General features: G+C 45.0%; 210 protein-coding genes, 22 tRNA genes, 3 rRNA genes, 4 riboswitches and 2 other annotated features (2 of these 241 only partly in view). Of the genes, 171 read left to right on the forward strand and 64 right to left on the reverse strand.

Features of this window, described 5'->3' with window-relative positions; all coding sequences use genetic code 11:
• The 6 genes from RKD52_RS04490 to RKD52_RS04515 all read left to right on the forward strand — a co-directional run.
• A protein-coding gene (locus RKD52_RS04490; protein WP_454098827.1) for a glycosyltransferase family 2 protein crosses the window boundary here: on the forward strand, positions 1 to 863 show its 3' portion. Its footprint begins 544 nt before the window's first position; only the last 863 of its 1407 coding nucleotides appear in the window; its start codon lies beyond the left edge, outside the window; it ends in the stop codon at positions 861 to 863.
• Positions 856 to 4071: a hypothetical protein gene (locus RKD52_RS04495; RefSeq protein WP_454098828.1), complete on the forward strand. Its 3216-nt coding sequence runs from the start codon at positions 856 to 858 to the stop codon at positions 4069 to 4071. The genes RKD52_RS04490 and RKD52_RS04495 overlap by 8 nt, the downstream gene beginning before the upstream one ends.
• Positions 4072 to 4094: 23 nt before the next feature.
• A complete protein-coding gene (locus RKD52_RS04500) occupies positions 4095 to 4463 on the forward strand; it encodes a response regulator transcription factor (protein WP_454098829.1) in 369 nt (122 codons plus the stop codon).
• Positions 4456 to 7314, forward strand: coding sequence for an ATP-binding protein (locus RKD52_RS04505; protein ID WP_454098830.1), 2859 nt, complete (start codon positions 4456 to 4458; stop codon positions 7312 to 7314). Before RKD52_RS04500 ends, RKD52_RS04505 begins: the two co-directional genes overlap by 8 nt.
• Positions 7315 to 7398: 84 nt before the next feature.
• On the forward strand, positions 7399 to 7815 hold the full coding sequence (locus RKD52_RS04510; RefSeq protein WP_454098831.1) for a secondary thiamine-phosphate synthase enzyme YjbQ: 417 nt from the start codon (positions 7399 to 7401) through the stop codon (positions 7813 to 7815).
• The gene (locus tag RKD52_RS04515; protein WP_454098832.1) at positions 7796 to 8713 is read left to right on the forward strand and encodes an MBL fold metallo-hydrolase; all 918 of its coding nucleotides are present in this window, start codon (positions 7796 to 7798) and stop codon (positions 8711 to 8713) included. Before RKD52_RS04510 ends, RKD52_RS04515 begins: the two co-directional genes overlap by 20 nt.
• Before the next feature lie 788 nt (positions 8714 to 9501).
• On the opposite strand, the gene RKD52_RS04520 is transcribed toward RKD52_RS04515, so the two are convergent.
• Entirely contained in the window at positions 9502 to 9834 is a 333-nt protein-coding gene (locus tag RKD52_RS04520) for a DUF948 domain-containing protein (RefSeq protein ID WP_342825365.1), read from the reverse strand.
• 56 nt (positions 9835 to 9890) lie between these two features.
• On the reverse strand, positions 9891 to 10262 hold the full coding sequence (locus RKD52_RS04525; protein ID WP_454101139.1) for an HIT family protein: 372 nt from the start codon (positions 10260 to 10262) through the stop codon (positions 9891 to 9893).
• Between the two features lie 200 nt (positions 10263 to 10462).
• On the opposite strand from RKD52_RS04525, the gene RKD52_RS04530 reads away from it, so the two are divergent.
• Genes RKD52_RS04530 through RKD52_RS04545 form a run of 4 tightly spaced genes read left to right on the forward strand, consistent with a single transcriptional unit; the run spans position 10463 to position 13742 of the window.
• Positions 10463 to 11551: an NAD(P)H-dependent flavin oxidoreductase gene (locus tag RKD52_RS04530; protein WP_454098833.1), complete on the forward strand. Its 1089-nt coding sequence runs from the start codon at positions 10463 to 10465 to the stop codon at positions 11549 to 11551.
• Complete coding sequence (gene kynU / locus RKD52_RS04535; protein WP_454098834.1) at positions 11538 to 12806, forward strand: kynureninase; 1269 nt, start codon at positions 11538 to 11540, stop codon at positions 12804 to 12806. The genes RKD52_RS04530 and kynU overlap by 14 nt, the downstream gene beginning before the upstream one ends.
• Complete coding sequence (kynB, locus tag RKD52_RS04540) at positions 12803 to 13432, forward strand: arylformamidase (RefSeq protein ID WP_454098835.1); 630 nt, start codon at positions 12803 to 12805, stop codon at positions 13430 to 13432. Before kynU ends, kynB begins: the two co-directional genes overlap by 4 nt.
• Before the next feature lie 49 nt (positions 13433 to 13481).
• Positions 13482 to 13742: a hypothetical protein gene (locus RKD52_RS04545; RefSeq protein WP_342825373.1), complete on the forward strand. Its 261-nt coding sequence runs from the start codon at positions 13482 to 13484 to the stop codon at positions 13740 to 13742.
• Positions 13743 to 13942: 200 nt separating this feature from the next.
• Here RKD52_RS04545 and RKD52_RS04550 read toward each other — a convergent pair whose 3' ends face one another.
• Positions 13943 to 14770 carry a protein-glutamine gamma-glutamyltransferase gene (locus RKD52_RS04550; RefSeq protein WP_454098836.1) on the reverse strand — a complete coding sequence of 276 codons (828 nt, stop codon included), beginning with the start codon at positions 14768 to 14770 and terminating at the stop codon, positions 13943 to 13945.
• A gap of 195 nt (positions 14771 to 14965) precedes the next feature.
• On the opposite strand from RKD52_RS04550, the gene RKD52_RS04555 reads away from it, so the two are divergent.
• Positions 14966 to 16357, forward strand: coding sequence for an L-cystine transporter (locus tag RKD52_RS04555; RefSeq protein ID WP_454098837.1), 1392 nt, complete (start codon positions 14966 to 14968; stop codon positions 16355 to 16357).
• A 65-nt stretch (positions 16358 to 16422) separates the two neighbouring features.
• On the opposite strand, the gene RKD52_RS04560 is transcribed toward RKD52_RS04555, so the two are convergent.
• A complete protein-coding gene (locus tag RKD52_RS04560; protein ID WP_454098838.1) occupies positions 16423 to 16887 on the reverse strand; it encodes a hypothetical protein in 465 nt (154 codons plus the stop codon).
• Positions 16888 to 16900: 13 nt separating this feature from the next.
• Positions 16901 to 17680: a hypothetical protein gene (locus RKD52_RS04565; RefSeq protein ID WP_029283936.1), complete on the reverse strand. Its 780-nt coding sequence runs from the start codon at positions 17678 to 17680 to the stop codon at positions 16901 to 16903.
• Positions 17681 to 17830: 150 nt separating this feature from the next.
• Here RKD52_RS04565 and RKD52_RS04570 point away from each other — a divergent pair, with 150 nt between their 5' ends.
• The 7 genes from RKD52_RS04570 (at position 17831) to RKD52_RS04600 (ending at position 25066) form a co-directional block, all read left to right on the forward strand.
• Positions 17831 to 19591 (forward strand): ABC transporter ATP-binding protein, encoded by a 1761-nt coding sequence (locus tag RKD52_RS04570; protein ID WP_454098839.1) that lies wholly within the window; start codon positions 17831 to 17833, stop codon positions 19589 to 19591.
• A gap of 146 nt (positions 19592 to 19737) precedes the next feature.
• A complete protein-coding gene (locus tag RKD52_RS04575) occupies positions 19738 to 20490 on the forward strand; it encodes a DeoR/GlpR family DNA-binding transcription regulator (RefSeq protein ID WP_369734146.1) in 753 nt (250 codons plus the stop codon).
• Positions 20487 to 21398 carry a 1-phosphofructokinase gene (pfkB, locus tag RKD52_RS04580; RefSeq protein WP_454098840.1) on the forward strand — a complete coding sequence of 304 codons (912 nt, stop codon included), beginning with the start codon at positions 20487 to 20489 and terminating at the stop codon, positions 21396 to 21398. Before RKD52_RS04575 ends, pfkB begins: the two co-directional genes overlap by 4 nt.
• 21 nt (positions 21399 to 21419) lie before the next feature.
• On the forward strand, positions 21420 to 23288 hold the full coding sequence (locus tag RKD52_RS04585; protein ID WP_454098841.1) for a PTS fructose transporter subunit IIABC: 1869 nt from the start codon (positions 21420 to 21422) through the stop codon (positions 23286 to 23288).
• 100 nt (positions 23289 to 23388) lie between these two features.
• Positions 23389 to 23691: a hypothetical protein gene (locus RKD52_RS04590; protein ID WP_454098842.1), complete on the forward strand. Its 303-nt coding sequence runs from the start codon at positions 23389 to 23391 to the stop codon at positions 23689 to 23691.
• Positions 23692 to 23977: 286 nt separating this feature from the next.
• Entirely contained in the window at positions 23978 to 24415 is a 438-nt protein-coding gene (locus RKD52_RS04595) for a DUF6376 family protein (RefSeq protein WP_454101140.1), read from the forward strand.
• A 36-nt stretch (positions 24416 to 24451) separates the two neighbouring features.
• Positions 24452 to 25066 (forward strand): protein kinase family protein, encoded by a 615-nt coding sequence (locus tag RKD52_RS04600; protein ID WP_454098843.1) that lies wholly within the window; start codon positions 24452 to 24454, stop codon positions 25064 to 25066.
• Positions 25067 to 25107: 41 nt separating this feature from the next.
• Here the strand turns inward: RKD52_RS04600 and RKD52_RS04605 are convergent, their stop codons facing one another.
• A complete protein-coding gene (locus RKD52_RS04605) occupies positions 25108 to 25950 on the reverse strand; it encodes a TetR/AcrR family transcriptional regulator (RefSeq protein ID WP_454098844.1) in 843 nt (280 codons plus the stop codon).
• A gap of 304 nt (positions 25951 to 26254) precedes the next feature.
• Between RKD52_RS04605 and RKD52_RS04610 the strand changes: the two genes are divergently transcribed.
• The 4 genes from RKD52_RS04610 to RKD52_RS04625 all read left to right on the forward strand — a co-directional run bounded on the left by RKD52_RS04610 (position 26255) and on the right by RKD52_RS04625 (position 31809).
• A complete protein-coding gene (locus RKD52_RS04610; RefSeq protein ID WP_454098845.1) occupies positions 26255 to 29503 on the forward strand; it encodes an efflux RND transporter permease subunit in 3249 nt (1082 codons plus the stop codon).
• A 170-nt stretch (positions 29504 to 29673) separates the two neighbouring features.
• Positions 29674 to 30360, forward strand: a complete 687-nt coding sequence (locus tag RKD52_RS04615) for an MgtC/SapB family protein (RefSeq protein WP_454101141.1) — start codon at positions 29674 to 29676, stop codon at positions 30358 to 30360.
• A 75-nt stretch (positions 30361 to 30435) separates the two neighbouring features.
• A complete protein-coding gene (locus RKD52_RS04620; protein WP_454098846.1) occupies positions 30436 to 31425 on the forward strand; it encodes a Gfo/Idh/MocA family protein in 990 nt (329 codons plus the stop codon).
• Between the two features lie 18 nt (positions 31426 to 31443).
• Positions 31444 to 31809, forward strand: a complete 366-nt coding sequence (locus tag RKD52_RS04625; RefSeq protein WP_369734137.1) for a winged helix-turn-helix transcriptional regulator — start codon at positions 31444 to 31446, stop codon at positions 31807 to 31809.
• Between the two features lie 260 nt (positions 31810 to 32069).
• On the opposite strand, the gene RKD52_RS04630 is transcribed toward RKD52_RS04625, so the two are convergent.
• Complete coding sequence (locus tag RKD52_RS04630) at positions 32070 to 32960, reverse strand: exonuclease domain-containing protein (RefSeq protein WP_454098847.1); 891 nt, start codon at positions 32958 to 32960, stop codon at positions 32070 to 32072.
• Positions 32961 to 33066: 106 nt separating this feature from the next.
• Positions 33067 to 33894: an STAS domain-containing protein gene (locus tag RKD52_RS04635; RefSeq protein ID WP_454098848.1), complete on the reverse strand. Its 828-nt coding sequence runs from the start codon at positions 33892 to 33894 to the stop codon at positions 33067 to 33069.
• Between the two features lie 153 nt (positions 33895 to 34047).
• On the opposite strand from RKD52_RS04635, the gene RKD52_RS04640 reads away from it, so the two are divergent.
• Positions 34048 to 34590, forward strand: coding sequence for a CBO0543 family protein (locus tag RKD52_RS04640; protein WP_454098849.1), 543 nt, complete (start codon positions 34048 to 34050; stop codon positions 34588 to 34590).
• Positions 34583 to 35053: a CBO0543 family protein gene (locus RKD52_RS04645; protein WP_454098850.1), complete on the forward strand. Its 471-nt coding sequence runs from the start codon at positions 34583 to 34585 to the stop codon at positions 35051 to 35053. The genes RKD52_RS04640 and RKD52_RS04645 overlap by 8 nt, the downstream gene beginning before the upstream one ends.
• A gap of 128 nt (positions 35054 to 35181) precedes the next feature.
• On the opposite strand, the gene RKD52_RS04650 is transcribed toward RKD52_RS04645, so the two are convergent.
• Entirely contained in the window at positions 35182 to 35574 is a 393-nt protein-coding gene (locus tag RKD52_RS04650; RefSeq protein WP_454098851.1) for a hypothetical protein, read from the reverse strand.
• 262 nt (positions 35575 to 35836) lie between these two features.
• Here RKD52_RS04650 and RKD52_RS04655 point away from each other — a divergent pair, with 262 nt between their 5' ends.
• Complete coding sequence (locus tag RKD52_RS04655; protein ID WP_029283913.1) at positions 35837 to 36055, forward strand: Rok-like winged helix domain-containing protein; 219 nt, start codon at positions 35837 to 35839, stop codon at positions 36053 to 36055.
• Positions 36056 to 36362: 307 nt separating this feature from the next.
• On the opposite strand, the gene RKD52_RS04660 is transcribed toward RKD52_RS04655, so the two are convergent.
• Together RKD52_RS04660 and RKD52_RS04665 are read right to left on the reverse strand one after the other, a co-directional pair.
• The gene (locus tag RKD52_RS04660) at positions 36363 to 37775 is read right to left on the reverse strand and encodes a TerD family protein (RefSeq protein WP_454098852.1); all 1413 of its coding nucleotides are present in this window, start codon (positions 37773 to 37775) and stop codon (positions 36363 to 36365) included.
• A gap of 178 nt (positions 37776 to 37953) precedes the next feature.
• Positions 37954 to 38862 carry an NAD(P)/FAD-dependent oxidoreductase gene (locus tag RKD52_RS04665; RefSeq protein WP_454098853.1) on the reverse strand — a complete coding sequence of 303 codons (909 nt, stop codon included), beginning with the start codon at positions 38860 to 38862 and terminating at the stop codon, positions 37954 to 37956.
• 341 nt (positions 38863 to 39203) lie between these two features.
• Between RKD52_RS04665 and RKD52_RS04670 the strand changes: the two genes are divergently transcribed.
• Positions 39204 to 40322, forward strand: a complete 1119-nt coding sequence (locus tag RKD52_RS04670; protein WP_454098854.1) for an acyltransferase — start codon at positions 39204 to 39206, stop codon at positions 40320 to 40322.
• A 203-nt stretch (positions 40323 to 40525) separates the two neighbouring features.
• Here RKD52_RS04670 and RKD52_RS04675 read toward each other — a convergent pair whose 3' ends face one another.
• Entirely contained in the window at positions 40526 to 41557 is a 1032-nt protein-coding gene (locus RKD52_RS04675; RefSeq protein WP_454098855.1) for an FUSC family protein, read from the reverse strand.
• 239 nt (positions 41558 to 41796) lie between these two features.
• Between RKD52_RS04675 and RKD52_RS04680 the strand changes: the two genes are divergently transcribed.
• The 3 genes from RKD52_RS04680 (at position 41797) to RKD52_RS04690 (ending at position 45522) form a co-directional block, all read left to right on the forward strand.
• Positions 41797 to 42678 (forward strand): sulfite exporter TauE/SafE family protein, encoded by an 882-nt coding sequence (locus tag RKD52_RS04680; RefSeq protein WP_454098856.1) that lies wholly within the window; start codon positions 41797 to 41799, stop codon positions 42676 to 42678.
• Positions 42679 to 43164: 486 nt separating this feature from the next.
• A complete protein-coding gene (locus RKD52_RS04685) occupies positions 43165 to 43935 on the forward strand; it encodes a LysM peptidoglycan-binding domain-containing protein (RefSeq protein WP_454098857.1) in 771 nt (256 codons plus the stop codon).
• 144 nt (positions 43936 to 44079) lie between these two features.
• Positions 44080 to 45522, forward strand: a complete 1443-nt coding sequence (locus tag RKD52_RS04690; protein ID WP_454098858.1) for a DEAD/DEAH box helicase — start codon at positions 44080 to 44082, stop codon at positions 45520 to 45522.
• A gap of 168 nt (positions 45523 to 45690) precedes the next feature.
• Here the strand turns inward: RKD52_RS04690 and RKD52_RS04695 are convergent, their stop codons facing one another.
• On the reverse strand, positions 45691 to 45888 hold the full coding sequence (locus RKD52_RS04695) for a hypothetical protein (RefSeq protein ID WP_454098859.1): 198 nt from the start codon (positions 45886 to 45888) through the stop codon (positions 45691 to 45693).
• Between the two features lie 135 nt (positions 45889 to 46023).
• Here RKD52_RS04695 and RKD52_RS04700 point away from each other — a divergent pair, with 135 nt between their 5' ends.
• Together RKD52_RS04700 and RKD52_RS04705 are read left to right on the forward strand one after the other, a co-directional pair.
• Positions 46024 to 46977, forward strand: coding sequence for a TRM11 family SAM-dependent methyltransferase (locus RKD52_RS04700; protein WP_454098860.1), 954 nt, complete (start codon positions 46024 to 46026; stop codon positions 46975 to 46977).
• 56 nt (positions 46978 to 47033) lie between these two features.
• A complete protein-coding gene (locus RKD52_RS04705) occupies positions 47034 to 47873 on the forward strand; it encodes an MBL fold metallo-hydrolase (protein WP_454098861.1) in 840 nt (279 codons plus the stop codon).
• Between the two features lie 60 nt (positions 47874 to 47933).
• On the opposite strand, the gene RKD52_RS04710 is transcribed toward RKD52_RS04705, so the two are convergent.
• The gene (locus RKD52_RS04710; RefSeq protein WP_454098862.1) at positions 47934 to 48251 is read right to left on the reverse strand and encodes a hypothetical protein; all 318 of its coding nucleotides are present in this window, start codon (positions 48249 to 48251) and stop codon (positions 47934 to 47936) included.
• Positions 48252 to 48534: 283 nt separating this feature from the next.
• On the opposite strand from RKD52_RS04710, the gene RKD52_RS04715 reads away from it, so the two are divergent.
• The 12 genes from RKD52_RS04715 to RKD52_RS04770 all read left to right on the forward strand — a co-directional run bounded on the left by RKD52_RS04715 (position 48535) and on the right by RKD52_RS04770 (position 69087).
• Positions 48535 to 50928, forward strand: a complete 2394-nt coding sequence (locus RKD52_RS04715) for an immune inhibitor A domain-containing protein (protein WP_454098863.1) — start codon at positions 48535 to 48537, stop codon at positions 50926 to 50928.
• A 235-nt stretch (positions 50929 to 51163) separates the two neighbouring features.
• Entirely contained in the window at positions 51164 to 52966 is a 1803-nt protein-coding gene (locus RKD52_RS04720; RefSeq protein ID WP_454098864.1) for a cache domain-containing sensor histidine kinase, read from the forward strand.
• On the forward strand, positions 52938 to 55874 hold the full coding sequence (locus RKD52_RS04725; protein WP_454098865.1) for an extracellular solute-binding protein: 2937 nt from the start codon (positions 52938 to 52940) through the stop codon (positions 55872 to 55874). Before RKD52_RS04720 ends, RKD52_RS04725 begins: the two co-directional genes overlap by 29 nt.
• Before the next feature lie 309 nt (positions 55875 to 56183).
• Positions 56184 to 57149, forward strand: a complete 966-nt coding sequence (locus tag RKD52_RS04730; protein WP_454098866.1) for an ABC transporter permease — start codon at positions 56184 to 56186, stop codon at positions 57147 to 57149.
• Positions 57150 to 57167: 18 nt separating this feature from the next.
• The gene (locus RKD52_RS04735) at positions 57168 to 58046 is read left to right on the forward strand and encodes a carbohydrate ABC transporter permease (protein WP_454098867.1); all 879 of its coding nucleotides are present in this window, start codon (positions 57168 to 57170) and stop codon (positions 58044 to 58046) included.
• Positions 58047 to 58067: 21 nt separating this feature from the next.
• Positions 58068 to 59672 (forward strand): ABC transporter substrate-binding protein, encoded by a 1605-nt coding sequence (locus tag RKD52_RS04740; protein WP_454098868.1) that lies wholly within the window; start codon positions 58068 to 58070, stop codon positions 59670 to 59672.
• 63 nt (positions 59673 to 59735) lie between these two features.
• Positions 59736 to 61199 (forward strand): glycoside hydrolase family 32 protein, encoded by a 1464-nt coding sequence (locus RKD52_RS04745; protein ID WP_454098869.1) that lies wholly within the window; start codon positions 59736 to 59738, stop codon positions 61197 to 61199.
• On the forward strand, positions 61196 to 62182 hold the full coding sequence (locus tag RKD52_RS04750; RefSeq protein ID WP_454098870.1) for a carbohydrate kinase family protein: 987 nt from the start codon (positions 61196 to 61198) through the stop codon (positions 62180 to 62182). Before RKD52_RS04745 ends, RKD52_RS04750 begins: the two co-directional genes overlap by 4 nt.
• Before the next feature lie 64 nt (positions 62183 to 62246).
• Positions 62247 to 65921, forward strand: coding sequence for a GH32 C-terminal domain-containing protein (locus RKD52_RS04755; RefSeq protein WP_454098871.1), 3675 nt, complete (start codon positions 62247 to 62249; stop codon positions 65919 to 65921).
• 150 nt (positions 65922 to 66071) lie between these two features.
• On the forward strand, positions 66072 to 67067 hold the full coding sequence (locus RKD52_RS04760) for a peptidyl-alpha-hydroxyglycine alpha-amidating lyase family protein (protein WP_454098872.1): 996 nt from the start codon (positions 66072 to 66074) through the stop codon (positions 67065 to 67067).
• On the forward strand, positions 67051 to 67146 hold the full coding sequence (locus tag RKD52_RS04765; RefSeq protein ID WP_454098873.1) for a hypothetical protein: 96 nt from the start codon (positions 67051 to 67053) through the stop codon (positions 67144 to 67146). The genes RKD52_RS04760 and RKD52_RS04765 overlap by 17 nt, the downstream gene beginning before the upstream one ends.
• A gap of 95 nt (positions 67147 to 67241) precedes the next feature.
• A riboswitch (cyclic di-GMP riboswitch) is annotated at positions 67242 to 67326 on the forward strand.
• Between the two features lie 63 nt (positions 67327 to 67389).
• Positions 67390 to 69087, forward strand: coding sequence for a methyl-accepting chemotaxis protein (locus RKD52_RS04770; protein ID WP_454098874.1), 1698 nt, complete (start codon positions 67390 to 67392; stop codon positions 69085 to 69087).
• 96 nt (positions 69088 to 69183) lie between these two features.
• On the opposite strand, the gene RKD52_RS04775 is transcribed toward RKD52_RS04770, so the two are convergent.
• The 4 genes from RKD52_RS04775 to RKD52_RS04790 form a co-directional block, all read right to left on the reverse strand.
• Positions 69184 to 69627 carry a MarR family winged helix-turn-helix transcriptional regulator gene (locus RKD52_RS04775; protein WP_454098875.1) on the reverse strand — a complete coding sequence of 148 codons (444 nt, stop codon included), beginning with the start codon at positions 69625 to 69627 and terminating at the stop codon, positions 69184 to 69186.
• A gap of 10 nt (positions 69628 to 69637) precedes the next feature.
• Entirely contained in the window at positions 69638 to 70846 is a 1209-nt protein-coding gene (locus RKD52_RS04780; RefSeq protein WP_454098876.1) for an MFS transporter, read from the reverse strand.
• Positions 70847 to 71017: 171 nt separating this feature from the next.
• Positions 71018 to 71090, reverse strand: a tRNA-Ala gene (locus RKD52_RS04785).
• A gap of 108 nt (positions 71091 to 71198) precedes the next feature.
• Complete coding sequence (locus RKD52_RS04790) at positions 71199 to 71699, reverse strand: hypothetical protein (protein ID WP_454098877.1); 501 nt, start codon at positions 71697 to 71699, stop codon at positions 71199 to 71201.
• Positions 71700 to 71893: 194 nt separating this feature from the next.
• Here RKD52_RS04790 and RKD52_RS04795 point away from each other — a divergent pair, with 194 nt between their 5' ends.
• Positions 71894 to 72247: a hypothetical protein gene (locus tag RKD52_RS04795; RefSeq protein WP_454098878.1), complete on the forward strand. Its 354-nt coding sequence runs from the start codon at positions 71894 to 71896 to the stop codon at positions 72245 to 72247.
• 83 nt (positions 72248 to 72330) lie between these two features.
• On the opposite strand, the gene RKD52_RS04800 is transcribed toward RKD52_RS04795, so the two are convergent.
• Complete coding sequence (locus RKD52_RS04800) at positions 72331 to 72819, reverse strand: DinB family protein (protein ID WP_454098879.1); 489 nt, start codon at positions 72817 to 72819, stop codon at positions 72331 to 72333.
• A 55-nt stretch (positions 72820 to 72874) separates the two neighbouring features.
• Complete coding sequence (locus tag RKD52_RS04805) at positions 72875 to 74524, reverse strand: AMP-binding protein (protein ID WP_454098880.1); 1650 nt, start codon at positions 74522 to 74524, stop codon at positions 72875 to 72877.
• A 136-nt stretch (positions 74525 to 74660) separates the two neighbouring features.
• Here RKD52_RS04805 and RKD52_RS04810 point away from each other — a divergent pair, with 136 nt between their 5' ends.
• Positions 74661 to 75563 carry a DMT family transporter gene (locus RKD52_RS04810; protein WP_454098881.1) on the forward strand — a complete coding sequence of 301 codons (903 nt, stop codon included), beginning with the start codon at positions 74661 to 74663 and terminating at the stop codon, positions 75561 to 75563.
• A gap of 44 nt (positions 75564 to 75607) precedes the next feature.
• On the opposite strand, the gene RKD52_RS04815 is transcribed toward RKD52_RS04810, so the two are convergent.
• Positions 75608 to 76672, reverse strand: a complete 1065-nt coding sequence (locus RKD52_RS04815) for a peptidase MA family metallohydrolase (protein ID WP_454098882.1) — start codon at positions 76670 to 76672, stop codon at positions 75608 to 75610.
• Positions 76673 to 76790: 118 nt separating this feature from the next.
• Between RKD52_RS04815 and RKD52_RS04820 the strand changes: the two genes are divergently transcribed.
• The gene (locus RKD52_RS04820) at positions 76791 to 77312 is read left to right on the forward strand and encodes an N-acetyltransferase family protein (RefSeq protein ID WP_454098883.1); all 522 of its coding nucleotides are present in this window, start codon (positions 76791 to 76793) and stop codon (positions 77310 to 77312) included.
• 17 nt (positions 77313 to 77329) lie between these two features.
• Positions 77330 to 78208, forward strand: coding sequence for an NAD-dependent epimerase/dehydratase family protein (locus tag RKD52_RS04825; RefSeq protein ID WP_454098884.1), 879 nt, complete (start codon positions 77330 to 77332; stop codon positions 78206 to 78208).
• Positions 78209 to 78477: 269 nt separating this feature from the next.
• On the opposite strand, the gene RKD52_RS04830 is transcribed toward RKD52_RS04825, so the two are convergent.
• Together RKD52_RS04830 and thiT are read right to left on the reverse strand one after the other, a co-directional pair.
• Positions 78478 to 78666: a hypothetical protein gene (locus RKD52_RS04830; RefSeq protein ID WP_454098885.1), complete on the reverse strand. Its 189-nt coding sequence runs from the start codon at positions 78664 to 78666 to the stop codon at positions 78478 to 78480.
• Between the two features lie 92 nt (positions 78667 to 78758).
• The gene (thiT, locus tag RKD52_RS04835; protein WP_454098886.1) at positions 78759 to 79331 is read right to left on the reverse strand and encodes an energy-coupled thiamine transporter ThiT; all 573 of its coding nucleotides are present in this window, start codon (positions 79329 to 79331) and stop codon (positions 78759 to 78761) included.
• Between the two features lie 105 nt (positions 79332 to 79436).
• Positions 79437 to 79537, reverse strand: a riboswitch (TPP riboswitch).
• Between the two features lie 141 nt (positions 79538 to 79678).
• Positions 79679 to 79790: riboswitch (TPP riboswitch) on the forward strand.
• A 92-nt stretch (positions 79791 to 79882) separates the two neighbouring features.
• Here thiT and RKD52_RS04840 point away from each other — a divergent pair.
• The 33 genes from RKD52_RS04840 to RKD52_RS05000 all read left to right on the forward strand — a co-directional run bounded on the left by RKD52_RS04840 (position 79883) and on the right by RKD52_RS05000 (position 98615).
• Complete coding sequence (locus RKD52_RS04840; protein ID WP_369734468.1) at positions 79883 to 80176, forward strand: thiamine-binding protein; 294 nt, start codon at positions 79883 to 79885, stop codon at positions 80174 to 80176.
• On the forward strand, positions 80151 to 80936 hold the full coding sequence (locus tag RKD52_RS04845; RefSeq protein ID WP_454098887.1) for an ABC transporter permease: 786 nt from the start codon (positions 80151 to 80153) through the stop codon (positions 80934 to 80936). Before RKD52_RS04840 ends, RKD52_RS04845 begins: the two co-directional genes overlap by 26 nt.
• A 14-nt stretch (positions 80937 to 80950) precedes the next feature.
• Positions 80951 to 81952, forward strand: coding sequence for an ABC transporter substrate-binding protein (locus RKD52_RS04850; RefSeq protein ID WP_454098888.1), 1002 nt, complete (start codon positions 80951 to 80953; stop codon positions 81950 to 81952).
• 1 nt (position 81953) lies between these two features.
• Entirely contained in the window at positions 81954 to 82712 is a 759-nt protein-coding gene (locus RKD52_RS04855) for an ABC transporter ATP-binding protein (protein WP_454098889.1), read from the forward strand.
• Positions 82713 to 83000: 288 nt separating this feature from the next.
• Positions 83001 to 84538, forward strand: a 16S ribosomal RNA gene (locus RKD52_RS04860).
• Between the two features lie 203 nt (positions 84539 to 84741).
• Positions 84742 to 87672 (forward strand): 23S ribosomal RNA (locus RKD52_RS04865).
• A 127-nt stretch (positions 87673 to 87799) separates the two neighbouring features.
• A 5S ribosomal RNA gene (gene rrf / locus RKD52_RS04870) occupies positions 87800 to 87915 on the forward strand.
• The 16S, 23S and 5S rRNA genes sit together here with 21 tRNA genes alongside, the layout of an rRNA operon.
• A 20-nt stretch (positions 87916 to 87935) precedes the next feature.
• Positions 87936 to 88011: transfer RNA gene (locus RKD52_RS04875), tRNA-Val, on the forward strand.
• A gap of 29 nt (positions 88012 to 88040) precedes the next feature.
• Positions 88041 to 88116, forward strand: a tRNA-Thr gene (locus tag RKD52_RS04880).
• A 17-nt stretch (positions 88117 to 88133) separates the two neighbouring features.
• Positions 88134 to 88209: transfer RNA gene (locus RKD52_RS04885), tRNA-Lys, on the forward strand.
• Positions 88210 to 88223: 14 nt separating this feature from the next.
• Positions 88224 to 88304 (forward strand) — tRNA-Leu (locus tag RKD52_RS04890).
• A 7-nt stretch (positions 88305 to 88311) separates the two neighbouring features.
• A tRNA-Gly gene (locus RKD52_RS04895) sits at positions 88312 to 88383 on the forward strand.
• A 10-nt stretch (positions 88384 to 88393) separates the two neighbouring features.
• Positions 88394 to 88482 (forward strand) — tRNA-Leu (locus tag RKD52_RS04900).
• Positions 88483 to 88497: 15 nt separating this feature from the next.
• Positions 88498 to 88574 (forward strand) — tRNA-Arg (locus RKD52_RS04905).
• A 5-nt stretch (positions 88575 to 88579) separates the two neighbouring features.
• A tRNA-Pro gene (locus tag RKD52_RS04910) sits at positions 88580 to 88656 on the forward strand.
• A gap of 11 nt (positions 88657 to 88667) precedes the next feature.
• A tRNA-Ala gene (locus RKD52_RS04915) sits at positions 88668 to 88743 on the forward strand.
• Between the two features lie 31 nt (positions 88744 to 88774).
• Positions 88775 to 88851: transfer RNA gene (locus RKD52_RS04920), tRNA-Met, on the forward strand.
• A gap of 5 nt (positions 88852 to 88856) precedes the next feature.
• A tRNA-Ile gene (locus RKD52_RS04925) sits at positions 88857 to 88933 on the forward strand.
• A gap of 14 nt (positions 88934 to 88947) precedes the next feature.
• Positions 88948 to 89040, forward strand: a tRNA-Ser gene (locus tag RKD52_RS04930).
• A 103-nt stretch (positions 89041 to 89143) separates the two neighbouring features.
• Positions 89144 to 89220 (forward strand) — tRNA-Met (locus tag RKD52_RS04935).
• A gap of 3 nt (positions 89221 to 89223) precedes the next feature.
• Positions 89224 to 89299, forward strand: a tRNA-Asp gene (locus RKD52_RS04940).
• Positions 89300 to 89309: 10 nt separating this feature from the next.
• Positions 89310 to 89385, forward strand: a tRNA-Phe gene (locus tag RKD52_RS04945).
• 44 nt (positions 89386 to 89429) lie between these two features.
• Positions 89430 to 89505, forward strand: a tRNA-His gene (locus RKD52_RS04950).
• 17 nt (positions 89506 to 89522) lie between these two features.
• Positions 89523 to 89596, forward strand: a tRNA-Gly gene (locus tag RKD52_RS04955).
• Between the two features lie 5 nt (positions 89597 to 89601).
• A tRNA-Ile gene (locus tag RKD52_RS04960) sits at positions 89602 to 89678 on the forward strand.
• 27 nt (positions 89679 to 89705) lie between these two features.
• Positions 89706 to 89780, forward strand: a tRNA-Asn gene (locus tag RKD52_RS04965).
• A gap of 8 nt (positions 89781 to 89788) precedes the next feature.
• Positions 89789 to 89879 (forward strand) — tRNA-Ser (locus tag RKD52_RS04970).
• A 13-nt stretch (positions 89880 to 89892) separates the two neighbouring features.
• Positions 89893 to 89964: transfer RNA gene (locus RKD52_RS04975), tRNA-Glu, on the forward strand.
• A gap of 666 nt (positions 89965 to 90630) precedes the next feature.
• Complete coding sequence (glgB, locus tag RKD52_RS04980; protein WP_454098890.1) at positions 90631 to 92562, forward strand: 1,4-alpha-glucan branching enzyme; 1932 nt, start codon at positions 90631 to 90633, stop codon at positions 92560 to 92562.
• Positions 92516 to 93661 (forward strand): glucose-1-phosphate adenylyltransferase, encoded by a 1146-nt coding sequence (locus tag RKD52_RS04985; RefSeq protein WP_369734822.1) that lies wholly within the window; start codon positions 92516 to 92518, stop codon positions 93659 to 93661. Before glgB ends, RKD52_RS04985 begins: the two co-directional genes overlap by 47 nt.
• A gap of 82 nt (positions 93662 to 93743) precedes the next feature.
• Positions 93744 to 94772: a sugar phosphate nucleotidyltransferase gene (locus RKD52_RS04990; protein WP_454098891.1), complete on the forward strand. Its 1029-nt coding sequence runs from the start codon at positions 93744 to 93746 to the stop codon at positions 94770 to 94772.
• Positions 94769 to 96220, forward strand: a complete 1452-nt coding sequence (gene glgA, locus RKD52_RS04995) for a glycogen synthase GlgA (protein WP_029278750.1) — start codon at positions 94769 to 94771, stop codon at positions 96218 to 96220. Before RKD52_RS04990 ends, glgA begins: the two co-directional genes overlap by 4 nt.
• On the forward strand, positions 96210 to 98615 hold the full coding sequence (locus RKD52_RS05000; RefSeq protein WP_454098892.1) for a glycogen/starch/alpha-glucan phosphorylase: 2406 nt from the start codon (positions 96210 to 96212) through the stop codon (positions 98613 to 98615). The genes glgA and RKD52_RS05000 overlap by 11 nt, the downstream gene beginning before the upstream one ends.
• Positions 98616 to 98673: 58 nt before the next feature.
• Here RKD52_RS05000 and RKD52_RS05005 read toward each other — a convergent pair whose 3' ends face one another.
• Positions 98674 to 99417 carry a TraR/DksA C4-type zinc finger protein gene (locus RKD52_RS05005; protein WP_454101142.1) on the reverse strand — a complete coding sequence of 248 codons (744 nt, stop codon included), beginning with the start codon at positions 99415 to 99417 and terminating at the stop codon, positions 98674 to 98676.
• A gap of 152 nt (positions 99418 to 99569) precedes the next feature.
• Entirely contained in the window at positions 99570 to 100505 is a 936-nt protein-coding gene (locus tag RKD52_RS05010) for a 1,4-dihydroxy-2-naphthoate polyprenyltransferase (RefSeq protein WP_454098893.1), read from the reverse strand.
• Positions 100506 to 100804: 299 nt separating this feature from the next.
• On the opposite strand from RKD52_RS05010, the gene RKD52_RS05015 reads away from it, so the two are divergent.
• The 10 genes from RKD52_RS05015 to RKD52_RS05060 all read left to right on the forward strand — a co-directional run bounded on the left by RKD52_RS05015 (position 100805) and on the right by RKD52_RS05060 (position 112537).
• Positions 100805 to 102226: an isochorismate synthase gene (locus RKD52_RS05015; protein WP_454098894.1), complete on the forward strand. Its 1422-nt coding sequence runs from the start codon at positions 100805 to 100807 to the stop codon at positions 102224 to 102226.
• On the forward strand, positions 102213 to 103964 hold the full coding sequence (gene menD / locus RKD52_RS05020; RefSeq protein ID WP_454098895.1) for a 2-succinyl-5-enolpyruvyl-6-hydroxy-3-cyclohexene-1-carboxylic-acid synthase: 1752 nt from the start codon (positions 102213 to 102215) through the stop codon (positions 103962 to 103964). Before RKD52_RS05015 ends, menD begins: the two co-directional genes overlap by 14 nt.
• On the forward strand, positions 103961 to 104764 hold the full coding sequence (gene menH, locus RKD52_RS05025) for a 2-succinyl-6-hydroxy-2,4-cyclohexadiene-1-carboxylate synthase (protein WP_454098896.1): 804 nt from the start codon (positions 103961 to 103963) through the stop codon (positions 104762 to 104764). Before menD ends, menH begins: the two co-directional genes overlap by 4 nt.
• Positions 104765 to 104792: 28 nt before the next feature.
• Positions 104793 to 105611, forward strand: a complete 819-nt coding sequence (gene menB, locus RKD52_RS05030) for a 1,4-dihydroxy-2-naphthoyl-CoA synthase (protein WP_369734502.1) — start codon at positions 104793 to 104795, stop codon at positions 105609 to 105611.
• An 88-nt stretch (positions 105612 to 105699) separates the two neighbouring features.
• On the forward strand, positions 105700 to 107142 hold the full coding sequence (locus RKD52_RS05035; protein ID WP_454101143.1) for an o-succinylbenzoate--CoA ligase: 1443 nt from the start codon (positions 105700 to 105702) through the stop codon (positions 107140 to 107142).
• Positions 107135 to 108244, forward strand: a complete 1110-nt coding sequence (gene menC, locus RKD52_RS05040; RefSeq protein WP_454101144.1) for an o-succinylbenzoate synthase — start codon at positions 107135 to 107137, stop codon at positions 108242 to 108244. The genes RKD52_RS05035 and menC overlap by 8 nt, the downstream gene beginning before the upstream one ends.
• A gap of 389 nt (positions 108245 to 108633) precedes the next feature.
• Positions 108634 to 109560 carry a metal ABC transporter solute-binding protein, Zn/Mn family gene (locus RKD52_RS05045; RefSeq protein WP_454098897.1) on the forward strand — a complete coding sequence of 309 codons (927 nt, stop codon included), beginning with the start codon at positions 108634 to 108636 and terminating at the stop codon, positions 109558 to 109560.
• A gap of 14 nt (positions 109561 to 109574) precedes the next feature.
• Entirely contained in the window at positions 109575 to 110333 is a 759-nt protein-coding gene (locus tag RKD52_RS05050; protein WP_454098898.1) for a metal ABC transporter ATP-binding protein, read from the forward strand.
• A 6-nt stretch (positions 110334 to 110339) separates the two neighbouring features.
• Positions 110340 to 111656 carry an iron chelate uptake ABC transporter family permease subunit gene (locus RKD52_RS05055; protein WP_454098899.1) on the forward strand — a complete coding sequence of 439 codons (1317 nt, stop codon included), beginning with the start codon at positions 110340 to 110342 and terminating at the stop codon, positions 111654 to 111656.
• The gene (locus RKD52_RS05060) at positions 111653 to 112537 is read left to right on the forward strand and encodes a metal ABC transporter permease (RefSeq protein ID WP_454098900.1); all 885 of its coding nucleotides are present in this window, start codon (positions 111653 to 111655) and stop codon (positions 112535 to 112537) included. Before RKD52_RS05055 ends, RKD52_RS05060 begins: the two co-directional genes overlap by 4 nt.
• A 66-nt stretch (positions 112538 to 112603) precedes the next feature.
• Here the strand turns inward: RKD52_RS05060 and RKD52_RS05065 are convergent, their stop codons facing one another.
• The 3 genes from RKD52_RS05065 to RKD52_RS05075 form a co-directional block, all read right to left on the reverse strand.
• On the reverse strand, positions 112604 to 112762 hold the full coding sequence (locus RKD52_RS05065; RefSeq protein WP_454098901.1) for a DUF1540 domain-containing protein: 159 nt from the start codon (positions 112760 to 112762) through the stop codon (positions 112604 to 112606).
• Between the two features lie 121 nt (positions 112763 to 112883).
• Positions 112884 to 113927: a cytochrome d ubiquinol oxidase subunit II gene (locus tag RKD52_RS05070; RefSeq protein ID WP_454098902.1), complete on the reverse strand. Its 1044-nt coding sequence runs from the start codon at positions 113925 to 113927 to the stop codon at positions 112884 to 112886.
• 27 nt (positions 113928 to 113954) lie between these two features.
• On the reverse strand, positions 113955 to 115307 hold the full coding sequence (locus RKD52_RS05075) for a cytochrome ubiquinol oxidase subunit I (protein ID WP_369734509.1): 1353 nt from the start codon (positions 115305 to 115307) through the stop codon (positions 113955 to 113957).
• 180 nt (positions 115308 to 115487) lie between these two features.
• On the opposite strand from RKD52_RS05075, the gene RKD52_RS05080 reads away from it, so the two are divergent.
• Both RKD52_RS05080 and RKD52_RS05085 read left to right on the forward strand, forming a co-directional pair.
• A complete protein-coding gene (locus RKD52_RS05080) occupies positions 115488 to 115730 on the forward strand; it encodes a type B 50S ribosomal protein L31 (RefSeq protein ID WP_454098903.1) in 243 nt (80 codons plus the stop codon).
• A gap of 74 nt (positions 115731 to 115804) precedes the next feature.
• The gene (locus tag RKD52_RS05085) at positions 115805 to 116725 is read left to right on the forward strand and encodes a CobW family GTP-binding protein (protein WP_454098904.1); all 921 of its coding nucleotides are present in this window, start codon (positions 115805 to 115807) and stop codon (positions 116723 to 116725) included.
• A gap of 27 nt (positions 116726 to 116752) precedes the next feature.
• Here the strand turns inward: RKD52_RS05085 and RKD52_RS05090 are convergent, their stop codons facing one another.
• Positions 116753 to 117820 carry a metal ABC transporter solute-binding protein, Zn/Mn family gene (locus RKD52_RS05090; protein WP_454098905.1) on the reverse strand — a complete coding sequence of 356 codons (1068 nt, stop codon included), beginning with the start codon at positions 117818 to 117820 and terminating at the stop codon, positions 116753 to 116755.
• Positions 117821 to 117941: 121 nt separating this feature from the next.
• Entirely contained in the window at positions 117942 to 119117 is a 1176-nt protein-coding gene (locus RKD52_RS05095; RefSeq protein WP_454098906.1) for a GTP-binding protein, read from the reverse strand.
• Between the two features lie 148 nt (positions 119118 to 119265).
• Between RKD52_RS05095 and RKD52_RS05100 the strand changes: the two genes are divergently transcribed.
• Positions 119266 to 119829, forward strand: coding sequence for a beta-class carbonic anhydrase (locus RKD52_RS05100; protein ID WP_029278787.1), 564 nt, complete (start codon positions 119266 to 119268; stop codon positions 119827 to 119829).
• Here RKD52_RS05100 and yidD read toward each other — a convergent pair.
• Positions 119817 to 120047: a membrane protein insertion efficiency factor YidD gene (yidD, locus tag RKD52_RS05105; protein ID WP_454098907.1), complete on the reverse strand. Its 231-nt coding sequence runs from the start codon at positions 120045 to 120047 to the stop codon at positions 119817 to 119819. The two genes, RKD52_RS05100 and yidD, sit on opposite strands and share 13 nt — an antisense overlap.
• 139 nt (positions 120048 to 120186) lie before the next feature.
• On the opposite strand from yidD, the gene RKD52_RS05110 reads away from it, so the two are divergent.
• The 17 genes from RKD52_RS05110 (at position 120187) to RKD52_RS05190 (ending at position 136225) form a co-directional block, all read left to right on the forward strand.
• Positions 120187 to 120660: an S-ribosylhomocysteine lyase gene (locus RKD52_RS05110; protein WP_369734516.1), complete on the forward strand. Its 474-nt coding sequence runs from the start codon at positions 120187 to 120189 to the stop codon at positions 120658 to 120660.
• Positions 120661 to 120784: 124 nt separating this feature from the next.
• A complete protein-coding gene (locus RKD52_RS05115) occupies positions 120785 to 121606 on the forward strand; it encodes a nicotianamine synthase family protein (RefSeq protein WP_454098908.1) in 822 nt (273 codons plus the stop codon).
• A complete protein-coding gene (locus RKD52_RS05120) occupies positions 121603 to 122865 on the forward strand; it encodes an opine metallophore biosynthesis dehydrogenase (protein WP_454098909.1) in 1263 nt (420 codons plus the stop codon). The genes RKD52_RS05115 and RKD52_RS05120 overlap by 4 nt, the downstream gene beginning before the upstream one ends.
• Positions 122859 to 123731 carry a DMT family transporter gene (locus tag RKD52_RS05125; protein WP_454098910.1) on the forward strand — a complete coding sequence of 291 codons (873 nt, stop codon included), beginning with the start codon at positions 122859 to 122861 and terminating at the stop codon, positions 123729 to 123731. The genes RKD52_RS05120 and RKD52_RS05125 overlap by 7 nt, the downstream gene beginning before the upstream one ends.
• Positions 123732 to 123827: 96 nt before the next feature.
• The gene (nikA, locus tag RKD52_RS05130; protein WP_454098911.1) at positions 123828 to 125387 is read left to right on the forward strand and encodes a nickel ABC transporter substrate-binding protein; all 1560 of its coding nucleotides are present in this window, start codon (positions 123828 to 123830) and stop codon (positions 125385 to 125387) included.
• A gap of 1 nt (position 125388) precedes the next feature.
• Positions 125389 to 126333, forward strand: coding sequence for a nickel ABC transporter permease (gene nikB / locus RKD52_RS05135; RefSeq protein ID WP_454098912.1), 945 nt, complete (start codon positions 125389 to 125391; stop codon positions 126331 to 126333).
• Between the two features lie 65 nt (positions 126334 to 126398).
• A complete protein-coding gene (nikC, locus tag RKD52_RS05140) occupies positions 126399 to 127190 on the forward strand; it encodes a nickel transporter permease (protein ID WP_454101145.1) in 792 nt (263 codons plus the stop codon).
• A 20-nt stretch (positions 127191 to 127210) separates the two neighbouring features.
• Complete coding sequence (locus RKD52_RS05145; RefSeq protein WP_454098913.1) at positions 127211 to 128236, forward strand: ABC transporter ATP-binding protein; 1026 nt, start codon at positions 127211 to 127213, stop codon at positions 128234 to 128236.
• On the forward strand, positions 128193 to 128966 hold the full coding sequence (locus RKD52_RS05150; RefSeq protein ID WP_454098914.1) for an ABC transporter ATP-binding protein: 774 nt from the start codon (positions 128193 to 128195) through the stop codon (positions 128964 to 128966). The genes RKD52_RS05145 and RKD52_RS05150 overlap by 44 nt, the downstream gene beginning before the upstream one ends.
• A 175-nt stretch (positions 128967 to 129141) precedes the next feature.
• Entirely contained in the window at positions 129142 to 129993 is an 852-nt protein-coding gene (gene purU / locus RKD52_RS05155) for a formyltetrahydrofolate deformylase (RefSeq protein ID WP_454098915.1), read from the forward strand.
• A 213-nt stretch (positions 129994 to 130206) separates the two neighbouring features.
• Positions 130207 to 131508 (forward strand): aldehyde dehydrogenase, encoded by a 1302-nt coding sequence (locus tag RKD52_RS05160; protein WP_454098916.1) that lies wholly within the window; start codon positions 130207 to 130209, stop codon positions 131506 to 131508.
• A 145-nt stretch (positions 131509 to 131653) separates the two neighbouring features.
• Complete coding sequence (locus tag RKD52_RS05165) at positions 131654 to 132001, forward strand: hypothetical protein (protein ID WP_454098917.1); 348 nt, start codon at positions 131654 to 131656, stop codon at positions 131999 to 132001.
• Between the two features lie 62 nt (positions 132002 to 132063).
• Positions 132064 to 132333 carry a 30S ribosomal protein S14 gene (rpsN, locus tag RKD52_RS05170; protein WP_454101146.1) on the forward strand — a complete coding sequence of 90 codons (270 nt, stop codon included), beginning with the start codon at positions 132064 to 132066 and terminating at the stop codon, positions 132331 to 132333.
• 186 nt (positions 132334 to 132519) lie between these two features.
• Positions 132520 to 133002 (forward strand): DUF2975 domain-containing protein, encoded by a 483-nt coding sequence (locus RKD52_RS05175; RefSeq protein WP_454098918.1) that lies wholly within the window; start codon positions 132520 to 132522, stop codon positions 133000 to 133002.
• 10 nt (positions 133003 to 133012) lie between these two features.
• The gene (locus tag RKD52_RS05180; RefSeq protein ID WP_029278815.1) at positions 133013 to 133231 is read left to right on the forward strand and encodes a helix-turn-helix domain-containing protein; all 219 of its coding nucleotides are present in this window, start codon (positions 133013 to 133015) and stop codon (positions 133229 to 133231) included.
• Complete coding sequence (locus RKD52_RS05185) at positions 133221 to 134063, forward strand: DUF817 domain-containing protein (protein WP_454098919.1); 843 nt, start codon at positions 133221 to 133223, stop codon at positions 134061 to 134063. The genes RKD52_RS05180 and RKD52_RS05185 overlap by 11 nt, the downstream gene beginning before the upstream one ends.
• A gap of 380 nt (positions 134064 to 134443) precedes the next feature.
• Positions 134444 to 136225 (forward strand): acyltransferase family protein, encoded by a 1782-nt coding sequence (locus RKD52_RS05190; protein ID WP_454098920.1) that lies wholly within the window; start codon positions 134444 to 134446, stop codon positions 136223 to 136225.
• A gap of 92 nt (positions 136226 to 136317) precedes the next feature.
• On the opposite strand, the gene folE2 is transcribed toward RKD52_RS05190, so the two are convergent.
• Together folE2 and RKD52_RS05200 are read right to left on the reverse strand one after the other, a co-directional pair.
• On the reverse strand, positions 136318 to 137220 hold the full coding sequence (gene folE2, locus RKD52_RS05195) for a GTP cyclohydrolase FolE2 (protein ID WP_454098921.1): 903 nt from the start codon (positions 137218 to 137220) through the stop codon (positions 136318 to 136320).
• Between the two features lie 84 nt (positions 137221 to 137304).
• Complete coding sequence (locus RKD52_RS05200) at positions 137305 to 138462, reverse strand: FAD-dependent oxidoreductase (RefSeq protein WP_454098922.1); 1158 nt, start codon at positions 138460 to 138462, stop codon at positions 137305 to 137307.
• A 155-nt stretch (positions 138463 to 138617) separates the two neighbouring features.
• On the opposite strand from RKD52_RS05200, the gene RKD52_RS05205 reads away from it, so the two are divergent.
• Positions 138618 to 139625, forward strand: coding sequence for a permease (locus RKD52_RS05205; RefSeq protein WP_454098923.1), 1008 nt, complete (start codon positions 138618 to 138620; stop codon positions 139623 to 139625).
• A 12-nt stretch (positions 139626 to 139637) separates the two neighbouring features.
• A complete protein-coding gene (locus RKD52_RS05210; RefSeq protein ID WP_454098924.1) occupies positions 139638 to 140615 on the forward strand; it encodes a TIGR03943 family putative permease subunit in 978 nt (325 codons plus the stop codon).
• Between the two features lie 33 nt (positions 140616 to 140648).
• Here RKD52_RS05210 and RKD52_RS05215 read toward each other — a convergent pair whose 3' ends face one another.
• A complete protein-coding gene (locus RKD52_RS05215) occupies positions 140649 to 142001 on the reverse strand; it encodes a S8 family serine peptidase (protein WP_454098925.1) in 1353 nt (450 codons plus the stop codon).
• Between the two features lie 251 nt (positions 142002 to 142252).
• Positions 142253 to 142417 carry a YtzI protein gene (gene ytzI / locus RKD52_RS05220; RefSeq protein ID WP_454098926.1) on the reverse strand — a complete coding sequence of 55 codons (165 nt, stop codon included), beginning with the start codon at positions 142415 to 142417 and terminating at the stop codon, positions 142253 to 142255.
• Between the two features lie 106 nt (positions 142418 to 142523).
• On the opposite strand from ytzI, the gene RKD52_RS05225 reads away from it, so the two are divergent.
• The 5 genes from RKD52_RS05225 to RKD52_RS05245 all read left to right on the forward strand — a co-directional run bounded on the left by RKD52_RS05225 (position 142524) and on the right by RKD52_RS05245 (position 145089).
• Positions 142524 to 142964: a Dps family protein gene (locus RKD52_RS05225; RefSeq protein WP_454098927.1), complete on the forward strand. Its 441-nt coding sequence runs from the start codon at positions 142524 to 142526 to the stop codon at positions 142962 to 142964.
• Between the two features lie 127 nt (positions 142965 to 143091).
• Positions 143092 to 143496 (forward strand): phage holin family protein, encoded by a 405-nt coding sequence (locus RKD52_RS05230; protein ID WP_454098928.1) that lies wholly within the window; start codon positions 143092 to 143094, stop codon positions 143494 to 143496.
• A gap of 68 nt (positions 143497 to 143564) precedes the next feature.
• Positions 143565 to 143897 carry a hydrolase gene (locus tag RKD52_RS05235; protein ID WP_454098929.1) on the forward strand — a complete coding sequence of 111 codons (333 nt, stop codon included), beginning with the start codon at positions 143565 to 143567 and terminating at the stop codon, positions 143895 to 143897.
• A gap of 65 nt (positions 143898 to 143962) precedes the next feature.
• On the forward strand, positions 143963 to 144433 hold the full coding sequence (gene ytkD, locus RKD52_RS05240; RefSeq protein WP_454098930.1) for an RNA deprotection pyrophosphohydrolase: 471 nt from the start codon (positions 143963 to 143965) through the stop codon (positions 144431 to 144433).
• Positions 144434 to 144537: 104 nt separating this feature from the next.
• Complete coding sequence (locus RKD52_RS05245; RefSeq protein ID WP_454098931.1) at positions 144538 to 145089, forward strand: hypothetical protein; 552 nt, start codon at positions 144538 to 144540, stop codon at positions 145087 to 145089.
• A 36-nt stretch (positions 145090 to 145125) separates the two neighbouring features.
• Here the strand turns inward: RKD52_RS05245 and RKD52_RS05250 are convergent, their stop codons facing one another.
• From RKD52_RS05250 to RKD52_RS05265, 4 genes are all read right to left on the reverse strand, one after another.
• Positions 145126 to 146088 carry a S8 family peptidase gene (locus RKD52_RS05250; protein WP_454098932.1) on the reverse strand — a complete coding sequence of 321 codons (963 nt, stop codon included), beginning with the start codon at positions 146086 to 146088 and terminating at the stop codon, positions 145126 to 145128.
• A 522-nt stretch (positions 146089 to 146610) separates the two neighbouring features.
• Positions 146611 to 147417 carry an ABC transporter permease gene (locus RKD52_RS05255; protein WP_454098933.1) on the reverse strand — a complete coding sequence of 269 codons (807 nt, stop codon included), beginning with the start codon at positions 147415 to 147417 and terminating at the stop codon, positions 146611 to 146613.
• On the reverse strand, positions 147404 to 148177 hold the full coding sequence (locus RKD52_RS05260; protein WP_454098934.1) for an ABC transporter ATP-binding protein: 774 nt from the start codon (positions 148175 to 148177) through the stop codon (positions 147404 to 147406). Before RKD52_RS05260 ends, RKD52_RS05255 begins: the two co-directional genes overlap by 14 nt.
• A gap of 12 nt (positions 148178 to 148189) precedes the next feature.
• The gene (locus tag RKD52_RS05265; protein WP_454098935.1) at positions 148190 to 149176 is read right to left on the reverse strand and encodes an ABC transporter substrate-binding protein; all 987 of its coding nucleotides are present in this window, start codon (positions 149174 to 149176) and stop codon (positions 148190 to 148192) included.
• Positions 149177 to 149310: 134 nt separating this feature from the next.
• Between RKD52_RS05265 and RKD52_RS05270 the strand changes: the two genes are divergently transcribed.
• A complete protein-coding gene (locus RKD52_RS05270; protein ID WP_454098936.1) occupies positions 149311 to 150093 on the forward strand; it encodes an alpha/beta hydrolase family protein in 783 nt (260 codons plus the stop codon).
• Positions 150094 to 150146: 53 nt separating this feature from the next.
• Positions 150147 to 150389, forward strand: coding sequence for a DUF2584 domain-containing protein (locus RKD52_RS05275; protein WP_029278853.1), 243 nt, complete (start codon positions 150147 to 150149; stop codon positions 150387 to 150389).
• Between the two features lie 43 nt (positions 150390 to 150432).
• On the opposite strand, the gene RKD52_RS05280 is transcribed toward RKD52_RS05275, so the two are convergent.
• The 5 genes from RKD52_RS05280 to pckA all read right to left on the reverse strand — a co-directional run bounded on the left by RKD52_RS05280 (position 150433) and on the right by pckA (position 155692).
• Complete coding sequence (locus RKD52_RS05280; protein WP_454098937.1) at positions 150433 to 151215, reverse strand: arylamine N-acetyltransferase family protein; 783 nt, start codon at positions 151213 to 151215, stop codon at positions 150433 to 150435.
• A gap of 12 nt (positions 151216 to 151227) precedes the next feature.
• Positions 151228 to 151872 (reverse strand): FusB/FusC family EF-G-binding protein, encoded by a 645-nt coding sequence (locus tag RKD52_RS05285; RefSeq protein WP_454098938.1) that lies wholly within the window; start codon positions 151870 to 151872, stop codon positions 151228 to 151230.
• A gap of 125 nt (positions 151873 to 151997) precedes the next feature.
• Positions 151998 to 152282 carry a CD3324 family protein gene (locus RKD52_RS05290; protein WP_369734546.1) on the reverse strand — a complete coding sequence of 95 codons (285 nt, stop codon included), beginning with the start codon at positions 152280 to 152282 and terminating at the stop codon, positions 151998 to 152000.
• A gap of 277 nt (positions 152283 to 152559) precedes the next feature.
• On the reverse strand, positions 152560 to 153747 hold the full coding sequence (locus RKD52_RS05295) for a dicarboxylate/amino acid:cation symporter (protein WP_454101147.1): 1188 nt from the start codon (positions 153745 to 153747) through the stop codon (positions 152560 to 152562).
• A gap of 355 nt (positions 153748 to 154102) precedes the next feature.
• Positions 154103 to 155692 (reverse strand): phosphoenolpyruvate carboxykinase (ATP), encoded by a 1590-nt coding sequence (gene pckA / locus RKD52_RS05300; protein WP_369734547.1) that lies wholly within the window; start codon positions 155690 to 155692, stop codon positions 154103 to 154105.
• A gap of 305 nt (positions 155693 to 155997) precedes the next feature.
• A riboswitch (SAM riboswitch) is annotated at positions 155998 to 156148 on the forward strand.
• 187 nt (positions 156149 to 156335) lie between these two features.
• Here pckA and metK point away from each other — a divergent pair.
• Positions 156336 to 157538: a methionine adenosyltransferase gene (gene metK, locus RKD52_RS05305; protein ID WP_454098939.1), complete on the forward strand. Its 1203-nt coding sequence runs from the start codon at positions 156336 to 156338 to the stop codon at positions 157536 to 157538.
• A gap of 158 nt (positions 157539 to 157696) precedes the next feature.
• Positions 157697 to 159580, forward strand: a complete 1884-nt coding sequence (asnB, locus tag RKD52_RS05310) for an asparagine synthase (glutamine-hydrolyzing) (RefSeq protein ID WP_454098940.1) — start codon at positions 157697 to 157699, stop codon at positions 159578 to 159580.
• 93 nt (positions 159581 to 159673) lie between these two features.
• Here the strand turns inward: asnB and RKD52_RS05315 are convergent, their stop codons facing one another.
• The 3 genes from RKD52_RS05315 to RKD52_RS05325 form a co-directional block, all read right to left on the reverse strand.
• Positions 159674 to 160816: a glycosyltransferase family 4 protein gene (locus RKD52_RS05315; protein ID WP_454098941.1), complete on the reverse strand. Its 1143-nt coding sequence runs from the start codon at positions 160814 to 160816 to the stop codon at positions 159674 to 159676.
• A gap of 47 nt (positions 160817 to 160863) precedes the next feature.
• Positions 160864 to 161430 (reverse strand): phosphatase PAP2 family protein, encoded by a 567-nt coding sequence (locus RKD52_RS05320; RefSeq protein WP_454098942.1) that lies wholly within the window; start codon positions 161428 to 161430, stop codon positions 160864 to 160866.
• Between the two features lie 219 nt (positions 161431 to 161649).
• Complete coding sequence (locus tag RKD52_RS05325) at positions 161650 to 162171, reverse strand: gamma carbonic anhydrase (RefSeq protein WP_454098943.1); 522 nt, start codon at positions 162169 to 162171, stop codon at positions 161650 to 161652.
• A 120-nt stretch (positions 162172 to 162291) separates the two neighbouring features.
• Between RKD52_RS05325 and RKD52_RS05330 the strand changes: the two genes are divergently transcribed.
• A complete protein-coding gene (locus RKD52_RS05330) occupies positions 162292 to 163080 on the forward strand; it encodes an alpha/beta hydrolase (RefSeq protein ID WP_369734553.1) in 789 nt (262 codons plus the stop codon).
• Positions 163081 to 163132: 52 nt separating this feature from the next.
• Entirely contained in the window at positions 163133 to 164179 is a 1047-nt protein-coding gene (locus RKD52_RS05335; protein ID WP_454101148.1) for a tetraprenyl-beta-curcumene synthase family protein, read from the forward strand.
• Between the two features lie 61 nt (positions 164180 to 164240).
• Here RKD52_RS05335 and RKD52_RS05340 read toward each other — a convergent pair whose 3' ends face one another.
• Together RKD52_RS05340 and RKD52_RS05345 are read right to left on the reverse strand one after the other, a co-directional pair.
• Positions 164241 to 164819 carry a class I SAM-dependent methyltransferase gene (locus RKD52_RS05340; RefSeq protein ID WP_454098944.1) on the reverse strand — a complete coding sequence of 193 codons (579 nt, stop codon included), beginning with the start codon at positions 164817 to 164819 and terminating at the stop codon, positions 164241 to 164243.
• A complete protein-coding gene (locus tag RKD52_RS05345) occupies positions 164816 to 165781 on the reverse strand; it encodes a TIGR01212 family radical SAM protein (protein WP_454101149.1) in 966 nt (321 codons plus the stop codon). Before RKD52_RS05345 ends, RKD52_RS05340 begins: the two co-directional genes overlap by 4 nt.
• Positions 165782 to 165970: 189 nt before the next feature.
• Here RKD52_RS05345 and RKD52_RS05350 point away from each other — a divergent pair, with 189 nt between their 5' ends.
• The 14 genes from RKD52_RS05350 to RKD52_RS05415 all read left to right on the forward strand — a co-directional run bounded on the left by RKD52_RS05350 (position 165971) and on the right by RKD52_RS05415 (position 178005).
• Positions 165971 to 166234: a YtzC family protein gene (locus RKD52_RS05350; protein WP_029278879.1), complete on the forward strand. Its 264-nt coding sequence runs from the start codon at positions 165971 to 165973 to the stop codon at positions 166232 to 166234.
• A gap of 15 nt (positions 166235 to 166249) precedes the next feature.
• Positions 166250 to 166411: a hypothetical protein gene (locus RKD52_RS05355; protein ID WP_029278881.1), complete on the forward strand. Its 162-nt coding sequence runs from the start codon at positions 166250 to 166252 to the stop codon at positions 166409 to 166411.
• A gap of 819 nt (positions 166412 to 167230) precedes the next feature.
• Positions 167231 to 167620, forward strand: a complete 390-nt coding sequence (locus RKD52_RS05360) for a GntR family transcriptional regulator (RefSeq protein ID WP_454098945.1) — start codon at positions 167231 to 167233, stop codon at positions 167618 to 167620.
• Positions 167613 to 168491 (forward strand): ABC transporter ATP-binding protein, encoded by an 879-nt coding sequence (locus RKD52_RS05365; RefSeq protein WP_454098946.1) that lies wholly within the window; start codon positions 167613 to 167615, stop codon positions 168489 to 168491. Before RKD52_RS05360 ends, RKD52_RS05365 begins: the two co-directional genes overlap by 8 nt.
• Positions 168485 to 169474 carry a hypothetical protein gene (locus tag RKD52_RS05370; RefSeq protein WP_454098947.1) on the forward strand — a complete coding sequence of 330 codons (990 nt, stop codon included), beginning with the start codon at positions 168485 to 168487 and terminating at the stop codon, positions 169472 to 169474. The genes RKD52_RS05365 and RKD52_RS05370 overlap by 7 nt, the downstream gene beginning before the upstream one ends.
• Positions 169475 to 169485: 11 nt before the next feature.
• Entirely contained in the window at positions 169486 to 170184 is a 699-nt protein-coding gene (locus tag RKD52_RS05375; protein WP_454098948.1) for an ABC transporter ATP-binding protein, read from the forward strand.
• Positions 170165 to 171508: an ABC transporter permease gene (locus RKD52_RS05380; RefSeq protein WP_454098949.1), complete on the forward strand. Its 1344-nt coding sequence runs from the start codon at positions 170165 to 170167 to the stop codon at positions 171506 to 171508. Before RKD52_RS05375 ends, RKD52_RS05380 begins: the two co-directional genes overlap by 20 nt.
• A 45-nt stretch (positions 171509 to 171553) precedes the next feature.
• Positions 171554 to 171958 carry a hypothetical protein gene (locus RKD52_RS05385; RefSeq protein WP_454098950.1) on the forward strand — a complete coding sequence of 135 codons (405 nt, stop codon included), beginning with the start codon at positions 171554 to 171556 and terminating at the stop codon, positions 171956 to 171958.
• A gap of 158 nt (positions 171959 to 172116) precedes the next feature.
• Positions 172117 to 173304 (forward strand): MDR family MFS transporter, encoded by a 1188-nt coding sequence (locus RKD52_RS05390; protein ID WP_454098951.1) that lies wholly within the window; start codon positions 172117 to 172119, stop codon positions 173302 to 173304.
• 342 nt (positions 173305 to 173646) lie between these two features.
• Entirely contained in the window at positions 173647 to 173970 is a 324-nt protein-coding gene (locus RKD52_RS05395; protein WP_369734562.1) for a DUF4257 domain-containing protein, read from the forward strand.
• Between the two features lie 151 nt (positions 173971 to 174121).
• Positions 174122 to 174348, forward strand: a binding site (T-box leader).
• 97 nt (positions 174349 to 174445) lie between these two features.
• Positions 174446 to 176860 (forward strand): leucine--tRNA ligase, encoded by a 2415-nt coding sequence (leuS, locus tag RKD52_RS05400; protein WP_454098952.1) that lies wholly within the window; start codon positions 174446 to 174448, stop codon positions 176858 to 176860.
• A 107-nt stretch (positions 176861 to 176967) separates the two neighbouring features.
• Positions 176968 to 177282, forward strand: a complete 315-nt coding sequence (locus RKD52_RS05405) for a rhodanese-like domain-containing protein (protein WP_454098953.1) — start codon at positions 176968 to 176970, stop codon at positions 177280 to 177282.
• Between the two features lie 300 nt (positions 177283 to 177582).
• Entirely contained in the window at positions 177583 to 177822 is a 240-nt protein-coding gene (locus tag RKD52_RS05410; protein WP_454098954.1) for a DUF2553 family protein, read from the forward strand.
• Positions 177823 to 178005 (forward strand): sporulation protein Cse60, encoded by a 183-nt coding sequence (locus tag RKD52_RS05415; RefSeq protein WP_454098955.1) that lies wholly within the window; start codon positions 177823 to 177825, stop codon positions 178003 to 178005.
• A gap of 12 nt (positions 178006 to 178017) precedes the next feature.
• Here the strand turns inward: RKD52_RS05415 and RKD52_RS05420 are convergent, their stop codons facing one another.
• Positions 178018 to 179295, reverse strand: coding sequence for an NAD(P)/FAD-dependent oxidoreductase (locus tag RKD52_RS05420; RefSeq protein WP_454098956.1), 1278 nt, complete (start codon positions 179293 to 179295; stop codon positions 178018 to 178020).
• A 341-nt stretch (positions 179296 to 179636) separates the two neighbouring features.
• Here RKD52_RS05420 and RKD52_RS05425 point away from each other — a divergent pair, with 341 nt between their 5' ends.
• Together RKD52_RS05425 and RKD52_RS05430 are read left to right on the forward strand one after the other, a co-directional pair.
• Positions 179637 to 181259 (forward strand): putative polysaccharide biosynthesis protein, encoded by a 1623-nt coding sequence (locus tag RKD52_RS05425; RefSeq protein WP_454098957.1) that lies wholly within the window; start codon positions 179637 to 179639, stop codon positions 181257 to 181259.
• Between the two features lie 372 nt (positions 181260 to 181631).
• Positions 181632 to 182357, forward strand: coding sequence for a pseudouridine synthase (locus tag RKD52_RS05430; RefSeq protein WP_454098958.1), 726 nt, complete (start codon positions 181632 to 181634; stop codon positions 182355 to 182357).
• Between the two features lie 89 nt (positions 182358 to 182446).
• On the opposite strand, the gene RKD52_RS05435 is transcribed toward RKD52_RS05430, so the two are convergent.
• Positions 182447 to 182671 carry a DeoR family transcriptional regulator gene (locus RKD52_RS05435; RefSeq protein WP_029278908.1) on the reverse strand — a complete coding sequence of 75 codons (225 nt, stop codon included), beginning with the start codon at positions 182669 to 182671 and terminating at the stop codon, positions 182447 to 182449.
• A gap of 314 nt (positions 182672 to 182985) precedes the next feature.
• Positions 182986 to 184287, reverse strand: a complete 1302-nt coding sequence (locus tag RKD52_RS05440) for an NCS2 family permease (protein ID WP_454098959.1) — start codon at positions 184285 to 184287, stop codon at positions 182986 to 182988.
• A 333-nt stretch (positions 184288 to 184620) separates the two neighbouring features.
• On the opposite strand from RKD52_RS05440, the gene pepV reads away from it, so the two are divergent.
• Both pepV and RKD52_RS05450 read left to right on the forward strand, forming a co-directional pair.
• Positions 184621 to 186015, forward strand: coding sequence for a dipeptidase PepV (pepV, locus tag RKD52_RS05445; RefSeq protein ID WP_454098960.1), 1395 nt, complete (start codon positions 184621 to 184623; stop codon positions 186013 to 186015).
• A gap of 115 nt (positions 186016 to 186130) precedes the next feature.
• The gene (locus tag RKD52_RS05450; protein ID WP_454098961.1) at positions 186131 to 187309 is read left to right on the forward strand and encodes an MFS transporter; all 1179 of its coding nucleotides are present in this window, start codon (positions 186131 to 186133) and stop codon (positions 187307 to 187309) included.
• Between the two features lie 26 nt (positions 187310 to 187335).
• On the opposite strand, the gene cysK is transcribed toward RKD52_RS05450, so the two are convergent.
• Positions 187336 to 188268, reverse strand: a complete 933-nt coding sequence (cysK, locus tag RKD52_RS05455) for a cysteine synthase A (protein WP_454098962.1) — start codon at positions 188266 to 188268, stop codon at positions 187336 to 187338.
• Between the two features lie 199 nt (positions 188269 to 188467).
• Here cysK and thpR point away from each other — a divergent pair, with 199 nt between their 5' ends.
• The 7 genes from thpR to RKD52_RS05490 all read left to right on the forward strand — a co-directional run bounded on the left by thpR (position 188468) and on the right by RKD52_RS05490 (position 195324).
• Entirely contained in the window at positions 188468 to 189016 is a 549-nt protein-coding gene (thpR, locus tag RKD52_RS05460; RefSeq protein WP_454098963.1) for an RNA 2',3'-cyclic phosphodiesterase, read from the forward strand.
• 44 nt (positions 189017 to 189060) lie between these two features.
• Positions 189061 to 189444: a CidA/LrgA family protein gene (locus RKD52_RS05465; RefSeq protein WP_454098964.1), complete on the forward strand. Its 384-nt coding sequence runs from the start codon at positions 189061 to 189063 to the stop codon at positions 189442 to 189444.
• A complete protein-coding gene (locus RKD52_RS05470) occupies positions 189441 to 190130 on the forward strand; it encodes an LrgB family protein (protein ID WP_454098965.1) in 690 nt (229 codons plus the stop codon). Before RKD52_RS05465 ends, RKD52_RS05470 begins: the two co-directional genes overlap by 4 nt.
• Before the next feature lie 31 nt (positions 190131 to 190161).
• A complete protein-coding gene (locus tag RKD52_RS05475; protein ID WP_454098966.1) occupies positions 190162 to 191082 on the forward strand; it encodes a hypothetical protein in 921 nt (306 codons plus the stop codon).
• 126 nt (positions 191083 to 191208) lie between these two features.
• Positions 191209 to 192126, forward strand: a complete 918-nt coding sequence (locus RKD52_RS05480; RefSeq protein WP_454098967.1) for a diacylglycerol/lipid kinase family protein — start codon at positions 191209 to 191211, stop codon at positions 192124 to 192126.
• Positions 192127 to 192200: 74 nt separating this feature from the next.
• Positions 192201 to 194333 carry a type I pullulanase gene (gene pulA, locus RKD52_RS05485; protein WP_454098968.1) on the forward strand — a complete coding sequence of 711 codons (2133 nt, stop codon included), beginning with the start codon at positions 192201 to 192203 and terminating at the stop codon, positions 194331 to 194333.
• Between the two features lie 178 nt (positions 194334 to 194511).
• The gene (locus RKD52_RS05490) at positions 194512 to 195324 is read left to right on the forward strand and encodes a phosphotransferase family protein (protein WP_454098969.1); all 813 of its coding nucleotides are present in this window, start codon (positions 194512 to 194514) and stop codon (positions 195322 to 195324) included.
• Here RKD52_RS05490 and RKD52_RS05495 read toward each other — a convergent pair.
• Complete coding sequence (locus RKD52_RS05495; RefSeq protein ID WP_029278932.1) at positions 195321 to 195599, reverse strand: YtzH-like family protein; 279 nt, start codon at positions 195597 to 195599, stop codon at positions 195321 to 195323. The genes RKD52_RS05490 and RKD52_RS05495 overlap by 4 nt on opposite strands.
• A 541-nt stretch (positions 195600 to 196140) precedes the next feature.
• Here RKD52_RS05495 and trmB point away from each other — a divergent pair.
• Positions 196141 to 196782: a tRNA (guanosine(46)-N7)-methyltransferase TrmB gene (gene trmB / locus RKD52_RS05500; RefSeq protein WP_454098970.1), complete on the forward strand. Its 642-nt coding sequence runs from the start codon at positions 196141 to 196143 to the stop codon at positions 196780 to 196782.
• Positions 196783 to 196838: 56 nt separating this feature from the next.
• Positions 196839 to 197687 carry a YtnP family quorum-quenching lactonase gene (locus tag RKD52_RS05505; protein ID WP_454098971.1) on the forward strand — a complete coding sequence of 283 codons (849 nt, stop codon included), beginning with the start codon at positions 196839 to 196841 and terminating at the stop codon, positions 197685 to 197687.
• A gap of 40 nt (positions 197688 to 197727) precedes the next feature.
• Here the strand turns inward: RKD52_RS05505 and RKD52_RS05510 are convergent, their stop codons facing one another.
• Positions 197728 to 198039 carry a PepSY domain-containing protein gene (locus tag RKD52_RS05510; RefSeq protein WP_282033127.1) on the reverse strand — a complete coding sequence of 104 codons (312 nt, stop codon included), beginning with the start codon at positions 198037 to 198039 and terminating at the stop codon, positions 197728 to 197730.
• Positions 198040 to 198824: 785 nt separating this feature from the next.
• Between RKD52_RS05510 and RKD52_RS05515 the strand changes: the two genes are divergently transcribed.
• From RKD52_RS05515 to murC, 7 genes are all read left to right on the forward strand, one after another.
• A complete protein-coding gene (locus RKD52_RS05515; RefSeq protein ID WP_454098972.1) occupies positions 198825 to 199898 on the forward strand; it encodes a M42 family metallopeptidase in 1074 nt (357 codons plus the stop codon).
• Positions 199899 to 199979: 81 nt separating this feature from the next.
• On the forward strand, positions 199980 to 200504 hold the full coding sequence (locus RKD52_RS05520) for a DUF84 family protein (protein WP_454098973.1): 525 nt from the start codon (positions 199980 to 199982) through the stop codon (positions 200502 to 200504).
• Positions 200505 to 200680: 176 nt separating this feature from the next.
• Positions 200681 to 201187 (forward strand): hypothetical protein, encoded by a 507-nt coding sequence (locus RKD52_RS05525; protein ID WP_454098974.1) that lies wholly within the window; start codon positions 200681 to 200683, stop codon positions 201185 to 201187.
• 139 nt (positions 201188 to 201326) lie between these two features.
• Positions 201327 to 201641, forward strand: coding sequence for a thioredoxin family protein (locus tag RKD52_RS05530; protein ID WP_454098975.1), 315 nt, complete (start codon positions 201327 to 201329; stop codon positions 201639 to 201641).
• 21 nt (positions 201642 to 201662) lie between these two features.
• Positions 201663 to 202478, forward strand: a complete 816-nt coding sequence (locus RKD52_RS05535; RefSeq protein WP_454098976.1) for a DUF1444 domain-containing protein — start codon at positions 201663 to 201665, stop codon at positions 202476 to 202478.
• Positions 202479 to 202713: 235 nt separating this feature from the next.
• Positions 202714 to 205575, forward strand: coding sequence for a DNA translocase FtsK (locus RKD52_RS05540; RefSeq protein ID WP_454098977.1), 2862 nt, complete (start codon positions 202714 to 202716; stop codon positions 205573 to 205575).
• A gap of 410 nt (positions 205576 to 205985) precedes the next feature.
• A complete protein-coding gene (gene murC, locus RKD52_RS05545; RefSeq protein ID WP_369734586.1) occupies positions 205986 to 207284 on the forward strand; it encodes a UDP-N-acetylmuramate--L-alanine ligase in 1299 nt (432 codons plus the stop codon).
• Positions 207285 to 207497: 213 nt separating this feature from the next.
• Here the strand turns inward: murC and RKD52_RS05550 are convergent, their stop codons facing one another.
• Positions 207498 to 208613 (reverse strand): aminopeptidase, encoded by a 1116-nt coding sequence (locus RKD52_RS05550; RefSeq protein ID WP_454098978.1) that lies wholly within the window; start codon positions 208611 to 208613, stop codon positions 207498 to 207500.
• A 216-nt stretch (positions 208614 to 208829) separates the two neighbouring features.
• Here RKD52_RS05550 and RKD52_RS05555 point away from each other — a divergent pair, with 216 nt between their 5' ends.
• The 3 genes from RKD52_RS05555 to ytxJ all read left to right on the forward strand — a co-directional run bounded on the left by RKD52_RS05555 (position 208830) and on the right by ytxJ (position 210250).
• On the forward strand, positions 208830 to 209273 hold the full coding sequence (locus RKD52_RS05555; protein ID WP_454098979.1) for a DUF948 domain-containing protein: 444 nt from the start codon (positions 208830 to 208832) through the stop codon (positions 209271 to 209273).
• A 46-nt stretch (positions 209274 to 209319) separates the two neighbouring features.
• A complete protein-coding gene (locus tag RKD52_RS05560; protein ID WP_454098980.1) occupies positions 209320 to 209817 on the forward strand; it encodes a YtxH domain-containing protein in 498 nt (165 codons plus the stop codon).
• Positions 209818 to 209920: 103 nt separating this feature from the next.
• Positions 209921 to 210250, forward strand: a complete 330-nt coding sequence (gene ytxJ / locus RKD52_RS05565; RefSeq protein ID WP_454098981.1) for a bacillithiol system redox-active protein YtxJ — start codon at positions 209921 to 209923, stop codon at positions 210248 to 210250.
• Between the two features lie 535 nt (positions 210251 to 210785).
• On the opposite strand, the gene RKD52_RS05570 is transcribed toward ytxJ, so the two are convergent.
• On the reverse strand, positions 210786 to 212906 hold the full coding sequence (locus tag RKD52_RS05570; RefSeq protein WP_454098982.1) for a cell division FtsA domain-containing protein: 2121 nt from the start codon (positions 212904 to 212906) through the stop codon (positions 210786 to 210788).
• 324 nt (positions 212907 to 213230) lie between these two features.
• On the opposite strand from RKD52_RS05570, the gene RKD52_RS05575 reads away from it, so the two are divergent.
• Both RKD52_RS05575 and ccpA read left to right on the forward strand, forming a co-directional pair.
• Complete coding sequence (locus RKD52_RS05575) at positions 213231 to 214307, forward strand: bifunctional 3-deoxy-7-phosphoheptulonate synthase/chorismate mutase (RefSeq protein WP_029278965.1); 1077 nt, start codon at positions 213231 to 213233, stop codon at positions 214305 to 214307.
• A gap of 232 nt (positions 214308 to 214539) precedes the next feature.
• A complete protein-coding gene (ccpA, locus tag RKD52_RS05580; protein ID WP_454098983.1) occupies positions 214540 to 215610 on the forward strand; it encodes a catabolite control protein A in 1071 nt (356 codons plus the stop codon).
• A 42-nt stretch (positions 215611 to 215652) separates the two neighbouring features.
• Here ccpA and RKD52_RS05585 read toward each other — a convergent pair whose 3' ends face one another.
• From RKD52_RS05585 to RKD52_RS05595, 3 genes are read right to left on the reverse strand one after another with little or no spacing between them, the layout of a single operon-like run.
• A complete protein-coding gene (locus RKD52_RS05585) occupies positions 215653 to 216825 on the reverse strand; it encodes an acetoin utilization protein AcuC (RefSeq protein WP_369734593.1) in 1173 nt (390 codons plus the stop codon).
• Positions 216822 to 217466: an acetoin utilization AcuB family protein gene (locus tag RKD52_RS05590; RefSeq protein ID WP_454098984.1), complete on the reverse strand. Its 645-nt coding sequence runs from the start codon at positions 217464 to 217466 to the stop codon at positions 216822 to 216824. The genes RKD52_RS05585 and RKD52_RS05590 overlap by 4 nt, the downstream gene beginning before the upstream one ends.
• A 39-nt stretch (positions 217467 to 217505) precedes the next feature.
• Positions 217506 to 218138, reverse strand: coding sequence for a GNAT family N-acetyltransferase (locus tag RKD52_RS05595; protein WP_454098985.1), 633 nt, complete (start codon positions 218136 to 218138; stop codon positions 217506 to 217508).
• Positions 218139 to 218300: 162 nt separating this feature from the next.
• On the opposite strand from RKD52_RS05595, the gene acsA reads away from it, so the two are divergent.
• Entirely contained in the window at positions 218301 to 220019 is a 1719-nt protein-coding gene (gene acsA / locus RKD52_RS05600) for an acetate--CoA ligase (protein WP_454098986.1), read from the forward strand.
• Between the two features lie 484 nt (positions 220020 to 220503).
• On the opposite strand, the gene RKD52_RS05605 is transcribed toward acsA, so the two are convergent.
• Both RKD52_RS05605 and RKD52_RS05610 read right to left on the reverse strand, forming a co-directional pair.
• Positions 220504 to 221529: a hypothetical protein gene (locus tag RKD52_RS05605; RefSeq protein ID WP_454098987.1), complete on the reverse strand. Its 1026-nt coding sequence runs from the start codon at positions 221527 to 221529 to the stop codon at positions 220504 to 220506.
• A complete protein-coding gene (locus RKD52_RS05610; protein ID WP_454098988.1) occupies positions 221486 to 223414 on the reverse strand; it encodes a transglycosylase domain-containing protein in 1929 nt (642 codons plus the stop codon). Before RKD52_RS05610 ends, RKD52_RS05605 begins: the two co-directional genes overlap by 44 nt.
• 131 nt (positions 223415 to 223545) lie before the next feature.
• Positions 223546 to 223767: a binding site (T-box leader), on the forward strand.
• Between the two features lie 48 nt (positions 223768 to 223815).
• Between RKD52_RS05610 and tyrS the strand changes: the two genes are divergently transcribed.
• Complete coding sequence (gene tyrS, locus RKD52_RS05615) at positions 223816 to 225081, forward strand: tyrosine--tRNA ligase (RefSeq protein ID WP_454098989.1); 1266 nt, start codon at positions 223816 to 223818, stop codon at positions 225079 to 225081.
• A 128-nt stretch (positions 225082 to 225209) separates the two neighbouring features.
• On the forward strand, positions 225210 to 225428 hold the full coding sequence (locus tag RKD52_RS05620) for a hypothetical protein (protein ID WP_454098990.1): 219 nt from the start codon (positions 225210 to 225212) through the stop codon (positions 225426 to 225428).
• A gap of 90 nt (positions 225429 to 225518) precedes the next feature.
• Here the strand turns inward: RKD52_RS05620 and RKD52_RS05625 are convergent, their stop codons facing one another.
• Complete coding sequence (locus RKD52_RS05625; RefSeq protein ID WP_454098991.1) at positions 225519 to 225914, reverse strand: MerR family transcriptional regulator; 396 nt, start codon at positions 225912 to 225914, stop codon at positions 225519 to 225521.
• Positions 225915 to 226141: 227 nt separating this feature from the next.
• On the opposite strand from RKD52_RS05625, the gene RKD52_RS05630 reads away from it, so the two are divergent.
• The 5 genes from RKD52_RS05630 to RKD52_RS05650 all read left to right on the forward strand — a co-directional run bounded on the left by RKD52_RS05630 (position 226142) and on the right by RKD52_RS05650 (position 228794).
• A complete protein-coding gene (locus RKD52_RS05630) occupies positions 226142 to 226720 on the forward strand; it encodes a sugar O-acetyltransferase (RefSeq protein ID WP_454098992.1) in 579 nt (192 codons plus the stop codon).
• Between the two features lie 152 nt (positions 226721 to 226872).
• Positions 226873 to 227247: a cyclophilin-like fold protein gene (locus tag RKD52_RS05635; protein WP_454098993.1), complete on the forward strand. Its 375-nt coding sequence runs from the start codon at positions 226873 to 226875 to the stop codon at positions 227245 to 227247.
• A gap of 138 nt (positions 227248 to 227385) precedes the next feature.
• On the forward strand, positions 227386 to 227595 hold the full coding sequence (locus RKD52_RS05640; protein WP_454098994.1) for a DUF6440 family protein: 210 nt from the start codon (positions 227386 to 227388) through the stop codon (positions 227593 to 227595).
• A gap of 605 nt (positions 227596 to 228200) precedes the next feature.
• Complete coding sequence (locus tag RKD52_RS05645) at positions 228201 to 228488, forward strand: RNase A-like domain-containing protein (protein ID WP_454101150.1); 288 nt, start codon at positions 228201 to 228203, stop codon at positions 228486 to 228488.
• A gap of 12 nt (positions 228489 to 228500) precedes the next feature.
• Positions 228501 to 228794, forward strand: coding sequence for a hypothetical protein (locus RKD52_RS05650; protein ID WP_454098995.1), 294 nt, complete (start codon positions 228501 to 228503; stop codon positions 228792 to 228794).
• Between the two features lie 414 nt (positions 228795 to 229208).
• On the opposite strand, the gene rpsD is transcribed toward RKD52_RS05650, so the two are convergent.
• The gene (gene rpsD / locus RKD52_RS05655) at positions 229209 to 229811 is read right to left on the reverse strand and encodes a 30S ribosomal protein S4 (protein ID WP_454098996.1); all 603 of its coding nucleotides are present in this window, start codon (positions 229809 to 229811) and stop codon (positions 229209 to 229211) included.
• Positions 229812 to 230155: 344 nt separating this feature from the next.
• Here rpsD and RKD52_RS05660 point away from each other — a divergent pair, with 344 nt between their 5' ends.
• Positions 230156 to 230686, forward strand: partial view of a GGDEF domain-containing protein gene (locus RKD52_RS05660; protein ID WP_454098997.1) — the 5' end (the start) only. 1266 nt of this gene lie beyond the right edge of the window; 531 of the gene's 1797 nt are visible here — the first part of the coding sequence; the start codon lies at positions 230156 to 230158; its stop codon lies off the right edge, out of view.

Raw genomic sequence — 230686 nt, forward strand, 5'->3', positions numbered from 1 at the left:
AGGTGTTAAAGCCGATAATTGAATCTGGGGATGACGTCATTGCCACAGGAGGAAGCATCCGGATTGCAAATGGATGTACGATCCGAAACGGTGAGCTGACTGCGGTCGGCCTGTCTGACAAACCTCTGGTTGTCATGCAGGTCATCGAATATTTACGGGCGTTTCTGGCTGGAAGAATCGGCTTAAGCAGGACAAATCTGCTGCTGATTGTATCTGGTGCTTTTGGCGTTTTTTCAAAACGGTGGGTCATTGAAGCCGGAGGATATTCCCATACAGTCGGAGAAGATATGGAGCTTGTCGTCAGGCTTCACAGAATGATCAAGGAAAGAAAGCTTAATAAAAAAATTGTCTATGTCCCTGATCCCGTTTGCTGGACAGAGGCGCCTGAATCGGCAAGATTTTTAAGAAGACAGCGAAAGCGGTGGCACAGAGGCCTGTTTGAAAGCATCTGGATACACAGGAAGCTTCTATTGAACCCAAAATACAAATCAATAGGACTGATTTCGATGCCCTATTATTTTTTCGTTGAATTTTTAGGGCCGATTGTGGAACTGGCGGGTTATATCCTCTTGATTGTTGCCTGGTTCAGAGGCGATGTTTATGTGGACGTGGCTCTAATGTTCTTCCTTTTGTCTGTGATTTACGGTTCTCTCTTCTCTGTTGCGGCTGTTCTGCTGGAAGAATGGAGCATGGAAAAATACCCCCATGTCAGCCAGCTTTTCGTGCTGTTTGTCTACGCCATGACAGAATCTTTCTGGTACAGGCCGCTGACAGTGTTCTGGAGAATAGAAGGAATAATTGATGTCATAACCGGAAGAAAGGGCTGGGGAGACATGGTCAGAAAAGGAGTTTCAAGTGAATAAAAAAATCGGAGTACTTGTTTGTGCGTGTCTTGCTGCCTCTGTCCTACTCTCGGCACCCCTCTGGCACTGGCTTTTCCTGAAGGATACGGAAAAACTTCCAATGCTGATTCTCAACAAAACAGCGGAGGATGATACCCTCAGAGAGCATAAAGGAATCACCTGGCTGTTAAATCATCTGAAAAAAACGAAGGAAGACGGAACAAGCTACAGCCTGGCGGGTGATTATTCAGGCTATGTGCCTGCTTCAAAAAAGATCCGCGAACTTCCAGGTGACCTCAGCCATTATTCGCATCTTTACCTGGCAGACTCATACGGGGTGCGTTCAAATAAGTCCGGAGAGTTGATCTACGGAGGGATGACCCTTGAGGAAGCAGACAGAATCCAGCAGTCGGTCAAAACAAACGGCCAGACCATTTTTGCGGAATTTAATACGTTTGCCGAGCCCACAGAGCCAGAAGCGAGAAGGAAACTTGAAGACTTATTTGGATTGGAGTGGACCGGCTGGACGGGGCGGTATTTTTTGGACCTTGGAAGCGACGAGGTGCCGGAATGGGTTAAAAGATCCTATGAAACGCAGCACAGCAAAACGTATCGCTTCAGCGGGCAGGGGCTGATACTCGTCAGTGAAAAAGAAGAGCTCATGATCGTTCCTGAGGAAGACTTTGGCGGAAAGCATCCTTTGAGCTTTTCTTTTACAAAGCAAGGGAAAAAGGAACTTGGGCTTGATGCTGAACTGAAGTACAACTACTGGTTTGACATCATGGAGCCTGCAGGAGCAAAAGTTCTTGCCTCCTATCATCTGCATGTGAATGCTCAAACAGAGGCGAAGCTCTCGGAAAAAGGAGTTCCCCTCTCTATGCCGGCAGTGCTTCATCATTCAGGCCGGGGCTATGATGCCTATTATTTTGCAGGGGACTACGCAGATGCGAATGATATACCTGACTTTTATCAGGCATCGGGAATAACAGACTGGAAAAAACTTACCTCTTCCGATAAAAAGGGGAGAACGGACGGATTTTTCTGGAAAGCATATGTACCTATGATGAAAACCATTCTTGAAAAAGACAGACATGAGGAAAAGAACCGAACGATCAATCACGATGTTTCGGAAGCTGATGGGACGAAGCTCACTGCCAGGACTGGGAAAGAACGTCTGCAGGTCTTTAAGGAAGGACGCTGGCAGGACATTCTCATAAAAGGAGTGAACATGGGAATTGCAAAACCCGGATCATTTCCCGGCGAAGCAGCGATTTCAAAAAGCGAATATGCCCGCTGGATCCGGCAGATCGGAGAGTTGAACGCCAATGCCATCCGGATCTACACCATTCATCCTCCCGCATTCTACGAAGCATTATATGAATACAATCAGAAGGCGGAGGAGCCGATTTATCTTTTTCATGGAGTCTGGGCAGAAGAAGAACAGCTACTGGAAAAGAAAGATGTATTTGATACAGAAGTGACAGAAGACTTTAAAAAAGAGATGAAGAGAATTGTGGATCTGATCCATGGAAATGCGAAACTCGCAGAACGGCCCGGACATGCTTCGGGAGAATATACGGCCGATTTGTCGCCCTATGTTCTCGGCTGGATTCTTGGAGTGGAATGGGATCCTGATGTGGTTGCATCAACCAATGCGAAGCATCCTGATAAGACATCCTTTCATGGTGCATACATAAAGACAGCAGAAGCTCAGCCCTTTGAAGTCTGGCTTTCAGAGATCATGAATGACACAATCGCCTATGAAAAAGAAACCTATCACTGGACGAGGCCCGTGAGCTTTACGAACTGGGTGACAACGGATCTATTGAGCCATCCGTCAGAACCTCTTAAAAAAGAGGATATGGTCTCTGTAGATCCCAATGTCATGAAGTCTTCGGGACCGGCGGGACTTTTTGCTTCCTATCACATCTATCCCTATTATCCGGATTTTTTAAATTTGGAAGAAAAATATGTTTCCTACATTGATCACAGGGGAGAAAAGAACAATTACGCAGGTTATTTGGCAGATTTAAAGACACGGCATGATATGCCGCTTCTGGCTGCAGAATTCGGCATCCCTTCATCAAGGGGAATGACGCATAAAAATGTTCACGGGAAACATCAGGGATTCCACAGCGAGCAAGAGCAGGGTGAAATGGTAAGTGCTCTTTTCGAGGATATCGTTCATGAAAATCTTGCAGGCGGGCTGATTTTTTCCTGGCAGGATGAGTGGTTCAAACGGACGTGGAATACGATGGATTATGACAACCCCGACAGACGGCCGATGTGGGACAATGTGCAGACGAATGAACAGAATTTCGGGCTGCTGGACTTCAGCCCGGGAATGCAGGATACAATGATCAAGCCTGACGGGAAGACCGGTGACTGGGAGGCAGGCAGCCATTCCCCCGTATACTCAGATTCATCCGGCTGGGTAAAAGATATCTATCTGACAAGTGACGAGCAGGGACTCATTATCCGGATGGACCTTCAAAAGGGAAAGTGGAACGCGGGACGCCACAGCCTGAATATCCTCTTTGACACAGTTCCGGATCAGGGTCAGGATCATCCTCCTGAGCAGGAGTACATAAGTGCTGCAGGAACGGATTTTTCCGCCGCCATAGATCCGGAAGGAGAATCAAGGCTTTTGATTGACAGCTATTATGACACGTTTTACTACCATTACGGCCAGCAGCTGAAGATGATTCCCGAGGTGCCTTATGCAAACAGTAAAAACAACGGCATTTATCACCCGATCAGACTAACATTGAATAAAAAACTGACGATAAATACAGCAGAAGGCAGACGGGAAATTCCTTTTTCTTTCTACGAAACAGGGCTTCTTGAAAAAGGAAATGCCAATCCTGATGACCCTGACTATCTTTCCCTTGCAGACTATCAAATAGACGAAAAAACAAACACAGCCGAAATCAGAATTCCCTGGCTCCTGCTTAACATGAAAGACCCAAGCACGCGCGAGGCGATGGGGGATATATGGAGAGGCGGAACAGCAAGCAGCGTCAACACAAAAGGCATTCACCTTGCGTTTCTTTTAATAGATAAAAGAACGGGGAACATTGAGGGAACTGTTCCGGAGATTAAAAATGAAGATCTCCCAAAGGAAAAATGGCTCTTCTATACATGGGAGGAATGGAACGGCCCATCCTATCATGAACGACTGAAGAAATCCTATCCAATTGTGCAGAAAACGTTTAAAGAAATAGAGTGAACCGGGACAAGGAGGCACAGACAATGGCCAGAATTCTTCTTGCAGAAGATGAGGAAGTTCTTCGCATGCTTATAACAGATACACTTGAGGATAACGGGCACCAGATAGATGAAGCATCAGACGGGGAAGAAGCATACAGGCTTATTCAGCAGCATGAATATGAGCTGATCATCCTCGATTATATGATGCCGGTGTACACGGGTATGGAGCTCATTAAGAAAATCAAGAAGCATCCAAAACAGTCCGGAGCGAAAGTGATGATGCTGAGCGCCAAAAGCCAGGCTGCCGATCAGCAGAGCGTCCTCAAGGCAGGAGCGGATGAATTTGTTTCCAAACCATTCAGTCCGCTCATGCTTATGGACAAAGTGGAGGAGATTTTAAGCAGTGATTAATAGATTGGTAAAGAAGAGTGTCACGAGGCAATTTGGGCTGATGGCAGCAGCGGCAATTATTCTGTTTTCCATAGTAATTGGCGTTTATGTCTTCTGGCAAAATGCCATAACTGAAGAATTTAAAGAACGCAACCGTCAGCTTGATTTGAAAGAAAATGCAACGATTGTCCTGAACGATTCCTACAATAAGGCGATTTCCGAATTCAGGGCCTACTTCGCCTATGGTCAGAACGGCAAAAACAAACTTTATTACAACAGGGGAATGGAACAAAAAGAGACCGTCCTGAAGGCATACGAAGATCTGGAAGCACTTGCTGAAAATGACTATGATCTTGCCTTTCTTCAGCAGGCAAGCACCTTTTATCAACTCTATTTTCTGGATCTTCTTCCGAAAACGGTAGCAGCATATGAACGGGGAAATACATCCGAAGTAACCAGAACAGCTGTTGAAGGAGGATCTGAAAGAGTAAGAGTTTTTCAGACAGGACTTGAAGATTACAGTGCCAAAATTGATCGGGAAATCAATGAAAACAGGGAGCAGTTTACCGGCAGCCTGTTTATCAGTCAGATTTTGTTTCTTATCGTGCTTGTTTTCATGATTGGCACGCTGATTGCGATGATTAGAAGATATTTGAGAAAAATGCAGGAGCCTCTTCAAATCCTTACAGCTGCAGCGGGTGAAATTGCAGCAGGCAAGGATGTCATTTTTGACAGCAGCTCAAACCGGCAGGATGAGCTGGGGCTTTTGCATGTTGCTTTTTCAAAAATGAGCAAAAGCATTGCTGAAAAAGAACAGGATTTAACAGCTCAGAATGAAGAACTGATCGCCCAGCAGGACGAACTTCAGGTTCAGCAGGATGAACTGCGTTCAGCTCTTGAAAAAATGTGGGAAAGAGAGTCGCAGCTCACACTCCGTAATGAACTAAGCAACAGCATAGCAAATACACTTGATAAGCAAAAGCTTTTGATAAGCATAATCACTGCCATGTGCCGTATTTCAAAAGCAGATAGGGGCATTGTCGTCATGGCTGATCAGCCTGAACACTATGCAGCGGTATCACTGTCAGAAACGGCGGTCAGAACCATTCTTGGCAATATGAATTCAGGGCTCATAGATGGAGTGAAAAAGACAAAGCAGGCAAAAGTCTATAAGCGTCTTGCAGATCCTGAGGAAACCGGATACCACGAATCACCGCAGTATTCCTATGATCTTTATCTGCCGGTTCTCTCATCCGGTGAACGTACGGAAGCGATCATGATCTTCACGAAGTTTAATGAGGAGTTCGGTGAAAAAGAGATAGCTGAATACACATCAATGACCAAAAACATTGCTCTTTCATTGGACAAGCTGAAGCTTTACGAGCAGGCTGAACAGGACAGGGAAATGGTCAGACACATTCTGAATACCATCCATGAGGGCATTCAGCTGGTTGATCTGAACGGTGTAAGTCTGCAAGTTAACACAACCATGAGCAGCATGCTTTTATGCAGAGGCGAGGATTTGGCTTTTGCCTCATTTGATGAATGGTTCAGCCATTTCTCTTTTGTCGTGTCAGATCCTGTGGAGCTTGGGAGATTTTTGGAAAGGGTCATTTTTTCGCGTGAACCTGTGCAGGACAGCTTTACCTATAGAATGAATAATGGGACCGTAGTAAACCTTTATGCAGAACCGTTATACAGGAATGGACGGCGCCTTGGAACGGTAATGGTCCACCGCGATATTACGAAAGAGTACGAAGTGGATCAAATGAAGTCTGAATTTGTCAGCACGGTCAGCCATGAGCTCAGGACCCCGCTTGCAAGCGTCCTTGGCTTTACGGAATTGCTGCTGTATAAAGACCTGAAACCGGAAAGAAGGAAAAAATACTTATCGACCATTTATCAGGAAGGTAAGCGTCTGACCAATCTAATTAACAATTTTCTTGATGTTCAGAGGCTGGAATCAGGTAAACAGACCTATGAAAAGAGGCTTGGCGATCTTTCCGTCATTCTCGGGGAAGTCGTTGAAGAACAGCAGATCCTGACATCAGATCACCGGTTTTATTTTCATACAAGCGCCAAAAACGCCATGGTTCTCGGAGACAGAGATATGTTAAAGCAGGCCTTTCAGAATCTTGCCGGAAACGCCGTCAAATATTCTCCGGACGGCGGAAATATCTCGGTTATTCTGTTTGAAGAGAATGGTTGGCTGAAAGTGGAGATAAAAGATGAAGGGCTTGGAATTCCTGAAGATGCAAAGGACAAATTGTTTACGAAATTTTACCGCGCAGACAATTCCGACCGCAGAAAAATTGGCGGAACAGGCCTTGGACTCTCAATCGTGAAAGAAATCATAAAAGCACACAGCGGCGAGATTTCCGTTCATTCAAAGATTGGGGAAGGAAGCACGTTTACTGTTTCATTGCCATTGCATGATGCCTCAGGTCATTCACCTGCCCCTGAAACTGATGGATCGTCATCTGCCAATATCCTGATTATTGAAAATGACGAAAACTTTGCAAGTCTGCTTAAAGCAGAGTTTGAGGAAATGGGACTAAGCACAGCCGTGATGCTGAGGGGCGACCAGGCTCTGGAAGAGGCGGTTTCACTGAGGCCGGATGCTGTCGTTCTTGATATTTTGCTTTCTGATGATGATTTAAACGGGTGGGATGTTCTAGACCGATTAAAACAGGTCCCGCATCTTGCAGAAATTCCAGTTTTTATATCAACAGCTCTTAATGAAAAGGATAAAGCAGCAGACCTTGGCGCAGCAGGCTGTTTGATTAAACCGTATCAGCCCGGTGAACTAATAAAGCTTGTCATAAAAACGATTCTGGACCGAAAGAGCAGTCTTTCCGAGATGGAACCCTGAGTACAGGGTTCGTTTCTTGTATCATCCTTTGGAAATAAGCTATCCTTTAGAAAAGGAAGCATTAAAAAGAAAGGGAGGATGAACGTGCTTAAATCATTTAAACTGGAAACGAAAAGCAGAGATCAAATGATTGATATCACTGTACAAGTTGAGGACTTGATTCAGGAATACGGCTTCAAGGAAGGAACTGCTGTCATCTATTGTCCGCACACCACTGCAGGAATCACAATCAACGAGAACGCGGATCCTGATGTGAAAACAGACATGATCAGACGCTTTGACGAAGTCTATCCGTGGTTTGAAGAAAAGGACAGGCATGCGGAAGGGAACACCGCTGCTCATATGAAAGCGAGCACAGTCGGCTCTTCGCAGCATGTGATTATTACAGAAGGGCGTCTGTTGCTCGGAACTTGGCAGGGAGTCTACTTCTGTGAATTCGACGGGCCGAGAACCCGGACATTTTATGTAAAGGTGCAGGCAGATGGGGAAAAGATATCGTAACTTAGACGGAGTGGAAAATACGAAAAGCTTCTCTGATTTCAGAAAATGGATGAAGGAGCGAAAAGCGAAAAAGAAGGATTTGTCGGTCTCCATTGAAAGGCTGGATAATCCTCAGTCGGAAGAAGTGTCGGCTAACCGTTCAAAAAACAGTGTGACCTGGATTGGCCATTCTACGTTCTTGATTCAGACTGGCGGCATCAATATCCTTACTGACCCGGTCTGGGCGGAGCGGATGGGCATGCAGAGGAGATTGACGAAACCAGGCATGCCAATCTGGGCACTTCCGGAAATTGACGCTGTCCTGATATCTCACGGACATTATGATCACCTGGATTTTGCATCGATCAGAAAGCTCAAGGGGGACCCGGTTTTTTACGTGCCCGAAGGTCTTGGTGCTTCCTTCAGAAGAAGAGGGTATAAGAACGTGAAAGAAGCTGCGTGGTGGGAAGCCTATGACAAAGAGGACGTCAGATTTACATTCGTTCCTGCTCAGCACTGGACGCGCAGAACCCTGTGGGATACAAATACTTCCCACTGGGGAGGATGGGTCATTGAACACAGGGGCCACTCTATTTATTTTGCCGGTGACTCCGGATACTTCCGCGGCTTTAAAGAAATTGGAGAAAAAATGTCTGTCGATGCCGTTCTGATGCCCATTGGAGCTTACGAGCCTGAGTGGTTTATGAAGGTATCGCACATCAATCCCGAGGATGCAGTCACAGCGTACCTTGATTTGAACGCGAAAGGACCGTTTGTTCCCATGCATTACGGTGCATTCAGGCTGGCCGACGATACAGGACCTGAAGCTTTGGAGAGGCTGCTTGCAGAATGGGAGAAGCGTGCACTTGACCCTGATAAGCTTAACGTCATGAAAATCGGAGAAACATGGTGGATGTGAGCATTGATGAAAATCAGTGCTTTTTTTTGTTGTGAAATAAGAACATCAGCTTGGAAGGAGCCTGAGCTTGATGGCACAAAAAGCGAAGCGTGATAAGAACCATCAACAGAAAAGATCTTGTGCTTGATGGAACCGAACAGCCTGATAAGAACCATCAACAGGAAAGACCTCGTGCTTGATGGAACCCAACAGCCTGATAAGAACCACCAACAGAAAAAATCACAAGCATGATGGTCCTGATAGGCGTGATAAGAACCACCAACAGAAAAAATCACAAGCATGATGGTCCTGATAGGCGTGATAAGAACCACCAACAGAAAAAATCACAAGCTTGATGGTCCTGATAGGCGTGATAAGAACCATCAACAGAAAAAATCACAAGCATGATGGTCCTGATAGGCGTGATAAGAACCATCAACAGAAAAGATCTCGTGCTTGCTGGCACTAATAAGTGTGATAAGGACCACCAACAGAAAAGATCTTGTGCTTGATGGAACCCAACAGCCTGATAAGGACCATCAACAGAAAAGATCTTGTGCTTGATGGAACCGAACAGCCTGATAAGAACCATCAACAGAAAAGATCTTGTGCCTGATGGAACCGAACAGACTGATAAGAACCATCAACAGAAAAAATCTCGTGCTTGATGGAACCCAACAGCATGATAAGAACCACCAAAAGAAAAAATCTTCTATTTGATAGAACTAATCTGAGTAAATGTTTTAATCACATCCCCAGCAGCTCCTCCTCCACACAAAAAAACAGACCACCAAAGTGATCTGCTCCTCTCAGCCCCGAACCCTGTGTGCGGCGCGTTCTTCTTTTTTAGAAGGAATAAATTCTTTAAAGCTCTTTAGAGTTTCCGGTGTTTCTTTCGCAATTTCGATTGTTTCCTGAACGGTTTTCTTCTTATACTCTACGTCAGACATAATTTTTTCCTGAGTGGCGGAGAGTCTGGTTGTTTCATTTTGAATGCTTTCGGTTTGTTTTTGAAGGCGGTTTGCCGTTTCCTGGAGATCCTGAATGACAGGCTGGGATTTTTTGAAGGTGCGGATGGATGAGACACCTAGATAGATAAGGGCCAGGACAACAAGCGCAATGCTTATGTATACAATGATCATCGGTAACACTCCTTTGTCAGCGGTCTTTCTCTTTTTTTACCCAAGTTTGACCGATTTTAATCTTCGTCCGAGAGGGAAGGCCGCAGATTCTCCCTGCCCTTCAGCCAGTACCTGATGCCTTTTCCGGCATACGGTTCGTCTTTGAAGCGGGGGATGATATGAAGGTGGGTGTGAAATATATGCTGCCCTCCGGCCTCATTTGTATTCCAGCCGATCGTATAGCCATCAGGCTCGTGCTCTTGATCGAGCAGCTCTTTCACTTCCTGAAGCAGACTGTATGTTGCATTCCATTCATCCTGCGTTAAATCAAACATAGTAGGGCGGTGCTCTCTAGGGACGATCAGGCCTGATCCAATAAGGATGTTTTGGGGCATCTGAAGAAAGAGACAATGGTCGTTGGACAGGACAATTTTCTGATCTTCTATCATTTGGGGGTTGCAAAGGGGACACAGCTCATCCAACTTCAAACAGCTCCTATCTTTGAGTGTCTATTTTTTACCATTTTAGCACAACCGGGTAAAAGGAGAACGGATTTTGCTCCGGATCATTCCTCCTGGATCCGGCAGGGAACGGCTGCATGCATGTAGAAGAAGGTAGGCAGTTCAGTTCTGGATGAGGAGGAATATGTATGGGATGGAATGAAACAGCTGTAAGCCGCAAGCTTTGCATCACTTATCCGGTTATTCAGGCACCGATGGCGGGAGGAATTACTTCACCTGAACTGGCGGCTGCGGTCAGCGGCTTCGGAGCGATGGGATCTGTCGGAGCAGGTTATTTAACTGCGGAACAGCTTAAGGAGCAGGTTGTAAAAATAAAAGGCTTGACGAGGAAACCGTTCAGCGTCAATCTTTTTGTGCCTGAAAAAGAGGTCTATGCCAGTGAGGCAGAGGTAAAAAGGATGACGGACCGATTTAAGCAATGGGGACTCCCCGTGGAAGACCTTTCTTATTCAGATGAAGAAAACCGCCATAATTATGAACAGCAGCTTGAAGTCATTCTTCAGCAGGAGGTGCCTGTCTGTTCATTTACATTCGGGCTGCCTTCAAAAGAAGCTGCAGCAGAACTGAAAAAAGCAGGCAGGACTGTAATTGGCACGGCGACATCCGTTGACGAGGCGCTTATGTTTGAAGAACTTGGAGCAGATCTGATTGTCATGCAGGGCAGTGAAGCAGGAGGACACCGCGGAACCTTCCATCACTCTCGGGATGCAGGGGTCGGAACCATGGCGCTTATTCCGCAGGCTGCAGATGCGCTTAGGGTGCCGGTGATTGCTGCCGGCGGCATAGCGGATGGAAGAGGAATTGCAGCGGCATTTATGCTCGGTGCAGAGGGAGTGCAGATGGGGAGCGCGTTTATTCCATGTACTGAAAGCGGTGCAGCGGAAGCATATAAAGACAAAATAGTCTCAAGCACAGAAGCTCAGACGGTACTGACGAAAGCATTCTCAGGAAAATATGCGCGGGGAATTTCAAATGACTTTATCCGAAAAATGGAGCCTTATGAATCAGATGTCCTCCCTTATCCTCTGCAAAACAATCTGACCAAGCGTCTGAGAAGCGAGGCTTCTGAGACAGGCAATACTGAAAATATGTCAGTCTGGGCCGGTCAGGGGCTAAGGTTGATTCATGAAAAAGTGCCGGCAGACGTCCTTTTAAATCAGTTAATCAGTCAAACTGAAATCCGGATGAAGGAGGCTTCCCGCTATGGATCCAGATAAAGCGGCAGCACTTGATAAGCAGGATGATCTGGCCTGCTACAGACAGGAATTTTACTTGAAAGAAGGCATCATCTATATGGATGGCAATTCGCTCGGACTGCCATCAAAGCGGACTGAAGCTGCATTGCTCCAAATGCTTGAGGCCTGGAAGGAGCACGGAATAGACGGCTGGACGAAAGGCGATAAACCTTGGTACTACCTGTCTGAAACACTTGGCGGGCAATCGGCTTTTTTAGTGGGGGCAAAGCCGCATGAAGTCATTGTGACAGGTTCTACTACGGTAAACCTTCATCAGCTTGCAGCCAGTTTTTTCAAGCCAGAAGGAAAAAGGACGAAAATTCTTGCGGATGAACTGAATTTTCCTTCTGACATTTACGCTCTTCAAAGTCAGCTGTCTTTAAAAGGATTAAATCCTGATACACACTTAGTCAAGGTGAAAAGCAAAGACGGTCAGACGCTTGATGAAGACGAGATTATTGCCTGCATGACAGAAGATGTGGCGATGGCTGTTCTGCCGACTGTTCTGTACAGAAGCGGCCAGCTGCTTGATATTGAAAGGCTTACGAAGGCTGCTCACGAGCGGGGGATTATCATCGGCTTTGACGGCTGCCATTCAGTAGGGGCCATTCCTCATGAGATGCACAAATGGGGGACTGATTTTGCTTACTGGTGCAACTATAAATATGTCAATGGAGGACCGGGTGCCGCAGCAGGACTGTTTGTCCATGAAAAGCATCTTGGCAGAAAGAGACCCGGGCTGAGTGGCTGGTTTGGCTCAAATAAAGAGCAGCAGTTTGATATGGAGCATACTTTTACTCCTGCAGACTCTGCAGGGGCCTATCAAATTGGAACTCCGCATATCTTCAGTTCAGCGCCCTTATCTGCATCTCTAGAGATGTTCAGGGAAGCAACGATGGCTGCCATCCGCAGGAAATCTCTGAGTATGACCAGAGTGATGATGGATTTAATCGAAGAAGAGCTATCAGGTTTTTCATTTGAGATTGTAAACCCGAAGGAAGATGCACGGCGCGGAGGTCATGTTGCTCTCATGCATCCTGAGGCTGCAAGAATCTGCAAAGCGCTGAAACAGGATGGAGTGATTCCTGACTACAGGTCTCCGAATATTATCAGACTGGCCCCTGCACCTTTTTACACTTCTTATGGAGATATTTGGAAGACCGTGCAGTTTCTAAAAACGATAATGAGGGAAAAACGATATGAGCAGTTTGAAAATATTCGGGAGGTGATTGCATGAAAATCATTGATATTTCAAGACCGCTGCAAAACAGCACGCCTGTCTGGCCGGGGGATACTCCGTTTGATTTTGAACTGATGTGGACGAAAGAAGCGAGCGGGTCCGTTAATGTCGGGAAGGTGGAGATGAGCACCCATACGGGAACTCATGTAGATGCCCCCTATCATTTTGACTCGGAAGGGAAGCGGATTCATGAACTTGATCTCTCCATTTACTGCGGCACGGCAAAAGTCATTCACATTCGCGGCCAGGAGGTCATTACTGCTCACATTCTGAAGAAAATGGATCTTGCGGGAACAGAACGTCTGCTGATCCGGACTGATTCCTGGGAGGATTCAAACCGGTTTCCCGAAGAGTTCACTTATTTTCACCCTGATGCTGCAGAGTACCTTGGAATCCTTGGCATTAAGCTGATTGGAGTCGATGTCCCTTCGGTCGATTTTATGAAAAGCAAAGAATTGCCTGCCCATCACTCGTTTTTTCAGCAGTCCATCTTTATTTTAGAGGGGCTGGATCTGACTTCGGCTGAAGAAGGGACCTATGAGCTGATAGCTCTGCCGCTAAAACTTACGGACGGTGACGGAAGTCCTGTCAGAGCGATTTTAAGAGGCGGATCAGCCGATTAAAGCTTTCTTTTTCAAAGGAGAACATGTATTCTTAAAACAGGTGATGAAAATGAAGATTATTCATTATTCGTACAAGAAAAGGGGAAGAATCGAATTCTGGTTTGATCAATGGCCGAATTCCCCCGTTTTGTTCACCCCCATTAAAGATTACTACTTTATTAGAGTTGTTAAGTGGAATCAGCTCGATCCGCTCGTGACAAGAAATGACCTTGGCGAAATGGAGCTGATGGTAAATAAATATCTTGGGCGTGAACAGTACTACTTGCAGCGCAAATATTTTCATAATGATCAGCTGAAGCTGCCGAAATAAGGGCGGCTTTTTTTGTTGTCTAGGAAATTATTAAGTTAAAAGGCTGTGGATAACATAACAAAGTTATCCTCGGCTAGCGGAAGCGCCTAGATCCTCTGTCAGAACAAATCCGTCAAAAAAGTCAAACCCGGACTTTTCCGCCGGATTCTTATCTGCCTATCGGAGCGGGCCTTGGCGCTTCCGCTTTTGTTCTGGGAAAATCAGGATTTTAAATAAAATACGTCCCCCAGTCTCGTTGCCGTAATGGTTCCATCTGCAATCGGATAGGCGCCTGTTTCCTCTCTGTCACTCCGTTTATACGGATACAAGTATCTGTAATCAAGCCGTGTAACCTGAGAAAGAAGGTAGGCTGATCTCACAGCACCTTGCTTTCTGTATTTGTTCAGGGAGGTTATGATGCCCTCAGAATCTTTAATGCCGATTCCGTGTCCGTAGTATAGGTCATAGCCAAGATCGATTGTATTTTCACCGCGCCACTGCGGCTTTTCAGGATCAAAATCAGGATTTTTAAAGTACAGGCAGTCACCTGGAAGAAAATCATTTCCTCTTCTCGTAAAAACCCCTAGATCGTCATCATAGTGCCAGTCATATAGAATCATCCCGTCAAACAGGCGGTTGAAATAGGACTCTTCAATCATTTCCAGCACGGCTCTGTAAAAAACGGCTACCATTGCAGTCGCACATTCAAATGCATATAGGGCGCCATTGTTGTAAACGTCCATCAAGGCGACTGAAGGAGGAACGCCGGGCTTAATGACTATGGCTCCCTGGCTCGTCAGGTCCCAAAAAACCGGATTGCATTTGGAATACTCAAACGTCGTGAACTTGACCCCGCTCTGATAAAGGGCGGAGGATGCTTTTACAATTTCGGTCCGCAGATCCATTTCGAATTTGAACTGGCTGAAATGCTCATATGAATAAACCTCTTCATACTTTACCATCAGATCAAGAATCTCTTTCTGCTCGGCGGTTAATACACTCGTATTTAAGATATTTTCATTTTGATAGGCATTTTTAATTTTTATCACGTCAGACACGCTCCTCCTTTTAAAGCTGCTCTCATAAATTATGAGATTGCGGGCGCAAGCGGAACCATTAAGGCATAATTCATTAAAAGCGGACATAAAGTTTGAGTGTTGGCCGGCGGTAATTCCTACTTGACTGATTGGTTTAATTGATTTATATTTTTCTAATACTACAGGAAAATGTTAGGGGGAAATGCTATGTCAGCATTTTTGTTAATTGTGAATATTGCTGTTCTTCTTGGACTCATATTCTTGCTTTTTTATATGCAAAAGAAACACGTTTCGTTTTCTAAAAGGGTGTTTGCAGCCCTTGGTCTCGGGATTGTCCTGGGCTTTGCCCTTCAATTTATTTACGGGCCGGAAAACGAGGTTCTTCTTGAATCAATCGGCTGGTACAGCATCGTGGGGAGCGGTTATGTCAAGCTGCTTCAAATGATCGTCATGCCTCTTGTATTCATATCAATCCTCAGTGCGTTTACGAAACTGAAGCTTTCAGGAAATATCGGAAAAATCAGCATCCTGATTTTGGGGATTCTGGTTGGAACAACAGCCATTTCCGCCGCAATCGGCATTGGAACGTCGCTTGGATTTAATTTAGAAGCGGTTCAAATTGAGCAGGGAGAGGCTGAAACAGCCAGAGGAGAAGCTCTTGACGCTACATATACGGAAATTCAGGATCAGACCTTCCCGCAGAAGGTTCTTGAACTTCTTCCGGGCAATCCGTTCCTTGACCTCACAGGTGCCCGTCCGACTTCAACCATTGCAGTTGTGATCTTTGCAGCTATTCTTGGCCTTGCGTTTCTTGGGGTTAAGCGAAAAGAGCCCCAGCATGCGGAGCTGTTTGCTAAAATAGTTGATGCTTTTTATGCCGTGATTATGCGCGTCGTTACGTTGATTCTGCGTCTGACTCCGTATGGTGTGCTTGCAATTATGACGAAAACAGTTGCTTCAAGCGACCTTGATTCCATCTTGAAGCTTGGAAAATTTGTTATCGCTTCATATGTCGCACTTCTCGTTATGTTTATTATTCACTTGCTGCTGCTTACACTTGCAGGGTTAAACCCGGTTACGTATGTAAGAAAAGTATTTCCTGTCCTTACCTTTGCATTTACTTCACGTACAAGTGCAGGCACGCTGCCGCTTAATATCAGCACACAGACGAAAAAGCTTGGTGTGCCTGAAGGAATTGCAAACTTTGCAGGTTCATTTGGTCTTACAATCGGGCAAAATGGATGTGCCGGCATTTATCCGGCCATGCTGGCGGTTATGATTGCGCCGACAGTCGGGATTGATCCGCTCAGCCCGTCATTTATTTTCACCCTTATTGCAGTTGTTGCCATCAGTTCATTCGGTGTTGCAGGCGTTGGGGGAGGGGCTACATTTGCGGCCATTCTCGTTCTTTCAACCATGAACATGCCGATTGCTCTGGCAGGTCTTTTAATTTCAGTTGAACCTTTAATTGACATGGGCCGTACGGCGCTGAATGTCAGCGGAAGCATGACAGCCGGAGTGCTTACCGGAAAGGCGACAAATGAACTTGATACGGATGTGTATAACGGCGATTCTTCTCAAGTTGAACTTGAAGCCTGATGCAGCAGCCGTTTTAACAAATTAGAACATACAGAAAGGCAGCCGGATTCATGCGGCTGCCTGTTTTATTTTATATAGCCAATTCCCAGTGCATAGTGTTCCTTCAATATTTTTTCCACGCGTGAAAACACTTCCTCACGGCATTCAATAACAAGGACGACTTCGGTTTTTTTGGCGCTTCCGCCAATTTTAAGTTTTCTTTTTTTTATGACCGTATAGTAGAACAAATTGATGGAAAAGCCTAAAAGCAGACCGCTGCCTGCCCCGATCAGACCCCAGTAAACAGGTCCCCATGCCAGCTTAAACCCGATGCTGACGCCAATGACGGCAAATGCAGTAGCAAGGGCTGCACCTGTATCAAAAAGACTGATGCCATCTGAATGATGGATAGAATCCATCAATTTGACGGAATCGTCATTCGCTTTTAAAGGCACAGCAAGAATTCTTTCTTTATGTATACCTTCTTGCTCGATTTTGGAAATCGCAAGCTCCAGATATGTGCAGTGATCAAACGCAGCAAATACTTGCAATGGAAATCACCCCTCAAACTCTGTCAGGAAAGCTGACCCGGTATTTCTGGTAATTAGTCATCAAAAAATTTCTTTGTTCATCTATAAACAGCTTGTTGTTCTCGACTGTATTGATGTATGAGTCATAAACAGCGAATCCGTATACTGAAGGTACAAACATCAGCCATGATGGGTTCAGAATGTTCGTTGCCTGCTCAATCTCTCCCAAAAACAGAAAATGAACAGCGAGAAGACACTTGGAATAATAAACGAAAACAACCGTCCAGATCAGGGCGAAAAATCCGGTAATAAGGCGGTGAATATACAGCTGACCGGTTCCAGGCATCAGAAAGGACCAGACGACAGCCATCCGGGGATTGCGCTTGTCTAAATAGTTGATTTCCATGGCTCCGATTGTAAAGGTGTTAAAGGGTGCGTTTTCACGTTCGGCAAGCAGATAGACCCGGTTGGAATCGACCGTTGTGCGGTAGCTGTCCCAGATGGCGAATATGTAGACGGGAATATATAAGAGGGTCCACCGGTAATCAAGGGCTTCGCGCGCTTTATCAATTTCTCCGCAGAACGAATAAACCATTGCGATGTTCAAATGAGATTGCATATTAATAAAGACTTCCCATACGAAAAGGAGCAGTCCCCTGAAATATTTGGACAGAAGGAGATGGCCGAATCCGGGAAATGCCGCGGACCACCATGCAATAATGTATGGGTTTCTTAAGTGGAATTGAGTTGTCCCAAACATGCTCAAATGAGCTTTATACCGCCTGTGCTGATTGGATCCAGTGAAATTTTCCATCTTTTACGCTGCTTTCTTGGTTAGTTATTCTTGAGTACTATCATTTCCTTATTTATGGAATACATGCAGGTAGGCAGAGGGCTTGTATTTATTCTTTTCTGGAGATATCTGTATAATAGATGATGAGTATGCATGATGGGGGAAAAAACAATGAAAGAACAAGGATACGGAGACAGACTGCGGCTTTTTTATGAACTGATACGCGACACTAAACCGTCTAAAGCGAGATTGGCTGCTGCAGGCATTCTAAGCGTCATTTCCACGCTTGCAGGTCTTGTTATTCCGCTTTTCACAAAAAATCTTATTGACGATTTTAGTTTTGAGAGCATTGGAGCCTTCCATATAGTGCTCTTATTATCAGCCTTTGTCGCACAGGCGGTTACGAGCGGAATTTCCATTTATCTTTTGAATTATGTCGGGCAGCATGTGGTTGCCAAGCTTAGAGAACGTTTATGGAAGAAGCATATTCATCTTCCGGTTTCATTTTACGATCATCACAAGACAGGTGAAATGATCAGCCGGATGACAAATGATACAGCCATTTTAAAAGGGCTGATCACTGATCACATCACCAATTTTTTTACAGGCATCATCGCCATAATCGGCTCGTTCGGAATTCTGCTTTACCTAGACTGGCAGATGACGCTGATTATGCTTGCCCTGATTCCTCTTTCAATCATGATTCTGCTTCCTCTTGGAAGAAGAATGTACAAGGTTTCAAAAGGACTTCAGGATGAAACAGCACGGTTTACTTCTTTATTGAGTGAAGTGCTGTCCCATGTACGCCTCGTGAAATCATCGAACGCTGAAAAAAAAGAATATGAATCAGGTAAAGAGGGGGCTTTCCGCTTGTTTTCCTTTGGCCTTTCGGAAGCAAAGATTCATGCACTGATCGGACCGCTGATCTCTTTTGTCATTATGTCGCTATTAGTCATCATCCTTGGATACGGCGGACTAAGAGTGCAGTCCGGCGCCATCTCATCTGGCGATCTCGTCGCATTTATTCTCTACTTGTTTCAGATCGTCATCCCGATGACCCAGTTTACGGCGTTTTTTACTCAGCTTCAAAAAGCAATGGGAGCCTCAGAGCGCATAATTGAGATCCTTGGGGAAGAAGAAGAAAGCTTATCTGCCGGAAAAGAAGTAAAGAGCATTGCAAAACCGATCATCTTTCATGAGGTTGATTTTGCCTATAAAAATGACCCGATACTAACCAAAGTGGCGATGGAAATTGAACCGGGTAAAACGACTGCCATTGTAGGTCCGAGCGGAAGCGGCAAAACAACGTTATTTTCATTGATGGAACGCTACTACAAGCCAACCGGCGGAGCAATCTTGCTTGGTGAAGATGGAATTGAAGAGTTTTCCCTTCAGTCATGGAGAGAGCAAATCGGGTATGTTCCGCAGGAGAGTCCCATCACATCTGGGACTGTCAAAGAAAATATTTGCTACGGATTAACCCGGGAGCCGAAAGACGATGAGATTGTCCGGGCTGCTGAAATGGCGTATGCCCACCAATTTATTGAAGAATTTCCAGAGGGGTATCATACACAGGTCGGAGAAAGAGGCGTCAAGCTCTCCGGAGGACAGCGGCAGCGGATCGGAATTGCAAGAGCGCTGCTGCGCGATCCGAAGCTGCTGCTCCTTGACGAAGCAACATCAAGCCTTGACAGCCACTCAGAAATTGTCGTTCAAAAAGCACTCGGCAATTTGATGAAGGGCAGAACAACGCTCGTTATTGCCCACAGACTGTCAACGGTCATCGATGCTGATAAAATCATCTTTTTGGACAAAGGAAAAGTCACGGGTTATGGAACACATGAACAATTGCTCGAATCGCATGCGATGTACAGAGAGTTTGCTGTGCAGCAGCTGAAGCTTCAAAATATAGGATTAAACGGAACTGTCTGAGAGATCGGACAGTTTTTTTTGATTGATTTTGACTGCGTTTATGAGTTGTATGAACATTTTTGATTGTTTTTGGATGTTTTTGATTGATTTTTGAAAGGGCTTACGTTACTATTAGGTCATAAAGTTGAAACAGACGGAGGGGCGCTATGATTACACAAGAACGGCACCGCTTGATCCTGTCGGTTTTGCAGGAAAAGCAAGTAGCGACTATACAGGAGCTGGTAGATGCAACGGATTCATCAGAATCAACCATCAGAAGAGATTTAAGCCAGCTGCAGAAGGAAAAAAAGCTTAAGCGTGTCCATGGGGGGGCATCTCTCCTCCATCAAAAGGGCGAAGAACTCAGTGTAAGCGAAAAGGCCCTGAGACATTCGGAAGAAAAAGAGCGGATTGCCAAAGCAGCCGCGGCGATTGTGAAGAACGGCGACAGTATTTATATAGACGCGGGAACGACGACGATGCAGATGATCCCCTACCTGAAGGGTAAAGAGATAACGGTTGTGACAAATGGCGTTACCCATCTCGAACCGCTGCTTGAACAGGGCATTCCGACTTTCTTGACAGGAGGAATGGTTAAGCCTAAGACAAGGGCATTGATTGGCAGTGAAGCTCAGAAAGGGTTAAGTTCGTACCGTTTTGATAAATGTTTCATGGGCGTGAACGGCATTCACGCCGAAGCGGGGTTTACGACTCCAGACCCGGAAGAAGCGGCAATGAAGAGGCTTGCTGTTTCTCTGTCTCAGGAGGCATATGTACTGGCAGATGAGTCGAAGTTCAATGAATGGTCTTTTGCAAAAATTGCAGACCTCAGTGAGGCTGTCATTCTCACTAATGAACTTGAAGAAGATGCCGCTTATGAATATATGGAAAAAACAGTGATAAAGGTTGTGGCACCATGATTTATACATGTACGCTGAATCCCTCCATCGATTACGTGATAGGGGTCGATGATTTTAAGGAAGGTCAAATTAACCGCACAAAAAACGAGAATATGTTTCCGGGCGGAAAAGGCATCAACGTGTCAAGAGTTTTAAAGCGCCTTGGGGCAGACAGCAAGGCTATCGGCTTTACCGCAGGATTTACCGGCAGCTTTATAGAGGATTTTCTGGCTGAAGAACAAATCACAAGCCATTTTATCCCTGCAGATGGTTATTCACGGATAAATATTAAACTCAAATCCAGCACTGAAACGGAAATAAACGGGCAGGGTCCGGAAATCCGGGAAACCCAGAAGCAGCAGCTGCTGAAGAAAATATCTGCCTTGCAGGAGGGTGACATTCTAGTCCTTGCAGGCAGCATACCAAAAAGTCTCGGAGAAGATTTTTACAGAGAGGCAGCCCAAATTGCCCGGGATGCAGGTGTGAAAACGGTGATCGATGCCTTCGGCAATGCATTAAAGAACACGTTCAGCATGAAACCGTTTCTGATTAAGCCGAATCATCATGAGCTTGGAGAATTGTTCGGCACAGACATACGCAGTGCAGATGAGGCTGTAGTGTACGGACGAAAGCTTCTTGATGAGGGTGTCCAGAATGTCATTGTATCCATGGCGGGAGACGGTGCTGTATTTATCAATCAGGAATCGGCGTTTATTGCAAATGTTCCAGCTGGAGAGATCAGGAATTCAGTAGGAGCGGGAGACTCAGTTGTAGCCGGATTTCTCGCAGGATATACGATGCACGGCGATGTGAAAAAATCATTCCGTCAGGGGGTTGCAGCGGGCAGCGCAACTGCCTTTTCAGAGGATCTTGCACAAAAAGAACTCGTCCAGGAGCTCATTAAAGAGATAACAGTTGAAGAGATTTAAAGAGGGAAAGGGGAAGAAATAATGAAAATTACGGATTTATTGACGCGGGATACAATCATTCTGGATTTGCGCGCCAGCACTAAACCGGCAGTGATAGATGAATTAATTGAGATTCTTCACAAATCCGGAAAGCTTAAAGATAAAGAAGGGTATAAAAAAGCAATTCTGGCCAGAGAGGAACAAAGTACAACAGGAATCGGCGAAGGGATTGCCATTCCTCACGCCAAGACGAATGCAGTGGCAGAACCTGCTATTGCCTTTGGCCGGTCCAGGCAGGGAGCAGACTATGAATCTCTCGACGGTCAGCCTGCCCATTTGTTCTTTATGATTGCTGCTTCTGAGGGCGCAAATAACGAGCATTTGCAAACGCTTTCCAGACTGTCCGGCTTTCTGATGGATCCTGCTTTTAAAAAGAAGCTTGAGAATGCCGGAACAGCAGATGAGATTTTGAACGCAATAAACGAAAAAGAAAAGGAAATGGAAGAGGAGGAGGCTTCAGAACCGGCTGCTTCAGGTAAAATGATTCTTGCCGTCACTGCCTGTCCTACAGGAATTGCCCACACGTACATGGCAGCTGATGCCCTCAAAGCGAAAGCAAAAGAAATGAATGTCCCCATCAAAGTGGAGACAAACGGTTCAGGCGGCATTAAAAATGCGCTGACAGAGGAAGACATTGCAGAAGCTGCAGCCATTATTGTCGCTGCCGACAAGCAGGTGGAGATGGACCGGTTTGCAGGCAAGCATGTGATACAGGTTCCTGTCGCACAAGGTATCCGCAAGCCGCAGGAGCTCATTCAAAAAGCTCTTGACCAGGATGCTCCAATCTATAAAGCAAGCGGAGAACCCAAAAAATCTGCAGAAGGCAAGTCCGGAAGATCCGGTTTTTACAAGCATTTAATGAGCGGTGTGTCCAACATGCTGCCGTTTGTAGTCGGAGGCGGGATCTTAATTGCCCTGTCATTCGTCTTTGGAATCAACGCTGCCAATCCGGATGATCCTTCTTATCATCCGATTGCAGAAGCGCTCAGCACGATTGGCGGAGGCAACGCCTTTTATCTCATGATTCCTGTTCTTGCAGGATTCATCGCGATGAGTATTGCCGACAGGCCGGGATTTGCACCAGGTATGGTCGGCGGGCTGATGGCGGCAACTGGCGGAGCCGGGTTCCTTGGAGGCTTGATTGCCGGATTTCTTGCAGGTTATCTTGTTGTCGGACTTAAAAAGGCGTTCAGCGGTCTGCCGGGTTCACTTGAAGGAATTAAACCGGTGCTGCTGTATCCGCTGTTTGGCATCCTTTTGACCGGACTGATTATGATGTTTGTTGTCGTTGAGCCGGTCAAGGCCATTAATGACGGGCTGACTGTCTGGCTGAAAGGCATGGGAACAGGCAACCTCGTATTGCTTGGACTGATTCTTGGAGGCATGATGGCAGTAGATATGGGAGGCCCAATCAACAAAGCGGCCTTCACCTTTGGAATCGCCATGATCGATGCCGGCAACTTTGCTCCTCATGCCGCTATTATGGCAGGGGGAATGGTGCCTCCGCTTGGGCTTGCCCTTTCTACGACATTCTTTAAAAAGAAGTTTACAAAAGCTGAAAGAGAAGCAGGGAAAACAAATTATGTGATGGGAGCAACCTTTATTACAGAAGGAGCGATTCCGTTTGCAGCATCAGATCCTGCCAGAGTCATTCCGGCAGCTGTCATTGGTTCGGCTGCTGCAGGAGCACTGACAATGATCTTTGGCATCGGACTTCGTGCCCCGCACGGAGGAGCATTTGTTATTCCGATTGTTGACGGAAATCCATTGCTTTACATCGCGGCTATTTTAACAGGAGCCGTCATCACGGCGGTTATGGTGGGAATCCTCAAGAAGGACGCAAAAGAATAATCCTGAAACGGGCGCTGAATGAATGGGCGCCCGTTTTTTTACACGCCGGCCATTTTTCTGGTACAATGCATTCACCAACAATTCATGGAGGAATGCGATTATGTCTGACATTATCTATTACGATTTCTGGTATTTAAAATCAGAAGAAATCAATCTTGACGGCACTGACACTGGAGCCGTTGCTTATGAGGTTGGAATTAATGTGTTTGCTGATGAGGAATTTATGCATCTGCTTGATGATGTGCGGATATCAGGGCTCGGCAAAGAAGAAATGCTTGCTTTCAGTCTTCAGAATCCTGAGCAACTTTGTACAAAGCTTGAGGAAGAAGGACTTCACAGTGTAGCAAGTGACATCCGGTCTTCAGGTTTTTATTTTGTCATGGGTGAAAAAATGACGGTGTAACCCGGGGCGCTGTAATTGACCGTTGCACATCAACCGGGGTATAATAGAAATAACATCATATCTATTCCTTAAAGGGGAGTAGCTTTAACAGCAAAGTCGTCATTACGGGACCGTTTCCCCGGCTTTGCTGGCAGCAATCCGCTGTTAGCGAGACCTTTGCCGATTTATTGGTGAAGTCTCTTTCAAAAAAAGACGCTGCGGCCAATTCATTGGCCGCAGCGTCTTTTTGCATATTACAGAGGGAATAGCAGGTGGATAATGGAAGGGAGCGGTTTAATTGAAATGGATGATGAAACTAATTGCTGTTTTAACCATCGTGTTTCTTAGCGGATGTTCTTTTCTGCAGGAGGTTAATTCGACACTTGAATATGCCAATGATGCAAAAGATTATATGAACAAAGCAGCGGCATTTGCTGAGGAAGCGCCTGCTCTTGCGGAAAAAGCTGCCGGTAGCGGGCAGGCAAGAGCGGAATTAGAGCAAAGCCTGCTTACGATGAAAGAAGAAATTCAAGCCTTTAAAGAGATTGAGGCACCTGGTGCAGCTCAGGATGCCCATAGTCAGCTCATAACGTACAGTGAATCGCTCGAAAGCGGCATTGATTCGGCTCTTAAGCAGCTGGAGAATGGAGAATACACCCTACAGATGCTGGAAGACTCAGAGATGATGAAAAATATAAATGAAATGAAACAGATTCTGGATCAGATCGAGCAGCTTGGCTCGTAATAGTAAAAGACGTTTAAAACGAATGGAGGTTTTCCTATGACAGTCTGGAGCAAGCTCGCTGACAGCGTGAAAATAGGCGGCAGAGGAACGAAGGCAAGGCTTTTGGGCCACAATCCGTCCCTGACGTTCATTGGAGCAGGCAGGAGTGCATTCGTCTTTAAGCTCAGCGGCGAAGAAAAAGCGTTAAAAGTGTTCTTTCCTGATTTTACACATGTCGCAAAAGAGGAAGCTGACATTTACAGGACCCTTAAGGGGATTAAGTATTATCCTTCTTTGTATGAAGCAGGTGATAACTTTCTGGTCATCGATTACATTGAAGGCAGCACCCTGTTTGAATGTGTCAGCAGCGGAATTTCCATTACAGACGAACACATTGCGGAAGTGGACAGTGCGCTGTTATCCGCTAAAATGAGAGGATTGAACCCTTCGGATATTCACCTTCGCAACATCTTTATTACATCGGAAGGGCGAATCATGATGATTGATGTAGCAAGGTTTCGGCAGACGAAACATTGTACACAGTGGAACGATCTGAAAACAGCTTTTCATAAATATTACAGGAAAGCCTATTTTCCTAAAAGAATCCCCGCGGCATTGATGAACGTTATCGCTGCCCTCTATAAAAAGAAACTGATTCCGTTAGCCTCATAGAAAAAGAGAGATCTCCCGAACGAAAGGGACCTCTCTTTTTTCTATTCTAATTTGAAATAATGAGCAATGCTGTCCTTTAAATCAGATAAAGCCGAATCCCGGCTGAAGTTGGCAAGCATTCCCTGAATGACTGCTGTTCTTGGCTGCGGTTCCTGCAGTTCAGACTCGAGAACCTCGAGTGTCACAAGCAGGTCTCCCGACACTTTTTCTTTATGGCGGGAAATAGCTTCAAGAAGATCATCAAGGCTGATGCCGGAACATGGTGAAAACTTGGTCAGCACTTCGCCTGTTAGGATCGGCTTTTCATTTGAGCGGATCAGGCCTGACACTACATCATCGATCCGGTTCACGATAAAGACAGAAAGTGCGTCAAAATCAAGCTCTGTCTGATCAAGAATGATGTACTTCAAATATGAATGAATCATTCCCTGAAGAATGGCCGTAAGATCCCAGATAAAAGAATGAATCTCTTCTCCGTAAATAGAGGAGAGAGAATTTTTGACAAGAAGGCTCGCTTCGGCATTCATTTTTTGGAGAAAGGCTGCAACGGCAGGGTTGTTCGGCACGGCATTTTCACGCATCTGCATGATGATGAAATCTTTATGTTTATTAATTTCACTGAACTGGCAGGATAGCTGCCTGATTAGAAGTTCACGGGGCTCGAGTTCCTCTTCCCGGACAGACTGCATCTTCGTATGGATAAGTTCGAAATGATATTTGAATGTCTCAAGCAAAAGAGCATCCTTTGATTTGAAATAAAGGTAAAAAGCACCTTTAGAAATCCCGCATTCATTGACGATATCCTGAATGGACGTTGAAGTGACCCCTTTTTTTGCAAAAAGGCTCATCGCCGCTTCAATGATCCGTTTTTCTTTTTCCTTCATTCGCTGATTCTCCTTACACGTGCATTTGCCGCCTCGTTTTGCACTCATCATAATGTTCCTGATGGACAGCAGATTTATGACTGAATGTTCACATTTACATAAAATTCATACTGGAACAAGCTAATTATATTTGACTGTAAACGACTGGTCATTTATATTATTAATTATTATGACCAGTCAGTCAATGAAAATGCGGAATGGCTGAACCGCAAACGGGAATCTTAAGCAAATTTCCTGTTTGTCTCCTGGAACTTGGCTAGTAATTGCGCTTTTCTTAAAAAAAATTTCACCTGCGGAGGATCACATGAATTCCATTATTAATTTTGTCCTTAAGAACAAATTTGCTGTATGGCTGCTGACGATTATTGTGACAGCGGCGGGGCTCTATTCGGGCTTGAACATGAAGCTTGAGACCATTCCGAATATCACAACCCCTATCGTGACAGTTACTACGGTTTACCCTGGAGCTACTCCGGAAGAGGTCGCCGAAAAAGTAACCGAACCTATTGAACAGGCTGTTCAGAATCTTGGCGGGGTGAATGTAGTGAGCTCTACATCCTTCCAGAACGCCTCTTCCATTCAAATCGAATATGATTTTGAAAAAGATATGGGCGAAGCTGAAGAAGAAGTGAAAAGCACGGTAGCAGACTTGTCTTTTCCTGACGGAGTCAATGATTCGGATATTTCAAGACTGAGCATTAACGCTTTTCCTATTTTAGCATTAAGCATTTCAGAGGACGGTCAGTCTCTCAGTGAATTAACCAAACTTACAGAGGATGACATCGTTCCGGCATTAAAAGGCCTTGATGGAGTTTCTTCCGTTCAGGTATCCGGCCAGCAGGTAGAAGAGGTACAGTTTACGTTTAAAGAAGATAAACTTGAAGAATACGGCTTGGATCAGGAGACGGTACAGAATATCATCAAGGGCGCAGATGTAAACTTCCCTCTTGGACTTTATACGTTCGGCGAGAAAGAGCAGTCTGTTGTTGTTGATGGAAATATCTTGTCCATGGATGATCTGAAAAATCTTGAAATTCCTGTTGTGCCTAATGGAGCAGGATCGGGCATGGAGCAGGGAACACCTGGTGCTGGACAGAATCCAGGCGCGCAGCCTGGAGGAGCGGAAGGAGCTCCCGGTGCCGGACAGAATCCAGGTGCGCAGCCTGGAGGAACAGAAGGAGCGCCTCCTGCAGGACAGACGCAGACAGCTCCCGGAGCACAGGCCCCTCAGGCAGCAGAGCTTCCGACAGTAAAACTGTCAGAGATTGCAGATATCAAGTCCGTCGGGCAGGCTGAATCCATTTCACGCACAAACGGCAAGGAAGCAATCGGTCTGCAGGTTGTAAAATCTGCCGATGCGAATACAGTTGATGTTGCAAATGCTGTAAAAAAAGAGCTTGATGCTTACGAAAAAGAATACAAAAACCTTGATGTGCAGATGACGCTGGACCAGGCAGAGCCTATTGAAGAATCTGTAAGCACGATGCTGAGCAAAGCGGCCTTTGGCGCGTTGTTTGCCATCATTATCATTCTTTTGTTCCTGAGGGATATTAAATCAACACTCATTTCAGTTGTATCCATTCCTCTTTCATTATTGATTGCGGTCCTTTTACTGAAGCAAATGGACATTACCTTAAACATTATGACTCTTGGAGCAATGACGGTTGCCATCGGACGTGTCGTCGATGACTCCATTGTAGTCATTGAAAACATTTACCGCAGAATGTCACTTCAGGGCGAAAAGCTTAGAGGCATGGCGCTGGTAAGAGAAGCAACCAAAGAAATGTTTGTGCCGATCATGTCATCGACAATCGTAACAATTGCGGTCTTCCTTCCGCTTGCACTTGTCAATGGAGTGATTGGAGAATTGTTCCTTCCATTTGCATTAACAATCGTTTTTGCGCTGCTCGCATCTCTTGTTGTAGCAGTCACAATCGTCCCGATGCTTGCACACAGTTTCTTTAAGAAAGGCCTTTACGGAGAAACGGCTAAAAAGCATGATGAGCATAAGCCGGGAAAAATGACAGCTGCCTACAGAAATATTTTGAACTGGACGCTGAATCATAAATGGATCACATCCATACTTGCTGTTCTGCTGCTTGTCGGAAGCTTGTTCCTTGTACCTGTCATCGGTGTCAGCTTCCTGCCTTCTGAAGAACAGAAGCTCGTATATGCGACGTATAAGCCAGCCCCTGGTGAAACAGAAGAGCAGGTAGAAGAACTTGTTACAAAAGCCGAAAGCATGCTATTAGACCGCGAGAATGTCTCGCTTGTCCAATTCTCTCTGGGAAGCGAAAACCCGATGAATCCGGGAGACACAAACAGTGCAATCTTCTTTATAGAATATGAAGATGACACAGAAAACTTTGAAAAAGAGAAAGAAAAAGTCATTGAGGACCTTCAGGCAGATACTGATCAGGGCGAATGGGCTGCACAGGACTTTACCCAAAGTGCAGGAAGCAATGAAGTTCAGTTTTTTGTGTACGGCAACGAACTGAAAGACATTGAGCCGACTGTCGGAGAAATTGAAAAAGTCATGAATGACAACGGAAGCTTCAAAAATGTGAGCTCAAGCCTTGCTGAGACATACGATGAATTTACACTTGTCGCAAACCAGGAGGAATTGAGCAAGCTTGGTTTGACTGCTGGACAAATCGGCATGGAACTGATGCCGCAGCGAGAACGTCCAGTGCTTACACAGGTTGAAAGAGACGGAGAAGAAGTCAGCGTCTACCTTCAGACAGAAAAAGAAACATTTGATAATGTGGACGATCTGACTGAAAAAACAATCACGTCCCCGCTTGGCCAGGAAGTGAAAATCGGAGATGTTGTATCAGTTGAAGAGGGGAAAACCTCTGATACAGTGACACGCCGCGACGGTCGAATTTACGTTCAGGTTTCCGGAGAACTGACAACAGATGATGTGGCCAAAGCATCCGGTGAGGTTCAGAAGGAAGTGGATAAACTCTCATTGCCTTCAGGAGTCGATATTGATACAGGCGGGGTAACAGAAGATATTCAGGAATCCTTTACTCAGCTTGGACTGGCGATGCTTGCAGCTGTTGCCATTGTTTATCTTGTGCTTGTCATTACGTTTGGAGGAGGACTTGCACCGTTCGCAATCCTGTTCTCTCTTCCGTTTACAGTAATCGGAGCTCTTGTTGGACTTTGGATTGCGGGAGAAACGATCAGCATCAACTCCATGATTGGAGCGCTTATGCTGATTGGAATTGTTGTCACGAACGCAATTGTGCTGATTGACCGCGTCATTCACAAAGAACACGAGGGACTTTCAACGAGAGAAGCTCTGCTTGAAGCAGGAACAACGCGTCTGCGCCCGATTCTGATGACCGCCATCGCTACAATCGGAGCGCTCATCCCTCTTGCCATCGGCATTGAAGGCGGAAGCGGCATTATCTCCAAAGGACTTGGAGTAACGGTCATCGGCGGACTGACAAGTTCAACGCTTCTTACTCTCATCATCGTGCCGATCGTTTATGAAATCATGAGCAAATTTAAACGCAAAAAAACAGCAATCGCTGAAGAAGAATAAGCGGTACGCAAGGCACCCTGCGATGCAGGGTGTCTTTTTGCCGTGCATCAGGAGAATGCAGGGTCTTATTTGCAAAATCACATATATTCACATGCCTGCGAATGGTATAATGTTTCAAACATCAAATGAGTACACTATAAAAAGAGAAAGGGGGAACAGAGTTGGAGGATATCATCGTTCATCAGCATACGATTCTTAAGTTGTTTTTATCTTTGCTTGTCGGAATTATCATCGGGCTTGAGCGCGAGATTAAGAAAAAGCCTCTCGGACTTAAGACCACCATTATTATCGCAGTGAGCTCGTGTCTATTGACCGTTATTTCAATAGAGGCAGCCTATACCTTTTCAAATGATTACAACCGGCCGATGGACCCGCTGAGACTTGCTGCTCAAATTGTATCAGGAGTAGGTTTTCTTGGTGCAGGTGCAATCCTCCGGAGAAGCAATGATGTCATCAGCGGCCTGACAACAGCAGCGATGATCTGGGGAGCTGCAGGACTTGGTATTGCCATTGGTGCAGGCTTTTATCAGGAGGCTTTGATTGCCCTTGTTTTCATGATCGGATCAATTGAAATCATTGCGCCGCTTGTAAAAAAAATCGGACCCCGCACGCTCCGTCTTAAAGAACTAAAAGTAAAATTGACGGTTCCAGTAAACGTGAGTATATCTGACGTGCTGAAAATTCTCCGTGATTACGATATGAAAATCAAATATGTCAAAATCAAGGATGTTGTTGACCGGGAAATGAGAACTGTTGACTTAATCCTGCTGATAAAAAATGACCGCTATACGTCTGATGTGTACGAAGATATAAAAAACGTTCACGGCATTGAATCTGTAGAGGTTGAACTAATTTAAGCAAGCGTCACTTGAGACGTTTGCCCCTGTATATGGTAAGGTATTACAGAAATTGATTTTTGGGAGGAACTACTGTTGATACGCTTTGGAATTATTGGAACCAACTGGATTACAGACCGCCTGCTTCAGGCCGCTATGCAGGTTGAAGATTTTTCGCTTACAGCCGTCTACTCAAGATCAAGCGAGAAAGCGGAAGAATTTGCTGCTAAATATAACGTGAAGACAACATTTACAGATTTAGAAAACATGGCAAAAAGCGATGAGATCGATGCCGTTTACATAGCAAGTCCAAATTCGCTGCATGCAGAGCAGGCGATTTTATTTATGAACCATAAAAAACATGTTCTCTGTGAAAAGCCGCTCGCTTCCAACACAGCAGAAGTGACAAAAATGATTGAGGCTGCAAAAGAAAACCGCGTCCTGCTCATGGAAGCAATGAAATCCACTTTCCTGCCAAACTTTAAAGCCATCCAGGAAAACCTTCATAAGATTGGTACAGTCAGAAGATACACGGCAAGCTACTGCCAGTACTCTTCAAGGTACGACGCATACCGCTCTGGAACGGTTCTGAATGCATTTAAACCCGAATTTTCAAACGGCTCTCTCATGGACATTGGTGTCTATGCACTGTATCCTTCCCTTGTCCTGTTCGGTGAGCCGGAGACAATTAAAGCAAGCGGGCTGATGCTTGATTCAGGCGTTGACGGAGAAGGAAGCATCCTTCTTCAATACAAGGACATGGACGCTGTTATGATGTACTCGAAAATTTCTGATTCCGCCCTGCCTTCCGAAATACAGGGAGAGGACGGGACGATCGTCATTGACAGAATCAGTACAATCGGAAAAGTGGAAATACACTACCGCGACGGCAGAATCGAAGATATTACGCGACCGCAAAAAGAAGAAACGATGTACTATGAAATGAAGGAATTCATTGATCTGATTCAAAATGACCTTTATGAATCGTCTATTAACACCTATAACCGTTCCATTGCGGTGATGAACGTGATGGATGAAGCCAGAAAACAGATTGGCGTTGTTTACCCGGCTGACAAAAATAAGTGAATGCGGAGGCAGGATCAGGTGAAAGCAAAGCGGTACAACATTCCCGTAGAAGCTGCTCTTGAAGTGATTGGCGGAAAATGGAAATGCGTGATTCTCTGCCATTTAATGCGGGGTAAAAAGCGGACAGGCGAATTGAAAAAACTGATGCCCGGCATTACCCAGAAAATGCTGACTCAGCAGCTCAGGGAGCTTGAAGAGGACGGAATCGTCAAGCGGATCATCTACAATCAGGTTCCGCCAAAAGTCGAATATGAGCTTACAGAATACGGCTGGTCCGTAACCGGCGTTCTCGAATCGCTGTCTGCATGGGGACTCCAGCATATTGAAAAGGTGTATGGCGACAAGTCGGCTGTACTTGAAGAGAGCATTCTGAATGATAAGTAAAAAGAGTGGGAAATAGAAAAAGGGTGAATTTGATTCGTTCAAATTCACCCTTTTTCTATTTTCTCTTCTGTTGTCGGGTTTTTATATCTTTTTTACGGTATAATCAGCTGCCGTTGGTCAGATAGCATAAGATTCAAGCTCTTTCGTGCGGTATCATCATCGGCGGCATCAATTTAGCGTAAGAATACGCTCTTATGTTTTGTCCCACCTTTTTTTCACGATTCTGTCAGGCGGAGTCAACGTTGGGATGTGCTGTCCAATTACCGTGCAGTCTGCTTTTTCTTAACCGGTTCAATTGTCACTGATACGGTGCAGTGATGCTCTCCTTTTTCATTCACCGAGAGCTCTGATACTTCTGCCTTCATCCCCAAACCTTCACGAAGAGAGGCTTCTATTTGTCTGGTTTTTGCTGCGCCGATAAAGCCGATATAGCGGCCTGTTTCTGTGTAGACAAGATACCGGTCTTTCCCTTCCTCTTTAAGCAGAGACAGAATGTCTTTTGCGGAAAGAGAAGGAATGTAAGTCTGGGGGCTCGTCCCGTCTGCCTGTTTTTGTTTAACGCCTGAGAGAGGGCACATAACCGTCTTTTTCACAGGCGATGCAGAGGAAAGGGCAACCTTCAAATAGGATTTCCCCTCATAATTGGAACTCATGAGCAGCTGTTTCAGCTGTCTGACATCATCAAGAGCACGGTGAGTCTGCGAAGATGCAAGCTTATGGCTGTGCAGCAGGCTGATAAGCTTCGCGCTGTAGTATCCGTATGTTTTCCAAGGGATGTTCCGAGCGGAACAGTACCACTTTTTTGAAAAAAGCTCAGGGTACATTTTGACCGTAAAGCTTTTGTCAAACGAAGCATTGTGGGCAATGATAAAATCTGCTTTTTTTATGGCCGCTTTTACTTTGTCATCATCAAACGACTTGCCTTTCACGTCTTCAAACGGAATGGAATGAATGCGGAAAGCAAATGGGTAGTTTTTTCTGGCAGAGGCAGAGAGCGGTTCTCTTAGATAAGTGCCTTCTTCCAGTGTATCTAAGTAAAGGTCCCGCTCATCATCATAAGTGAAAAGGATATAGCCAATCTCAATTATTTCATCATTAACAGGGGACAGGCCTGTCGTTTCAGTATCAAGGATCATTCCAGTAAGAATCATTCGGTTCTCCTCCTTTCCTATTAATCTATCACTTTTCGGGAGAAGGGAACAGCGTGAAGAATCTGCTTTAGCAGGTGGAGTTATGGGGCTGCAGTTTAGAAAGGGCTCATTTCTTATATAGGTATCTCAGTGCATGTTTAAGCTGTCCAAATGTAGCGAGATCTCCAAAATCAATTCCAAGCTGGATGGAAGTTTGAGCGATTTCGGGACGGATGCCCGTAATGGTTACTTGAATTCCGAGCAGCTTCAGCATCTGCATCATTTTAAAAAGCTGTCCGGCAACCATCGTGTCAATGACCAAAACGCCGGAGAGGTCGATCACAATGTGGCTCAGGTTAAGCTGTTCCGCTTTTGAGATGGCACTTTCTGTAATCATTGCTGCGCGGTGCATGTCAAGATCACCGACAATCGGCAAAACCCCAATTTCATCTGAGATTGGAATAACGGGCGTTGTCTGCTTGTAAATCATGGTTTTATGGGCTTCCATTCTTGCGTCTGATACTTGATGATAATAGCGGGTAAAGAGTTCAATGGCGTGATCAAAGGCTGAGTGTACTTGTTTGCTGAAAAACAGAAGGTCATGGATGGTAAATTCATCTTCATGGCTTAAGATATAGGCTTCGGCCGTTTCCAGAAAAATCAGCCTGAAGCGCCTGAATTGCTGAATGGTACGGTATAGAGGAGTTTCTGAAGCGGCGCGTTTTACAGCGATTTCCTGAGCCCAGCTGCTCAGCCGGTCAGCTGCGGGGTTCTCAAGCAGATTGATAAGAGTGTGAATAAAATGCTGATTTTGATCGCGAAGATCTGCTGTGACTTTATCAGGTACATCAATGGAATAAACAGATACTGGTTCAACGGTTCTTGAACTGAGCCATTTGTCTGTCATGGATTCAGACTGCTCTCTTAAAAATTGGCACAAAGCCTTAGTCTTCATCAACTTCTCTCCCGTATCAAATAGTAAATACCCTTTGTATCCTCACTTTATCATAAAAAATTTCAACATCCTATTGTATTCTCACATAATTGGCAAAAGATGAACCAATAGTAATAAAACAGGAGAAATGTCAGAATCCTCCTGAAATGACAGATGGTTAAAGAAGATTCAACAAAAACAGAAATGGACAGGGCCGCTATGATACATGAGAGATGGATTATTGCCGGAGCCATTGTGCTCAGCATCCTATTAATAGGAAAGTTTGTACCGAAAGAGAGGGCAAGGGAAGCATGGGTTCCGTTTCTATCCCTTGGCTCCATTACGTGGATTGCAGGCCTTTTTGTTGTTGAAATGGGCTGGATCCATTACCCGGTGCAGCTTTTCAGCATTGAAAACAAAGTGAACGAATCAAGCTTTACATTTGAGTTTTTCCTATTTCCCGTGCTGGCCATTCTTTTCAGCATCCATTATCCATCACGGAAAAGCCTGATTGTAAAATGGGTGTACGCTATTGTCTTTTCCGGGGTATTTACCGTTGCAGAAGTCATATTGGAAGCCTATACGAACCTAGTCAAATATGACGAATGGAAATGGCACTGGACTTTTTTTTCCGTCATGCTAGTCCTAATGGTTAACCATCAGTACGTAAAATGGTACAAAAAGGGAATGGTTTCAAAAGGTGACAGCCATGCGTGAAATTATTGTCCTTGCTGCTCTTTGGGGAGCTGCAATAGTGTATCTGCTGCTGAAGGTTCCAAAAGAAAAACGGAGAGAGGCTCAAGTGATCTTCCTGTTTGCACAGTCTGTGGGCTGGCTGTATGTGTACATACAAACCCTGTCAGGCAGAATGGTTTTTCCGTTCAGGGAGTTTCCGGATGCGACAAAGATGAGCTTGACCCTGTACTACTTATTTTATCCTGCCATTGCCGTTTGGTTTAACCTGAACTATCCGGAACAAAAAAGGCTTCTGCTGAAAGCAGCTTATTTCATTGCCAGTGCATTCGGCATCCAGCTCATGGCCTGGCTTATTGCAGAGTATACAGATTTAATGGAGTACAGGAAGTATCATTGGTTCCTGACCTTCTTCATTAACCTTTCCATCATCATCATTATCCGCATATTCCATGTCTGGTTCCGAAAGGGCCTGACAAAGAAGTAGTGCTTTGCTCAGGCAGGACCGGCATAGATGCGGCTTTTTCTTTCAGTTTGTCAAACTCCGTGTGGTTCTCTTTGTGAGCATTCGGATAAATCTCCATACAAAAAGAGCCCTCATTAGAGAGCTCCTGATTATACGTCTATATCTTCTTTACTGGTTATTTTTCTGAAAAGACTTCTAATCACCAACACAACAAGGATCAGCGCTATATAAACTAAAAATAGTGCGACAAAGCCCCACAGTCCGACAATGGCATCAATAAATTCCATGTTCCCGCGTCTTGTAAGAGCCTGCTGAATTTCTATGCCAAAAACAAGAACGAACATAAACGTCATAGTGTATAGAAAGGAAAGAGCTGTTATTCCAAAAGGAAGCTTTGACAGCCATTTCGAAAGAAGGTAGACAAAGAGAAACACAGCCATTCCAATGAAGCCCATAATCCAGAAGTGAAGGTCTTTGTCCGTCACATTTAATCCAAACGTCTGATAGGCCATTGAATTGATAAGGTCGTGTATATTATTCACAGCTTCTGCCATGAGAAGAATAAATTCTTTCAGAATCTGTCACCCATTTCTGTTTGTGATGAACCTATTATACCTGATTCTGTCAAATCTGTTCATAGCATTAGCTTATTAATTTTTTCCATAAAGGGCTGCCTTCAGAAAATATAGGAGTATAGTAAATAATCCATTTGACGCTTTAGTGGTTTAAAACGTTGTAGATTTAAGGCGCCATTCAAAGTAAAATAGATGAAATAGCACTATTATCAGAAGGGAATGGAGAACTGTGAGATATACGAAAAAAGAGTCAAATGAATTGATTGCGGCTGCTTTTCATCTGCTCAGGGCCAGGAAAGTGGCCACTCCCAAACAAATTGCAGACGATCTGGAAGCGCAGACCGGGAAACGGGTATCGTCTCCATCCGCATTCATGGTAAAGGTAATTGAACGGTATCCTTCAGTCGTAAAACCAAGAAGGGGAGTATATATGGTAAGGGAAGGATAAAATTTTTTTCTTTTTCTTTTATTTTACAATAGAAAAATCAGAAAGACTTCTAGTTTGTGAGATTATGTGACGAAGTTTTCAGCGTGAAAAAATGCCCGCGGGACAGATTCCCGCAGGCATTTTTTAATTGTTAAGGATATTAATAATGATATTCAGGGATTGAATAGCTTAACAAAGTTATCCGCGTCCAGCTCCAGCGCCTAGATCCTCTGACAGAACAAATCCGACAAAAAAGGCGGGACCCGGACTTTTCCGCCGGATTCTTATCTGCCTATCGGATCTGAACAAGGCGCTTACGCTTTTGTTCCTAAGCCAAAAACTCGTTCGGATTCAGTCCAAGCTCATAGCAGATATCTGCAACAGCTTTTTGTTCATTCTGATCAAAATGGCCGTCCGCATAACCGATGGCGATGCAATAGCGGGCAACAAGCCTCGCAATTTCCGGTTTCGTGCGCACTCTTCCAAGTGCTTTAAAGGCTTCAGCACGCCCGATGATCGGATCTCTTTCCATTTTTTGAACATATAGGTTAAATTGCTGAATGACTTTATTTGTGTCAAAAACACGAAGCTCTTCACTTTGATTCACAAACTCAATCATTTTTTGGCGCTCAGCCTGATCAAGGCGGCCATCTGCCGTGCCTACAAGTGCACAGGCGGCAACAACGGCTTCAAGGACGTCCTGACTCTTATATTTCTGGAAAAGCTCCATAGCCTTGTTCTTTTGCTGATTAGCCCATTCGGCGTAATCCGTCTGATTTGGAGACCAGGAATTGCCGCAGCTGTTGCACGTGAACTTTAACTTGTTTTTTCCGATAAATCCTCCAAGCAGCCCTACAGGTCCAAGAATCAAACCGCCTACAGCAGCTTTTCCAAGACCGAAGCCCTTTTCGCCTGTGCGTACGTTCGTTGAGCTGCAGCGTGTACAGCTGATCGTTTCCCCGCCGTATGTCTGAGATCCTTGACTATATGTCTGCTGCGGCTGGCTGTAGCTTTGCTGAGAATAGGCCGGAGGAGACTGAGTGTACGATGGCGCGGACTGCTGAGAATAGGCAGTCTGCTGAGGCTGATGCGTATTCTGCTGGGAATAGCTTGGCTGCTGCGGCTGAAATCCGCTTGAATGAATTCCCGCTGCCGGTGCCGGTTCGTCATCCACCGTTACTCCGAAGTTGCGGCACAAGGCTGCAAGGCCGCCCTGAAATCCGCTTGCAATTGCATTAAATTTCCACTCACCGTTGTGGCGGTAGAGCTCAGCTGCAACAATCGCGGTTTCGACAGTAAAATCTCTTCCAAGATTAAACCTGATCAGCTCATCATTGTTAAGCGGATTGAAAATGCGGACATAGGCATTTTCAACCTGTCCGAAGTTCTGCTGCTTTGCCTGTGCATCATGAATCGTAATTGTAAACGCAATCCGGTGAATATGCTGAGGGACAGCGCTTAAATTAATCTGAATCTGCTCATCATCCTGATGCCCTGCACCTGTCCTGTTATCTCCGGTGTACAGAATCGAACCGTTTCCGCCTGACGGATTGTTGTAAAAAACGAAATCCTGATCGCTGCCTACCTTGCCGGATTGACCGACCAGGAATGCTGATGCATCAAGGTCGTAGGAAGCCCCGTGCCTGCTTACATCCCATCCAAGTCCGACAATTACGTTCTGAAGGCCGGGATTTGATTTCGTTAAATCCACTTTTTGACCTTTACTGAGCGTCACACCCATACGTCCATCCACTCCTTAAATTAAATAGCTTTTTGTAAAGTTGCTTAAATTATGTAAAATTAGTAAAAAATCACTCTCTTTAAATACTAAGTCTTTTAAACTATTTTTTCAATGATAAGGTGCGATTTCAAGACCCCATAATAACACGGGCAAAACAAAAGAGAACAGCAGCCCGCTGCTATTCTCCGTCCATCAGGCTCTTATGAATCCAGACAGCAGCCTGACATCCTTCTCCCATTGCAATGGTCACCTGCTCAGAATGCACGCCTGCATCTCCTGCAGCCCATACATGTTTTACACTTGTTTCCTTTGTCCGGGGATTTGTCAGGACATGCTTGTTTTCAAGCCGTTCAGCACCAAGCATTGCTGCAAGCCCGGTATGGACAGTGTTCCCTCCGAAAGCAAGAAAGCCGCGGTCACCCTCAAGCAGCGTCCCGTCTGCAAAACGAATTCCTTTAAACACAGATCCGTTTTCTGTTAAAACTTCATCAGCTTTCTTATCCACGCTTATAATTCCTTTGTGTTTAAGCTTCAAAATCAGGTCTTCAGGAATTGATTGCTGTTCATGATTGACATACACAATAGAATCGGTCCAATAAGAAAGGGTAAGCGCCATGTTTGCACCCGCAGCTCCCGCGCCGAGCACAATGGTTTTTTTATCCCTGACCTCATAGCCGTCACAATCGGGACACACATAGACACTGAGGCCAAGGCAGGCTTTTAGGCCAGGAAGCTCCGGCATTCTGTCAGATAGTCCAGTCGAAAGCAGCACTCTCTTTGCATAATAGACGGCTCCTGATGCCGTTTCAGCTTCAAAAGCATTTCCTGCTTTTTTAAGCCTGACTACGCGGCCGCTAAAGAAGTGCACGCCTGTTTCTTCAGCTTGTGCTTTTCCAAGCGCTCTCAGTTCTTCGCCGCTGATTCCGTCTGGCCAGCCCAGAATATTGCGGTAGCTTCTGCAAAGGGAAGAACGGCCTTCACCGGAATCAATGACAATTACATTTCTTCTGTAGCGGCCAAGCTGAATGGCTGCCTGAAGTCCAGCAATTCCTGCTCCAATAATCACACATTCGTATATATCGTTCATCAGCAACACGCCTTCGGTTATGTATAGTCTATAGGATGCTTCAATCAGAAAACCTCATTCACCGGTAAGCCTTTTTACTTATTGGTATAAAACCGGAGAAAGAAGAGAAGTAACTTTTACCAAAAAAGAGGGTCCTGCTATTCATTTTTTCAAAATTCACCATTTACAGGGAAATACGCTCAGTCCCCGTCATATTGGCTTTGCAAGGATTTACAAAATTCATGCAGGAAATGTCACGTTTTTCAATTTCATACAAAAGTACTTATTTTGACATAAATCGACACTTGTTTGTTCATACCATCTACACTAAACTTATACTTTAAGGACAAGGAGGTCAGGTTATGTCTGTTCAGTCATCTAATGCTAGTAAGCAAAAAAACAGAAATTACCTATTTGAAATTTCATTTTTAAGAGCTTTTGCCTGTATGGCTGTTGTTGGCGTTCACGTTACGGCCACTCATTATTACGCAAATGCTCAAACATGGCATTGGTTTACGTATTTTATTAATCAGGTTGGAAGATTTGGAACAACCATTTTCGCTGTGCTCAGCGGCTTTCTCCTTTTTTACCAAGTGAGAAAAAGGGGATTTGATACAAAGAAATTCATTACTTCGCGCTTTTCAAAAATCCTGATTCCGTTTATCATCTGGAGCTTGGTTTACCGTTATCTGGTCTATCATTATGACGGGCTTGAATTTCAGGGGTTTGAAGCAGAACTTCAGAAATTCCTGCTTGGAAATTCGTTTTATCATTTGTATTTTATCGCCATCGTTGTTCAATTTTATTTTATCTTTCCGTTCCTTCAAAAAATTGTCAGATCTAAAATAGCTATGATTGTTTTTGCACTTTTAACTTTGGTGATCAGCTATAATTTATTCGGTTTTAATCCAGGCGTTGAGGGAGCTCTCGGTGCGTTTCTTGCCAGCAAGACCTTTATGCCGATCTGGATTTTTTACTTTGCTTTTGGAGGAGTCCTTGCCTATTTCTGGGACGAGATTACAGGTTTTGTGACGAAGCGTCCATGGCAGATGTTTGCACTCGCGCTTGTTGTTTCTGCCGGAGCAGTTGTGGAGTATCGTATCACTGGACAGGTTTCCAACAGAAGACTTACAAACCTGATCAACATTCCGCTGATTTGTATTGCTACCATTGGAATGTACCCGCTTCTTACAAAACTGACAGTCATTAAAAAGCCGCTGATGATCATTGGCCAGTATTCAATGGGCATTTATCTCATTCATCCGATGACGTTATATCTTATGGTTGAATACCTGCCAAACAGCGTTTGGACAGTCGGCAACATTCCGCTGCTGTTCCTTGCTGTCATGGTCATTGGAGTGGCATTTATCAGGCTGCTGCAGTTTATTCCATTAAGCGGCTATGTTATTCCCGTACCGAAAATCAAAAAAGCAAGACCTGCTCAAGATGCATCTGCAGAAAGGCAGCTGCGCTCAGCATAAAAGTCCAGCCGTTTGGCTGGACTTTTTTTGTTTAGGAAATTATAAGAGTAAAAGGCTGTGGATAACATAACAAAGTTATCCTCGGCAAGCGTAAGCGCCTGAATCCTCTGTCAGAACAAATCCGTCAAAAAAGGCGGGACCCGGACTTTTCCGCCGGATTCTTATCTGCCTATCGGAGCGGGCCTTGGCGCTTGCGCTTTTGTTCATGCACCTTCTGCTTTTTTTGCGTAACTTCCAACCAGCTGATCCAGCCGCTGCAATTGGAAGGCATATTCATAGACAGCGGATGCTACGACATTCAGTCTCTGATTTTCAATTTTTCCAGAGTCTCTTTCCATCATTTGAATGAGAAAAACCCTTGTTCCTCTTGTCACCCGGTCATCTTCAAACCGGTCCTTGAGTTTAATTTTCCCTTCATATTTGAGCAGCAAATACTCATGCCATTTCGTCAGCTGCTCAATTTGATCATCAAACAACTGATCCTCTGCCAGTGTGGTTCTGCTCTGAAAGTAATGCTCTTCGATGACTTTCAGTACATCGGCAGCCTGCTGAATGGTTTTGAGCATCTGTTTAAACACGACAATTTCTCTTACATTCAGCGGATTGATCTTTGCCATCTTTTCCCGTTCTTCATCAAAAAGTTCATATAAGTCTTCAAGCTGCTGCAGGTCAGTTCTGAACTCTTTCCTTTTTTCCTGATAGTACGATTCAGTCAGCTCATCCGATACAGCAGTTCTCAATAAAAGAGACATCGTTTCAAAAACGGTCTGCACTTTTGAAAAAAAGTTCTCTTTATATTTTGGCGGAAGAATCAGGAGATTGACAATAAACGCTGAAGCAATTCCGATCAGAATGACGGTAAACCGGTTCAGCACATAAAGAAAATCCTCTTGCCCCGGTGCACTCATAATGGCCAAAACGGTTACAAGCGTCAATGAGATGGACGCTTCCATTTTCAGCTTCAGACAAATTACAATCACAGAGATGACAACGACTCCAATGACGAGAGGACTGCTGCCGAAAAAGTAAAGAGCAAACAGGGCGAGCAGCGCACCGAGTGTATTGGCCTGAATTTGTTCACGAACCTGTTTCCATGTCCTGTAGATGGAAGGCTGAATTGTAAAGATGGCGGCTACCCCGGCAAATACGGAATACTCAAGATTTGCAAGGGAGCAGATAAAAAGCGCCAGCGTGACAGATATTCCTGTTTTCAAAACGCGGGGTCCAAAAATCACTTGCTTCTTTCACTCCTCTATTCTCAGGATAAAGTAGCTTTAGTTTATCAGAAAGGCTGAACAGTAAAAATGAAAAAAATTGATCTAAAAAAATTTTCATACAATCCCTTGTAAACTCATAGGAATTATGTATAATAAAAATACAAATTGAAAATTTAAAAAAATCAGACTGATTGGATAACCAAAGGTCCTTAACACCATGTTAAGGACCTTTTTTTGTTCAGAAAGGGGAGAAAGCGATGAGAAAGCTTATTATTTTTGCATTTATTGGTTTTTTGGCACAGTTAATTGATGGTTCACTGGGGATGGCGTACGGGGTCACATCTACTACACTGCTTTTGACTTTCGGGATTGCTCCTGCTGTTGCCTCGGCATCTGTGCATTTGGCAGAAGTAGTCACAACAGCAGCATCTGGAGCTTCCCACATTAAGTTTGGAAACGTGGATAAGCAGGCCGTCTATAAGCTGATTATTCCGGGCTCAATCGGAGCATTTGCGGGAGCGTGCTTTCTAAGTAATTTGCCCGGAGATCTGGCAAAACCGTTTATTGCTGTTTTCCTGCTTGCTTTAGGGCTGTATGTCCTAGTCCGTTTCTTATTTCACTTTGAAGCAAGGGAACAAAATCAATCCCTTGCATTAACAAGAAAAAAATCAATTCCTCTTGGGCTGATTGCAGGGTTCGCTGATGCAACCGGCGGAGGCGGATGGGGACCGATTGCAACGCCAGTGCTGCTTTCGCAAAAAGGAGCCTCAGCACGCAAAGTGGTAGGGACGGTTGATACGAGTGAATTTGCCATTGCCGTATCAGCAACACTTGGATTTTTGCTTTCTCTTGGATGGGAGCAGGTCAACTGGCTGTGGGTTGGGGCATTAATGATTGGAGGGATCATCGCTGCACCGATTGCCGCCTGGCTTGTAAGGAAGCTTCCCGGCCACCTTCTTGGCGTCCTTGTAGGAGGATTCATCGTGCTGACTAACGCGAGAACGCTGCTGACAACTTGGAATACGGATGCATCGATTACACCATTTGTTTATGGATTTATCATTATCGGCTGGGCTGCTGCGGTTGCATATGCCGTGAAACGCAACAGAGGAAGATCCGAGGAAGCGGCAGTCGTCTGATAAAAAGAAAAAACCCCTTTTGGCCGAGGGGTTTTTCACGTTAGTAAGCGATAAACTGCAAGATTGAAGCAATTAGCAATGACCCTGAAATGCCAAACAGCAGATCTTGTTTTGTCATATCCAGCTTATTCAGTAATTTCCCCATTTTCATTTCCCCTTTGGTTTTTCTTCTTACATATAAGACGGATTAACGTGGCGGTTTGTTTCAAATAGAGAGAAGAAATTTTAGCGCTCATCCCTTATAAAGGGCCATACCATATGTCCTGATAAAAAGAAATTTAGTATTCGGATATGGTGAAAAACGAACTAATTTCACTTATTTTTTGCAGGAAACTAAGGAATATAGTGGGAATTTTCAGTTATTTGGTAAGGTAATTGTTATCGTGCTGTTACATTTGTAATGGATTTATTATCTCGCTGTTTTTTACAAGCCTCTTTTTTATGCTAAGATGGGAAACATCGATTGCTGAAGGAGGAGGAAAAATAATGAAAAAAACAATCTTTTCATTAGCAGCAGCTGCTGCACTAACAACGACAGCAGGATTTAGCGCACAGGCAGAAGAGGTCGTAGTGGAGAAGGGTGACACTCTTTACAGCCTATCCAAAGAACATAACGTTTCAGTGGAAGATATTAAGAGCTGGAACGGCTTATCATCAGACATAATCATGGCAGACAATACATTAAAAGTATCAGATGAGGAAGTTTACACTGTCGTTGCCGGAGACACTTTATGGAGCATCGGAGAAAAATTCGGAGCTAGTGTTGATCATATTAAAGGTAAAAACGATCTTCAAAGCGACCTGATCCAACCTGGACAGGAATTAGTGGTTTACAGTGATGCAGATAATGGCAAGCCTGCACCTGCCCCTGCAAAACCTAGCGAAAAGCCTAAGGACACAAATCCGTCTGTAAATGAGGCTTCTGCAAGCGCGGTTTCAGAAAATGATGTGAAAGAAGAGAGCGTTGCAAAAGAAATGACAGTTACAGCAACAGCTTATACCGCTTTTTGTGACGGCTGCTCAGGAACAACGGCAACCGGCGTTGATTTAAGAGCAAATCCTGACAAGAAAGTGATTGCAGTTGATCCTAATGTAATTCCGCTTGGATCAAAAGTATATGTTGAAGGCTACGGCTATGCAACAGCAGAGGACACAGGCGGAGCGATTAAAGGCGACCGCATTGATGTGTTCATTCCTACACAAGATGCAGCAGTGGCATTTGGCAAGCGCGAAGTAAATGTAAAAGTTTTAAACTGATAGATTGATAGAATACCGTGAATCTCCCAGGAGATTTACGGTATTTTTTTGCGGTCATAAATCTAATTCCGTCTAATAAAGGGTATAATGGATATTTACCCGAAGCACATGTGATAAAACAAATGAAATTGAGGTTCAGGACAAATGAAAAACGGATTTTCAGATTACAAGTTAAGCTCTGATCTACTTAAAGCTTTAGATAAATTAAGCTATAACCAGCCGACTGAAGTACAAAAGCTCGTGATTCCGGCTGCCCTGCAGCAAAAAGATCTTGTGGTTAAATCCCAGACAGGCAGCGGAAAAACAGCAGCTTTCGGCATTCCTCTGTGCGAGCTTGTTGAATGGGAAGAGAATAAGCCGCAGGCGCTTGTTTTGACACCGACAAGGGAGCTTGCGGCACAAATAAAAGAAGATCTCACAAACATTGGGAGATTCAAACGAATTAAAGCAGCGGCTATTTATGGGAAACAGCCATTTGAACGTCAGAAAATAGAATTGAAGCAAAAGACGCACATCGTTGCGGGCACACCCGGAAGAGTACTTGATCACATTGAAAAAGGTACATTTCCCCTCGAGAAATTGCGCTTTTTAATCATAGATGAAGCTGATGAGATGCTGAATATGGGGTTTATCGATCAAGTGGCGGCCATTATGGAAGAACTGCCGAAAGAGCGGATATCGATGCTCTTTTCAGCTACTCTTCCTGATGATGTTGAAAAGCTGTGCGACAAATATATGAACGATCCGGTCCAAATTGAAATAAAGGCATCTGGATTAACGACGTCTGACATTGACCATTCGCTCATCACCGTTTCAGAGGATGATAAATTTTCACTTGCAAAAGCAGTAACGGTGATCGAAAATCCTGACAGCTGCATTCTTTTTTGCAGAACGCAGGAGAGGGTGGATTTACTGGAGAGGAAGCTCAGCCGTGCTGGCTATCCTTGCGGAAAAATTCATGGCGGACTCGTTCAGGAAGATCGTTTTTCTGTTATGGATGATTTCAAAAAAGGAGCGTTCCGCTACTTAATTGCAACAGATGTTGCGGCAAGGGGAATTGACGTTGACAACGTATCCCTTGTCATCAATTACGATCTGCCGCTTGAAAAAGAAAGCTATGTACACAGAACAGGCAGAACCGGAAGAGCAGGGAAAAAAGGAAAGGCAATAACGTTTGCGGTGCCAAATGAAGAAAGAATGACAGCGGAGATTGAGGACTATATCGGATTTGCCATCCGCAGAACAGACGCCCCAACTCATGAAGAAACGGCAGATGCCAAACCGGCTTTTGATAAGAAACTTTCAGCGAAGCCCGCTATGAAAAAAGACAAAAGTGCCCAGTTGAATAAAGGCATCATGAAACTTTATTTTAACGGCGGGAAGAAAAAGAAAATCAGAGCCGTTGATTTTGTAGGGACAATCTCAAACCTTCCCGGCATCACGGCGGATGATATTGGGATCATTTCCATACAGGAAAATGTCTCATACGTAGATATTCTTAACGGGAAAGGACCGGCCGTTATAAAAGCCATGAAAACGACCACTGTTAAGGGAAAACTTCTGAAGGTACATGAAGCAAGAAAGTGAATGATCCGGGAGAAGATCATTAGAATCCGGGAAGTAACCCTCCGCGCGGATGAGTGAGAGCTGAAGGGTCATAAGGAACCGTGAAAGCTGATCCATTAGAAAAAATCCGAACTATTCAACAATCAATCAGTTCGGATTTTTTAGTTCTCTTATATGGCCCATGCTTCACTATTTTTCCTTTTCACTGACAGTATCGTCTACGATCGCAAAAAGCTGCCGGTCGAATAGGTCGTCGCTGCAGAGGAGATGCTCGTCAGCCTGATTCACAATGTCTGTCAGTTCTCCTGTATCCCCTTTTGCATTTATGATTTCAACCATTTGATATAATCCTTCGGACGTTTGATCTTGAGTGTGTTTATCTTTCATTGATCAATCACTCTCCTTTTATCGGTAGGATTCTCCTGGAAAGTCATTTTTACGCGCCGGAAGAATTGCTTTTCTTTTAGAATACAGCTATGGTTTTATAGACGCATATTTTTAACGCTAAAGGATGGGAAATGATTGCAGAATCAAAGCCGGAAACCGGCCTATATTTATACGTTTGCAAGCACAAATGAAGAGCTTGAACTATGCAAGCTTGAAATGCGGTCTTTTTTTGGCGTTCAGCCGGATGGATACTGCCTGAAAAGCAGCATATGCATTGATCCAAGCAGAAGCCCTTTTATGAAAGAGCGCATAGAGATCTTATATGAAGGAAATGAAGTAGAGGATATCGTTCAGCAGGTTGGCAAGATTGATATCGGTACGAACACTTTTAAGATCATTTTTCTGAAAATCAATGACCTGGATGAGTCAGAACAAATCAGCTATGATGAACGGCGGAAGATTGAACGCAGAGTAGGCTGGCCGTTTAAAGCAGAAGCGGATGTCCGGAATCCTGATCAGATATTTGGGATTACAGTACACGAAGGACGCTGGTATTTTGGAAACTATACAAAAGCCGAACCTGTATATCTGCACCATGTGAAAAAGCCTCGGGAGTATTCAACCGCTCTCAGTACAAGGGTTGCAAGAGCAGCGGCTAACATTGTAGTCCCGCATCCTGCCGGAGTAAAGGCAATCGACCCCTGCTGCGGAATAGGAACAGTGCTCGTTGAAGCTCTTTCAATGGGGATTGACATTGTCGGCCGTGATATCAACCCTCTTGTCGTGGATGGCTCCAGAGAAAATATTGCCCATTTTGGCTATGAGTGTGATGTGAAAGTATCTCCGATTGCAGAGGTAAATGGAGAGTATGACGCGGCCATCATCGATATGCCTTACAATCTTTATACACATGCTACCCCTGAAGAGCAGCTTGATATTATCAGGCATGCAAGACGCATTGCAGATCGTGCAGTCATTGTCACGAGTGAAACGATGGATCACATGATTATCGAAGCCGGCTTTGCCATCATCGACAGATGCACGGTCAGAAAGCAAATGTTCTCTAGACAGGTTCTTGTATGTGAATAGATTGTCAGGATCGTGAGGATACTAACTTCTTGAATGAAAATCAGGAGGTATCAGCGATGGACGATAACATGGAGAGCCCCTTTGAGCATAAGTTCATCCCGGTAACATCTGTGATGAGCGGACTTGAAATCGATGTGCTTCCCGGGGTTTACTGCTATACAAATCAGGTGGTAAACGTTGTATTTATGAGAAGCGGGGACGATTGGTATGTCATTGATGCAGGGATGCCCCACTCTGCAGACGCCATTAAAAAAGCGTTTGAAGCACATGGCGGAATGGATGCTGCTCCAAAAGCGATTCTGCTGACACATGGGCATTTTGACCATGTGGGAGGGATTGTGGAACTTGTTGAACAGTGGCAGGTGCCGGTGTATGCCCACGAACTGGAAATTCCATTTTTAACTGGCCAAAAAGATTATCCTGAACCGGACCCAAGTGCAGAAGGCGGAATGGTCGCGAAACTGTCAAAAATGTTTCCGAACGAATCCATTGATCTTAAAGACCGGGTCAAGCCGCTTGAACCAGACGGGATGATTCCGGGCCTTCCTGATTGGAAATGGGTTCATACTCCCGGCCATACACCAGGACATGTCTCATTTTTCAGGGAATCCGACAGAACGCTGATCGCAGGGGATGCGTTTGTAACCGTGAGGCAGGACTCCCTCTATAAAGTGTTTACACAAAAACAGGAAATCTCAGGTCCGCCCAGATATTTCACGACGGACTGGCAGGCAGCATGGGAGTCTGTCAGAACACTCGAATCCTTAAAGCCTTCCACAGCAATTACAGGACATGGTGTGCCTGTATCAGGAGAAGAACTGCGTGAAGGTCTTGCCCTTTTGAGCAGGGACTTTGAAAAACTGGCTATTCCCGAACATGGAAAATATCTTCATTAAAGCCGGGAAACCGTTTTTTTTCGTTAATAAAAAGCAGAAATCCGCCACAGGGATTTCTGCTTAATTTTCGTCTGTCTCACTTACCTTTTCAATCTTCTCAACAAACATCTGATAGACTCTTCGCTTTTCATCCAATTCTTTTATGTACAGTTTCAGTTCATTGAACTTTTCTTCAAACGGCTTTTGGTAAGTGGTTTTGATCGTGCTGATGATTTCGTCATTAATCGTGGATTGAATCACTTGTTTCGTAATACCGAACTTATAGGAATACAGCTGAAGTTCGCTTTTTATTTTTTCGTATTCAGCATCAATCTCATTCTTTTGCTGCAGCATATCTTCTTTCCATTTTTGCAGAGAATTTTTTACGTAGGACTCCATCGTTTCCCTCCAAGGATCGTCTATTTCAATACACTATTGAATGAAAAGACGGATTTTCTGGGGGTGGCAGATGGATTATGCTTCCTTCTTCCCTCATGCCTTCATATTAAAATAGGTCCATCTCTTCAGTTCTTTTTCCATTCGGATGATCTATTATACTAGTAAAATATTTCCGATTATAGGATAATAGACCAATTCCAAGTTTTTCATAGTATGGTATCTTTATACGTGTAGAAAAAACAGAAAATTCTACATGTTCTTACAAATTGGGAGGGGACCGCACTTGAATAACTGGAGCAAGAAACTTGGAACGTCGATTCTGGCTGCAAGCTTGACGGCAGGCCTGTTTGCACCGGCAGCTTTCGCCAAGCAGCCAGTACAGGAAAATACACAAACGGCTTTGTCTGCGCCGATTGATATGAATATCATTAATGAAGAGCGCCTGGCTAACGCTTTGAAGAAACAGGGAATCATCCCGAAAAAGGCAAGCGACAAAGAGGCTGCAGCAGCTGTGAAAAACTATATTAAAAAAAAGCAAGGTGAAAAGCCTGCTGCCGATCTGCATACAGAAGATGGTCATTCACATGCAGAATATGATCTTGATGAAAAGTCAAAAGACTTTTTAACGAAACAAAAAGAGCAGCTCACAAAGCAGCTCACTAAAGGTCATGATAAGCTGAAAAAAGGTAAAAAAGACGGCTTTGTTAACGTGAAACCTGCTAGACAAGCAAATTATGAAGGAGCAGTAAGAGAAGATAAGGTTCTGATTTTGCTTGTTGAATTTGAAGATTTTAAACACAACAATATCATCAAAGAAGAAGGCTACATGTATTCAAATGATTTCAGCAAAGAGCATTATGAAAACATGCTTTTTGGGGACAAGCCGTTTCAGCTTCTGGACGGAAAGAAAGTTCCTACCTTTAAGCAATTCTATGAAGAGCAGTCCGGCGGAAGCTACACAGTAGACGGTACGGTTTCTGAGTGGCTGACGGTTCCGGGAAAAGCTGCTGACTACGGAGACGATAATCCGGCAGGGGGACACGATAACCTTGCCCCGCTTGGACCTCGTGATCTTGTAAAAGAATCTCTTAAAGCTGCAGCCTCATCAGGTATGAATCTCGCAGACTATGATGAATTTGATTTGTATGACCTTGATGGTGACGGCAATCAAAATGAGCCGGACGGTCTTGTAGACCACTTGATGATTGTTCATGCGGGAACAGGCCAGGAAGCAGGCGGCGGAAAGCTTGAGAGCAACGCAATCTGGTCACACCGCTGGACACTTGACGGTGTATTCCCTGTACCTGGCACAGAGGCTGATGTGGATTACTGGGGCGGAAATATGGCTGCATTCGATTACACAATCCAGCCTGAAGACGGGGCAGTCGGCGTTTTTGCCCATGAATTCGGACATGATTTAGGCCTTCCTGATGAGTATGATACGCAGTATTCAGGCCAGGGTGAACCGGTTGCTTCATGGTCCATTATGAGCGGCGGAAGCTGGAACGGAGAGATTGCCGGAACAGAACCGACAAGTTTTTCTCCGCAGAATAAAGAATTCTTCCAGACGATGATGGGCGGAAACTGGGCAAACATTCACGAAATCAATTACAAGGACGTAACGGCTGAAGGAACGGCAGCTTTTATCGACCAAAGTGTAACAAAGTCAAACAATCCTGGAATTGTAAAAGTAAACCTTCCTGAAAAAGAAGTGAAAAGTACAATTCAGCCCGAATTTGGCGAAAAATATTATCACAGTACGAAAGGTGATAACGTACACACTGTAATGGAAACACCCCAATTTGATCTTACAGGCAAAACAAGTGCAGAATTCACTTTCAAAGCAAATTATGAGATTGAATACGGCTGTGCATGTGATGCTTTAACTGTAAAAGCAGAAACAGCTGACGGAAGCAAAGTTCTTGAGATCCTCGGCGGAGATGTAACTGACGGAGATGCAACTAAGGGAACAACTGGCGGAAAATGGATCGACAAGTCATACGACTTGAGCGAATTTGCAGGCAAAAAAGTGAAGCTTGTCTTTGATTATTCGACAGACGGCGGACTTGCGCCTGAAGGGTTTGCGCTGGACAACGCGGTTTTAACAGCTGACGGCGAACAGCTTTTCAGCGATGACGCAGAAGGTGCAGCGAAGTTTACACTGGACGGTTTTAAATCGTTCGACGGAACGTATCTTGCTAAACATCACTACTATCTTGAGTGGAGAAACTATGCAGGTTCTGATAAAGCTCTTGCGTTCTCACGCGGACCTAAATACAACACAGGCATGGTTGTGTGGTATGCAGATGACAGCTTCACAGACAACTGGGTAGGCGAACATCCTGGTGAAGGCTTCCTTGGAGTCGTGGATTCTCATCCGCAGCCGCTGTACGGTCTGCTTGACGGCAAACTGACTACTACTCAATCAACACGCTACCAGATTGCAGATGCAGCATTCTCATATGACAAGTCGCCTTCCTGGTACGTAGACAGCCCGACACGCGGCGAATACAGCTACAACGGACTGAAGGGTGTAACATTCTTTGATGATTCAAGACTTTACATCAATGATGTCATTCCGGATGCAGGACGAAAAGTTCCAAACTACGGCCTGAAATTCCAGGTAGTAGGAGAAGCGAAAGACAATTCCGCCGGTGCGGTTTGGATTCGTAAATAACTAATATTAATGAAGGAGCATCGTTCTTTTGAGCGGTGCTCTTTTTTATTTAACATGATAAAGTAAGGGTTTCTTCACTGTCCCTAAGGGTCAATTTACAGCAGACAATTGAACATTCCTCGATATTTACTTTCTTCCCCCATCTATAAAATTCCACCCCGGCAAAGGCAGGTTTGTATTATACTTTAAGAAAATAAAACAAACAGAAATTTTTGAAAAGTTATCGGGGGTCTCCATGTTTTATTCACTTAGAAATCGGCTGTTTATCATTTTTACGATTCTTCTGACCGTTCCGTTTCTTGTTTTGTCCCTTCTTATCCCGGCATGGTTTACTTCTGTTATTGAAGATCAGACAAAGGATTCAACTGTTGAAATGATGGAGCAGTTTTCGATCTATATTAACTCCGTCACCTCACAGGCAGAAGATTTGGGGAAACAGGTACTTGTTAATCAGGCAACTCAGGACTGGCTGCATGCAGAAAGTGATTCTGCTGTTTCGTCCGATGAGAGGATGCTGATCAAAAACCAGCTGAAAATGCAGCTTTCTTCGATGATGATCAATAATTCAAATGACATGGACATTTCTGTTTTTCTAAACGATGGAACAGGGACATGGGGAGATAACCCGAACCTTTCTGAAACGGACTGGTACAAGGCATTTTCAAAAGATGAAAAGCGATGGATAAGTCATCACCAGGACCCGTACCAGCTTCATCAGGCTAAGAGAGAAATGGAGGTTAACAGCTATTTAATTCCTCTTTTTGATATGCAGATGCTTGATTTATCGGGAATCATTAAAGTCAGTTTTCCAGCTTCGCTTCTTGAGACTGCGCTTGGAAAAATTAAACTAGGGGATAACGGACGCGTTTATCTTCTGGATGAAAACGGAAAGAACGTGTTGTCCGGCAAGGTGGAAACACCTGTATCCGTATTAAAGGACAGTCTTGGAAACATTGAACGGATGAATCAGTCAAATGGGCTTATTGAAACGGAATACGGGGGTAAAGATTATCTTGTTTTTTTTCAAAAATTAAAGATAGGCAATTGGACGCTTTTCAGTGAAATCACAACGTCTGAGCTTTTCGCAGAAATTGACAGGCTGCAGAAAAAATTATTCTTTTTTAGCGGAGTGATCTTTCTGCTGACAATCCTTGCTTCGTATGTCCTTTCTTCCAACATTGTCCGTCCTCTCGGTAAGCTTACTAATGCCATGAAATTTGTAGAAAATGGAGATCTTGAAGGAGCTAGGTCGTTTATGCCGACCATTAAATCCTATAATCATGAGGTGGGATACGCCATTAAGGTGTTTGATCATACCGTGGAAAAGCTGAATGACCTCATCAAAACAGAATATGAGGCAAATCTCCGAAGAAAGGATGCTGAGTATAAAGCTCTGCTTTTGCAGATTAATCCGCATTTTTTAAACAATACGCTAGAAGTCATTGGGAGTCTCGCCCTGCAGAATAAACAGAAGGAAGTACTGGATGTAAGCATCTTTCTCGGAAGAATGATGAGATATTCATTAAATACAAAAACGGATATTGTCAAATTAGGAGAAGAGCTTGCCTATATCCGTGACTTCATCGAAATTGTAAAGCTCAGATATGATGGGGCAGTCAGCTTTATTATAGAAGAAGATCCGGCAGCAGCATCCTTTCCCATCTGCAAATTTATCATTCAGCCGCTTGTAGAAAATGCGGTTAAATATAGTCTAATACAAAAAACAGAGGCGGAAATTCTGATTAGGACCGAATGGAAAGATAATAAGTTAACTATTTTGATAGATGACGATGGCATAGGCATGTCAAAGGAGATGGCATCGAAGATCTTAGCCGAAGAGAAAGGATACGAAACCGTTTTGGACAGTGGAGGAAGCAGCATTGGGCTGAGAAATGTCATTGGAAGGCTGAAGCTGTTCTGCGGGAGCCGGTTTTCAATCAGCATTCAGTCAGAAGAAGGAGCAGGGACAAGCATTGCATTATGTATAAAGGGAAATGAGGGGGATATACATGATGAAGGTCATACTGGCGGACGATGAAATTCAAGTGCGCAGAGGGCTGAAAATGAAAGCAAACTGGGAAGAAGAAGGATTCCTGATTGCCGGAGAAGCATCAAATGGAAAGGAAGCGCTTCAGCTTGTGAAAGAAATGAAGGCAGATGTCGTCATTACGGACGTCCGGATGCCTGTGATGGACGGGATTGAATTCGCTGGAAGATGTCACCGTGAGTTTCCCGGTGTAAAAGTTATTGTGTTATCGGGGTATTCCGATTTTGACTATGTAAGGTCGTCCCTGGTTGAAGGAGTAAAGGATTATTTGCTCAAGCCTGTTGCTCCAGACGAGCTAGCAGGAGCTTTAAGAAGGGTGAAGGAAGAAATAGCAGCTGAAAAAATGAAGCAGATTGAAGCAGATAAAATGACAAGGCTTGTTCACACGCAGCTGGAAGAAATGAAGGAACAATACATCCTTCAGCTCGTAAAACAGGACTGGACTGAGTCAGCTGCCGAAAGACTGCATCACTTTGAGATGGACTTTCTCGCCAATAAAGAAAATTCGGTTCAATTTTTTACCGTGGAACTCAGGTCAGACAGATATTCAGTAAAGGAGCTATGGCTTCCCTTCAAAATGCTCTGCAAAGAAATAGGGGGAACGTATGAAAGGGCGTACGCTTTTCATGATGCCGGGTATGCAGGCATGATCCATTTTCTTCAGTGTTCATCAGACAGGAACGCTTTTGAAACATCCACCATGATCAAAAAGGTTCAAACGTATGTAAAAAAATATCTTGGAGCAGAAACCGTCATCGGAATAGGCAAGCAGGTATCAGCATCAGAGCTAAAAACAGGCTACATTTCTGCCCTACTTGCCTGGAGCCAGAGTGATCCTGATGAAAAATCACAAGTGATCGACGGAACATTTCATAAAGAGGTATATGAGCTCTCTCCTGATCTCGAGAAAAAAGCAGTCAATCTGATTGAAAATGGCCGAATGCGAGACTGTAGCATACTGATTCTAGAGCTTTTAAATGAAGCAAAGACTAAGTCAATGCTGTCCTTTTCTTTTGCAGCCGGCAGGATCCTTTTGCTGCTTGAATCGCTTGCTGTGAAATATGATTTGGACAGAGAACAAATGAACCAGACGATGTGGACATGCCAGCAGAGTATTGGAGAATTAACCTCCCATGAAAAAGTCATTGAGCAGCTGACGGATTTTGCTCACAGTATTATCCAGAAGGTAAACACGTTCCGCTCTTCGCCAAACGGCTTATCCATTGTGGAAAACGTGCGCCGATACCTCGACCTGAATTTTGCAAATGAAATATCACTTAGTGTGCTGGCTGATCAATTTCATATTAACAGTGCTTATTTGTCCGAACTTTTTAAGCTGCATGTCGGACATACTTTCAGTGATTATTTGGTGGAGGTACGGATGAAGCATGCATGCAGATTGTTAAAAGACAGACAGCTGAAAGTGATTGATATTGCCTACTTAACAGGCTACTCTAATTCCAATTATTTCAGTACTGTCTTTAAAAAACACATCGGACAGACACCGGCTGAATACAGGAAGTCTGCTTTGAGCATGGAGAGGAGGAAAAAGCAGATGAAAAAAGGTGCGGTTATACTTATCCCCATCCTTCTGCTGATCCTTGCAGGCGTGTATTATGCCTATTCATCCTTCAACCTGTTTTCAACTGATGAAAGGAACGATGAGGAACGGTCATCCGGAAAATCCGAAGCTATTGAACTGACTTTCTGGCGGAATTATGGGACAAAGCTTGAAAATGAAGCCTATATTGAGCTGATTTCAGCTTTTGAATCAGCTCATCCCGGCATAAAGATTAACATGAACGCTATTCCGTACGGGGATTATGAATTAAGGCTGAGGACGGAAATTGCCGCAGGAAGCCCTCCTGACATTATGTCGATCGACAGTCCCAACCTTGGGCTTTATGCAAATTCGGGTGCGCTGCTTTCCATTGATAAAGTAATGAAAGCAGAAGGACAGATCGACGATATCCCTCATTCAACACTTGAAGGGATGAAATATAAAGGAGACATCTATCTGTCTCCCATCGCGGAATCCGGTGTGGCCTTGTTTTATAACATTCACCTTTTTAAAAAGGCGGGACTGCCGCTTCCATCACAGGATCCTGCCGACCCAATGTCATGGGACGAGGCAGTGAAGCTTGCGAAAGAAATCAATGATCCCGCAAAAGGGGTTTATGGAATTGATCCTGCACAGGGGTTCAGCGGCGGGGAATCTCCAGCCTACTTTAAAACGCCGCTGCTGTGGCAATTCGGCGCGGATGTTCTAAGTCCTGACGGGAAAACGGCATCCGGTTATCTGGATTCAAACAACGCCATAAAAGCCTTGCAATTCTATCAGGATCTTTATCACCGCCACGGAGTTGCTTCTGTTGAAATGCCTCCCGATCCGTTTGTAACAGGTCACCTTGGAATGTCTGTCATGGGTTCATGGATGCTTGAAGAAATTGAAAAGAATTTCCCTGATTTTAAGCTTGGAGAGGATTACGGAGTGGCACCTTTGCCGAAAGGGACGCACCAGGTGACCCCAAATGGAGGCTGGGCGCTCGGCATATCAGTTGAATCCAGGCATCCGAAAGAGGCATGGGCGTTTATAAAGTATTTGACAAGCTATGAAGGTTCCAGAAAATACGTTGACATAACAGGCGACATGCCTGCCCGATTTTCAGTATCCAAATCATTTCCGGAACTCTCATCCTATCCTAAAAATATTTTTGTTCATCAGGCCCTAAACTACTCAAAAAACCGTCCTGTTTCACCGGCTTATCCAGTCATAAGCGATTCTTTGAAAGAATTATTTGAAGACATCGGAATAGGCAGAAAGGACGTAAAAAAATCCGCCGATAAAGCTGTCGCAAAAATAAACGGAAGTCTCGATGATATCGATAAGAAGGAATGACGGGAAATTTTGGTTGTGGAAAGCTGAAACATTTGTTAGCATTTAAAGCCCAAATAAAACGTCAAATTGCAGAGCCGATTCCGCTGAGGATCGGCTTATTTTTTTCTGAAACACGATTTGCTGCAGGTATCCTCTGTCTGCATCACCCTGTACCATAAATGAACCAAAAATATTAAACTTCTTCTTCCAAAGAAATCAAACTTTTTTGAATGGAGCATTTGATAAAGTGAATGTACAGGGACAACAGATAAAGATCTCTGCAACATTATGAAAGCGCTTATATGCGTTTTCTGTAAAGGGGGGAGCTGTATGCAGGAGGCAGTGAAGGCAAAAGATAAGAGCGCTGTCATCGTAAAGCCGGAGGCAAAACCCAAATACAAATGGGAGTATGTGAAAAAGAATTACTTTCTGTATTTGCTGATTGCGCCTGCTGTTATTCTCACAATTGTATTTAAGTATGTTCCAATGTACGGGGCAATCATTGCCTTTAAAGATTTCAGCACGATAAAGGGAATCTGGGGAAGCGAGTGGGTTGGGCTTAAGCATTTCCAGGAGTTTTTGACCTCGCCCAATTTTGAAACGATTTTTATGAGCACGCTTAAGCTCAGCCTGTACGGGCTTTTGCTTGGATTTCCGATTCCGATTGTCCTTGCTCTGATGCTGAATCAAGTCAGAAGAGCAGCTATTAAGAAAAATATTCAGCTGTTCTTATATGCGCCAAATTTCATTTCGGTTGTTGTTATTGTAGGGATGCTGTTTATCTTTTTAGCACCGACAGGTCCGATTAATCACTTCATTACGTTTCTTACAGGAAAGCCGGTCATGTTTATGTCCGATCCGGAATACTTCAGATCGATTTATATTCTTTCAGGCATCTGGCAGGCTGCGGGATGGTCGTCCATCGTCTATGTGGCGGCACTTGCGAATGTGGACCCGGAGCTGCATCAGGCCGCAACGATAGACGGAGCCAATATTCTGCAGCGGATGATTCATATTGATCTGCCAGCTTTAAAACCGCTTATGGCTATTATCTTTATTTTAGGTGCAGGTGGCATCATGGCAATCGGCTTTGAAAAAGCATTTCTGATGCAGACAGCCATGAACCTTCCAACGTCGGAAATCCTTCCGACCTACGTGTACAAAATCGGACTTCAGGCTGGAGATTACGCCTATTCTACTGCAGTCGGCCTGTTTAACTCCGTTATCAATGTCATCTTACTTGTGGTTGTGAATTTTGTGGTCAAAAAACTGAACGAGGGAGAAGGACTCTATTAATCCGAGAGGAGGATTTTCATGATTAAACATACACGCGTTGACCGAATCATCCTGTCTCTGAATGCCGTTTTTCTCTGCCTGGCAGTGCTTGTAGTTCTTGTGCCGCTGGTTTATGTCGTTATGGCTTCCTTCATGGATCCGACGGTTCTTTTGAATCAGGGACTTTCCTTTAACGTCTCTGACTGGAGCCTTGAAGGCTACAAACGGATTCTGTCGGATGATTCCATGGTGCGGGGATTTGTGAATGCGATGCTTTACTCCGCCGGATTTGCCTTTATAACTGTTGTCGTTTCCATATTTGCTGCGTTTCCTCTTGCGACAAAAGGGTTTGTCGGGAAAAACGCGTTTATGACGTTTTTCCTGATTACGATGTTTTTCAGCGGCGGTCTAATTCCAACGTATCTGGTTGTGAAGGACCTTGGCATGCTGAATACAGTCTGGGCGATTTTGCTCCCGGGGGCTGTAAATGTGTGGAATATCATACTTGCAAGAACGTACTTTAAGGGAATTCCCCATGAACTGCATGAAGCGGCAAAAGTAGACGGGGCGTCAGATCTGCTGATTTTCTTCAAAATTGTCATACCGCTTTCAAAACCAATCATCTTTGTTCTTGCTCTGTATGCCTTTGTGGGACAGTGGAACTCATACTTTGACGCAATGATCTACCTGGAAGATCCGAACATGCATCCTTTGCAGCTTGTCTTAAGATCTATTTTAATTCAGAACCAGGCTGAACCCGGCATGATCAGCGATCAGCTGGCAATGGCCGAGCTTGCCAAGGTTTCTGAGATGATCAAATATTCAGCGATTGTCATTTCAAGCCTTCCGCTGATTATTATGTATCCGTTTTTCCAGAAGTATTTTGAAAAAGGGGTTATGGTTGGTTCATTAAAATAACAAACACAGGGGGAAATGGTCATGAAACACGTGAAAAAAGCTGTAGGGGCAGCCGCAATTGCAGCTGTATTACTATCCGGGTGCACAAGCAAAAATGTCGCATCCTCTGAGGATTATGAATTAAAGGATATCTCTTTTCCGCTGAAGGAAGAGGTGACGCTGAAGTTTATCACGCAAAGCTCTCCGCTTGCGCCGAAGGATCCAAATGAAAAGCTGCTCTATAAGCGTCTGGAAGAAAAAACGGGTGTTCAGATTCAGTGGAAAAACTATACGAATGATGTGTTTGCAGAAAAAAGAAACCTTGCCATGGCAAGCGGCGATTTGCCGGATGCGATCATGGATGCGGGCTACGGAGATTATGACCTGCTGAAGCTTGCCAAAGACGGAGCCATCATTCCTGTTGAAGAGTTAATTGAAAAGCATATGCCGAATTTGAAGAAAGTGCTTGATTCATCACCTGAATACAAAGCGATGATGACTGCTCCAGACGGCCACATTTATGCATTTCCGTGGATTGAAGAGCTTGGCACGGGAAAAGAAACCATTCACTCCGTCGATGATTTCCCGTGGATCAATAAGGAATGGCTGAATAAGCTTGGACTGCAGATGCCAAAGACGACAGAAGAGCTGAAACAGGTATTACTCGCCTTTAAAACGCAGGATCCAAACGGCAACGGAAAAGCGGATGAGATGCCCATGTCCTTTATCATCAATCACGGCGGGGAGGATCCTGCCTTCTTGTTCGGGGCATTCGGGCTTGGAGACAACTGGGATCACACGGTTGTAAGCAACGAAGGCAAAGTGATCCTGACTGCCGCAGAGGAAGGATATAAAAATGCGATTATGTACTTCAGTGATCTCTACAAAGAAGGACTGATTGATGTTGAAGCGTTTGAGCATGACTGGAATACGTATCTGGCGAAAGGAAAAGATGAACGCTACGGCATGTATTTTACATGGGATAAAGCAAATATCACCGGCATGAACGAGAAATATGATCTTATGCCTCCAGTGGCAGGGCCGGATGGAAATGTGAACGTTGCGAGAACGAACGGCATGGGCTTTGACAGAGGAAGAATGGTCATCACAAGTTCAAACAAAAACCTTGAACTGACTGCGAAGTGGATTGATGAGCTGTACGACCCGCTGCAGTCTGTCCAGAACAACTGGGGAACTTACGGGGATGATAAGCAGCAAAACATTTTTGAGTATGATGAAGCTTCAAATATGCTGAAGCATCTGCCTCTTGAGGGGGCTGCCCCGGTTGAAGTCCGCCAGAAAACAAGCATTAACGGGCCGCTTGCGATTTTGGATGAGTACTACGGCACTGTCACAACTAAGCCCGACGATGCAGCATGGAGACTGGATTTAATGAAAGAAGTCATGGTCCCGCACATGAAAGCTGAAAACACGTATCCGAAGGTTTTCTTCTCGCTTGAAGAGCTTGATAAACTTTCATCGATTGAAGCCGATCTGTTTGCTTATATTAATCGAAAGCGTGCAGAATGGATGACAACTGGAAAAGCAGAGTCAGAATGGAAAGAATACCTTGCCGAGCTTGACCGTCTGGGGCTGCAGGAGTGGCTTGAGATTAAGCAGAAAGGGTATGACCGCACCCAGCAATAACCGGAATGCAGGGGCTGCTTAATCATCAGCAGCCTCTTATTTTATGAAAAAGGAGTTTTTTAAGTGAAGCCGATACTATCAGAAAAATACCGCCCGCAGTTTCACTTTTCACCGAAGGAGAAGTGGATGAATGATCCTAACGGAATGGTGTATTTTAAAGGCGAATATCATTTGTTTTATCAGTATCACCCTTACAGCACAGTTTGGGGTCCCATGCACTGGGGGCATGCGGTGAGCAGGGATCTGATTCACTGGGAGCATCTTCCGGTTGCCCTGTATCCTGATGAACACGGAGCCATCTTCTCTGGAAGCGCGGTTGTTGACTGGGAAAACTCAACTGGTTTTTTCGATGATGAACCGGGACTTGTCGCCGTTTATACGAGTCATGACACCTATCCGGGCACTGACAGAGCCCGTCAGCGGCAATGCCTTGCGTACAGCAGCGATAACGGGCGGACCTGGTCAAAATACAGCGGCAATCCCGTTCTTGCAGATGAATCGAAGACCGATTACCGGGATCCAAAAGTGTTCTGGCACATGGATACACAGCGCTGGATCATGATTCTTGCCACAGGACAAAGTGCGACCATTTACAAGTCGGAAAACTTGATAGACTGGCAGTTTGCGAGTGCATTTGCAGAAGGATCACACGCGGGTTTCTGGGAGTGCCCCGACCTCTTTCCGCTTCCTGCAGGTGAAGGGAAGGAGAAATGGGTCATGCTCGTCAGTCTGGGTGATACAGGTGATTACTCAGAGGGGTCGAGAACTCAGTATTTTATCGGTGAATTTGACGGAGAAACCTTTGTGAATGACCGGGAAAAAGATGGGGTGCTGTGGCTTGATCACGGCAGAGACAACTATGCAGGGGTAAGCTTCTCAGACCTTCCTGACCGCCGCATATACATGGGGTGGATGAGCAACTGGCGATATGCCAATCAAGTGCCTACAGGGGAATGGCGCGGCGCTATGACGTTCCCGAGGGAGCTGTCACTTTCTGCAGGTAGAGACGGCCTTCATCTTATCCAGAAACCGGTCCCGGAAATACAGGACCTTAGAAAAGCAGGAAAAACCTGTCACCATCTTTTTGTGTCCGCAGATAATCAAGCAGTGATTCCCTTAAAAGGCTCTTTGATGGAACTGAACCTGGAGGCCGAGTTTGAGGGGAATGCCGGGCTGGAGCTGATGATTATTCATTCAGAAACAGAAAGAACGGTCATCCGTTATGACCCGCAGTCTGAAATCCTTTCAGCAGACAGAACGCACTCCGGGGAATCTGATTTTTCAGCGTCGTTTCCTGCCGTTCAGAATGCGCCATTAAAAATGAAAAATCGGTCGATCCGTCTGAAGCTGCTGCTTGATGCATCATCCATCGAGGTCTTTGGAAATGACGGTGAATGCGCCATCACTTTCCTGATTTTTTCTCAGCATGAGGAAGGTGTTTTGCAGGTGGCGTCAAAAGGCGGAACGGTACATGTCAAATCACTCGATGTGCATGAACTCTCCTCCATCTGGAAGCGGAAGGGATGAAGGATGTGGAAAGGTCTGTTATTTGCATCGGAGAAGCACTGATTGATTTTTACTGCACGGAACCGGATGTCCATCTTGCAGAAGGAAGGAAGTTTGAAAAGCAGGCAGGAGGAGCACCCGCGAATGTCTGTGCGGCGATTGCCAAGCTTGGCGGCAGGGCTTCCTTTTGCGGCAAAGCCGGGAATGATCCGTTCGGGCAGTTTCTGAAGAAAACGCTGGATGATGCGGGCGCAGATACATCCATGCTTGTTTTTGATCCTGATTATAAAACGACGCTTGCTTTTGTATCTCTTCAAAAAAACGGTGAACGGGACTTTCTTTTCAATAGAGGAGCAGACGGTTTTTTAACGGAGCGGGATATAGATGAAGAAAAGTGGAATCAGGCGTCCATCCTCCATTTTGGTTCGGCGACAGCCCTGCTGGAAGAACCGCTGCGTTCCATGTATTTGGATACAATGGGAAAAGCAAAGGGCATGGGAAAATTCATTTCGTTCGATCCAAACTACAGACAGGATTTGTGGAAAGGCAGAGAAAGCCTGTTTATTAGTCTTGCTCAAGAGGCCTTGAAACTCGCTGATTTTATCAAAATGAGCGGGGAGGAATTGGCGCTGATTTCAGGAGAAGAAAGTATCCAGGCAGGCCTTGATGCACTGCACAAGTCCTGCAGCGGGCTGATTGCCGTTACATTAGGAAGTGCAGGAACCGTGGTCTCAAACCGGAAAGAAAGAGCCGCTGTTTCAAGTATAAAGGTAAAGTCCATCGATTCCACGGGTGCCGGAGACGCCTTTGTCGGCGCGTTTCTTTATCAGCTTGCAGAAGGGGAGAATCCGAGGGAAGCCGCTTCTGACATGGCAGCGGTAGAAAAAATGACGGCCTTCAGCAACGTGGCGGGAGCCGCAGTCTGTACAAAGATTGGAGCCATTGCTGCAATGCCTTCACTTGAAACGGTCAAAAGATTATCAGCAGATAACGGGATTGATTAAATACGTCCCGTTTTTTAAAAAAGAAATAATGTAAGCGCTTAATTATTGCGAGGGGATGGATGAAATGAAAAAAAGAACGCTTCTTAAACTGGCAGCTGCGGCAGCTTTGCTTTTTTCTGCTTTTTCCTTAACTGAGTTCAAAGGGGCAGCGAACGAGCGGAATACTGCCATTTTCGGATATTCAGCTTTGTCAGGCAGCTGGACAAAGGATTCAGACGGATCGTTAAGGGGAAAAGCGGGAAAACAGCCGGCTCTCATCCTATCGAATTCAGAAACGTCCGGTTATCTTGAGTATGAAGCAACAATGAAACTGGAGAGAAAAAGTGCAGCATCCCTTGTTTTTCGGGCAAATGAAACAGGGACAGAAGGGTATAAAGTGAGGCTTGATGCAAAAAAAAGCACGGTATCACTTGGAACGCTGAATCAAGGACGCGCGTTAAAAACTGTGCCGGTGAAGCTGAAGGGTTCAGACGGCGTAAAAATTAAAACAGTGGCAGCTGGCCCTTCCATAACGGTTTCTGTAAATGGGAAAACCGTTATGGAGGCTACGGACCACAGCTTTTCAAAGGGATATACAGGATTTCAGGCCGAGAACGGAACTCTTCATTTCAGCAAAGTGAAGCTGCACGAAATACGGACAAACCTGACGGGCCTCTCTATGAAAAAAGGAAACTGGCAGGCTGGACCTGACGGGCTGGAAGCACTGGCGGGAGAGGGCGGGGAACACTATTCCGTTTCAACGGTTTCTTCGAAAGATTTCATTTTTGAATCAGACCTCCTAATAAAAGAAAAGGACGCCTCCGCCTCCCTGCTTTTCAGATCAGATAAAACGGGGACAAAAGCCTATCAGGTAAAGGCTGATGCCGGAGAAGACAAGGTGCAGCTAGTGGACGTTCAGAAGAAAAAGATACTTGCAGAGAAACAGATGACGATTGACCATGAAACGCTTTATCACGTAAAGGTCAAAGCAGTGGGCTCTTCCCTGCAGGTATTTTGGCAAAACGGAGGTAAGCCGGTTTTAGAGGCTGAAGACCGTTCAAATTCAAAAGGATTTTTGGGCTTTCATGCTGACGGACATGCCGCTTTTCAAAACATTCAGCTGAGTGATCTTCAGTCCAACCTGGAGGGCTGGCAGCCGGTTAATGGAGAATGGGCGCCTCATCTTGAAGGTATTGGAGGAACGAGTCCGTCTGAAGAAAATACCTTTCGGATGGCTGAAACAGCAGGGGATGATTTTGTCCTTGAAGCCGATTTGAAAATAGATTCCCAAACTCCATTCGGTACGGCTGGTCTAGTTTTCAGAGGAAAAGCAGATGCCAGTGAAGGCTACATGCTGACACTGGATCCGAATCTGAACCGAATCCGTCTGCTTGATTTGAAAGGAGACCGTACCCTTGGCATGGCGGACAGGGAATTAGAGCCCGGCAAACTCTATCATGTTGAGATTCATGCGGCCGGAAAAGATATAAAGGTTTATTTTGACGGCTATGCTGATCCGGCCATTTCTGCAAAAGACTCAGCCTATTCAAGCGGAAAATACGGATTAAATGTATACAACGGCACAGCCTTTTTCCAGCATGTATACGGAGAACAGCATGACACGTATTATTCCGAGCTTTACCGCCCGCAGTATCACTTTACACAGGCAAGGGGGTATGCAAGCGATCCTAATGGCCTCGTTTACTATGAGGGAGAGTATCATCTTTTCCATCAGGACGGCGGAAAGTGGGCGCATGCGGTCAGCACGGATCTTGTTCACTGGAAAAGGCTTCCGATTGCCATTCCCTGGAATGAAATGGGGCACGCCTGGTCAGGGTCTGCAGTAGTAGACAAAACGAATGCGTCCGGATTATTTGATAAAGAAGGTTCCGGACTGATTGCCTTCTATACTTCCTTTAATCCTGAAAAACACAATGGCGATCAGAAGGTCGGCGTTGCCTACAGCAAAGATAAAGGCCGAACGTGGAATTTTTATGACGGCAATCCCATTATCCCGAATATCGGGGAATTCTACGGCGGAGAAGGCTGGGATTTCAGAGATCCGAAAGTCGTCTGGGACGGGGAGCATAATCAGTGGGTGATGGTCATTTCCGGAGGAGATCATATCCGTTTCTTTACATCTCAAAATCTTCTGGACTGGGAAATGATTGAATCATTTGGCTATGGTGACTACGTCAGAGGGGGAGTTTGGGAATGCCCGGATTTCTTTCAGCTGCCGGTAGACGGAGATCCGTCCAAAAAGAAATGGGTGCTGTCCATCAGTACCGGTGCCAATCCGAAAACAGGCGGATCGGATTCGGAATACTTTACGGGGACCTTTGACGGAAAACGTTTCGAGAGTGATAATCCCGCTGGAAAAGTGCTGAAAAATGAGTTCGGCAAGGAAATGTATGCGGCCATGTCGTTTGCGGATATTCCGGCAGAAGACGGGCGCAGAATCTCACTGGGCTGGATGAGCAACTGGGATTATCCCTTCGCTTTCCCGACATCCCCGTGGAAAGGCCAAATGTCGGTTCCTCGTGAACTGACGCTCAAAACCGTTCCTGGAGAAGGCGTACGATTGTTCCAGAATCCTGTTGAAGAGCTTGAGCAGTTAAGAGGCGCCGGTTTCTCGTGGAGCAACAAAACTGTGAAGCCTGACGATGCAAACCTGCTTGCGGATATAAAAGCTACATCGTATGAAATTGAAGCTGAAATAGAACTGCCTGAAAACAGCAAGGCAGAATTCGGATTCGGGCTGAGAGAATCCGATTCTCAAAAAACGATTGCGGGCTACAAGGCTTCAGAAGGCATCATGTTCTTTGACCGGTCTCAATCTGGAGACGTCAGTTTCTCCGACAAGTTCTCGACTTATCATGAAACCGGCGCTGAACCTAAGAACAGGCGGGTGAAATTCAGTATCTTTGTGGATGAATCTTCTGTAGAGGTGTTCGGAAACGACGGCGCAGCCGTTTTCTCCAATGTTATCTTTCCTGACGGAGCAAGTGACGGGATGAGCTTTTACACGAAAGGAGGAAGCGTGAAAATTGTGTCCCTTGATGTGTACCCATTAAAAGGGGTTTGGAAAGAAGGCGAGGATTCTGCCGCAGTCGTCATGGATCATAAAAAAGTGACCCTTCCGCTTGGAGGTGTGCATAAGCTTTCTGCATCCGTAACAGGCAAGCATCAAAAACTAAAATGGCACTCAAGTAATCCTGATGCAGCAGAAATCAAAAAAACAGATGATGACAGCGCAGAAATCCGTATGACAGGCCACGGACGAAGCATCATTACTGCATCGGCTGCAAATGGGAAAATTGCCGGCAGAACCATTATCGAGAGCACCGCTTCCTTTAAAATCGCCGAGAAGACAAGCGGGAAATTCCTTGTACCTGAAGGAAAGGACAATGGCTCTAAAACAAGACTTCAGCCGGGCGGGGAACATGTATGGAAGATAGAAAACGCTGCACCCGGATCTTATAAAATTCACGCAGGCGACAGCAAATTTGTGCTGGATGCATCAGGAGTCACTGCCGGAGATGCTGTGCAAATATGGGAGTATTTCGGCTACGGCAACCAACAATGGAAAATTACAGATCATTGGGATGGAACCTACCGCTTCAGTGCTGTAAACAGCGGCAAAGTACTGGGGGTTGAAAACGGCACCCCTGAGAATGGAACGGCCGCTGAGATACAGAATGCAGGCGAAGAGGAGTTTCAGGATTGGGAGCTGATCGATGCTTCCGTTTCAAAAAAATAGACGCTGTTTCAGACACTCAGAAATTCTGAGTGTTTTTTTTCTGCGCCTCAGGTCCTATTCAATCCCATCCTGCCGTCCGTTTTTAGATGAAGAAGATTCCTGTACGATAGGCAGAGTCATCATCAACTAGATTAATCGGAGGAACAAAACATGGATAAAGTAAACACTCTTCTTTTGGGGGCACTCAGCATCACAGGATTAATCGTATGGTTCAGCCAGGGAGGATCAGACGTTATTTTTAAAGAAAAGCCGGTTGTAATACCGGTAACAAAAACTTACTCGCCTGTAGTTCTCTGGCCGAAAACGCCTGAGGAGAAAAGCGCAGCAGGCGAAGGAAGCGGTGTGGCAGTTAACTCTGAAGGAGATATTTACTATTTTCACAGAGCAAGCGGAGAGTACAGCGGAAAAAATTTTATTAAAGAACCAACGATTGTCGTTTTGGACGGAAAAACAAAAAAAGTTAAACGAATTATGGGAGAAGGCATGTTCAAATCTCCGCATGGCCTTGAAATCGACAGCGAGGATAACATCTGGGTGACCGACGTTTCTTTGAACAAGGTCTTTAAATTGAGTCCAGAAGGGAAGCTGATGCAATCATTCGGGGAGGATTACCAAACGGGTTTGGAATGGAGTCTCCGCATTCGAAATCTGCTTCCAAACTTTCCTGTTTTCATGGATGAATACACATTTGCGCGCCCTACAGATGTAACGGTCATGGATGATGGATCTTTTGCTGTTGCAGATGGCTACCGAAACCGGAGGATTGTGAAGTTTGACAGAGAAGGAAAACTGGAATGGCAGATTGATAAGCCTGGCAGCCAACCGGGAGAATTCAACTTGCCTCACGGAATCAGCAGCGACAGCGAAGGCAGGATCTATGTTGCAGACCGCAGCAATGCACGCATACAGGTTTTTGATAAAAATGGACAGTATCTTGACCGCTGGGACATGCCGGAGATCGGCAGGCCGTTTGGTGTAGAAGCGGCAAGTGACGGAAACATTTACGTTGTTGACGGCGGTGATTCCCTGAACGGGGCAGAAAAAAACGTTACAAGCCAGGTCATTGTCTTGGACAAAAAAGGAACAATACTGAGAGCGGTTCGGCACATGGGGCAGCAAAGAAGGCCAGATGAAAATTCCGCATGATCTTGCAGTGGATGCGAATGGAACAATTTATGTGGCTGAACTGAAAAACAAAAGGATTCAGGCTTTTATTAAACAATAGCCTCATTCGTTTCCCTCTTTCCCGTCAAAATTTTTTCTCCCATGAAGAATCAGCTCTTAAAGGGAAGATTGATCAGTCCGATAATAAAGATGATAAGAAAAACTGGAATGCAGTGATGGATTGTCTATATATGGGCGCTTGGACAATCAGGAGCAAGTAGCGCAACCGGCCATTAAGAACAGGACTGATCATGACGGCGCTGTGCCGTATGACCAGAAAGAGATTCCGCATGGGGAGGAAAAGATGAAAAGCATTAAATGGAAAATCTTAATGAGCTATGCCATTGTCTTAATGCTGCTGGTTATTATTGCCGTGTTCAGCTATGTGACAATCAACCGGATTTCAGAAGACGTTGAGGAAATGACAGAGAACGACCTTGCGTTTTTGGAATCTGCAAATTCGATGACATTCAGCGTGGCAAACCGTGCAAAGATTGCCCGGGATTATATCTTGTTTGACAGGGATGAGTTTAAAGAGCAATTTTTAGAAGAAACAGAACGGGCGATAGAAACGGAAAAAGTCCTCCACGATGCGATTAAAAACGGGGAGATTTCCAAAGATGTAGAATCCGCTCTGACAGAGGCCGATGAAAAAACCATCAAGTGGAGAAAGCTTGTTGTGGAAGAAATCATCCCATTGTACGACAGCGGACAAAAGGATGAGGCCATTCAGCTGATGGAGGAAAAATGCCTCCCATACAGCCAGGAGGCCATTGATGCCTGGTCTGATGTTGTAGAAATACAAAACAGTATTACAAATGACCAAACATCTGAGGCGCTTCAAACAGGCTCCCAATCAGAACTTATTATTATCGTTGCATCCGTGCTCGCATTTGCTGCAGCGCTCATTGTCGGCCTATTCAGTGCCGGAGGAATTTCAAGAGCTGCCGCACTTATTGTGAACAGGCTTGAGACGATTTCAGAAGGAGACCTTAACGGCGACCTGATCCAGACGAAATCACAGGATGAGATTGGCCGCCTGATTCTTGCTTCCAATGCGATGACAGTGAATTTAAAGGCGTTTATGCAGCGGGTTTCAGAAACCTCAAGCCAGGTTGCTGCAGCTTCCCAGCAGCTTGATGCTTCGGCAGAACAGTCTTCTGCCTCTGCCCTGCAGGTGACAGCGACCATTCAGGGGATAGCAGAAGATGCCACCACCTCATCTGAAAGTGCCAATCGCTCAGTTCACTCCATGGAAGAGATGGCAGGCGGAGTCCTTCAGATTGCTGAATCCTCAGCTGAGGTTTCAAAAGAATCACAGACAGCTGCAAAGCAGGCATCAGAAGGGAATATTCTTGTTAAAAAAGCGGTCGTGCAAATGGGCGCTATACAAACTTCTGTTGCCGTCACTTCAAACCTGCTTGCCAACTTGGGGAACAGGTCAAAAGAAATCGGGAAAATTGCGGAAATGATTACAGGAATTGCAGATCAGACAAATCTTCTGTCATTGAACGCCGCCATTGAAGCTGCTCGGGCGGGCGAGCACGGACGGGGCTTTGCCATAGTAGCCGATGAAGTCAGAAAGCTTGCAGAGCAGTCCAAAGAATCAGCTGATCAAATTGACGAACTGATCGGCCATATTCAGAATGATGCAAGCACTGCGATTTCTTCTATGGCACAGGGGGAAGGCGAAGTGAAAAAAGGAACTGAGGCCATGAACGAAGCCGGTCATGCCTTCCAGAACATCATTTCTTCCATCCATTTAGTCTCTGAAAAAATTGAAGACGTATCCAGGTATGCAAAAGAAATGGCAGGGGCATCCAAGCACGTAAACGAACGAATCCATTCGCTTGCAAACGCAGCGACTGATACATCCCTGAATTCAAAAAGTGCTGCCGTTTCTTCAAAGGAACAGCTCTCGGCCATGCAGGGAGGTTTCCGCTTCGGCTGCTTCACTGAGCCAGATAGCCGGCGAGCTTCAGGAAGAACTGAAAAAGTTTAAGTTTTAGGTAAAGGAAAGAGCTGCAGGTTTTAGGCTGCAGCTCTTTTTTCTATGGCTTTTTGGCTGATTCTACTTGTATAACCGGCGGAACGGGCGTTACTTTTTAAGATAATTAATCATCAAATTAAATGCTTTCGTTACCGTATTCAAATCATCCTCAGCAAAGAGAGAAAATAATTCCTCAGTCAGACGATCTTCAATCTCGTCAATTTTATTAGAATAAGCCACTCCCTGCACATCAAGATGAATAAAGCTTTCGCGAAGGTTTTCCGGATTTTTTTCCTTGCGGATGAATGTCTCCTGCTGAAGTACTTTTAACACCTGGCTGACTGCGCTCTTCGAAATATTCATGCGCAGGGCAATTTCCGTTGTTGTCCAGGTCTTTTGTCTTTTAAACAGCAACAGGATTTGTTCCTGCTGATAGGTCAGATTAAAATCATTCAGATCGGTAAAGTATTGTGTCAGCAGGAGGTCAAGCTCATCAATCTGCCGGTACATTTGAACAATTTGCTGTTTTTTCAGCGAATCCACAGGCTTCATTCCTTTCGGGTTAAGGTGTTTTTCGCAGAGTGCCGCCCTTGATGTATAAGAAGATGGCCGCTGCAAGCATCAATCCTGCAAAAACAAGCAGGAGCGTCTGAATAGGCACGGACAATGCGACGAGAACGGACAGAACCGAAAAGGCAACAGGCTCAAGCCCGGAGGCGGCGAGCGCCATGATGCTCATGACCCTGCCGAGCTTATCCTGATCACTGTGTTCCTGCATAACCGTCACGGCAGGCAGATAAACCAGCATCAGCATAAATCCGCTCAGTCCGGCTGAAAGAGCGAGAAGCGAGATGGACTCGGCCTGGGTATAAAAGAAAAACGCGATTGCAGTTAAAAAGAGAGCCCTGTAAACAAAACGACCGCGGTGCACCGACCTGAGCATCAGCATAAGGAAGCTTGCGGCAAACGTTCCGACTGCAAGGCCACCTTCAATCAGACTCAGATCAAATGGCGTGCCTCCGCGCTCGCCCACAAGAATGGGTATGCTCATAATGACAGGACCCATCACAAACAGGTTAACAGAGGCGATGGCAAGCGTTCCGGACCGCAGCACAGGCGTTTTGGACACATACGAAATCCCTTCCTTTAAATCGTCTATAACATAGCGCATCGACAGCTTCCTTGCATCCGGCACCGAGTCGCCGATCCATTTCGGAAGAATCAATGCGGCCGCAAGGAAAATCAGTGCACTCGAGGTTCCAAAGCTCAGAGAATATCCTCCAAGCGTCAAAAGCAGCCCGGCCAGAAACGGGCCAATCACAAACATCAGTTCAAGTGATCCCTGAAAAAGCGAATTGGCGCGGTGAAGCTCCTTCTTTTTAACAAGAGTCGGCAGGAGCGATGAAAGAGCAGGATAAGAAATACCGTCAAGAATCCCGAAGGAAACAGCGATCACAAGCAGAGCTGTAACCGAATAAGATTCTGTCACGTGAAGCAGCACCATCACAGCCATGAGCAGTGCCTGCACAATGTTTGTCAGAAACAGCAGCCTGCTTTTCTGATAGCGGTCTGCAAATACGCCGCCAAAGACCATCATCAGCACTCTTGGAAGAGAAACGGCTGTCATAATCAGCCCAAGAAGACCGGGCTGTTCAAGCACATCAATGGTAAGCCAGGATACACTCAAAAAGAATATGGAAAATCCGAGTGTCACAAACACACCGGACAGCCAGGTGAATAAAAATCGACGGTTTGATAGAACATTCATCATATGACCTCGTTGTTTTAGTAAAGTTTAGTTAACTAAACTATATAAGAAAGAGCGACAGAAAGTCAAATGGGGAAGGGTGCCAGTTTTCAGATGGAAGGATAAAAGAAAGCAGCGGTTTGACAATTATTTTATAAAACAAAAAAACCCTTGCTGCACAAGGGTTTCCGGATATGGAGCATAACGGGATCGAACCGATGACCTCTACGCTGCCAGCGTAGCGCTCTCCCAGCTGAGCTAATGCCCCGTATAGAATTAGTGCCAGTTGCTTTTGGCGATATACTAAATTATACTCCGACATTCACTATGTTGCAATAGAAAAAACAGTCAAAACGAAAAAAATTTTGACTGTTTTTTATTTGCTTTCGGTTACTCCGAAAATTTGCTCATGGACATATCCGTTTACGGCAATATCTAAATCATGAAAATAACGGTGGAGAGTCAGGACGGTTTCAGCGTTTCCTGCGATGACACTGTCGGCATGCATGGTGATGGCTTCAAGATCTGCTTTTAAAGCGGAATCTTCTGTCAGGGGAATGAAATGGCCGGCATAGGCCTTGGCTGCTTCAGCCCGGGCAATTTGGTCAGGCATGTTCAGATCATTGATTCTTTCCCAGCCGGTTGTTTGATTATAGAACTCATGAAATTTTTTGATGAATTCACCTGCATCAGCGTATTCAGGATTTTCTGTGTCCCCATAATCCTGCACTTGCTGAGGGGGCCGGTTGGTTTCAGCGGCGGTTGGATGTTCTTCAGCACCCGTGTTCTTCAGGTAAACCATTGTCCAGACGCCGATCACCCCGGCCGAGAGCAGCACCAAGACAGCTGCAGCTGCAATTTTAAGTCCTTTATTCAAGATTCCAAGACTCCTTTTATTTAAGTGCGACCTATTAAATGATACCATTATTTTCTTTATCTGGATGTATCGTGGATAAAAAGAATCAAAATTTACATAGGCTTATTACACTATTTTGTTCTCTATTGAGAACTTATCGTGTAAAATACTAATGTCAGGAAATCTTTGTAAAGGAGGTGAACATTCTGAAAAAGTTGAAACATGCAGTTATTGCTTTCGTCCTTATTTCTGCTCTTTTTGCTCCGACATCTGCTCTTGCTTCCGGATACAATTATTCGCAGCCGCAGCAAAATTCGTTCGACTCGTTTCTTGATTCGGTCTTCTCTTATTTCTTTGGGGACAAGAATACGAAATATGATTATGGAAGCAGCCAGAAAAACAAGTATGAAGCAAATACGGTGAAATACGACGGCAAGTATTATTATTGCTGGACCAAGTTCTGGTGGGGATGGGGCTGGAAAAAGTATACGAAGAAAGAATGGGAAGATTGTTTCCCGCAAGTTCCTAAGGAGTCATGGGAAATCTGGAAGAAGTGGTATTGCTGGTGAGGCTCCTGAATACATAATCAGGAACAAAAAAAAGCGCAGACGGTGTCTGCGCTTTTTTATATGGCTTCTGTGAGAGCCTCTCTTCAGGAAACCGCACTTCGCACTTCAAGCAGCTGAAGGAGATGTCTTTTTTCATGATATCCGATAAATTCAATCCACTGTTTAAGAGAAAGGTCTCCGAGATGCGGATGCTTCATCGCCTTTGCTTCCAGGTCGTGTTCAGGTGCTGTTTCTGCAAAGTTAATGAGCTCCCGGCGTGACCGGTCAAGCTTCGCATACAGCTCATCCTTTGAAAAGGGGCCATCTGCCGGCTTCAGGTTATCAGGTGCCGGCACTTTGTGCGAGCGGTCAATAACGAGTTGGAGCGGTTTTTCTGAGGCATCCTTTTTCTCACCGTTCATCAATACGTGCTTGAGGCCGCCTGTTATGACGGTTTCCATCAGATAGAGATGGTCGAGAATCTGTCCGGGACTCCAGACATCCTGTGAAGGTTTCAGGTTCAGCTGTTCATCTGTCATGTGCTCTGTTTCTTTCATCAGTTCTTCCCGTACGTTCAGTGTATAAGTAAGCACGTTAATCTCTCCCTTCTGCTATTATTCTATCAAACCTGTCTTAAGGAATCTCTTCTCAGCTTTTTTCAGACAGTTCTCTGGCCAGTTCCTGTTTTACCTGTTCTCTGAGTTTGTATTTCTGGATTTTTCCTGAAGCGGTCATCGGATAGTCTTTGACAAAGGTGTAGTATTCAGGGATTTTATAGTGGGACAGCTGTCCTCTGCAGAAGGCTTTTACGTCATCAGCAGTAAGTGCTGCGCCTTCTTTTAAAACGATGCAGGCTGCGACTCTTTCTCCGTATTTTTCATCCGGAATGCCAATCACCTGAACGTCCACTATGTCTTCATGACGGTAAAGGAACTCTTCAATTTCACGCGGATAGACATTCTCGCCGCCGCGAATAATCATATCCTTGAGGCGTCCGGTGATGACAACATAGCCGTGCTCATCCATCGTGGCCAGGTCGCCGGTGTGAAGCCAGCCCTGTTTATCAATAGCTTCCTCAGTAGCCTCCGGCATTTTGTAATACCCTTTCATGACAAGATACCCTCTTGTGCACAGCTCGCCCTGCACGCCTCTTGGCACTTCTTCTCCTGTAACGGGATCGATAATTTTCACTTCCACATGCGGATGTGCCTTGCCCACTGTTTCCACTTTGCGTTCGATGGAATCTGTTACAGTCGTCTGCGTAATAACAGGCGAGGATTCTGTTTGTCCGTAGGCGATTGTGATTTCAGACATGCCCATGTCGTTCATTACTTTTTTCATCACTTCAATCGGACAGGTGGAGCCAGCCATAATGCCTGTTCTTAAAGTGGAGAGGTCGTATTTTTTGAAATTAGGAGAGTTCAGCTCTGCAATAAACATCGTTGGCACGCCATGCAGCCCGGTGCATTTTTCTATTTCAACCGTCTGAAGAACAAGGTCGGGATCGAATTCCACAATCGGAACCATTGCTGCGCCGACTGAAACGCAGGCAAGCACGCCGAGAACGCAGCCGAAGCAGTGGAAAAACGGGACGGGAATACACAGGCGGTCTTCATGAGTCAAATTCATCGCACTTGCCACCAAAAACCCGTTGTTGACGATATTATGATGCGTCAGCATAACGCCTTTCGGAAAACCGGTTGTACCTGACGTATACTGCATATTGATAACGCCTTCAGGTGTGAGCAGACTCTCGCGTTCTGCAAGTTCTTCATCCGTCACTTTCATGCCGCGGACGAGAAGATCGTTCCAGCTGAGCATTCCCTCCGGTGCTTCGTTTTGGCCTATGTAAATGAGATTCTTCAAGTAAGGGAGTGCAGGCTGTGAGCTGTTTTCTGAAGAGGTTTCAGTCGTGATGGAGCGGACCAGATCAACGTAAGATGTTCCCTTAAAGCCGTCGATTAAAAAGAGAGCGGCAGAGTCGGACTGCTGCAGCAGATACTTAAGTTCACTGCTTTGATAGCTGGTGTTGACAGTGACAAGCACGGCCCCGATGCGGGCTGATGCAAACTGAAGGAGCAGCCATTCAGGAACATTCGTGGACCATATGGCAATGTTTTCGCCTTTTTTTACGCCAAGTCCGATTAATGCTTTTGCAAGTTTTGTTGTCTCGCGGTAAAACTCATCATAGGTATAGCGGATGTTTTCTTTTGAATAGACGACCGCATCTCTATTTCCGTATGCAGAAACGGTATCTTTCAGTAATTGGCCGATGGTTTTGTTTTTGAGTGAATGCATAGGACCTCCCGGAACATTTAAATGGTTACGCTTTCATTATAACTATTTTTTGAAAGTTTTGAAAATAATATTCTGCAAATTGCCGGGTCCGTCATGCAGTATAATGGAAATGAGTGAATGGTGAAGGAGAAAAAACATGAACAAAACCACTTTGTATCCATATATCGCACTGGCTGTGGGAGTTGCGGCTGTTTCAACATCCGCTATTTTTGTCAAACTGACATCTTCTCCTGCGCCGGTTATTGCGTTTTACAGGCTGTTTTTTTCCACGCTGCTTGTTCTGCCTCTTTTTCTGGCAAAATGTCTGCCGCAGCTGAAGACGATGTCACGGAAAGACTGGAGCTATTCCGCCCTGGCCGGAGTGCTGCTCGCCTTTCATTTTATCCTTTGGTTTGAATCCCTGAACTACACGTCTGTGACAAGCTCGGTTGTTCTCGTGACGCTGCAGCCTCTGTTTGCTTTTATCGGAACGTATTTCTTTTTTAAAGAAAGGGTTTCAGTCAGAGGAGTAATAAGTGCCCTGCTGGCGATTGCCGGCAGTGCCGTCATCAGCTGGGGGGATTTCAGGATCAGCGGCCTCGCTCTGTTTGGTGATTTTCTGGCTCTCGCTGCATGCGCGATGGTCACGGCATACCTTCTTTTTGGCCAGGGAGTGAGGAAAAGGCACTCTCTGACGCTTTATACGTTCATCGTCTATGCCGTCAGTTCTGTGACACTTCTAATCTACTGTCTGGCTCTGAAGTATCCGCTCAGCGGCTATCCGCAGCAGGACTGGATGTATTTTCTTCTGCTTGCTGCAGTCCCGACCCTGCTTGGGCATTCGCTGTTTAACTGGTCGCTGAAGTGGATTTCGACAAATGTCATCTCGGTCGCCATTCTGTTTGAACCGGTGGGCTCGATTATCCTGGCCTATTTCTTTTTGGCGGAAACGGTTCTCCTTACGCAGGTGATTGGCGGCGGAATCATTGTTGCCGGTGTGCTTCTTTTTATGACTGAGAAAAAAACCGGAGCAGAAATTCCTGAAAAACAAGCCGTGTAAAACGGCAAAGAGCACCCGGGCTGTTCCCTGGTGCTCTTTGCATCTTACTGCTCTTTTAATTTTCTCTCTAACTCTTCATACGTAAATCCGGTTTTATTTTTAAGGGCTTCTTCAAAGCTTCCGGCAGCTTTTGTTTCCTTCAGCAGCTGGAGGATCATCTCTTCTCCAAATTCATCAGCAAGCATCTTTACAGCATAATAGCTTTGAGTATAAATGTCTGCGTCCGTGCTTTTCTCAAGGGCATTTGCCCAGTCTCCCGGATTGATGAGATCGTAAAAAGAAACGGTAGACTGAAGGGGGATAAGCACCTCTTTCCCATTATACCCCGCATATTCAGCCAGTCCTTCATTAAACCAGATCGGGATTTTGTAAGGCTCAATGCCGAGCTTCTCAAGTGTCTTTTCTAAATAATAATGAGAATACTCGTGGTAAAACGTTTCAATCACAACAGGAGATGAGGCATTGTATTCATCCGGAATGACAACTGCCATCGTTTTTTTGTTGTGGTCGTAAAATCCCATATAATCCAGATAATCAAGCTCGTGCAGAGAATCAGGCGATTCGTCTAAAAGAAGAAGATCTATAGGCTGATCCTCGATCTCGCCGAGCAGACGCCTGCTTATTTCTCTTGCCTGTTTAAACTCGTTTTCTGCCAGTTCAAGATCCTTTTTCTTAAGTGACGGATAAAAAACGGTCATATGTGAGATTGTTTTCGTCATTGCCTGGTCTTTGTAATCTTCGTAAGGATCAACCGGAAGAAAGGCATTGACCTGGAATTCGAATTTTTCGCGCGGGCTGATGCTCTGGTAATTCACATGAGTGGTCATGATGTTCATCAGCACAACGAAAAACAGCGTAATGATCAGGCCGATGCTTGTTGCCGAAAGGGCGATCGTTCCTGACAGCCCTCTGAAAAAAAGAAGGTTCCGTTCTTTGCTGTGAATCATTTCATAAACGGAATAGATAAAGAGGCCAAGGAGAAGCAGGCATATGATTGTGCCGGAAATAACAGACGCCGGGATATTTAAAAAGAGAAATAAAACGTAAAAGACGGCGGTAAAGTACACGATATAAAAAATGGACAGGGCGGCATGAAGTACGATTTTCACGGTAAGCCTCCAATTGATTAAGTCTAATAAACTTATTCTCTGCAAAAAAAGAAACTCCTTTTGAAACAGGGTTTTTATTGAAAGTTGTCGAATTTTAGTCAGCAAGGAGTGTTGGAAAATGAAGGTACTGATCAGAAAAGCTGCCAGAGAAGATGCAAAGCAAATTGCAATTGTACACGTCGACAGCTGGCGGACAACGTATAAGGGAATCGTAGCAGATTCATTTTTAAAAAGTCTGACTTACGAAAGCAAAGAGAAAATCTGGCACAGTATAAATCCGGATACTGTTTTCGTTGCAGAAGATGAAGAGGGCAAAATTGTCGGGTTTGCGGGATTTGGTCCGTCCAGGTCTCAGGAATACGGCTATGACGGCGAATTATACGCCATCTATCTTCTGAAAGAAGCACAAGGCGCAGGTATTGGTAAGAGTCTGGTTCGTGCGGCAGCAGAGGAGCTGATGAACCTGAACTATCAATCGATGATGCTGTGGGTAATGAATGACAACCCGTCAAAGGGGTTCTATGAGCGATACAGCCCTGAAAAAGTGGGAGAGGATACGTATGCAATTGAAGGCACCGATCATCCGGAGACAGCATTCGGCTGGAATCTGAAGGAATTGTCAGCGCGGCTGAATACATAAAAGGAGATGAAACTGCATTGAAAACCGCGTTAATACTTGGAGGCACACAGTTTTTTGGGAAGAGACTTGTTCATAAGCTTCTCGAGGACGGAGTAATTGTGACGGTCGCAACAAGAGGAAGAACCCGGGATGATTTTGGAGACGGAGTCGAGCGTCTTGTCATTGACCGGGAAAAGAAAGAATCAATGACCCGGGCTTTTGAAGGAAGGCAATGGGACACTGTCTATGATCAATCCTGTTTCTCGCCGCTTGAAGCCAAAACGGCTTATGAAGCGCTTGAGGGTAAAATAGGCCATTATATCTTTACATCAACAATGGCTGTCTATGAATTTGGCAAAGAGCGAAAGGAAACGGATTTTGCCCCGCTCTTGTTCGACCCGACCTTTAAACACCGTAAAGAATATGGGGGAATGACCGGTTATCAGGAGGCAAAGCGCGGTGCCGAAGCGTATTTGTTCCAGAATGCGAAAGTGCCAGTTGCTGTTGTCAGGCCTGCTCTGGTCATCGGAACAGATGATTACACCGAGCGCTTCTTATTTCATGTAGACAAAGTGAAAAAAGAAGAGCCCATTGGCGCGAAAAATGATGATGTTTCTTTCAGCTTCACTTCATCTGAAGATGCAGCAGGTTTTCTTTTTCATGCAGGAAAAGAAAGGCTGACAGGAGCGTATAATATAGCGTTTGAAGACAATTTCTCTCTGAGAGAACTGATCGGCAGGATTGAGAGTGCTGCAGACAAACCCGCAGTCATTACAGGAGAAGTGACAAAAGAAAACGCGTCTCCGTACGGTCTTCCGGGTGACTGGACGCTGGATGTGACAAAAGCACAAATGACAGGATATTCTTTTGGAAACATGAACGAGTATGTTGAGAGTTTAATAGAAAAGCTGCTGTAAACTCCCGCGGGAGTCTCTGTGAAAGCAGAGACTCTTAATAAGCCTCCGTAGCTCTAGAAGGGAAGAGCGCCGGAAAACAGTAGAACCGGGTCGCAAGGCGAAGGTTTCAGAAGCACCGAAAAGCAACTATGCTGAGGCAGGTGAAATTCCTGCCGGTGAAAATCCGTAGGGAAGCGTGTTCCCCTTAGCCTATGCTTACGAAAGGAGTGCGGGTTCGAATCCCGCCGGAGGCATCAAAAAGACCCGGCAGACATCTGCCGGGTTCTAACTTAGATTTGCTGGTTAAAAACCGCTGCAAAATAGGCAAAAACAAATCCGAGGGGAAATGAAAAAACAACCGACCATCCTCTGACAGGGCCATCTTCGCCGCTGATTCGCAGCGCTTCAAAGTAGCCATACAAAAAATGACAGACGGATAGAAAAAAAGCAATCAGCATGAGGGAGTATGTGAGATTCATTTCATGGCCTCCATTAGGAAATCTATTACTATTAATACATGCTGAAAAAGAAGAGATTATGATAAAAAGCACCGGATTTCCGGTGCTTTTCTCTATTTTCTATTTACAATCAGCGCTTTTGAAGTCATCAGCATCAGCACAAGAATGATCGTACAGATGATAAATGTCGGAATCATGTAGGATGCATTGTACCCTGCTGAATATAATAGCACCGGCTGATCTCCTGCAAACTCGGCGAAAAAGACAGCACCTGCGAGTGTATGGGCTGCAAATCTCAGGAAGCTTCCAAGGAAAGCGGCAAGTGTGACATAAAGAATCAGGAGCCCTTTGTTTAAAGGATTAAGTGAGTTCTGAATATGTTTATAAAAAATACCTCCGGCACCAACTACTGTAAAGGCGGCAAAGTAATCCAGAAAACCCTGAACAGGATGGACAATGGTCGTATAGCCCATGACCGTCTGCAGCAGTCCGAGGAGAAAGCCAGTCAGCAGTCCGCCCTTCAGACCGTGTCGGAATCCCATGATCAATACCGGTACCATCGCAAGTGAAATGGAGCCTCCCTGCGGCATTTTGCCGATAAAGCTTGTCGCTAGATCTAAAAGAAAGGCAATGGCAGCAAGAATCGCTGCTTCTAATAAAAAAACCAGGCGCTTATTTGTTTGCATGATTTTACCCCTTTTCGGCATTCGACCGGGGCCTTTTCTCCATGAAAAAAAGCAATGCGGGGAATGTCGGATGGTTTCCACGCACTGCTTTGGTTGGGTTATCACTTGAATCCATCGCCACATCCCTACGTAAGCTTTAACTTAACAGGTTCAACGGGTCAGAACATAACGTTCACTCTCAGCCGGCGGCTCCCCAAGTGGTCAAATGCGATATATGATTTAGACACTACTATACAGGAAACTGCAAAATTCGACAAGCTTAAATTCTATTTTTTTTCAGAAAATAGCGGAAAGTGTTTTTCCTTTCTTTACAAGTCCTGTAAAACTTGCTATAGTTTCCATGAATCTTATAGAAGCAGGGGAGCTGAGTGAACTCGGCTGAGAGGATACTGATTCTTGTATCGACCCTTTAACCTGATCTGGGTAATGCCAGCGGAGGGATACAGGAAAAGAGTCTTTTTTCCATGAACTTTGCGAATGCTTAAGGCTGCCCTAACCGGCAGCCTTTTTTGCGTTTTCTAAGAGATTCACAGAAAGAAAAGGAGGAATTAATCATGTCCAGTGTAAATCTAGCATTTCAGGTACTTCCGAAATCAGCAGACGGGAATACATACGAGATTGTCGACAAAGCCATCGAAGTGGTGCAGCAGTCGGGTGTCAAATATGAAGTCGGCGCGATGGAGACCGTTATGGAGGGTGAGCTCAATCATCTGCTTGAAATTGTCAAACAGGCTCAGGATGCCTGTATCGCTGCAGGTGCAAGCGAAGTGATGACGCATATGAAGATTCATTATCGCCCTGCTGAAGGAGTAACTATGGATGAAAAACTCCAGAAATATCGCTGAATCTTTATCGGGAATGGCGCTGCCGGCAGGAGTTCTGACTGTTTTACTTTTTATGTGGGAAATGGCTGTTGCGCTTTTTGAAATTGAGAAGTGGATCCTGCCGAAGCCAACAGACATTTTCCTTACATTGTTTGAAATGAGAGGTACGCTCGGCGTTCATATCCTTCAGACGCTTTCTGAGGCATTGCTTGGACTTTTAATTGCGGCAGCTGCAGGTGTGGCCATTGCTGTTTTAATCGACCAGTCCAAATGGATTAGAAGTGCTGTGGAACCGCTGCTCGTTCTCTCGCAGACAATTCCGATTATTGCTCTGGCGCCGCTTTTGATTATCTGGTTTGGCTTTGGAATGCTGCCGAAGGTTATTGTAACAGCGTTAGTCTGTTTTTTCCCGATTGCTATTAATCTGGCGGACGGATTCAGCCAGGCTGACAGGGATATGGTCAAGCTGATGAAAACAATGGGAGCCGGTAAGCGCCAGCTCTTTCTTAAATTAAAGCTGCCCGCTTCTATGCCGTATTTTTTTTCGGGTCTGAAAATTGCGGGAACATACAGTGTGATGGGGGCGGTAATCGGTGAATGGCTGGGGGCAAGCAAAGGTCTTGGGGTTATACTCACCAGATCCTCGCAGTCTTTTCTAACAGAAAAGGTATTTGCAGTGATCATTGTTATTGTTGCACTAAGTCTCTTAATCTTTGCTGCCATTGAACTGCTGGCAAGATTGGCAATGCCCTGGAAGTACAAAGCGCACAAGCAAAACTGATATGGAGGAAATCAATGAAAAATCTGCGGAAAATTCTCGTCACAGTATTCAGTGCATCCATTTTGATGACAGGATGCGGTTCAGCTGAGAACGCCTCAACTGAAGAAACAAAAAAAGTAAAGGTCATGCTGGATTGGTTTCCAAACACAAATCATACAGGTATTTATGCTGCTAAAGAGAAAGGCTTCTATAAGGAAGCTGGACTGGACGTTGAAATTGTAGAACCGGGTGAGGGAGTAAGCGCAGACCAAATTCTTGCATCGGGCGAGATTGATTTTGCAGTCAGCCACCAGGAAAATATCACGCATGCACGATCTGCCGGCCTGCCGGTCGTTTCAATTGCAGCTATTATTCAGGAAAACACATCCGCGTTTGCCTCTTTGAAAGAAGAAGGAATTGTATCGCCTGAAGATTTTGAAGGGAAACGATACGGCGGCTGGGGGTCTCCAACTGAAGAAGCAGTCATCCGTGCTGTTATGAACCAGGATGAAGCAGACTTTGATAAAGTGGATTACGTCACCCTCGGTGCGACTGATTTCTTTAAATCGATAGGCAGGGATACAGACTTTCAATGGATTTTTGAAGGATGGGATGGAATTGAAGCTAAAAGACAGGGAGTCGAACTGAATTATATTTATCTTAAGGATCTTGACCCTGCGCTTAACTACTACACACCAGTCCTTGCTGCAAGCGAGTCGAAAATAAAGAAAGAGAAGGACGTGGTCGGGGCTTTCATGGAGGCCACAGCACAAGGGTATGAGTTTGCCATTGAGAGTCCGGACGAGGCAGCGGATATTCTCATTAAACATGTGCCTGAAATAAATAAAGAACTTGTAAAGGAGAGCCAGAAGTGGCTAAGTAAGCATTATAAGGGCGATGCAGAAAAATGGGGCATTCAAAAAGAAGAGGTTTGGGACCGGTATGCGGACTGGATGTATGATAAGAAACTGATTGAAGAAAACATCGAACCGAGTGAAGCCTACACAAACGAATTTTTGCCGAAGGATGAAAAGTAGCATGCTGACGCTTAAAGGAGCAGGCAAAACTTATCCTGGAAATCAAACCGTCCTGCTTCCATCTGATCTTATAGTAGAAAAAGGGGAATTTGTCAGCATCATTGGTCCAAGCGGATGCGGAAAAAGCACGCTTCTGGATATCATCGCCGGGGTAAACAGCCCAAGCGTCGGATCTGTTCACTACAGAGGGAAAGATATAACGAATCAAACAGGTCATGCCGGGTATATGCCTCAAAGCGATGTCCTGTTTCCGTGGAGAACGATTCTTGAAAATGTTATTTTGCCTTTGGAGCTTCAGGGAACAGGAAAAGACAAAGCTCGTGCAGAAGCACTCTCATTATTTCCGCAGTTCGGTCTTGAGGGATTTGAACATCATTATCCTTCTATGCTGTCCGGAGGAATGAGGCAGAGGGCTAACTTTCTCAGGGCCTTTCTGAGCGGCAGAGACCTTCTATTATTGGATGAACCTTTTGGAAAGCTTGATGCGATGACAAGGCTTGATCTTCAAAAATGGTTTATCAGAATATGTGAAACCTCTGGAAAAACAGCTCTCTTTATCACACACGATATGGATGAGGCAATCTATCTTTCTGACAGGATTGCCGTATTTTCTCCGAGGCCGGGCAGGATCATTGAACAAATACCCGTTCCCTTCGGCCGGCCCAGAACGGAGCATATTCTTACATCGCCTGAATTTCTTTCAATGAAACAAAAACTTCTGAATCTCCTTCATTCAGAAAATGAGTCTGAAACGCGCTGATTTCAGTGCGTTTTCTTTTATAACATTTTTTTTGCAAAAAGATAAAAATGCTATTGCAATGGGGAAATCAGCGTGGTATATTATTATTCGTTGCCGCGAAAAACGCGTGAGAGCAACGGTGCCTGAGAAAAAGAAAAGTGAAAAAAACGCTTGACTTTTTAAAGGTGATTTGTTATTCTAATAAAGCTTCGCAGGAAGCGAAAATGATCTTTGAAAACTAAACAAAACCAAAAGCGTACCAAACGTTTTAAATTTTTTAAGTCAGCAACATTTATGAGTCACAAATTTTCTTCGGAGAGTTTGATCCTGGCTCAGGACGAACGCTGGCGGCGTGCCTAATACATGCAAGTCGAGCGGACCTCTTCGGAGGTCAGCGGCGGACGGGTGAGTAACACGTGGGCAACCTGCCTGTAAGACTGGGATAACTCCGGGAAACCGGAGCTAATACCGGATACTATGTCAAACCGCATGGTTTGACATTCAAAGACGGTTTCGGCTGTCACTTACAGATGGGCCCGCGGCGCATTAGCTAGTTGGTGAGGTAATGGCTCACCAAGGCAACGATGCGTAGCCGACCTGAGAGGGTGATCGGCCACACTGGGACTGAGACACGGCCCAGACTCCTACGGGAGGCAGCAGTAGGGAATCTTCCGCAATGGACGAAAGTCTGACGGAGCAACGCCGCGTGAGTGATGAAGGTTTTCGGATCGTAAAACTCTGTTGTCAGGGAAGAACAAGTGCCGGAGTAACTGCCGGTGCCTTGACGGTACCTGACCAGAAAGCCACGGCTAACTACGTGCCAGCAGCCGCGGTAATACGTAGGTGGCAAGCGTTGTCCGGAATTATTGGGCGTAAAGCGCGCGCAGGCGGTTTCTTAAGTCTGATGTGAAAGCCCCCGGCTCAACCGGGGAGGGTCATTGGAAACTGGGAAACTTGAGTGCAGAAGAGGAGAGTGGAATTCCACGTGTAGCGGTGAAATGCGTAGAGATGTGGAGGAACACCAGTGGCGAAGGCGACTCTCTGGTCTGTAACTGACGCTGAGGCGCGAAAGCGTGGGGAGCGAACAGGATTAGATACCCTGGTAGTCCACGCCGTAAACGATGAGTGCTAAGTGTTAGAGGGTTTCCGCCCTTTAGTGCTGCAGCTAACGCATTAAGCACTCCGCCTGGGGAGTACGGTCGCAAGACTGAAACTCAAAGGAATTGACGGGGGCCCGCACAAGCGGTGGAGCATGTGGTTTAATTCGAAGCAACGCGAAGAACCTTACCAGGTCTTGACATCCTTTGCCACTTCTAGAGATAGAAGGTTCCCCTTCGGGGGACAAAGTGACAGGTGGTGCATGGTTGTCGTCAGCTCGTGTCGTGAGATGTTGGGTTAAGTCCCGCAACGAGCGCAACCCTTGATCTTAGTTGCCAGCATTCAGTTGGGCACTCTAAGGTGACTGCCGGTGACAAACCGGAGGAAGGTGGGGATGACGTCAAATCATCATGCCCCTTATGACCTGGGCTACACACGTGCTACAATGGATGGTACAAAGGGCTGCGAGACCGCGAGGTTTAGCCAATCCCATAAAACCATTCTCAGTTCGGATTGCAGGCTGCAACTCGCCTGCATGAAGCTGGAATCGCTAGTAATCGCGGATCAGCATGCCGCGGTGAATACGTTCCCGGGCCTTGTACACACCGCCCGTCACACCACGAGAGTTTGCAACACCCGAAGTCGGTGGGGTAACCGCAAGGAGCCAGCCGCCTAAGGTGGGGTAGATGATTGGGGTGAAGTCGTAACAAGGTAGCCGTATCGGAAGGTGCGGCTGGATCACCTCCTTTCTAAGGATATGAGGTCGCTTTTGGTTTTTGTTTAGTTTTGAGAGATCATTCTCTCTATATGAAAGAAGGCAATCATTCTTGATTTGCCGGTTGTTCTTTGAAAACTGGATAACGTAATTGATAACAAGTAATTCACTGAGATTTACGCTTACCATAGTGATTTTCTTAGACTTTACAGTCTAAACAAACGATTGACCAATTTTGGTTAAGTTATGAAGGGCGCACGGTGGATGCCTTGGCACTAGGAGCCGATGAAGGACGGGACTAACACCGATATGCTTTGGGGAGCTGTAAGTAAGCTTTGATCCAGAGATTTCCGAATGGGGAAACCCACTGTTCGTAATGGAACAGTATCTTTACCTGAATACATAGGGTACTGAAGGCAGACCCGGGGAACTGAAACATCTAAGTACCCGGAGGAAGAGAAAGCAAATGCGATTTCCCAAGTAGCGGCGAGCGAAACGGAATCAGCCCAAACCAAGAGGCTTGCCTCTTGGGGTTGTAGGACACTCTATACGGAGTTACAAAGGAACGGGGTAGATGAAGCGGCCTGGAAAGGCCTGTCATAGAAGGTAAAAACCCTGTAGTCGAAACTTCGTTCCCTCCAGAGTGGATCCTGAGTACGGCGGGACACGTGAAATCCCGTCGGAATCCGGGAGGACCATCTCCCAAGGCTAAATACTACCTAGTGACCGATAGTGAACCAGTACCGTGAGGGAAAGGTGAAAAGCACCCCGGAAGGGGAGTGAAAAGATCCTGAAACCGTGTGCTTACAAGTAGTCAGAGCCCGTTAACGGGTGATGGCGTGCCTTTTGTAGAATGAACCGGCGAGTTACGATCCCGTGCAAGGTTAAGTTGATGAGACGGAGCCGCAGCGAAAGCGAGTCTGAATAGGGCGAATTAGTACGTGGTCGTAGACCCGAAACCAGGTGATCTACCCATGTCCAGGGTGAAGTTCAGGTAACACTGAATGGAGGCCCGAACCCACGCACGTTGAAAAGTGCGGGGATGAGGTGTGGGTAGCGGAGAAATTCCAATCGAACTTGGAGATAGCTGGTTCTCTCCGAAATAGCTTTAGGGCTAGCCTCGAGTATGAGAGTCTTGGAGGTAGAGCACTGATTGGACTAGGGGCCCTCATCGGGTTACCGAATTCAGTCAAACTCCGAATGCCAAAGACTTGCTCCTCGGGAGTCAGACTGCGAGTGATAAGATCCGTAGTCAAGAGGGAAACAGCCCAGACCGCCAGCTAAGGTCCCAAAGTATACGTTAAGTGGAAAAGGATGTGGAGTTGCTTAGACAACCAGGATGTTGGCTTAGAAGCAGCCACCATTTAAAGAGTGCGTAATAGCTCACTGGTCGAGTGACTCTGCGCCGAAAATGTACCGGGGCTAAACGTATCACCGAAGCTGCGGACTGTTCTTACGAACAGTGGTAGGAGAGCGTTCTAAGGGCGTCGAAGCCAGACCGGAAGGACTGGTGGAGCGCTTAGAAGTGAGAATGCCGGTATGAGTAGCGAAAGAGGGGTGAGAATCCCCTCCACCGAATGCCTAAGGTTTCCTGAGGAAGGCTCGTCCGCTCAGGGTTAGTCGGGACCTAAGCCGAGGCCGAAAGGCGTAGGCGATGGACAACAGGTTGATATTCCTGTACCACCTCCTCACCATTTGAGCAATGGGGGGACGCAGGAGGATAGGGCAAGCGCGCTGTTGGATATGCGCGTCCAAGCAGTTAGGCCGGGAAGTAGGCAAATCCGCTTCCCATATAAGGCTGAGCTGTGATGGCGAGGGAAATTTAGTACCGAAGTTCCTGATTCCACACTGCCAAGAAAAGCCTCTAGCGAGGTGAGAGGTGCCCGTACCGCAAACCGACACAGGTAGGCGAGGAGAGAATCCTAAGGTGAGCGAGAGAACTCTCGTTAAGGAACTCGGCAAAATGACCCCGTAACTTCGGGAGAAGGGGTGCTTTTTAGGGTGAATAGCCCTGAAAAGCCGCAGTGAATAGGCCCAGGCGACTGTTTAGCAAAAACACAGGTCTCTGCGAAGCCGCAAGGCGAAGTATAGGGGCTGACGCCTGCCCGGTGCTGGAAGGTTAAGGGGAGAGGTTAGCGCAAGCGAAGCTTTGAACCGAAGCCCCAGTAAACGGCGGCCGTAACTATAACGGTCCTAAGGTAGCGAAATTCCTTGTCGGGTAAGTTCCGACCCGCACGAAAGGCGTAACGATCTGGGCACTGTCTCAACGAGAGACTCGGTGAAATTATAGTACCTGTGAAGATGCAGGTTACCCGCGACAGGACGGAAAGACCCCGTGGAGCTTTACTGCAGCCTGATATTGAATTTTGGTACAGCTTGTACAGGATAGGTAGGAGCCTTGGAAACCGGAGCGCCAGCTTCGGTGGAGGCATTGGTGGGATACTACCCTTGCTGTATTGAAATTCTAACCCGCAGCCCTTACCGGGCTGGGAGACAGTGTCAGGCGGGCAGTTTGACTGGGGCGGTCGCCTCCTAAAATGTAACGGAGGCGCCCAAAGGTTCCCTCAGAATGGTTGGAAATCATTCGCAGAGTGTAAAGGCACAAGGGAGCTTGACTGCGAGACCTACAAGTCGAGCAGGGACGAAAGTCGGGCTTAGTGATCCGGTGGTTCCGCATGGAAGGGCCATCGCTCAACGGATAAAAGCTACCCCGGGGATAACAGGCTTATCTCCCCCAAGAGTCCACATCGACGGGGAGGTTTGGCACCTCGATGTCGGCTCATCGCATCCTGGGGCTGTAGTCGGTCCCAAGGGTTGGGCTGTTCGCCCATTAAAGCGGTACGCGAGCTGGGTTCAGAACGTCGTGAGACAGTTCGGTCCCTATCCGTCGTGGGCGCAGGAAATTTGAGAGGAGCTGTCCTTAGTACGAGAGGACCGGGATGGACGCACCGCTGGTGTACCAGTTGTCTTGCCAAAGGCATCGCTGGGTAGCTATGTGCGGAAGGGATAAGTGCTGAAAGCATCTAAGCATGAAGCCCCCCTCAAGATGAGATTTCCCATCACATTTGTGAGTAAGAACCCTGAAAGATGATCAGGTTGATAGGTCTGAGGTGGAAGCGCGGTGACGTGTGGAGCTGACAGATACTAATCGTTCGAGGACTTAACCACAGTCTAATCAAGCGTAAATTGCACGTGAATCTTGTTATCAAACGTTATTCAGTTTTGAAAGAACAACTTCTTTCAAAAAAAGCTTGAAATCTTCGGATTTCATAGTATAATAATTTTTGTCACTATGTCTGGTGATGATGGCAAAGAGGTCACACCCGTTCCCATGCCGAACACGGAAGTTAAGCTCTTTAGCGCCGATGGTAGTTGGGGGTTTCCCCCTGTGAGAGTAGGACGTTGCCAGGCTGCTGACAAAAATTAAACCCGGAGGATTAGCTCAGCTGGGAGAGCATCTGCCTTACAAGCAGAGGGTCGGCGGTTCGAGCCCGTCATCCTCCACCATATGATTTCTGGACATGCTTTTTATAAATGCCGGTGTAGCTCAATTGGTAGAGCAACTGACTTGTAATCAGTAGGTTGGGGGTTCAAGTCCTCTCGCCGGCACCACCAGATTTATTATATTTGTGCCATTAGCTCAGTCGGTAGAGCATCTGACTTTTAATCAGAGGGTCGAAGGTTCGAGTCCTTCATGGCACACCATTTTTCCTTAATATGCGGGTGTGGCGGAATTGGCAGACGCGCTAGACTTAGGATCTAGTGTCTTTGACGTGGGGGTTCGAGTCCCTTCACCCGCATGATATTGCGGAAGTAGTTCAGTGGTAGAACACCACCTTGCCAAGGTGGGGGTCGCGGGTTCGAATCCCGTCTTCCGCTCTTTGAATAAGCCGGGGTGGCGGAACTGGCAGACGCACAGGACTTAAAATCCTGCGGTAGGTGACTACCGTACCGGTTCGATTCCGGTCCTCGGCACCACACACATTTTTATACGCGCCCGTAGCTCAATTGGATAGAGCGTTTGACTACGGATCAAAAGGTTATGGGTTCGACTCCTATCGGGCGCGCCATATTACGGGAAGTAGCTCAGCTTGGTAGAGCACTTGGTTTGGGACCAAGGGGTCGCAGGTTCGAATCCTGTCTTCCCGACCATTGGATTTTTAGGGGCCTTAGCTCAGCTGGGAGAGCGCCTGCCTTGCACGCAGGAGGTCAGCGGTTCGATCCCGCTAGGCTCCACCATTTTAATAGAAGTAATTGACTTTGTTCCTGGGGCGGTGTAGCTCAGCTGGCTAGAGCGTACGGTTCATACCCGTGAGGTCGTGGGTTCGACTCCCTCCGCCGCTACCAAAAAAGGACCTTTAGCTCAGTTGGTTAGAGCAGACGGCTCATAACCGTCCGGTCGTAGGTTCGAGTCCTACAAGGTCCACCATTCTATTTTCATACGGAGGTATACCCAAGTCCGGCTGAAGGGATCGGTCTTGAAAACCGACAGGGGGGTCAAACCCCGCGGGGGTTCGAATCCCTCTACCTCCTCCATTTCTTTTATCTTCAGCAAGCAGTGTAACGATCTAGCAGTTTCCTGAGATCAGGTCGGTCCTGCTCTAAATGAGCATCGGAAAAAAGCATTATTTATTATTATCGCGGGGTGGAGCAGTCTGGTAGCTCGTCGGGCTCATAACCCGAAGGTCGCAGGTTCAAATCCTGTCCCCGCAACCAAATGGTCCCGTGGTGTAGCGGTTAACATGCCTGCCTGTCACGCAGGAGATCGCCGGTTCGATCCCGGTCGGGACCGCCATTTTTATAAAGGCTTGGTAGCTCAGTCGGTAGAGCAAAGGACTGAAAATCCTTGTGTCGGCGGTTCGATTCCGTCCCAAGCCACCATTTGCTTTTGCAAATCTTGCAGCTTTAAAATTTTACAGATAGTGGCGGTTGTGGCGAAGTGGTTAACGCACCAGATTGTGGCTCTGGCATTCGTGGGTTCGATTCCCATCAGTCGCCCCATTTTATCTTTATTTACTGCGGGTGTAGTTTAATGGTAAAACCTCAGCCTTCCAAGCTGATGTCGTGGGTTCGATTCCCATCACCCGCTCCAATAATGGGCCTATAGCTCAGCTGGTTAGAGCGCACGCCTGATAAGCGTGAGGTCGATGGTTCGAGTCCATTTAGGCCCACCATTCCTATTATAGGAGCATATATGATTTTCCGCAGTAGCTCAGTGGTAGAGCTATCGGCTGTTAACCGATCGGTCGTAGGTTCGAGTCCTACCTGCGGAGCCATTTATTCTGGGGAAGTACTCAAGTGGCTGAAGAGGCGCCCCTGCTAAGGGTGTAGGTCGCGTAAGCGGCGCGAGGGTTCAAATCCCTCCTTCTCCGCCAGAAGGCATGCTCCGGCCCGTTGGTCAAGCGGTTAAGACACCGCCCTTTCACGGCGGTAACACGGGTTCGAATCCCGTACGGGTCATCATTTGAAAAGCGCTGCACATTGTGCAGCGCTTTTTTTGTCGTTAAAAAAGAAAATAAAAAGCAGGTATGAAAAACGGCATAGAACGTATTTATCCTAAATCATGCGTCCGTGAATCATGATCTCGAAATTAACTCCCGCAAAGCAGCTTAGACCGTCTCCAAGGAACGAATGAAACCTTCTCCCCGTTAAAATAAGACTTCAAAAAATCTTTTTTTTCCTTAAAATATGTTTTCAACAAATAATATATATTTCTGTTATTCAAAAAGGTTTGAATGTTTTCCATTAGAGGTATAAGTAATGGTAATAAAGAAACCGTGATTAAAAGGTCGTGAAAATTTCGACAAATATAAGAGGATTTGTCGAAATAACTGTTTTCGTGATATAGCATACGGAATTTGCTGAGATTGTATTTTTTGGTTAATATGCCCGGATTTTCTCATCGAATATGTTTCTATTTAGTAAATAAGACTGATGTTCATTTCACCAACACTCTATCCTTCCTTCCTTTCTTTATTCGACATCATTTTAAAAGAATAATGTTTTGAAAAATGAATGACTGTTCATGACATATCGTGTCAATAAGTAGAAGCGCTTACAAAAAAGGTAATTCTTCCTTCTGATTGAAATAAGAATTAAGATTACTTTATAGAAAGGGTGATGGGAATGAATCTTGCTACGCCAACTGATTTTGAGGTGCATCTTTTCCATGAAGGAAATTTGTTCAGAGCTCATGAATTGTTTGGTGCCCGCAGCAGCGTGCGAAACGGTGTAAGCGGAACAGTATTCACAGTTTGGGCTCCTCATGCGCTTGAGGTGCGGGTTGCAGGTGATTTTAATCACTGGGACGGCACAGGACACAAGCTTGAGAAGCTGAATGAACAGGGAATCTGGTCTGCTTTTATTGCCGGCATCGAAGAGGGTGATCTCTATAAATATGAGATTATCACAAAAAAGCAGGAAAAGATCCTGAAGGCTGATCCATTTGCCTTTTATTCTGAGCTGAAGCCAAATACAGCTTCTGTTGTTTACAATCTTGGAGGGTATAATTGGAATGATAAAAACTGGCAGAGAAAAAAGCGCCAGAAGGAAATTTATCAGCGCCCTATGTACATTTATGAACTTAATATCTGCTCTTGGAAAAAGAAAGAAGACGGCAGCCTTTATACATATTTAGAGCTTGCGGATGTCTTGATTCCGTATGTTCTTGAGCATGGGTTTACACATATCGAACTTTTGCCGATCATTGAGCACCCATATGACCGTTCATGGGGATATCAGGGCACAGGCTATTATTCGGCTACAAGCCGTTACGGCACCCCGCACGACTTGATGACATTTATAGATCTTTGCCACCAGAATAACCTGGGAGTCATTATGGACTGGGTTCCAGGCCATTTCTGCAAAGATGCACACGGACTTTATTTCTTTGACGGGGAACCGGTTTTTGAATATGAGAAATTTGAAGACAGGGAGAATATTGTCTGGGGTACGGCGAACTTTGATCTTGGAAAACCGGAAGTGCAGAGTTTTCTGATTTCAAATGCTCTCTTCTGGCTTGAAATGTTCCACATCGACGGTTTCAGGGTTGATGCTGTTGCAAATATGATTTACTGGCAGAATACGGATGAACCTCACGAGAATGCGTTCGCTGTTCAGTTTTTAAGAAAACTGAATGAGAAAGTGTTTGAGTACGATCCTTCCGTACTGATGATTGCCGAAGATTCTACGGATTTTCCTCTTGTTACATCTCCTGTCTCTGATGGAGGACTGGGATTTAATTATAAATGGAATATGGGCTGGATGAACGATATCCTCAAATACATGGAAGCCCCTCCTGAACAGCGGAAAGATCTTCATCACAAAGTTTCTTTTTCCCTGATTTACGCTTTCACAGAGAATTTTATCCTTCCGCTTTCACATGATGAAGTGGTCCATGGAAAACGTTCACTGCTGAATAAAATGCCGGGTGACTACTGGCAGAAGTTTGCACAGTACAGACTTTTGCTCGGCTATATGCTTGCACATCCAGGCAAAAAGCTGCTTTTTATGGGCGGAGAATTTGCCCAGTTTGACGAATGGAAAGACCTTGAGGAGCTTGACTGGGTGCTTGATGACTTTGACATGCATCAAAAATCCAGAGTATATGTGAAAGAACTGCTTGCCCTGTATAAACGGCAGCGTCCGCTTTATGAGCTTGACCATTCGCAGGAAGGCTTTGAATGGATTGACGTCAATAATTCGGACCAGAGTATTTTTTCTTTTATCCGTAAAGGGATTAAGCCGAACGAACAGCTTGTTGTCGTTTGTAACTTCACTCCTGAAACGTACCATGACTATAAAGTCGGAGTGCCGATTGACACCAGATATGTTGAAACGCTGAACAGCGATGATGCCGTATTTGGAGGCTCGGGCCAGATCAACAGGAAAGAACTGAAAGCACAGGAAGGCAAGATGCATAATCAGCCTTACCATATATCAATGACCATTCCGCCATATGGAATATCCATATTACGCGCAGTTAAAAAACGAGAGGAGACAATCAACCATGGTGAAAAAAAAGTGCGTCGCAATGTTATTGGCAGGAGGAAAGGGTAGCAGATTAAGTTCACTGACACAAAATCTGGCGAAACCGGCTGTTCCATTTGGAGGAAAATACAGAATCATTGATTTTACACTGAGCAACTGCTGCAACTCCGGTATTGATACTGTTGGTGTGCTGACGCAGTATCAGCCGCTAGTCCTGAATTCCTACATCGGAATCGGCAGTGCATGGGATCTTGACCGTAAAAACGGAGGAGTAACGGTTCTTCCTCCATATGCTGAATCTTCAGAAGTGAAATGGTACAAAGGAACAGCGAGTGCCATCTATCAGAATATGAATTATTTAAAACAGTATGATCCTGAATATGTACTCATTTTGTCAGGTGATCATATTTACAAAATGGATTATTCCGACATGCTTGACTATCATATCGAAAAAGACGCCGACGTCTCTATTTCGGTAAAAGAAGTCCCGTGGGATGAAGCGAGCCGGTTCGGTATCTTAAATACTGACGCTAATCTTGAAGTTATAGAGTTTGATGAAAAACCGCAAAACCCGAAAAACAATCTTGCTTCCATGGGGATCTATATTTTCAAATGGTCCATTCTTAAGGAGTTTTTGGAAATGGATGAGCGCAATCCATATTCAAGCCACGACTTTGGAAAAGATGTTCTTCCGCTGCTTCTTGACGAAAAGAAAAAGCTTGTTGCGTATCCATTTAAAGGCTACTGGAAGGATGTCGGCACAGTGAAAAGTCTGTGGGAAGCAAATATGGATCTTCTAAAAGCCGATCCTGAGCTTGATCTTTTCGACAATAACTGGAGAATTTATTCTGTCAACCCGAATCAGCCGCCGCAGTATCTGTCAGAAGGCGCAGAAGTGACGGAATCTTTAGTAAACGAAGGCTGTGTCGTATACGGCACCATTCATAAATCCGTCCTTTTCCAGGGTGTAACAGTAGGACAGCACTCCTTCCTTAAAAATACGGTCGTCATGCCGGATGCTGTCATTGGCAATAATGTTTATATTGAGAATGCGATTGTTCCGTCGGGACTTGTTGTGCCGGATGGCATGGTCATTCGTTCGGATAAAGATATTGATGAAGTCATTTTAGTAACGGAAGAATTAGTCGAGCAAACGGCAGGAGCGTAACCGTTAAGTACGATGTGCGTGTCAGCAGTGAAATCCTATTTATTTCCGATGAAAAAAAACGAATACGAGAGGTGGAACAGCTATGAATCAAAGGATGCTGGGAATTATTGATGCAACAACGTATACAAGTGCCATCGAGGACTTGACGGTAAATCGTTCAATGGCAGCGGTCCCGTTTGCAGGACGCTACAGATTAATAGACTTTATCTTATCGAATATGGTGAACTCGGATATTGACAGTGTAGCAATCTTTCCGAAATACCAGTACCGTTCTCTAATGGACCATCTTGGTTCAGGAAAGCAATGGGACTTAAACAGAAAGCGTGACGGACTGTTCTTCTTCCCGTCACCGCATTTAAATGATCAATACAGCGAGTTCGGATCGATCCGCCAGCTGTCAGATCATATTGATTATTTCCTCAGAAGCAAGCAGGAATACGCAGTTATTGCAAACAGCTATACGGTCTGCAATATCGACTTTAAAGATGTTCTTGCCAAGCATGTGAAAATGGGCTGCGACATAACGGAAATCCGCAAAGACGGCGAGTCACTGCAGATGTATGTCATGTCAACAAAACTGCTGCTGAATCTGATTCATGACAATAATCAGACAGGATATAAAACGATAGCCCAGGTAATCATGGATAATACCCACAAGCTTATGATCTGTGATTATGAATTTGACGGATATGTCGCCATTATCGATTCGACTGAAAGCTATTACCGCCACAGCCTTGAAATGCTGAAGCCGGAAGTCTGGCAGCAGCTGTTCCTTACAAATCGTCCGATTTTAACGAAAGTAAAGGATGAGCCGCCTGCACGCCACGGCCAGAACGCCGTAGTGAAAAATTCGATGATTGCAAATGGCAGCGTAATCGAAGGACATGTTGAGAACAGCATTATTTTCAGAGCCGTTCATATCGGAAAAGGAACCGTTGTGAAAAACGGCATCATCATGCAGAAATCACAAATCGGTGAAGACTGTGTTCTTGAAAATGTCGTGCTTGATAAAGATGTCAAAGTTGGAAGCGGCATTGAACTGAAAGGAACATCCGATCTTCCGGTTGTCCTCAGAAAAGGAACGGTACAAGGAGCGCTGATGAAATCGTGAAAGTATTATTTGTCGTATCGGAATGTGTTCCCTTTGTAAAATCAGGAGGCCTGGCCGACGTTGCGGGAGCACTGCCGAAGGAGCTTAAGCGCCTCGGGACGGACATAAGAGTAGTCCTGCCTAAATACGGGCAAATCCCAGAGCGCTTCCGATCCAAAATGAAGAAAGTGAAGGAGATTGTCGTTCCTGTCGGATGGAGACGGCAATATTGCGGAATTGAGCAGCTTGAATTTGAGGGTGTCACGTATTATTTCATCGATCATGAATATTATTTTAAGCGTGATTCTTTATATGGCCATTATGATGACGGGGAACGGTTCTCTTTTTTCTGCAGAGCCGTTCTTGATTCCATTAAGGCGGTTGACTTCCAGCCTGATGTGATCCACTGCCATGACTGGCATACAGGTATGGTTCCATTCCTTCTAAAAGAGGAATATGCCTCGCAGTCTTTTTATGAAAATATGAAAGCAGTCTTCACGATTCACAATCTGCAGTTTCAGGGGATTTTTCCGAGAGAAATTCTTTATGATCTGCTTGGCCTTGATGACCGTTATTTCAACAATGATCAGCTTGAGTTTCACGGCATGGTCAATTTCATGAAAGCTGCTCTTGTAGCCTCTGATTTGATCACGACGGTAAGCCCGACGTATAAAAATGAAATTCAGACCCCATATTTCGGAGAGCGTCTTGACGGTCTGCTGCGGGTGAAGGAAGCGTCTCTTGTCGGGATTCTAAACGGCATCGATGACACGATCTACAACCCCGGGGATGATCCATACATAGCATTCCCTTATGACGAACACAGAGCTCAGAATAAAGCGAAAAACAAAAAAGAGCTTCAAAAGATGTTTGGCCTTCCTGAAAAAGAGGATACGCCGCTCATGACAATGGTTACGCGGCTGACTCAGCAAAAAGGACTCGATCTTGTTGAGCGCGTGCTGCATGAGATGCTGCAGTCTGATATGCAGATGATTATCCTTGGAACTGGAGAAAAGAAATTCGAGGATTTCTTCCGCCACATGGAATGGCTGTTTCCGGATAAGTGCAAAGCATATATCGGCTTTGATGAGCCTCTTGCACACCGCATTTATGCCGGTTCAGACTTCTTCCTGATGCCGTCGCAGTTTGAACCGTGCGGACTTGGACAGCTGATTGCCCTCCGCTATGGATCCATTCCGATTGTAAGGGAAACAGGCGGACTGAATGACACTGTTACCTCCTACCGGGATGATACAGGTGAAGGGAACGGGTTCACCTTCACAAATTTCAATGCGCATGATATGAAGCATACAGTCGACCGTGCATTTTCTGTTTATAAAAACAAAACCATTTGGAACAGCCTTGTCAAAACAGCTATGAAGGAAGATTACAGTTGGGCGCAGTCTGCGTTTAAATACAACCAGCTTTACGCTGATTTAATGACTAGGAGTGGGAGTCATGTTCTCTGACAAAAACGAGTTTAAAAACAGTTTTCTGAAGCGTCTGGAGATGATGTACGGTAAAACGTTTGCTGAGTCGACTAAACGCGATCAGTACCAAACGCTTGGAAACATGGTAAGAGAACATATCAGCAGCCATTGGATCCAGACAAATGAATGGAACCGCGCAAGCAACAACAAACAGGTCTATTACCTGTCAATCGAGTTTCTGCTTGGCAGGCTGCTCGGACAAAATCTGTTAAACCTGGGAATCCGGGATGTTGTGCTTGAAGGGTTTGCTGAGCTTGGCATTGATCTTGAGGAGATCGAGGAAAGCGAAGCAGATGCAGGCCTTGGCAATGGCGGTTTAGGCCGCCTTGCTGCCTGTTTCCTTGATTCGCTGGCATCTCTTAACCTTCCGGGCCATGGCCTTGGAATACGCTATAAACACGGCCTTTTTGACCAGAAAATCGTGGACGGCTATCAGGTGGAGCTGCCTGAGCAGTGGCTTAGACACGGCAACGTCTGGGAGGTGCGCAAGCCGGATCAGGCCATTGAAATTCCTTTCTGGGGAAAAATCGAACATGTAATGGAGGATGGAAAGCTTGAATTCCGTCACGTTCATGCAGAAAACATAATGGCTGTGCCTTACGATATGCCCGTCATCGGCTATGAAACGAGCACGGTTAATACTCTGAGACTGTGGAACGCTGAACCGTCTCCAAACCCGCCTAACCGCGACGTGCTTGCGTATAAACGCGAGACAGAAGCTGTTTCTGAATTTCTGTATCCGGACGATACACATGATGAAGGAAAAATTCTTCGTCTGAAACAGCAGTATTTTCTCGTCTCTGCAAGCCTGCAGTCCATCATAAGATCCTACCTGAAAAAGAATGATACACTGCATGAATTTCACAAGCATGTAGCCATTCATGTCAATGATACACATCCGGTTCTGGCCATTCCTGAACTGATGCGCATTCTTCTTGATGAAGAGCACATGGAATGGGAAGAAGCCTGGAACATCACCGTTGGCACGATCTCCTATACAAATCATACAACACTGTCTGAAGCACTTGAAAAATGGCCGCTGCATATCTTTAAACCGCTGCTGCCGCGGATTTATATGATTGTCGAAGAAATAAATGAAAGATTTTGCAGAGAATTGTGGAATCGTTTCCCTGGGGACTGGAAGCGGATTGAAAATATGGCGATTATTGCGCACGGCGTCGTCAAGATGGCTCACTTAGCCATAGCAGGCAGCCACAGTGTAAACGGAGTAGCCAAAATCCACTCTGATATCCTGAAAAACAGGGAAATGAAGCTGTTTCATCAAATCTATCCGCAAAAATTCAACAATAAAACGAACGGCATTACTCATCGCAGATGGCTGCTGAAAGCCAATCCGGAGCTGACAAGTCTGATAACGGATACAATCGGCACAGACTGGATTAAAAAGCCCCATCTGATGATTGAACTGAAAAGGCACATTTACGATCCGCTGCTGAAAGAACAATTTGCAGCTGTAAAACAGAAGCGAAAGAAAATCTTAGCTGACATTATTGAAAAAAATACCGGCATCAAGGTAGATGAACATTCCATTTTTGACGTTCAGGTTAAGCGCCTCCATGCCTATAAACGACAGCTGCTGAACGTGCTGCACATTATGTATTTGTACAACAGGCTGAAAGAGGATTCTAATTTCTCCATTCATCCTAGAACCTTTATCTTTGGGGCAAAGGCATCACCGGGCTATTATTACGCCAAGAAAATCATCAAGCTGATTAATGCACTTGCCGACAAAGTAAACAATGACCCGAAAGTTTCAAAAATGATGAAAGTCATTTTTATGGAAAACTACAGAGTGTCACTTGCAGAGCATATTTTCCCTGCTGCAGACGTCAGTGAGCAAATCTCTACAGCAAGCAAGGAAGCATCGGGCACAGGCAACATGAAATTCATGATGAACGGCGCCCTGACTATCGGAACTCTGGACGGGGCAAACATTGAGATTCTTGAAGAAGTGGGGAAGAAAAACATTTTCACATTCGGATTAAAGGCTGAGGAAGTCTTAAACTATTATGAAAATGGCGGATATCGCTCAAGCGAATATTATCACCATGATCTGCGGATCAGACAGGTGGTTGACCAGCTCACAAATGGATTTTTCCCTGATACGGAAGATGAATTTGAGGCGATAAAAGACTCCTTGCTGTATGAAAACGATCAGTATTTCGTTCTTCGGGATTTCGCATCTTATGTGGATGCACAGGATCAGCTTGAAAAGGCCTATCAAAATCAGGATAAGTGGCTCGAAAAAGCCCTGTTGAACATTGCGCATTCCGGTTATTTCTCCAGTGACCGCACCATTCATGAATACGCAGACGGCATTTGGGACATCCAGCCGATTCCTGTACTGCATTGAAAAACCCGCTTTTAGCGGGTTTTTTTTTGGCGGTAAAATCTTTACAGGACGCTCTATTCTACTCTGTGTAAGGGTCTTTTTCGTATTCAGGCAAATCACCGAACGGCGTCATCAGACCCTCTTCATCAAGAGTGTGTTCATATTGCCTGTGCTGAATGGTCGGATATACGGTTACATTCTTTCCTTCAATATCTGTGGCAGTGAAGTTTTCGTAATCTTCGACATAGCCCGTTGGATCATCATTTTCCATGTAGACGTCATTGTATGAATCGACGGGATATTCAAGGTCTGAAGGTGTTTCGGAGTTTCCGTACCGCTCGACATCCTGATACGTATCTTCTGCATCATAAGCCTCAGAATCGCTTTCATCATACTCAAACTGACCAAAGGCAGGTTCTAAAACGTCTTCTTCAATTGGGCGCTCATAGGAAACAGCCTGTTCAGGTGAGTGCTCCTTGCAGGTGACGGCTGTCGGAAGAACCTCAAGCCGTTCTTCCGGAATGTCCCGGCCGCAGACTTCGCATTTTCCGTAAGTGCCATTCTTGATGGCTGAAAGAGCCCGGTTCACATCACTTAATTCCTCTTCTGCATGCTCGTTAAGGGCAATATCCTTCTCCCGTTCATAAAGTTCCGTGCCTTCATCTCCAGGATGATTATCATAGCTTGAAAGCTCTCCTGTTGAATCATGCCCGAAGCTCTGTTCAAGGCCGTAGTGGCTGTTTTCCTTAAGATGCCGTTCCAGCTCCGCTTTTATCTCTTCAAGAACAGAGCGGAAGGAAGCTATTTGTTCGCTGTTCAGCATTTCCATCACATTCCTTTCCCTGTCTGACCTGCTTTTTGGTTAATCGCTTTTCTTAGTATGGTCAAAAGGCGTATTTTCATGTTTGAAAATGAAAGTTTCCTGGTTCTGCGTGTGAAAGATGCCAAAACAAAAAGGCCCCTTAAGAGGACCTTTTAGATCGTGCTGATAAATAATCCGATCGCAAGCAAAAAGCCGAACTGGATGTTTGTTTGAGCGGTAGCTTTCATAGCAGGCATCATTTCAAGCGGGACGGATTTTCCGATGAACTTTTTGACCGCACTGTATGCTTTAGGCGTGCTGATCAAAACAAGCAAAGCCCATGCTGACAGATAGCCAAAAGCAATCATGACAAGAATGACTGCGTAGGAAGCGGCAAACGTGGCGGCAAGGAAGATGATGGCTTTTTTGCGGCCAATCAGAATGGCCAGGGTCTTCCGTCCGTTTTCTTTGTCGCCGTCAAGGTCACGGATGTTGTTGGACAGCATGATGTTCCCGACTAAAAATGCAATTGGTATGGAAATGATTACGCTGATAGCAGAAATTGTGCCTGTCTGGATATAATAAGCGAGCAGAATAATGACCATTCCCATAAAGAATCCCGCTACAAGCTCTCCAAAAGGAGTGTAGGCTATCGGAACAGGGCCTCCTGTATAGAAGTATCCTGTCGCCATGCAAATCAGGCCGATGACAGCAATCCACCAAGTGGACTCCATACAAATGTAGATGCCAAGCAAGATGGCGATTCCGAAAAAGCCGAAAGCAAGGTTCAGTACTGTTTTTGGCTTTACGCCGTTTCGGACGATTGCTCCGCCGATTCCGACAGAGTTTTCATTGTCTAGACCGCGCTTAAAGTCAAAGTATTCATTGAACATGTTGGTTGCAGCCTGAATCAGAATGGATGCAATGAGCATGGCAAGAAACAGGGCCACATGTATACCGCCTTCATTTAAGGCAAGAACTGTGCCGATCGTAACGGGTATAAAGGCTGCTGACAGGGTATGCGGCCGCAGCAGCATCCACCATACTTTCCAGCTTTTATCCGGTTTAATGGAAGGCATGTTCTGAGTTGTGTGAGATTGTGTGTGCATCTTTTTTTTTCCTCCCCTAGTTGAAGCAGACTAAAGCTGTCAGCTTCACAAAATTAAGTGTAGGAAATTTACAATATTGTGTCAATCCTTTTACAGATGTTTGAACATTGGGGACTATTCCAGCACCTGAAAATTCTTCCTTGAGAGCTTTTCATTTTAAAGTGATGCGGGTAGTAATATAATAAGGATAATAGTCGTTCATTCTATTATACCATTTCTTTGGGAAAGTACTATTGACACCTCTTTCCTCTGGGGTGTATCTTAATATAAGCGATTTTTCGGTTTTGGAGGGATTTCCAATGATTACGGCGTTAGAACATACATTTACGGAGAAATTGAAGGGTGCTTTGGATGAAGCCAGACAGTTAGAAGAACCGGTTATCCTGAGTCAGGTTAAAACATTGCATGAGATCAAGAACCCCCTCCAATTTTATGCGGATGGCGAACAGCATTTTTCAGGCAGCCGGTTTTACTGGGCAACTCCGGGTACACGGTTTACGATTTGTGGTCTGGGCAGTGAATGCACAGTGGAAAATGATGCTGTAAGCGACCGTTTTGGGCGCATTGAAACGGAATGGAAGCGCTTTAAAAAGATTGTTCACCATGAAGATAGTGAAAGTTTTCACATAGGTACAGGCGCCCTGCTTTTTGGCGGCTTTTCGTTTGATCCGCACAATCGCAGCAATGAGCAGTGGAGCCATTTTCCGGAATCTAAGTTTTTTCTGCCTTCTGTGATGCTTACGGTAAAGGAAAATGCATCCTATTTAACCATCAACCGTATAATCAGGCCGGATGACGAGCTTGAGAACTGCGCGGAGCACTTTACGGATCTTGCAAATAAAGTACTCGCCGCACAGCAGCCGGTGAGCATGGAAACGGGCGGCAATTATTCGCTGCAAGAAGCAGATACACATGAATGGATGTCCGCTGTTGAAAAAGCTACAGCTTCCATTAAAAGCGGCAAGCTTGATAAAGTCGTGCTTGCAAGGGAAGTCAGTGTTTCTTATGAGCGTGATATCAATGTCTATGCATCTTTAAATAAGCTTCAGTCAGAACAGCCTGGAAGCTTTATTTTTTCGATAGAAATCGGCAGCAAGTCTTTTATTGGGGCTACACCTGAACGGCTTATCAAAAAAGAAGGCAGCAGACTGCTTTCAACATGTCTTGCAGGGTCAATTAAAAGAGGGGAAACAAAGCATGAGGATACAGAACTCGGCACTGCCCTCTTAAATGATGAAAAGAATCTGATTGAGCATGCCATTGTCGTAAAAATGATCAAGGATTCTTTTGAGGAGTGCTGCAGTGAAATCAGGGTGCCGGATGGTCCGCAGCTTTTAAAAACAAAAAATATCCAGCATTTGTATACGCCAATTGAAGGCACAATGCACGGCGGCAGGTCGCTGCTCAGCTTAGTTGAAAAACTGCATCCAACGCCTGCCCTCGGAGGATATCCAAAAGCAGGTGCACTAGAGATGATCAGAGACATTGAGCCGATGGACAGAGGATGGTATGCAGGTCCGGTTGGATGGCTGGATTCAGACAACAACGGGGAATTTGCAGTGGCTATCCGGTCAGGGCTCATTGACGGGAAACAGGCATCCCTGTTTGCAGGATGCGGAATTGTAGCAGAATCGGATCCGCAGTCGGAATATCAGGAAACGATCATTAAACTGAAGCCGATGCTTTCTGCTCTGGGAGGAATGCAGCATGAGCAAATCTAAATCACTTACCCTTTATGCTGCAAATTTTGCAGATGAGCTGGCAAAAGCGGGGGTCACAGAAGCTGTCATCAGTCCCGGATCAAGGTCAACACCGATGGCGATGCTGATGGCAGAACACCCAGATATCAATATTCACCTTATGATCGATGAAAGGTCCGCAGGCTTTTTTGCTCTGGGGCTTTCCAAAATGCTGAATAAACCGGTAGCGCTGCTGTGTACATCCGGTACTGCAGCTGCAAATTATTACCCTGCTGTCGTTGAGGCATTCTATTCAAGAGTGCCTCTGCTTATTTTGACGGCTGACCGTCCCCACGAACTGCGGGATGTCGGAGCTCCCCAGGCAATTGATCAGATTCATTTTTTCGGGCGGTATGCGAAGTGGTTTGCTGACATGGCAATCCCTGAACAAACAGAAGGAATGCTTGCCTACAGCAGAATGATGGCTGCCCGGGCAGCAGGCAAAGCAATGTCGTCTCCAGCGGGGCCTGTGCATTTGAATCTTCCATTCAGAGAACCGCTGATTCCTGATTTTGACTTAGAGGACATTTGGAAAAACGGGAGCGGCAGAACACATCATGTCACCATCAAACCGGGACAGGCCGTTCTTCAGGACCTTGAAATAGAGAGGATAGCCGAGATGCTTTCCGGTAAAGAAAAAGGGCTGATTGTCTGCGGGGAGATACGTGATCCGCTCTTTACTGATGCTGTCCTTAAACTTTCTGCAGCTTTAAAATACCCGATTCTTGCAGATCCCCTTTCGAACTTAAGAACAGGATCTCATGATAAGTCTGCAGTCATTGATGGATACGACGCTTTTATGAAAGATGATGAACTTGCAAATGAGCTAAAGCCAGACGTGATTCTCCGTTTTGGAGCGATGCCGGTTTCAAAGCCGCTGTTTTTGTTCCTGAAACGATCTCCTGAGATTCTGCAGCTGGTGGTCGACGGACAAGGAGGGTTCCGCGAACCTACTTTGCTGGCTTCTGAAATGCTAGAATGCGATGAAAGCTGGTTCTGTGAAAGTCTGTCGGGGAGGGTTTCTACTGCAGAAAATGAACAATGGCTAAAGACGTGGCAGCAGACAAACAGCACAGCACGGAAGATCCTTTCCTCTCCTGAAGACGGCCCGGACGACCTGTTTGAAGGCAAAGTCTTTACCGAGCTTCAAAAGGCCATGCCGGAAAAAAGCCATATGTTTGTTGGAAACAGCATGCCGATTCGAGATGCAGACAATTACTTCTTAAATTCAAATAAGAACATTTCTGTACATGCAAACCGGGGGGCAAATGGGATAGACGGAGTCGTCTCAACAGCCCTGGGAATGAGTGCCGGTACAGAAGATCCGCTTTTCTTGGTCATTGGAGACCTTTCCTTTTACCATGACATGAACGGGCTGCTGGCTGCAAAAATGCATAAGCTTGACATGACGGTGATTCTTTTGAACAACGACGGCGGCGGCATTTTTTCCTTCCTGCCTCAGTCAAAAGAAGAAAAACATTTTGAAACGCTTTTCGGGACCCCTACCGGGCTGCATTTTCAGCATGCTGCGTCACTCTATGATGCAGCTTATACCCAGCCTGAGACGTGGGAGGCATTTAGAGATGACGTTGAAAACGCTGCTCGCCGAAAGGGGCTGAATATCATCGAAGTCCGTACGAACCGCCATTCCCGTGTCACGATTCATCGAAACTTGATGAATCGTGTTTCCCAGGAAATAAGAGAGATGCTGCGGAAATGATGGTGAAGATAAGAGGGATATCCTACTCGGTTGAAACGTATGGAGAGGGCCGGCCCCTTGTGCTTCTGCATGGGTTTACAGGATCGGCAGAATCATGGCATCCGTTTCTGGGAATATTTCACTCATGCAAGGTGATTTTGATTGATCTGATCGGTCACGGCAGGACTGATTCTCCGGCAGATTACCGCCGGTATTCAATGGAGGAGACGGTGCTTGATCTGCATGCACTTTTTAAAGAGCTCGAACTGGATAAACCTGTGCTTGCAGGCTATTCAATGGGCGGCAGGGCAGCACTGTCCTATGCTCTGCGCTATCCGGATACAGTAAGCAAGCTGATTCTTGAAAGCTGTACCCCGGGGCTACTATTGAGTGAGGAAAGAAAGAAAAGGCGGCAAAGTGATAAGGAACTTGCGGAAATGATTTCAGAAAAAGGGATTCCGCATTTTATACAGTATTGGGAGGAGATTCCGCTGTTTGCATCCCAAAAAGAGCTGCCTGAGGCCATTCAGAACAGGGAGCGCAGCAAGCGGCTTAAAAACAAGGCAGCCGGCCTGGCAAACAGTCTTCTCGGGATGGGGACAGGCTCACAGCCACCTGTCTGGAACGGCCTTTCTTCCCTGCATATCCCTGTCCTTCTCGTATGCGGAGAGCGGGATGAGAAGTTCTGCAGACTTGCAGAAGAGATGAAAGGTTTGCTCCCTCTTTCGACATATATTAAAATAAAAGATGCAGGTCATGCGGTTCATGTAGAACAGCCGCAAATCTTTGGTAAAATAGTAAATGAGTTTATGAATAAGTAAACGTATTCAAAAGGAGGCTGTACGCGAAATGACAGTAGAATGGGTAGCTGAACGCAAGTACGAAGATATTTTATATGAAACGTATAATGGGATTGCCAAAATCTCGATTAACCGCCCTGAAGTACATAATGCATTCCGTCCAAAGACAGTGATGGAGCTGATTGACGCTTTTGCATACGCAAGAGACGATGCAAATGTAGGAGTCATCATTTTAACAGGCACAGGCGGAAAGGCATTCTGTTCCGGAGGAGACCAGAAAGTCCGCGGCCATGGCGGATATGTTGGAGAAGACCAGATTCCAAGGCTGAATGTTCTTGACCTTCAGCGCCTGATCCGTGTTATTCCGAAACCGGTTATCGCGATGGTTGCAGGATACGCGATCGGAGGCGGACATGTTCTTCACATCGTATGTGATCTGACGATTGCGGCTGACAATGCTGTATTCGGACAGACTGGACCAAAGGTAGGAAGCTTTGATGCAGGATACGGTTCAGGATACCTTGCCCGTATTGTGGGACATAAAAAAGCGAGAGAAATCTGGTTCCTATGCCGTCAGTACAATGCACAGGAAGCGCTAGACATGGGACTTGTCAACACAGTAGTGCCTCTTGAAAAACTTGAAGAAGAAACCGTTCAGTGGTGTGAGGAGATTCTTGAGAAGAGCCCGACTGCCATCCGCTTCTTAAAAGCTGCATTTAATGCGGATACAGACGGACTTGCCGGCATTCAGCAGTTTGCAGGTGACGCAACTCTTCTTTATTACACGACAGATGAAGCAAAAGAAGGAAGAGACGCTTTCAAAGAAAAGCGCAATCCTGACTTCAAACAGTTCCCGAGATTTCCTTAAGGGCATGCAGCAGCTTGATGAGTTCATCAAGCTGTTTTCTTTTATGCAAATTGACCGAAGCTACTAGCATATGAAAGTTGGTGAAAACATGACAACGATGCCAAACTGGCTGATGCAGAGGGCTTTTTTGACGCCTGAACGGATTGCGGTTGCAACGGAGGAAGAAACAGTAACCTTTCATGAGCTGCACAGCCGGACACTCCGCAAAGCAGCCGCCATGCAAGAAAAGGGCATGGGGAAAGGGAGCCGATGTGCGGTTCTCATGAAGAACAGTCTTGATATGGCCGTCACCATTCATGCTCTTGCCTACATTGGGGCACAGGCCATCTTGCTGAATACACGATTAACAGCAGCAGAGCTTGACTATCAGCTGCGTGATTCAGAAGCAGAGTATCTCCTATACCATCATGCCCTGGAGCATCATTGGGAGAAGCCGAGCTGGATATCCATAGACAGCAGAAACCTTGAAAGTTTAACAGAATCTGCTTCCTATGAAAAAACGTTTCATCTTGATGAGACGGCGACCATTATGTATACATCAGGCACAACAGGGAAACCAAAAGGCGTGATGCAGACCTTCGGAAATCATTACTGGAGCGCTTCCGGCTCCTCTTTAAATCTTGGGCTTCATCATGATGACCGCTGGCTTTGTGCGGTTCCTCTTTTTCATATCAGCGGTCTTTCCATCTTAATGAGGGGGATCATTTATGGAATGACCGTTGTGCTTCATGAAACATTTCAGCCTGAAAAGGCAAATAAGGCGATTTTTGAACAAAGGATTACCATTGTATCGGTTGTACAGGCAATGCTGACCCGGATGCTTGAAACGCTTGGTGATGCAAAGTTTCCGGACAGTCTGCGGGTTATGCTCCTTGGCGGTGGTCCGGCGCCCATGCCTCTTTTAAAAGAGTGCAAAGAAAAATCCGTTCCGGTCTATCAGACTTACGGAATGACAGAGACTTCCTCACAAATTGTCACCCTTTCTCCGGAATACAGTTTTTCAAAGCTTGGATCTGCCGGCAAACCTTTGTTTCCGTGCCGGATAAAAATCATGGACAGCGGAGAAGAGTCTCCTCCTATGGCTGAAGGAGAGATTTACGTCCAGGGGCCGAATGTGACAAAGGGCTACTGGAAACGGGAAAGCACGTTTCACGACGGCTTTCTTCCAACAGGCGATATCGGCTATCTTGACGAAGATGGGTTTTTATTTGTATTAGACAGGCGCTCAGATTTAATTGTTTCAGGCGGTGAAAATGTGTATCCGGCTGAAATAGAGGCCGTGCTCCTGTCTCACCCGTCTGTACTTGAAGCGGGAGCAGCGGGGGCAGATGATCCAAAGTGGGGACAGGTTCCTCTTGCATATGTGGTTTTGAAGGAGCATGTGAGCGAAGCTGAACTGCTCTCGTATTGCAGGGAAAGACTTGCAAAATATAAACTTCCTTCCCGCATTTATTTTAGAGACAGCCTGCCGAGAAATGCTTCGAGCAAGCTGATGCGGAGGATGCTTGCGGATGGAGGCAGGCATGATTGATGTCCGGAAAGTGACCCTTCACCATTTGGAGATGAATCTTGTCTCTCCCTTTAAAAACAGCAGAGAAACGGTTGACCGGCGGGAGAGTATTCTGGTTGAACTGGAAGATTCCTCGGGATTCACAGGCTGGGGAGAGGTTGTTGCCTTTTCATCCCCCTGGTATACGGAAGAAACTATCAAGACATGCCATCATATGCTGACCGCTTTTCTGATTCCGGATCTTCTCGGAAAAACGTTCCCGCATCCGGAGGCCTATGCAACATCCCTTCAGTGGATCAGGCGGAACCAAATGGCAAAGGCATCGATTGAATCTGCTGTTTGGGATTTGCATGCGAAGCTTCTCGGCAAGCCGCTGGCAAACATGCTTGGCGGCACAAGAAGCCAGATTGAATCTGGAGTCGTTGTGGGAATGGCACCTGTCTCATCCATGCTTCAGACAATTGAGCAGCGTATCAATGAAGGATATAAAAGAATCAAAGTGAAGATCGAACCGGGGATGGATGTTGAGCTGATTGAAGAAATCAGAACCCGTTTTCCTGACATTCCTCTTATGGCAGACGCCAATTCAGCTTATACACTGAAAGATCTCGAGCATTTAAAAAAGCTGGATGTCTATAATCTGATGATGATAGAGCAGCCGCTTGGCCATGATGATATCATTGAGCATGCGGTCCTGCAGGCTGAGATCAAGACGCCCATCTGCCTGGATGAGAGCATCATCACCTTCAATGATGCGAAAAATGCGATTCAGCTTGGAAGCTGCGGAGTCATTAATATTAAACCAGGACGAGTTGGAGGGCTTGCGGAATCAAAAAAGATCCACGATCTATGTGTCGAAAAAGACATACCTGTATGGGTAGGCGGCATGCTTGAGACTGGCGTTTCAAGAGCACATAATATCGCTTTGGCCTCTCTATCCGGATTTTCAATACCAGGTGATATCTCTGCTTCCTCAAGGTATTGGAAGGAGGATATTATTACACCCGAAGTAAGGGTTGACCAGGGCGTGATTGATGTTCCGGCAGCAGCAGGAATTGGATTTGATATCGACAGGACGAAATTAGAAAAATACCGTACGTTCAAAGAGGAATTTACATTGTAAAATGGTGTTTTCCCCAGGGGAAAATGAAGTTTTTTCAATTGAAATCGGGATTTTCCCGCTTTGCTCATATTTGCGTAATATGATAAAAAGAAAGTGTAGAGTGATTCGGCATCATTCTTAAAAAATACCCTCTCTGCCCTTTTTTAGCCAGCTGTCTTCGGATAGCTGGTTTTTTTGTCGAGAATCTATCATTGACAGAAAGACGTAAATGATTTAAATTTTGCATAAGGGCAAAAAACTTATACTTGTCAACAAATCATGAAACAAGCTAACTTATTGGCACTCAACCTACCTTTCTTTCATATGATGCTTCAGCGAAAGAAAGACTTTTTTTACCTTAAAATTTGCACATGGGAAACATTTGTTGATTGACGAAAAGGAGGATTTCTATGAAAAAAAGATTCAGTATGCTGATTGCGATTTTCATGTTTACGGCAATTATGTCTGCCTGCAGCAAGAGCACAGGTGGAGGGGAAAATGACAAAGTTCAGGTAACGACGACAATTGCTCAGATTGCGGATGTTGCAGCGAATGTCGGAGGCAGCCATGTAGAAGTAACTTCTCTGATGGGACCGGGAATTGATCCCCATTTGTATCAGGCTTCACAGGGAGACATTCAGAAGCTGAATAAGGCTGATATTATTTTTTACAATGGTCTCCATCTGGAAGGCAAAATGGGTGAGATCTTTGAAAAGATGTCAAATGAAAAGCCGACTGTTCCAGTAGCAGAGACGATACCCAAAACGAAATTAATGAGTGATCCGGCCAATAAAAAAGCACATGATCCACATGTCTGGTTTGATATTTCATTATGGATGTACACCGTTGATAAAGTAGAAGATGAGCTGAGCAAGCTTTCTCCTGAAAACAAAGAGGAGTTTGCTGCCAATGCAGCTGCCTATAAAGAGAAGCTTGCAGAAATGGACCAATATGCAAAAGAGCAGGTTCAATCCATTCCTGAAGAGAGAAGAGTTTTGGTTACCGCCCATGATGCATTTGCATACTTTGGGAAGGCATACGGCTTTGAAGTAATGGGCCTTCAGGGACTGAGCACAGATTCTGAATATGGCCTGAAGGATGTTCAAAATTTAGTGGAAGTGCTGACAGAAAGAGAAATTAAGGCTGTGTTCGTTGAGAGCAGCATTTCTGAAAAATCCATTAACGCGGTTGTCGAGGGCTCTAAGAAAAACGGTCATGACGTGAAAATCGGCGGACAGCTTTATTCAGATGCCATGGGAGAAAATGGATCTGAAGAAGGAACGTATCTTGGAATGTTCAAACACAATATCGATACAATCGTTTCGTCATTGAAATAAGGCAGGTGCTAAGTATGAAACCAGTAGCAGTTAACAATTTGACGGTAGCCTATCACCGGAAACCTGTTCTTCAAGAGGTTGGTTTTGAGGTCCCTGAAGGAAAATTGATCGGAATTATCGGTCCAAACGGGGCAGGGAAATCCACGCTGATAAAAGCTGTACTCGGGCTGATCCCTTCAGCCTCGGGAGAAGTTGAAATCTATGGAGATTCATATAAAAAACAGCGTAAGCGGGTCGGCTATGTGCCTCAAAGAGGTTCAGTCGACTGGGACTTTCCGACAAATGCCCTTGATGTTGTGCTGATGGGGCGCTACGGCCATGTGGGCTGGATGAAAAGGCCGGGCAAAATGGACACGGCTTTTGCAAAGGAGTGCCTGAATAAAGTGGGTATGCTGGATTTTGCCGACAGGCAAATCAGCCAGCTTTCAGGCGGCCAGCAGCAGCGTGTTTTTCTTGCAAGAGCCCTTGCACAGGATGCAGACGTTTATTTTATGGATGAACCATTTGTGGGCGTTGACGCAGCAACGGAAAAAGCCATTATCTCTCTTCTTAACGAATTGAAAGCAAGAAAAAAGACGGTGCTGGTCGTGCACCATGATCTGCAGACTGTAGAAGAATACTTTGACTGGGTATTGCTTTTGAACCTGAGGAAAATTGCTTTTGGCCCGACGAGTGAGGTTTTTACAATGGAGAACCTTCAGAAAACCTACGGGGGCAGACTCACTTTCTTGCAGGATCAGCAGGTGCTAGTAGACGAAACCAAACAGGAGTGAAGAACTATGATGGAGGAATTAATCTATCAGCTGCAAAATCAAAATACCCAGTGGGTGCTTGTCGGAACAATGCTCCTCGGTCTTGCAAGCGGAGTCCTTGGCAGTTTCGCTCTTCTTAGAAAACAGAGCCTGATCGGCGATGCGATGGCCCATGCCGCCCTGCCCGGAGTTTGTACGGCCTATCTTCTCTACGGTTCTAAATCATTGCTGTGGTTTCTTGTGGGAGCTGCGGTTTCGGGAATGCTTGCCGCTTGGCTTATCGGGGTCATTATCAAGCACTCAAGAATAAAAGAGGATTCAGCCCTTGGTCTTGTATTGTCCGTCTTCTTCGGGTTTGGAATTGTGCTGCTGACTTATATTCAGCATAACCGGGGCGGAAACCAGAGCGGACTGAGTGATTTTATATTTGGAAAAGCGGCATCGATGGTTGGTCAGGATGTTCTGATTATTACTTGGATTGCAGCTGCCCTGCTCCTTCTTACCGCCATTTTCTTTAAAGAGTTTAAACTTTTGACGTTTGATCCTCAATTCGCAAAAGGAATCGGCCTGCCGACAACATTTCTGAACGGACTGCTGATGGTCCTGATTGTGTGTGCAGTTGTAATCGGCCTCCAGACGGTTGGTGTTATTTTGATGGCGGCCATGCTGATCACTCCGGCGATTGCTGCAAGATACTGGACGGATAAGCTTGGACATATGGTACTAATTGCAGGGCTTATAGGAGGGATCTCAGGTGTTGCAGGGACTCTTCTCAGCACGACAACAGACGGAATGGCGACCGGGCCGCTGATTATTGTTGCAGCGACGATTCTGTTTTTGATATCCCTTGTCTTTGCACCGAAAAGGGGCCTTGTGTCCAAAGCGGTGAAACAGTGGAAATTGAAAAGGAAAACGTCTGTTGAACAGCTTCTTCTCTCTTTTTACGATGTGACGGAGAATGCCGGTGTGAACGGGGCATTTTCCCTCGAAGATGTTCTCAGTAAAAGAAAGGTTTCCCAAAGTCTGATCAATAGATCGGTCAAGGAACTTGAAAAGAAGAAGCAAGTCATGCAGGTCGGGAGCAATCAATGGAGATTGACAGACAGCGGTTTGAAGCATGCTTATGAGCTGACCTTGAATCAGAGGCTGTATGAGATGTATTTGATGCATGAAATGGAGCTTGCTCAGCTTCAGCTTAAAAGCAGGGATGATGTTGATGTCGAGAAAATGTCGTTCGATATGAAGAAGAGGCTGATGAGCCTTCTGAAAGATCACAGCAGAGAGCCCAAACTTCTTCCAAAAACCGCAAATGCTTTAAACAGAAAGGAGTGGCAGGTTCAATGAGTTATGATGCATGGATCCTTTTGACCGGATCGCTTGTGGGCATTACATGTGCGATCATTGGCTGTTTCCTGATTCTCAGACGAATGGCGATGCTCGCTGATGCAATCAGCCACTCTGTTCTGCTTGGCATAGTTGGTGCCTATTTTATTAGCAAGAGTCTTGACGGCGTATCTATGTTTATAGGGGCAGCTGTAGTCGGCCTGCTGACAGCTTTTTTAGTCCAGGTGCTGAATGCAAAAGGGGTTCAGTCCGATGCAGCAATTGGAGTCGTGTTCACATCCCTCTTTGCCGTCGGCGTTATTTTGCTGTCGCTTTTTGGAGGGAATATACATCTTGATGTCGATCATGCATTAATGGGGGAAATCACCTTTATTCCGTGGAATACTCTTACACTTGCAGGAATGGATGTCGGGCCAAAAGCGGTCTGGATGCTTGGTTCGGTCCTTGTGATTAATCTCATTCTGATCGCGCTGTTTTATAAGGAGTTCAAAATAACGTCTTTTGATCCTCAAATGGCAGCCGCGATCGGCATCCCTGTCCTGGTTATGCATTATCTGCAAATGGGGATGCTCTCCATTACAACGGTTGCTTCCTTTGACAGTGTAGGAGCGATTTTAGTGGTCGCGATGCTGATTGTTCCTGCTTCAGCTGCCTATCTGCTGACAGATAAACTGTCGCATATGCTCGTAATCAGCTCAGGTATTGGTGTTTTGTCTGCCGTTCTCGGCTATTGGTCGGCAACTTGGCTGAATGTTTCCATAGCCGGCGCAATGGCAACAGCAGCAGGGGCAATCTTTTTCCTGGCCTTTCTTTTTTCGCCAACACACGGCATGCTTGCAAAATGGCTTGCAAAAAGAAATTTTGCTTCTGCCAGTGAATAAAAATGATTCTCATTATCAATAATAAAGAAAAGGACAGCCGCCAGCTGTCCTTTTCACTAGATCATTTTACAAATCATGAGGTTTAAATGTTTTACAGTCTGTCTCTTCACTGCGTGAAGCCGTGTCGCCTCTATGGCTCACAACATAAATGGCATCAGCCGTACACTGGTTGCCATTGCCCCAGTACTCACAGTTATTTACTTCGCACCTTACTTCTCTTGGCATAAAAATACCCTCCTTTTAATTAAGGTTCATCTGTTAGTTTTGCTTACTTTACTGACTTTCATACGTGAAAAGGGTCAGTCCCGCTCTGCGTTAATCTGTTAACGAGGTGCGGGACTGACCCTCAGCTTTCTTTTTGATCCAAATAGCGTTTGTCTTTCATGAACAGCCGCCAGAAATAGAAGAAGCCAGGGAAAAGGATGAGGAATCCGACGATGTAGGTGATAAAGACGGCATGAAACGTATTCGGGTGTGTAAACCCGTCCTGTATCGTTACATCGGGATAGAGCATGTAAGGCAGATGTGCCCGTCCGTATGCGTAGCTTGCAAGTAAATACTGAATGACTACAGCTACTACAGCGAGCCTTGGGCGCCCGAGCTTTCTTTTATCTTTTTGGGAAGGAAGAAAGAGCGCTCCGCCAGCAATAAGGAACATGGCTACCGAGCCAATCAGGAATGGGAGATATTCCATCATGTTTGTGTAGATCCAGTTAGCTTCATTCCTTAGCGTAAGCATGATCAGAAAGCCCATCACAAGCGAAAGCGGTCCGAGGATCAGGGCATCCCGTCTGTATACTTTATATGCCTCAGGTTCATTCGCCACATTTGAATAATCCGACAGCAGAAGCGAAGAAAGAAATAGCGTGCTCGTAATGGCAAACCCGCTGAATGCATAGGCATTCGGACTTGTGAAAAGTTTATCAAGCTGAAGCTGATGGGCGCCGTCGATTACTTCAATGTAGCCGCCATGTGTAATCGGAAGGACTAAAAGCAGGATTGCCGGTATGATAAAGCCGGAGATCCCTGAAACGTACGTCAGCAGTTTGCCGTATCCTGATTTTGAATAGTGGGAAAAAACGAGAAAACCGCTTCGGATTGCGAGCAGCAGCAGAATGATGCTGCCCGGAATCAAAAGCACAGTGCCCAGGATAAACGTTGCCCCCGGAAAAAAACTGAACAGGGCGACAACAATTGCAACGATAAAAACATTCGTTACCTCCCAGGTTGGCGATAAATAGCGATTGGCAATGTTCGTTGCGTTTGTCCGTTCTTTGTTGATGTAAACCATGGACCAAAATCCCGCTCCAAAGTCCATCGTCGCCATAACAGCATAGATAAAGACAAATCCCCAGACAACCGTAATGGCAAGCAGAGCATCTGTTGTCATCTTTGCAGCGCCTCCTTCGTAATCGTTTTAATAAACACTGACGCCATCTCCGTCTCCTCGCTTATCTAGCTCATTTTCAACCGGATTGCGTTTAAAGTAGTAGACAAGCACAAGAATTACGGCCAGACCCAATATCGCATAAACAAGGGTGAACAAAATAAAGAGCGTGCCAATCTGACCTGAAGCTGTCACCACATCCTCTGTCTTGAGCAGACGGTAAATCACCCAAGGCTGTCTTCCTGTACAAGCGAAAATCCAGCCAAACTCAATTGCAAGCATGGACAGAATACCTGATGGTACAAACAGTACAAGCAGCCATTTCGGAAAATGGGGCCGCTTCAGAATTTTGTACCAGAAAAATCCGATCAGGGAAAGGAGAATCAGCAGGCTTCCGATTCCCACCATGGCATTAAACAGGGTATGGACAAACAGCGGAGGCCAATATTCTTCCGGAAAGTCATTTAATCCAATGACTTCTGTCTCAAAGCTGTTGTCTGCCAAAAAGCTGAGTGCCCACGGAATTTCAATTCCCCATTTGACTTCCTGGGTTTCTCTGTCTGTAAATCCGCCGACAGCAAGCGGAGCATAGCGCTGCGTTTCAAATAGCCCTTCTGCTGCAGCAAGCTTCTCAGGCTGATATTCATGCAGCATCTGGGCAGATTCGTGTCCATTCAAAGCGGTCAAAAATGAGAAAATGCCTCCGACAATCAGCCCCATCATGAGCGCCTTGCGGTGAAACTTGTATAGCCTCTCATTTTTCATGTTTCGGAGCATTTTATACGCAGCAATTGAAGCAATAACAAATGCGCCGGTCATAAATGCAGAAACAACGACATGTCCAGCCGTTACGATGAAGCTTGGATTGAAAAATGCAGCCCAAGGATCAACATCAACGATTTCTCCATTTTCAATCCGGAAGCCCGCGGGAGTCCCTTCAAACGCATGGACATTTGTAATGAGAATCGCAGATGCTGCGGCCCCGATTAAAACAAGTGATACACTGACAATCCTCATTCTCGGGGAAATGCGGTCTGCAGCATACACATAAATGGACATAAACAGCGCCTCCACAAAAAAGGCATAAATTTCAATCTGAAAAGGAAGGGCCATAACCCGGCCGATAACTTCCATGAATCCCGGCCACAGCAAGGCAAGCTGCACGCCTGCAATCGTTCCTGTAGGGATAGCAACACCGAGCAGCACGGCCTGTCCTTTTGTCCACCGTTTTGCCATCACGGCATAATCAGGATCCTTCGTTTTTTGAAAAAGAAGCTCTGCTATTAAAATCATTAGAGGGAGGCCTACACCAAGCGATGCAAAAATAATATGAAAGCCCATTGTCGTCCCGAACAAGGATCTGGCAAGTACGAGATCATCCATCTGTTTTCCGCCTTTCTTTCCCATGGTTGTAACAATCTTTCCTTATTGTCCGCATTTTTCCATAAAATATGCTTAGGATGTTCCTCAAAAGAAATTTCATTTCAGACAGGAGCGTTGACAAATTGCCGGAAAGGGAGTAATATATAAAACGTAATAATTACGATTAAAGGAGTGCTGTAAATGAAACAGGGTATCCATCCGGATTATCATAAAGTTGTATATATGGACACAAACAGCGGTTTTACATTTTTGAGCGGTTCTACTCAAAAATCGAATGAAACAACAGAGTGGGAAGACGGCAATACGTACCCTCTGATCAAACTTGAAATCAGCTCTGATACACATCCATTCTACACAGGGCGCCAGAAATTCGCAGACCGCGACGGACGCGCAGAGCGCTTCAAGAAAAAATACAACATGTAAAAAGGGAGCCCTGGAGCATCATGTTCCAGGGCATCTTTTCTGTATGATAATCTACTGGCAGGGAGGTTTTTTACATGAAAAAAATACCCGTTTATACCATAAGCGGTTTTTTGGGAAGCGGCAAAACAACGCTTCTTGTAAAAATGGCGGATGAGCTGAAAAACAGAGGACAAAAAGTAGGCATTATTTTAAATGAACTTGGCGATGAGAACGTTGAGAAGCATTTATTTAAAGATCAGCAGGTCCATGAGCTGTTAAATGGCTGTATTTGCTGCACCATTCAGGATGATCTTGTGACGACGCTCAAAGCATTTAAAGCAGAGCAGTCTGTTGATGTTCTTCTAATAGAAGGAACAGGAGTGGCGAATCCGCTGGAAATTAAAGACGTGCTTCTTTCTCCGGCACTGTTTGATGACTATGAGCTTCTTTCAATGATCGGAATTGTCGATGCCAGTCATTACCTGGACTACCAGAGCATGTTCTCAAGCTCGAAGGAAATCCGCTCTCTGCTGAAAGAACAGATTATTTCTTCTGATTTGCTGATTCTGAACAAAATTGACCTAGCAGGGGATAAAGACCTGGAAAAAGTAAAGAGAAAAATCCGGAAAACCGTTCCGGAAGATGTAGAAATGTATGATGCATCGTATGGAAACGTACCATTTGAAAAACTGATAGAACAGCGCCATGCTGCCCTGACACTCAGTGAGGGAGCAGGGCACCATCACCACCATCACACTATTGGCACAATTAAAATTGAGAATCCGCAGGTCATGGAGCTTTCGGATCTTGAATCCATCCTGAGAGATATTGATGGACTGATCCGTGCAAAAGGGCATCTAATAGTGGAAGGCACAATGAGGGAGATGCAGTATGCTGCAGGGAAAGCGGTTATATCAAAAGAAAAGGTTGAGAGTGACAAGCCTGTTTTGATCCTGATTGGGCAAAATCTGCCTGCAGAAAGAATACAGAAACTATTTGTAAAAAGACATACATAAAAATCCCGGCCAAGCTGGCCGGGATTTTTATTGAAGAGCAGTCTTTAACGTTTCAAGATTGCGCTTCATAATGCTGAAATAATCTTCTTTATTTTTAGCATCTTCTTCTGAAATAGACTCAAGATTGGATAGTGTCAGGCTTTCTGCGCCAATTTCATTTTTCACAATGTCTGCGATTTTGCTGTTGACGTTATTTTCAAAAATCACATAATTGATCTTGTTTTCTTTAGCTGTTTCAACGATGGTCTGAAGCTGCTTTTGGGATGGCTCCTGTGTTGGAGAAAGTCCTAAAACGCTTATCTGTTCAATGCCGTAGCGACTTTCCCAGTAGCCGTAAGCAGCATGAGAAACCAAGATTTTTTTCTTTTCAGCAGCGTCAATTGTTTCTTTGTAATCAGCATCGAGTTTTTTTAAATCTGTTTTAAGTGTATTAAAATTTTTCTCGAATTCTTCTTTTGATTCCGGATGAAGCTCTGTGAGGCCGTTTTTAATGTTCTCGGCCATTTGGATGGCAAGAGTCGGATCAAGCCAGATGTGAGGATCTTTGTCACCATGATCATGAGCATGCTCTTCCTCATGGGCATGGTCGTCATGTCCCTCTTCAGAAGCTTGTTCTTCCTCATGAGCGTGATCATCATGCCCTTCTTCAGAAGCGTGCTCCTTTTCATGATCATGATCATCATGTCCTTCTTCTTCATCATGCGCTTCTTCGTTATGAGAGGAATCAGCAAGCTCAATTCCTTCGCCGGCTTTGATGATTTTCACATCTTCTGACTGCAGGGTTTCAGTTGCTTTTTCGGCAAATCCTTCAAGTCCGACACCTGAGTAGATAAAAGCATCCGCCTCAGCCATGGCAACCATATCTTTTGTAGAAGGTTCAAATGTATGGGCGTCTGCATTAGCAGGGTACACACTTTCAACCTCTACAGCGTCTCCTCCGATTTTTTCAGCAAAATCCTGAACAGGGAAGATGGTGGTATAAACCTTCAGCTTGTCCTTATCGTCCCCAGTTGTTTCCTTTCCGCTGTCTGCACATCCTGCAAGAGCTGTTCCAAGCAGCAGTGCCATTGCCATTGATAAACCTTTTTTTCTCATTGTAATCTCCTTATATATAAAAATTTCGTTGGTTTCATCATTTCCTATCACATTATATCGTAATACTTACGATTTGAGAACCGTAAATACTCTGATGGAAAAAGAAAAACCATTCTCACAATTATGAAAAAGAAGGAAGCGGATCAAGAAGGGAGGACCAGTCTGATTTCATTTCTTCTTTTATCAGAAGACATTTGTCAAGTGAAGCTTCCACTTCTGTACGTTTAAGGTCAATTCCAATAAAAACAAGTTCTGTCATGCGGTCACCAAATTCTGCGTCCCAGCGCTCAAGCAGTTCAGGCTCTTCCTGAAGGGTTTGAATCCGCGCTTCCTCCGTATAGGCGGCAACCCATTCTCCTGCGCCCTGAATCATGATGGATGTACCTGCCTGGGACAGAAGGCCGGATGTATCATTTCTTGATGCAAGCCAGAAAAAGCCTTTCGCTCTTACGACATCCTGCGGCCAATTCTCAAGCCATGCCATAAACCTCTCAGGATGAAACGGCTTCCGTCTTCTGTAAACAAAGGAAGAAATGCCGTATTCCTCTGTCTCAGGTACATGCTCTTCATTGAGTTCCTTGATCCAGCCGGCGGACTGGCTGGCTTTTTCAAAATCAAAGCTGTTTGTGTCCATAATTTCAGCCAGCGATACATGGCTGAAGGCGGTTTTTATAATCTTTGCATCCGGATTTAATTTTCTCAGTACACCATATAATTCATTTACATCCTCTTCTTCCAGTAAATCAGTTTTGTTCAAGAGTAGAACGTCTGCGAATTCAATCTGGTCGATCAGCAGGTCAATGACTTCTCTTGTATCGTTTTCATCTGTTCCCTGTTTCCGGTCCAGAAGATTTTCACCAGAAGAGAAATCCTCCCAGAAGCGGTTCCCGTCCACAACCGTTACCATTGTATCTAAGCGGCAGAAGGCAGAAAGATCAATGCCTACCTCTTCATCAATATAGGTAAATGTTTGGGCTACAGGCACCGGTTCGCTGATGCCGGATGATTCGATCACGATATAGTCGATGTTTCCTTCCTTCACGAGACGCTCGACTTCAAACATCAGATCCTCGCGAAGAGTACAGCATATGCAGCCGTTTTGCATTTCCACCAGTTTTTCTTCTGTACGGCTGACGCTGTTTTTAATCAGGCTGCCATCAATGTTGATTTCACTCATGTCATTAACGATCACAGCAATGCGCCTGTTTTCTTTGTTCTCAAGAATATGCTTTAAAAGGGTCGTTTTCCCGGCTCCAAGATATCCGCTTAAAACCGTAACGGGAATTTGTTTGCTCATCATAATCCTCCAGCTTTTATAAATAGTAATTATTACGATTTACATCATATAGTAAAACGCGCCTAAAAAACAAGTGTTATGATATAGTAAATAAAAAGCTGTCTATTACATGCAGCCAAACTATACCACTTTGTAAGGAGAATAGCAGATGAGATTGTTAGAAGAAATTATTGAACACAATTCCCAGTTTGTAGAGAAGAAAGACTACGAAAAATATCAGACGACAAAATTTCCTGACAAAAAAATGGTCATTTTAACTTGTATGGATACAAGACTTGTCGAGCTTCTTCCGCAGGCAATGAACGTCAAGAACGGCGATGTTAAAATTGTCAAAAGTGCCGGAGCCATTGTTGCCCATCCGTTTGGAAGCATCATGAGAAGTATTCTTGTAGCTGTTATGGAGCTTGGCGCAGACGAAGTATGCGTGGTCGGACACCATGACTGCGGCATGAGTGCCCTGAATCCGGAGTCATTTCTTGAAAAAGCAAAAAACCGGGGAATTACCCAGGATAAAATCGATACGCTCCGTTATTCAGGAATTCAGCTTGATGATTGGCTGAAAGGGTTTAATAAAGTCGAAGACAGTGTAAAACACAGTGTAGACGTTATCCGCAATCACCCATTGCTTCCGGGTGATGTTCCTGTACACGGTCTTGTGATTGATCCGTCTACAGGAAAGCTTGATTTAGTAGTGGACGGCTACGGAGTCTGATCCTTTTTTTCCGGAACCGGATCAAAGCCCCCGGGATGAAAAGGATGGCACTTCAGGATTCTCTTTACGGTCAGATAACCGCCTTTTAAAGCCCCAAATCGTTTGACTGATTCTAGCCCGTAGTGGGAGCATGTCGGATAAAAACGGCAGGACGGGGGCTTCAGCGGCGACAGGAACTTCTGATAAAAGCGGATCAGTACAATAAACAGCTGTTTCATTTTAATCACCTCTCTGTATGCTTTAAGTATACTGCAAGTGGGAAAAAGTTAAAATTGGAAACACTTATTCAGACAAAATTGATGAATTTTATCGGAATTAATTGTATGATAAAAAGAGACGTAATAAAGGAGTGGTACTATGCCATCAGTTGAAAGCTTTGACCTTGATCATAATGCAGTCGTTGCCCCGTATGTCAGACATTGCGGCGTTCATAAAGTAGGAACAGACGGACTTGTTAATAAATTCGATATCCGCTTCTGCCAGCCGAATAAGCAGGCGATGAAGCCGGATGTGATCCACACACTTGAGCATTTGCTTGCATTCAATATACGCACGCATGCAGAAAAGTACGATCACTTTGATATTATCGACATTTCGCCAATGGGCTGTCAGACCGGCTACTACCTGGTAGTAAGCGGCGAGCCGAAGGTTGAGGAAATTATTGATCTTCTTGAAGATACTTTAAAAGATGCCATCGAAATTACTGAAATTCCTGCAGCCAACGAAAAGCAGTGCGGCCAGGCTAAACTTCATGATTTAGAAGGAGCCAAGCGCCTAATGCGTTTCTGGCTTGATCAGGATAAGAAAGACCTTGCTAAGGTTTTTGGATAAGAACAGAGAACAGTGCCCTGCGTTGCGGGGCGCTGTTTTTTTGAGCCTATTTACCTGATTGACGTTAGAAAGAAGAGAATGATACACTTCAAATCGTAATTATTACGTTTTGAGGAGGGGTAACTTGGAAGACAAGTATACGTTTTTAGTGTCCATAAAAATGCTTTTGCACGAAATAGCAGAGTTATCGGCCTTTATTAAAAAAAGCAGCCCGTGCTGTGAAATGCTGACAGAAAAACTGGACGAACTTTCTGCATTTGTCATGGATGAAAAAAACGAAAAACAATGGCGTTTATGGGAAAGCGATCAGGAGATCAGGAAATATGCCAGCCTTCTGAGAGAAACCTCTTCCGCTGCGGTAGCTGCCCTGGAAAAACATCAATCTGTCTGCATGTCGAAAAGCAATGCAGATATGTCAGGTTATTTTTCCGCGCTTTCATCCGCGGTGAAAATGGATGCAGTCAAGAGCGGAATTTCAAGGGAATCAGAGGTATTCTTTATCGGGTCAGGGGCTTTTCCACTTTCTGCTCTAACCATCGCAAAAGAAACAGGGGCACGGTTAACATGTCTTGATATTGATGAGGAAGCTGTTGAATTGGGCAGGGCAATTGCCGGCCTGTCAGGTTTAAGAGAGAATGTCCGGTTTACAAGCGCACCAGTTTCAGAGCTGCCTGCAATTAAAACAGCCACGCATGTCGTAATAGCTTCCCTTGTGAAGGAGAAAAAGGTCATTATTGAGCAGCTTGCATCCCTTCTTCCGTGTGGAGCAAAAGTTGTTCTGCGGTATGGAAATGGCCTGAAATCTATTTTTAACTATCCCTATTATGATTCGCCGAAGACTGTTTGGAAAACTGAAACGGTTTACCAGGATAAACGTTTCTACGATACGCTGATTCTGACAAAAAAAGTGGAGGCATTGACAGGAAAGGAAGTCGAATATTCATGACCTTTAAATTGAATTCTTTTGGGAACACGCTGATTGCGGGTGCTGGACCGGCAGCCTTTGCCGCTGCGGTCCAAGCTGGAAAAGGAGGGTACTCAAATAAATTGGGTTTAGCCAACCGGGCCGGGGAACATTCTGAACAGCTTCAGGAATACTTTGAACGAAATGGATTTGAAGTGTTCTCCTTATTTGCTCCCCACTTAGATCAAAACTTGAATGGAAAAACCGCCATTCATTATTTTTACCCATCTTTAAGTGAAGTGAACGATTTATGGGAGACGATTATCCTATGTACGCCAAGTCATACATACATTGAAGTTTTAAAAGAGTTAAACATAAAGAATCTGAAAAGGACAAAACGAGTGGTTCTTCTTTCTCCGGGAATCGGCTCTGCTTCAACGATCATCGAGCAGCTGGCATTAGAATTAGAAGTTATCAGCCTGTCTGCTTATTATGCCGCGACGAAGTTTTCAGCGGAAGACCCGTTCACAGCTTACACAAAAGCTGTGAAGAAAAAAGTCTATGTAGGGTCCTCATACAAAAACAGCAGCTTTTCGTCTGTCATGGCTGATTTTATAAGAAGTATCGGTCCGCAGGCAGAAATTCTTTCATCTACCGTTGAAGCCGAGGCAAGAAGCATAACAACCTATGTTCATGCGCCATTATTCATGAACCCTGTTGCGTTGGGAGAGATTTTGAGAGAAGACAAGTCTGTTAAATCTATGTACAAGCTATATCCGGAAGGGCCAATTAGCCAGCACGCGATAAAAGCTATGAACGGTCTTTGGAAAGAGCTTTCCGAAGTTGCTGCCTTTTTAGGGGCAAAGCCTATTAACCTTTTGGAATTTTTAAATGATGATAACTATCCAGTACACGAATACACTCTCTCAAGAAATGATATCTGCCAGTTCCCGTCGTTTAGTCCGGAGAAGCAGGAATATTTGCTGTACATCAGATACACGGCTATTCTGATAGATCCTTTTTCCGCTCCAGATGAGAATGGAACGTACTTTGATTTTTCAAAAGTGCCGTTTGCCCAAGTGAGACGGTCCCGGTCAGGAAAATGGGTGCTTCCAAGAGTTCCGCTTGAAGATTACCATAAGCTGAAACTGGTGACTGAACTTGCTGTTAAGGCAGGCATTTCTATGCCTGTGGCTCATTTGTTGCTGAGGACGTTTGAAGAGGAAACAGCACGATTCAGTGAAACACAACGTGAAGCGTTTGAAAACTATGATCCTGAAGGAAGAAGAGAAACATGCTGAAAAATGGAGTCATGCTTGCGGTTTTATCCTCACTCGTTTTCAGTGTGATGAATGCCCTTGTTAAAGCGGTCAGCCTGAATATTCCTGCTTCAGAAATCATGTTTTTCAGAAGCTTGATCGGCACTGTCATCATTTTTGTGATGATGAGGCAAAGCAAAACCGCCTTTTCAAAAAAGGGCGTGCCCATGCTCTTTGTAAGGGGGATGCTCGGTGCAATGTATCTATATGCTTACTTTTTCACCATTTCAAAAATACCGCTTGCTGATGCAAGTATTCTTGCACACTTATCAACCATTTTTGTCTTTTTCCTTTCAGCGGTTTTTTTAAAGGAAAAAGTCTCAAAATCAACCTTTTATGTTCTTCCCCTTGTTTTTTTGGGAGCAATACTCTTGATTAAGCCGTTTCAATTCTCGTCTTTTTCAGTCTATGCCCTTATAGGTGTATTAAGTGCCCTGTTCGCTGCAGGAGCAGCAACATCTATTCGGTATCTCAGCAAAACACATCCGTCCTATGAAATTGTTTTTTATTTCCTCGCAACCGGAACGGTTCTTTCCATTCCTCTCATGTGGAACGAATTTGTTATGCCGTCACTGATTGAAGGCTTTTACTTGCTTTGTATTGGCGTTGTGTCCCTTCTTGGCCAAATTTTCCTGACGAAAGCTTTCACCCATGAAAATATTGTTGTTGTGGAAATGACCAGGTATATAGGAATTGTCTTCAATGCATTGTGGGGCTTTTTATTCTGGTCAGAGATACCGGATGCACTCACCATTTCAGGCGGTATCTTGATTGTTGCTTCATGTGTTCTGCTGTCTATGATGAAAAGAAGAACGGCTGTGGTGCAGGGGCGCTCGTCTTCTGTTTAGAAAAATAGGCATTGACCGATGTTGAAGAAGCTAGTAATATTTACTAATGTAAATCGTAATTATTACGAATTAAATCAATCAAGGGTGGTAGATGTGATGAAATCGTTTAGTGGTTCAAAAAGCTTGATTGCTATTTTAATAGGCTTATGTATTCTTGCAGCTGCAGGATGCTCTGCTGAAAAGAGCCAGGCTGATCCTGAAAAAGAAGAAAAGGATAAAAAGGTATCGATGATCTTCAGCTTTAAGTCGCCTAATATGGATCCTCACACAGGATTTACCCCAATCCGTGCAGGCGTGACAGAGACGCTTCTTAAGCTTGACGAAAATTCTAAGATCGAAGGCTGGCTCGCTGAAAAATGGGAGACAGAAGATAATGTGAACTGGACATTCACGATCCGTGATGAGGTTACGTTTCAGGACGGCAGGAAACTTGATGCCGAGGCGGTGAAGTCCTCCATCGAAAGAAGTATTGCTGTAAACGAATCACTTGGGGCTTCGCTGAAGATTAAATCCATGGAAGCAAGTGGACAAACACTTTCAATTACTACAGAAGAACCCTACCCTGCTCTGCCTTCAGAGCTCGTCAATCCCTATGTTTCAATTGTGAACACAGAAGCTGAAAAAGAAATGGGAGAAGAAGAATTCAACAATGCACCAGTAGGTACTGGTCCATTCAAAGTCAAAAAATTCATTTCAAATCAAGAAGTTCAGGTTGAAAAATTCAACGGATACTGGGCCGGAGAACCTAAGCTCAGTGAAGCAGTTATCAAATTCAATGAAGATGCCAACGTAAGATCCCTTGCTTTTCAATCGAAAGAGGCAGATATCGTCTACAATCTTCCGGCAGAAGGCATCGAGCCAATTGAAAAAGATAAAGAATTGAAGGTTGAATCGGTTCCTGGCCTTCGGGCGCATTTTATTTTATACAATCAGCAAAGCCCTAAAGTGTCAGATGCTAAAGTGAGAGAAGCACTTGATTTGCTCCTTGACCGCAAAAGCGCTGCAGAGGACATTATGCTTGGACACGGGATTCCTGCAAATGGCCCGTTCAACAGCACCCTTCCATTTGGTATAAAGGATGAAGTGAAAGCAGTGGATGTTGATAAAGCCAAAGAACTGCTTGCTGAAGCAGGCTACAAAGAGAATGGCCAGGGGAAAATGGAAAAAGACGGACAGCCCCTCAAGCTTGAACTCATTACGTATAAAGCACGTCCGGAACTTCCGCTTATCGCACAGCTTCTGCAGTCAGATGCAGCAAAAGCAGGAATTGATATTGAAATTAAAAATGTTGAAAATGCAGATACACACCTTGCCGAAAATAAAGACTGGGATCTAGCTACATACAGCAACAATACGTCTCCCCGGGGAGATGGGAGCTACTTCCTGAATACAGCCTTTACGGAAACAGGTGCTTTAAACGCAGGCAAAATTTCGATCCCGGAACTGAATGAACTGATTAAAGAACTGAATACAACCACCGATTTAGATAAAAGAACACAGCTGACAAGGGATGCAGCAGGAATCATCAACAAAGAATTCGCACACAGCTATGCCGTTTATCCAAACATTCTGGTTGGGGTAAACGAGCGGGTTCAAAACTTTAATCCCACGGCTGAGGAGTATTATATCTTAACTCATACAATGGATGTGAAGTAACATGCTTCCTCTTATAAAACAGCGTGTGATTCAGCTGGTTCTCGTCATCTTCATTTTGTCTGTTTTTACATTCGGACTTATGAAGCTTGCTCCGGGTGATCCGGTAATGATGATATTAAACGCTGATGAAATGATGGTAACAGATGCTGATCAGGCTGAGCTCAGAAAAGAGCTTGGCTTTGATGAGCCCCTATTTGTTCAGTACGGGAAGTGGATGTTTGGGCTGCTTCAGCTAGATCTTGGAAAGTCCTACATGAGCGGTAATCCAGTCTGGGACGAACTGATGAAGCGCTTGCCAATCACGTTGGAGCTTGCAGGGGGAGCTTTGCTCGTCATGGTTGCCATTGCTCTTCCGCTCGGTATTGCAGCGGGGCGGTTTCCCGGAAAATGGCCTGATCACCTCAGCAGAGTTCTTGCGCTGATTGGAGCATCAATTCCAAGCTTCTGGCTTGGGCTGATGCTTATTTACGTTTTCGCCTTTAAGCTTCAGCTGCTGCCTTCGAATGGATTTGGAGAGTGGTCTCAATCCATTTTGCCCTCATTTGCTTTAGGGTTTTCACTTGCAGCTGTTTATGCAAGATTATTGCGCTCGGGTTTAATGGAAAGCTATTCCGAAGATTATGTCCGGGCAGCAAGAGCAAGAGGGGTGAAAGAATGGCGCATTCTGTGGGTTCATGCTATCAGGGCTGCGCTATTGCCTGTCATGACGGTGCTTGGCCTGAGTATGGGAAGTCTTCTTGGAGGAGCAGTCGTTATTGAAATCTTATTTTCATGGCCCGGGCTTGGAAGTATGGCGGTCGATGCCATTTTTGCCCGTGATTACCCAGTCATACAGGGATATGTATTACTGACAGGAGTTTTTGTTGTAGCAATGAATCTGATGACAGATCTTTCGTATTTTCTCATTGATCCCCGGATCAGAAGAGGAAAGGAGGCAGCGAAATGAATCCTTTTCCGCAGGTGAAAAAAAACATCCGCCAACTGCAGCGAAGCATTTCTTCAGGCAGATTAATGATCATGGCAGGAGCAGCTTTGCTTGTCTTCATTGCCGTTCTTTCGATTGCGGGTCCACTGCTGGTTCCAAATGACCCCTATACAGCAAATATGGGGGAACGTTTTGCTTCTCCAAGTCTGCAATACCCTTTAGGAACAGATAATCTTGGCAGGTGCATTTTTACAAGATTAATGGTGGGGGCAAAAGCAACTCTCGGCATCACAGCGCTCGTTGTGGCAAGTGTTCTTTGTATCGGTCTCCCCCTTGGTCTTCTGTCGGGGTATGCAGGGGGGAGGTTTGATGCTTTTCTCATGAGAACGGCAGACGGGCTTCTTGCCCTGCCGGAATTTATTCTGGCGATTGCCATTGCCGGATTTATGGGTCCAAGTCTTACAAATTTAATGATTGCTGTTGTCGCAGTGAAATGGATCACCTACACCCGCTTAGTAAGGGGCATTGTGATTTCGGAAAAGGAAAAAGAGTACATTCTTGCCGCAAAGGTTGGAGGATGCTCTGACTGGAAGATTCTTAGAAGGCATATACTGCCTCACATTCTGTCGCCGGTTCTCATACTCGCAGCACTGGATATTGGGAAAGTGATTTTGATTATCTCATCTTTATCATACATAGGCCTCGGTGCACAGCCCCCCAACCCTGAATGGGGAGCCATGCTGAATGACGGCAGGCCTTATTTTCAAACGTACCCGGAATTGATGATTTATCCCGGTCTTGCCATCTTTCTGGTTGTTTTATCATGCAACTTAATAGGGGAAGGCCTGAGAGACCGGCTTGATGTAAAAAGCAGGTAGGCCAGGAGGTGAAAAGAGCATTGAACGCACAGAATGATAAAACAGTGTTAACCGTAAGCAACCTTTCAATAGCACTAACGAATAAACATGAGAGCAGAATTCTTGTAAAAGATTTAAATCTCAAGATCAAGGCAGGAGAAATGATTGGACTTGCAGGAGAAAGCGGCAGCGGGAAGAGTATGACAGCAGCAGCTGTACTGGGTCTGCTGCCTCCTTCTGTCCATCTATCAAAAGGAAGCATCTTTTTTTCCGGAAATGATTTAACAGCCATGAAAGAAAAAGAAATGCAGAAGATAAGAGGAAAAGATGTGACGTACATTTTCCAAAACTATCAAGGAAGTTTTTCGCCTTTTCTTAAAATTGGCAGACAGCTTGTCGAAGCGATTAAATCTCACCGTCAAGTAAGTAAAGCGAACGCTGAAGAGGAGATTCTTTACTGGCTGGATCGGGTGAAGCTTCCTGCAGAAAGAACGTTTAATAGCTATCCCCATCAGCTCAGCGGAGGACAGCTGCAAAGAGCAGCACTTGCGTCATCGCTGATGATGAAACCTTCACTGATCATTGCAGACGAGCCGACAACGGCCCTTGATGTTTTGACTGGTGAATCGATTCTTCAGCTGCTTGCTGACCTTCAAAGAGAAGTAAACTGTGCGGTTCTCCTTATATCACATAATCTGAATCATTTGTTGAAACGGACAGACAAGATGATGATCATGTACGGTGGGAGAATCGTTGAGCATGGCCCAACAGAGATGATCGCTTCAGAACCCGCGCATCCTTATACGAAACTTTTATTAAGCACACAGCCTAAACTTGCGGGAAGTGTACCCAGAAGATTGCCAAGTATTGAAGGCGAGCCTGGTCTTTCAGCTGAAACAGGATGCCCGTTTGCCCTTCGCTGTCCGGAAGTGATGCCGGAGTGCATGACATTTCCTTCGTTTCAGGAAAAGAGTGTTCATCATTGGTCTTCTTGTCATGCGGACATGAAAGGAGAGAAGACAGGTGCTGACAGTCAGCCGGATCACAAAGTTTTACAGGGATCATAACGTTCTTAAAGACGTTTCTCTCACTGTTCAGGAAGGGAAGTGCCTCGGGCTGATAGGCGAAAGCGGTAGCGGCAAAAGTACGCTTGCAAAGCTGATAGTGGGACTTGATTCAGCTGACAGCGGAGAGATCACAATAAACGGAATTGTGCTGAGGGAACAAAAGGGAAAATATCTTAAGAAAATAAGGCGTCACATTGGGGTTGTATTTCAGGATTCTCATGCTTCACTGAACCCCAAACTGCCTATTTGGAAAACGGTCGCAGAGCCGCTTGAAAACTATCCGGAAGCTGTTCCTGCTTACTTATTTGACGTAAAAGCGGACAGAAAAAAAATGGCGCTGCACCTTATAAAAAAAGTTGGCTTGAGCGAAAGGCACCTGGATTGTTACCCGCATCAGCTCAGCGGTGGCCAGAGACAGCGCGCAGCCATTGCCCGGGCAATCAGCATTGAACCAAAACTTCTCATCTTGGATGAACCAACGTCAAGCCTTGATGTATCTGTTCAGGCGCAAATATTGAACCTGCTCAAGGAGCTGAAGGAAGAGCTCGGCATGTCATTTCTGTTTATCTCCCACGACATAGCTGCCGTCCGGTTTATGAGCGATCAAATCTGTGTGTTGAAGGACGGTAATCTGCTTGATGTCTTTTCTCCAGCAGAGCTCTTTGAGGACAAACGTCACCCATACACAAAGCAACTTGCAGATGCTGGTTACTGCCGGTCTTTCACCTGATGATCAGGGGTTAAGGGCCGTTAGTAGATGTCGTATCTCTAGGAAATAAGTATTTCAGAAAAGAAGCTGATGTCAGGTAAAGACGTTGCTTAAAAACGGTCGATTCGTTATACTGTTCACATTGATTATACATATGTCCGTACGGTGAGCACATGCGGGCCGAGGAGGATTCAGTGTGATAGGAAGATTATTGATTTCATGTGAGGACCGCCCGGGTATTGTTGCAGCGGTTTCACGTTTTTTAGCTGATGAGGGAGCCAACATTATTCACTCGGATCAGCATTCTACCGACCCGGTCGGCGGTCTTTTTTTTATGAGAATTGAATTTCAGCTTCATGGCATTGAAGATCAGATAAGTGAACTGAGAAACCGGTTTGAGCAGACGGCAGCGGCGTTTCAAATGAAATGGCGGATGTCCTGCGCGAGTGATAAAAAGAAGATCGCCATCTTTGTTTCAAAAGAAGATCACTGTCTTCAGGATCTGCTGCAGCGGTACCGCCTCGGCGAACTTGCTGCAGAAATAGCCATGATTGTCAGCAACCATAATGAAATGCGGGAAATTGTTGAGCCGTTCGGAATTCCTTATCACCATGTGCAGGCAACGAAGGAAACAAGAGAAGAGGCGGCAAAAACACATCTTGAACTTTTGGAAGATGCAGGTGTGGATACCATTGTTCTGGCGAGATATATGCAGATTATTCCCCCTGTTATGATTGAACGTTTTAAGAACCGGATTATTAACATTCATCATTCATTCCTGCCTGCCTTTGTTGGAGGCAAACCTTATAATCAAGCCTATGACCGCGGCGTGAAAATTATCGGGGCAACCGCCCATTATGTAACAGAAGAGCTTGACCAGGGTCCGATCATTGAGCAGGATGTCGAGCGTGTAAGCCACAGATATCAGATTAAGGATCTGAAACGGGTTGGAAGAGACGTTGAAAAGCTTGTGCTGTCACGCGCTGTCGGTTGGCATCTGGATGATAAGGTACTCGTTTATGAAAATAAAACGGTAGTATTTCCCTGAAAAACTAACGAAAGATCAGTCGATTGCAGACTGGTCTCTTTTTTTTGCTGTTTTCGCATTAATTTGAATACGGGCCCTGAGCAAAGTAATTGACCCTATTCTTCAAGAGGAGTATCGTTGTCTGCGTTAACTTCTATACAGTTCATATTCTGTTTTGCAGAGCTGCTAAAGAAAGAATGCTTCAAAAAATAGACCCATGAAGGAGAATGCGATATGGAAAACTATCAAGAACTTACAGCAAAACAACAGTCATTTTTCCGAAGCGGGAAAACGAAGGATGTTCAATTCCGAATCCAGACACTGACTAAACTGAAAGAGCTTATTATAAGCAATGAACAGGAGATTCTTGACGCCTTGAAAGCTGATCTGAATAAACCTGAAATTGAAGCGAAGCGCGCAGAGATAAGCCTTGTTTTGAGTGAAATAGATTTTATGGCCGAGAATGTAACCTCCTGGTCTGCACCGAAGAAAGCAGATACCCCGTCTACACATGAAGGGGCAGAAAGCTTTATCTTATCAGAACCGTATGGATCAGCACTTATTATTGCCCCTTGGAACTATCCATTCCAGCTTGCCGTCAATCCGCTTGCTGGCGCGGTAGCAGCGGGAAACTGTGCGGTGCTGAAACCTTCTGAGCTTACACCACGCACATCAGGACTTTTGGCAAAGCTCATTAATGACAACTTCCCGGAGGAATATTTGCGAGTGGTAGAAGGGGAAGTCGAAACGAGTACAGCTCTGTTAAAAGAGAAATTTGACTATATTTTCTTTACCGGCAGTACAGGAGTGGGGAAAATTGTCGCAAAAGCAGCCGCAGAGCATTTAACGCCTGTGACACTTGAACTCGGAGGCAAAAGTCCGGCTATTGTCCACGACGATGCTGATTTGGATCAGGCGGCTGCACGAATTGCCGGAGGGAAATTCATGAATGCCGGCCAAACATGCGTGGCACCCGACTATATTTTAGTAAAGAGCGAAGTGAAAGATCAGCTGATAGCGAAGATAAAAGAAGCTATTACAAAGACATATGGCGAAAATGTGCCGGGAGATGAGTATCCGCATGTGGTAAGTGAAAGACACTTTGACCGGCTGCAAGCATTCCTGGAAAGCGGAAACGCAGTTGCAGGAGGCAAATCCGACAAATCACGTTTATTCATTGAACCGACAATTCTTGACAATGTTTCTTGGGAAGATTCTGTAATGCAGGATGAAATCTTTGGGCCCATCCTGCCTGTTCTTGTATACGATGAACTTCCGGAGGCCATTGAAATGATTGCCGAGCGCCCAAAACCGCTGGCTCTGTATCTTTTCTCTGAAAATGAAAACATTCAAGATAAAGTGCTGCATAACCTGTCATTCGGCGGCGGTGCAATCAACGATACCATCAGCCACATGACGTCTCATTACCTCCCATTCGGCGGTGTTGGAGACAGCGGCATGGGTGCCTACCACGGCCGAGCGAGCTTTGATACGTTTACACATTCTAAGAGTATTCTTAGACGCTCCTTTAAGTAATGTTTATAGACAAAAGTACCTCAAGCCTGCAGAGAGAAATATATTCCTCTGCAGGCTTTTCATTTAGATATAGAAAATGTATAATGATTATAAATCGTATTTATTACGATTTGGGTTGACTCTCATCGAAACCGGGGTGCTGAGATTGAATGAAAAAGGAATGAACGTCCTTGCAAAGGGAATCATTGCAGGTCTATCTGAGACGAAACGAGCAGTTTATCAATATATAGAGAGCAGAGAAGATGAACTTGCGTCTCAATGCGAAACAAAAGAACAATTTCTGAACATGCTCGTAAAAGTGTCGCCTTATCATGAAGCAGCGAACAGATTTAGTATAAGTGCTGAAGAAGTTTACCGGCTGATGAAGGAAACAGAAGCCGAAATCAACAAAAAGCTAGAACAGAAACTGAGTACTTATAAATGGATCGACTGTACAGAGCGAATGGAAAATGGATCAGAAAACAACAAAAAGCATTACCTCTTTTTAGCATAAATGTGCGGAAACAGTATGGTTCTTAAATCGTAATAATTACGAAAAAGAAGGGTTGAATGGATATGGCCAAAAAGTCAAAAGTGGCAAAAGAAAAAAAGCGACAGGAGCTTGTTGAAAAATACCGGGAACTGCGTGCAGAATTAAAGCAAAACAGAGATATTGAAGCATTGCGCAGGCTGCCGCGTGATTCTTCCCCGACACGCCTGAAAAACCGCTGCGAGGTAACAGGGAGACCCAGAGGGTATTTGCGTAAATTTAAGCTCTCGAGAATTGCCTTCCGCGAGCTTGCGCATAAAGGACAGCTTCCCGGTGTGAAAAAATCAAGCTGGTAAGATAGAACTCTGCTAATAGGTGACTGAAGCATACCATTTGCCGTGGTATGCTTTTTATTTGTTTATGCCAAAAAAGATTGCATCTATTTTCAATAAAAGTACAACTTAAATAAATAAAAATTTATTGTAAAACAATAAATAACGTGGTACATTCTAATTGAAAATATATATGCGAGGTGTTTTTTAATGAAAAGGGGAACAACGCTCTTTTTAAAGGCAGCAATCATCCTGATTGGTCTTCCTGTCGTTGCTTTGTGCATCTTTTTAGTACCCGAAATTGGGAATTTTGCGGCAGAATTGTATCCTGAACAGACTTATCTCAAATATTTGGTCCTAATCGTTCTTTATGCGACGGCTGTTCCATTTTACTTTGCTCTTTATCAATCGTTTCACCTTTTAAATTTAATCGATAGAAACCAGGCTTTTTCGGATTATGCCGTCGAAGCTTTAAAGAAAATCAAATACTGCGCTTTTAGTTTCAGTGCCCTGTATGTGTTTGGTATGCCGATCTTTTACCTCATGGCGGAAAGGGACGATGCACCGGGCATCATTCTAATCGGAATGGTCATGATCTTTGCATCCTTTGTAGTTGCGGTCTTTGCTGCTGTCCTGCAGAAGCTGTTAAAAGAGGCGATTGATATCAAATCAGAAAATGATTTAACGGTCTGAGGTGAATAATATGGCGATTATTATAAATATTGATGTCATGCTGGCCAAAAGAAAAATGAGCGTAACAGAACTTTCTGAGAGAGTAGGGATTACAATGGCTAACCTTTCTATTTTAAAAAATGGCAAGGCAAAAGCTGTAAGGCTCTCCACTTTGGAGGGGATCTGCAAGGCGCTCGACTGTCAGCCGGGAGATATTCTGGAATACCGGAGTGACGAAGATGGCGAGTAAACAGGAGGTATTTCAAGCTCGGGAAAACTCACTTGGAGCCTTCATCTCAAGAGGAATCGCACAGCTCTTTCACTTTGGATGGCAACAGGCTCTGTCCTGTCTGTTTCCGGTTGTCATCTTTGCTTCCCTTGCTTTGACACAGGTTATCCCGCTTCCGTTTCTTCCAAGGTATGACTGGCTGCTTGTGATTTGTCTTGTCATGCAGTGGCTGATGCTGAGGTCAAGGCTTGAAACAAAGGATGAACTGAAAGTCATTACACTGTTTCATATCATCGGGCTTGCCCTTGAACTTTTCAAGGTGCATATGGGCTCCTGGTCATATCCTGAGGAAGGATATTCAAAGGTTTTTGGTGTTCCGCTATACAGCGGATTTATGTACGCAAGTGTAGCGAGCTACTTATGCCAGGCTTGGAGGCGTCTTGAAGTTGAGCTGATAAAATGGCCCTCGCTTTGGGCAGTCGTGCCGCTTGCAGCTGCCATCTATTTGAATTTTTTCACCCATCACTTCTGGATTGACGTTAGGTGGTGGCTGTCCGGACTGGTCATTCTTGTTTTCTGGCAGTCCTGGGTTTCTTATGAGGTGAACGGAACCAGGTACCGCATGCCGCTTGCTCTCTCTTTTGTTCTGATCGGCTTTTTCATATGGATTGCCGAGAATATTGCCACCTATTTTGGAGCCTGGAAGTATCCCAATCAAACGGAAGCATGGAGCCTTGTTCATTTAGGAAAGGTCAGTTCATGGCTGCTGCTTGTGATAGTCAGCTTTCTAATTGTGGCCGTGCTGAAGCAGATCAAGGGAGATTCCAGCGGAAAAGAAAAGAGTCATGCATAATGAGGAGAGGGTGCCTGCTTAGATTTAGTAGGCAGCCTTTTTTGTTGCGTTTAAATTAAACCGAATGCATGAACAGCACTTATACTTAATGGACGGGTGCTGTTTTGCCTGTAAAAAAACGTCATTTCATAGATCCTTTCACCCGATTTGTGTCAGTATGATTAAAAAACGTTATTCGTTGCGTAAAGATCATTGATTGTTTAAATTTCCTTCTGTTAAAATGGAACAATTAAAATATGAAATAACTTCTTGCAGTGGAAAAGGGAGGATAGAAGTCAGATTCACAGAAGCGAAAAATCAGAGAGTATCTGAATAAAAATAAAAGATACATAGAATAAGAACCAACTAGAGGTTTCAGCAGAATATTGGAGGAGTTAATCATGTTTCGCCAAACGGATAACCGCCGCTACATCCCTGCACTGGATGGACTTCGGGCAATTGCCGTCATGACGGTCATCGCCTATCATTTTCATCTTGGCTTTGCAAAGGGAGGATTTTTGGGGGTTGATGTTTTCTTTGTTTTATCGGGTTATTTAATCACATCTATGATCCTCCCTGAAAAAGGAGAAACGATGCAGCTGAACTTTGCTGCATTTTGGACAGGAAGGTTGAGACGGTTGCTTCCTGCCGCTTTCGTTATGATTACGGCAACGTTTGTATGGGTGATGTTTTTTGACAGAGAGCTTGTGGGCACACTTCGCGGTGATGCTGTTTCGTCCCTGTTCTACGTCAGCAACTGGTGGTACATTTTTAACGATCTTTCTTACTTTGATCAATTTGGATCGCCGTCACCTTTTAAAAACCTGTGGTCGCTTGCCATCGAAGAACAGTTTTATATCATTTGGCCAATCTTGCTTGCAGCCGGTCTGTTTGTCTTTAAAAAGCGGCTGAAACTGGCGGCTGTCATAACGGGTTTAGCTGTTTGCTCAGCGGTTCTGATGGCTGTTCTTTTTCAGGACGGTACAGATCCGAGCCGCGTATATTATGGAACCGATACGAGGGCATTTGAGCTTCTGACAGGCTGTGTCCTGGCTCTTGTATGGCCGATGAAGCGTTTGACTTCAGGCAGGGTACCGATTGGACATAAGGTATCGCTGAACGTTATCAGCTTCGCAGCTTTTGGAATTCTTCTTGCCTGTTTTCATTTTGTCACTGAATATCAGCCGTTTCTGTACAGAGGAGGAATGTTTTTAATCTGTCTGAACGCAGCCGTATTAATTGGAGCGGTGAGTCATCCGGTCAGCTATTTGGGGAAGATTCTCTCTTTTAAACCCCTGCGTTGGATCGGGACGCGGTCATACGGCATTTACCTGTGGCATTACCCTGTCATTGTGCTTGGCACGCCCGTTCATGAAATAGGAAATCCGGTGTACTGGAGAGTCGGGCTGCAGCTTCTGCTGATCCTGATCATCGCAGAGCTTTCATACCGGCTGATAGAAGTACCTGTAAGAAGAGAAGGCTTCAGGGGATTTATCAAGCTTACATGGACAGACTTTTCTCTATCAAGAAAAGCAGCGTCACTTGTCGTATCTGTTCTGTTTGTTTTCTTTGCGGCCGGAGCACTGGGGATGGTTGAAGGAGAGAAAAAAGAGATGCATTCTTCTCCTAAACAGGTCAAAATCAGTGATAAAGAGGAGAGATCGCAGAATAGCAGCCCTTCAGAAAAAGAGGAGCCAAAGACAGTGGACCCGTCTGATAAGGAAGTCCTTGCCATTGGTGATTCTGTTATGATTGATATAGCTCCAAAGCTTCAGGAAGAATATCCGGGCATTACAATAGATGCTGAGATTGGCAGGCAGATGCGCCAGGCGGTCAGCCTTGCTCCTGAATATGAAGAATATAATAAGCAGAATAAAGCGGTTGTCATTCATCTCGGAACCAATGGATACTTTCCGGAGAACCAGCTGCAGGAATTGCTCGATTCGTTCTCAGAAGCCGACGTCTATCTGGTGAACACCCGGGTGCCGAAGGAATGGGAAAGCAGTGTAAACCGTGTGCTTCAGGAAAAAGCGGAGCAAAACGAAAATGTTACATTGATTGACTGGTATGCAGAATCCATTGATCATCCCGAATATTTTGGAGACGACGGAGTGCATCTTGGAAAAACAGGTTCAGAGGCTTTGACTGATCTGATTGCCGAATCAGTCAATAAAGAAAAATAGAAGAGAAGGCTGTTCACTCCAACTGCGGGTGAACAGCCTTTTTTATATGTAAAAAAAGAGATGCCCATTATCAGGCATCTCAAGCTGCATATTTATTTCCGGTACGACAATTCTGCAATTGCATCATGCAGATGAATGGATTCTTCGTTTCGGCATTCGACGCGGAAAGCTGAAACAAAGTCAAGCTCGTAAAGGTCTGCTGCAACGAGGCGGACCATGTCTTCAACGAAGCGCGGATTTTCATAGGCTGTTTCGGTGACCATTTTTTCATCCGGGCGTTTAAGGACAGGATGAATCATGGCGCTTGCGTTTGTTTCCGCTGCTGCGAGCAGCGCCTCTTTCCAGTCGAGCTCCTCGTTATAGCCTTCTGCAAATTCTACTTCCATTGTAATGAATCCGCGCTGATTATGGGCGCTGTACTCACTGATTTCCTTCGAACACGGGCAGAGTGTTGTCACTGCACAGGTAAGTTTTGCACTGGATGTAAAGCCTTTGCCTTCTTCATAGCGGATTTTCATGCCGGCAGTGGCGTGGTTTAAACCGGCCAGCTCCGAGCTTGGTCCTTTCCGCTCGTAAAACCACGGGAATGTCACGTCAATTTCAGCATCTTTCTGTTTCAATCGTTCAGCAAGCTCTTTTGTAAAGTCATAGAGCTCATTGATGGACATGGTGAAACCGCCGTTTAAGCGGTACTTTTCAAGCTGTTCTGTGAAACGGCTCATGTTTGTTCCTTTTGCTTCATATGAGATGGATGACGTCATTTTAAATGCGGCCACTGTCGTTTGCTGCTCGGGTGACAGCGAAGAATGAATCACAACGGGATATTTTACATTACTGATGCCGACAGCATTTATATGAAATAGGAAATCTTTTTTTGAATTTTGCAGGTCCGGCATTTTGTCCTTTTCAACCGGTTTTGTTTTGATGCCTGGTTCTACTGACCCAAATAATCTGTGTCTCTCTTTTTTAGGCGGTAACTGTAATTCTCTGTTCATAGATGATCTCCTCTCGAGTGCCTCAATACTAGAGAGTATACTGTACAATGAAAGATTACGGCAATGAAAAATGCTCAATAGTGGTTAAAGGCCGGATAAAATCAATTCTGCAGCCTGCCGGGCACCTGAAATATTCCGTGCAATCGGTCCTACCTGCAGTTCTGCGAGAGCACCTGTTACATACAGTCCCTGGTCCCACTTCAGATGCTCATTGACAATTGGGTATCCGCAGTCTGCGCATGTTAATTTCTCACGTTCTATTACGGGATTTATCCACTCTTTTCCAGGTAGTGAAGGCATAAATCCGGTTGCCAGAATGACTGAACCCGCCTGAATGAGACAGCCGTCTTTTCCGTGGAGGGTAAGTGTCTTCCCGTCTGCAGCCGCCTGTTCAACTTCAAAGTCTTTCCATTCAAGCATGCCGCGCTTTTTTAAATGATGGAGTTTCATCTGCAGATCCCTGGTGATGGAGCCGCGGTGCCTTGCTGACTTTATGTGATTGCGTCTGCTTGTGTAGTCGGTGTTCATTCTGAATGTACGCTGGTTTTTCGGTCCGAGCCACCCGGGATCACTGTCGAAGAGTTTCACTCTGAAGGGATGTCGCTTCAGCATCGTCACTTCTCCCGGATAAAGCCCTGCAAGCTTATTTGATAAATGGGCTGCCGTCATGCCGCCGCCAATGACGGCTACAGGACCGGGCAGATTATCAAGATCCAGATCCTTATCAAAAACATGATAGATATGGTCAAAATTCTTCTTTGCTGCTTCAGCCCACTCTGGCCAATGGGGCTGTTCTCCGATTCCTATGGCAAGGACCACATTTTCAGAAGTCAGAGTCTTTCCATCTGAAAGAGTAACCTCCCAATGCTCACCTGTTTTTTTCAGCGTGTTTGTACGGCCCTGAATCCAGCAGCTTTCAAGATTCAATTCCCGGTAAATGTGATCACAGTGTTCTTTAAATAATTCAAGGGAAGGTCTTTTGAATCTGCCATAGAAACCTTGATATCCCTTCTGTTTTGAAAAGCGTTCGAGTCCAAAGGGATTCATTTCAATATGGTGAACAGAAGGGGACCGTAAATATGGCATTGATATCGCTTCTGTACAGTTTTTCCAGTTTTCAAGAGGCTTTGAATGGGGATCAATCACTTTCAATTTCTCCGCTCTGGTTTTCTTTCCTTGGAGAAGAAAAGCAGCCATTGTCATTCCCTGGACTCCGCCTCCGATAATGATCCATTCGTACATAATCCCACTCCTAAAACGTAATAGTTACGATTTAATCAGTTTACCTAATCCCAACGAATTTTACAATAGGAGGGATTTGTCATGAAATTGCATAATTTATGGACTGGCCCCGTATGCTATAATGCTAGGAGAAATAATAGGATTGGAGATTAGAGATGAAAAAACCGGCGTTTTCTATTGTGAAGGAGTCTCTTGCTCTTGCATTAATAGGGTTGTTTATTTATCTTTTTATATTCATAGATTTCGGAAGCTTCGAGATTGATGCACCTAAATCGTTCTTAAACTTAAACACGATTTTCCTGAGCATTGTGCTTGAAGCCATTCCCTTTATTCTGCTCGGGGTATTCGTTTCTGCTTTGATTCAGTCATTTGTATCGGAAGAGATGATTCAAAAATACCTTCCTAAAAATGCTGTTATTGCCCTGTTTCCTGCAGCACTGCTGGGCATTATTTTTCCTGTCTGCGAGTGTGCCATTGTTCCGATTGTGAGACGGTTGATTAAAAAAGGTATGCCTCTTCATATCGGAATTGTATTCCTGGTTTCTGCTCCGATCCTAAATCCGGTCGTGTTCGCATCTACATACTATGCTTTTCAGTCATCAAAAGAAATTGTGTACGGCCGCATGGGACTTGCCTTTATCGTCGCCATCCTTGTCGGTCTCGCGGTCTATCTGATTTTTAAAAACCGCGATCAGCTGAAATGGACAAGAGAGGAGCTTGTGGGAAGAACCGCTCCTTCAGAGCCTGTCAAAGGGGTAAGCAAATGGAAAGAAACCTTGTTCCATGCAAGCGATGAGTTTTTTGAAATGGGGAAATACCTCATTCTTGGTGCGTTCATTGCAAGTGTCTTCCAGACGTTCCTTGACCGCTCTCTGCTGACGGATCTTGGATCGAGTGAATTCCTGTCTCCGGCTATCATGATGGCATTTGCCTACATTCTTTCGCTTTGTTCGGAAGCAGATGCGTTTGTCGCTGCCTCTTTCGGCGGGACATTTACGGCAGGCTCCCTGCTTGCATTCCTGGTTTATGGACCAATGATCGATTTGAAAAATACAATCATGCTGTTCGCGTTCTTCAGAGCGAAATTTGTTTTTGCTTTTATTGCGATTGTAACAGCAGCTGTCTATCTATCCGTGCTGGTTTATCAGCAGGTCATCCTGTAAGGAGGAAAACCGATGGAAAAGGAAAGAGATTACCGTTTTCACTTATATTTGCGCGGCATTATCCTGATGGGTTTTACGATGCTTCTTTTTAAACTCATCGTCACTGGGGACATCCGGAATTTCATTGCACCCCGGATGCTTCCTTTTATCTATTTTGCTGTTGTCACGTTTTTAATTCTCGGCGTTGTTCAAATCTGGAGAAGCGGCAGCAAAAAAACAGAAGAGCTTTACTGCAACTGCGGTTTTGATCATTCAGGAAAAAGCTCGCCAGTTCAGTCGCTTGTTATTTACTCGTTCTTTATTTTTCCGGTTGTAACAGGGTTTGTTTTCCCTGACACGGTTCTTGACAGCTCAATTGCTGCAAAGCGCGGCTTTAAAAACGGCCTGGCCCAGTCTCAGGAGCAGCAGGCCGGATCAGAAGAAAACGCTCAGATGGATGAAGATCTTGCTGATCTGTACTTGCAGGATCCGGATGAGTATATGAAGCAGCTTGAGGAACGTGTAGAGGAAAAATCGCAGTCTCCTGCATCAAGTCCGGACGCACCTCTTGAGCATCCGGACGGATTCGAGATTCAGGCGCCGCCTGAAGGGTATTACGAAGAGCTGGAAGCAGACATGCTGAAAATGGACAAAATCGTCCTGACAGAAAAAAACTATATCGCCATGACCAATATATTGGATAAAAACCCTCAGAAGTTTGAAGGCAAAGAAGTGGAAATGCACGGATTTGTATACAGGGAAGAGGGATTTGAAGAAGACCAGTTTGTTGTCGCGAGGTTTGGCTTATCATGCTGTGTGGCAGATGCTTCTGTGTATGGGACTCTTGCTTCCATCGAAGACGGGGAAACATACGAACAGGATGAATGGGTAAAAGTAAGCGGGAAACTAAAGAGTGTGAAGTTTAAAGACTGGACGCTGCCTAGTGTCGAAATTCAGTCAATCAAGAAGATCGAGCAGCCGAAAGAACCTTATGTCTATGAAGAATATTAAAAAGCGGGGCAGCTGCCCCGCTTTTTTTTGTGATTATTTTAAAGCGTTAACGGCATTAATTAAACCGTGTCCTGCTTCACCGTCATATCCGTTTTTGAAAAGATCTGCAGAAGAAGATTGGACGATGTGTTTTACTTGGGAAGGAGAAAGTTTGTCCTTTCCATGCTGGGCGATAATGACGCCTGCAAGTGCTGCGGCTTTTGGAGCAGCCATGGATGTGCCTGCTTTGTATCCATATCCTCCGTTCAGAGTTGTAGCTAAGCACAGATACGAATTGTCTCGGCCAGCGCCTGTTGCAGGATCATAATTTGGTCCTAAATCACCGCCGGGAGCGATTACATCAATTTTACCTACACCATAATTCGAGTAAAAAGCAAGGTTTTTAAGCTGTCCGCCTGCAGAAACGCGAATCATGCTCTGGCTGCTCGGACTTCTGTGTGTAGCGCCATTGTCATCGCCCGATAGTTTTCCAGGGCTGCTGATGTCAAGGGCATTATTTCCGGCAGATCCGACAACCGTTACACCCTTTTTGATTGCGTATTGAATGGCTCTGTTGAACAGTCTTACGTCAGCTACAGTGTCCTTTGTTGCATATTCAGGGTTTTGGAACCAGTCGTAACCGCCAAGAGACATGTTGACAACATCCACATTGTCATCCGCAGCCGTCATAAGCGCTTCTGCGATATGCGCTGTTTCAGCTCCTCCTGTAGGACCGAATACGCGGTAAGCCGCTACTTTCAAGTCAGGACCGACACCCATTGTGCGGCCTTTTGCTGCAATTGATCCGGCAACATGAGTTCCGTGGCTGTTCTGGTCCATGGCATCGGGATAGCCCGGCACGAACGATTTCCCGTAAGCATAGTTATTTTTTAAATCCGGGTGGTTGTAATCAATGCCTGTGTCGATGACCCCAACTACAATGTCATTGCCGTCAACGGATTTTCCTGTTCCGCCTGGAAGGGTCCATGATTCGCCATTGTTGGTTACTTGTTTAATGTCCCATTGCAGGGATTCATATAAATCTGCTGCTTGTGTATTTGCTTCAGGTGTAAAGGCTGCTTCAACAGCCGGTGATTCCGGGTAAAGCTTTTTTTGGACACCTGCATCCTGCACGCTGGAGGATTTTTTAATGGCTGTCAGAAAGTCCGGATTAGCAGAAGAAACTTCTACGGCACCAACCTTCTCAAGCTTGTCGCTTACTTTTCCTCCTGCTTTTTCAATCAGCTCCTGATAGCCGGATGGTAGAGAGTTTTCATTTTTGAAAACCACCAGATAGCTTTTTTCCGGAGCCTGGGCAGAACCTGTCGCAGCAGCCCCTCCAAATACTGCAGAAGCACAAAGTGCAGTACTTAACACTCCTGCCATAAATCCTTTTTTCAATGTCATGTATGTATCCCCCTTTATTTTCTTAATTTTCATTATAGTATAAAAACTAAATCGTTTTTCTTTATTGTTCGAGTGGTTTCGACAGGTTTTTGCTGTGCTATCTGTCTATTGGTATGAGAAATGATAATATCTTACAATAATTAGATAGTAAGAACGGATATTTCTCTCCTGGCAAAAGAGTGATGATAAATGGTGACTAAAAAAAGTGTCGAAAGTATAGTCCTAAATACACAAAAAGACGCCTTTGTGTGTCAGGCGTCTTTATCGTTAGTAATATGTTCTTTTTCTTGTGGTTTTTCCTCTTTTTGAAGAGGATCAATCGTGTGCTCATATTTATATGCTTTAGATGTTGTGAGTACACTCAGAAGAAGAACGATTAGAATAATGAGAATGCAGATCGCAAAAATTACATACATGCTGGTCCCCCCTGTATGTCCACATTGTATCAGATTTTCATGTCTTTTTTGTTTTATTTTTTGTGATTGTGGGTAACGTAAGAATAGATTTAAGGAGGAGATTCATATGTCTGAAAAACTAATTCAAACCGTCAACAAACAAGTGGCAAACTGGACTGTGCTTTATGAAAAATTACATAACTATCACTGGTATGTAAAGGGCCAGAACTTCTTCACCCTTCATGAAAAATTTGAAGAGCTCTACAATGAAGCACACATCCACATCGACGAACTTGCAGAGCGTCTGCTTGCACTTGAGGGAGCGCCGGTTGCAACGCTCAGAGAATGTCTGGAGCTGTCCACCATCAGCGAAGCAGAAGGCAAGGAGACCGCAGAGCAGATGGTTCAATCCACTTTCGATGATTTCACAAAAGTGGCCGAAGAGCTGAAAGAAGGCATGGAGCTTGCCGATGAAGTAGGCGATGAAACGACAGGCGATATGCTGCTGGCTATCCATCAAAGCCTTGAAAAGCATAATTGGATGCTTAAATCATTCTTAGGAAAATAAGGCTGCCGAATGGCAGTCTTTTTTCGTGCAGTCCATTTTTCTTCTGATAGGATAGATGCTAGAACAAGTAGATGAAATAAGCATAAGATATAGGGATTTTATTTTTCATGAAAGGATGGCATAGAAGATGTCTCGTCCAGAAATGGGCCTGCTTATGCTGACTTCTGTCTACTTTTCGGTTTTGACATTTATTATCGGAGAACTGCATGAAATTTTTCTGATCCTGCTTGCACTGATGGCCTTGGAACTGATCACCTTTCTGCTTGCAGATGTCATGAACAGCAATGGAAACCTTCTGAAGAACGCAGCCTCCCGATTTGGGGCAAAAGTGATTATCATAGCAGTCGTTGCTGTCGCCAACCTCATTGATCTCATTCTTAACACAAGCTATCTTCTCCGGGACGGCACGATCTGCTTCTATATCGTGTTTGAAGCTCTCAGAATCCTTCGCAATGCCCATTACGTCAAGCTTCCTGTACCGCAGTTTCTTATACGGATTCTTGAGTTTATTGAACAGCTGCTTAAAAGGTAGCCCCGAATAAATTGTCCGCTGTTGGGAAAAAAATAAAAAATGGACAAGTAAAGGGGTGGCTTTAACAAATGCCTGATACAAAACAAACGTATTATGTAACGGTGGCAAACGGAGAAATATCAAGACTCAGCACACAAGCGCCGTGGGACTATAAAATAGAAGCGACAGAGGAAGAAATTACGTCGCTCAGAGAATATTTTGACCAGGTGTATTCTTCTGACTGGCAGGGGTTTTTCAGGGCGCATGTGCCATACCTTGAATATCATTATGACAGGCAGAACGATGCAATTGACCAGACCAACATAAAGATTTTTGAAATGATTTATGAACTCGGAGACGAAGAGGCAAAGGAACATATCAATTCTCAGGGGATATTAAAAAAGATTGAAGAACAACAATAGGTCTTATACAATTTCATTCATTGTGATAAGATTTTTATGGACACATAGAAATTGAGGGATTGGAAATGTTTCGATTTAAAGATTATTATCACAATGAAGTGCATTTATCGTTTGAAGAACATCCATTTTCAGAAAAACCGAAACACGTCTGGGTGATCTGCCGGTATGGAAACCGCTGGCTGCTCACCATACACAGGGACCGCGGCTATGAATTTCCCGGAGGAAAAGTTGAAAAGGGTGAAAACCCCTCAGATGCCGCTCTAAGAGAGGTAAAAGAAGAAACGGGAGCAAGTGTTTCTAAGCTGCATTATGTCGGGCAATACAAAGTGCTTGGAAAAGAAAAAACAATCATTAAAAACATTTATTATGCAGAAATCGACGAGATCATCCCGCAGGCTGACTACCTTGAAACAGAAGGCCCCATTCTTTTTGAAACACTGCCGACGGACATCGGAAGAAACCGCAGATTCAGTTTTATTATGAAAGATGACGTCCTGCTGAAAAGCATGGAACGAGTATTAGAGCGCTTTATGTAAAATCCCGGTTCAGAGGAAGCCGGGATTTTTTTTGTAAAAAAACCCTTTCGCTCTTGGAAAATATAGTAATATAAAGAGAGTGTGCTACGGAAAGGAGGACTACAATGACCCACAGTGAACCAAGATACATATGGATTGCCGTTGCTTTGCTGCTTGCCGTTTCAAGCTTTTTTGTTATATTAATCGTTCCGCAGACGGTGCATAATGTTCTTTTTCATACTCCGAATACAGCCATTATCCAAACACCGAGACTTGTGCTTTATATGTACGGCATCTCAATTGCGGTGCTGGCCCTTGCCTGTTTTTTGATGTACCTGAACCAAAAGAAGCTCTGGAAAGCGGCGCTGCCTCTTGCTGTACTCGGACTGATCGGACTTGGTCTTGGAACGGACCATTATAAAGTCGTTACCTATGACGAGATAAAATTCAGCGATGCATGGACGTTTGCAGAAACAAGCTACAAATGGTCTGACGTAAAGGAAATTATTACGGAAGATTCGGAAGATCAAGCTGTCAATTGGCAAGTGAAGCTGTTTTTTAAGGATGGAAATGAACTTGTATTTTTAAGAGACAAACGGTTCAACAGCAATCATTCGAATTTTTATGCGGCTGCGAAAATGCATGGAGTGCCTTACAAGGGAATAAATGACAAATAAGACTTCCCCCTTTGGAGGAAGCCTTTTGTTTTATCTTTATACGCCGATTGCAAGATTTTCTTTTTTTAGATAATCAGCAAGAAGGTCCGGTGCGCTCAGATAAATGAGGCCGTTGCCTTCCAGGCTTTTTGGGAACCCAAGCGGGATGGTCCGCTTCATGAGCTGGGCGTAAATTTCCGGCTCTGACATTTTTCGTTCAAACTCGCTTTCAGAGAGAGGCTTCAGCAGTGCCAGAGCTCCCGACACATGAGGTGCCGCCATGGAAGTGCCGCTGAAAATTGCGTATTTGCCGCCGGGGACTGTCGAGACAATTTTTTCACCGGGTGCAACGGCATCTATTTCATTGTTGGAATTTGTAAAGTAGGATGACTTTCTCTGCAGGCTAACAGCTCCTACTGAGATGACTTCATTATAGCAGCCGGGATAGGAGAATTCGGACGTTTTGCTGTTGCCGTCTCCTTCATTGCCTGCTGCACAGACTACCAGGATTTGATTTTGAACGGCTTTTTGAACCATTTCATGAAGCTCAGGCACATCAGATGGTCCTCCAAGAGACATGGAGATGATGTCTGCTTTTTCTGAAATGGCATAATCGATTGCGCTGATAATCCATTCATAGGCGCCTGATCCTTCCTCGCCGCCCAGAGCTTTGAGAATAAGCAATTTAGCTTCAGGTGCAACGCCGACAACGCCCGAATCAGGGTTAACTGCTGCAATTGTTCCGGCAACATGAGTTCCGTGTCCGTTGTAGTCAGTGAAGTTTTCTGGATCGCCATTGTCATCATCGGTAAAATTGCGGCCGCCGATCACTCTGCCCTCAAGATCAGGATGCTGGGCGTCGCATCCGGTATCAATCACTGCAACGACTACGTCCTTTCCCTTAAACCCCTTACTCCAAATCGACGGGGCCTGAATCAGATTTACGCCTTCCGGAATCTGCTGAATATCTACGAGCTGGTCTTCAACTTGGTACGGGATTAATCGAACAGATTTTTCCATAAGAACCCCTCCTAATTGTTTCTCGCAAACTAGTAACCGGCAAATGAGCAGAGAGTAATCAGAACTTTCTGTTAAATTCTATCATTTTCCAAAAACTCATGCAAATGCCAAATAGACTAGAAAGAATATAGGATTCATGAGTGGGGCGGGAGGTGGCAAAGCGAGGATGGTGCCCTATAAATCGGCTGGCGTGGAATAGGGGGTATTAGAAAGCGAAAATAGTGCCCTATAATTCGGCTGCTGCAAAATAGAGGGTGCCAAAAAGCGAAAATGGCGCACTATAAATCAGCCGGCGCAGAATAGGGGGCACTAAAAAGGTAAAATGGTGCCCTATAAATCAGCTGGCGCAAAATAGAGGGTACTAAAAAGCGAAAATAGTATCTCATAGATCGGCTGGCGCAAAATAGAGGGTACCAATAAGCGAAAATGGTACCCTGTAAATCAGCCGGCACAAAATATAGGGCACGAGAAAGTGAAAATGAAAAGCTGTACAAAAAAATACAGCTGCCCGCGCAGCTGCATTTATTCTCTGTCTTTCACAAGCCTTCTCTCAAGCAGCTCCACCGCCTGATACATAATCGTGGCAAAGCACGCGATGATGATGAGAGATAGGAGAACGAGGGTAAAGTTAAAGACCTGAAAGCCGTAAATGATCATGTAGCCCAGTCCTTTTGCGGATACGAGAAATTCTCCGACGATGACGCCTACCCAGGATAAGCCGACGTTGACTTTTAACGTCGAAATAATGGTTGGGAAGGAAGAGGGAAGAACGGCTTCTTTGAACATCTGCCATTTTTTTGCGCCGAATGTCTGCAGGACCTTCAGGTAGTTGGCATCAATTTCCTTGAATGCCGTGTAGACAACGATGGTTGTGATAATGATGGAGATGATGGCCCCCATTGCAATGATGGAAAAATAGCCGGGACCGAGTGCCACGATCAGGATGGGGCCAAGTGCTACTTTAGGCATGGCGTTCAAGATGACAAGGTAGGGATCAAGGATATTCGACAATCGTTTTGACCACCAGAGAATGGCGGCAAGAATGGTGCCCGCAAGTGTGCCGAGGATAAAGCCGAGCACGGTTTCAAACAAAGTGACGCTCAAGTTCGCAGCAAGAGAGCCATCTGCTGTTTTTTCCAAAAACAAGCTCCAGATCTTCGAGGGGTAGCTGAAGAGAAGAGGATCAATCCATTCTCTCTTTCCCGCAAGCTCCCATAATGAAAAGAAAGAAACGAATATTAGAAGCTGGTAGAACCTTATCCAGTTCTTCTCTTTTTTTAGCCCTTTTAAATACGAGAGATGCAGCTGCTGCAGTTCATCCTTTTTCATCGAGAAGGTCCAGCTCCTTCCATATGTGCTGAAAGAGATCATTGAAGGAAGGGTGCTGCCTTGCCTGAAATGGCTCCAGCTTCTTTAGTTCTTCCGGGATGTCAAACGTTTTGGCCACTCTCCCGGGCTTTGACGAGAGAAGAAAGATGCGGTCGCTCATGGCGATGGCTTCCCCGATATCATGTGTTACAAGCAGTGCCGTTTTCCCGTAATCTTTCAGTGTGCTCCAGACAAGGTCTTCCAATTTAAGTTTCGTCTGATAATCAAGAGCCGAGAATGGTTCGTCGAGCATCAGAAGCTTCGGATCGGTGGTAAGCGTTCTGACAAGTGCCGCCCTCTGTCTCATCCCGCCTGAAAGCTGACGCGGATAGCTCTTCTCCACGTTTTCGAGGCCCATTTCAGCAAGTAGGTCAAGCCCTTTAATCCTTGCCTCCGGTGTCAGCTTTCCTCCAATTTTCAATCCTAGAAGAATATTCTCTTCGATGGTCTTCCAGGGAAAAAGATAATCCTGCTGAAGCATATAGCCGATGGATGAGGAGAACCGGTTAATAGGTTTTCCTTCCATCAGCACCTTTCCTTTTGTCGGAGAAATCAGTCCTGCTATGATGGACAGCAGCGTGGTTTTGCCGCAGCCGCTCGGGCCAAGGAAAGAAATGAATTCTCCTTCTTCAATTTCAAGGTCTATGTTCTCTAATGCAAGAGTTGCGGATTCTTTAGTGAAGTAGATGTGATGGATATGCTGGACCGTTAAGAAAGACATGCTGAAACCTCCTTACTTTGCGGCATCTTCAGCAAACTTTGTATTAACAAGCTCGGCGTGATCAATCCGCGCAGGAAGTTCGCCGGCTTCTTCCATGATGTCCTGAAGATTCGTCCATTCTGCTTCATCAAGGATCGGGTCTGTGGCAAATGATCCTTGAGCTTTATAGCGTTCAACCACAGTCGTGATCAGGTCGAGATCTGTATCTTTAAATTGAGGGGCAATGGACTTTGCGATTGTTTCCGCACTACTTTCTTCCACCCATTGCTGCGCTTTATAAATCGCTTTTGTGAATTTTTCAGCCGCTTCTTTATCGTCTTTCAGGAAGCTTTGTTTTGCCATAAAGGTCGTATATGGGACTTTGCCGGATTCCTCGCCGAACGATGCCACAATATGTCCGGTACCCTCTTTTTCAAAAATACTGGCTGTCGGTTCAAAGAGCTGGACGAAGTCGCCTGTGCCTGATGCGAACGCACTAGGTATATTAGCAAAATCGATATTCTGAATCAGTTCCAAATCCGCCTTCGGATCAATTCCCTGCTGTTTCAGGACAAATTCGCCAACCATCTGCGGCATGCCGCCTTTGCGCTGGCCCAGGAACGTTGTGTCTTTCAGCTGATCCCAGCTGAAATTGTCTATTTTCTCGCGTGATACAAGGAAGGTTCCGTCTGTCTGCGTGAGCTGTGCAAAGTTGATCACAGGATCCTTTGAGCCCTGGGCAGAAACATAAATGGATGTTTCAGAGCCGACAAGTGCGATATCAGCACCATCAGAGAGCAGGGCCGTCATCGTCTTGTCACCGCCCCACGTTGTCGTCAGTTCTACATCAAGACCTTCTTCTTCAAAAAATCCTTCAGACATCGCTGCATAAAGAGGAGCATAGAAAATGGAATGGGTGACTTCAGCGAGTCTGATTTTTTCCGGCTTGCTTTGATTGCACGCGCTCATTGTAAAGACGAGCAGAGCAAGCAGACAAAAGCCAATCAGCTTTTTTTTCATACATAATCCTCCTTGGTGACAGACACCATTAAAAATAGGTAAAATAAGTTTTCAGTAATGTAACGCCTGAAATAGTGTATGAATGCAGCGAAAATGTGTGAATGCCTATTATCGTTTTGTGAGGTGAAGGGAAGATGGAAAACGGATCGATTATTGAACGCCAGGTAATGCCGTCTCCCAATCCTGCTGTCAGACTGGAAATCGTCACCTATCTGTCTGAAGGCCTGAAGGTGAAGGGACTGCTCGCAGAACCTGTGCAGGAGGGAGTATTTGACGGTTTTCTGTATTTGCGCGGCGGCATTAAGAATGTCGGCAAAGTCAGACCCGGACGGATCGTGCAGTTTGCCTCTGAAGGGTTTGTCGTCATGGCCCCTTTCTACCGGGGAAATCAGGGAGGAGAAGGGAATGAGGATTTTGCAGGAGAAGACAGATATGATGCCCTGCATGCTTTAACGCTTCTAAAAAATCATTCGAAGGTTATCCACGGTCGGATTCACGTGTTCGGTTTTTCCAGAGGAGGCGTCATGGCGCTGTTTGCAGGACTGCTTGACCGGGATGTGAAATCGGTTGTGACATGGGGCGGTGTTTCGGATATGACGCTGACCTACGAAGAAAGAGAAGACATGAGGAGAATGATGAAGCGGGTGATAGGAGGGACTCCGTCCAAATATCCGGAACGGTATCACTGGAGAACCCCTCTTTATGACCTTGAAGACTGGCATGCGCCAATCTTGATCATCCACGGGATGCATGATCAGAATGTGTCCGTTCAGCATGCTCATTTATTGGAGAACAGGCTTTTGGAACTCGGAATAAAAGCAGAAACGATGTACTTTGAGGAGTATACGCACTATTTTCCCCCGGCTGTAAACAGAAAAGTCGTGAGGGACCTTACAGCATGGATGAAAAAGCAGTAAAACCGGGAACGATTATGATAAAATAAGGCTATATATGAAGAGGAGTGATGAGGATGGGTATGCCTTTAGAGCTGAACACAATGATCGTGACCAAAGGAAGAGAGAGCAGGCTGGAAGAGAATCTTTTTTCGCTTGAAAAAGAGGGTTATCGCATTTATCCGCTAGAAATACCTGTTGAGGTCAGAAAAACAAAAGACGGCGATGTCAGCGGACAGGCTCTGATCAAAAAACTTGAACTAGCTGATTCAAAAACCATCCTGACGTATCAGCTGATCGCGCTGAAGTCGACAAATTAAAGCGTCTGAAATGACGTCTGCATACAAAAAGCTGCTGAGCACATCAGCAGCTTTTATCATTTAGCTGAAAAAGGGTTTTCGCCAATTGAGCAAACTCTTCTTGCTGTATCGCTGTCTTTTCAGCCCGTCCGTTGATCGTACGGGTGAGTGAGGTGTCGGTCAGTGTGACCGTGCCGCTGTCTGTTATTTTTACGGCCAAAGGCTTTTTGTTAAAAGGGGAGAATTCAGAATGAGAGATAACATCCTGTATTTCATCTAATTCTGACTCCTTCATTTCTCTTGAGTCAAATACATATCCTTTTTTCCAATCTGTATCCCTGCCTGAAAGCTTCATCTCAAGCAGATATTCTCCTGAAAACCCCGAAACCTCAGCCGCGCGGAACTCCCCATTGCGGGAGCTGATGACCTCTCCGTTCAGAGGAACAGGTTTCAACGGAAGATTTCCTCCAAACCCGGTATCAATCAGATAGTACCTGCTGTCGTGGTCAAGAAGGATGGCGGTATGTGTTCTTCCTGTCCGGCTGAAGCAGTTGTTATGGTGGTCATAGACCATTCCCCTGACCAACTTTACGTTCAAATGGTTTTCCAGCAGAAAATGATAGAGGAGGGGGTTCAGCTCATAGCAGAGCCCGCCTTCATTCAAAGCCAGCATTTTTTCCGTCAGGTTTTCTTTAGTGACGGGCTTTGTCTGTCCGGTGAGCACACGAAAATTTTCAAAAGGAAAAGCTGAGGCCGTCCGCTCAAGCAGGTCATCAAGCTGTTCAAATGAAATGGTGCTGCCGGCGGATAAACCCAGTCTGTTTCTGAACGCCTGATTAAGCTCCATGGAATCCCTCCTTTATATGGTTTTCATCCAATCAAGAAAGTCATGCAGTTTGTCCACTGAAGTCAGATTCTCGTTGCATGTTTTGGCATCTTTGCAAATATAGTTTCCTTTTTTAACGTACGTTCCCTGCTCTGACCCTTTCAGCTCTACTGTGAAAAGTCCTGTCTCGGCGAATTTGCTGCAGATTGCACAGATGCCTTTCTGGTAACTGCTGCTGAAGGTGCCGCTGAGTCCGGTCCATTTTTCTCCGGCTTCCGCTATCATAAAGTATTTTCCCGTTCCTTTGTCGTGCCAGCCGATATAGGATACTTCGTTTAGTTCCAGCTCTTGTGCAAAAGAGGGAAGCTTTAATTTTTTTGCTTTCGGGAAAAGTTTTTTGACAGACTGCTCCGTTAACGGCCTGAAAGGAATGGTGTATGGACGCAGTTTGGCCAGATATGCATCAATGTCCAGCGTGTCTTGCACATCTGAAACAGGAGAAATAAGGTCTCTCTGTTCAGAAGAAAGTTCTTTGAAAACAGCTATAGACCTTTCTGCCGCAAGTGATTTTAGTGCGTCTAAGACATGGCGGTCATTAGCCGAGCTGTGCCCGTTCACAAGAATCTGTGCCTGTGCCTTTATGTGGTTGTACTGGTCGCTTCTGATAAAAGGTTCCATTTTTTGATTCACTCCGCTTCTAAGCAGCCGGCTGAACCGGCTTTCTTTTATTATATGCACGATTCGTCCGTTTTTAAATGGATGGAACAAATAGAAGGAAACTCGGCATAAAAAGAGGGATGATCTTATTGATCATCCGCTGCTGCTTTTCGTTTATAGACAATTTTTTTTATAGTTTCAGTGGAAAGGAAATATTCCTGTGCAAGCTCCTGGATGGTGCTCCCGCTGCGGAAGGATGTACGGATGCTGTCATTTCTTTCATCTATCCATTTTCTGCTGCCGGAACAGCTTCCCCATTTTTGGCGGCTCGATTCAGGCCTTGGTATATAGATAGACTCTCCCTGAATATACTGCTGAATTTCAGTAATCAGTCTGTCAGGAAGAACCTCATTTGCGTTAACATATTTCATTTCTGCCAGCTCCTTATTTTTAATTGAGAAATAAGGGCAAAGCCTGGCATTAATGGCGATGCGGAATGTTAGGCACGAATTGCCTTACTCGTGATTTGCCCCATGCAAAGGATCGCCTTATTAATACTGGGCTTTGCATGAGTTGCTGCAGTATCCGGCAAATGGAATAAGTCTGCCAAAGTGATCACCTCCTTAACTGCCTTTTTTATACAATACTATCATACGGCGGGGAAAAAGAAAAAACGTTTGGCTGCACCTGCGGCCAAACGTTTTTCTTTTAAACAGCTATTTTCGATTCGTTCATTTTTTGTTCTTTCTTTGTGCTGAACTTGTTTACAAGCATCGTAAGTGCACCGTCACCAGTTACATTTGTTGCTGTTCCAAGGCTGTCCTGAGCAAGATACAGCGCAATCATGAGTGATACCATTGTCGGATCAAAGCCGAGCATCGTTTTCAGCAGGCCGATTGCTGCCATGACCGCTCCGCCGGGTACACCCGGTGCTGCAACCATTGTGATGCCGAGCATTAGGATAAACGGAATCATCATTTCAACAGTCGGGTCTGTGCCGTTCATCATCATAACGCCCATCGCACAGCAGACAAGTGTAATGGTGCTTCCTGAAAGGTGAACCGTTGCAAGCAGCGGCACGCTGAAATCGGCTACTTTAGCCTGAACGCCTGTTTTCTTCACTTGACCAAGCGTGACTGGAATAGTCGCTGCCGATGACTGTGTTCCAAGCGCTGTGAAATAAGCTGGCGACATGATTTTTAAAAGTTTGAAAGGATTGTTTTTCGTCAGCAATCCGCTCGTGCTGTATTGCAGCAGAAGCATTGTGAGATGCAAAGCAATAATCAGGATAAAGACTTTTGCAAAAACAGACAGAATGGACTGAACCTGTCCGCCGAATGTCATGTTGGCAAAGATTCCGAATATGTGAAACGGAAGAAGCGGAATGATGGCCTTTTTGATTAATTTTTCCACGATTTTCTGGAAGTCTTCAAATGCATGCTGCAGTGTGTTTCCTTTAATCGATGCAAGGCCGATTCCGATGATAAACGCGAAAAGTAGGGCGCTCATTACTTCCATCACAGGCGGCATGCCGATTTCAAAAAATGGTTTCTGAAGGAACTCTTCAGGGTTGTCTGTTTGGACGAGTTTATTTTCTGAGATAAAGGACGGCAGGATAAAGGATGCTGCCGCAAAAGCGAGTAAACCTGCAATAATGGTGGAGAGGTAGGCAAAGCCTGTTGTCATACCAAGCAGCTTTCCTGCGCCTTTTCCGAGCTGTCCGATACCTGGAGCGATAAAGCCAATAATAATAAATGGAATGGCAAAATTAATAAAGTTGCCGAAAATCCCGTTAAAAGTAGCAAAGCCTTTTACCAGCCATTCGGGAGAAATGCTTCCGATCATGACACCTAATGCGATGGCCAGTACAATTTTCGGCAATAATCCAAGCTTGATTTTCATTGATGTGTCCTCCTGAAAGATACATTTGTACATGAGTTATAGAAACTACTTTAGCACAGGCGGACTGAAATTTGTATAAAAAACGAGAATTTTATTTTATTAATATATGGAAATGAAGGAGAAGAAACACAAAAAATCTGTGCCGCAGTAGAGGGCACAGATTTTTTATTGTTAACCAGGAAATTATAAAGAATAAAAGGCTGTGGATAACATAACAAAGTTATCATCGGCAAGCGGAAGCGCCTAGATCCTCTGTCAGAACAAATCCGTCAAAAAAGTCAAAACCGGACTTTTTTGACGGATTCTTATCTGCCTATCGGATCTGACCAAGGCGCTTGCGCTTTTGTTCTTAGACTGTAGGTCCGCCAAGCGCTTCAATCTCAGCTGAAACGTTCTTGAACTTTTTGAAGTTTTGTTTGAATTGTTCCGCAAGCTCCTGCGCCTTTGCGTTGTAGGCTTCCGTGCTGTCCCATGTCTTCACCGGCTGGAGCACTTCATCAGGCACTCCCGGTACATGAATTGGAATTTGCAGGCCGAAGTTTGCATCGGTTACTGTCTCAACGCTGTCAAGCTCACCTTCAAGTGCAGACTGAACCATTGCACGCGTATACTTAAGCTTCATACGCTGACCTGTACCGTACTCTCCGCCGGTCCATCCCGTGTTTACAAGGAACACATTGGCACCGTGCTCATCGATTTTGCGTCCGAGCATTTCGGCATAGACTGTTGCCGGAAGCGGAAGGAATGGTGAGCCGAAGCATGTTGAGAACGTAGCCTGCGGTGATGTAATGCCGCGCTCTGTTCCGGCAAGCTTGCTTGTATAGCCGCTAAGGAAATGGTACATAGCCTGTTCTTTCGTCAGTTTGCTGATTGGAGGCAGAACTCCGAATGCATCAGCTGTCAAAAAGACGATTGTATGAGGATGTCCGGCAATGCTCGGCATCACAATATTGTCCATTGCTTCAAGCGGATAAGCTGCTCTTGTATTTTCAGTGAAGAATGTATCATCATAATCTGCCGCTCTTGTATCGTCATCTAGGACCACATTTTCCAAAACAGATCCAAATCGGATCGCATCAAAGATTTGCGGTTCTTTTTCTCTTGTGAGGTTGATGCACTTGGCATAACAGCCTCCTTCGATATTAAAAACACCCGCATTTGACCAGCCGTGCTCGTCATCGCCGATCAATTTGCGTTTCGGATCTGCAGAAAGCGTTGTCTTTCCTGTTCCTGAAAGTCCGAAGAACAGGGCGACATCACCTTCCTGGCCGACGTTAGCCGAGCAGTGCATCGGCAGAATGCCGCTCTCAGGCAGAAGGTAGTTCATAACAGAAAAAATGGATTTCTTCATTTCGCCGGCATATTCCGTACCGCCGATTAAAATCGTTCTCTTTTCAAAAGAGACAATAATGAATGTTTCGGAATTTGTTCCATCAACAGCAGGGTCTGCTTTGAAATTCGGTGCAGAAACGATTGTAAATGGATTTGTATGCTGAACCAGCTCATCTGGACTTCCAGGCTGGATAAAAAGCTGCTGGGCAAATAAATTATGCCATGCAAACTCGTTTACAACCTGAATCGGAAGCCGGTATTTCGTATCGGCGCCGGCGAATCCTTTGAAAACAAAGAGCTCATTGCGGTCTTTTAAGTATGATAGGACTTTTAAGTATAGCTTTTCAAATGCTGCTTCTGAGAAAGGCTGATTCACAGAACCCCATTCAATTTTGTCTTCTGTGGATTTTTCGTTTACAATGAATTTATCCTTAGGTGAGCGGCCTGTATATGTGCCTGTAGTTGCACGTACGGCTCCCGTTGATGTCAAAACGCCTTCTTTTCGCTCCAGAACCTTTTCAACAAGAACTGGAACCGATAAGTTATGAAATGCATTTTCCCCATTAAGTAACACTTCAAGCTCGTTTGTGATTTCGATTGAATTCATCCCATACCCATCCTTTACCTATATTTCGGAATTTTATCTATAGTTTCATCCTGCTCTTGTTAATTAGTATAACACATTAAAATAAATAGTCTATACTATTTAACTTATTCTACGTGAAAATTCACGAAATGGAACAAATACCGCTCTGTTTTCCTCGAAAATGAGACATATATAATAGAAGTGTTTCGTCCCCACCTTTTTGTGGAACAGAAGAAAGAAGAGTAAAAAAAAGGAACATAAAAACCTTGTCATTTTTTGTTGACACCTGTATAAAAAGTGCGCTATCATATGACCTTGAACGGATTCTCTTATCCCGAGCTGGTGGAGGGACAGGCCCTGTGAAACCCAGCAACCTGCTTTACCGGAAAAATTCATTTCAGATCAGAATGCCCTGAGTGAATTTGAAAAGCAAAGGTGCTAACCTGATGCAAGGCGAAAGCCCTTGATCGATAAGAGCGAAAGGCTGCGAATTCAGTAAATAACCTTTCCTCGCGGGAAAGGATTTTTTATTTTTCAATGATATTTTGCCTGAATGTACTCGTGGATTCTCCTAAAACATGCCAACTGAAATATTTTGCCGAATGGTCAAAATATGAAAGGGAATGAGTTCCGTATCATCTACCTTTTGAGGAGGAAAACTTTAATGACTAAACAACGTCGTCTGTTTACTTCAGAGTCAGTAACTGAAGGTCATCCTGATAAAATCTGCGACCAGATCTCTGATTCGATTCTCGATGCAATTCTTGAAAAAGATGCAAATGCCCGTGTAGCGTGCGAAACATCTGTAACAACAGGTCTTGTGCTTGTTGCCGGTGAAATCACAACTTCTACTTATGTAGACATTCCTAAAATTGTCCGTGAAACAGTTAAGGAAATTGGCTACACTCGTGCAAAATACGGTTTCGATGCTGAAACTTGTGCAGTACTTACTTCCATCGACGAGCAGTCAGCTGATATCGCCATGGGTGTTGACCAGGCGCTTGAAGCCCGCGAAGGAAAAATGACTGACGAGCAAATCGATGCAATTGGTGCAGGTGACCAGGGTCTTATGTTCGGATATGCGAACAATGAAACAAAAGAGCTTATGCCTCTTCCAATTTCACTGGCTCACAAGCTTTCCCGCCGCCTGACTGAAGTGCGTAAAGAAGACATTCTTCCTTACCTTCGTCCGGATGGAAAAACTCAGGTAACGGTTGAATACGATGAAAATGACAAGCCTGTGCGCATTGACACAATTGTTATTTCAACTCAGCATCACCCTGAAATCTCACTTGAGCAAATTCAGCGCAATGTAAAAGAGCATGTTATTAATCCGGTTGTTCCGAAGGAATTAATCGACGAAGATACAAAATATTTCATCAACCCGACTGGACGCTTTGTTATCGGCGGACCTCAAGGGGATGCCGGTCTGACTGGCCGTAAGATCATCGTTGACACTTACGGAGGCTACGCACGCCACGGAGGCGGCGCATTCTCAGGCAAGGATCCTACAAAAGTTGACCGCTCAGCAGCATATGCAGCGCGCTACGTTGCTAAAAACATTGTAGCTGCAGGTCTTGCTGACAAGTGTGAAGTTCAGCTTGCATACGCAATTGGTGTTGCACAGCCGGTTTCTATTGCAATTGACACATTTGAAACAGGTAAAGTGAAAGAAGATGTGCTGGTAGACGTTGTGCGCGAGAACTTCGACCTTCGTCCAGCAGGCATCATCAATATGCTGAACCTTCGCCGTCCAATTTACAAACAAACGGCTGCTTACGGTCACTTCGGCCGCAACGATCTTGACCTTCCATGGGAAAGAACGGACAAAGCAGAGGCTCTTAAAGAGCAAGCGTTAAACCGATAAGATTTCAAAAGATGAAACTTGCCTTTAGGCGGGTTTCATCTTTTTTTGAGCTCATTTTTAGAAACATTAGGCCATAATCTTTTTTTTTATGTAAAAATATGCAACTTTCCGGCAGTTTCTGTCGTTTCACAGGCAGTCAAAAAGCTGGAGGGAAAAAAATGTGCGGTTTTGCAGGTGTTGTTGATTACAGTCAATCAAAGAAAACGGAATACATGGAGCTTATAAAAAATGCGGGCAGGATGATACGGCACAGGGGTCCGGATGACGGCGGGATGTTTGAGGATGATCACGTGATTCTTGCATTCAGAAGACTCAGCATCATTGACGTCAACGGTGGTCATCAGCCCATGTCTTATCAAAACGGCCGCTATCACATTGTGTTTAATGGAGAGATTTATAATTATGTGGAGCTTAGAAAACACTTGCTTTCAAAAGGCGCTTCATTAAAAACGGAAACAGATACAGAAGTGATTGTCGCGCTGTATCACTTGTACGGAGCGGAAGTCGTCGATTATTTGAGGGGGATGTTTTCCTTTTTAATTTGGGACAGATTAGACAGGCACCTCTTTGGAGCAAGAGACCATTTTGGAATTAAACCGCTCTACTATATTGAAGACGGACATACGGTCCTTTTTGCTTCAGAGATGAAAAGTATAAAAGAATATTGTTCAGATCCTGTGATTGATGGCCATTCATTGCAGCATTATCTATCCTTTCAGTATGTTCCGGATCCCCGCACCATACAGAAACATATTCAAAAAGTTCCGCCAGGATCTGTCTTTTCAAAGCATATTGGACAGCCCCTTCAGATTGAACGCTACTGGAAGCCGATGCTTGAACCAAAACGGCAGGCTGATGAGAAAAAAATGATCAGGAACATTCAGGAGGCGCTCATCGACTCTGTGAAGCTTCATATGAGAAGTGATGTTCCGGTTGGTTCTTTTTTGTCGGGAGGGGTAGATTCCAGTATTATTGCCTCCATCGCAAGCAAGTATCATCCCGGGCTGAAAACATTTTCTGTCGGCTTCAGGCAGTCCGGCTACAGTGAAATCGACGTGGCAAAAGAAACGGCCGCTGCCATTGGAGTAGAGAACGTATCCTATTATGTGGACCATGAGGAATTTATGAGAGAGCTTCCGAAAATTATCTGGCATATGGATGATCCGGTTGCAGATCCTGCTTCTATTCCGCTCTATTTTGTTGCAAGAGAAGCCAGAAAGCAGGTAACCGTTGTTCTCTCGGGTGAGGGCGCAGATGAACTTTTTGCAGGATATAACATTTACAAAGAACCTGGAGATTTATCTGTGTTTACCTATATGCCAGATTTCTTCAAGAAAGCGCTCAAACAGCTGTCAGCCATCTTCCCTGAAGGAATGAAGGGAAAGAGTTTTATCGAAAGAGGCACAACTCTCCTGGAGGAAAGGTACATAGGGAATGCAAACATTTTTTCAGCATCAGAGAAAAAGATGATGCTGAAAAATATGGAACAGGATGAAAAGCCAACCGGAATTACGAAATGCCTGTTCGAAGAAGTTCGCCAGCTTGACAGTATATCAAGGATGCAGTACATCGATCTTATGACATGGCTGAAAGGGGACATTCTTGTGAAGGCGGATAAAATGACAATGGCACATTCTCTTGAATTGAGGGTTCCCTTCCTGGATAAGGAAGTTTTCCGGGCGGCTGCGCAGATTCCGCATGAATGGAAAGTGAAAAATAGTGAAACCAAGTATCTGCTTCGGAAAGCTGTCCGTGATTTGGTTCCTCCCCATGTCCTGCACAGACGGAAACTTGGTTTTCCAGTCCCAATCAGGGATTGGCTTAAAGATGAAATGTATGAGTGGGCAAGGCTGCTCCTCATGGAGAGCGGGACGGATTACCTGCTGGATAAGACTCTTGCTCTTGGGATGCTTGAAAAGCACAGAAGGGGCGAAGGAGATTACAGCAGGAAAATTTGGACAGTATTGACGTTTATTCTGTGGCATCAGGTCTTCATCGAAAAGGTTTACACGTTCAGGCCGCTTGAGCTTGTCCATTCCTGATTGGTGCATAAGCGGAATATAGAAAGAATCGTGCAGAGTATGGAAAATGGCAGCAGAAGAAAGGGAGAGCGCATGATGGCGGTCTCCCTTTTATTAAGCGTACCGGATGTAGGACTGCTGATGAAGCACGTCATTGTACTCATGAAGAAGCCCTTCAAAAATAGAATCCCACGTCTGTGTCAATGCATATGCACGGGAGCTCATGCCCATCTGATAACGGAGAGCATCATTAGTAAGAAGTGTTTCAATGGCACCGGTAAAACTTGAAACAGAGCCGGTTTCGCAAAGATAGCCTGTTTTTCCGTGCTGGATGATGTTCTTCACTCCGCCTGAGTTTGCTCCAATTACCGGTGTTCCTGAAGCAAGTGCTTCCAGCACAACGTTTCCGAATGTTTCGGTTGGTGAAGGGAACACAAATAGATCTGATCCCGAGTAAATCTTAGCGAGCTTTTCGCCGCTTGCATAGCCTGCAAAAGTCATATTGTCAGGTGCACCGTTCATCATTTCTTCTTTTGATGGCCCGTCTCCGACGACAAGGAAGTGAACCTTGTTTTTTATTTGAGGCGGGAGCTGATGGGAGATTTTCATAAAAGTCTCCACATCCTTTTCCGGGGCGAGCCTTCCTACATAAGTCAAAATAAACTTTTCTTTTATCTGATATTCCTGAATGATCTCCCTGCGAAGGTAGTTGGGATGAAAAAGCTGACAGTCTACGCCCCGCGACCAGATGCGGACATTGTCAAATCCCTGATGCAGCACCTGCTGTTTCGTTTCTTCCGAGGGCACAAAAACTTTCTGCAGGGGGCGGTGAAACCAGAGCATATACTTCCATAATAGCTTCGAGAAAATCTGCAGATCGTAAAATTCTAAATACTGGTCAAAATCTGTATGGTATGAACCGACTAGGGGAATATTTAATTTTTTGGCATAATGCAGTCCGCATAGACCAATGTTAAAAGGAGTGGCTACATGGATGATGTCGGGTTTGAATTTCATGAGTTCTGATTTTACTTGCAGCATGTTCGGCCATGCAAGTCTGCATTCCGGATACAGAAAAAAGGAGGAGCTTGCAAATCTGTGAATATGGCTGGAAAAAAGTGATTCCTTCGTGCTCTCCGGTGCAAAAACTTTGTATTCGTGACCCTTTTCTTCTAAATAATCGGTAAGACGCTTTAACGTTCTCGCAACACCATTTACATCAGGTGCAAATGTGTCTGTGAATATCGCAATTTTCATCTTTACCCCTCCATGAGTCTGCTGCAGCAGCAATGTTCTCTTTCACGTTACAATGGAAGCTGGAAAAAGGATGCCCCTCCAAAGTATTTCTGAATGAAAAGAAAGCAGGTTATACCGGCAGTCGTGCCAAGAAGGCATCCTGCAAGAACATCCGAGGGGTAGTGAAGTCCGAGATACATCCTCGAAATTCCTACACTGAACCCTAGAGGAAGCAGGATAACGGCAGCTTGAGGAAAGAGGAATAAAAAAGGTATGATGACGGAAAAGATGGCTGTTGTATGGCCGGATGGAAACGAATGATCCTCAAGCGGGTTTGCCGGCACCTTTGTCTCAAGCAGCGCCAGATAAGGGCGTTTTCTCGGGTAGCGCTTTTTGACATAGGCAACGGGCAGGTGACTGAGCAATAATGCCGCTGCACTTGCTGCCGCTGCAAGGCGCAGCTGGCCAGATGTGATAAAAAGGAGAATTAGGCACAGCGAGATGGTAAAGGTTGCTCCGCCGGTATGGGTGATATTGCGGAAAAAGCAATTCATGAACTTCCGGTCAAAATGACGGTTTACACTGCGGAACAATCTGCATTCAAAATCGTACATGTTTGCAATAAATTTAGTCATCTATCCGATGCTCCTTTACAACACTGTTTACCTCCATTTTAATGGTGAAATATTTAGAGAATAATAATGGGATGTAAAGATTTTTAAGTAAGAAATTTACATTCATTTTATCCATAAAAAAAACCGCGGAACAGCAGTCAAGAGCCATTTCGCGGTCATCAGCCCAGCCGAATAGACCCTTTTTTGCAGGTGTTAACTAATATGTAAAAACGGCATGGGTTATTCCCGGTTTTCCTGCACCGCTTTATAGAGCTGTCCTTTTTCAGCGTACTCCCGGCGGATGCGCTCCATATCCAGGCGGTCCTCGTCAGTTAATTCTCTGACGACTTTAGCGGGCCTGCCGAATGCAAGGGTATTTGGCGGAATCTTCTTGCCCTGCGGAACGAGGCTTCCTGCACCGATAAAGGCGCTTTCTCCAATTTCAGCTCCGTCAAGGATAATTGATCCCATCCCGATTAACGCATTTTTACGGATGATGGAACTGTGCAGAATCACACAATGGCCAACGGTTACGCCATCTTCCAATACAAGCGGCGCGTTCGGGCTTTGATGCAGACAGCTGAGATCCTGAACATTGACTCTGTCACCGATTCTGACAGGAGACACATCTCCTCTGATGACGGTTCCAAACCAGATGCTTGATTCCCGGCCGATTACTACGTCTCCTGAAACGGTTGCTGTATCTGCAATAAAAGCAGAATCTGCTATATCCGGATATGTGTCTTTAAAGGGATAAATCATGCGGATCAAACTCCTTTTGTTATATAATTAGGCAAACATATTATACCAAAGAACGACCAGTTTAAATGAACATGCAGCAGCTGGCGCGAAAAACCTTTTAGAAAGGTGTGAAATGAGTTTATGTGGAAATGGGAATGTGAGGATGAGAATCCAAAAGGCGTCATTGTGATTGTTCATGGAGCTGCAGAGCATCATGGACGTTACAGGTGGCTCGTCCAGATGTGGAAATGTGCAGGATATCATGTGATTATGGGCGACTTGCCGGGGCAGGGGACTTCGACAAGAAACAGAGGGCATATAAAATCATTCAATGAATACATTGCAGAGTTTAACGTTTGGGTAAAAGAAGCGAGAAAGCTTGGCCTGCCGCTGTTTCTGCTTGGACACAGCATGGGAGGGCTGATCGTCATCAGGGCCCTGCAGGAAGAACATCAGCACATTAACGGTGTAATCCTCTCATCTCCATGCCTTGGACTTATTTTCAAGCCGAATAAAGCAATGGAGCTTATTTCAAAACCTTTAAATATTCTTGCGCCATCTCTAAAAGTGAATTCCGGTCTTTCCGTCAGCCTGGCAACGAGAAATAAGGAAGTCAGGGATGCGGATGAAAATGATACGCTTTATGTGACAAAAGTATCCATAAGGTGGTATCGTGAACTCATCAAGGCAATGGAACAGGCCCATGCGAAAGTGAAGCAATTTCCCGATCTGCCGCTTTTAGTCATGCAGGGCGGAGATGACAAGGTGGTTGATCATTCCCTAGTCAGAACCTGGTTTAACCGGGCTCCGCTCAGAGAAAAGGCATATAAGGAATGGGACGGCTTTTATCATGAAATATTTAACGAACCAGAGAGAGATCAAGTATTTAAGTACGCTGAGGCGTTTGTCAGCGCGCATTTAGAGCGATGAACATAAAGAGGTGATTTTCTTGAAGGCAATACCCGAGCACCCGCTATGGCTTATGGCAAAAATTTATAAAGACATCTTTCCGTCCGTTCATGCACATTTGAATACGTGGAAAGAGAAAGCGGAACAGATCCCGAATACTGAGCTTAGAACCCAGGCGCTTGCAAGCATCAGCACCAAAACCTTCCATTGTGAAGGAGGCGGCATCTACGGACTCCTTTCAGGAGACTGCAGGCACGACTGCGTGGAGTTCATTGTCGCCTATCAGACGATCAGCGATTATCTTGATAATCTGTGCGACAGAAGCACGTCCCTTAATCCGGAAGATTTTGCCATGCTGCATGAATCCATGACTGACGCACTGACAGTCGGTGCCCCTCTGAAAAATTACTATGCATACAGGATTGACCAGGATGATGGCGGGTATTTGCATGAACTGGTGAAAACGTGCCAGAGAATTTTGTCAGGGCTCGAAAACTATCCTTTCATTGCGGATTATCTGACTGAACTCGCCCGCTACTATTGCGACCTGCAGGTACATAAGCACGTTACAGTGAACGAGCGCATACCGAGACTTGAAACTTGGTTTGAAACATACAGGCAGGAGCTTCCCGACATGCAGTGGTATGAATTTTCTGCGTGTGCAGGCTCTACATTGGGCATCTTTTGCCTTGTCTCCTATGCCTTCAGGAAAGACTTCAGCAAGTCCGAAGCTGCCCGCATCAGAAACAGCTACTTCCCCTATGTGCAGGGACTGCATATCCTTCTCGATTACTTGATTGACCAGGAAGAAGACAGAATTGGCGGCGATCTGAACTTCTGCAATTATTACTCAGACGAACGGGAAATGATGGGGCGTCTCCGGCACTTCGTTGTTCAGGCAGAAACCAATTTGAACGGCATTCCCCATGAAAACTTTCATAAGCTGATTCACCGGGGACTTCTTGGCGTGTATCTCTCAGATGAAAAAGTAACGGCCAGAAAAGATCTCGGGAGACTTGCAAGGCAGCTGATCAAGCTTGGCGGAAAAACATCATCATTTTTCTATTGGAACGGCAGAGCGTACAGGGCTTTTCAGAAGCTGTCTGCGAAAAGTTCGTAATAAAAAAACGGGCCTGAAACCCAACTGGTTTCAAGGCCCGTTTTCTGTTAGCAAGCATTACTTATGCTTTCATTTTTTCAATCGCCAAGATAAAAGGAGCATCATTCTTCTGATTCATGAACTGATAGTTAAGGACATGGGCTTCTTTTTGAGGAAGCTTTTGAACAAAGTCCAAAACGGCATCTCTTTCTGCTTTTCCTTCTTCATGGCCATGGTAAATGACAAGAATCATGATGCCGCCTTTTTTTAGGACGGAAAGAAGCTGTTCCACAGCCTTCAGGGTGGAATCCGGTCTTGTCACAATCGATTTGTCGCCGCCTGGAAGATATCCGAGGTTGAATATGGCTCCGGCCGCTTTTCCATGCCATTTTTCAGGAATAAAATCAGCCAGGTTTTCGTGACTCTCCTTAAAAAGAGTGACCCTGTCCGTGTATCCTGCCTGTAAAACCCGTTCTGAAGTGGCGCGGACAGCTTCTTCCTGTATGTCAAAGCCGTACACGTGACCTGCTTCTCCAACAAGCTCTGCGAGGAACACCGTATCATGCCCATTGCCGATTGTAGCGTCAATGGCGATGTCGCCCTCTGCTGCTGCTTTGGATAAAAGTGTTTTAGCAAAAGTAAGAACCCGTTCAAGTATCATAATTGTCCTGCCTTTTCTGTCTTATAAAATTTCCCCTGGAAGCTCTCTCTTCTTTTTAATTCCGCATCGATTGAATTCAGCACATCCCATTTGTTAACGCTCCACATCGGCCCGATCATCAGGTCAATCGGCCCGTCTCCCGTTATGCGGTGCACAATCATTTCCGGGGGAAGTATTTCAAGCTGGTCACATACTAATGCTACATAATCCTCTTTTGTAAGAAATTCAAGCTTTCCTTTTTCATACTGCTTGACCATCGGCGTGCCTTTCAGCAAGTGCAGAAGGTGGATTTTAATTCCCTGAACATCAAGGTTTGCTGCCGCACGGGCTGTTTCCATCATCATGTCATTCGTTTCAAGCGGCAAGCCGTTAATAATGTGTGTACAGACTCTTATGCCATGTTTGCGCAGCTTTTCAACACCTTCAGCGTAGCAGGCGAAATCATGAGCCCGGTTAATAAGCAGGGCCGTGCGTTCATGAACGGTCTGAAGCCCCAGCTCAACCCAAAGATACGTGCGCTCATTTAATTCTGCCAGATATTCAACCACATCATCGGGCAGGCAGTCAGAACGGGTCGCAATAGACAAGCCCACAACCCCTTCAAGAGCAAGAACGGATTCAAACTTTTCCCTTAAAACCTCAACAGGTGCATGCGTATTTGTAAAAGCCTGAAAATAAGCCATATACTTTCCGTCTTTCCACTTTTCGTGCATTTTATCTTTTATTTCGTGAAATTGCGTTACAAGATCCTCTTTGCGGTTTCCGGCAAAATCGCCAGAACCTGCTGCACTGCAGAACGTACACCCTCCAAACGCTGCCGTCCCGTCTCTGTTCGGACAGTCAAAACCGCCGTCCAGAGCCACTTTAAACACCTTATGTCCAAAATGATTGCGCAAGTGGTAATTCCACGTATGGTACCTTTTATCGTCTGCTGCATATAGAAAAGGGTTTTTCTCTTTCAGCGGAAAAACCTCCCTTTGAAAAAATTTTCTCGAGCAAGCCATCAGAGCATTTTATCACGGGGCAGACTCTTATGACAAACATGCACAGCCGGATTTACCAATTGTTTTTCAGTAAAATGAACAGGCACTAGGCAAACAATATGAGTAATGGAGCACAATGCTTCATTTTACAATAGGAGGTCTGCAGCCATGGCAACAAGACAATCTGTTACTGAATGTCTCGATAATTGCTCAAATACGTATGATTTCGCCCAAAGCCAGTATACAGAAGGCAGAAAGCAGGAGCATTACAACGATACGGAATACTCTAAAGCGCAGCAAATGCTCGAAGACGCAGTAAATGAATGCAATGCATTGTCTCTGAGCGCAAACGATCAGCAAAAAGAACAGCTTTACAGAATGCGCATACAGCTTCAGCAGCTGCAAAATGAAATGATTCTGCTTGATCACTAGGAGGATGAAGTCTGTATGAAAAAACGCTCAAAACAGCAAAACCCCGAACAGAAAACAAGAAACGGCATCAACAATACGGACACTGAATTCGGCCAGGAATTTGATCCTGTAAAAGAATCCAAGAAGAAATATGAAAAACAGGGACAGAAAGTGAAATCAAAACAGCGTCCTGAATAATGAATGACCGCTTCCGGGTTTGGAAGCGGTTTTTTTAGTGAGGGGAAGGGTGTTTTTGGGTAGCAGCTGCAGGTTTGGTTCCGTCAGAAAAGGAACTGTGCATTTTGATGGTTCTGAACTTAGGGATAAGTGCCATCAACAAGGAAATTCTGCGTATTGATGGTTCTGAACTTAGGGATAAGTGCCATCAAAAAAGGCAACACGCATCTTGATGGTTTTGAACTACGAGATAAGTGCCATCAAAAAAGGAAACACGCGTGTTGATGGTTCTGAGCTCCGAGATAAGTGCCATCAAAAAAGGAAACACGCGTATTGATGGTTTTGAGCTCCGAGATAAGTGCCATCAAAAAAGGAAACACGCATCTTGATGGTTTTGAACTTCGGGATAAGTGCCATCAAAAAGAGAATCCTGCGTTTTGATGGTTCTAAACTCCAAGATAAGTGCCATCAAAAAAGGAAACACGCGGTTTGATGGTTCTAAACTCCAAGATAAGTGCCATCAAAAAAGGAAACACGCGTGTTGATGGTTCTGAATTCCGAGATAAGTGCCATCAAAAAGAGAATCCCGGATCTTAATGGTACTGAACTCCGGGATAAGTGCCATCAAAAATGGAATCCTGCGTCTTGATGGTTCTAAACTCCGAGATAAGTGCCATCAAAAATGAAATCCCGCGTATTGAGACCTCAAACTCAAAAAAGTCCCAATATCCCCCAAAAAACCATTGACAATAATTTCAAAAATCATTATTGTATTAAGTGTACTACTAAAAGTAATACACATAGTACAGAACCATTTCACGATAGGAAGAAGGGAGACCGATGATTCAAATTGATCCGCGCAGCTCAAAAGCGATTTATGAACAGATCATTCAGCAGATGAAAGAGCTCTGCCTAAAAGGGATTCTTAAGCCCGGTGAAAAGCTCCCGTCTGTGCGCGAGCTTTCAACCATGATTATTGCAAACCCTAATACCGTAAGCAAAGCGTATAAAGAGCTTGAACGTGAAGGAATTATTGAAACGTTAAGGGGCAGGGGAACGTTTGTCTCTGAAAATGCGGGAGTAACGCTTGATGAAGGGAAGATGGAGATGATCAAAGAACAATTGAAGCCGCTGATTGTAGATGCCGTTTATGCGGGAATTGACATTGAAGTCATTTATAAATGGATTGAGGAAATCAGCAGAGAAATGAGAGGCGGAGACCATGCTTGAACTGAAAAATCTCTCAAAATCGCTCGATGGAGCAAGGGTGCTGCAGGACGTATCGCTCACGATTGAAAAAGGCGATATCTTTGGGCTTCTCGGCAGAAACGGCTCGGGGAAGACTACGCTTTTGAGGATTATTCAACAGATAGTGCTGCCGGATGAGGGAGAGGTTTTGTTTGAAAATGCCTCCATAAAGAAACAGCCGCTTGCTAAAAGAAAGGTCATTTATGTACCTGTCCAAAACCCATTTTATGATAGATATACATATAAAGAACTGACCGGGATGCTGAAATCCCTGTATCCGGATTTTGATGTCACCTATGCGAACGAGCTGATGAACCGCTACGGCATACCTGAAACAAAAAAATACAGGGATTTATCAACGGGACTGAAAAAACAGTTTGCTCTCATTATGGCTTTTGCTTCAAGACCTGCAGTGATTCTGCTGGATGAACCGACTGACGGGATTGATGCTGTCACAAGGAGAGATCTCCTTCAGCTTATGGTAGATGAAGTGGGGGAAAGAGAAACCGCCATTATGATTACATCCCACAGGCTTGAGGATATTGAAAGGATCTGCAGTAAAATCGGTTTTCTGGATGGCCATACTTTGTCCAATGTGATGGACCTTGAATCGCTCAGGGAGGATTTTGTGAAAATACAGGCGGTTTTTGAAAATGACCTGCACTTAAAGATTAGAGAAATGGGTGTTCCGATTCTTGACCACTCCGGTATTTTTTACACGATGCTTCTGGAAAAAAAGGATGAAGATAAGTTGAAGCGTCTCCAATCCCTCGGTCCTAAAGTTTGGAATACGCTCCCGGTTAACTTAGAGGAAGTATTTATTGCAAAGTTTGGGGGGGACCGGAGATGGTAGTGCGTGCCTTATTTCTAAAAGAGTTCAGGCAGATCAGGGTCCTGCTTGTCTTATTTTTCATTCTGAATGCCTTTTTCCTTCCATATAGAATCTGGTCCGAATACACGGGCCACCAAAATATGCTGAAAGAGTATCCGGAAATGTCGTCCGCTTCGTTTGTTTACCCGTTAGGAGACGATTTGCTCCTGATTTTATCGTCTGTTTTCCTGTTTTTTATCGCAATCGCGCAAATGGGAACAGAAAGAGCCAGAGGGACTATGGATTATACACTTGGTCTGCCGTTTAAACGTTCAGAAATTTACCTTGTGAAATCTGCTTCTGTTCTTATTGCAATCCTGCTTTCATCACTGATTTCGCTGGTACTGTCAGGAATCTACACAGAGACGGCAGGAGTGGTGCTGTCTGAACCGTTAATGGATTATTATTTGGAATTGTTTTTCTGCCTGGTGATGGTTTACTGCCTGACCTTTGCAGCAGGCTCGCTTACGGGAACTCCTTTCGCGCAGGGGCTGACGGCTCTGAGCACCGGCTCGCTGCCGTTTCTGTTTACATTTGTTCTCTTTAATCATGTAGAAGGCCTTGGATTATACTCCTATGTAGAAATGGAGAAATTCATTAATGCGGGATGTCTTATGACACCGTTTCTCCCAATGATGAGCTGGACTTTTTACAAGGAAATAACGGATGGGATGCCCCTTTACTTTTTGATTCAGGCATCTATGGGTGTCATATTTTTTACAGTCGGACTGGTTGCATTCCTGCATCATCCGAATGAAAGGAACGGCAATTTCTTTTTATGGAAACAGCTCAATCTGCCTGTCCTGTTGCTGGTGTTCGTGCTCGGAGTGCTGGGGTTCAGCTCGATGGGATACCATATGTCAGCTAACGGCATGACAGGACTTGCAACAGGAGCAGCCGCCGGAGCAGCCGTAAGTCTGCTGCTCGGCTACTTCCTTATTTATAAAAAAACAAAGCACTCCTAGGAGAGGAAAACATGATAAAAGTTGATGGATTAAGTCATTCGTTTAAGGTTGGAAAAAAAGGAAGCGAAAAAGAAATACCCGTTTTGAAAAATGTGTCGCTTTCTATTCAAAAGGGAGAAATTGCTTCAATCGTCGGACGAAGCGGTTCCGGGAAATCAACGCTTTTGAACTTGGTTTCAGGTTATATTTCACCGACGGCCGGCACCATTTCAGTCGGCGGCACAGAGGTGACCGGGTTCAGTGAAAAAGAATGGGCAGCCTTCAGGCTTAATACGTTTGGCTTCATCTTTCAAAGTTTTCAGCTCATCCCGAGTCTGACGACGTTTGAAAACATTGAACTGCCATTAACATTGAAGGGCGTTCCTTCCTCTGAAAGAAAAACGAAGGTAACCGAAATGCTTGACAGAATCGGCCTTGAAAATCATTCAGGCCATTATCCGAATGAGCTTTCAGGGGGACAGCAGCAGCGCGTTGGAATTGGACGCGCCCTGATTACAAATCCGGAAATCATTCTGGCTGATGAACCGACAGGAAGTCTGGACAGTGAGACAGAAAAAGAAATTCTTGATCTCATCAAAGAGCTGAACTCAGAAAAAGGCATCACGTTTTTCATCATCACTCACGATGAAGAAGTTGCAGCATTCAGCGACAGAAGATTTGTTCTGCAGGACGGCGTATTGAAGGAAGAGGGTGTTCCTGTTGAAATTTAGAGATCAGCTCAGCCTTGTCAGAAGAAATATGAAGAAAAACAGGATGAGGGTTTTCATGACCGTGCTTGCGACTACTATCGGCTGTGCGTTTCTGATTGTACTGGCATCAGTCGGATTCGGCATGCAAAAAAGCATGCAGGAGGAGCTGTTGAGCGCTCAAAAGCTGAATGAAATTCAAATCAGCGGGAAGGAAACGGACGCGGGCTTTGAGCAGGGAAATGATGAACAAATTAAAGAACTCGAGGATACAAAGAATGTGGCAGCCGTCGTCAGAAGGTCCTATGCTACCCAGACAGGACAAACGGATGCAAAGCTTGGTGACAGAACATCCGATTACGCGAGTCTGCTGCTTACAAATATGGAAAGTGAATTTAAGGCAAATTTGAAGCTTGATTCAGGAAAAGCGCCGGAAAATGACCGTGAAATCATTGTCGGCCATCATTTTGCAAATTCGCTTCTGACTGATGCGGAGAGAACGAAGCGCGATGAGCAGGCTGAGAATCCAGAGACGGCTGCAGAAGAACCGGAAGGCTATCAGGGCGAACTGATCGGTAAAGAGATTGTCCTGACACAAACCGAGCAGATTGAAGGCAAATCGGAAACGAAAAGCTGGACGTTTACGATCTCCGGAATTACAGAAGCTCCTGCAAGAGACTATATGGATGATTTCAATATCTACATCAGTGATGTGTGGAAAGAAGATATGCACACATTTGCCGCAAAAGCAGATTCGTCAGATGAAGTTGAGCCGCAGGAATATAATGAAATCAAGGTTTATACGGCAAGCATTGAAGATGTTAAAGGCGTGACAGATTCCCTGAAGGATAAGGGTTACTTAGTGTACTCAATAACAGAAGAGCTTGAAAATATGAACTTATTCTTTAATGCCTTTAAAGTGGGACTGATTTTTGTCGGAACTGTAGCCGTTCTGATTGCATCAATCGGTATTTTCAATACGATGACAATGGCGGTGACTGAACGTACACAGGAGATCGGGATCATGAAGGCGATCGGGGCGCAGCCTGGCGTGATTCGCAGAATCTTTCTTCTTGAAAGTGCGTTTATCGGTCTGCTGGGGGCATTGCTCGGTGTCATTATTGCCTACGCTGTCAGCTTTGCTGCGAACTTTGCCATCCCGCTCGTGCTTGAAGCTGTTTCTGAGGGAAGCATGGAAGGTGTGGACTTTACGTTCTCCTATATCCCGCTCAGCCTTGTCCTGATTGCTGGCGGCATCAGTCTTGGAGTGGCCTTGATTTCAGGATTGCGTCCGGCCGTGAAGGCGACGAATATCAATGTGCTCTCCGCTTTGAGAAGAGAACTGTAAGAGAAGTATCGCTTTTTCCAGAATGTAACAGTAGGAGGGGCGCTCGTGAAAAGATGGCTTGTCAATTTGATGATTGCTCTGCTGCTGATGGTTTTATTCGTACTGCCTGTAAAAGGCATGTTCAGCAGCGCAATCACCATAACAATCACAAATCAATCTGAACATCAGCTGGATGAAATGGAGATCAGCTATTTTTATAATAAAGAAAAAATTGTGATCCCATCACTGGAACCGAAAGAAACCTATCAGGTAAAAATTGTCCCCCGTGAAAGGTTCAGTGAGAGCTCAATGAAGCTTCTGTACAAGGACAAAAGCGGAAAACAGCTAGAGGAAACGATTGTCGGCTATTTCGAAAAGGGATACCGGGGTTCCGCGGACATGACTGCAAAAAACAAACAATCCAGCGGTAAAATAACATTTGATACAGAAGAAGATATATCTGTCTATTAAAAGCGAAGCCTGATCAGCTCCAGACAGGCCGAATCAGCCGGTATTTCCCGGTTGCAATCTCCGGATAAAAGGACTACAATCTTCTATGGATTTAAAAAAACGCGAAGGCAGTTCTTGCCTTCGTGCTTTTTTGTGAGTTTTTTAAGGAGGTTTTTGAGATGCCGCGTTCTTTATGGCTGCTTGTAATAGGAATGCTGATTAACGTAACAGGTTCTTCGTTTCTGTGGCCTTTAAATACGATCTACATTCATGATCATCTTGGTAAATCGCTGACAGTTGCCGGGATTGTCCTGATGCTGAATTCTGCTGCAAGTGTAGCGGGCAACCTGATTGGCGGGGTTCTTTTTGACCGGTACGGTGGCTACCGTTCCATCTTGAGCGGGATTGTGCTTACGTTCACGGCTATTTTAGGTCTTGTTTTCTTCAATGACTGGCCTTGGTATATTGTCTTTTTGACACTTGTCGGTTTTGGTTCCGGAATTGTGTTTCCATCGATGTATGCACTTGCCGGAACGGTTTGGCCCGAAGGCGGGCGAAAAGCGTTTAACGCGATTTATGTTTCGCAGAATGCGGGTGTTGCGATTGGGGCCGCGCTTGGCGGACTGATTGCAGGGTATTCGTTTCAGCTGATCTTTATTGCAAATGCAGCACTGTATGCTGTTTTTTTCTTGCTTGCATGTTTCGGTTATCGAAAGATTGCGTCAGCTCCCTCGGCTCAGTCATCCATCCTGCAGGAGTCATCCAAACTGCAGAACCGGGATAAATTTACAGCACTTATTATCCTGTGCTCCGGCTATTTGCTGTGCTGGGTCGCGTATGTTCAGTGGCAGTCAACGATTGCTGCTCACACTCAGGAGCTGAGCATTCCGCTTACCCAATACAGTTTGATCTGGACGGTAAACGGGGCATTGATTGTTTTCGGCCAGCCGCTTGTGAATACATTTGTAAAATATGCGGCCAAATCGATTAAAAAGCAGATGATGATCGGCTTTTGCATCTTTATTTTCTCCTTTGTCATGGTATCCTTTGCAGGGGATTTCAAAGGATTTATGACAGCCATGATTATCTTGACCATCGGGGAAATGCTTGTATGGCCGGCGGTTCCGACCATCGCGAATGATCTTGCTCCAAAAGGCCGTGAAGGATTTTATCAGGGCTTCGTCAACAGTACAGCTACAGGCGGAAGAATGATCGGTCCGCTGCTTGGAGGCGTACTGGTTGATTTTTATGGCATGAACATGCTGTTTACTGTTCTGATTGGCTTGCTGTTTATCGCCATGTTTACGACATCCGTTTACGATAAGAAAATCAAAGAGAAGCATGCTGCACCCGCAGTGAGTGCGTGATAACAGATGGCACACCTTTTAAATGAATAAAGGTGTGCTTTTTTCGGTCAAATGGACAAGTATTTGGAAGAGGGAGGAAAATAAAGAGGCGTACTCTCCAGAAATGCATGGTACTAATCACTTAGGCGCCGGACCGAAAAAGTGTTCGGTCTAGTGAAATAGTACGAATGAAAGTTTACTGAAAATTCCTTCTATTTAATCAAGATTGTTCCATCGCTATTCACATATAATGGAAGTAAAACAAGCCTCTGGTTTTATTGATTTGTACAAGCAAAGAGAAGCTTTATATCTTGTACCTGAAGTCGCGTGCCGAATTTATTACGGCTTTAGGAAGGTGATCTTATGCTGCAGACTGTACTTGTAGCGTCATTGATTGGGGGGTTAATGGGACTGCTTGGACATGTTAAAAAGAAAGGAAGGATGGAAAAGCCAAGAATGACCAAGCGTTTTATCTACCTCGGTTTCTGGGAGGATATCGCAATGGGCACGACCGCATCGATCCTGCTCGTTTTATCTACAGAACCTTCATCCTCATTTCAGCTTGTCGTGCTTTCTATTATCGCTGGTTACAGCGGGGAGGCCGTACTTCGGAGTTTTGACTTTGTCAGACAGCAGCAGGACAGCATAGAACAGCCTGTAAAAGACAATGAGCGCCAAGCGAAATAATCTCCAAACCATCTCACACCTTATCTCTCAACATCTTACACTTCTATTAAAAGCATGATTTTCCCGCATTCCTGCCCATTTCTGAAGTTTTTATAGCGAACAGCTTGCAACCGTGGTTTAAATTCTATAAAATACATGTATAACTTTATGATTTTGAACGGTGATAAGGATTAGTAACAGACTGCGGATGCTCAGAGAATTGACGGACGGTGAGAGTCAATCATCCAATGCCTGCGAACTCGCCTTTGAGTTACGGATGCGAACTGCAGGGCAGCCTGCACGGTAATGTCTGTCGTGATCCACGTTACGGATATCAAGTGAGTGCCGTATGGCGCTAAATTGGGTGGTACCGCGGGAAATAAACCTCTCGTCCCTTTCGGGGACGGGAGGTTTTTTCTGTTTTCTCCGTTTAACAATCCAAAACCCGTTCAAACTAAACTAGTAGAAACAGCGCACCAATCAGAGGAGGATAATGATGAATTACAAGCACGAAAAAATCGAGAAGAAATGGCAGAACTACTGGCTTGAAAATAAAACGTTCAAAACAACGGAAGATGCCGGCAAGCCGAAATTTTACGCACTTGACATGTTTCCGTATCCATCAGGAGCGGGCCTTCATGTCGGACATCCGGAAGGCTTTACCGCAACAGATATACTTTCCCGCGTAAAACGCATGCAGGGATATAACGTCCTTCATCCGATGGGATGGGATGCATTCGGTCTTCCTGCTGAGCAGTACGCGCTAGATACTGGAAATGATCCTGCAGAGTTCACGGCCAAAAATATTGATACATTCCGCCGCCAGATTCAAAGCCTCGGATTTTCATATGACTGGGACCGTGAAATCAATACGACAGATCCTGAATACTACAAGTGGACACAATGGATTTTCCTTCAGTTATATAAAAAAGGTCTTGCTTATGTTGATGAGGTAGCGGTCAACTGGTGTCCTGCACTTGGAACGGTACTTGCGAATGAGGAAATCATCGACGGGAAAAGCGAGCGCGGAGGCCATCCTGTAGAACGCCGCCCGATGAAACAATGGATGCTTAAAATTACGGCATATGCAGACCGTTTGATTGAGGACCTTGAAGAGGTTGACTGGCCGGAGAGCATCAAGGAAATGCAGCGCAACTGGATCGGCCGCTCTGAAGGAGCGCACGTCCAGTTTAACGTTGACGGACATGAAGAATCCTTTACTGTTTTCACAACACGTCCGGATACGCTCTTTGGCGCAACGTATGCTGTCCTTGCTCCCGAGCATGCTTTAGTTGATAAAATTACAACAGAAGACCAAAAGGAAGCTGTAGCCGCTTATCTTGATAAAGTAAAAAGCAAGAGTGACCTTGAGCGGACAGATCTTGCGAAAGAAAAAACAGGTGTATTCACAGGGGCCTTTGCTGTTAACCCTGCAAACGGCGAAAAAATGCCGATCTGGATTGCAGACTACGTTCTTGTAAGCTACGGAACTGGCGCTATTATGGCTGTTCCCGCACACGACGAGAGAGACTATGAATTTGCAAAAACGTTCGACCTGCCGATCAAAGAAGTTGTTGAAGGCGGCAATGTTGAAAATGAAGCATATACAGGCGACGGCCAGCATGTGAACTCTGATTTCCTTAACGGCTTAAATAAAGAAGAAGCCATCGAAAACATGATTGCATGGCTAGAAACAAACAAGAAGGGCGAGAAAAAGACGACTTACCGTCTTCGTGACTGGCTGTTCTCCCGCCAGCGCTACTGGGGTGAGCCGATTCCGATTATTCATTGGGAAGACGGCACAATGTCAGCAGTCCCTGAGGAAGAGCTTCCTCTGACACTGCCGAAGACGACAGAAATCCGCCCTTCAGGCACAGGCGAATCTCCGCTTGCCGTTATTGAAGAGTGGGTGAACGTAACAGACCCTGCAACAGGCAAAAAAGGCAGACGGGAAACAAACACGATGCCGCAATGGGCCGGAAGCTGCTGGTACTACCTGCGCTATATTGATCCAAAGAACGCTGATCACCTTGCAGATCCTGAAAAAATTAAGCAGTGGCTGCCTGTTGACACATACATCGGCGGTGCCGAACATGCGGTTCTTCATTTGCTGTATGCGCGCTTCTGGCACAAAGTGCTTTACGACCTTGGCATTGTTCCTACAAAAGAGCCGTTCCAGAAATTGTTTAACCAGGGAATGATCCTCGGGGAAAACAACGAAAAAATGAGCAAATCCAAAGGCAATGTTGTCAACCCGGATGATATCGTTGCAAGCCACGGTGCTGACACACTCCGCCTTTACGAGATGTTCATGGGACCTCTTGAGGCTTCTATCGCCTGGTCTGAAAAAGGACTTGACGGAGCTCGCCGATTCCTTGACCGCGTATGGCGTTTGTTCGTCGAAGATAACGGAGCTCTGAATGCAAAAGTGACAGACAGCACATCTGACAGCTTAGAGCGTGTGTATCATCAAACCGTTAAAAAAGTAACAGAGGACTACGAAGGGCTGCGCTTCAACACAGCGATCTCCCAGCTGATGGTTTTCATTAATGAGGCGTACAAAGCAACCGTTCTTCCGAAGTCTTATATGGAAGGCTTCGTTAAATTGCTTTCACCGGTAGCGCCCCACCTTGCAGAGGAATTATGGGAAAAGCTTGGCTACGAAGGAACAGTCTCCTATGAAACATGGCCTGCATACGACGAAGGCAAATTAGTAGAGGACGAAGTGGAAATCGTTGTTCAGGTAAACGGGAAAGTAAAAGCGAAACTTCACGTTCCAAAAGACGCAACCCGCGAAGAAATGCAGGAGCTTGCTCTTTCAGACGTTGACGTGAAAGAACAGGTTGACGGAAAAACAATACGCAAAATCATTGCCGTTCCCGGAAAACTTGTAAATATTGTAGCGAACTGAGAAAAAGCAGGCCATGGCGCCTGCTTTTTTCATGCCTCTGTGAAAGTGGTATGTCAGACACAGGCTTTGGTATAATAAAGCCATCTGAAACAGAAAGGATGATTATAATGAGAGAAATGACAACAGACGAATTACATAAAAAACTGAAAAGCGGAGAAACTTTGAACCTTGTAGATGTGCGCGAGGACGATGAAGTGGAAGAAGGGATGATTCCTGAAGCAAAACATATCCGCATGGGAGAAATTCCTGAAAAGCTTGATCAATTTGATAAAGACAAAGAATACATCATCATCTGCCGGTCAGGCGGACGCAGCGGCAACGTCTGCTCCTTCATGGAGGACAAAGGCTACAAAGTGACGAATATGGCGGGCGGCATGCTTGACTGGAAAGGCGACACAAAACGCAAAAGTGAATTGGCGTAACAAGATATCTCCCTGCTTCGGCAGGGTTTTTTTATGCTTTTTAACGGTATTGGCTGCAGTCCATCGCGGATTGCATGCTATTACCCGGTTCCGAATTCGGAATAACAGTTCTAACAATCCAAATCATGCCTTTAACAATCCAAAACAGAAGTCTAACAGTCCAATTCGCATCTCTAACAATCCAAATCGGCAATCTAACAGTCCGAATTAATAAAACACATGATTCTTCCGTTATAAAATGAAAACGCTATCATAAACAGCAGCCGTCAAAAATACACTTCAACTAAGGAGGGATGTGATATGTCTGACTATCACAAGCTTGATGTAACGAATCGCGTTGTCGCAAAGCTGCACGGGGAATTTATGGAGCTTTACATTGGAAAGGAGTATATCGGAAAGCTTGTCATAACTTCTGATGGACGGGAATATGAATTAGTAAATGGATTCATGATGGAAGAGGACAGGTTTTACCGCGTGTATGAACGGAACTGCGAGCTCCAGCAGCAATACGCGGAAGGCTGTGATATGGGATGGTGCTAAATGTACAAGGTGGCCGTTTTTGACAAAGAGCACGAAAAAGATCTGGAGAAGGCAATCAATCAATTTTTGAGGTCCATCTCAGATGAGCAGCTGGTTGACATCAAGTACAATGTGTCGGCAGCCTGCGATCAGAACGGGGAGCAGCTTTATTGTTTTTCAGCACTGATATTATACAGAACCTAAAAAAGGAAGCCGCTATAAACTAGCTGCTTCCTTTGCATATTGTGCGGCATTTTTTCCGGCAAGCCTGCCTGTTACAAGAGCAGATGTTATGTTGTAGCCTCCTGTATAGCCGTGGATATCAAGGATTTCTCCGCAAAAATACAAACCGTCCATAAGTTTTGATGCCATTTCTTTCGGATGGATCTCCTTAACGGAAACCCCGCCACCTGTTACGAACGCCTTGTCGATAGAAAGCGTTCCGTGAACGTTGAACTGAAATCCTTTGCAGTCCTGGATGAACGAGCGCCATTTTTCCATCTGCAGATTGGCTGCCGGCAGATTTGGGTCTATTCCGTTTTTCTCAAGCAGAAACAGAAGGTATCTTTCCGTCAGGAATCCTTTGAGCACGTTCTTAACGGTCTTTTTAGGTTCTGACTTAAAGAGCTTTACCGTTTCCTGAAATAGCTCTTCCTGGTTCCGTTCAGGAAACGAGTCGATGCTCACGGGGATAGCCGTGGTTTTAAACTTTTTCATCGCTTTTACGACGTATTGGCTGCAGCGGAGAACTGCCGGTCCGGAAATCCCGAAGTGGGTAAAGATCATGTCCATCTGGTGCGTTTTAATGACCTTGCCTTTAGGATTCAAAACACTCAGGGCAACATTTCGGAGTGAGAGGCCCTGCAGCGTTTTTTCCTGAATGAAATGCTCATTGGATGTTACGGGAACTTCTGTCGGAAAAAGCTCTGTAATGGTATGCCCTGCTTTTTCAGCCCATGCATACCCGTCTCCTGTGCTTCCGGTATGTGGAACGCTTTTGCCCCCGACAGCAACCACAACCGCCTGTGTTTGAATATACTCTCCGTTTTTTAACCGCACTCCGGCGGTCTTGCCGTTCTCGTACTCGATCGTTTCCACAGGCTCGTTTGTCCGGATTGTCACACGCAGCCTTTTAAGTTCATTAAGAAGAGCATCGACAACAGACTGAGCTTTGTCTGTGACCGGAAACATCCTGCCGTGGTCTTCTTCCTTCAGCTGAATGCCAAGCTTTTCAAAAAAGAGGATGATATCTTCATTGCTGAATTCTGAGAATGCGCTGTATAAAAATCGTCCGTTTCCGGGAATATGTTTAACAATCTCATCAACCGGGAGCCTGTTCGTGACATTGCATCTGCCGCCACCTGAAATCGCAAGCTTTCTGCCGAGTTTATTTCCTTTATCGAGCAGGAGGACGCGTGCTCCTTTTTCACCTGCAGCAATCGCTGCCATCAGGCCGGATGGACCGCCTCCGATAATAACTACATCAACCTTCATGCTTTCACAACCTTTTCTTTCTGAAAAAAACTTTTCTCTCCCTATTATAGCGGAATCATGTAAAATGCCAAATCCGCCTATTATTATTCATGGAGTTATAAAGAACATAAGGCTGTCGAACCTTATAAAGTAATCAGCGTCCAGCTCCAGCGCCTAGATCCTCTGTCAGAACAAATTCGCCAAAAAAGTCAAACCCGGACTTTTTTGGCGGATTCTTTTCTGCCTGCCGGAGCGGGCCTTGGCGCTTCCGCTTTTGTGATGCACAAACATTCTTGTTATAGGTGCCTAATGTGTTAAAATAGAAAAGTTGAATCTTCAGAGAGAAATTGGTGATTTCATTCATGTCGAATAAATTATTGCGGGGAACACTCGTATTAACGCTTGGCACTTACATATCAAGAATTCTGGGTATGATCTACATTATCCCGTTCTATGCGCTTGTCGGAAAAGACGGCGGGGCCTTGTACCAGATCGGATATGCGCAGTATGCCGTTTTCCTCGGCATAGCTACCATGGGATTCCCCCAGGCGGTTTCAAAATTTGTATCAAAGTATAATTCCATAGGAGATTACGCAACAAGCAGAAAAATGTTCCGGGTGGGCATCTCGGTTATGTTTTTAACGGGAGTGCTTGCGTTTATTATTCTCTATTTCCTGGCGCCGGTTTTGGCTGAAAGCTCGCTTGGACAAAGAGAGATCGGCAATACAACGATTGACGACGCCGTGCTTGTCATCCGCATGGTCAGTCTCGCTTTAATTGTCGTGCCGATTATGAGTCTGATCAGGGGATTTTTCCAGGGACATCAGTCGATGGGGCCAACTGCAGTTTCTCAGGTCATTGAACAGATTGTCAGAATTGCCTTCCTGCTTGCGTCAGCTTACCTGGTTTTGAAGGTATTTGACGGCTCGCTTGTAACGGCAGTCGGCTATTCAACCTTTGCTGCATTTGTCGGAGCCATCGGAGGACTGCTTGTGCTGTTTGTCTACTGGCAGCGCCGCAAACGCGGTCTTGAAGCGATGAGGGAGAATGTGGTTCCTGCTGAAAATATGCCTGCAGGACGCATGTTTAAAGAGCTTTTCTCATACGCTGGGCCATTTGTTTTTGTTGGACTTGCTATCCCTTTATATACGTACATTGACACAAATACGTTCATTAAAGCGATGGTTGAAGGCGGATTTAAAGAAACAGCAACCGGTATTTTTTCAATCGTGACTTTATATCTTCCGAAACTAGTGATGATTCCCGTATCACTTGCTACAGCCTTCGGATTGACGCTTGTACCGACGATTACAAAGTCCTTTACAAATAACAATATGAAGCTTGTGAACAAGCAGATTGACCAGGCCTTTCAGATTATCATCTTTCTGACACTGCCTGCGATTGTGGGCCTTGTCATTCTTGCAGAGCCTGCCTATATGCTTTTCTATGAAAACGACCCGGACGGCCCGGGCCTGCTGAGATGGTTCGCTCCTGTTGCGCTCCTGTTTTCTTTCTTTACCGTAACAGCGGCCGTTCTTCAGGGAATCAACAAGCAAAAGCTTGCTGTAATTTCCCTTTCGCTTGGACTGATCATTAAACTTGCTGTAAATGCTCCGCTCATTGAGGCATTCCAGGGAGTAGGATCCATTCTCGCAACTGCGCTTGGGTTCGGTGCATCCATTCTATACAGTTTTGCAATGATCCGCCGCCACGCCGGCTATTCATTCAAACTGCTGTTCAAACGCACCGTCTTTATCGGAATTCTGACGGCTTTTATGGGTCTGGTCGTATCAGTCACCCAATCCGTTCTATCTATTTTTATTGAATACTCTGATGGAAAAATGCAGTCAGTCATCATTCTGCTGATTACAATCGGTCTAGGAGCCGCAGCATACCTGTACGCAGCGCACCGCTCTCACTTGCTTGAGAAGCTGCTCGGAGGCCGTTTTTCCTTTTTAAACCGCAAGAAGAAGGCTTCTGAATAAGCCTTCTTTTTTAAAAGCTCTAGAAGATAAAAAGAGGACTGCTTACAGCGTACTGTAAGCAAACCTAGTGGATTGCAGCGGAAGGAACTTGACTCCTTGTCCAGCTGCAGCGCCCAACTCCTCTGTCAGAACAAAATCCCCCAAAAAGTCAAACCCGGACTTTTCGGGTGATTTCTTATCTGACTGCCGGAGCAAAACGGGCGCTTCCGCTTTTCTAAGGGATGAAGAGGGCACGGAAGATCCCGCAAGCGCAGCGAGGAAGCTTCCGGCCCTCCCCGCGGAAAGCAAGTTTCTGGAGCGGAGAGGAACGGCATATTTCCAGAATCCGCATTTGCGCAAATCTATACTTTAACGCAAAAGGCAGGTCGTACCATGAGAATCGATAAATTACTTTCAAACATAGGCTATGGAAGCAGAAAAGAAGTAAAACAGCTGCTGAAAACAGGTGCTGTAAAGGCTGACGGCAAGATCATCAAGGATGCCAAAACACATGTTGACCCAGCGCTTCAGGCCGTGACAGTACACGGTGAAACAGTTGAGTACAAAGAGCACATTTACCTGATGCTGAACAAACCGGCCGGCTTCCTGTCGGCCACAGAGGACTCTGTCCAGAAAACGGTTATTGATCTGCTGGAAATGATTGATGCCGTCTACAAGCCGTTTCCTGTGGGACGTCTGGATAAAGACACAGAGGGGCTTCTTCTCCTTACAAACGACGGCCAGCTTTCGCATCAGCTGCTCTCTCCTAAAAAGCATGTGCCAAAAACGTACTATGCGAAAATTGAGGGACATGTGACAGAAGAAGATGCGTCTGCTTTCAAAGAAGGGGTAGAGCTTGATGACGGGTATGTCACAAAGCCTGCCCGCCTTGAAATCATCGAAGCAGGAGAACGGTCAGAGATTCGTATCACAATCACTGAAGGCAAATTCCATCAAGTAAAACGGATGTTTGAGGCAGTCGGCAAAAAAGTAGCCTATCTGCAGCGCATCAGCATGGGCCCGCTTCATCTGGATGAGAGTCTTGAACTCGGAGAATACAGAGAGCTGACGGACGAAGAAGTGGAAGCTCTGAGGAATGCACAGGCCATAGAGCTGTAAAATGACAAGAAAAAAACCAGTCGCCAAAAGGGCAGACTGGTTTTCTTATGTATGCAAGTTTAACATTTTTTTCCGGAATAAATGGCTTTCTAGGAAGACATTTTTCTAACCTTCTTCTGTGTAATTGTCCATTTGCCTCTGCTTGGGCTCCGAACCAGGTCATTATACGCTAACACATTTAAATCTCTTTGAATGGTTCTGGGTGTAATACCAAATTCGTCAACAAGCTGCTGAGTTGTAACAGTACCTCTTTCATGGATAAACATGTAGACAGATTTGATACGAGTTAGCATACGGTTTGTTGAAGGTTTCAAAAAACCACTCCTTATCATTTGATCGTATGGCATAGCCTACTGCAACCTACGATGTCCCCTACTGCAGATGTTACTGTACTAATTTAGTTTATGAACGCTACAACAATATTTTACACGATTTCGACATCATCATACCAGCGAAAAGCTAGAATTAACAAAATTTTTACATAGTTTTAATCTTGTTACACACTGATTTGTTCTATATTTCTTATTTTACTATATGTAATTAATTCTGAATAGTATGACATTTTTATGCGTATAAAAAAGCACCCATATCTAGTATGGATGCTTTTAAAGTGTTTTATGAGCGGCTTTTAATGTCCGCCGAGGAACACGAGCTGAATAAAGAACAGAACGGCAAAGATATAAACAAACAGGTGAACCTCTTTCCATTTTCCTTTTGCTATTTTCATAAGCGGATAAGAGATGAAGCCCAGCGCTATGCCTGTTGCAATACTTGAAGTGAGCGGCATTGCAATAATGACAAGGAAGGCCGGGAAAGCTTCGTCAAGTTCGTTCCAGTTAATTTTCGCAATGTTGCCCATCATTAAGCTTCCTACGATAATCAGGGCAGGGGCTGTGATGGCTGCTATGCCTGAAACGGCTCCTACAAGCGGGCTGAAAAAGGCGGTAAGCCCGAACAGCACGGCAACAGTTAATGTAGTGAGTCCTGTTCGTCCTCCGGCGGCAACGCCTGCAGAGGATTCGATGTAGGCAGTCGTCGGACTTGTGCCGAACATAGCTCCTACAGTCGTTGCAGCAGAGTCGGCTAGCAGCGCTTTGCGTGCATTCGGCAGTTCATTACCCTTCATGAGACCGGCCTGCTGGGCAACGCCGATCATCGTGCCGGTTGTATCAAAGATCGTAACCAAAAGGAAAGAGAAAACAACGGCGTAAAGACCATTTGAAATCACCTGTCCAATGGCATCTGCCGGGTTCAGGACCATAAATCCTTCAGGCAGGCTCGGTACAGAGACAAAACCATTTTCAAATGAAAGTTCTCCGGTAAAATAGGCAATAATTCCAGTAATGATCATCCCGAAGAACAGGGCGCCATGAACGTTCAGGCTCATAAGGAGCAGGGAAACTGCAAGCCCGATCAGAGCAAGGATAACAGGTGGTGAAGATAGATCACCAAGCGTCACAAGGTTTTCAGGATGGTCTGTTACAATGCCTGTCAGTCTGAGGCCGATAAAGGCGATAAACAGACCGATTCCCGCTGTGATGCCGTATTTCAGGTTAGCCGGGATGGCTTCAATCAGTTTTTTGCGGAACGGTGTCAGCGATAAGATCAGGAAAATGATGCCCGCCACAAAAACAGAGGCAAAGGCAACCTGGTAGCTGACCTGGTGGCCGCCGACAACCGAGTAGGCGAAGTAAGCGTTCAGACCCATTCCGGGTGCAATCGCAATCGGGTAATTTGCAGCAAGAGCCATCCACAGCGTTCCGACAATTGCCGCGATGATGGTGGCTGTAAATACCTGGTCAAATGGAACGCCTGCATCTGCAAGGATAATCGGGTTTACAACCACGATGTAAACCATCGTCAGGAAGGTTGTGATCCCTGCAAGTGTTTCTGTGCGTACCGTTGTTTGATGTTCTTTCAGTTTAAACATAGTAAGCCTCCAATGTGTAGTCTTTCAGGCAGCCATCAGCTGCTGTCATGAGAAAGGTCCCTTGAAAGCAGGGACCGCTGTTGAATAATTGGCATCTGCTTTTTTTCTGCGCTGTCTATCGGCAGCAGAAGCAGAATGAGTGATGAGTGCACTTGATAAACGAACGTTTTTGCAAAACATTTATTATATTATTCGTTTTTAGGTAGATTTGCAAGAGTTTTTGTTTTTTGTTTAAGCTTAGTTTCTCCGTGGAGCGCTTTCTTATGTTTGCATCCTTTGGTATCTTAACTAAGTAGAGGTACGATGAAAATGATCATGAAAAGAGGTATGCAAATGGATTGGATGCAGGAAGTACTGACAAGAAAAGATCAATTTACCGAAGATACTCAGGAATTTTTGCGGATTAAGAGCGTGCTGGATGAGAAATCAAAAACAGAAGGCGCTCCATTTGGAAAAGGTATACATAAAGCATTAACTCACATGCTCCAAAAGGGAGAAAAAGACGGGTTTACGGCTAAAAACCTCGATGGCTACGCCGGACACCTTGAAATGGGACAGGGAGATGAAATTGTAGGCATACTCTGCCATGTCGATGTTGTACCTGAAGGGGACGGATGGAGCAGCGATCCATTTGGAGCAGAAATCCGCGACGGAAAAATTTACGCGCGCGGGGCGATTGATGATAAAGGCCCGACAATGGCAGCTTATTATGCCATGAAAATTGTAAAGGATCTCGGGCTTCCGCTGAACAAGCGGGTGCGGATGATTCTTGGAACCGATGAAGAAAGTGACTGGGGCTGTGTGGAGCACTATTTCAAACATGAAGAAATGCCTTCCCTCGGTTTTGCTCCAGATGCAGATTTTCCAATCATAAATGCCGAAAAGGGTATTATTGATGCAAAGCTTTCGTTCCATTTTGATAAAGCGAGCATCAGCAAAAATGGACCAAAGCTCCTTTCTTTCAAGTCAGGAAGACGTTTTAATATGGTGCCGGATTTCGCTGAAGCAATCGTTCAGACAGATGATGCAAAAGCCCTTGCCGAAAAATACAGCAGCTACCTGTCCCAGTACGAGATAAAAGGCAGTGTTTCAGAGGAGAATGGCACCCTCAAATTAACCGCTGAAGGGATTTCCGCTCACGGAAGCCTTCCGCATACAGGCAAAAACGCAGGGCTATTGCTTGGGCTTTTCCTTGCTGAAGCTGAGCTTGATCATAATGGAAAGGTCTTTTTGAAGCAAATGACCGCCTTTTTCAGCAATGATACAAGAGGAGAGAAAATCGGCATTCAGTGTGAAGACGAAGTTAGCGGAGAATTGACAGTCAATCTCGGCATCATGTCATATGACAGCAAAGAAGGCGGAGAGCTTGGGGTAAACATCCGCTACCCTGTTACAGCAGATTCGGAAAGGATTCAGGAAGGACTCAAATCCATCACTGATTTTCACCTTACATCCTTCAGCGACTCAAAACCGCATTATGTGGAAGCAGAGCATGAACTCATTCAAAAGCTTAAAAAGGTTTACGAGGAGCAGACAGGGGAGAAGCCTGAACTGATTGCCATCGGCGGAGGAACATATGCGCGGTCGCTTAAAGCAGGTGTAGCTTTCGGCCCTATGTTTCCGGGAAGACCGGATGTAGCTCATCAAAAGGATGAATACGTGATCATCGACGATCTTCTGAAGGCAACGGCCATTTATGCTCAGGCCATTTATGAACTGGCAAAATAAGATTAACGAAACGCTTTTCATGTGGTAGGATGTTTGAAGAAGCTTTTAGCCGCTCTCTTTCCAGGGAGCGGTTTTTAGCAATCGAAATGACAGGTGGGGAAAGAAGGCTGCTGGTTTGGATTACACTCTTCAAAGAGAACACCGCATGACGCGGGTTTCGTTCTGTTCGTTTTATTTTCTCATGTTTTTTGCCATTGGATCTCTGTTTCCTTTATTGCCAGTTTATTTAAAGGACAGTGTAGGACTTTCAGGAAGCCAGATTGGAATCATTATGAGCATCAGCCCGGTTGTTATGATTTTAGTTCAGCCGCTGTGGGGGATTTTAAGTGACATCACGCAGAAACCGACTGTTTTACTGACCGTCGCTTTGACGCTTGCCGGACTGTTTGGGATTGTATTCTCACTTCTTGACGGCTATTTCTCGCTGATTGTGATTGCTCTGCTGCTTGCTGTTGTTCAGAGTGCCCTCATTCCTTTATCCGACAGCATCTCAATGAATTATGTCCACAAGACCAAAACGGAATACGGTTCAATCAGGCTGTGGGGAGCTGTGGGCTTTGCAGTTGCTGTAATGGCTGTTGGCCAGCTGTCTGAACGCTATTCTCTTCACGTGATTTTTTATTCCTTTGCACTCGTGCTGTTTCTTGCCATTTTCTTTGCGGCGCAGCTGCCGAATGAAAGCAGAACGATGCAGATCAGCATCCGTGACGGCATAAAAGAACTTGCGAATGTGCCGAGGTATTTTCTGTTTCTATTTATCGCATTTCTTGTTCTTGGCCCTATTCTTGCCAATAATATTTATTTCGGCATTTTTGTCGCTGACCTTGGCGGCGGGCTGACCGGAATCGGCATTGCATTTTTGCTTGCGGCGGGCAGTGAAGCCCCGTTTATGAAGTTTGCAAGCAGCTGGATCAGGCGCCTCGGCATGATGAACATCCTGGTTATGGCAACATGCATTTCATGTCTCAGATGGTTTCTGTATTTCTTTGAACCGCCTCTTGGGGTTGTGTATGCCACAACGATTGCACAGGGCTTTTCTGTTGGATTGTTCATACCTGCTGCCCTTCAGTATGTGAGAGAGCTTGCTCCTGTATCTGTTGGGGCTACGGCGATTTCTCTGTATTCATCTGTTGGGAACGGGCTTGGAAACTGGTTTTGCACGTTTTTCGGGGGCCTTATCCTTGAAGGGTATTCGATTCTTCATGTGTATTTGTTCTTTGGAACAATGTCCCTCATTGCGCTTGTCATCCTTTGTGTGATGAAGCTGAATCAAAAAAGAGCTGTTCCGGTTTAGTCCGGAGCAGCTCTTTTTTCAAAGACTTATTCTTCTCTGAACACATCGCTTGATAGATAGCGTTCGCCTGTATCGCATGCGATGCAGACAACAACATCATCCGGTGTCAGGCGTTTTGCAACTTCAAGGGCGGCAAAGCAGGCTGCACCTGAGGATGGACCGACAAGGATTCCCTCTTCAGCAGCAAGTCTGCGTGTAATGGTGTACGCTTCTTCATCCTTTATTTTGAAAATCTCATCGTAGACATCCTGATTCAGAATGTCTGGAATAAATCCGGGACTTGTGCCGACAAGCTTATGCTTGCCGGGCTTTCCACCGGAAAGGACCGGGGAGCCGGCCGGCTCTACAACATGTACGGTCAAATCCGGGTAATGCTCTTTCAGCGTTTCGCCGGTGCCTGTAATGGTTCCGCCAGTGCCAGCTGTGGCAACAAATGCAGTAAGCTTTTTCCCGATCTCATCCATTGCGTCAATAATCTCGGGTGCCGTTGTTTTGCGGTGGGCATCAGCATTTGCTTCGTTTTCAAACTGCATGGGAACAAAGCTGTAAGGGATTTCCTGTGCAAGCTCGTTTGCCTTTTTTATGGCACCGGGCATTTTTTCGTCGCCCGGTGTAAGCACAACTTCTGCACCGTAAGCTTTAAGCAGATTGATGCGTTCCTGTGTCATCGTATCAGGCATGACAAGAATGGCTTTGTAGCCCCTTGCTGCCGCATTCATCGCAAGTCCGATGCCTGTATTGCCTGACGTTGGCTCGATAATCGTTGATTTTTCGTTTAACAGGCCCTGTTTTTCGGCCTCGACAATCATATTAAAAGCAGCTCTGTCTTTTACACTGCCGCTTGGATTGAAGAACTCAAGCTTAAGATAAACCGCAGCTCCGTCTTTTGGATTCAGGCGGTTTAATTTTAAAAGAGGTGTATGGCCAATTAAATCTGCCACATTTTCTACAACACGCATGATTTTTTCAGCTCCTTTAGTTGATATAATAGCATATCCTCTGATTGCCTTCCCAGCAATCGATTTTCTTAAAGCAAGGCGCTTTGTTTCTATTCTTCCCGGAGACTTTGATAAAATGAAAAAAGTGATTGCGCTGTTTTTGCATGGAAGCGCCGGAGCAGAGCCATACTCATAGCAAACAGACGGGAAAGGAACCGTTATGACGACACAAACCCATTATTTTATTGGAATACCTGTCCCTCAGAATGAAGGAGATAGACTGACAGCAAAAACAGAAGGGATGAGAAAGCTGTTCAAGTCCTGGGTTCATCCTCTGGATTATCATTTGACGCTCGCTTTTTTGGGGCATCCGGATTCCGCTGATCAGCTGCAGGCCGTCATGAAGGAACTGCACGCAGCCCTTGGCCAGTTTCCTTCCTTTCACCTGACAATCAGCGGTTTCGGCACATTCGGGAGAAAGCAGGCCCCCCGTATTTTCTGGGCGGGCGCGGAAAAATCAGAGCCGCTTGAAAAGATGAGGGAAACGGTATATTCCGTGTGCCGGGAACATGGTTTTGCACTTGATGAGCGTCCATTCGCCCCACATATCACGATCGCGCGGAAATGGGCTGCAGATGAAGACTTTCAGGAAAGGATGCTTCCGGATCATCCGGTGTCAGCCTTTCAGGTTTCAAAAATCAATCTGTTTCAGACCAGGCTTGGGGAAGTCCCTAAGTATCATGCAATTGACACTGTCTTATTGCGCTGATGCCCAATAAGATAAATAAGACTTTTAAGCTTAGCGGGGAAACTATGAAATTTATACGTATTGTTATTCAGCTTGCCGGTTTATTTCTTTTTTATTTTGCCGGCACAGCCATTCAGCAATTTTTCAGCTTGTCCATGCCGGGCAGTATTATCGGCATGTTTCTTTTATTTTTCTGCCTGTCCTTCAAACTCATAAAACTGCCGCTGTTAAAGGAAGGAAGCTCCTTTTTGCTTAAACATTTAGCCTTGCTTTTCGTTCCTGCAACGGTCGGGCTGATGGACCATTTTGACCTATTTGCGGGAAGGGGCCTGATCAGCGCGCTGATTGCTCTTTTCAGCACAGCTCTCGTCATGCTGTCAGCCGCTTCGGTAAGCCAGTGGATGAGCACCAGAAAAACGGCAAATGAAGGAGAGGGGGAAAACTCATGATGGCTGTGATCTTCTATATTGTCCTTACGGTTAACGTGTACGCCCTTATGAGAGAGGTTTATAAAAAATACCCTTTTCCTCTATTAGTGCCGATCTTAACGAGCACTTTTCTTTTAATTGTGCTTTTCCTTCTCACAGATACCGAGTATGCTGAGTATATGACCGGCGGAAAGTGGATTGATGCTCTTTTAGGGCCTGCTGTAGTCGCACTTGCCTATCCGCTGTATGAAAACAGACATGTGATGAAAAAGTATGCTTTGACCGTTTTTACGAGCGTTCTATCGGGAAGTATAATCGGAATTGTGAGCGGGGCCGGCCTTGCAGCATTATTTCATGTAGACCGGGAGATGATCCTGTCACTTGCTCCGAAATCGGTCACAAATCCCGTTGCAATGGATATTTCAGAAATACTCGGAGGAATCCCTGCGCTTGCGGTTATCTATGTGGTTATAGCGGGCATGTCGGGGGCTGTTTTCGGCCCGTCTCTTCTAAAGGCTTTTGGCATTAGCCATCCCGTTGCAAAAGGAATCGGACTAGGTGCGGCATCACACGGAACAGGTACGGCGAGAGCTCTTGAAATGGGAGAGCTTGAAGGAGCTGTCAGCTCCATTTCCATGACGCTGTGCGCCATATTTACGGCTGTTCTGTGTCCGGTATTGGTTCCGTTTCTTTTACATGTTCTGTGAGGATGAATGATCCGGAAGGAGTTTACATAAAGTGGCTCAATTAATAAAAGTTCACGCGTGCATATCCAGATATGAAATGGATCTGTACCGCTATCAGAGCCGGTTTCTGCGTGTGAAAAAACAGCAGTGGCTCATGCTGAAGGAAGCTTTTGAAAAGAATGAATTTCACCATTTTGTTAAAAAAGAGCAAATGGAAAGCACGGAAAAAGAGGGAGATTCCCTGACAAGGATACGGAGTTACAAGCTTAAAAAGGAAAGGTCCGGCACATCTGTCACCTATCCTGAAGCAAATATGGATTCATCTGAGCTGAGCTTTCATGCCATTCCCGGCTCCCTTGATGAGCTGAAGGAAATGTTTATGAAGCGGGTTTTTCACTTCCAGCTGAAATGGGCAACGTCAACCATAAGGGACAGATCATTTGCAGATCCTTCTCTCTCGGATGATCGCAATCTGAAGGAGCTTTTGCAAAAGCTTCCTGATCAGCATCTGATCATGTATGCTCCGGTCCTCAGGGTGAAAAATACATCCATTGCCCTCGACACGATTTTAATAAGCCCGGGGGAAATCACGTGCATTCATTTTCTTGAAGGTGACCGCCATGACGTCTATATGGGATCAGCAGAAAGGTTCTGGCGGAAAAACCCCGGAGAAAAAGATGAATCAAGTCTCCTCTCGCCGATAATCAGCCTCAGCCGGACAGCTGCCCTTGTAAAGCAGCTTTTAAAAGAAAAAGAGATCGGATTAAAAGTGAAAAAAGCGCTTGTATGCAAAGAGGGCTTTGTTGAATACCCGGAGGCTTCCTATGATTTGACAGTTGCGGATAAAAGGTCATACAGCCAGTGGATATATCCTCACATCCATCATTCAATGCCAATGAAGCATGATCAGCTGAAAGCAGCCGGTGTTCTCCTGGCTAATTGTGTGAGTGAATCGTTCAGAAGAAATGACTAATGCGCCTTTTGGCGTATTTTTTTATCCAATTACACCCACTTCCCCAAAGAAAAAAGCTATAATTTTACTAGACTCGGAATATCTCTTAAGGTATTCATAATCCACATGAAGATAATGGGGCTGACGATGGAAAACAGCATATACTTTATTATAAATCCCGTTGCGGGAAATGGACGGTCTTTGCGTGTTTTTAAAAAAATCAAAGCAGAAATGGAAAAGAAAAACATGGAGTACCGGTCTTTTATGACGGATTACGCCGGACATGCAGAAGTACTTGCCAGGCAAATTGCATCCATACATGACTATCGGCTGAAAACGGTGATAGGCATTGGCGGAGACGGAACGATTCACGAAATTGTAAACGGGCTGAGCGGGTTTGATCATATCAAAATCGGCTATATTGCGTCGGGGTCGGGCAATGATTTTAAAAGGGGATACGGCAGCTCAAAGGGGAAAGGCTCTGTTCTCACAAGACTGAACAGACAGGCTAAAAGCTATGACTTGGGCTGCTGCAGGGCCGGGAAAGCAGACCGGCTGTTTGTGAACAGCATAGGTGCAGGCTTCGACGCCTACGTTGCGAAGCTTTCCAGTGAAATGAAATGGAAAAAGATTCTGAATAGAGCGGGTGCAGGCTCCTTCGTATATACCCTTGCTCTTATGAAAGGTCTTTTCACCTACCAGCCCGGTTTGCTCTCTGTAACGATTGACGGCGAAGAAAAGGTTTTTGAAAAGGTCTGGCTTGCTGCAGTCAGCAACCATCCATATTACGGGGGAGGAATGAAAATCTCCCCTGATGCAAGGCCTGATGACGGATTGCTGAACGCCACCGTTGTCCACGGATTATCCAGAGGCAAACTGCTCCTTCTCTTTGTACTTGTTTTTACAGGCAGACATAAAGGGCTGAAAGAAGTTTCCATGATGGAGGGCCATGAAATCACGATATCAGGCCCCGTTTCTGTCATGGTGCATGCAGACGGAGAATATTTAGGCGAAACACCTGTTACAGTCACATTAAGGCCAAAAAGCATAAAGTATTATATCTGAATAAATATCAAGACGTGTCCACATGGGTATACTGGTGTGATGAAGAAACAACTATTGCAGGCAGGTGAATCAACATGCTAACGGTACAACGTGCATATCATGCATACCTTGACGAAATGAACTTAATCACCATTTTAATTCCTGGAGAAATGCAGGGAGAGGGAAAGAGGACGTTCTATCTGCTTGACGGGGAGACCCGGACAGAGCTCAAGTGTGAACGGATCGAGACGATTGAAAACAGAGTAAAGATTCAATGCAGGTTTGACCCGTCCGTTAAGCCCTTCGGAAAACTGTACGAAATTTGCGATGACCTGAACCGAAAAACCGATCTCCAGATGGGGGCTGTCATCAGAACAGATTTATTTGACGACTATTTTTACTACGGAGAAAATGACCTGGGCGCAGTTTACGGGGAGGAATCCACAGTATTAAAGGTCTGGGCTCCTACTGCGACAGAGGTGAAAGTAAAGCTTCTTTTTACGGATGTAAATAAAATAGAAACGATGCCTATGACGCTTGGAGAAAAAGGAATATGGACGATAGAGCTTCAGGGCAATTTTGACAGCGTTTTCTATACGTATCTTGTCTGTGTGAACCTGATCTGGAACGAAGCTGTCGATCCTTATGCAAAAGCGGTTTCCATAAACGGAGAGTACGGTGTCATAACCGATTTGAAAAAAACAGATGTGGAAAGAAAAAAACCTCAACCTTTTGAAAAATTGACCGATGCCATTATATATGAGGCTCATATCCGTGATTTCAGCATCCATCCGGACAGCGGCATCAATCAAAAGGGAAAATACGCAGCCTTCAACGAAAAAGAGACGAAAACAACCGGCGGATTATCGTCTGGTCTTTCCTATTTGCAGGAGCTTGGTGTTACCCACCTGGAGCTTTTGCCTTTTAACGACTTTGAAGGTGTGGATGAACAGGACACATCCGCAGAGTATAACTGGGGATACAATCCTCTGCACTTTAATGCGCCGGAGGGAAGCTATTCGGCTAAACCCGATGACCCTGCCCAACGGATAAGAGAATTAAAGAGCGCCATTCAGTCTATTCATGAAAGCGGAATCAGAGTGATCATGGATGTCGTGTACAACCACGTCTATATCCGGGAGACCTCTTCTTTTGAAAAAATTGTACAGGGCTATTATTTCCGTCACGACCACAACGGACTTCCGTCAGATGGAACAGGTGTCGGAAATGATATCGCATCCGAACGGAAAATGGCCCGGAAATTTATTGTTGATTCTGTTTCCTATTGGCTGAGCGAATATGATGTTGATGGTTTCCGTTTTGATTTGATGGGTATTTTAGATGTTGAAACGATGAATGAAGTCCATGCAGCATGTATGAGGATTAAGCCGGATCTTCTTATTTTGGGAGAAGGATGGGACTTAAACACCCCGCTTTCCTATGAAAAAAAAGCCATTATTGCAAACGCCGGGAAAATGCCGGGCATCTCTTTTTTCAATGACCAGTTCAGGGATGTGATTAAAGGGAGCACGTTCAATCTTTACGATAAAGGATTTATTTTCGGGCATACATCAAACCCGGATCTGCTGGCAAGAGTCATGACAGGTTCGATTGCCCATTTTACGTCGCCTGCGCAATCCATTAATTATGTGGAATCCCATGATAATCATACGCTTTGGGATAAAATGGAGGTGTCAAATCCTCATGAGGCGCATGAAGACAGACGGATGAGGCAAAAACTTGCTGCCGGAATGGTCATCCTTGCGCAGGGCATCCCGTTTTTTCACAGCGGCCAGGAATTTTACCGGACGAAAAAAGGCGTAGAAAACAGCTATAAATCACCTGATGACATTAATCAGCTCGACTGGAATGAACGGGAGAAATACGCTGAAGATGTCAAGTATATCAAGCATCTTATTGCCTTGAGAAAATCCCACGGCGCCTTCCGGTTTGGAGCTTCAGATGAAATCAGCAGACATTACCGGGTACTGAAAAATGAAGGCGGAGTATACGCATATGCATTAATGGACGTAAAAGAATATGGTCCATGGAGACACATCGCGGTCATTCACTGCAGCCATCGAAACGGTGCGGTCATTCCGCTTCCTGAGGGAGGAGAATGGGAAATCGCATCAAATCCATTGATGAATAAAGATCACCATGAACAGAAGGCAGACTCACAGATCACAGCAAATGAAATCGGCACTTTGGTCTTGTTTCAAAAGTAGCTTTTCGGTTTTTCTTGACTAAATTCGCCTGGAAACGATAAAATTTAAAAGGATGGCTACTTGTATCTGTTTGATTCATCAAACTAGCTGTCTTTTTTAATTGACTGAAATGATGACTAATGACAGGAAAAGCGCATGCTTTCTTTTCCTATTCCAAACTTATAAATGAAATGTTGGGTTGAAATTGAAGGTGAACTGGTTGGAACAACTACTAGGCAGCGAGTGGGAGCTATCTCCTGCTGGCGGAGCAACAGGCGATGCCTATTTTGCACAGCGAGAAGGACAAAAATTGTTCTTAAAACGAAATAGTTCTCCATTCTTGGCCGTTCTGTCTGCAGAAGGAATTGTTCCTAAGCTCGTATGGACAAAGAGACTGGAAAATGGCGATGTGATTACAGCACAGCACTGGCTCAGCGGCCGTGAGCTGAAGCCGAATGACATGAACGGGGAAAACGTAGCGGAACTGCTGCATAAGATCCATCATTCAAAAGAACTGCTTGATATGCTGAAGCGTCTTGGTAAGAAGCCTCTTACTCCATCCGTGATTTTAGAGGATTTAAAACAAACGGTTGAGTTTGAAAATTTCTATCTCCCTGAAGTGCTGCAGGCCCTTCACTATCTTGAAGAAAACCTGCCGTATGTGGACTGTGCCGAAAAAGTGGTCTGCCACTGCGATGTCAATCATAACAATTGGCTGCTCTCAAGCGAGAACCAGCTCTATCTGATCGACTGGGACGGCGCGCTGATAGCAGACCCGGCAATCGATATCGGCATGCTGCTGTACTGGTACATTGACGAAAAAGACTGGGACAGCTGGCTTTCTACTTACGGGCTTCAGCTTAACGATCAGCTTCGTGCCAGAATGTTCTGGTATGTGCTTGCGCAAACGATTACCTATACCCTTTGGTACCGTGCCAAGCACAATGAAAAAGAAACCAACGAATGGCACAGCTATCTCCGTCAAATGATTACAAAAATCAGCGCAGATTAAGAAAATGAATCAATGTCGCTGATCCACTGAGACAGCACATTTTGCTGAGACGTAATATATGAATTCAGTTCAGGGGAATTTTTTCCGTCCTGGCTGTACGAATAAATCGATTGCAGGACACCTTTTAAATCCTGATGCACATCAGCATGAACCATCAAAGATTTCACCACGCGCTCAAGCTGCTCGCATTCAGCAACCGTTCCGCAGCAGTCACTCTGGTGCTCTGACAGAATATCCTTTAACAACTCAACTTGATTCTCGTATTTAAGCGGCATAAAAAGCCTCCTTTGCAAATTCTTCTCTTAATTTGTGCAGGAGACGCTGTTTTCATTCCGCATGTATTGCAGCCGGTTCCACGGGGAGCCGGCTGTTTTTTTGATTTTGTAGCTAAGAAGGTGGCGCCGCGGGGCCGATGGGAATGCGGGAAGTGGCGTTACTAAGCGTGGTGGTGCCATAAAGAGTCTGGTGAGAAAGTGAGAAGTGGCGTTACTGAGCGTAGTGGTGCCACAAAGAGGTTGTTGGGAAAGTGAGAAGTGGCGTTACTGAGCGTAGTGGTGCCACAAAGAGGTTGATGAGAAAGTGAGAAATGGCGTTACTGGGCGGAGTAGTGCCACAAAGAGTCTGGTGAGAAAATAAAAAGTGGCGTCACTGGGCGTAGTGGTGCCATTATGATCACTGCTGCTGCATAAAAAATGCCGGCACAATTGCACTGACCTTTTTCACAAATTCTGTTAATCAAACCACCAGATTTTCTTGCACCCAGGACCGTTTCGTGATACCCTTTTATCCGACATTACATGGACAGAGGTGTGCTTGATGCGACAGCGAAACAAGCCCTGGGCAAATGACTACATTGCCGGGCATTCACATATTGCAATACAGAATCCTAAAGAACATAGAGGAAAATGGAACAAGCTTTTTGGAAACGAAAATCCAATTCATATCGAAGTGGGTACAGGTAAAGGCCAGTTCGTAACAGGAATGGCAAAAGCAAACCCTGATATTAACTATATCGGGATTGAATTATCTGAGAGCGTCATTGTCGCAGCCCTTCAAAAAGCGGTTGAATCAGAGTGCAAAAACCTATTTCTCCTCAATGAAAACGCCGAAGACCTGACAGAGCTCTTTGCAGAAGGAGAAATTGACAGAGTCTACCTGAATTTTTCTGATCCTTGGCCAAAAACAAGGCATGCAAAGCGGAGACTGACCTACAAAACCTTCTTGAAAAGATACCAGGATATTCTGGTGGAAGAGGGCGAAATTCACTTTAAAACAGATAATCAGGGACTATTCGAATATTCGCTGCGAAGCTTTTCAGAATACGGCCTGCTGCTGACTTTTGTAAGCCTCGACCTTCACAGAAGTGAGTTTGAAGGCAACATTATGACTGAATACGAAGAAAAATTCTCAAATAAAGGCCAGCGGATCTACCGCTCGGAAGTAAAATTCAGAAAGTAGCCCAGGATATCAATCCCGGGCTTTTTTTTGGTATGATGGAGGAGGAGGGGATGTAAATGGAAAGGTTAACAATTGGGGAAACAACTTTAACTTGGCTTGACGGGGGAGTGACTTACCTTGACGGCGGTGCGATGTTTGGCGTCGTTCCAAAGCCGCTTTGGTCAAAGAAATATCCTGTCAACGAGCTTAATCAAATTGAATTGCGGACAGATCCCATTCTGGTCCAGAAGAACGGGGTAAATCTTCTGATCGACAGCGGTATCGGATCAGGCAGGCTGACAGATAAGCAGAAAAGAAATTTCGGTGTAACAGCTGAATCAAATGTTGAGGATTCGCTCAATGAGCTTGGGCTAAAACCTGAAGATATTGATTTTGTTCTGATGACGCATCTTCATTTTGATCATGTTTCAGGCCTCACAAAACGTGAGGGAGAGGAACTTGCATCTGTTTTTCCAAAGGCTAAAATTGTCACTTCTCTTACGGAATGGAATGAAATGAAAGAGCCGAATATACGGTCTGCGAATACATACTGGAAAGATAACTGGACGGCCATTGAACAGCAGGTAGAAGCCTTTGATGAGTCATCAGAGGTTGTGCCCGGCATCACGATGTTCCACACCGGAGGGCACAGCAACGGCCACAGCGTGATAAAAATTGAAGACGGCGGGGAAACGGTCCTTCATATGGCAGATCTGATGCCTACACATGCGCACAGCAATCCGCTCTGGGTCCTCGCTTATGATGATTATCCGATGACGTCGATTGAACAGAAGCAAAAATGGCTCGGACTTGCTGCTGATCAAAATACGTGGATCTCTTTTTATCATGATGCGTTTTACCGCGCAATCAAGTGGAACAGTCAGCGGGAGATAACAGAAAAGGTTGAGCGGGTTCGTCCGCTGTAAAAGAAAAGGCATGGGGTGCGCACCCCATGCCTTTTGTGTATTATGCAATTTGTTCAACATGCAGGATATTTCCGTTTGTAGCGTCTACAAAAGCTTCGTACTGTTCAAGATCCGAACCTGCCATCCGTGTAACGCCGGCCTTGTAGATGCTGTAGGTTTCCCCTTGATTGATAAAGGATTCACGAACCGTATAAATCCATGAACCATTAATAGGGCCTTTCTCTTTAAACGCGTTCTTCACAGCCGTCAGTGCTTTTTCAGAAGAAATATAAGCCGGCTTCAATTGATCCCTGAAAAGATATGCAGCGGCCAGGCCAATCCCGATTCCTATCAGTACTTTTCTGCCATTCATCACAATCTCCTCCATCCTGTACACGATGATTTAAGTATACAGAAAATGCCTTCTGTTGTTAAGCAGGAGGGTGGAGAGAAATGATTATGGCTGGGCTGATAGCGGCACAAACTCTGATTTGTGAACAAGGGAAAGTGTTCTTGACCGGGGTTAGCAGCACAAACGTTGGCTGGTTTATGGGGGAAAGTGTTCTTGACCGGTGTTAGCAGCACAAACGTTGGTTGGTTTACGGGGGAAAGTGTTCTTAACTGGGGTTAGCAGCACAAACGTTGGTTGGGTTACGAGGGAAAGTGTTCTTAACTGGTGTTAGCAGCACAAACGTTGGTTGGATTACGATGGAAAGTGTTCTTAACCGGTGTTAGCAGCACAAACGTTGGTTGGTTTACGAGGGAAAGTGTTCTTAACCGGGGTTAGCAACATAAACTCTGGTTGGCGTTTAAGGGGAAGTGTTCTTAAACGGGCGATTCCGCTTTTCGCATTGTCCAGCTCCGCCTCCCAGCCCTTCCGTCAGAACAAAATCCCCCAAAAAGTCAAACCCGGACTTTTCGGGTGATTTCTTTTCTGCCTGTCAGGGCTAAACGGTCGGCTCCGCTTTTCTTATTGTCCAGCTCCATCGCCCAGCCCTTCCGTCAGAACAAAATCGCCAAAAAAGTCAAAACCGGACTTTTCGGGTGATTTCTTATCTGACTCCCGGAGCTAACCAGGCGATTCCGCTTTTCTTTAGTAGCACGAACGATAAATCTTCTGTAAAATGGAAGTATACATATGTAAAGGGGATATGATGGATGAATCAAGAGACGTTAGAGCTTTTTAAGACATTGACGGAGCTCCCGGGTGCGCCGGGGAATGAGCATGCTGTACGAAAGTTTATGCGTTCTGAGCTCACCAAGTATTCAGATGAGATCATTCAGGACCGTCTCGGCAGTATTTTCGGGGTGAAGCGGGGCAGCGAGGAAGGTCCGAGGATTATGGTTGCGGGCCACATGGATGAAGTGGGTTTCATGGTGACGGGTGTTACGAAAAACGGCATGCTGCGTTTTCAGACGCTTGGAGGCTGGTGGAGCCAGGTGCTGCTTGCGCAGCGTGTTGAGGTCATGACGGATGCGGGACCTGTTCCGGGAGTGATCGGTTCCATTCCGCCACACTTGCTCAGCGAAGACCAGCGCAATAAACCGATGCAAATCAAGAATATGCTGATTGATATCGGTGCAGATTCTGATGAGGATGCGAAAGCACTTGGCATTAGACCGGGGCAGCAGATTCTTCCAATCTGTCCATTTACGCCGATGGCCAATCCGAAAAAAATTATGGCAAAGGCGTGGGATAACCGCTACGGCTGCGGTTTATCGATTGAACTTTTGAAAGAGCTGAAAGATGTTACCCTTCCGAATACGCTTTATTCCGGAGCGACTGTACAGGAAGAAGTTGGTTTAAGGGGTGCGCAGACAGCTGCGAACATGATTCGTCCGGATCTTTTCTTTGCGCTTGATGCGAGTCCTGCAAACGACATGAGCGGAGCAAAGCATGAATTCGGCCAGCTTGGTAAAGGTGCGCTTCTTCGCATTCTTGACCGGACGATGGTCACTCACAGAGGAATGCGCGAATTTGTTCTTGATACGGCCGAATCAAACAATATTCCGTATCAGTACTTTGTTTCTCAAGGCGGTACAGATGCAGGACGAGTGCATACATCAAATGACGGTGTGCCATCTGCAGTCGTGGGCATTTGCTCGCGCTACATTCATACGGCAGCGTCCATTGTGCACATTGATGATTACGCTGCGGCAAAGGAACTGATTGTGAAGCTTGTGAAAGCATGTGACCAGTCGACAGTGACTTCGATTAAACAAAACTCATAAAAAAAGGCGTTTCCGCCAGATTATTTTGCGCATTTTGCTTCGGTTTGCCGGAGCCATGCGCTTTTTTAAAGGAGATCAATCATGAAGGTTGCCATCGGGACACTGAATCCGGCAAAAGTGAATGCTGTAAAAGAGTGCCTGGACCAGCTAGGCTCTTTTACATTAAGCAGTACGAGTGTTTCATCAGGTGTTGCTGACCAGCCGTTTTCTGATGAAGAAACGATCCGCGGAGCTGTAAACAGGGCCCTGCGTGCAAGAGAAGAAGAAAATGCTGAAATTGGAATAGGTCTTGAAGGCGGAATGCTCGAGACTGACGAGGGCTTTTTCCTTTGTAATTGGGGAGCGCTGTCAGTGCAGGGAATCGAGCCGATCATAGCAGGCGGAGCAAGAATTCCCCTGCCTGAGGAAATCGGCAGAAAAGTGAAATCAGGTATTGAGCTGAAAATCGTGATGGACGAGTATGCCGGCAAGGAGAATGTCAGCCAAAAAGAAGGCGCCGTCGGCATTTTTACAGGCGGGCTTGTGACAAGGAAAGAGATGTTTAAGCATATTAGCCAGCTTTTAATAGGGCAATATCTTTATCAGACAGAAAGAAGCAGCGAATAAACGCTGCTTCTTTTGCTTGTCCGTACAGTCAACTATTTTCCTGCATTGCTAAAGGCAGATCCTCATACCCTCTTTTTCCGGACATAAAACAAAGCTGTCTTGCTAACTATAAAATGTAAGGGTTATTATAGGGAGGGAATTCTATTTTCCTAGTAATGAAGGAGGAGTTTTCGAGTATGAAAAAACGATTTACAGGGCTATTATTTATTTTATTTTTATTCCTTTTTGGCTGTACGATAAATGATGAAGAGATTCAGACTGCAGCAATAGATCAGACGAAAGCAGCTTTTGAAGCAAAACCGCCTGCAGCCAATGATAAAAGCGGCTCTATCAGCTATTATTTGCCTGAAGGCTATCAAGCAGAAGCTGGGAAAACAAATAATGTCATTTTTAATAAAGGAGACCAGCAGTACATTCTCTTTGTGAATGAAAATGAGAAAGAGACAAGCTCTTTTTTCTATGATACTCTTCTTGAGCAATACAAAGATCCACTTGTAAATGAAACGTTTGAGGACAAGGGCCGCTTTGGCTACATTCTGGTGGATAAACTGAAAGCGGACGACGAGTATGAAGTATCAGCAGGCATTGGCGGAGTGAAAATGACGACGCAGACTAAAAGCCGGGAAGTCGCAGATGCGGCAGAACAAATGATGAAAATAATTTCTTCTGTTTCATTTGAATGAAAAACAGGCCTCTTTCAGACAGAAAGAGGTCTTCTTTTTTACAGCCGGGCGTTTTCTGATAAGTCCCTACAGTGGCAACAGGGACCAGGGTTTGGTATGATTCGGGTGGATAGAATTAGTTCATGTTGGAGGGTTAATAATGGAAAAATTACAATCAATGCAGCAGTATAACGAAGTCATTCAGCAGGAGCGGGTCATTTTAATGTTTTCCGCTGACTGGTGCCCGGACTGCCGGTTTCTCGACCCGATTTTGCCAGAGCTGCAGGAAGAAAACAGCAGCTTTACGTTTTATTATGTAGACCGAGACGAATTTATTGATTTGTGTGCAGATCTTGGCGTTTTTGGTATTCCAAGCTTTGTTGCTTTTCATAAAGGCGCGGAAACAGGCCGTTATGTGAATAAAGACAGAAAAACGAAAGAACAGATTCAGGAATTCATTAATGGACTTTCCTGAGACAGAAGGGAAGATTCTGGGATGAAAATGACTTCAAGAAAAATGGCTGAAACGATTAAAGACCGTTTGAGCCATAAAACATGGTCCACCCGGTTTGACAGGGAAAAAGATCAGCTCCGTGTTGAAGATGATGAGACGAAAAAAGGACTGACGATTTCGCTTCCGGGTATTATTGCGAAATGGGAAGAGAAAAAAGATACGGCTGTTGATGAGCTTGTGTACTATATTGAAGAAGCACTTACCGTTATGAATCATGAACAGGAATTGACCGGCAAAGAAAAAGGGATCTTTCCGGTTATCAGATCCACATCTTTTCCTGAAGAGTCGTCAGACGGAGTCAAGCTGATTTTTGAAGAGCATACTGCGGAAACAAGAATCTATTATGCCCTTGATTTAGGAAAATCATATCGTCTGATTGATGAGAAGATGATGGAGCGTGAGAACTGGACGTTCAGCAAGCTGAAAGAGATGGCCAGATTTAATCTCAGGTCGCTTGATACGAGCGTAAAAGAAGATCATGTCGCAGGAAATGTTTTTTATTTTCTTAATGCAAACGACGGATATGATGCGAGCCGCCTGCTGAATGAATCAATTCTTGATTCGTTTCATAAGAAAGCGGAGGGAACAATGGCCGTCGCCGTTCCCCATCAGGATGTTCTGATCATAGCAGATGTGCGCAACGATACGGGCTACGATATTCTCGGGCAAATGGCGATGAGCTTTTTTGCTAGCGGCAGAGTGCCGATTACGGCTTTGTCCTTCTTGTATGAAAACCGCGAGCTTGAACCTGTTTTTATTCTTGCGAAGAACCGTGCAAAAAAGGAAGAACAGGACTGAATAGCCAAACTGGAAAATTTGTCCGCTGACTCCCATAAAAAAGCGGCTGATACCGTACCATTTATAAAAATGTGAAACGTCACTGGAGATTTTTTCTAGTGGCTTTTTCCGTTTGCGGGGAACAGAATTTCCCTGTCTCTCTTGAAAATGAAATGGTCATTTATCTGAAAAAGATGCGATTACCTGATACAATAGAGGGGTAAGAAAGAAGAAACATTTGAAAGAGTGGTATGCAATGAGTTGGTTTTCAAAAATGATCAATTATTTTACTGGTGAAACAGAAGAAGATAAGCAATTGGAAAAAAGATCAGCCGAAAGCAGGCAAGTACCTGAACAGCTTCCGCCTGTACATAATGCACCGGCTCAAATCAAGCAGCCGGCTGCCAATACGAAAAATGCAGATGCAAAAATCGCCTATCAGTACCCGAAAGGGAATTTTAAATTTCCGGTCATACCCGACCAGCAGAACAGCCGTACAGAACCAAGAAGAAGACCTGCTGCAAAACCGGAAAGGAAAGCTCCCGCTGCAGCAAAAAAGCCGGCAGGGCAAGCTTTGAAAAAAACAGACAGCAAGCCTGTTAAAAAAACGTTCAGTCCGACAGAAATTCCTTCTCCGATTTACGGATACAGATCAAGAGACAACCAGGGTCCGTTTAACAGCCGTGTCAGTCAGGACGGCGGACGGGAAGCGGGGACAACGATGTTCCAAAGCTACCAGCAGGAAGCGAAAGCTGCAGAGTCTGTCATTTCAAGGCTCCATCAGCAGAATCATGAAATGCTGAGAAAAGAAGCAGACCGGTTAAAGGCACATTCCGGGTCTATCCCTGAAGGAGACGCATCACAGGACCGCCCTGTCATTCCTGAGGTTTACAGAAAAAATGATGTGTCAGCTTTGCAAAAACACCAAAATCATAAACCTGAAACGTTTTCTTTCGGTTATCGCAAGGAAGAGGAAAAACAGGATCTGCGTCCTTCTGATCAAGTGAGTGAACAGCCCCAAAGCTTCAAAGAGTCAGCAGCTTCTCTGGCAATGGAAGAGTCAGAACATGAAACACAGTCTGATGTCATTCGTCCTGCAGATCGAGTGAATGAGCAGTCTTCAGCCTTTAAAGAAACAGCTCCTGCTCTATCAATGGAAGAAGAAGTGCCCGAACTGCATGAGCCATCCCAGTCAGGGCAGCCTGAAGAGCCCCATGAGACTGCAGCGTCACTTGAAACAATTCCTGCGCTGGAAACAGAACGGGCATCTGAAGTAGAAGAAACAGCTGTACAAGAATTAGAATCTGTGCCAGAAATGACATCTCAACCAGAAGCAGCATATGAACAGGAAGTTTTTGATGAGCAAGAATTAGAAATTGAGCCAGAATTAGAATTTGAACCCGAATTAAATTCTGAACCAGAAGTAAAATCTGAACCGGAAGCAGGAGAACGCCGGCGCCCTGCCTCGCTTTTCCAGGATGTGCAGAATTTAAACGTCCATGAAGAAAACAAATCTTCGCAGAACCCGCAGCAGGAGGCTGACATAGATCCTTCCGAAGGAACTAAGCCTGAAGCGGGAGAAGTCAAGGAGCAAGCAAGCAGCGGGAACAGGAGGTCAACGGTTCCATTCAATGTGATGATGTTCGGGCGCGATAAGCAAAAAGCGCAAAGAAATCAGAGCGTGCCTGGAGGCTCTGCTTATGCGTTCCCGTCTCTCCAGCTTCTAAACATTCCTCCGAAGGAAATTGTAGATGATACGGAATGGCTGAGAGAGCAGACACAGCTGCTGAATATGACACTTGAGAATTTCAACGTCAAAGCAAAAGTTGTTCACGTGACACAGGGACCGGCCGTAACACGTCTTGAGGTCCAGCCGGAGCCGGGTGTGAAAGTCAACAAAATTACGAATCTGACAGATGACATAAAGCTTAGTCTTTCTGCCAAGGATATCCGCATTGAAGCGCCGATACCAGGGAAGAACCGGATTGGCATTGAGGTGCCGAACAGACACAGCAAAATGGTTTACCTGAGAGAAATTCTGAGAAGTCCCGACTTCTTAAACAGCCAGTCGCCGCTTACAGCAGCTCTTGGACTGGATATATCCGGCCAGGCTGTTGTGACCGATTTGAAAAAGATGCCTCACGGACTGATTGCTGGTGCAACCGGCTCAGGAAAAAGCGTCTGCATCAATACGATACTCGTGAGCCTGCTGTATAAAGCTTCACCGCATGAAGTGAAGCTGATGCTGATCGACCCTAAAATGGTGGAGCTTGCTCCGTATCAGAATGTTCCCCATTTAGTCAGCCCGGTCATCACAGATGTGAAAGCCGCCACGGGTGCGCTGAAATGGGCAGTAGAGGAAATGGAACGCAGATATGAACTGTTTGCCCATGCAGGAGCAAGGGATATTTCACGCTACAATGAGCTTGCAGCCAAGCACAATTCAGGTGAACATATGCCTTACTTGGTGATTGTGATTGATGAGCTGGCAGATTTAATGATGGCTGCGCCTGCCGATGTGGAAGAATCCATCTGCAGAATTGCCCAGAAAGCTAGAGCCTGCGGCATCCATCTGATTGTTGCTACTCAAAGACCGTCCGTTGATGTAATTACGGGTCTGATCAAGTCAAATATTCCGACAAGAATTGCCTTCTCGGTTTCCTCCCAAGTAGACTCCCGCACGATTCTTGATGCAGCCGGTGCAGAAAAGCTGCTTGGCAAAGGGGACATGCTGTTCCTTGAAAACGGAACATCTAAGGCAGTCAGACTGCAGGGGAACTTTGTGTCGGATGAAGAAATTGAGCGGGTAGTGGGCCATGTCAGAAATCAAATGAAGCCGGTCTTTTTGTTCGAACAGGAAGAATTAATGAAAAAATCAAGCATTGAGAATGATGAGGATGAGCTGCTTTTAGAAGCATGTGAATACATTGTCGATCAGGGAGGAGCTTCCACCTCCAGTCTGCAGAGAAGATTCAGAATCGGCTATAACCGCGCCGCCAGATTAATGGATATGATGGAAAAGCAGGGCATTATTTCGGAGGCAAGGGGAAGCAAGCCCCGTGAAGTGCTGATTACAGAGCAGGACCTTGAAAGTATGCAGGAAAGAAGTGTTTACTGATTCATTTGAAAAGAAGATAATATTTTCAGGGTGAGAAGGTATTATCTTCCTCAATTGGGAAAACTGTTTCTATACAGTTTCCCTCTTTTTCTGCTGTGAAAAACAAATCCCTGAAATCAGGGCAAATTCTTTGAGGGAAAGCCATCAGGGGGCGCAGCGGCCGAATGAGAGCGCGCCATTTTGATTAAGCACTTGCCAAGTTCAAGGATATCGTTTAAGATGCATTGGGCAGGAAAAAATACGATTTGTTTTCATCATTCTTAAAAGCGATGCAGAGAATCTGCAGAATGCAGAATGCTGCAGTCCTGCAATTAAAATACATAACCGCTATCTTATGCAGCCTCCGGTTGCACATTGGGTTAAGAATCATATAATGTCAAACAGATAGACGTTTGTTGGAGGTTCTATTTATGACTGTTTACCATTTTGTTGGAATAAAAGGGACTGGAATGAGCGCCCTGGCACAGATTCTTCATGACATGAACTATGAGGTTCAGGGATCTGACATTGAAAAGCCAATCTTTACACAAAAAGCATTAGAACAGCGCGGAATTAATATTTTTCCATTTTCAAAAGAGAATATCCATCAAGGACTGACGATTATAGCCGGAAATGCGTTTCCGGACACACACCCGGAAATCGAAGAAGCAAAAAACCTTGGTCTTGAGATCATCCGCTATCACATTTTCCTGGGTCAATTTATGGAGAAGTTCACAAGTGTAGGCGTAACGGGAGCACACGGCAAAACGTCTACAACCGGTTTGCTCGCTCATGTGATGCAGGGTGCAAAGCCTACTTCCTTCCTCATAGGAGACGGAACAGGCAGAGGAATGGAAGGAAGCGAATACTTTGTTTTTGAAGCGTGCGAGTACCGCAGGCATTTCCTTTCCTACTATCCTGATTACGCAATCATGACCAATATTGACTTTGATCATCCCGACTACTTCAGCAGCATTGATGACGTTTTTAAAGCGTTCCAGGAAATGGCCATGCAAGTGAAAAAAGGGATTATCGCATGCGGTGATGATGAGCACCTTCAGCATATCCAGGCTAATGTTCCTGTCGTGTACTACGGATTCAGCGAAGAAAACGACTTTCAGGCACGCAATGTCGTCAAATCAACGGATGGAACAAGCTTTGATGTGTTTGTCCGAAACACATTCTATGCTTCATTTAAAATTCCTACGTTCGGAGACCACAGTGTGCTGAATGCTCTTTCTGTCATTGCCATTTGCCACTATGAAGAAATCGATGCAGAGGTCATTCAGGCGCAGCTTCAAACATTTGAAGGCGTAAAGCGCCGGTTCAACGAGAAAAAAATCGGCAATCAGGTTCTGATTGATGACTATGCTCATCATCCGACTGAAATCACTGCAACGATTGATGCAGCCAGACAAAAATATCCGGACCGTGAAATCGTGGCTGTTTTCCAGCCGCATACATTTACCCGCACACAGTCGTTTCTTGATGAATTTGCAGACAGCCTGAAGAAAGCGGATATGGTTTACCTCTGCGATATTTTCGGCTCTGCCCGGGAAAACATCGGAAAGCTGTCGATTCAGGATCTATTGAATAAAATTGATTCAGCAGCCCTGATTGATGAAGAAGAAACTGGCGTCCTTAAAAAGCACGAAGGCGGCGTTCTCGTGTTCATGGGAGCAGGAGACATTCAGAAATATCAGCGTGCCTACGAAAATGAATTAGGTTAAAAAAAGCATGAGCCACGGCTCATGCTTTTTTGTGTGTTTAATGAAATTTTAATGAATAAAAGGGTGTGCACGAAATAATAAAGTTATCCTCGTCCAGCTCCAGCGCCTAGATCCTCTGTCAGAACAAATCCGTCAAAAAAGTCAAACCCGGACTTTTTCGCCGGATTCTTATCTGACTATCGGATCTGACCAAGGCGCTTGCGCTTTTGTTATTTACTTCAGATTTTCAGGGTTCAGCCCTTTTAGCTCATCAATCACAAAGACGCCGTCTTTTCTGATGAGGACACCGTCAAAGTACATTTCTCCGCCGCCGTATTCAGGGCGCTGGATGTTGACCATGTCCCAGTGGATATTGGAGTGGTTGCCGTTAAATGCATCATCATAGCATTGTCCCGGAGTAAAGTGGAAGCTGCCGTCAATCTTTTCATCAAACAGAATATCCTGCATCGGATGCTGGATGTACGGGTTGACGCCAATGGCGAACTCGCCGATATATCTTGCTCCTTCATCTGTGTCAAAAATACTGTTGATGCGTTCTGTGTCGTTTGATTCGGCTTCAACAATTTTGCCGTCTTTAAACGTTAGTTTTACATTTTCAAACGTGAAGCCGTTGTATGGTGAAGGAGTGTTATACGTAATGGTTCCATTGACAGAATCACGGACCGGCGCCGTATAAACCTCTCCGTCCGGAATGTTCATTTCTCCTGCACATTTAACAGCAGGTATGTCTTTTATGGAAAAAACGAGATCAGTTCCGGGACCTGTAATTCTCACTTCATCCGTTCGGTTCATCAGATGGACGAGCGAATCCATTGCCTGATCCATTTTGCCGTAGTCGAGATTGCAGACATCAAAGTAGAAGTCTTCAAATGCTTCCGTGCTCATTTTCGCAAGCTGGGCCATAGAAGCGTTAGGATAGCGGAGGACAACCCATCTTGTTTTCGGGACGCGGATATCACGGTGAACCTTTTTGCCGACAGTCCGGCTCTGCAGCTTCATCTGAGCATCAGGCACATCTGCATGCTCATTAATGTTGTCACCTGAACGAAGCCCGATATAAGCATCCATTTTGCTCATCACATTTGCTTCAAAATCGGCCATCATGCTGTATTGTTCTTCCTGTCCTCCCATGAGAAGGGCACGGTCCACCTGCTGATCCTTGAGGGATACAAACGGATATCCTCCTGCAGCGTAGGCTTCTTGAACAAGAGCCGTAACGAGCTCTCTTTGCAGACCGAAATTTTCAATAAGTACTTTCTCGCCTTTTTTCAGTTTAACTGAATAATTGATCAGGTTTTTGGCGAGTGTTTGAATGCGGGGATCTTTCATTTTTCTTCCTCCTATGTAAACAAATAACCGGCACAGCCTTTATTGTAACCGATGTTTTAAAAAAGAGTTAAAATTTTTAGTGAAAATTGAAAAACTCGGTCATAATAGGAGAGGAATCCGGTGTGTTTTGTAGAATACTAGGTGTATGAAAAATTCATGTTTATGATTTGTTTCTTAAGGGAAACAGTTACTATCGCTTATTTGGAGGTGCTGAAGTTGGAAATTATTTTATACTTAGCTGTTGCACTCATTGCAATTGCATTCACAGTTCTTGTCGTGTTCCTGTCGAAAACGCTGAAGGCGCTGTCGGCTACTTTGAACAATGTAGCAGGCACACTGGAAGGCCTTGAAAAGCAGGTGCAGGGTATTACCCTTGAAACGACTCAATTGCTGCATAAGACCAATGCTTTGGCAGAAGACATTCAGGAGAAATCCGAAAAACTGAATACAGTTGTATCCGCTGTTCAGGGTGTCGGATCATCCCTGCAGAACTTCAATGATTCTGTTCAAAAGGTAGCCGTTTCTGTCGGCACAAACCTTGAGAAAAACCAGGATAAAATCAATCAGGTCGTCCAGTGGAGCAACGTCGCCATGGATGTCTGGAACAAATGGAAGCTCAAAAAAGAAGTTCGAGAACAGCAGAAGTACCCGACTATATGAACCCGTTTCAAAAATATAGAAGAATCACAATAGGGAGGAATTTATCATGAGCAAAGATGGAATCAACAGTAAAGATTTTTTGATCGGAACACTTGTTGGAGGGATTGTGGGTGCAACAACCGCCCTTTTCCTTGCGCCAAAATCAGGTAAAGAACTTCGTGATAATATTGGAGAACAGGCTGTCATTGTAAAAGAAAAAACAGGTAAAATCACAAACGACGCCCTTGAAAAAGGCAACGAGTTTGCTGCTATTGCAAAAGAAAAATCAGCCACCCTTTCACAGGCTGTGACTGACCAGTCTTCACAGATCATGAGCAAAGTGCGTGATCTAAAAGCATCCAAACAGCAAAACGACGAGCAGACAGAAGACGAAATCAGACTTGCTCCTGAAGCATCCGATGAGCCTCAGCTGAATGCGGAAGTACAATCGCCGGTAAGCCCGGCAGCGGCTCCAACTGCCGGAACAGCGCCACATTCAGAAGAGCTTAAAAAACAAGTGAACAAAGAGATTGAGGAAGCGAAAAAAGAAGAAATCAATAAGTAAGCTTCCTGAAATAGAAAAAACAATCGGCAGCTTAAAGCCGATTGTTTTTATTTTGTCATTTATTCGTATAAAATGTAGGTAAAACCAGTGGAGGCCTAAAATCATGCCAAAAGTAAAAATTGATACAGTAGAAGACTTCCAGAAAATCACCGAGCAGGAAGGTGTATTCCTGTTTTTTAAAAACAGCTTGACGTGCCCGATTGCCCAGGCCGCCTTTTCTGAGTTCTCCGCGTTTACAGAAGGGAACGATTCCATTCCCGCCTATTACTTGAATGTGCAGGAAGCAAGACCACTTTCCAACTATATTGCCGAAACATACGGAATCAGGCACGAATCGCCACAGGCTCTTCTGTTCAAGGACAAGCAGGTTGTCTGGAACGAATCACACTGGAAAATCACAGCAGACTCTCTCAAGCAGGCTGCAGGAAACTAACATAAGAAAAGCAAGAAAAGCGGAGCCGAAAGTCGGCTCCGCTTTTCTAATTGTCCAGCTCCGCCTCCTAGCTCCTCCGTCAGAACAAAATCCCCCAAAAAGTCAAGACCGGACTTTTCGGGTGATTTCTTTTCTGCCTGTCGGAGCTGAACAGTCGGTTCCGCTTTTCGTGTTGTCCAGCTCCGCCTCCCAACCCTTCCGTCAGAACAAAATCCCCGAAAAAGTCAAGACCGGACTTTTCCGGTGATTTCTTTTCTGCCTGTCAGGGCTAAACGGGAGGCTCCGCTTTTCGTGTTGTCCAGCTCCATCGCTCAACTCCTCTGTCAGAACAGAATCGTCGGTAAAGGCAAAAAGCGCCTTTTCCGCCGATTCCTTATCTGACTCCCGGAGCTAAACGAGCGATTCCGCTTTTCTTGTTGTCCAGCTCCGCCTCCCAGCCCTTCCGTCAGAACAAAATCCCCGTAAAAGTCAAACCCGGACTTTTCCGGTGATTTCTTTTCTGCCTGTCAGGGCTAAACGGGAGGCTCCACTTTTCTTACATCCACCTAATACTCAACCGATCCCCCGGAGAGAGCTCTTCATGGAAACTTGTTTCCTGTTCATTTTTCAGCAGGAGGAAGCGCTTGTTCGTCTGAGCGGGGAATGTGACGTCCACAGCTTTGAACACGTCCTGGAAGATGAAGGAGCCTGCCTGCTGTTTTTGAATTTTTAAGTCATCGCCGCTTCGTATTTCATCTGATAAGGACAGCAGGTTTCCTCCTCTGTATACGTGGAGGAGCATTTTCTTAATGACAGTCGGCTCTTGATTATAGAAAATGGTGATGGATTCATAGGCATCCATTTCAAGAGCAGAAAGCACCTGGCCCAGAGTTGGCCTTTTTTTGCGGACGGCAGCTATCTGATCCCATTCTTTGAACGAGGAATCCGGGTGTGCTTTTTCATGGTTTATCGTGATCTTTCCTGAAAATGCGTCCAGATGGACTAATCGTCCGTCAACAGACAGGCAGAAGGGCGTGCATCTTGACGCGTCCTGGAAAAGGTCCATGACTTTGTCCGGGAAGGTATAAGTAATCACATCCCTGTCAGCGACCGGGTCATTGGGGTCAGCCGGTGTTCCATTTTTTAAGAGCTTCGCCTGCACTGCGACTTGCTCGCCGTTTAAAATGATTTTCTTCTCCGGTACAACATCAATCAAATCTGAAATGACGACAGGGAGGGAGTGGCCGTCCTTCCCTTTTTGAATCGTTATTTCATCCCCGTTCTGAAGTTCTTCATCTACTGAACAGCGCCTGCCGTTTTTGCAGATGACCGGTGCTTCGCCGTAGGTGCCGGGAACGGTCACAGAGCGGCCGTTGATCGAAACAAAATAGGCAAGTCCGGGTTTGCCGTAGTAGCCTGACAGCTGAATGCCGGTTGACAGCAGGCTGTCAGAGACGGTCCGCTTTTTCATCTGAAGAAGTCTCACTTTCTGTCCATTGACACTGACACTCACATAATGAATCGGATTGATGCTTGAAGTAATCGCGATGCCGATCGGTGTCACAAGCTCCGGTCCTTTTCCTAAGCTCTCTGAAAGATGAAGCTGCTGAATCGCTTCGATCCCTCTAATGGCAATGCGGTCTTCAGGCAGCGACAATTGCTCTGCAAGCAGGCCGGGCAGTCCCGGAGTCAAGCTGCCTCCCCCGATCAGCATGACAGCTTTTGGAGGCTTTCCGCTGTTGAGCGAGAGGATTTCTTCTTTGATTAATTTCGCAAGATGGGAAGCGGCGGGCTGTATGGAAGCAGCCGCTGCCTCTTTTGATACGCTTTTCTCATAGCCGAGGATATCCTTAAAACGGATGATCTGTGATGTATTAAGTTCTCTTTTCACACGTTCTGCTTCATGAAAATCAAGCAAGTATTCGTCTGAAACAGCTTCTGTAATCGCATCTCCTGCTGCGGGCACCATTCCGTAAGCGGTAACCGTGCCTTCACTTGTTATGGCAATGTCAGATGTGCCTGCCCCAATATCAACCAGAGCCACATTGAGCCTTCTCATTGATGCCGGTATCAGCACATTAATGGCAGCGATCGGTTCCAGCGTCATGGCAAGCATTTCTAAGTTTGCTCTTTTTAAAGCGGCCAGGAGAGACTCTGTTACAACCTTAGGCAGAAAGGTAGCAATTATTTCGGCAGATGCGGTGTGACCCTGCTGGTCGAGCAGGCTGCCGATCTCCTGCTGATCAAGCTTATAGGAAATAACAGAGTAGCCCACGCAGTCATAGCCTGCCATGCCGGTTTCTTTCAGGGCGATTTCCTGCTGGGCAAGCTGAACGGCCATTAATTCCAGCTGGGAGACTGCCTCAGCTTCCAGAATCGGTTTTCCTGTTATATCAATGGATGCTTCTGCACGAAGGGTTTTAAGCGCTCTTCCTGCTGCGGCAACGCAGACTTTCGTCAGAGGTCCATGTTTTTTTTCAAGCTTTTCTTTCACGGACACAATGACTCTGGCCACAGCTTGAATATCGTGGATTTGTCCGTCGAGCATTGAGCGCTCATTATGTTCTTCCATGACGGCATCAATGACTTCAAACACGCCGCTGCGCCGAGAGAGAAGCAGTCCCACGACTGAACGCGTGCCGATATCGAGTGCGAATGTATGGTCAGCTGCTTTCATGAACAGCACCTCTTTCATTTATTCTTATCTAGTTTATCGGCTGATTTCGAAAAAACATCAGCTGTGCGTCATACAGACTCCTGAAAAAGACAGCAAAAACAATCGCCGAAACGCTTTATTGCTTAAAAGCGTTTAAATGTTAAAGAAAAATGCGTGACAACAGGATTGTTTTTGTATATAATTATCACTAATTACAAAAGAAAATGATTACTATTTTCTTTTCAGTGCATAATGCATCTGCTTTGAATACGGCCAGATGCTTGAATAAGATGCATGTACAAGCCGGTTTGCCGGTTTCTATAAAAACGGGAAAGGATGAGTCAGATGAGTAACGCCGAGTTAGAAGCATTGCGAGAGAGAGCAGAAGAGATTAATCTGCAGATTTTACAGCTGATTAATGAGCGAGGAAAGTTAGTACAGGATATTGGTAAAGCCAAGGAAGCGCAGGGCGTTAATCGATATGATCCTGTCCGTGAACGAAGAATGCTTAATAAACTGAAAGAAAACAATGACGGGCCTTTCGAGGATTCCACCATTCAGCATATATTCAAAGAAATCTTTAAAGCGAGTCTTGAGCTTCAGGAAGACGACCACCGCAAAGCCCTTCTTGTTTCACGCAAAAAGAAACCTGAAGATACGATTGTGGATGTAAAAGGAGTTAAAATCGGAGACGGCAGCCAGGTGCTGATTGCCGGTCCATGCGCAGTTGAAAGCTATGAGCAGGTTGCTGCTGTTGCAGAAGAAGCCAAAAAACAGGGTGTACGCCTGCTTCGCGGCGGTGCCTTCAAACCCCGCACAAGTCCTTACGATTTCCAGGGTCTTGGTGTAGAAGGCCTGAAAATACTGAAACGCGTTGCCGATGAGTACGATATGGCTGTCATCAGTGAAATCGTCAACCCGGCAGATATCGAGATCGCGATTCAATACATTGATGTCATTCAGATCGGTGCACGCAACATGCAGAACTTTGAGCTGCTGAAAGCTGCCGGCGCCGTTAATAAGCCTGTGCTCCTGAAGCGCGGTCTTGCGGCAACCCTTGATGAATTTGTAAATGCTGCCGAGTACATCATTTCACAGGGAAATGATCAGATCATCCTGTGTGAACGCGGCATCAGAACGTACGAAACAGCAACACGCAACACGCTTGATATTTCAGCGGTTCCTATTTTAAAACAGGAAACGCACTTGCCGGTACTTGTGGATGTGACGCATTCAACAGGACGCCGCGATTTGCTTATTCCATGTGCAAAAGCTGCACTTGCAATCGGAGCAGACGGCGTAATGGCAGAGGTTCATCCGGACCCGGCGGTTGCACTGTCAGATTCGGCCCAGCAGATGGATTTCGATCAGTTTGCTGATTTCATGAATGAAATTAAACCTTTAATTAAAGTTAAAGCATAAAACCTGTTCAGGGTGCCGCGGAGGAGAGAATTCTTGAATCCGCACGGCACCCTGATTTTGTTTTGCTTGCAACATCATGAGGTTTTATTTATGATAGAAAACAGTGCTGTTTATGAAAAACTTTGCTCATTTATGAACAAATACGGTTATATTGCGTAAAAACGCTGTAAATAGATTGCTTACGTTTTCATAGTATCGTATCATTATGTACATATAAATTCATAATGATGACATGTTACTTTCAATAATTGTAAATGCTAACTATACATATAGATGGATTTCGAAGGAGTGTAGGAAAATGAACAATATCACGATTTATGATGTAGCCCGTGAAGCAAATGTTTCCATGGCTACAGTATCAAGGGTTGTAAACGGCAACCCGAATGTAAAACCGACAACGCGCAAAAAGGTATCTGAAGCCATAGATCGTCTCGGCTACCGCCCAAATGCCGTTGCACGGGGACTTGCCAGCAAGAAAACAACGACTGTAGGGGTTATCATTCCTGATATCTCAAGTACTTTTTATGCAGAACTTGCCCGCGGAATTGAAGATATTGCAACTATGTACAAATACAATATTATCTTGAGTAATTCAGATCAAAACCGCGACAAAGAACTTCACCTGCTGAACACGATGCTTGGGAAGCAAGTAGACGGAATTGTCTTCATGGGCGGAAATATTACAGACGAGCATGTGGATGAGTTTAAGCGCTCCCCTGTGCCGATCGTTCTTGCTGCCTCTGTTGATGTAAATGAAGTGACGCCTTCAGTAAACATCAACTATGAGCAGGCGTCTTATGATGCTGTGTCCATGCTGATTGAAAAAGGCCATAAGCGCATTGGTTATGTAACAGGACCAATGGAAGAGCCGATTAATAAAGAAATGAAAATGAAAGGCTATCTGCGTGCCCTGTCAGAAGCAGGCATCGATGCTGATGAAGCGCTGATCACAGAGGGCGACTATACGTATGATTCTGGCCTTGAAGCGTTTGAGAAAATCAATGAGCTTTCTGATAAACCGACTGCCATCTTTGCGGGTACAGATGAAATGGCGCTTGGAGTTGTACATGCCGCTCAGGACCTTGGCTATGTGATTCCAAATGATATTGAAATCATCGGATTTGACAACACGAAGCTTGCATCAATGGTCCGCCCTAAGCTGACAACCGTTGTTCAGCCGACTTATGACATCGGAGCTGTAGCTATGCGTCTGCTGACAAAGCTGATGAACAAAGAAGAAGTGGAAAATCACATCGTTGAGCTTCCGCACCGCATTGAAATAAGACAATCGACAAAATCATAATTAAAAGGCATGAATCCCTTCGATTCATGCCTTTTTTCAGGTTTAAAGAGAATGCCTGTCTTTCGTTTTGTTCTGACGGATCGGAAAAAGAGCTTTAGCAGTTGTCTGGGCATTTTTCTCTTCGATTTCAAGCTTTCTCGGGATGGCTTTATAGTCATCCTTGGAATCGTGCCAGAAGGAAGGAAGTGTGACAGGTGCTTTTGACTGCCACTGTTCAATCCATTCGATAGGCAGATTTCCTTCTGCAGGCAGATTCTTCATCTGAAGCCAGATCATCGCCCATGCCCTTGGGACAACTCTCCAAATGTCATACCCGCCGCCCCCGACGGCAATCCATTTCCCTCCGCAGTACTCATCAGCGATTTCCTGAGCCAGCTTAGGAATTTCTTTGAAAATAGCGGTTGTTGTCGCGAAATGGGTAAGAGGATCATAAAAGTGTGCATCTGCCCCGTTTTGGGTAAGAATCACATCAGGCTTAAAGAAAGCGGCAACCTCCCGGATTGACTGCCTGTAGGCATCCATCCAGGATTCATCTTCAGTAAAGGCATCAAGCGGTACATTGAACGAATACCCGTAGCCCTGTCCTGCGCCGCGCTCGGTCACATTGCCTGTCCCAGGAAATAAATAGCGTCCGGTTTCATGAATGGACAGGGTGCAGACGGAAGGGTCATCGTAAAAAGTCCACTGCACGCCGTCTCCGTGATGAGCATCAGTATCGATATACAGCACTTTCGCCTGATACTTTTTCTGAATGTACTTGATTGCAACAGAACTGTCGTTGTATATGCAAAATCCGGAAGCCTTGCCGCGGAAGCCATGATGAAGTCCGCCTCCAAGATTCAAGGCTCTTTTGGATTTTCCTTCCATAACATGCTCGACTGCTGCAAGCGTGCCTCCGACAAGAAGTGCTGCGGCGTCATGCATGCCCGGAAAAATAGGTGTATCTTCCGTTCCAATTCCGTAATTCATTGCCTCTTTTTGATCGAGTTCTCCCGCTCCTGCCTTTTTTACAGCTTCGATGTACTTTTTGTCGTGAACGAGTGCAAGCTCTTCATCAGTGGCCATTCTCGGAGCTGCGAGCTCGTCATCAGACAATGCATTCATCTTTTTCAGCAGGTCATAGGTCAACTCAACTCTCAGCTGGTTGAACGGGTGGTCCTGGCTAAATTTGTACTGCTGAAAAAGAGGGGAGTAGATGAAGATATTTTCTTTCATGACGAAATCCCCGGTACATTAGGCCACAGAACAGTATAGCCTTCTTTATCAAGCTCCTCAATTAAAGGCATCGGATTCATTGTCTGAACTCTGAAGACGAGAATCTTAAACCGTTCGTCCTGATCAGGATAAACGAGCACACTCGATATATTCACATTGTGTCTGCTGAAAACAGCTGCTGCTTCTGAAAGAACTCCTGATACATTCGGAACTTTTACTTCAATCTGAGAGCCGGGCTGGTCAGCGCCTGTCAGCTGAACAAATGTATGGAGAAGATCCGTTTCGGTCACAATCCCCACTAGCTTTCCGTGTTTGATAATCGGTAGACAGCCAATTTTATGCTCATAGAAAATAGACGAGATTTCTTCGACAAAATCAAGCGGATGTCCGGTAATCGCATCTGTTTTCATAATGGATTTAAGCGGTTTATCAAGTGTTTCCCGGTCATTGGTCAGTTCGAATATGGAAGGGCTCGCATCCTTTATGTCCCTGTCTGAAACGATGCCGGAGAGCATATCGTTTCCTGACACAATAAGAATATGGCGGATCCGGTGTTCAGCCATTTTTTCGATGGCTTCAGCAATGGTTGCATCCGGCGGAAGCGTAACGACGTTTTTATTCATGATTTGTTCTACGATCATTCTTATTACCCCTTTGTTTTAAAGCATGAACGAAACATATCAGTACATAAAGCGGTTTTTGAATCTCAATTGGTCAAACTGCTGAACGGAGTCCTGATCGACTCTTTTTCCGATTTTTGCCATCAGGCAGTTTGCAGGATGAGAACTGATTTCAGGTTCATCTGTCGCATACCATTCAAGGCCGCCTGCATTCATCATCTTCTCCATGACTTTCCTGTATTCCCATACATTCAGTCCGGTTCCTTTTAGATCCCAGTGCCAATAGTACTCGGTTGTAATGGTGATGTAATCCTCCATGGCATCATCCATCATCGAAACTCTCAGAAGGTTTTTTCCCACCGAGAAGCCCCGGAATTCAGGTATGACTTCAATCGCACCAAGTTCAATCAGATTTTCCATCTTTCCTTCTGACCATCTTTCAAGAGGGTCAGGATACAAATATGTAACATACCCGACAATGGTATGGCGATTTCTTGCAATAATAATCCGGCCTTCGGGAAGTCCCGCTATTTCAATCAGCGCCTTGTGCTGCTGCTCAGGCTGCCTAAAAGCCACCAGATCCTTGTGAAATTCAAGTCCTGCCAGTTTTTCAGGCTTAATGGGTCCTTCTATAATAAGGGGGCCAAAAGGAGTTTTAATCTCTTTTGCGTTGTACGTTTTCGGGTGTTCCATTCATTCACCGCCTTTTTATTCTGCTGAACTATCATCTATTATACTAGAAAAAATAGAAAATAAAGCGTTTACACGAAAAAACCGGGATTTTTTTAAAAATTGAGAAAAGATAGAAACTGTTCTATAATAGAGGATGTATACACTGAACAAGGGGGAATTAAGATGAAGTTGGAAGCGCTGCCAGCAGCAAAGGGGAACCACAATCTTGAAGACTACCAAAAAACCTATGACCAATTTGACTGGTCTGAGGCAGAAAAAAACCTCTCGTGGTCGGAAACAGGAAGAATCAATGCTGCATACGAAGCAATTGACAAACATGCAGAATCTTTCCGGAAGAACAAGGTTGCCTTGTACTACCGGGACCCTGAAAGAGAAGAGAAGTATACGTTTAAAGAAATGAAAGAACACTCAAATAAAGCAGGGAATATCCTCCGTCAATGTGCAGATGTTGAAAAAGGCGACAGAGTGTTTGTCTTCATGCCGAGAACGCCTGAGCTTTATTTTACCGTCCTTGGAGCCATCAAACTGGGTGCCATCGTAGGTCCTTTATTTGAAGCATTCATGGAGGGGGCAGTAAGCGACCGGCTGAAAGACAGTGAGGCTAAGGTCATTGTGACAACGCCTGAACTGCTTGAGCGGGTTCCGTTCAACGATCTGCCTGCTTTAAAGCATGTTGTCTTAGTCGGAGAAAATGTAAATGAAGACGGTCCGTACATAGATTTCCTTACAAGAATGAAAACCGCGAGCAAGAAGCTCGAAATAGAATGGGTGGAAAAGACGGACGGACTTCTGCTTCATTACACGTCCGGTTCGACAGGAAAACCTAAAGGCGTGCTTCATGTCCATCAGGCAATGGTCCAGCATTACCAGACAGGCAGCTGGGTTCTTGATCTGAAGGAAGATGACGTTTACTGGTGCACAGCAGATCCAGGCTGGGTAACGGGTACAGTCTACGGCATTTTCGGACCATGGCTACACGGTGCATCAAATGTCATTGTTGGAGGCAGATTCAAGCCTGAGCATTGGTATGAAACGATCCAAAACTATGGCGTTACCGTCTGGTACAGTGCGCCGACTGCCTTCCGCATGCTGATGGGAGCAGGAGACGAGCTTGTTAAACAATATGATTTGAGCTCATTAAGACATGTTTTGAGTGTCGGAGAGCCCCTCAACCCTGAAGTTGTCAGATGGGGAGTAAAAGTGTTTGATAACCGGATCCATGATACGTGGTGGATGACTGAAACAGGCGCTCAGGTGATCTGCAACTACCCGTCCATGGAAATTAAACCAGGCTCAATGGGCAAACCGATTCCGGGTGTCGAGGCTGCCATCGTGGACGACCAGGGAAATGAAGTGCCGCCGTACCGCATGGGCAACCTTGCGATTAAAAAGGGCTGGCCTTCCATGATGCACGCGATCTGGAACAATAAAGAAAAGTACGAATCCTATTTCATGCCGGGCGACTGGTATGTATCAGGTGACTCTGCCTATAAGGATGAAGACGGCTATTACTGGTTCCAGGGAAGAATTGATGACGTCATAATGACTTCCGGTGAGCGCGTAGGGCCGTTTGAAGTGGAAAGCAAGCTTGTCGAACACCCTGCCATCGCAGAAGCAGGCGTCATCGGCAAACCTGATCCGGTCCGCGGCGAGATCATCAAAGCGTTTGTCGCCCTTCGCGACGGCTATGAGGCGACGGATGAGCTCAAAGAAGAAATCCGCAACTTCGTCAAAAAAGGCCTTGCTGCGCACGCGGCTCCGCGCGAAATCGAATTCCGCGACAAGCTGCCTAAAACACGCAGCGGAAAAATCATGCGCCGCGTCCTGAAAGCATGGGAACTTGACCTTCCGACAGGTGACTTGTCGACGATGGAAGATTAAAGAACTAATAGAACAAGGAAAATCCGAACTGAGGTAATTAGTTCGGATTTTTTCTGTTGGGAAGGATTTTGGTTTGTGATACCACTTTCTTGGTGCTTGAACCTTGGTTTGTGTCGCCACTTGGCGGAGTGCAGGCACTCTCTCGAGGGTAGAAGCTTCGTTGTGGCGCCATTCGGTGGAGTGGAGCCACTTTCTCGGTGGTGGTACCTTTATTTGTGGCGTCACTCGGTGGAGTACAGCCACTTTCTTGGTGGTGGAATCTTCGTTTGTGGCGTAACTCGGCGGAGTGTTGCCACTTTCTCGAGGGTGGAATCTTCGTTGTGGCGCCACTCAGTGGAGTGTTGCCACTTTCTCGGTGGTGGAACCTTTATTTGTGGCGCCACTCGGTGGAGTACAGCCACTTTCTTGGTGGTGGAATCTTCGTTTGTGGCACCACTACCTGAATCTAAAAAAGGATGCCCGCTGCGGGCATCCTTTTAAATCATCATCCATTCGGTTTTTCAGGCGGTGTCTGAGGTTCGCCAGGTGGTTTTGCCGGCTCTCCCGGTTTTGGTTTTTCAGGCTGAGCCGGCGGCTTAGGCTCCGCAGGCTTTGGTTCAGACGGCTTCGGTTCAGCAGGCTTAGGCACTGCAGGTTTTGGAGCGGCCGGTTTTTCTGCCTGGTAGCTGCCGCTTTTCACAATGGCGGAAGCAGGTGATTCTTTTCCGGCTACATCAACTGCTGTAACGTAGTAGGCTGCCGGAGAGCCGCCAAGTGATGCGGACAGGCTCTTGGAAGCTGGAATGCTGGCAACTTTTTTAAAGTTTTTAGAGAAGTTGCCGGCTGCATATACGCGGTATCCGATGACATCAGAATCTCCGCTTATGTTCCAGGCAAGAGAGCTGCCGCTTATTCTGACACCTGATACTTGCCCTGGAACCGCACCGTTGTCCCTGATCTCATTTCCGTCGGTGACGACAATTTTTCCCCAGTTTGTTTTGTTTGGCAGCAGTTCTTTTAAATCGCTGAAGCTGCTGAGGTTATGCATTTCAAGGATTTCCTTCTTCAGCATCGGACCCTGCTGGACAAATTCAGCCGGTGCAGAAGGCGGAACTTGGTACGCACGGTCTTTAACGAATACATATTTGCCCGATGTCAGACTGTCATCTGTCTTAGTAGGCACAAACTTGGCGTTGAAAAGATCTGTTGTAACCAGTCCTGCCTGCTGGCACATCGCTGACGGAAGATCGCCTGAAAGGGCGCAGTAGGACCTTTGGACAATTCCGCCCGGCATTTTAAATGTAGACTTTGGAGCGATCAGTCCAGGGTTTATTTCATGTGCAGCATTCATCATCTTCGACCATAGGAGGATGTTCCGCTTGCTGTAGGACATGCCTTTATACTCTTTATCCACTGATTTAGGTGTATCATAGCCAAGCCATGTTCCAAAAGACACATTTGGATTGGACGCTACAAACCAAATATCTTTATACTCCTGGCTCGTACCTGTTTTTTCCTGCCCAGTCTGCACTGAACGATAAGTAATTTTTGGCTGACGCCCCGGTTCCGGACTGTACAACATCTCTCATCATATCAATGGTAAGGTAGGAAGTTTGCGGTGTGAACACGTCAACAGCCTTTGATTGATGCTGGTAAATGACTTCTCCTGATTTTGTTTCTATTTTTTCAATCAGATAAGCATCAACAAATTTTCCTCCGTTTGCAAAGGTAGCATACGCGTTTACGTTCTCCTCAACTGTTACTCCGTTAGTCAGTCCTCCAATGGCGACAGCTGGTGCTCCGACATCTTTTTTATGGATATTGCTCATACCCATTTTCTTTAAATACTCGGTCGGATTTTGGTCCATAACCCTCATATATGATTTAATGGCAGGGATGTTATAGGATTTCTCAAGAGCAAAACGTGCACTTGTAAAGCCGTGGAACCTGCCGTCAAAGTTTTTGGGGCTCCATGTTCCGATCTGCATTGGAACATCAGCCAGAACGGAACCAGGCTGAAGTTTTCCGACTTCCATGGCAGGGGCATAGGCAAGGAGAGGCTTCATCGTTGAACCATTTGACCGGTACGAATCTGTCGCATGATTCGTCTCTGAAACATTGTGATCCCTTCCCCCGACAAAGCTGAGGATCTTTCCGGTTTTGTTCTCAATTAATACAGCGCCGACTTCTACCGGTTCCTGTACCTGAATCTTTTTGCCTGTTTCTTTATCAATCTTGTATTCTGGTTTGCTGTTGCCGTAATATTCATAGGATTTGGCAATGGCATTCATTTTATCATACATCGTTTTATTGACAGTGGTGTGAATCTTGTAGCCGTTTTGTCTTAGATTTCTGTCAGCTAAAACCTTGTATTCGGCATAGAGTTCTTTATTTTGCTTTAATTCATCGAGTTTACGGCCGTCTTTTTCCGCGAGCTGGGCAAGAAGAATATCTCTCGCGCGTTCTTCGATTTCGTAGGTGAGCCAAGGATATTCATCAACTGATGAGGGTTTTGCGGCTGTTAAGCTTTTTCTGAGGTCGAATTTGCTTGCTTCTTGGAATTCCTGCTGGGTAATAAAGCCTTTGTCATGCATGCGGCGCAGAACGGTTTTCATTCTTGATGTTCCCGCATCAAGATTTCCTTTAATTTCCCCTCTGTTTGTAAACGGAGTATAGCCAAACGGGCTTTGCGGAAGTCCCGCAATAAACGCAGCCTGAGGAAGGGACAGGTCTTTTGCATCGACTCCAAAAATGCCTTGAGCAGCTGCCTGTACTCCCGCGACATTTCTGCCTGATGCATTTCTTCCAAGATCCGCTACATTCAAGTAAGCTTCAAGAATCTCTTCTTTTTCAAAAAAACGTTCAAGTCTGAGGGCTAGCAGAATTTCTTTTGCTTTTCGGTCAAAAGAAACTTCATCGGTCAGGATCTGATTTTTGATTAGCTGCTGTGTCAGCGTGCTTCCGCCTGAGCGGTTAGCCGAGTTGGTTGCTTCCTGAAAAAGGGCGCGCATAATGGCTTTAGGAACAACGCCATCATGCTTATAGAAAAATTCATCTTCTGTCGCAATTACGGCATTTTTCACATGATCCGAAATATCCGCTAGCTTTACTTCCTGCCTTTCAATATCTGCCTGAAGCTTGCCGAGGTAAACATTATCCGAAAAATAAACCTGTGAGGTTTCTTCATAGTTGTAAATGTCTTTTTTCATTGAATTGTATGTGCGGAGAGGTTCATCTTTTACGAGAGAAGCAAAATACCCTGCTCCTACGCCCGCACCGAAAGAAGCCGTCAGTAAACCGATTACAATAAACACAAGCACCAGGTTCCAGATGACTCCATATGTAATGTTAAACCCTTTAATTGTTCTATGTTTGTAAGGCATCCATTTTCTGTACCACGTTCTAAGTTTATCCATGAGCGTATCATCCCCCTATACAATCACTTCATTATATCATATAAAAACGGTTCTTTTGTATGATCTTGTCAAATCGGGGCGGATCGTTTGACAAGTCATGCTGAGTTGTGGTAAAAAAGATTTATTATTATTTTATTGCTTTGATTGGAAGAAGTAGTGAACATCTCCCTGTCTCAGAAAGCTGATGGTCGATGCAAATCAGCACAAAGATGGATCATGAATTACCTCCAGGAGCTTCTTTTGTGAACGGCAGATCTGCCAATTAGCGGAAGACGGTTAAAGGCCGTTATCTTTTCGAGACGGGAAGCATGCTTCCCAAAGCAGGGTGGTACCGCGTATTCCACGCCCCTTCATTTTATGAAGGGGCGTTTTTGTATTTTATGAAAAAGGAGAGAAGCAAAATGAGTGAATTGCTCAAAGATCTTCAGTTCAGAGGATTAATTAATCAAATGACAGACGAAGAAGGCCTGAAAAAGGTGCTTGAAGAGGAGTCTGTTAAATTATATACAGGATTTGACCCGACGGCAGACAGTCTGCATATCGGCCATCTGCTTCCAATCTTAACGCTTCGCCGCTTCCAGCAGGCAGGACACCGTCCGATTGCCCTCGTAGGGGGAGCAACAGGGATGATTGGAGATCCGTCCGGCAAAAAAGCAGAACGTACGCTGAATACATCTGATATCGTCAAAGAATGGTCAGATAAAATTAAAAACCAGCTGTCACGTTTCCTTGATTTTGATCCTTCAGGCAAAAATCCTGCCGTTCTTGCAAACAACTTCGACTGGATCGGTTCAATGGATCTGATTACGTTCCTGAGAGATGTGGGCAAAAACTTCGGCATTAACTACATGCTTGCTAAAGATACGGTTGCATCAAGAATCGAATCCGGCATCTCTTACACAGAGTTCAGCTACATGATCCTGCAATCATACGACTTCTTGAACCTGTACAGAACAGAAGGCTGCAGACTACAGGTTGGAGGAAGCGATCAGTGGGGCAACATTACAGCAGGTCTTGAGCTGATCCGCAAATCAGAAGAAAATGCAAAAGCATTCGGTTTAACTGTACCGCTTGTAACAAAATCAGACGGCACAAAATTCGGCAAAACAGAAGGCGGCGCGATCTGGCTTGATAAAGAAAAGACAACTCCTTACGAATTCTACCAGTTCTGGATCAACACAGACGACCGCGATGTTATGAAATACATCAAATTCTTCACATTCCTTTCTCATGAAGAAATCGGTTCACTGGAGCAGCAACTGACAGATGCGCCGGAAAAACGTGCGGCACAAAAAGCACTCGCTGAAGAAATGACAAAGCTTGTCCATGGTGAGAAATCACTCGAACAGGCGATTAAAATCTCACAGGCACTTTTCAGCGGCAACATTAAAGAGCTGACTGGCGACGAAATCGAACAGGGCTTCAAAGACGTTCCTGCCTTTACAGTAGAAGAGAACGAAATCGGCCTGATTGACCTTTTAGTCAATGCCAAAATTTCTCCTTCAAAACGCCAGGCGAGAGAAGACGTATCAAACGGAGCGGTTTACATTAACGGCGAACGTGTTCAGGAAACAGACAAAGTTCTTGGAGCCGAAGACCGCATTGACGACAAGTTCACCGTCATCCGCAGAGGGAAGAAGAAGTACACGCTGATTCAGTATAAGTAATATGGGAAAGCCTCTATTTTATAGGGGCTTTTTTTCTTTCCAAAATTTACACTCCAAATCCTCTCCCAACAAGTTGTAAACGAACATATGTTTGCATATAATGAAGGGAGAGAAAAGGAGCTGACAGTATGAACGGATTAGTTGAGAGGTCGATGAATCAAAAGCTTCCGATTGAAATTATTTATCTTTCTGAAAAAGGAGCTTTGTCCCAGAGAACAATCGCTGTGAGGGAGATACGCGGCAGCTATGTGAAGGCGTACTGTTTTTCAAAGCAGCAGGTGAGGATCTTTAAAATAGAAAATATTTTGTCCGCCGGTGTGAAGGGAAAACGAGTAAATTATGCGTAGTTATAGAAAAACGGGTGGCGAAACAAAGAAACAAAACCTGGCTTTTTTCCATCTTTTTAAAGATAAAATAAAGGCAGGTCTCAGGCAAACCTAGACGTTCTGTTTATGAATATTCTCTGTTCCGGCGTCCATCGCAGTCTTGTAATACCAGCATTTATGATGAATGATTTCCATCGTCTTTTTCAGTTCTTCCATTTGAGCCTCTACACTTGCCTTACGTTCCATAAACATTTCATACCTCTGTTTTAATGTAGAATCTCCCTCAGAACACCAATCTATAAATGCTTTGATTTCTTTTATGGGCATTCCAGTGGATTTCAGGCATTCAATAATTCTTAAAGCTTCTATATCTGATTCCTTAAACACTCTTGTACCGCTGGGTGTCCGTTCTACAAAAGGCATCAGGCCTTCTTTATCATAATAGCGCAAAGTATATACGGTAAGGTTTAATTCCTTTGCTGCTTCTCCAATGGAATATGTATTCATGCTTCATCTCCTCCAGTATAAATTTAAAATTGCAGTTAACTTGAGATTTGTGAATTGAATCGTATCACGAGCTGTTTTGCGTGTCAAAAAAGTCATTTAATTGTTCAGTGCAGCTCTATCTTTACTCTTGACCTAGAGTTAACTATAAGGAATAACATGGAGACTGCAGGGGAGAAATAAGAAGTCGTAAATGAGCGTATTCAAACGTATTGACAGGGAGGATTATAATGGACATTCATGATTTTCTGGCGCACTTAAACAGGGGAGAAGCGGTGGAGGGACATTCAGAGATGCATCAGCTTATGCACACATTTTCTCAAGAAGCCATGAAGATAGCGGCTGAGTTAAACGGAGGTTACCGTACTCCCCAAGAAGTTCAGGAACTGTTTTCGCAGCTGATTGGTAAACCGGTGGATCCTTCATTTGCATTATTCCCGCCATTTTATACGGATTTTGGGAAAAACATTCATGTGGGCAAGAACGTTTTTATCAACTCTGGATGCCGCTTTCAGGATCAGGGAGGAATTACGATTGGCGATGGTGCACTCATTGGGCATAATGTTGTGCTGGCTACTCTTAATCATGACATCGATCCCGGAAAGCGCAGCACTTTGCATCCTGCGCCAATTACCATTGGCACCAACGTCTGGATAGGTGCAAATGCCACCATCCTTCCAGGTGTAACCATAGGTGATGGGGCAATTATTGCTGCTGGCGCAGTTGTAACAAAGGATGTGCCGCCAAATGTCATTGCAGGCGGTGTGCCCGCGAAAATGATAAAGAAAATAGAACCTGATCAGGATTAAAACAGACCTGTGAACTATTTTATATGGGGTGCCGGAATATGAGAATTTCAGTCCTCTGTTTGTTTCTCTGCAGCTTTGCCCTGACTGCCTGCACCGGCAGTGAAAGGGAACTTAGCCGGGAAAACTCACTTCAGGAAACGGGGAAGAGTGGTATGACAGATCAGATGATTGATGTGACACTAACAATTGGGGAACAGGTATTTTCTGCAAAACTTTATGACCATCAAACGACCCGGGCATTCATTGAGAAACTGCCCCTGAGTATGAATATGAACGATCATAATCGCAATGAAAAATTCTACAATTTTTCAGATGTTCTTCCTGAAGATTCAGAAGTGCCTGGAGAGATTTGGGCAGGAGATATCATGCTGTACGGAGATAACTGTCTTGTGCTGTTCTATGAAAGTTTCTCGAGTACTTATCGTTATACAAGAATGGGATTTATTGAGGACCCAGCGGGTTTTGCTCAAGCTGCAGGAGCGGGAGATGTAACTGTTGCTTTTGATCTGGCTGAAAATAGGAAGTAACAAGCAAAAGAAATGATTTAGACAGTTAACTGCAGGAAAAACATTTACCGGATAGAATAGAGAGGACATGCAGTTTAATTTAATTAGAAAGGAGAAAACAGATTGAGTATGGAAAAAATCTGTATAAAGGAGCGGTAAATGATGTTCAATAAAAAAGATAAAAATGCCAATAAACGTTTTGATGAAAAGCTGATACAGACCTCTCAGCATGGAAGCCTAATATCTCTATGGGTTGACCGTCAAACAGGTGTTAACTATTTATACACTTGGAGTGCGCAAGGCTGCACTCTCACACCTTTGTTAGATGAGCATGGTAAAGTAATAGTGGATCAGATAGAAGCTGATTAATTTTAAAGATGATCGTTTTTTACTATCCCTGCAAATGTAAGCGTGATTAGTGGCTGTTTGAAAAAAACTTTTTATAAAAGAGTGACATTTTTCGCGCAGTATAATGTACATCCGTGCCTATAACAGCAGACAAAGGCCCACTAAGCAAACTCAGATTGGGTTTAATCATGCAAAAAATCGTCTGCCCAAGATTTTTTAAAATATAGATTTTATCGATTCCGCAAAATCTTCCAAAACTGGCAAGGGGAGAATACATTATTCTAAAAGCTGAAAATAAACAAAAAACCCTAGACCTTGGTTTAACAAGGTTTCTAGGGTTTTTACATTGCTCTTTAAAGAGCGAATGAATTAACAAGAGTAGAACTCTATAGCTTGAAAAAACCTATTATTTTTAGGTTTTGAGAAAGACTTTTGAAAACCTTCACCAATTTGGGCAAATTTAACGAGATATTAGTAATTAACATAATAATAACTTTAAAGAATTAATTGACGTTCTAATAATTTCTATATTTTATAAATAATAGTAAATTAATCCATATATTAGACTGATATACCTATCGTAAAGACAATACAATAGGAGGATAAGATATGTATGTAGATCCAGGATCAAAAAAAGAGACTCATCTAAGTTCAATAGTCAAAGTACAGCTATTTCAGCAATAGAAAGTGCTTTGATTGCTAATTCTAACGAAATATCAAAGTGGTTGTTAGACGATAATGCTACTAGTTCAAAAAGCTTGACACATAAAATTAATTTTTCAATAGGTAAAGGTTATAGCTCAGGTGGATCTAGCCTAGACAAAAATCTTCAAGGTGTGTTTATGCTAATTAAAAAAGATAGGAACTCGGAGACTGGATTTAGCATAGTAACAGCATATCCTAGAAAACAATAAAAAGGAGTAAGAATGATGAATATCAATGAGGAGTATGAATGGTTGAAATTTTTTTTCGATTGCTACTATAACCAATCCTTTGATGGGAGTTTAGATGAGAGATTTGTCGATATACTGGATTCTGAGAAAGAGTGGGTAATACAGAAGTTAAGGCAAGAAATTTTGGAATTGGAAAAAGTTCATGTCGAAAAAGATATCAAAAAATGGAATGAAATTGAAATTTTAGTCCATGATAATAGTTTAAGGTATCTACCATTTGATTTTGGAGAAGAATTTATCAAAACGGCAAAAAAACATCTATTTTAATAAAAGGCGGGTATCTTGCGTAAATAAAATATTAATTTCTCTCAAAGTTGTCTAACATTTTGTAATAACGTTTAACTTTATGTGCTAATGACCCAAAATCTAAAATAACAGTTACTTTTGTTCTGAAACAGATAAGAGGCTTCCCGATAGTTTTAGGGAAGCCTTTTTTGCTATTTTATTGTTGTCTCCAATTATATTTTATAAACAGGAAATCTTTAAACAAGATAGAGGGGGATTAATAGTTAGAGGTGATCTGTCCACTTGTTTTATTACCCCAAAACTTCCCCCAATCTCCCCCAAATAAATACGTTATTATGTGTTATTCTAAGAACCAAACAAATTAAAAAAACCCTAGAAAAGCCGTTTTATCAACGTTTCTAGGGTTTTATAAAAGTTATTTAAGAACCACTTTACTTAACGAGAGTAGAACTCAACGATAAGAGCTTCGTTAATTTCAGCAGGCATTTCAGAACGCTCTGGAAGACGAGTGAAAGTACCTTCTAATTTGTCAGCATCGAAAGTTAGGAAATCAGGAACGAAGTTGTTTACTTCGATAGATTCTTTAACGATGTCAAGGTTGCGAGATTTTTCGCGAAGTGTAACTGTTTGACCTGGCTTCACTTGGTATGATGGAATGTCTACGCGGCTTCCATCAACCATGATGTGGCCATGGTTAACAACTTGGCGTGCCTGGCGGCGAGTGCGAGCTAGGCCTAAACGATAAACAACGTTGTCAAGACGTGATTCAAGAAGAATCATGAAGTTTTCACCGTGTTTACCAGTCATTTTAGCAGCTTTGTCAAATGTGTTGCGGAATTGACGCTCGTTCACACCGAACATGTGGCGAAGCTTTTGTTTTTCTTGAAGCTGTAAGCCGTACTCAGAAAGTTTTTTACGCTGAGTCGGGCCGTGCTGACCTGGTGCGAATGGACGCTTTTCTAATTCTTTACCTGTTCCGCTTAATGAAATTCCCAGACGGCGGGAAAGTTTCCAACTTGGACCTGTATAACGAGACATAGATGTCTCCTCCTTACATGTTTTTATTTGGCATAAAATAAAAACAGACTGACCCTGACTGAGTGCACATTTTGTTTTCATATATCCTCGCTCCAGCAGCAGAGAGTTACACGATACACCTCATCACAGAGGAACAAAATGAAATCACAGCAGTGGTATCAATAGGCTGCGAATATTTATTTTACACAACGACCATTATATAATTTTGATATTTGAAAGTCAACAATCTATTAAGAAAGACGATAATACAAATAGAGGAAATAACACATTCGGATAAGAAATTGGAAAAAAATATATGTTATACTGAAGTAACGAAAGCTGATTCGGACATACGGGGGATTTTTGTGACAAGTCATTCTGAATACATACTACTATCCATTAAAAGTTCTTTTTTTGATTATATCAGCAGTCAGGCACGTCCGTACAGCAGACAGGCAGAGGAATATGCTGTCAGCTGCCTCCAATCATATTTAAGTGCAGAGTGTGTTTCTTTTTTTGAGCGCAAAGAGGATCAGTACCTGTTGATTGCTGCAAGTTCGCATTCCTACCACACGGTGCCCTTCAGACAGAAACGCTCATTAATTGAGCGGACAGAGTCAAGGGTTGACCTTATGCTTTCTGAGGGATTCCTGCTTTCCGTAACAGAGAAGGAACACGTTTTCGATGAAGATTTTTATAGACTTTTAACTAAAGAGTGCAATCATTTTCTTGCTTACTTTCAGCGCCTTCAAAAGAAAACGGAAATGGAAAAAAACTATCAGGAGCTTTATGCGCTTACTAAAAAGCTTCATGCGACGATGAATAAGGATGAAGTGTTAAATCAATTCATTTTTTCTCTTCAGAAATTGTTTCCTGACTACCTGTTTTATTTATTT

The organism is Metabacillus sp. SLBN-84 (assembly GCF_053629595.1).

Bases quoted from the DNA above. Each gene is read 5' to 3' on its own strand.
- RKD52_RS04500 (WP_454098829.1), top strand. From the start codon at position 4,095: ATGGCCAGAATTCTTCTTGCAGAAGATGAGGAAGTTCTTCGCATGCTT.
- RKD52_RS04515 (WP_454098832.1), top strand. From the start codon at position 7,796: ATGGGGAAAAGATATCGTAACTTAGACGGAGTGGAAAATACGAAAAGC.
- RKD52_RS04520 (WP_342825365.1), bottom strand. From the start codon at position 9,834: ATGATCATTGTATACATAAGCATTGCGCTTGTTGTCCTGGCCCTTATC.
- RKD52_RS04525 (WP_454101139.1), bottom strand. From the start codon at position 10,262: ATGATAGAAGATCAGAAAATTGTCCTGTCCAACGACCATTGTCTCTTT.
- RKD52_RS04530 (WP_454098833.1), top strand. From the start codon at position 10,463: ATGGGATGGAATGAAACAGCTGTAAGCCGCAAGCTTTGCATCACTTAT.
- kynU (WP_454098834.1), top strand. From the start codon at position 11,538: ATGGATCCAGATAAAGCGGCAGCACTTGATAAGCAGGATGATCTGGCC.
- kynB (WP_454098835.1), top strand. From the start codon at position 12,803: ATGAAAATCATTGATATTTCAAGACCGCTGCAAAACAGCACGCCTGTC.
- RKD52_RS04545 (WP_342825373.1), top strand. From the start codon at position 13,482: ATGAAGATTATTCATTATTCGTACAAGAAAAGGGGAAGAATCGAATTC.
- RKD52_RS04555 (WP_454098837.1), top strand. From the start codon at position 14,966: ATGTCAGCATTTTTGTTAATTGTGAATATTGCTGTTCTTCTTGGACTC.
- RKD52_RS04565 (WP_029283936.1), bottom strand. From the start codon at position 17,680: ATGGAAAATTTCACTGGATCCAATCAGCACAGGCGGTATAAAGCTCAT.
- RKD52_RS04570 (WP_454098839.1), top strand. From the start codon at position 17,831: ATGAAAGAACAAGGATACGGAGACAGACTGCGGCTTTTTTATGAACTG.
- RKD52_RS04575 (WP_369734146.1), top strand. From the start codon at position 19,738: ATGATTACACAAGAACGGCACCGCTTGATCCTGTCGGTTTTGCAGGAA.
- pfkB (WP_454098840.1), top strand. From the start codon at position 20,487: ATGATTTATACATGTACGCTGAATCCCTCCATCGATTACGTGATAGGG.
- RKD52_RS04585 (WP_454098841.1), top strand. From the start codon at position 21,420: ATGAAAATTACGGATTTATTGACGCGGGATACAATCATTCTGGATTTG.
- RKD52_RS04590 (WP_454098842.1), top strand. From the start codon at position 23,389: ATGTCTGACATTATCTATTACGATTTCTGGTATTTAAAATCAGAAGAA.
- RKD52_RS04595 (WP_454101140.1), top strand. From the start codon at position 23,978: ATGATGAAACTAATTGCTGTTTTAACCATCGTGTTTCTTAGCGGATGT.
- RKD52_RS04600 (WP_454098843.1), top strand. From the start codon at position 24,452: ATGACAGTCTGGAGCAAGCTCGCTGACAGCGTGAAAATAGGCGGCAGA.
- RKD52_RS04605 (WP_454098844.1), bottom strand. From the start codon at position 25,950: ATGAAGGAAAAAGAAAAACGGATCATTGAAGCGGCGATGAGCCTTTTT.
- RKD52_RS04610 (WP_454098845.1), top strand. From the start codon at position 26,255: ATGAATTCCATTATTAATTTTGTCCTTAAGAACAAATTTGCTGTATGG.
- RKD52_RS04630 (WP_454098847.1), bottom strand. From the start codon at position 32,960: ATGATTCTTACTGGAATGATCCTTGATACTGAAACGACAGGCCTGTCC.
- RKD52_RS04635 (WP_454098848.1), bottom strand. From the start codon at position 33,894: ATGAAGACTAAGGCTTTGTGCCAATTTTTAAGAGAGCAGTCTGAATCC.
- RKD52_RS04640 (WP_454098849.1), top strand. From the start codon at position 34,048: ATGGTTAAAGAAGATTCAACAAAAACAGAAATGGACAGGGCCGCTATG.
- RKD52_RS04645 (WP_454098850.1), top strand. From the start codon at position 34,583: ATGCGTGAAATTATTGTCCTTGCTGCTCTTTGGGGAGCTGCAATAGTG.
- RKD52_RS04660 (WP_454098852.1), bottom strand. From the start codon at position 37,775: ATGGGTGTGACGCTCAGTAAAGGTCAAAAAGTGGATTTAACGAAATCA.
- RKD52_RS04665 (WP_454098853.1), bottom strand. From the start codon at position 38,862: ATGAACGATATATACGAATGTGTGATTATTGGAGCAGGAATTGCTGGA.
- RKD52_RS04670 (WP_454098854.1), top strand. From the start codon at position 39,204: ATGTCTGTTCAGTCATCTAATGCTAGTAAGCAAAAAAACAGAAATTAC.
- RKD52_RS04680 (WP_454098856.1), top strand. From the start codon at position 41,797: ATGAGAAAGCTTATTATTTTTGCATTTATTGGTTTTTTGGCACAGTTA.
- RKD52_RS04685 (WP_454098857.1), top strand. From the start codon at position 43,165: ATGAAAAAAACAATCTTTTCATTAGCAGCAGCTGCTGCACTAACAACG.
- RKD52_RS04690 (WP_454098858.1), top strand. From the start codon at position 44,080: ATGAAAAACGGATTTTCAGATTACAAGTTAAGCTCTGATCTACTTAAA.
- RKD52_RS04695 (WP_454098859.1), bottom strand. From the start codon at position 45,888: ATGAAAGATAAACACACTCAAGATCAAACGTCCGAAGGATTATATCAA.
- RKD52_RS04705 (WP_454098861.1), top strand. From the start codon at position 47,034: ATGGACGATAACATGGAGAGCCCCTTTGAGCATAAGTTCATCCCGGTA.
- RKD52_RS04710 (WP_454098862.1), bottom strand. From the start codon at position 48,251: ATGGAGTCCTACGTAAAAAATTCTCTGCAAAAATGGAAAGAAGATATG.
- RKD52_RS04720 (WP_454098864.1), top strand. From the start codon at position 51,164: ATGTTTTATTCACTTAGAAATCGGCTGTTTATCATTTTTACGATTCTT.
- RKD52_RS04725 (WP_454098865.1), top strand. From the start codon at position 52,938: ATGATGAAGGTCATACTGGCGGACGATGAAATTCAAGTGCGCAGAGGG.
- RKD52_RS04730 (WP_454098866.1), top strand. From the start codon at position 56,184: ATGCAGGAGGCAGTGAAGGCAAAAGATAAGAGCGCTGTCATCGTAAAG.
- RKD52_RS04735 (WP_454098867.1), top strand. From the start codon at position 57,168: ATGATTAAACATACACGCGTTGACCGAATCATCCTGTCTCTGAATGCC.
- RKD52_RS04740 (WP_454098868.1), top strand. From the start codon at position 58,068: ATGAAACACGTGAAAAAAGCTGTAGGGGCAGCCGCAATTGCAGCTGTA.
- RKD52_RS04750 (WP_454098870.1), top strand. From the start codon at position 61,196: ATGAAGGATGTGGAAAGGTCTGTTATTTGCATCGGAGAAGCACTGATT.
- RKD52_RS04755 (WP_454098871.1), top strand. From the start codon at position 62,247: ATGAAAAAAAGAACGCTTCTTAAACTGGCAGCTGCGGCAGCTTTGCTT.
- RKD52_RS04760 (WP_454098872.1), top strand. From the start codon at position 66,072: ATGGATAAAGTAAACACTCTTCTTTTGGGGGCACTCAGCATCACAGGA.
- RKD52_RS04765 (WP_454098873.1), top strand. From the start codon at position 67,051: ATGAAAATTCCGCATGATCTTGCAGTGGATGCGAATGGAACAATTTAT.
- RKD52_RS04770 (WP_454098874.1), top strand. From the start codon at position 67,390: ATGAAAAGCATTAAATGGAAAATCTTAATGAGCTATGCCATTGTCTTA.
- RKD52_RS04775 (WP_454098875.1), bottom strand. From the start codon at position 69,627: ATGAAGCCTGTGGATTCGCTGAAAAAACAGCAAATTGTTCAAATGTAC.
- RKD52_RS04780 (WP_454098876.1), bottom strand. From the start codon at position 70,846: ATGATGAATGTTCTATCAAACCGTCGATTTTTATTCACCTGGCTGTCC.
- RKD52_RS04805 (WP_454098880.1), bottom strand. From the start codon at position 74,524: ATGCATTCACTCAAAAACAAAACCATCGGCCAATTACTGAAAGATACC.
- RKD52_RS04810 (WP_454098881.1), top strand. From the start codon at position 74,661: ATGAACAAAACCACTTTGTATCCATATATCGCACTGGCTGTGGGAGTT.
- RKD52_RS04820 (WP_454098883.1), top strand. From the start codon at position 76,791: ATGAAGGTACTGATCAGAAAAGCTGCCAGAGAAGATGCAAAGCAAATT.
- RKD52_RS04830 (WP_454098885.1), bottom strand. From the start codon at position 78,666: ATGAATCTCACATACTCCCTCATGCTGATTGCTTTTTTTCTATCCGTC.
- thiT (WP_454098886.1), bottom strand. From the start codon at position 79,331: ATGCAAACAAATAAGCGCCTGGTTTTTTTATTAGAAGCAGCGATTCTT.
- RKD52_RS04845 (WP_454098887.1), top strand. From the start codon at position 80,151: ATGAAAAACTCCAGAAATATCGCTGAATCTTTATCGGGAATGGCGCTG.
- RKD52_RS04850 (WP_454098888.1), top strand. From the start codon at position 80,951: ATGAAAAATCTGCGGAAAATTCTCGTCACAGTATTCAGTGCATCCATT.
- RKD52_RS04855 (WP_454098889.1), top strand. From the start codon at position 81,954: ATGCTGACGCTTAAAGGAGCAGGCAAAACTTATCCTGGAAATCAAACC.
- glgB (WP_454098890.1), top strand. From the start codon at position 90,631: ATGAATCTTGCTACGCCAACTGATTTTGAGGTGCATCTTTTCCATGAA.
- RKD52_RS04990 (WP_454098891.1), top strand. From the start codon at position 93,744: ATGAATCAAAGGATGCTGGGAATTATTGATGCAACAACGTATACAAGT.
- RKD52_RS05000 (WP_454098892.1), top strand. From the start codon at position 96,210: ATGTTCTCTGACAAAAACGAGTTTAAAAACAGTTTTCTGAAGCGTCTG.
- RKD52_RS05005 (WP_454101142.1), bottom strand. From the start codon at position 99,417: ATGCTGAACAGCGAACAAATAGCTTCCTTCCGCTCTGTTCTTGAAGAG.
- RKD52_RS05010 (WP_454098893.1), bottom strand. From the start codon at position 100,505: ATGCACACACAATCTCACACAACTCAGAACATGCCTTCCATTAAACCG.
- RKD52_RS05015 (WP_454098894.1), top strand. From the start codon at position 100,805: ATGATTACGGCGTTAGAACATACATTTACGGAGAAATTGAAGGGTGCT.
- menD (WP_454098895.1), top strand. From the start codon at position 102,213: ATGAGCAAATCTAAATCACTTACCCTTTATGCTGCAAATTTTGCAGAT.
- menH (WP_454098896.1), top strand. From the start codon at position 103,961: ATGATGGTGAAGATAAGAGGGATATCCTACTCGGTTGAAACGTATGGA.
- menB (WP_369734502.1), top strand. From the start codon at position 104,793: ATGACAGTAGAATGGGTAGCTGAACGCAAGTACGAAGATATTTTATAT.
- RKD52_RS05035 (WP_454101143.1), top strand. From the start codon at position 105,700: ATGACAACGATGCCAAACTGGCTGATGCAGAGGGCTTTTTTGACGCCT.
- menC (WP_454101144.1), top strand. From the start codon at position 107,135: ATGATTGATGTCCGGAAAGTGACCCTTCACCATTTGGAGATGAATCTT.
- RKD52_RS05045 (WP_454098897.1), top strand. From the start codon at position 108,634: ATGAAAAAAAGATTCAGTATGCTGATTGCGATTTTCATGTTTACGGCA.
- RKD52_RS05050 (WP_454098898.1), top strand. From the start codon at position 109,575: ATGAAACCAGTAGCAGTTAACAATTTGACGGTAGCCTATCACCGGAAA.
- RKD52_RS05055 (WP_454098899.1), top strand. From the start codon at position 110,340: ATGATGGAGGAATTAATCTATCAGCTGCAAAATCAAAATACCCAGTGG.
- RKD52_RS05060 (WP_454098900.1), top strand. From the start codon at position 111,653: ATGAGTTATGATGCATGGATCCTTTTGACCGGATCGCTTGTGGGCATT.
- RKD52_RS05065 (WP_454098901.1), bottom strand. From the start codon at position 112,762: ATGCCAAGAGAAGTAAGGTGCGAAGTAAATAACTGTGAGTACTGGGGC.
- RKD52_RS05070 (WP_454098902.1), bottom strand. From the start codon at position 113,927: ATGACAACAGATGCTCTGCTTGCCATTACGGTTGTCTGGGGATTTGTC.
- RKD52_RS05075 (WP_369734509.1), bottom strand. From the start codon at position 115,307: ATGGATGATCTCGTACTTGCCAGATCCTTGTTCGGGACGACAATGGGC.
- RKD52_RS05080 (WP_454098903.1), top strand. From the start codon at position 115,488: ATGAAACAGGGTATCCATCCGGATTATCATAAAGTTGTATATATGGAC.
- RKD52_RS05085 (WP_454098904.1), top strand. From the start codon at position 115,805: ATGAAAAAAATACCCGTTTATACCATAAGCGGTTTTTTGGGAAGCGGC.
- RKD52_RS05090 (WP_454098905.1), bottom strand. From the start codon at position 117,820: ATGAGAAAAAAAGGTTTATCAATGGCAATGGCACTGCTGCTTGGAACA.
- RKD52_RS05095 (WP_454098906.1), bottom strand. From the start codon at position 119,117: ATGAGCAAACAAATTCCCGTTACGGTTTTAAGCGGATATCTTGGAGCC.
- RKD52_RS05100 (WP_029278787.1), top strand. From the start codon at position 119,266: ATGAGATTGTTAGAAGAAATTATTGAACACAATTCCCAGTTTGTAGAG.
- yidD (WP_454098907.1), bottom strand. From the start codon at position 120,047: ATGAAACAGCTGTTTATTGTACTGATCCGCTTTTATCAGAAGTTCCTG.
- RKD52_RS05110 (WP_369734516.1), top strand. From the start codon at position 120,187: ATGCCATCAGTTGAAAGCTTTGACCTTGATCATAATGCAGTCGTTGCC.
- RKD52_RS05120 (WP_454098909.1), top strand. From the start codon at position 121,603: ATGACCTTTAAATTGAATTCTTTTGGGAACACGCTGATTGCGGGTGCT.
- RKD52_RS05125 (WP_454098910.1), top strand. From the start codon at position 122,859: ATGCTGAAAAATGGAGTCATGCTTGCGGTTTTATCCTCACTCGTTTTC.
- nikA (WP_454098911.1), top strand. From the start codon at position 123,828: ATGAAATCGTTTAGTGGTTCAAAAAGCTTGATTGCTATTTTAATAGGC.
- nikB (WP_454098912.1), top strand. From the start codon at position 125,389: ATGCTTCCTCTTATAAAACAGCGTGTGATTCAGCTGGTTCTCGTCATC.
- nikC (WP_454101145.1), top strand. From the start codon at position 126,399: ATGATCATGGCAGGAGCAGCTTTGCTTGTCTTCATTGCCGTTCTTTCG.
- RKD52_RS05160 (WP_454098916.1), top strand. From the start codon at position 130,207: ATGGAAAACTATCAAGAACTTACAGCAAAACAACAGTCATTTTTCCGA.
- rpsN (WP_454101146.1), top strand. From the start codon at position 132,064: ATGGCCAAAAAGTCAAAAGTGGCAAAAGAAAAAAAGCGACAGGAGCTT.
- RKD52_RS05175 (WP_454098918.1), top strand. From the start codon at position 132,520: ATGAAAAGGGGAACAACGCTCTTTTTAAAGGCAGCAATCATCCTGATT.
- RKD52_RS05180 (WP_029278815.1), top strand. From the start codon at position 133,013: ATGGCGATTATTATAAATATTGATGTCATGCTGGCCAAAAGAAAAATG.
- RKD52_RS05185 (WP_454098919.1), top strand. From the start codon at position 133,221: ATGGCGAGTAAACAGGAGGTATTTCAAGCTCGGGAAAACTCACTTGGA.
- RKD52_RS05190 (WP_454098920.1), top strand. From the start codon at position 134,444: ATGTTTCGCCAAACGGATAACCGCCGCTACATCCCTGCACTGGATGGA.
- folE2 (WP_454098921.1), bottom strand. From the start codon at position 137,220: ATGAACAGAGAATTACAGTTACCGCCTAAAAAAGAGAGACACAGATTA.
- RKD52_RS05200 (WP_454098922.1), bottom strand. From the start codon at position 138,462: ATGTACGAATGGATCATTATCGGAGGCGGAGTCCAGGGAATGACAATG.
- RKD52_RS05205 (WP_454098923.1), top strand. From the start codon at position 138,618: ATGAAAAAACCGGCGTTTTCTATTGTGAAGGAGTCTCTTGCTCTTGCA.
- RKD52_RS05210 (WP_454098924.1), top strand. From the start codon at position 139,638: ATGGAAAAGGAAAGAGATTACCGTTTTCACTTATATTTGCGCGGCATT.
- RKD52_RS05215 (WP_454098925.1), bottom strand. From the start codon at position 142,001: ATGACATTGAAAAAAGGATTTATGGCAGGAGTGTTAAGTACTGCACTT.
- ytzI (WP_454098926.1), bottom strand. From the start codon at position 142,417: ATGTATGTAATTTTTGCGATCTGCATTCTCATTATTCTAATCGTTCTT.
- RKD52_RS05225 (WP_454098927.1), top strand. From the start codon at position 142,524: ATGTCTGAAAAACTAATTCAAACCGTCAACAAACAAGTGGCAAACTGG.
- RKD52_RS05230 (WP_454098928.1), top strand. From the start codon at position 143,092: ATGTCTCGTCCAGAAATGGGCCTGCTTATGCTGACTTCTGTCTACTTT.
- RKD52_RS05235 (WP_454098929.1), top strand. From the start codon at position 143,565: ATGCCTGATACAAAACAAACGTATTATGTAACGGTGGCAAACGGAGAA.
- ytkD (WP_454098930.1), top strand. From the start codon at position 143,963: ATGTTTCGATTTAAAGATTATTATCACAATGAAGTGCATTTATCGTTT.
- RKD52_RS05245 (WP_454098931.1), top strand. From the start codon at position 144,538: ATGACCCACAGTGAACCAAGATACATATGGATTGCCGTTGCTTTGCTG.
- RKD52_RS05250 (WP_454098932.1), bottom strand. From the start codon at position 146,088: ATGGAAAAATCTGTTCGATTAATCCCGTACCAAGTTGAAGACCAGCTC.
- RKD52_RS05255 (WP_454098933.1), bottom strand. From the start codon at position 147,417: ATGAAAAAGGATGAACTGCAGCAGCTGCATCTCTCGTATTTAAAAGGG.
- RKD52_RS05260 (WP_454098934.1), bottom strand. From the start codon at position 148,177: ATGTCTTTCTTAACGGTCCAGCATATCCATCACATCTACTTCACTAAA.
- RKD52_RS05265 (WP_454098935.1), bottom strand. From the start codon at position 149,176: ATGAAAAAAAAGCTGATTGGCTTTTGTCTGCTTGCTCTGCTCGTCTTT.
- RKD52_RS05270 (WP_454098936.1), top strand. From the start codon at position 149,311: ATGGAAAACGGATCGATTATTGAACGCCAGGTAATGCCGTCTCCCAAT.
- RKD52_RS05275 (WP_029278853.1), top strand. From the start codon at position 150,147: ATGGGTATGCCTTTAGAGCTGAACACAATGATCGTGACCAAAGGAAGA.
- RKD52_RS05280 (WP_454098937.1), bottom strand. From the start codon at position 151,215: ATGGAGCTTAATCAGGCGTTCAGAAACAGACTGGGTTTATCCGCCGGC.
- RKD52_RS05285 (WP_454098938.1), bottom strand. From the start codon at position 151,872: ATGGAACCTTTTATCAGAAGCGACCAGTACAACCACATAAAGGCACAG.
- RKD52_RS05290 (WP_369734546.1), bottom strand. From the start codon at position 152,282: ATGAAATATGTTAACGCAAATGAGGTTCTTCCTGACAGACTGATTACT.
- pckA (WP_369734547.1), bottom strand. From the start codon at position 155,692: ATGAATTCAATCGAAATCACAAACGAGCTTGAAGTGTTACTTAATGGG.
- metK (WP_454098939.1), top strand. From the start codon at position 156,336: ATGACTAAACAACGTCGTCTGTTTACTTCAGAGTCAGTAACTGAAGGT.
- asnB (WP_454098940.1), top strand. From the start codon at position 157,697: ATGTGCGGTTTTGCAGGTGTTGTTGATTACAGTCAATCAAAGAAAACG.
- RKD52_RS05315 (WP_454098941.1), bottom strand. From the start codon at position 160,816: ATGAAAATTGCGATATTCACAGACACATTTGCACCTGATGTAAATGGT.
- RKD52_RS05320 (WP_454098942.1), bottom strand. From the start codon at position 161,430: ATGACTAAATTTATTGCAAACATGTACGATTTTGAATGCAGATTGTTC.
- RKD52_RS05325 (WP_454098943.1), bottom strand. From the start codon at position 162,171: ATGATTTATCCCTTTAAAGACACATATCCGGATATAGCAGATTCTGCT.
- RKD52_RS05330 (WP_369734553.1), top strand. From the start codon at position 162,292: ATGTGGAAATGGGAATGTGAGGATGAGAATCCAAAAGGCGTCATTGTG.
- RKD52_RS05335 (WP_454101148.1), top strand. From the start codon at position 163,133: ATGGCAAAAATTTATAAAGACATCTTTCCGTCCGTTCATGCACATTTG.
- RKD52_RS05340 (WP_454098944.1), bottom strand. From the start codon at position 164,819: ATGATACTTGAACGGGTTCTTACTTTTGCTAAAACACTTTTATCCAAA.
- RKD52_RS05350 (WP_029278879.1), top strand. From the start codon at position 165,971: ATGGCAACAAGACAATCTGTTACTGAATGTCTCGATAATTGCTCAAAT.
- RKD52_RS05355 (WP_029278881.1), top strand. From the start codon at position 166,250: ATGAAAAAACGCTCAAAACAGCAAAACCCCGAACAGAAAACAAGAAAC.
- RKD52_RS05360 (WP_454098945.1), top strand. From the start codon at position 167,231: ATGATTCAAATTGATCCGCGCAGCTCAAAAGCGATTTATGAACAGATC.
- RKD52_RS05365 (WP_454098946.1), top strand. From the start codon at position 167,613: ATGCTTGAACTGAAAAATCTCTCAAAATCGCTCGATGGAGCAAGGGTG.
- RKD52_RS05370 (WP_454098947.1), top strand. From the start codon at position 168,485: ATGGTAGTGCGTGCCTTATTTCTAAAAGAGTTCAGGCAGATCAGGGTC.
- RKD52_RS05375 (WP_454098948.1), top strand. From the start codon at position 169,486: ATGATAAAAGTTGATGGATTAAGTCATTCGTTTAAGGTTGGAAAAAAA.
- RKD52_RS05390 (WP_454098951.1), top strand. From the start codon at position 172,117: ATGCCGCGTTCTTTATGGCTGCTTGTAATAGGAATGCTGATTAACGTA.
- RKD52_RS05395 (WP_369734562.1), top strand. From the start codon at position 173,647: ATGCTGCAGACTGTACTTGTAGCGTCATTGATTGGGGGGTTAATGGGA.
- leuS (WP_454098952.1), top strand. From the start codon at position 174,446: ATGAATTACAAGCACGAAAAAATCGAGAAGAAATGGCAGAACTACTGG.
- RKD52_RS05405 (WP_454098953.1), top strand. From the start codon at position 176,968: ATGAGAGAAATGACAACAGACGAATTACATAAAAAACTGAAAAGCGGA.
- RKD52_RS05410 (WP_454098954.1), top strand. From the start codon at position 177,583: ATGTCTGACTATCACAAGCTTGATGTAACGAATCGCGTTGTCGCAAAG.
- RKD52_RS05415 (WP_454098955.1), top strand. From the start codon at position 177,823: ATGTACAAGGTGGCCGTTTTTGACAAAGAGCACGAAAAAGATCTGGAG.
- RKD52_RS05420 (WP_454098956.1), bottom strand. From the start codon at position 179,295: ATGAAGGTTGATGTAGTTATTATCGGAGGCGGTCCATCCGGCCTGATG.
- RKD52_RS05425 (WP_454098957.1), top strand. From the start codon at position 179,637: ATGTCGAATAAATTATTGCGGGGAACACTCGTATTAACGCTTGGCACT.
- RKD52_RS05430 (WP_454098958.1), top strand. From the start codon at position 181,632: ATGAGAATCGATAAATTACTTTCAAACATAGGCTATGGAAGCAGAAAA.
- RKD52_RS05440 (WP_454098959.1), bottom strand. From the start codon at position 184,287: ATGTTTAAACTGAAAGAACATCAAACAACGGTACGCACAGAAACACTT.
- pepV (WP_454098960.1), top strand. From the start codon at position 184,621: ATGGATTGGATGCAGGAAGTACTGACAAGAAAAGATCAATTTACCGAA.
- cysK (WP_454098962.1), bottom strand. From the start codon at position 188,268: ATGCGTGTTGTAGAAAATGTGGCAGATTTAATTGGCCATACACCTCTT.
- thpR (WP_454098963.1), top strand. From the start codon at position 188,468: ATGACGACACAAACCCATTATTTTATTGGAATACCTGTCCCTCAGAAT.
- RKD52_RS05465 (WP_454098964.1), top strand. From the start codon at position 189,061: ATGAAATTTATACGTATTGTTATTCAGCTTGCCGGTTTATTTCTTTTT.
- RKD52_RS05470 (WP_454098965.1), top strand. From the start codon at position 189,441: ATGATGGCTGTGATCTTCTATATTGTCCTTACGGTTAACGTGTACGCC.
- RKD52_RS05480 (WP_454098967.1), top strand. From the start codon at position 191,209: ATGGAAAACAGCATATACTTTATTATAAATCCCGTTGCGGGAAATGGA.
- pulA (WP_454098968.1), top strand. From the start codon at position 192,201: ATGCTAACGGTACAACGTGCATATCATGCATACCTTGACGAAATGAAC.
- RKD52_RS05495 (WP_029278932.1), bottom strand. From the start codon at position 195,599: ATGCCGCTTAAATACGAGAATCAAGTTGAGTTGTTAAAGGATATTCTG.
- trmB (WP_454098970.1), top strand. From the start codon at position 196,141: ATGCGACAGCGAAACAAGCCCTGGGCAAATGACTACATTGCCGGGCAT.
- RKD52_RS05505 (WP_454098971.1), top strand. From the start codon at position 196,839: ATGGAAAGGTTAACAATTGGGGAAACAACTTTAACTTGGCTTGACGGG.
- RKD52_RS05510 (WP_282033127.1), bottom strand. From the start codon at position 198,039: ATGAATGGCAGAAAAGTACTGATAGGAATCGGGATTGGCCTGGCCGCT.
- RKD52_RS05515 (WP_454098972.1), top strand. From the start codon at position 198,825: ATGAATCAAGAGACGTTAGAGCTTTTTAAGACATTGACGGAGCTCCCG.
- RKD52_RS05520 (WP_454098973.1), top strand. From the start codon at position 199,980: ATGAAGGTTGCCATCGGGACACTGAATCCGGCAAAAGTGAATGCTGTA.
- RKD52_RS05525 (WP_454098974.1), top strand. From the start codon at position 200,681: ATGAAAAAACGATTTACAGGGCTATTATTTATTTTATTTTTATTCCTT.
- RKD52_RS05530 (WP_454098975.1), top strand. From the start codon at position 201,327: ATGGAAAAATTACAATCAATGCAGCAGTATAACGAAGTCATTCAGCAG.
- RKD52_RS05535 (WP_454098976.1), top strand. From the start codon at position 201,663: ATGAAAATGACTTCAAGAAAAATGGCTGAAACGATTAAAGACCGTTTG.
- RKD52_RS05540 (WP_454098977.1), top strand. From the start codon at position 202,714: ATGAGTTGGTTTTCAAAAATGATCAATTATTTTACTGGTGAAACAGAA.
- murC (WP_369734586.1), top strand. From the start codon at position 205,986: ATGACTGTTTACCATTTTGTTGGAATAAAAGGGACTGGAATGAGCGCC.
- RKD52_RS05550 (WP_454098978.1), bottom strand. From the start codon at position 208,613: ATGAAAGATCCCCGCATTCAAACACTCGCCAAAAACCTGATCAATTAT.
- RKD52_RS05560 (WP_454098980.1), top strand. From the start codon at position 209,320: ATGAGCAAAGATGGAATCAACAGTAAAGATTTTTTGATCGGAACACTT.
- ytxJ (WP_454098981.1), top strand. From the start codon at position 209,921: ATGCCAAAAGTAAAAATTGATACAGTAGAAGACTTCCAGAAAATCACC.
- RKD52_RS05570 (WP_454098982.1), bottom strand. From the start codon at position 212,906: ATGAAAGCAGCTGACCATACATTCGCACTCGATATCGGCACGCGTTCA.
- RKD52_RS05575 (WP_029278965.1), top strand. From the start codon at position 213,231: ATGAGTAACGCCGAGTTAGAAGCATTGCGAGAGAGAGCAGAAGAGATT.
- ccpA (WP_454098983.1), top strand. From the start codon at position 214,540: ATGTTACTTTCAATAATTGTAAATGCTAACTATACATATAGATGGATT.
- RKD52_RS05585 (WP_369734593.1), bottom strand. From the start codon at position 216,825: ATGAAAGAAAATATCTTCATCTACTCCCCTCTTTTTCAGCAGTACAAA.
- RKD52_RS05590 (WP_454098984.1), bottom strand. From the start codon at position 217,466: ATGATCGTAGAACAAATCATGAATAAAAACGTCGTTACGCTTCCGCCG.
- RKD52_RS05595 (WP_454098985.1), bottom strand. From the start codon at position 218,138: ATGGAACACCCGAAAACGTACAACGCAAAAGAGATTAAAACTCCTTTT.
- acsA (WP_454098986.1), top strand. From the start codon at position 218,301: ATGAAGTTGGAAGCGCTGCCAGCAGCAAAGGGGAACCACAATCTTGAA.
- RKD52_RS05610 (WP_454098988.1), bottom strand. From the start codon at position 223,414: ATGGATAAACTTAGAACGTGGTACAGAAAATGGATGCCTTACAAACAT.
- tyrS (WP_454098989.1), top strand. From the start codon at position 223,816: ATGAGTGAATTGCTCAAAGATCTTCAGTTCAGAGGATTAATTAATCAA.
- RKD52_RS05620 (WP_454098990.1), top strand. From the start codon at position 225,210: ATGAACGGATTAGTTGAGAGGTCGATGAATCAAAAGCTTCCGATTGAA.
- RKD52_RS05625 (WP_454098991.1), bottom strand. From the start codon at position 225,914: ATGAATACATATTCCATTGGAGAAGCAGCAAAGGAATTAAACCTTACC.
- RKD52_RS05630 (WP_454098992.1), top strand. From the start codon at position 226,142: ATGGACATTCATGATTTTCTGGCGCACTTAAACAGGGGAGAAGCGGTG.
- RKD52_RS05635 (WP_454098993.1), top strand. From the start codon at position 226,873: ATGACAGATCAGATGATTGATGTGACACTAACAATTGGGGAACAGGTA.
- RKD52_RS05640 (WP_454098994.1), top strand. From the start codon at position 227,386: ATGATGTTCAATAAAAAAGATAAAAATGCCAATAAACGTTTTGATGAA.
- RKD52_RS05650 (WP_454098995.1), top strand. From the start codon at position 228,501: ATGATGAATATCAATGAGGAGTATGAATGGTTGAAATTTTTTTTCGAT.
- rpsD (WP_454098996.1), bottom strand. From the start codon at position 229,811: ATGTCTCGTTATACAGGTCCAAGTTGGAAACTTTCCCGCCGTCTGGGA.